Here is a 230,686-nt window from a genome sequence, read left to right on the forward strand (position 1 = left end):
ATCCAAAGGAACCAATGAAGGTTCAAAATTTGGCATTGACTATCAAGCACACTGTTGAGTTCTCAAACAACCGACACACACCATCCGAAAGCCGGAACCCTTCGTCCCGACCCCGTCCGGGGCAACCCTTCAACCTTACCCGAACCGATCCGCCCTGTCCAACTCGCTGCTGCGAATCAGTGAGCGACCTGCTCGAGGTCAGGCCCCTGCCTCGTCCGAGGGGCGCACGAAGCGCCCTGTCCGTTCGAGGAGAGTTTCAACCCCGGCGGCCACCTCGCGGTGTCCGTTCCCTGTCGGGCTGACGTGAAAGAACATTACACGTCCCCGGCAGCGAGTCCAAGCCCGTGCGGGGTGACCCGGCGCACAGTGACCGCCGACACCGTCGTCGCAGGTCGTGCAGGGTGGGCTGAGCCGCGGAACGAGGCCGTTCGCGCTAGGTTCGCACCGTGAGCGCACCACCCGTCGTCGTCCGTCCCGCCCGGGAGGAGGAGGCCGCCGAGGTCGCCTGGCTCGGGGCCCTGACCTTCCCCCTCGCCTGCCCGCCCGGGACCTCGGCCGTCACCATGGCCCACCACATCGCGCACCGGCTCACGCCCGAGACCTTCCGCAGCTGGATTAGGGCCGACGACTGCTCCCTCCTCGTCGCCGACGCCGGCGGACTCGTCGGCTACGCGCTGCTGCTGCGGGGCGAGCCGGAGGGCGTCGCCGAGCGCGAGGCGCTGCGGACGACCGTCGGCGCGGGACCGTACGTCGAGCTCTCGAAGATCTACGTCCACCCCGACCGGCTGGGTGACGGCACCGCCGGCACCCTGATGACCGGAGCCGTCGAGGGCGCCGGGGTCCTGGCACCGCACCGGCCGCTGTGGTTGGGGACCAACGGTGACAACGCCCGCGCCCAGGCCTTCTACCGCAAGCACGGGTTCGCCGTGATCGGCGCCCGCACCTATGACGTCGGGGGTGTGCAGCACGACGACGTGGTCATGCTGCACACCCCCGTGGAGTGAGCGGGTCGGCCTCAGTCCTTCGTGGAGAAGGCCGCGTCGAAGGCTGCGTCCGGCGGGTCGAACGCGAGCCGGCGCACGAACTCCAGTCCCTCGGGTGCCCCGACGAGGCGGTCCATGCCGGCGTCCTCCCACTCCACCGACAGCGGGCCGTCGTACCCGATGGCGTTGAGCATCCGGAAGGAGTCCTCCCACGGCACGTCGCCGTGGCCGGTGGAGATGAAGTCCCAGCCCCGCCGCGGGTCGGCCCACGCCAGGTGGGACGACAGCCGACCGTTGCGACCGTTCAGGCGCTTCTTCGTGTCCTTGCAGTGCGCGTGGTAGATGCGGTCCTGGAAGTCCCACAGGAAGCCCACGGGGTCGACGTCCTGCCAGACCATGTGGCTCGGGTCCCAGTTGAGGCCGAAGGACTCCCGGTGCCCGATCGCCTCGAGCGTCCGCTGCGTCGTCCAGTAGTCGTAGGCGATCTCGCTCGGGTGGACCTCGAGGGCGAAGCGGACGCCGACCTCCTCGAAGACGTCGAGGATCGGGTTCCAACGGTCGGCGAAGTCCTGGTACCCCGCCTCGACCATGTCGGCCGGGACCGGCGGGAACATCGCCACGGTCTTCCAGATGGAGGACCCGGTGAAGCCGACGACGGTCCGCACGCCGAGCTTCGCCGCCATGCGCGCGGTGTCCTTCATCGCCTCGGCCGCCCGCTGCCGGACGCCCTCCGGGTCGCCGTCGCCCCAGATCTCCGGCGCCAGGATCTCCTGGTGCCGCCGGTCGATCGGGTCGTCGCAGACCGCCTGGCCGGTCAGATGGTTCGAGATCGCCACGATCTGCAGCCCGTGCCGGGCCATCAGGTCCTGGCGCCCCTGGACGTAGTCGGCGTCGTCCCAGCGGGAGACGTCGAGGTGGTCACCCCAGCAGGCCAGCTCCAGGCCGTCGTACCCCCACTTCGCGGCGTGTCCGGCCACCTCCTCCAGGGGCAGGTCCGCCCACTGCCCGGTGAACAGGCTGATCGGTCGTGTCATGGTCGTTCCTCTCTCGTTCTCAGGCCAGCTCGATCCAACGGTGCTTGTCCGACGCGCTCCGCTCCACCGCATCGAGCACCCGTTGCACGGCGAGACCGTCCGCGAAGGACGGCGCGGGCGCCTGACCGGCTGCGAGCGCTCCCACCAGATCGACGACCTGATGGGTGAACGCGTGCTCGTAGCCGAGCCCGTGTCCCGGAGGCCACCAGGCCGCGACGAAGGGATGCTCGGCCTCGGTCACCACGATCCGTCGGAACCCGGCCGTCACCGCCGGTTCGGACGCGTCGTAGAAGTGCAGGACGTTCATGTCCTCGAAGTCGAACGCCAGCGACCCGGCGGACCCGTTGATCTCGATCCGGATCGCGTTCTTGCGCCCGACGGCGTACCGGGTCGCCTCGTAGCTCGCCATGGCGCCCCCGGACATCCGGCCGAAGAACACGGCCGCGTCGTCGACCGTCACCGGCCCCGTCTCGGTCCCGCCGGTCCCGGAGAGCCCGGAGAACTCGGTGGCCACGGGACGCTCGGGCACGAAGGTCTCGAGCATCCCGGCCACGCCCGTGATCCGCTCGCCGGTGATGAACTGGGTCAGGTCGACGACGTGGGCGCCGATGTCGCCCAGCGCGCCGGACCCCGCCTTGTCCTTGTCGAGCCGCCAGTTCAGCGGTGTCGAGGCGTCGGAGAGCCAGTCCTGCAGGTACTGCGCACGCACGTGGCGGATCTCGCCGATCCGCCCGTCGACGACGAGCTGCCGTGCGAGCTGGATGGCGGGGACACGCCGGTAGGTGAACCCCACCATCGCGTGCACCCCGCGGCGCGCGGCGCGGTCCGCGGCGGCCACCATCTGCTCCGCCTCGGCGACGGAGTTGGCCAGCGGCTTCTCGCACAGGACGTGCTTGCCGGCGTCGAGGGCCGCGACGGCGATCTCGGCGTGGGTGTTCCCGGGGGTGCAGATGTCGACGAGATCGATGTCGTCCCGCTCGAGCAGCCGGTGCCAGTCGGTCTCGGCGGACCCCCACCCGAGCCGGTCCGCGGCCGCGGTGACCTTCTCGCGGTTCCGTCCGGCGACCGCCGTCATCTCGGTGCGCAGCGGCAGGTCGAAGAAGCGGGGAGCGGTGCGCCAGGCGTGGGAGTGCGCCGCACCCATGAACGAGTAGCCGACCATGCCGACGCCCAGGCGGGCGCCGTCTGCTGCAGCCATTGGAGTGTCCTTTCATTCCTCGTGCGGCCCGGGCGCCCATGCGGGCGGACGAGCCGCGGTGGCGGGGCCCGCAGGCCCCGCCACCGTCGGGGTGCGGTCCGGTCAGGACTCGAACGCGTTGGGCAGGTACTGGTCGACGTTGTCCGCCGTCACGACCGGGGCGAAGAGCTGGACGGTGCGCGGCACGCTCGACGAGGCGAGGTCGCTCATGTCCTTCTCGTGCGCCACCAGGCGGGCCAGCTTGATGCCGTCGGCGGCCTGGGTCGCCGGGTAGATGACGGTCGCCTGGACGACGGAGTCGCCCTCCTGAATCTCGCGCATCATGTTGGCCGAGCCCGCACCGCCGACGACGAAGAACTCGTCACGACCGGCGTTCTCGATCGCCTGGAGGACGCCGACACCCTGGTCGTCGTCGTGGTTCCAGATGGCGTCGATCTCGGGGGCCGCCTGCAGCAGGCTCGAGGTGACCGACTCGCCGCCCTGGACGGTGAAGTCCGCCGCGACCTGGTTGTCGACGTCCAGCCCGCACTCGGACAGCGCGTCCTCGAAGCCCTGGCTGCGGTCCTGGGTCAGCGGCAGCGAGGCGATGCCCTGGATCTCGGCGACGACGGCGTCCGGCTGGTCGCCGAGCTGCTCGCAGATGTACTGGCCGGCCGAGACGCCCATGCCGTAGTTGTCGCCCAGCACCGTGGAGCGGGCGGCGAACGGGTCGGAGAACTCGCGGTCCACGTTGATGACCGGGATCCCGGCCTCCATGGCCTCGATCGCGACGTCGGTCAGCGCGGCGCCGTCGAACGGCAGGAGCACGATGGCGTCCACACCGTCGGCGATGAAGCCTTCGATCTGGCTGATCTGCACGTTGACGTCGTTCGTGCCCTCGGCGACACGGAGGTCGACGTCGTCGTAGTTCTCGGCCTCGGCCTCGGCGGCCGAGGTGATCGCGCCCATCCAGCCGTGGTCGGCGGCAGGGGCGGAGAAGCCGATGACGACCTCCTCGCCGGCCTCGTCGTTGTCGGAGACGGCCGTGGAGCCGCCGCCCTCCTCGGAGGACGCCTCGCTCTCCTCCTCGGCCGGTTCGTTGCTCACGCAGCCGGTCAGCAGGAGCGCCGAGGCGGCGAGGGCAGCGGGGATGCCGAGCATGCGCTGGCGGCGGTTCATACGTACGGACATGGGATCTTCCTCGATTCGGTCCGGATCGTGCTGGGTGGGTGTGGTGGTGTGTGCGGGGGTGGGGTCAGCTCGATCTCGAGGGTGCCGAGATCCGCTGCTGCAGCAGCACGGCGCCGACGATGATCGCGCCCTTGGCGATCTGCTGCACCGAGCTGTCGAGGTTGTTGATGATGAAGACGTTCGAGAGCGTCGCGAAGATGAGGACGCCGATGACGGTGCCGATGATCGTGCCGCGTCCCCCGGCCAGGAGCGTGCCGCCGACGACGACCGCGGCGATCACGTCGAGCTCGTAGAGCAGGCCGTTGGTCGACGAGCCGGCCCCGGTCCGGGCGAGCATCATCGTGCCGGCGATGCCGACGGTGAGACCGGAGAGCCCGTAGACGTACATGAGGTGACGCTTGACCTTGATGCCGGCCAGGCGCGCCGCCTCCGGGTTGCCGCCGACCGCGACGGTGCGGCGACCGAACGTCGTGCGGTTGAGCAGGAACCAGCCGGCGACGACGACGAGCGCGAAGATCCACACGATCTTCGGCACGCCCAGGAGGTTGCCCTCGAAGGTGTTCTCGAACGACGACGTCTGGACGAGCTGGGTACGACGGTTCGCGATGAGCTCGGCGAGCCCGCGGGCCGCGACGAGCATGGCGAGCGTCGCGATGAACGCGACGACGTTCCCGTAGGCGATGATCACGCCGTTGACCAGCCCGGCTCCGAGCCCGACGAGGAGCGCACAGCCGACCATGACGATCCAGCCGTACTGGCCGGCCAGGTCCTGCGTCGCCAGCGTCGTGGCCCACACCGTCGTCAGGCCGAGCACGGAACCGACCGACAGGTCGATGCCGCCCGTGGTGATGACGAAGGTCATGCCGATGGCCATCACCCCCGTCACGGACGCCAGGCTGAGGATGATCGTCAGGTTCGTCAGGCTCGCGAACCGTTCGCCGCCCGTCAGGAACCCGACGAGGCACAGCAGGAGGAGCGCGGCGACCAGCCCCAAGTTGCGGACGACGGTCCCCGAGAGGGCCCGGCGGCCGCCTGCTCGTGCGCTCGATGCTTCTGTCGTCGGACGTGACGACACCTTCTGCTCGCTCACGCGACACTTCCTTCCATGACCATGTCGAGCACCTGGTGCTCGTCGATCGACTCGGCGGGCCCTGAGTGCACGACCTGGCCCTCGGAGATCACGAGGACGCGGTCGGCCAGGCCCAGGACTTCGGGGATCTCGCTGGAGACGACGAGCACGGCGGTCCCGGCGTCGGCGAGGCGGCGGATCAGGGAGTAGATCTCCGACCGCGCGCCGACGTCGACGCCCCGGGTCGGCTCGTCGAGGAGAAGGACCTCGACGCCGTGCACCAGCCAGCGGGCGAGCATCGCCTTCTGCTGGTTGCCGCCCGACAGGGTGCGGATCGCCCGGTCGACGTCCGGCGGACGCAGGTCGAGCGCCGTGGCCTGCTCCTGGGCGGCCTTCTTCTCGGCACGTTCGTCGAGCCAGCCGCCGCGTGCCATGCCCGCGAACGTCGACAGGGTGATGTTCCGGTAGACCGGCTCGTCGAGCACGAGACCCTGGCTCTTGCGCTCCTCGGGAGCGAGCCCGATGCCGGCGGCGACCGCCCCGGACACCGAACCGCGGTGCAGCCTCTTCCCGTCGAGCGTGATCTTCCCGCCCGTCGCCCGACGTGCGCCGTAGATGGTCTCGAGGATCTCGGACCGCCCCGAGCCGACGAGGCCGGCCAGGCCGACGATCTCCCCGGCACGGATCGACAGGGAGACGTCGGAGAAGACCCCGGAGAGGGCCAGGTCGGTGACCTCGAGCCGGACCGGCGCCTCCTCGGGCACGCCGGGCCGGTCGGGGAACGCGTACTCCATCTCCCGGCCGGTCATGAGCTTGATGAGCTCGTCGGTCGGCGTGGTCGACACGTCCAGGTTCCGACCGACGGTGCGGCCGTCCTTGAGGACGGTGATGCGGTCGCCGATCCGCCGGATCTCCTCCAGGCGGTGCGAGATGTAGATGATGGCGATGCCCTGGCGGGTCAGCTCGTCGACGACCCGGAAGAGGTTGTCGACCTCGCCGGAGTCCAGGACGGCCGACGGCTCGTCCATGACGATGACGCGTGCGTCCCGCGAGAGCGCCCGTGCCATCGAGACGATCTGCTTGCCGGCGGCCGGCAGCTCCCCGACCTCCTGGTGCGGTGAGATCTCCGGGTGCCCCAGGCGGTCCATGAGCTGCCGGGTCCGCTGCGCCGCCGAGCGGCGACGCGTGAAACCGGCGGAGGCGAGCTCGTGCCCCAGGTAGATGTTCTCGGCGACGGTCAGGCCGTCGACCACGTCCAGCTCCTGGTACATCGTCGCCACGCCGTGCTCGAGCGCGGCGTCGGGGTGCGGGATGGCGATCTTCTCGCCGTCGAGCAGGATGGTGCCGGCCGTGGGCTGGTGGGCCCCGGCCAGGACCTTGATGAGCGTGGACTTCCCGGCGCCGTTCTGGCCGAGCAGGCAGTGGACCTCGCCGGGGAGGACGTCGAGGTCCACACCGTCGAGCGCCTTGGCACCCGGGAAGTGCTTGACGATCCCTTGCATCTGCAGCAGCGGCGCTGCGGGGTCTTCGGTGACCATGCGACGACTCTAGAGAGACTTCTGCTCGTCGTCAATCATAAGTTCCGAGACTTTCGGATCGTTACCTCGCTGTGATGCGAACTCCGTCGACACATGCGATGGGGAATGAAGGCGTGGTTCACTGTGCTCATGGAAGGGCTGGCGAAGTTTCCCCCGCGTCCCACGGGAGCCGGAGCGATGTTTCAGCTGTTCCGGGACGGTCGACCGCGCACCCGTGCGTCGCTGGTCGCCGCCACCGGGCAGTCGCGCTCCACCGTGGCCGGACGCATCGACGCGCTGCGTGCGATCGGGTTGCTCGCCCCCGCCGGCGAGGCGACGAGCACGGGTGGCCGGCCGCCGTCGACCTTCGCCTTCGACCCGACGTCGCGGATCGTCCTCGGCGTCGACCTCGGCGCCACGCACGCACGACTCGCGGTCACCGACCTCGCCGGAGAACCGATCGGCGTCCTCGAGGAACCGGTCTCCATCGCCGACGGGCCCGGGCACGTCCTGGACTGGGTCGCCGAGACGGGGTCCAAGGTCGTCGCCCAGGCCGGGAGGCGTCTCGACGAGCTCGCCGGGGTCGGCATCGGCCTCCCCGGCCCCGTCGACCACACCACGGGACGGCCCGTGAACCCGCCGATCATGCCCGGCTGGGACGGCACGGACGTCCCCACCGAGCTCCACGCGCGCCTCGGCGCCCCGGTCCAGGTGGACAACGACGTCAACATCATGGCCCTGGGCGAGCACCGGACCCTGTGCTCCGAGGTCGACGACCTGCTGTTCGTCAAGGTGGCGACCGGTATCGGTGCCGGCGTCATCATGGACGGCGAGCTGCGGCGCGGCGCCCAGGGTGCGGCGGGCGACCTCGGCCACATCACGGTGCCGCGCGCCTCGGACATCCCGTGCCGCTGCGGCAACACCGGATGTCTCGAGGCCGTCGCGGGCGGCGCCGCCATCGTCGCCGACCTGCGGGCACGCGGCGCCGACGTCAGCACCACCCGTGACGTCGTCGACCTCGTCCGCGCCGGCGACGTCGCGGCCGGGCAGGCCGTGCGCCAGGCGGGCCGCGACATCGGCAGCGTGCTGGCCGCCTCGGTGAGCCTGCTCAACCCCGCCCGCATCGTCATCGGCGGCATCCTGTCCGACGCCGGCGAGCACCTCATGGCCGGGATCCGCGAGATCGTCTACCAGCGCTCGCTGCCGCTGGCGACGCAGCACCTCCGGATCGCCACCACCGGTGCCGGTGCCCAGGCCGGCGTCGTCGGGGCCGCGTTCCTCGTCACCGAGCAGTACCTCGCGGCGCCGTCCGTCGACGCGCTCATCGCCCAGGAGGAGGCGTGAGCACGCGCAACGCCCTGGTCGTCCGGGGCGGGTGGGACGGCCACGACCCCGTCGGGACGACCGAGATCTTCATCCCGGTCCTCAAGGACGCCGGCTTCGAGGTCACCGTCGAGGAGTCGCTGGAGGTCTACGCCGACGAGGGTGTCATGGCCGGCAGCGACCTGATCGTCCAGTCGTGGACGATGGGCGACATCCTCGTCGAGGAGATGCACGGCCTCCGCGTCGCCGTCGAGAACGGCACCGGCCTCGCCGGCTGGCACGGCGGCCTCCTGGACGCGTTCCGCGGCGCCACCGACTTCCAGCACCTGGTCGGCGGCCAGTTCGTCGCCCACCCCGACGACGTGGTCGACCACGAGATCGCCGTCCACCCCGACCGTGCCGACCACCCGGTGGTCGCCGGCCTGCCCGCCCGCACGCGGCTGACCACCGAGCAGTACTGGGTGCAGCACGACACGGCGTGCGACGTGCTGATGACGACCACGCACACGTCCCGCCCCGGCACCCCGTGGCACGAGGACGTCACGGTTCCGGTGGCGTGGACCCGCTCCTGGGGACGGGGCAGGGTCTTCGCCTGCTCCGTCGGTCACACCGTGGCGGACGTCCAGGAACCGACGATTCACGAGGTCATCTCGCGCGGCCTGCTCTGGGCCGCGCGCAGCCCGCGCTGACCGGCCCGCGACGTCCGGACCTCGTCTCTCAGGCGCCGAGCGCCTCCGGGCCGCCGTCGAGCAGCACCGTGAACTGCGCCTCGTCGAGGATCGGGACCCCGAGCTGCTCGGCCTTGGTGGCCTTGGAACCGGCCTTCTCCCCCGCCACGACGTAGTCGGTGTTCTTCGACACGGACCCGGCGGCCTTGCCGCCCGCCGCGACGACGGCCTCCTTCGCGCCGTCCCGCGAGTAGTTCTCCAGCGACCCCGTGACGACGACGGTCAGCCCGGCGAGCGGTCCCGTCGGCCCCTCGGCGGCCTTCTCCGCCATCACCGCCGGGCCGGGGTGTCCCGGGGTCTCGAAGCGGACGCCCGCGCGGGCCCAGGTCTCGACGATCTCCCGGTGCCAGTCGACCTCGAACCAGGCCTGGACCTCGTCCGCGATGACCGGGCCGACACCCTCCACGGCGGCGAGCTCGTCACGGGACGCCGCACGGATCGCCTCGAGCGACCCGAACCAGTCCGCGAGCGCGCGGGCCGCGACCGGGCCGACGTGCCGGATGTTGAGCGAGACCAGGATCCGCCACAGGTCCTTGACCTTCGCCCTGTCGAGCTCGTCGAGGAGCTTGGTGGCCTGGGCGTTGGGCTCGTACAACGACTCCCCCGCCTCGACGGCTGCTCGTTCGTCGGCCTTGGACAGCTTGCGCTTCTTCTGGAACGGGCGCACCGCCTTGACCGTCTGGACCGAGCCGTCCGGCATCTCGAACTCGGCCGACTCCCCGCGCCCGTCCCACTCCTTCGGCAGGCCGGTCTCGGAGTCCCGCACCACGGCGCGGATCGGCGCCAGCTCGTCGAGCGTCAGGTCGAACAGCCGTGCCTCGGTGCGCAGTGGCGGCTCCTTCGGCTCGAGCGGTTGCGTCAGGGCGGCCGCGGTCACCTCGCCGAGCGCGTCGACGTCGAGCCCGCCGCGGGAGCCGATGTGCTCGACACGGCCCCGCACCTGGGCGGGGCAGGACTCGGCGTTCGGGCACCGGAGGTCGACGTCACCCTCCTTCATGGGCCGCAGCGGCGTCCCGCACTCGGGGCAGTCCGCCGGCATCACGAAGTCCTCGCGGGGATAGCCGTCGTCGGCGAGCGCCGTGACCGGGCCGAGGATCTCGGGGATGACGTCGCCCGCCTTGCGCAGCACGACCATGTCGCCGATGCGCACGCCCTTGGCCTTCACGACGTCCTGGTTGTGCAGGGTGGCCTGGCGCACCGTGGACCCGGCGACCAGGACGGGCTCCATGACGGCGTACGGCGTGGCGCGACCGGTCCGCCCGACGCCGACCTGGATCGCGAGGAGGCGCGTGTTCACCTCCTCGGGCGGGTACTTGTAGGCCGTCGCCCAGCGCGGCGCGCGGCTGGTGGCGCCCAGGAGGCGCTGGTCGGCCAGGGCGTCGACCTTGACCACGATGCCGTCCAGCTCGTGCTCGATGTCGTGGCGGTGCTCGCCGAAGTGGTCGATCATCTCGAGCACCGCGTCGACGCCCTCCACGACCCGGTTGTGGGGCGAGATCGGGATGCCCCACCGCGCGAAGAGGTCGTAGGCGTCCGAGAGGTTGGCCAGCTCCTCGTGCTGCCCTTCCGTCCACTGGAGCGCGCCGACACCGTGCGCGTACAGGCGCAACGCCTCGATGCGGGCGAGCCCCGCCTCGTGCTCGAGCCCGGTCTTCTTGTCCAGGAGCTGACGCAGCCCGCCGGCGGCGGCGTTGCGCGGGTTCGCGAACTGGGGGAAGCGGCGCAGCGCGGCCACGCGGGCGCGTTCCTCGTCGAACTCGCGGGTGGCCGCACGCTCCCGCGCCTCGGCGACCGCCCGGTCGCGCAGCTCGACCTGCAGCTCGTTGAGCCGCGCGAAGGACGCCGTCGGGATGAACACCTCCCCGCGGATCTCGACGACGTCCGGGTGCTCGTCACCGTCGAGCCGGTGCGGGATCTGCGCGATGCGCAGCGCGTTGGCGGTGATGTCCTCGCCCGTACGGCCGTCCCCGCGGGTGGCGGCACGGACCAGGCGCCCCTGCTCGTACAGCAGCGCGATGGCCAGGCCGTCGATCTTGACCTCCGACAGGTAGCCGACGGCGCCTCCGGGCACGTCGAGGTCGCGGGCGACCCGGGCGTCCCAGGCGCGCAGCTCGTCCGTGCTGAACACGTTGTCGAGCGACAGCATCGGCTCGAGGTGGTCGACGTTCGCGAACGCGGTCGAGGCCTGCCCGCCGACGCGCTGGGTCGGCGAGTCCGGCCGGCGCAGCGCCGGGTGGGCGGCCTCGAGCGCCTCCAGCTGGTGCATGCGCGCGTCGTACTCCGCGTCGGAGACCTTCGGCGCGTCGTGCTGGTAGTAGGCGGCCTGGTCCTCCTCGACGAGGGCGACGAGCTCGGCCCAGCGACGCTGGGCCGAGGCCTCGTCGAGCGCGGACGGGTCGAGGGTGGCGTCGGTGTCGGTCACGCCCCCATCTTGCCGTGGGACACCCACACCGCGCGTCCGCGGCTCAGAAGGACGCCGACCGGGGTCTGGTGGCCGACGCCGGCGGCGGGAGCGCACCCCCGCCGCCCGCGGCGTCGAAGGACGCCGACCGCCCGCGGTTGGCGGCCGCGGGCACGCCCCCGCCGCCGGCGCCTCCGCCCTGGGCCGCCTGGCCGCCCTGGCCGCCCGGCGCCGCGCCGCCGGCCGCCGGACCGCCGGCCCCGCCCTGGTTCCCGGCGTTGCCCGGGCCCGGATTGGGCCCGTTCGCGGCCCCGCCCTGCTGACCGCCCCCGGCCTGGGCACCGGCGGAGTCGGAGCTCTTGCCGATGTCCCACAGCGAGATGCCCTCGAGCTTGATCGACGGGCTGCGCAGCGAGCCGGAGGCCTTGAACCGCAGCAGGGTGAAGAACTTGTCCACCTTGTCGGAGGCGTCCTGCCACTTCTGCTGGCGGGCCTGGCCCGCGGCGTCGTAGCTGAGCAGGAGCTGCCCGAACCGGGCCGGCGACGGCCGGTTCGCCCGCGTGGTGTCGGAGACGGTGAACGTCCCCTGCTTGTTCTTCTCGAAGTTCTGGCCGGCGCTGACGGGTGCCCGCCCGTCGGAGTCGACGTACCGCAGCGGGTTCGCCGCCGCGTAGGTGTACGCCGAGAGCAGGCCGGGGTCCGCGACGACGGCGTCGGGGTCCTCGGTGAGCAGCGGCTCGGCGGACAGGAACCGCTGGTCCCGCCACGAGTACCACCGCTCGCCGAAGTTGACCGTCTTGTAGGTGCTGTCGTTCCACCCGCCGGCGAACAGGTACGGGGTGTCCTTGATCCGGCTCTGGCCGGCGACCCACTTCTGACCGGACGGCAGGTACTCCAGGTACTGGAAGACGCTGCCGACCTCGTCGGTCACCACTCGCAGGCTGCCCTGCAGGTCGGTGTGGAAGAACTGCACGTACAGGTCCTCGACCGGCGGGCACAGCCCGTCGCCGTCGGGGTCGGCGGCCCCGACGTCGCAGGCGCAGGCCTGGGTCTCGGGGTCGCACACGCAGTTCTCGTCCACCAGCGGGTCGCAGCCCGCGGGAGGCTGCGGCGCCGGGGCCGTGCGGTGGCTGGCGACCTTCGTCGTGCCGAGGTAGATCTCGGCGTACCGGTGACCGTCGTTCTCCAGGCGCCAGGCCTCGTTGACGAAGAAGTACGTGCCGCCCGGCCCTCGCTCGAGCACCAGGTTGCCGTCGGCGTCGTACCGGTAGGAGGTGTCGTTGCCGTCCTCGCCGATCTCGACCAGCCGGTCCTCGGCGTCCCACTCCATGCGGCGGTCCAGCTCGGAGGAGTCCGAGCTCGCGCAGGGCTCGGTCCACCCGGTCATGTTGCCGTTGACGTCGTGCTCGTAGCTACGGCCGCCCGCCTGGACCACCTGGTGCGGGTGGTCGGGGTCGAACTGCTGGTCCAGCCACGCGTACGTCGACTCGGGGTCCTGGTTGTCCGAGCCGCCGCCCGACCCGCTGTACGGGTCGCACTGCGGCTCGTCCGTCGACCCGGAGTCCGGCAACGAGCCGTCGCCCTTCTTCGAGTTCGTCTTCTGCTGCGAGCGCCCCGGACCCTTGCCCCCGCCCTTGCCGGTCGTGGACTCGGTCGCGGTCGCCTGCGTGACGTCGACGAGGTTGCCGTTCGGCGTCCGGTCCGCGGTGTACTCGTAGGTGCGGTCCTCCTGCCGGTCGACGTAGCGCCCCTCGGCCCCGGCCAGCCGGTAGTGCTGGTCGTAGGTGTAGGCCTGCTGGGCGGGCCCGGGCAGGTTGTTCGCCGGGATGTCGCCGAGCTCGTCGAGCGACCCGGCGGACCCGCCGTCGTAGAGCGCGTTGGCGACGTCGGTGACGTTGCCGACGACGTCGTAGGAGTACCGCAGCTCCTGCAGCTCGCGGGCGACCGAGGTCGTGCCGTCCCACTGCTCCTGCGCGGCGGCGTCCGTCGCGATCCCGGTGAGGAACCGGCGGTCCGGGTCGTAGTCCTTCTCCGTGGTGACCCCCGTGCCGGTGGTCACGGTGCGCACCTCGCCGAACTCGTCGTAGCCGGCGTGGGTGACGTAGACGATCTCCCGGTCCGGACGCGGTACGGGGTCGCCCTCGACGGTGTAGGCGTCGTGCTGCGGCGCCAGGGACCACAGCCCGGAGACCTGGCCGCCCAGGTCGTACTCGTGGTGCAGCACCTCGCCGGTGCCGCCGTCGTCACCCGGGTACGTGAGCGTCACGACGCGCTGCAGCGAGTCGTACTGCCACCGGGTGGCCCACGTGGGCTGCGGCTCGTCCTGGCCGATGCCGAACGGGTCGACGCCGCGGGTGACCGCCTCGGTGGAGACGTTGCCGTCCACGTCGTAGGCGTACTCGCGGGCCACCGCCGGCGTCGCCTCGCGGGCCACCCGGCCCTCGCTGTTGCCCGGTGCCCCGGCCCCCAGCTCGTCGCCGTAGGTGTACTCGACGTCGCCGGTGTCGTCCGGGTAGGTGATGCTGCGCAGCCGGTCGAAGTCGTAGGCGTGGACCACCGACGTGCCCTCGGCCCGGCGCACCTCGTCGACCGTCTCCGCGACGTCCCCGGCCGGGGTCCAGGCCCGTTCCAGGAGCCCGGAGTCGGGCGTCTCGACGGACGTGCCGAGGTCCAGCATGTCGTAGCCGTAGCGGCTCACCGCGCCGGCCGTGTCGGTCACCTTCGTCAGGCGGGCCAACGGGTCGTAGGCGTACGTGGTCAGCAGCGGCGTCGTCCCGGTCCGGGCGGACTCCACGATCCGCTCGTCGCCGATCCCGGCGGCCGGCAGGGCGTCCAGCAGCCCGTCCGTGGTGCCGCCGGTCGGCGCCGGGCTCTCCACCACGGCCAGCACCGCGCCGCGCACGTCGGAGAACCGCTGCACCTCCCGCTCCAGCGGGTCGGTGACGGTGACGCTCGCGACCTGGTGGCTCAGGTGCGGCGGCTCGGTGATGTCGTAGGCGCGCCGCTCGACGCTGCCGTCGGGCAGCACCACACGGGTGAGCCGGTCGAGCAGGTCGTACCGGCGCTGGGTCGGGTCCGTCACCGGCACGTGCGTGTCGGCCGGGTCCCCGGACGAGTTCCGGGTGTTGTAGGTCGTCAGGCCCGGCGGCAGGTCGCCGCCCCCGGGATACGTGGCCTCCTCGACGACCGGGTACCACTCGCGCACCTCGCGCCCCAGGGCGTCGAAGTCGACGGCGCCCTCGACGACCATCGCGGGCGTGTCGCCGAGCGCGACGACCTGCGCGTCCCGCTTGCGCTGGACGACGCGTGCCATGCCGTCGACGAACGCCGCGGTGTCGAGGGTGTCGGCCGCCGGGGTGCCGTCCGTGAGCACGGCGTCGTGGTGGCGTGCGGCCGCCCACGCGTGCCCGTCGGAGTTGAACCCGCCGTAGGCGTAGGTCACCGTCGCCGGGCCCGACCCGCTGCCGTCGCAGGCGAAGTCCCCGGACTCGCGGGGCGTGGCCACCGCGGCGATGCGCCCGAGCGCGTCGTAGCAGTACTCGGTGGTGTTGCCGTTCGCATCCGTCGTCGTCGCCGGCAGCCCGACCGTGTAGTCGTACGTCGCGGTCGAGGTCACCCCGTGCGAGTCCGTCACCTGGGCGATGTCGGTCACGCGGTGGTCGTCGTAGACGTAGTCCACGCAGTAGCGCTGCTCCTCCGCAGCGCGCGTGGCGGCGTCCACCTCGTCCTGCGGGGCGTCTGCCGCGGGGACGCAGCCCTCGAACACCGACTCCTCGGGCAGCGCCGGCGGCGTGCCGCCGCAGGCCGAGGAGTCGGTCTCGCCGGTGAGCACGTTCGCCGGGTACCGCACGGCGTCGTAGTTGCCGTACGGCTCGAACGCCATCTCGGTCACCGCGACGACGTCGTCGCCGCAGACGTCCTGGCCCTGCGTCTCCACGATCCGGATCGGCACGGCGTTGCCGCACAGGTCGAGGCTGCCGTCACGGTACTTCAGCACCTCACCCGAGTCGTCGGTGCCGGCGTGCACCGCCACGGTGGCGGGCACCTGCACCCACGAGCTGTCGTCGCCGCCGTAGCGCGGCGTGGTGCACGGCGGGTACGTCGTCACGGTCGTGGTGTCGTCACCCGTGGTGCCGGTCTCCGCGTGGTCGACGGCGGTGAGCGTGTTGCCCAGCCCGTCGTAGGTGAAGTCGGTCGTGCGGGCGTGCCCGTCGCCGTCGGCGTCGAACCGCGTGAACGTCTCGGACGTCAGCCGCGGGGCGAGGGCCAGGTCGAACAGCGCCGTGCGGGCCGGGTCCCCGACGTCGGGCACGACACCGGTGAACTCGTCGCCGTTGGCGGGCTCGCCGGCACCGGGCTCGCCGACCACGACGTGAGCCAGCTCCCACGTGGTGTCGGTCCGTTCCAGCAGCCGGTCGTCGCCCTCGGTGTCACCCGGTGCGAGCAGGTCGACACGTTCGGCCAGCCCGTCGTCGAACGGGGTGTCGTTGCGGTACGTCCAGCGGGTGATGCGCTGCAGACCAGGGTCGTAGGACGGGCCGTCGGCCGGGTCGGCGTCGACGTCGTACTCGCGCTGCTCGACCGCGTCGAACCCGAGCATCGTGCGGTGCAGGTGGTCGTAGGCGTCGCCGGAGTAGGAGAACTCCCGGCGCTGGACGTCGGTGCCGTCGCCGGGGCGCCCGTCGTCGTACTCCACCTCGCTCATGACCCACAGCGAGTTCGGCTGGACGATGCTGTTGCCGGTGCGCTCGTAGTCCACCCGGACAGCACCGCCGAGCGGGTTGTCGACCGCCTTGAGCAGGTTGGTGCGGCCGGCCTGGTTCAGCCGGACCTCGACGTGCTCGTCGGTCAGGCTCTCCACGACGTCGAGGTAGCCGTCGCCGTCCATGTCGGTCATGTCCACGACGGTCCGCGAGCGCTCGTAGCCACCGTGCACGCCGGGGTTGATGATGACGTAGCAGGCCACCAGGCAGATCGGGCCGACGGAGACGGTGAAGTCGAAGCCGCCGTTGACCGAGGTGCTGCGGGCCAGGTCGGCCCGGTTGTCGATGGTCAGGTCGCCGACGCCGAAGTCGGGCGACGGGTACGTGCCCAGCACCTTCGCGGTGCGGCCGTTGCCGTCCGCCGCGCCGAAGACGGTCTTCGGCGCGCTCTCGTTGCCGTCGGCGTAGACCATGCGGTCCAGCACCCCGTCGCCGTCGACGTCGATCCAGGAGGCCTCGGACAGGGTCCCGCCCTCGGCACCCCCGACGCCACCGCCGAACTCGTAGGCGTTGAGCTGGAAGCCGCCGGACAGCGCCCCCGACATGCTCTCGGAGGCCTCGAACACCCCGCCGGACCACTTCACCGGGTCGGCGTAGCCGTAGCCGGTGCCGAGCGCCACCTGCACACCGCTCTCGGACCAGGTCTCCACGAGGTCGGTCACGCCGTCCCCGTTGACGTCGTCGAGGTCGACGCTGACCTGGACGCCCTGACCGGTGCTGTCACCGTCGGGCAGGAGGTCGTCGACGCCCCCGTCGAGCCCGTCGGTGTTGTCGCCGAACGGGTTGGTCCACTGGCCCTGGATCGAGAAGCCCAGCCCGATGCTCATGCCCCGGGTCTTGTTCTTGGACGTCCCGTTCTGGGCCCCGACCGTCGGGCTGCCGGCGGAGGTCTTCGTCTGCTCGCTGCCCTCGATGGAGACGGGCGACCCGCCGAGACCGCCGCCGACGGAGACCGCCGTCGAGATCGTGTTCTCGACCTCGCTGCCGCTGTCCAGGCTGCCGCCGCGCGGACCGGTGTAGTCGGCGTCGCTGCCGGAGCGCACGTCGGGGAAGCCGTCGCCGTTGAGGTCCTGGAAGTCGGTGACCGTCCGGCCGCCGCCGATGGCCCCGCTGAGGCTGGCCGGCCCGAGACCGAGCGCGGCGTTGAAGTCCCCGTCGATGGTCAGCACGCGGGGTGCCGGGCGGGCGTCGTCGCTGCTGCCCGGGCTCGTCGAGCCGCCGGAGGTGCCGCCCGGGTCGACCACGGCGATCTCCTCGCCGACACGGGTCGAGCGGATACCGGTGGCCGTGACGAACAGCCCCTCCTCGGACGCCGCACGCCAGCGGTCGGCGGCGCCGCCGTCCGGACCGGGCAGCGGGAAGTAGGGCAGGGCCTTGTCGAACGAGTCCGCCACCTTGTCGGCCGACGACCCCAGGTCGCCGGGCTCGCCGGCGACCTCGGTCGCGTCCGGGGCGTCCGGGATCTCGGTGTCCTCGTCGAAGTCGTCGACGCCCTCCGGCTCCAGCTCGAAGTGGTCGCGCTGCAGCAGGGCGTCGCCGCGCGGCTCGTCGGGGTCGTCGCGGGGGATGTCGGGGTGGTCGGCGTCGTAGCCGGCGGCGGTCCACCCGCGGTTGCCGGAGGCGAAGACCGACTGGACGTCGGGGGCCACGAGCCGGGCGGTCAGGTCGCCGGCGCCCTTGTCGTCCTCGTCGTCGTCCGACGTCGCCACGACGCTCAGGCTGCCGTTCTCCAGCACGTGGGCCGCCATCGGGGCGTCGTGCAGGGAGACCTCGACCCAGTAGTCCTGGCCGGGCTCGGCGTCGAAGTCCAGGGTCGTCTCCCCCTCGACCCGGTACTCGGACGGCAGCACGAACGGCCCGTCGTCGTGGTTGTGCTCGACGGTGAACTCGTCGGACTTGGCCACCACGCCGACGATGCCGTGCTCGTCCTCGCTCTTGACCGTCACCACGGCGGGCGAGGACGCCCAGCCCTCGTCGTCGGGTTCCACCTCGAGGTAGTCCCAGATCCGGTCCGCCACGACGTCGACGTCGAGGGTGAAGGTCCCGGCCGCGTCCGGCGACCAGGGCAGGTACGGCCCCGTCACCTCGTCGGAGACGGAGAAGACCCGCACCGACGGGATGACGACGGGCCCGGTGGACGACGGCAGCACGGCGTCGGCCGGCAGGTCGTCCGGCGTGGCCTCGCCGTTCGGACCGGACTCGGCGACCGGGTCGGCGAGCTCGAGCTGGACGTCCAGCGCGAGCGACCGCGGGTCGACCGGGGAGTCCGAGGCGACCTCCAGCGCGAGCCAGTCGGGGTTGTCCACGACGCTGTCGCAGTCCTCGGCGTCGCCGTCGTCGAAGCAACCGGCGGGCTCGGCCACCTGACCGACCTCGGAGACGTCGAACGTGTAGGTCAGCTCCACCGACGTCGGGGCGACCTCGATGGGGTCCTCCCCGGGTGGTGCCTCGGGTTCGTCGCCGGGGGCCGGGCCGGCGCCCAGCAGCCCCTCGGCACCTCCGTCGGGGGTGAGGGTGACGACCGACGAGGTGCCCTCGGTCGAGCCGGCGTTGAGCCCGTGGCTCGCGACGACCTCGACGTCGTCGGTCAGCAGGCCGGTGCGCTCGAGGGTGACCGTCAGGGTCGCCTCCCCGGGGTTCGGCAGCAGGGTGCGGCCGCCGTCCCGCCCGAACGTCGTGAAGTCCTCGGCGGCGTCGTAGGAGAGGACGTCGCGTCCCTGGGCGTCCGGCAGCGGGTCGCTCGTCGGCACGCCCGACCCGACGGACGAGTACGTGACCGCCGGTGCCCACTCGACGAGGTCGTCGGTGCCGTTGTCGATGACGTGGGTGCGGAAGAAGATCTCGTCACCGGCGTCCACGGACACGGAGACGGCGTGGTCGACGCTCGGGCTCGCGCCGGTCAGCGTCTCGTCGAGCGGGCGCTTCGGCGTGGTGTCCAGGGTCTCGATCATCACCCGCACGCCGTCGCCGTCGTAGTTGCCGGCGTCGGCCAGGGTCGCGGTCCCGGTGACGTCGACGACGCCGTCGTAGGGCGCGACCCACCGCCGCACGGTGTCGTAGCGCGGCGCAGAGGCCTCGAGGAGCTCGTCGACCCCCTCCGGCTCGGCACTGGCGAGCTCCGAGGAGAAGCTGCCCATCGGCACCGCGGTGCCGGCGGAGGAGGCCACGAACTCGATGGAGCCGTCCGACTCGTCGTAGACGCTGAAGAACACCTGCCAGCCGCTCGACCCCTTCTTGATGAGGTCGGGACGGCCGTCGGCGTTGACGTCCGAGAAGTACCGGTCCGCCCAGTCGAACCCGAACGAGCCGCCGACCTGGATCGAGGCCACGGGGTAGAACTCGGCGTGCAGGTCCACGCCGAAGTCGGTGCCGGTACCGATCTTGGCCTCGTCGATCGTCATCGGCGCACCGAACCGGTCGGCGTGACCGGACAGGTCGTCACCGGGGCGCGACAGGTTGCGGGCGTACTTCACCGCGCCGTTCTCGACCCAGACACGGTCCGGCAGGCTGTCGCCGTCCATGTCCATGAACGTGGTGACGTCCTCGCTGTTGCCGCCCGAGAGGTTGAAGGAACCGCCGAACGAGCCGATCTTGCTGGGTGCGACCGGGTTGAACCCGATGTACGAGCCGCCCTCGGCACCGCCGCGGAACGAGGTGGCCAGCGCGCTGGAGGCCGACACGTTCGACCCCGTGCTCACCGAGGAGTCGGTGTCGGTGTCCCAGCGGACCGGGTCCCCGAACAGGTCGAACGCGTCCCCGTCGCGCGGGACGTCGTCGAACCACTTCATGCGGTGCCACGCCTCGACGACACCGTCACCGCCGAACTGGCCGACACGCTTGACCAGGCTCTTGTCGAAGGGACCGGTCTTGTACTCCAGCGCGTACCCGCCGAGCAGCTCGCCGAGGTTGCCCGCGTCGATCTCGCCCGGGCCGTCGTCGGTGCGTGCACCGGGGGCGTGGTAGCGCACCTGGATCTCGCGCAGCAGGTCCGCGGTGACCACGGGGGCGCCTCCGGAGGCGTCCACCAGCGGGTCGGGCCGGGCGTCCACGGAGCCGCCGGAGGCGACGGTGGTGCCGCCGACGTCGCCGTCGCGCAGGAAGTAGACGCTGTACGGCGGGTCGTCGACGACGCCCTCGGAGTCCGGCTCGACGTCGAACCCGGTGTAGGTGATCTCCCGCAAGTACATCTCGAGACCGGGGCCGCTCGAGGAGCTGCCGTAGCCGACGCCGGTGGCGGTGTCGTACTCGAACCGCATGACGTTGCCGGAGATGTCCTCGACGTAGGTCAGCGGCCAGTGGAAGGCGTTCCCGGCCGCGGTGGTCAGCACCTGTCCCTGGCCGTCCGGGTCGCCGCCGTACCAGCGGTCGTTGCCGTCCTTGTCGGTGACCTGCCACCAGTAGGCGCCGGGGGTGTCCCCGTGCCGGACGATGCGCTCGTACTCGGTCTCGACCTGCCGCACGAAGTCGGTGCGCGGCCCGGCCTCGCGCGCCCCGTAGTCGCCGCCGTCCCGGATGGAGTGCGGGAACAGCCGTGCGCCGTCCAGCGCGTAGGTCTCGGTCTCGACGTCGGCGGCGAACCGGGGTGCGCCGTAGGTCGGGTCGACCGCGATCGCCCCGGCGTCGAGGTCCCAGCCGAGGCCGAGCCAGCCGTTGCCGCCCGAGGAGTCGTAGGTCAGGTCGAGGTCCGGCTCGACGCCGGCGCGGCCGGGCGGCACGAGCACCGGGTAGGACATCTGCGCGGCGCCGGCGCTCGTGGGGTCGGGCGGCTCGACGAGGGACAGCGCCTCGGTCGGGTCCCCGTAGTCCAGCTCGGCGAGGTCGACGCCCCCGAGGTCGTCCGGCGACGTGCCGGGGACGTCGTCGAGCGTCCCGACGGCGGGGTCCGCGAGGGGCTCCGCGACGCCGGGTGCCGCGGTGAGGGTCACCACCAGGGCGGCCGAGGCCGCCATCGCGGTGGCCGTGGTCCATCGTCGTGCCGCCGTGCGTCGCTCGCGCCGTGCAGGTCCTGCGGCCATGGGAGTCCCCTCTCGCACGGCCGAACGCCCGCCCGACCTCTCTCGAGACTACGGATGTGATCTGCGCCACGGTCGGGCGGGACGGCCCCTCGCGCAGATCTCACCCGGGTGAAGCCGGCCCACGGTGCACCTCTGGGAGGATGGAGCCATGTCCACGACGCTCGCCGACCTGGGCATCGACGTCGACCTGCGGGTGACGCCCTGGCACTACCCGGGCCCGGCCGCTCCCACGTCGGGCCTGCTGCACGACGGCACCTTCGGTGCGCTCCGGCACGACGGCGGCACCTGGGTCGGCGAGGACGGCACCTCCCTGGACGAGCTGCTGGGACGCGCCCGCGTCCCCGCGCGACGCCACCGGCACGCGGTGGTCGCCATCGGCTCCAACGCCGCTCCCGGGGTGATGCACCGCAAGTTCACCCGGCTGGGCGTGAGCACGACGGTGCCCATGCTGCACGGCGCGCTCTCCCACGTGTCGGTCGGGCACATCCCCCGCGTCAACCCGGCGGGCTACGTCGCCGCCGTCCCGCGCACGGCGCCCGACGTCCGCAGCGCCGTCGTCGTCTCCCTCCTCACGACGGAGCAGGTCGTGGCGCTGGACGTGACCGAGCACAGCTACGTCCGTCGCTCGGGCGCGGACGGCCTGCACCTGGCCGGGCACGACGGGCCGTGGTCCCTGTACGTCTCCACGATCGGCGCGATCTCCGGCGCCGACGGCGCGGCCGTGCCGCTGGGCACCCAGTCGGCGCTGTGGGACCTGCTCCACGTCGACGCCGAGCTGGCGGCGATGACGGGCCGGGGCGGTCACCGGGCGGTCGCCCGACGGCTCGCCGCCGACCGGTGTCGCCGTGACCGCGTGAGCCGCCACCTCCTCGAGCGCGGCCGGGTCACCGGGACCGGCCTGGAGTCGCTCGCGGCCGCGGCCTGAGGAGATCATCCCTGGTCAGACCTATCGCCCGGAGTGTCCGCCCCGCTACGATTCAGGCGTTTGAGACCGAATCGATCCAAGGACGCTCATGAAGATCGCTGTCGTCGGGGCCGGGTTCGCAGGACTGGCCAGCGTGAAGACCCTCCGCGAGTTCGGCCACGAGGTCGCCGTGTTCGAGAAGGCCCCCGACGTCGGCGGCGTCTGGAGCTCGACCCGCCGGTACCAGGGTCTGTTCACCCAGAACAACAAGGACTCGTACTCCTTCACCGACCTGCCCATGCCGAAGGACTACCCCGAGTGGCCCAGCGGTGAGCAGGTCCAGGCCTACCTCGAGCACTACGTCGCGGTGAACGACCTGGCCGGGTCGCTGCGGCTGTCGACCGAGGTCGTGCGCGCCGAGCTGACGGACGCCGAGGACGGCTGGCTGGTCACCGCGCGCCGCAGCGGCGAGGCGGTCGGCGACCCGGAGCGCTTCGACCACCTGGTGGTGGCCAACGGGATCTTCTCCGACCCCGTCATCCCCCGGTTCGAGGGGATGGCGCAGCTCCTGCGGGCCGGCGGGAAGGTCGTGGCCTCCGGCCAGATCGGGTCGGTCGAGGACGCCCGCGACAAGCACGTCGTGGTGGTCGGCTACGGCAAGTCCGCCTGCGACGTGGCGGCCGAGATCGGCCCCGTCGCCGCCTCGACCTCCGTCGTCGCACGCCAGCTGCTGTGGAAGCTGCCCAAGAAGCTGGGCAAGGCGCTGAACTACAAGTACCTGTTGCTGACGCGCCTCGGGGAGGCGCTGTTCCGCTACCAGACGCTCGACGGCTCGATGGAGCGTTTCCTGCACGGAGCGGGCGACCCGGTCCGGCGGTCGATGGTCTCCAGCGTCGGCACCGTCTCGCGCAAGCAGCTGCACCTGGACGAGCTGGGTCTGGTCCCGCGCGGCGAGTTCTCCGACATCGCCCGGTCGACGGTCTCCCTCGCCACGGACGGCTTCTACGAGCAGGTGGCCGACGGCACGATCGTCGTCCACCGGGACACCGAGATCGAGCGGTTCGCCACGGACGACGACGGCGCCCCCGTGGCCGTGCTCAGCGACGGCGACACCGTGCGCGCCGACCTCGTGGTGTGCGGCACCGGGTTCCACCAGCGCGTGCCGTTCCTGGACGCCGACCTGACCGCGCGGCTCCTCGACGACCGGGGCAACTTCCAGCTCTACCGGCAGGTGCTCCCCCACGACGTGCCGCACCTGACCTTCGCCGGGTACAACTCGTCCCTGTTCAGCCCGCTGTCGGCCGAGATGGCCGCCGTCTGGACCGCCGCCCACCTCGCGGGCGCGATGGACCTGCCCCCGGACGAGGTCCGGCGCGAGCACGTCGCCGACAGGGTCGACTGGATGGAGAAGCGCACCGAGGGCCGGCACGCCCGGGGCACGAACGTCATCCCCTTCTCCCTGCACCAGATCGACGAGATGATGCGCGACCTCGACGTCGACCTGCCGCGCCGGACCCGGGTGGCCCAGTGGCTGCTGCCGGTGGACCCGGGTGCCTACCGTCGGGTCGCGGACACGGTCCGGGAACGGGTCACGACGTCGGCCTGAGCCGCGGTCAGCGGAACCGGACCGGGAGCTCGCGCGGGTAGCGGAACCACGCGGAACGCACGACGGGCACCTGGTCCGGTTCCGTCGCCAGCTCGATCTCGTCGACGCGCGCCACGACGTGCCCGACGATCAGCCGGGTCATCAGCGGGGCGGTGCGGTGCGCCGGGCAGGCGTGCGCGCCCAGGCCCCAGGTGAGGTGGAACCGGGAGTCGACCTGCTCCCACGGGTCCACCGCCTGCACGGCGTCGTCCCCGTTGGCCGCCACCACTGCGGGCACGACCGCGTCGCCGGCGGCGATCGGCTGGCCGCCGAGCACCGTGTCCGTGATCGCGTAGCGCGGCAGCAGGTGCGGCATCGGCGGCTCCCGGCGGGAGATCTCGTCCAGTGCGTCGTCCAGGGACAGCCGCCCGCCGTGCAGCCGCGCGCCGAACGCCGGGTCGGCCACGACCCGACGGATCGCGCTCGCCGCGGCGGCGGTCGCGGCGTCGTGCGCGGTCCGGAACAGCGCGCCGACGGCGCCCATGAGCTCCAGGTCGTGCTGGTGGCGCGGGTCCGCGATGAGGGCCGAGGCGAGGTCGTCGCCGGGCTCGGCGCGCCGGCCGGCGACCATCGTGGCCAGCAGGTTCTCCATCTCGTCCGCCGCGTCCGGGGCGTCCTCGCCGCCGGCGCCGAGGGCGACGGTCAGCTCGTGCATCCGGCGGGCGTCGGCGAGGTTCATCCCCAGCAGGTCGGCGAGGACCCGGACCGGCACGTCGACGGCGTAGTCGGCGACCAGGTCACCCCCGCCGCGCGCCGCCAACCGGTCGAGGGCCGACGTGCAGGCCACGGTCACGGTGCGGGCGAGACGGCGCTCGTCGAGCGTCGCGAGCGCGTCCTGGACCGGCCCGCGCAGCCGCCGGTGCTCGGCCCCGTCGACGTCGAGGAGCGAGTCACGGGAGGCCAGGACGGCCCGGACCGGCGACCTCCAGGCGACCAGGCGTTCCTGCTCGTAGCGCCAGCGGCGGAACTCCCGGGTGAAGTGCACCTCGTCGCGCAGGAGGCTGCTGACCTCGTCGTAGCCGAGCGCGAGCCAGGCGGGCACCCCCGGTTCCAGGTCGACCGGGGCGACGGCACCCCACCGCGACCGCAGCGCGTCGTAGCGCTGGTGCGGGTCGGGTGCGCCCGCGAGATCGGCCAGCAAGGGCCGGTCCGCCACGTCCTCGAGGCGGACCACCCGTCCCGCGGCGGTGATGCTCATGCCGCCGCGGCCTGGCGTGCACGCTGCTCGAGCGCGTGGGCGACCAGCGTGGTGAGCGCCTGGACGGCCCGCGGGCGACCCCGGACGTCACCGCTGACCACGGGCGTGCCGGCCGGCAGGTCCAGCGCGGTGCGCACCTCCTCGACGCTGTGCCGCGGGGCGCCGGGGAACTCGTTGACGACGACGGTGAGCGGCAGCCGCGTGTGGTCCTCGAGCTGGTCCAGGACCTCGAAGCTGTCGGCGAGGTTGCGGGTGTCGACCAGCACCAGGACGCCCACCGCACCGTCCGCCAGGCCGGACCACAGGTCCCAGAAGCGGCGCTGCCCCGGGGTGCCGAACAGGTAGAGCGCGGTGTCACCGCCGACCGTGACCCGCCCGAAGTCCATCGCGACGGTGGTGGTGGACTTCTCCCCCGTGCGTCGGTCGACGCCGACGCTCGCCGTGGTGATGCTCTCCTCGGTGCTGAGCACCGGGATCTCGCTGACGGACTGGATCAGCGTCGTCTTGCCGACGCCGAAGGGGCCGACCACCAGCACCTTGACGGATCGCTTGACCGTCGCGGCGAGGTGTCGCGCCCGGGCCGGTGCGGTGCCGGCCGGGTCAGAGGCTGCGGAGTCCATCGAGCACCTCCTCGAGCAGCTCGGTGTCGGGCAGGTCGTGCGTCGCCGTCGAGCGCAGCGCCAGGAAGCCGCCGTCGAGCAGGTCGGAGGCCAGCACCGCCACCAGGCTCACCGGCAGACGCAGGTAGGCGGCGACCTCGGCCAGCGCCAGCGTCCCGCGGCAGGTGCGCAGCAGCGTGTGCTGGTGCCGGCCGGCGTGGCTCGGCAGCTCGCGCCCGTCGTCGACGGTGCACAGCAGCGTCTCCGGGCGCAGGGTGTTCCGGGTCGGGCGGGACCGCCCGCCGGTCAGGACGTACGAACGCACCGGGTGGTCGCGGTAACCCTCGGTGTCCATCGTCCGCCCCCCTCAGGCCCCGACCGGGTCCGTGCCGAGCGCCCGCTCGCCGATCATGAGCACCTGGGCCTGCATCTGCTGGGCGACCAGGCCCGGGTCGACGCCGGCGTCGGTCACCACGGCGAGCCGGGACCCGTCGCCGGCACCGCGGACGAAGAGGAACCCGCCGCCGAACTCGACCACGACCTGGCGCAGCCGGTCGCCCTCGCCGAACTCCCGGCCCATCGACAGCCCGAGCGCGACGAGGCCGGCGCAGGCCGCGGCGACCTTGTCGGCGGTGTCGGGGTCCGTGACGTCCGTGCGGACCTTGACCAGGCCGTCCGAGCTCAGCACGACGGCGTGCCGGACCCCGCGGACCCCCGAGACCAGGTCGAGCATCCAGCTGTCCGGGTGGTCGGTCGCGGGCGGCGTGTCAGCGCTGCTCTGCGTCGTCATCTGTCCTCCGAGGTCCCGTCGCGTCGGACGGATCATGGGTGTCCGTGTCCTGCAGCGGCGCTGCGTCGGTGGCGGCGAAGAAAGCGCCGATCCAGGCACCGGCCTCCTCGGCCGTCGGTTCCGGCGCCGGGGGCGCCGACGGTGCGGTGGAAGGTGCCTGGACAGAGGGGATGGCGGGGCCGCTGGTCGGGGTGCGGTCCGTGGCGGCGCGACGGGAACGGCGCTGCGGCAGCACGGGCGGGCCCGCGGAGGAGACCGGGTCGGAGGCGGACCGGGGGTCCGTCAGCGCCTCGGGGACGTCGGCGCCGACCGGTGCGGGGATCGGCGGCGGCTCGTCGACGCTCGCCGCGAGCACGTCGGGCACGTTGTCGACCGTCTCGGTGATCTCCTCCGGGATGCGGACGACCGCTCGCAGACCGCCGTAGACGGAGTCGGCGAGCTCGACCCGGAGGCCCAGCGAGCGGGCGTACGTCCCCACGACCGCGAGCCCGGTCTGCGGGACCTCGCCCAGGTCGGAGATCGTGATCTCGTGCTCGCCGGCCGCGATGCGCCGCACGCGGTCCAGCTCCCGCGGGTCCATGCCCACGCCGCAGTCGTCGATCTCGATGACGGCGCCGCGCTGCACCTGCCGGATCACGACGAGCACCTGGGTGTTGGGCGGGGAGCACTGCGTGGCGTTGGCGAGCAGCTCGGCGATCACGTGGATCAACGGCTCGACGGCCCGACCGGTCACCGCGAGCCCGGGGTCGCCGGAGACCTCGACGCGCCCGTACGCGGTGATCCTCCCGGCGGCCCCGCGGACCACGTCCGGCAGGGCGAGCGGGGCGTCCCAGGCCTGGCCCGGCCGGCGCTGGCCGCAGAGCGCGACGAGGCTCTGCGCCTGGCGGGCGTGCTGGGCGGCCGCGTGGTCGACACGCATGGACGTCTCGAGGACGTCGTGGTCGGCCGCGTGCCGCTGCGCCATCCGGGTGGCCTCTTCCTGGATGCGGTGGGCGGACGCCTGCACCTTGCGGCTCAGGGCGATGACCGCCGTCTCCACGGCGGCACGCTCATCGGCCCGCTCCGCCTCCAACGCCTCCGCGGCGCGCCGGGTGTCGTCGAGGTGGCGGGACGTCCGGTCCAGGGCGGCCGCGAGCTCGTCGCGCTCGGCGGCGAGCGCACGGAACGCGGCGTCCTCACGGCGTGCCGCCCCCGACAGCAGGACGGCGGCGAGGACCGGCAGCAGCAGCGCGGCGGCGCCCACGACCCACACGGACCAGCCGGGACCCCGCTGGCCGAGCAGCGGCAGGGCCGCGATGCACAGCACCATCGCGGCGACGCACACGGCCGCCAGGACGCGACCCATCACGGGCGGTCTGACTGAGGTCGTCGTGCTCACCGCACCCCCCGGTCGGCAGGATGGCGGGTTCCGCGAACCCCCCGGACGGACTGTGGGGGTGTCGGCCCCCTGACCAGGGTGTTTCTACCACAGGGGATCCGCGCGCGAAAGGGCGCCCCACCGTCGGGCGGACGACACCGGGATAGGGTCCCCGCATGAGTGCCGACCCGCTCCCGCCAGCCGCCCGTCCCGACGCCCCGGACCCCGACACCGACCCGTTCGCCTGGCTGGAGGACGTCGTCGGCGACGAGTCGCTCGACTGGGTCCGGCAGCGCAACGAGCACGCCCAGCAGGCGCTCGGCGGGGCGGACCTGACCAGGACGCGAGCGGCGGTCCGCGAGGTGCTGGACTCGGACGACCGCATCCCCGCGGTGTCCCTGATCGGCGACCACCTCTACAACTTCTGGCGCGACGCCACGCACGAGCGCGGTCTGTGGCGTCGCACGACGCCGGACTCGTACCGCAGCGAGGACCCTGCGTGGGAGACGGTCCTCGACCTCGACGCCCTGGCGGAGGCCGAGGACGAGTCGTGGGTCTGGCACGGCGCCTCGGTGCTGCGCCCGACCCCGGAGCAGCTGGCGGCCGGGGAGCCGTGGCGCCGGGCGCTGGTCGACCTGTCCCCCGGCGGGTCGGACGCCGACGTGACGCGGGAGTTCGACCTGGTCGAGAAGCGGTTCGTCCCGGTCGCCGACGGCGGGTTCCACCGCCCCCTGGCCAAGGGCGGGCTCGCGTGGGCGGACGAGGACACCGTGTACGCCTTCACCGACCTCGGCGAGGGCACCACGACGTCGTCCGGCTATCCGCGCACCGTCGTGCTCTGGCGCCGCGGGACGGAGCTGACGTCGGCCCCGGTCGTCTACGAGGGCTCCACCGACGACATGGCCGTCATGGGCAGCCGCTCGCGCACGCCCGGCTTCGAACGCGACCTGCTCCGCCGGTCGATCGCGTTCTACCGGTCCGAGACGTACCTCGTCGAGGGCGTCGGGACGCCCGACCAGGAGCTCGTGCGCCTCGACGTGCCCCTCAGCGCCGAGACGGGTCTCCATCGCGAGTGGCTGACGATCGAGCTGCGCGAGGACTGGGAGGTCGACGGCCGCACCTACCCCGGCGGCGCCCTGCTCGCCGTCGTGCTCGACGACTTCCTCGCCGGCTCGCGGGACCTCACCGTGCTCTTCGAGCCCACCCCGTCGACGTCGCTCGTCGGCGGTGCCTGGACGCGGCACCACCTCGTGGTGACGGTCCTCGAGGACGTCGCGCACTCCGCGTACACCCTCACCCCGCCGGACCTGGACGCCGGGGAGGACCCCCGGGCCCCCTGGGCCCGCGGCGACCTGCCCGTCGGGGGCGAGCTGCTCACCGTCGGTGTCCGGGCGGTCTCGGCCGTCGACAGCGACGACGTCTGGGTGACCCGCAGCGGGTACCTCGAACCCACGACGCTCGCGCTCGCCACCGTCGTCGGGCCCGGGCAGGAGCCGCGCGAGCCGGAGGCGCTGAAGACGGCACCCGCGTTCTTCGACGCCTCCGGGATGGTCGCCGAGCAGCACTTCGCGACCTCCGACGACGGCACCCGCGTGCCCTACTTCGTCGTCGGACGCTCCGACCTCGTGCGGCCGGCCGACGGGTCGGGGCCGGGGACGGCACCGACGCTGCTGTACGGGTACGGGGGGTTCGAGATCCCGCTGCTGCCCGGGTACTCCGGCACGGTCGGCCGTGCCTGGCTCGCCCGGGGCGGGGTGTACGTCGTCGCGAACATCCGCGGCGGGGGCGAGTACGGGCCGTCGTGGCACCAGGCCGCCCTGCGCGAGAAGCGGCACCGCGCGTACGAGGACTTCGCCGCCGTGGCCCGCGACCTCGTCGCGCGCGGCGTCACCACGCCCGAGCACCTCGGTGCGCAGGGCGGCTCCAACGGCGGCCTGCTCGCCGGGAACATGCTCACCCGGTACCCCGAGCTGTTCGGTGCCGTGGTCATCCAGGTCCCGCTGCTGGACATGCGGCGGTACTCCCACCTGCTGGCCGGCGCCTCGTGGATGGCGGAGTACGGCGACCCGGACGTGCCCGAGGACTGGGACTTCCTGCAGACCTTCTCGCCGTACCACCGGCACGACCCGGCACGGGAGTACCCCCCGGTGCTGCTCACGACCTCGACGAAGGACGACCGGGTGCACCCGGGCCACGCGCGGAAGATGGCGGCGAAGATGCTCGCCGCCGGCCAGGACGTCACGTACTACGAGAACATCGAGGGCGGGCACGGCGGCGCGGCGAACAACGCCCAGGCCGCGCACATGGCCGCTCTCGCGTGGACGTTCCTGCGCGACCGGCTCTCCTGACGGGCCCGCGCGGCGGGCCGCCGGTCAGGCGTGCGGGACGATCGCCGTGATGAGGGTGCCGTCCGCACGGCGGTGACCCGCCAGCGCCCGGCGGCCCGGACGCCCGTGGCGCACGGGTCCCTGGCCGGCGAGCGGGACCGTCGCGGGCACCCCGGGACGGACCCTGACCTCCTCGCCCCGCACCGCGACCGTGACCTCGTCGCCCGACTCGGCCACGAGCTCGATCGATCCCGGCAGCACGGTCACCCGCAGCCGCGTGCCCTTCCAGGTCAGGCGGTACCTCAGGGACTCCCAGCCGCGCGGCAGCCGCGGGTCGAACGTCAGGTCGCCGTCGTGGTCGCGCATGCCGCCGAACCCGCTGGCCAGGACGGCCCACGTCCCGCCGGCCGAGGCCACGTGCACACCGTCGGCGGCGTTGCCGTGCAGGTTCGCGAGGTCGACGTAGAGGGACGACAGGAAGTAGTCCAGCGCCAGCCGGTGGTACCCGACCTCGGCCGCGATGATCGACTGCGCGACGCCGGACAGCGTCGAGTCCCCCGTCGTCAGCGGGTCGTAGTACTCGAAGTTGGCGAGCTTCTGCGCGGGGGTGAACAGGTGGCCCTGCAGGACCATCGCGGCGACGACGTCGGCCTGCTTGAGCACCTGGAAGCGGTAGATCACCAGCGGGTGGTAGTGCAGCAGCAGCGGCCGCCGGTCGCGCGGGGTGCGGGCCAGGTCCCAGATCTCCCGCTCGAGGAAGTGCGAGTCCTGCGGGTGGATGCCGACGCCCTCCTCGAACGGGATGGCCATCCGCTCGCCCGCGCGCGCCCACTCCATCGGCTCCGAGGGCTCGAGCCCCAGCCGCTTGACCAGGTGCTCGTACTCGTCGGGGTCCTCCCTGCGCAGGGCACCCACGACGTGCGCCGCGGCGCGGAGGTTGAAGCGGGCCATGACGTTCGTGAAGAGGTTGTCGTTGACGACCGTCGTGTACTCGTCCGGGCCGGTGACACCGTGGATGTGGAAGAGGTGGTCGCCGTTGGCACGCCAGAACCCCAGGTCCGCCCACAGCCGGGCGGTCTCCACGAGGATGTCCACGCCCTCGCGGTGCAGGAAGTCCGTGTCACCCGTCGCCCGGGCGTACTGGAGCAGCGCATAGCTGACGTCGGCGTCGATGTGGTACTGCGCCGTGCCCGCCGCGTAGTAGGCCGACGCCTCCTCCCCGTTGATCGTCCGCCACGGGAACAGCGCACCGCGCTGGGACAGCTCCCGCGCCCTGCGGCGGGCGGCGTCGAGCATGTGGTAGCGGACACGGAGCGCGTTGCGGGCGAACCGCGGGCTCGTGTACGTCAGGAACGGCAGGACGTAGATCTCGGTGTCCCAGAAGTAGTGGCCGCCGTACCCCGACCCGGTCAGCCCCTTGGCCGGCACCCCGCTCCCCTCGCTGCGCGCCGTGGCCTGCGCGACCTGGAACAGGTTCCAGCGCACCGCCTGCTGGATCTCCTCCTGGCCGCCGACCTCGACGTCCGACCGCTCCCAGAAGGCGTCCAGCCAGGCCCGCTGGTCGGCGTACCGCGCCGCCAGCGCGCCGTCCGCCGCCCGGTCGAGCGTGCGCCGGCAGCGGTCGACCAGCTCGCGCGGCGGGACACCGCGCGAGGTGTGGTACGCGACGGTCTTCGTCAGGCGGATCGGACGTCCCGGCTCCGCCTGGACGCGGAACACGTGCTTGGCGAGGTCCTCCTCGACCTGGGTGCGGACGGTCCACTGGTTCTCGGTCTCGAACCGGTCGTCCGCCGCCACCGCGAGGGTCATCCCGGAGTTGGTGCACCGGTAGCCCAGCACGAGACGCTCGTCGTCGCCCCACTGCGCACGGGGCTGGAGCACCCGGCCCCGGAAGTCCTCCGCCTTGCGGGGGTCGAACCCCTCGCCGAGGGCGGCGGAGCTGACGTGGTACTCGTCCTCCCCGTCCTGCCGGTTGAGGATCTGCGAGGAGATCGCGACCGGCGCGGCCGCGTCGAGGAGGGTCACCTCGAAGGTCATGACGGCGAGGTGCCGTTCGACGAACGAGACCATGCGGTCCGAGCGCACCCGCACCAGCTTGCCCGACGGCGTGCGCCACAGCAGGTCGCGACGCAGCATCCCGTCACGCAGGTCGAGCGACCGCTCGTACTCGAGGAGGTCGGCGACGGACAGCAGGAGCGGCTCGTCGTCGACGTAGAGCCGGATGACCTTGGTGTCGGGCACGTTGACGATGGTCTGGCCCACCTTGGCGAACCCGTAGGCCTCCTCGGCGTGGCGGATCGGCCACGTCTCGTGGAAGCCGTTGACGAAGGTCCCGTGCGCGAAGGACTCGCGCCCCTCCTCGACGTTCCCGCGCATGCCGAGGTAGCCGTTCCCGACGGCGAACAGCGTCTCCGTCGTGCCGAGGTCCTCGTCGGAGTACCTCGTCTCGACGAGGCGCCACGGTTCCGCGGGGAACCGCTGCCGGTCGACGGTCCTCTCCTCGTCAGGGGTCTTGAAGCTCACGCCGCACCCCGGGGGCTGGGTCCGTCGAGCACCGAGGCGTCGACCTCACCCAGGTCGGCCACGACGAGGTCGGCGCCGTGCTCGCGCAACGCCTCGGCGCCCACTCCGCGGTCGACCCCCAGGACGAGGCCGAAGGGTCCGGCGGCGCCGGCGCGGACGCCGGAGATCGCGTCCTCGACGACGACCGACTCCGCCACGGGGACGCCGAGCAGCTCGGCGGCGCGCACGTAGGTGTCGGGCGCCGGCTTGCCCGCGATGCCCTCCCGGGTCGCCACGTTGCCGTCGACGACCACGTCGAACCGGTCGGCCAGGCCCGCGGCGGCGAGCACGGCCGGCGCGTTCCTGGACGACGAGACGACGGCGACCCGCGCACCCGCGCCGGTGACGGCGTCCAGGAACCGCACCGAGCCGGGGTACGGGTCGACACCCTCCTCGACGAACATCCGGTTGACGATCTCGTCCTTGCGGTTGCCGAGCGCGCAGACCGTGTCCTCGCCCGGGGGGTCGTCGGCCGTGCCGTGCGGGATCCGGACACCCCGGGACGCGAGGAACGTCGCGACACCGTCGTAGCGGGGCTTGCCGTCGATGTGGGCGAAGTAGTCGGCCTCGGTGTAGGGCTCCAGGCCGTGGGCCGTGGCGTAGGGGGCGAAGAGCCGCTCCCACGCCCGCATGTGGACCTCGGCCGTCGGGGTCAGGACCCCGTCGAGGTCGAAGAGCACGGCACGCAGGGCGGGCATCCGGGGTCCTTCGGGTCGGCACGGGAACCGGCCGGCCCCCACCCCAGGTTATCGGCACCTGGGGCGCGAACCGCCGGTGAAGCACGCCGCGCACGCACGGGACAGGGCACCGGCTCGTGGTCCGGTGCCCTGCCGGGACGTGCGGGGGGCGTCGTGGTCAGCGACCGAGCGAGGTGTACCCGCCGTCGGACTTCCGCGCCTCGGCAGCCGCCTTCTGGGTGGTGCCGTAGTAGGCCGCGACCATGATGTCCTTCATGTCCTGCAGCATCGGCAGCCGCGGGTTGGCCGGTGCGCACTGGTCCTCGTAGGCCCGCATCGCCAGCGTGTCGAGCCCGCCGATGAAGGCCTCCTCGGCGACACCCTGCGCCCGGAACGACGGCTCGATGCCGATGCTCCGCGTCAGCTCCTCGACCGCCCGGGCGTAGGACTCGACGCCCTCGGCCGGGGTGGCGGCCGGCAGCCCGAGGTGCTTCGCGATCTGCTGGTACCGCTCCGGGGCGACGTACCGCTCGGCCTTCGGCCAGCCGGTGACCTTGCCCGGCATGAGGCCGTTGTAGCGGATCGCGTGCGGCAGGAAGATCGCGTTGGTGCGCCCGTGCACGAGCTTGAACGTGGCACCGACGGTGTGCGACATCGCGTGCACGATGCCGAGGAACGCGTTGCCGAACGCCATGCCCGCCATCGTCGCGGCGTTGTGCATCTTCTCCCGCGCCTCGATCGCCTCGCCGCCCTCGAGGACGGAGGTGCCGATGTTCTCGAACACCAGCTTGATCGCGTGCAGCGCCAGGCCGTCGGTGAAGTCGTTCGCGTAGACGGACACGAAGGCCTCGGTGGCGTGGGTCAGCGCGTCCATGCCGGAGTCGGCGGCGAGCTTCGCCGGCATCGTGGCGGTGAGCACCGGGTCGACGATCGCCACCGACGGGGTCAGTGCGTAGTCGGCCAGCGGGTACTTGAACCCGGTCGAGTGGTCGGTGATCACGGCGAACGGGGTGACCTCCGCCCCGGTGCCCGAGGACGTCGGGATGCAGACCAGCTGGGCCTTCTCGCCGAGCTCCGGGTACCGGAACGCCCGCTTGCGCACGTCGAAGAACTTCTCGCGCAGGTCGCTGAAGGCCACCTCGGGGTGCTCGTACTTGAGCCACATGACCTTCGCGGCGTCCATCGGCGAACCACCGCCGATCGCGATGATCGTGTCCGGGCGGTGGTCACGCATCAGCAGGGCACCGCGCTCGACCGTCTCGACGCTCGGCTCGGGCTCGACGGTGTCGATGATCTGCACGGCGACCTTGTTCGCGCGGCGCTGGAGCACGTCGAGGATCTTGTCGACGATCCCGAGGGACTGCATGACGCCGTCGGTCACCACGGTGACGCGCTCGACGTCCGGCATGTCGACCAGGTACTGGATCGCGTTGGGCTCGAAGTACGTCTTCGGCGGCACCTTGAACCACTGCATGTTGTTGTTCCTCCGCGCGACCCGCTTGATGTTGACGAGGTTCACGGCGCTGACGTTGTTCGACACCGAGTTGTGCCCGTAGGAGCCGCAGCCCAGCGTCAGCGACGGGATGAGCGCGTTGTAGATGTCCCCGATGCCGCCCAGGGCGCTGGGCTGGTTCCACAGCACCCGCACCGCCTTGACGGCGTGCCCGAACCGCTCGGCGAGCCCGGCGTCCGTGGTGTGGATCGCCGCCGAGTGGCCGAGACCGTCGAACTCGACCATCTGCTCGGCGAGGCGGACACCCTCGTCGGTGCTGCGCGAGCGCAGCACGGCGAGCACGGGCGACAGCTTCTCGCGGCTCAGCGGCTCCTGCGGCCCGACGCCGGAGATCTCGGCCAGGAGCACCGAGGTGTCCTCCGGGACCTCGAAGCCGGCCTGCTCGGCGATCCAGGCCGCCGACCTGCCGACGGCGGCGGCGTTGAGCTTGGCACCGCTGCAGGCGGCCGTGTCGGCGCAGGCGCCGAAGAGGTACTCCTCGAGCCGGGCCTTCTCCTCGGGGGAGGCGACGTGGGCGTGCATGGTCCGGAAACCGTCCATCACCTCGTCGTAGACCTCGTCGTCGATGATGACGGCCTGCTCCGAGGCGCAGACCACGCCGTTGTCGAAGCCCTTGGACAGGACGACGTCGTTGACGGCACGGCCGATCTTCGCGGTCTTCTCGATGTAGGCGGGGACGTTGCCGGCGCCGACGCCGAGGGCGGGCTTCCCGGCGGAGTAGGCGGCGCGCACCATGGCGTTGCCGCCGGTGGCCAGGATCAGCGAGACGCCGTCGTGGTGCATCAGCGCGCTGGTCGCGGCGAGGCTGGGCTCGGTGACCCACTGGATGCAGTCCTCGGGCGCGCCGGCCTCGATCGCGGCGTCGCGCACGATCCGGGCGGCCTCCGCGGAGGAGCGCTGGGCGTTGGGGTGGAAGGCGAAGATGATCGGGTTGCGCGTCTTGAGGGCGATGAGGCTCTTGAAGATCGCGGTCGACGTCGGGTTGGTGACCGGGGTGATGCCGGCGACGACCCCGACGGGCTCAGCGATCTCGACGATGCCGCGCAGCTCGTCGCGCGCGACGACCCCGACCGTCTTGAGCTCGGCCATCGAGTGGGTGACGTGCTCGCAGGCGAAGATGTTCTTGGTGGCCTTGTCCTCGAAGACACCACGCCCGGTCTCGTCGACCGCGAGCTGGGCCAGGTTGCCGTGCTCCCGCAGCGCCGCGACCGACGCCTTCTTGACGATGTGGTCGACGTCCTCCTGCGTCAGCGTCGCGTAGGCCGCCAGCGCCTTGAGCCCGCGCTGGACCATCGCGTCGACGGCGACCTCCGGCGCCGGGGGCTCGACCGTCGGGACGTCGGTCGGCGTGACCTCCGGTGCGGCGCTGGTCGTGGTGGTGTCGGTGCTCATGTCGCCCTCCCCTGAGGGGCTGTGGCCGTTCCTCGGCCTCCGGATCTGACAAGTGAAGACTTTCACAAGATGTGGTCAGACCACAAGTCGCCCAGGGCGAGAGACAGGACACATCCGCAGGTCAGATGGCTGAGGCAACCATCTGCGAGGGGTGGCGCGGGGTCAGTCCGCGGCGCGCTCGGCGAGCGCCTCGGCCACCCGGCCCAGGTTCGCCAGTCCCGCCCGGTGGTCGTCCACCGAGCCGGGGGTGCGCCGCGGGGCCGCCAGGACGGTGACCGACTCCAGCCCGGCGGCGGGCAGCCCGATGCGGCGCCACGGCTCGGCGACGAGCCGCACGAGACCGCCCAGCTCGGGGCCTGCGCACTGCGACACCCTGGCCGGGGGCAGGCCCGCCCAGAGCCCGACCTTGCGCTCGGTCGCCCGCGCCACGAGCTCCCAGGCACGTTCGTTCCAGCCCTCGGGGGCGACGTCGGCCAGGTCCAGACCGATGGCGTCGGCTCCGGCGAGCACCACGGGCGGGATCCCCACCCACGTGCCGCCGAGGTGGACGACGACCCGGGCACCGGCGTCGTGCACCGCCTCGACCACGGGGCGCAGACCCTCCACGATGTCCGGACCGGGCACCCCGCGGAGGCGCGAGAAGCCGGAGAAGGTCGGCAGCACGCCGGCGTGCACCTGCCCGAGCAGCGGCTCGGCGAGCTGCACGACGACGTCCGCGCCGGGCACCTGGTCACGCACCTGCGCGACATGGTCGGCCAGTCCCACGGCCAGCGCCTCGGTGAGGGCCGCCCGCCCGCCGACATCGGCCAGCACCCGGTCGCCCCGCGCGGACCACAGCTCGGCGGCGAGGGTCCACGGGCCCGTCACCTCGACGGCCAGCGGCCCCGTGTACCCGTGCCCGGTGATCGCCAGGGTGGCGAGGTCCTCGGCCAGCAGGGACCGAGCGCGGCGGGCGTCGACGCCGTCGTGGTCCGCGAGCTTCCAGCCGTGCGGGCCGAGCTCGACGGCGTGCTCGGCCAGCAGCAGCGAGGTCCGGGCGGTCGCCCCTGCGCCGGGACCGCGGCCCGTGAGCTGGACGAGGAAGGGGATCGGCTCGACGCCGGTGGGCAGGTCGGCGAGGTCCCCGAGCACGGTCTGCTGGGCCTCGAGCACGTCGCGCTCTCCCCCGGGCCAGGGCCCGTGCCCGCTGACCGCCGTCACGCGTGCACCACGGTGGCCGTGGGTGTGGCCGACGCGGCGGTGTCTCGGCGCGCGCCGGAGACGGTGCCCTGGCCCAGCACCTGCGTGCCGCGGTAGACCACGATCGACTGCCCGGACGCGATCCCGCGCAGCGGCTCGCCGAGCCGGACCTCCAGGCCCGCCGCGCCGTCGGACGTCGCCCGGACCTGGGCGGGGACCGCCCGGCCGTGGGCGCGCACCTGGACGGTGACGTCGGTCCAGTCGTTCGGGGCCGGGACGAGCCACGTCGCCCGGCCCGCGTCGATGTGGTCGACCGTGAGCAGCTCGGAGGGGCCGACGACGACGGTGTTGGACTCGGTGTCGACGTCGACGACGTAGCGGGGCTTGCCGTCGGCGGCGGGGCGGCCCAGGCCGAGGCCCTTGCGCTGGCCGATCGTGTAGGCGAAGGCGCCGCGGTGCTCGCCGACGACGGTGCCGTCGGTGTCCACGACCTCGCCGGGCTTCTCGCCGAGGCGGTCGCGCAGGAACCCGCGGGTGTCGCCGTCGGCCACGAAGCAGATGTCGTAGGAGTCCGGCTTGGCGCTGACCGAGAGCCCGCGGCGCTCGGCCTCGGCGCGCACCTCGTCCTTGGTGGCGAAGTGGCCCAGCGGGAACACCGAGCGGGCGAGCCGCTCGGGGCCCATGACGGCGAGCACGTAGGACTGGTCCTTGGCGTCGTTCGGCGAGCGGTGCAGCTCGGGGCCGTCGGGGCCGTGCTCGATGCGCGCGTAGTGGCCGGTGGCCACGGCGTCGAAGCCCAGCGCGGTGGCCTTGTCGAGCAGCGCGGTGAACTTGATGTGCTCGTTGCAGCGCACGCACGGGTTGGGCGTGCGGCCGGCCGAGTACTCGGACAGGAAGTCCGCGACGACGGTCTCCTCGAAGGTCTCGGACAGGTCCCACACGTAGTACGGGATGCCGAGCACGTCGGCGGCGCGGCGGGCGTCCCCGGCGTCCTCGATGGAGCAGCAGCCCCGCGACCCGGTGCGGAACTGGTCCCGGTTGCGGCTCAGGGCCATGTGCACCCCGACGACCTCGTGCCCGGCCTCGACGGCGAGCGCGGCGGCGACGGCGGAGTCCACTCCCCCGGACATGGCGGCCAGGACCCTCATGCGGCACCTCCGGTCAGCGGGCGGGTGGAGACCAGACCCGCGGCACGGGCGCGGTCGGCGACCTGGGGCAGCGCCTCGAGCAGCCGGTCGACGTCGGCGCGCGTGGACGTGGCGCCCAGGGAGAACCGTAGGGCACCGCGGGCGTCGGCCTCGGCGACCCCCATCGCGAGCAGCACGTGGCTGGGCTGGGGCACCCCGGCCTGGCAGGCCGAGCCGGTCGACGCCTGCACCCCGGCGGAGTCGAGCAGGTACAGCAGCGAGTCCCCCTCGGCGCCCGGGAACGTGAAGTGCGCGTTGGCCGGCAGCCGGGCCGGGCCGCCCGAGGCCGTGGTGGCGGCCGGGTCGGGGCCGCGCAGGACGGCGTCGGGCACCACGGAGCGGACGCCGTCGACCAGGGCGTCGCGCAGCGCGGCGAGGCGCTCGGCACGCTCGGCGCGGTGGGTGACGGCGTCGTGCAGGGCGACCGCGAACGCGTGGATGGCGGCGCCGTCGAGCGTGCCGGACCGCACGCCGCGCTCCTGGCCGCCGCCGTGGGAGACGGCCTCCAGCGGCAGGTCGCGGCGGGCGAGCAGCGCCCCGACGCCGACCGGTCCGCCGAGCTTGTGCCCGGTGACGGTCAGGGCGTCCACGCCGGAGGCGGCGAACCCGACCTCGACCTGGCCGACGGCCTGGATGGCGTCGGTGTGCACGGGGACGCCCTGCTGGTGGGCCAGCCGGACGACCTCGCGGATCGGCTGGACGGTCCCGACCTCGTTGTTCGCCCACATCACCGAGACGAGCGCGATCTCCTCGGGGGCGTTCGCGAGCTCGGCCTTGAGCGCGTCGAGCTCGATGCGGCCCTCGTCGTCGACGTCGAGCAGCGTGATCTCGGCCCCGGCGTGCCCGGCGAGCCAGAAGGCCGGGTCGAGCACGGCGTGGTGCTCGACGGCGGAGATCAGCACGCGCCGTCGGCGCGAGTCCTGGGTGCGACGCCCCCAGAAGATGCCCTTGACCGCGAGGTTGTCCGACTCGGTGCCACCACCGGTGAAGATCACCTCGCTGGGGCGGGCGTCGAGGGCGGCGGCGACGGTCTCGCGCGACTCCTCGACGGTGCGCCGGGCGGAGCGGCCGGCCGAGTGCAGGGACGAGGCGTTCCCGGTGCGGGAGGCCTCGGCGACGTACGCCTCGAGCGCCGCCGACGACATGGGTGTCGTCGCGGCGTGGTCGAGGTAGGCGCCGGGCGCCCGGGGGTCTGTCACGGTCATCAAGTCTACGAACCGTGACGCCCCCGTCCCGCATTCCGCGAATCAGGACCGATCACGCCGGGTCAGGGCACTTTTCCGCGGGTCAGGACAGATCTTCGCGGGTCAGGACAGATCTCCGCGGGTCAGTACCGGTCCTGGCGAGTCAGGGGCCCTTCTCCGGCCACCGCTGACGGATCCGCACGGGCCGGGCCCTGACTCGTGCGGATCCGCCCTGACTCGGCGAGGCGTGTCCTGACTCAGCGGCCGCCGCGGGGCTCGCGGAAGGGGCCGGGCCCCTGGTGCTGCCCGCGCGGCGTCTCCCCGACACCGGCCGGGAACACCTGGATCGTGGACGGCCGCGGCCCGCGCCAGGCACCGGCCGGGACCGTCTCGCCGTCGGCCAGGTAGTCCGGGAAGTACGACGTCTGCGCGCCCCAGCTGCCGTCGTCGCCCGGGTGCTGGACGTTGACGTACGCCATCGAGTCCCGCACGTCGACGACGGGACCGCAGGTCTCGGCGCTGCGCGGCACGGCGAGGAACTGCTCGACCCGGCCCCGCTGCGCGCCGTCGAGCGTCACCTTGAACAGGCCGTCGCTCTTCTGGATCGACGACGGCTGGCCGTCGGTGGAGATCCACAGGTTGCCGTCGGCGTCGAAGGCGACGTTGTCGGGGCAGGAGATCGGCGAGACCTTGTCGGCCGGGAAGCCGGAGAAGTAGGTCGAGTCGTTGACCTCGGGGTCGCCGGCCACGATGAGCAGGTTCCAGGTGAACGTGGTGGCCGTCTGGTCGCCGCCGTCCTCGATGATCTCCACGACGTGGCCGTCGCGGTTCGACCCCCGCGGGTTGGCCTCGTCGACGCCGGGGTAGCCGTCGCGAGCGCGGTTCGAGTTGTTGGTGCAGGCGACGTAGATGCGGCCCGTGAACGGGTTCGGCTCGACGTCCTCGGGGCGGTCCATCTTGGTGGCACCGACGGTGTCGGCCGCCACGCGGGTGAAGACCAGCACCTCGGCCAGCGACATCCCGTCCACCTGCGACTCGCCGTCGAGCACCAGCGGCAGCCACTCGCCGGTGCCGTCGAAGGCGCCGTCGGAGGGCACCGCGCCCGAGCCGTCGATCTCCGAGGCCGGGGAGTCGCCGTCGAAACGCGCGACGTACAGGTCGCCCGAGGACAGCAGGGTCTTGTTGTGCTCGCGGGCGGCGGCGCTGTTGCCCTCGCGCATGCGGTCGGTCGAGACGAACTTGTAGACGTAGTCGAACCGCTCGTCGTCGCCCATGTAGACGACGGCGCGCTTGTCCGCGGCCAGGATGACGTTGGCCCCCTCGTGCTTGAACCGGCCGAGCGCGGTGTGCTTCACCGGCGCGGCCGTCGGGTCGTACGGGTCCATCTCGACGACCCAGCCGAAGCGGCGGTTCTCGTTCTCGTAGCCGGGGTTGTTGCCGTCGAACCGCGGGTCGTCCAGCTCCCAGCCGTAGCGGGTGGCCGTGTTGCGCAGGCCGTAGCGGGCGTCGCGCGCGTCCTGACCGTTGACGCGCAGGTACCCGTGGAAGTTCTCCTCGCCGGAGACGACGGTGCCCCACGGGGTCGTGCCGCCGGCGCAGTTGTTCAGCGTCCCGTAGACCTTCGTGCCCGTGGGGTCGGCGACGGTCTTGAGCAGGTCGTCGCCGGCGGCGGGGCCGTCGATCGTGAACGCGGTGCCCAGGTGGATGCGACGGTTCAGCGGGGCGATGCGGGAGTACTCCCACGGGGTGCCGGTTCTGTCACGGGTCACCTCGACCACCGACATGCCGTGCGCGGCCCGCTCGATGGCCCGCCGCGTCGCGGCGTCGTAGGAGGCGTCGAACATGATGTCCGGGTTGGTGTACTCGTGGTTGGCCACGAGCAAGCCCTTCGTCCCGCGGCGGGTCTCGACCATGGACCGGATGTGCTGCGGGTCCTCGGGCAGGATGTCCAGGTAGTCGCAGTTGTAGCCGAACTGCCGGGCCTGCTGCTCGGGGGTCTGGTGCGCGGGGTCGAACGCGCGTCCGCCCGGCAGGATCGGGTCGCCCCACCGGATGATCGGCGACCACGCGTAGCCCTCGGGGACGACGACGGCGTCCTGCTCCATGGGCTGGGCGGCGATGGCGCCGAACGCGAGGCCCTTGACCGGCTTCTTCCCCGCGACGGAGGCCGCAGCGGGCGGGGCGCCGAGGGCCTGGGCACCGACGACGACGGCCGCCGCCGCAGCGGCAGCACCGCCGAGCATCACGCGGCGGCTCAGCGCCCGCGAGGCGATGTCACGGAAGTACTCGTTGGCGCTGAGGTTCGGCGCGGGGTGCGCGCAGGCGTCGGCGCACTTGAACCGGCACGTCGCCGCGGCACGCTTGCCGCGGGCGTAGTGGGGCGTGGCCACCACGGGCAGCTGCGGCCGGGACTCGGGCGTGATCGTCATCAGGGCTCTCCTGGGCAGAGGGGGCATGACCAGCCCTGACGCTAGGAACGCTGCGTGGCGGGACGGCGTCAACCACCTGTCACCAGGGTAAACAGCGGATGAGTGCCCGGGGTCAGCCGAGCGAGGCCACCCACTCGCTGGAGCCGTCGGTGAACCCCTGCTGCTTCCAGATCGGCACCTCGGCCTTGAGCTCCTCGATGAGGTCGCTCGCGGCGGTGAAGGCGCCCTGGCGGTGCCCGGCGGCCACGGCGGCGACGACCGCGACGTCCCCGACCTGCAGGTCCCCGGTGCGGTGCACGACGGCGGCGCGCACGGTGTCGCCGGTCACCGCGGCCGTGCGGGTGGTCACCCGCTCGGCGACCTCGTGGAGGATCTCGGCGGCCTGCGGGTGCGCCTCGTAGTGCAGGGCGGTCACGCCGCGGCCCTCGTCGTGGTCGCGGACGTGCCCGACGAACGTGGCCACCGCCCCGCAGGTGTCGTCGCGGACGAGGTCGCTCAGCTCGACCAGCAGGCCGTCGAGCGGGGTGTCCAGGACGTCGGCGCGCAGGACGGTCGCCCGGTCCGTCGCCGTGGCGGCCTCGCTCGCGACTCCTGCCTCACCACCGTCCGCCGCGGTCGTACCCTGTGTCACGGCGTCGTACCCGGCGGGTGCGACCCCGTGACGGACGGTACGACCGGGCGCGACTTCGTGGTGGTGGCCGTGGCCATGACCCTGGGGGTGTCCGCCGTCGTGGTCGCGGCCGGCGAGCTGGTCGACGGCGTGCGGCAGCACGTCGGCGAGGGCGTCGAGGCCGTCGACCACTCCCCCGACCGACCCCGGCAGGTTGACGATCAGGGTGCGGTCGGCGACCCCGGCGATCCCGCGGGAGAGGGCGGCACCCGGGACGGCCTTCTTCGCCGGGTCCGTGGGCGCCAGCGACCTGGCGCGCACGAGCTCGGCGATGCCGGGCACCTCACGGTCCAGCACGGCACGGGTGGCCTCGGGGGTGGCGTCCGTCGGCGAGATCCCCGTCCCGCCGGACGTGACGATGACGTCCGGGGCGGCGTCGTCCCCCTCGACCAGCTCGAGCAGGGCGTCCCGGACAGGTTCGCCGTCCGGCACGACGACGACGGGCAGCACCTCCCAGCCCCGGGCGGTGAACCACTCGGTCGCTGCCGGTCCGGAACGGTCCTCGTAGACGCCGGCGGCGGCGCGCCCCGAGGCGACGACGATCGCGGCTCTCATGCCTGCTCCTCCCGGGTCCAGTCGCCCGACTTCCCGCCGGACTTGGCGACGACCTCGATGTCGGTGAGGACGGCGGCCTTGTCGACGGCCTTGATCATGTCGTACAGCGTGAGCCCGGCAACGGTGACGGCGGTCAGCGCCTCCATCTCGACACCGGTGCGGCCGGTGGTCTTCACGGTCGCGGTGATCTCGACGGATCCGGAACCGTCGTCGGCCGGGGTGATGTCGAGGTCGACGCCGGAGAGCGGCAGCGGGTGGCACAGCGGCACGAGGTCCGGGGTGCGCTTGGCGCCCATGATCCCCGCGATGCGGGCGGTCGCGATCGCCTCGCCCTTCGGCAGGTCGCCCGACGCGATCCGGTCGACGACGTCGGCCCGGGTGCGCAGCACGCCCCGGGCGGTGGCGCGGCGTTTCGTGACGTCCTTCGCGGTGACGTCGACCATGTGGGCGGCGCCGTCGTCGCGGTAGTGGGACAGGTCGCTCATCGGATCTCCCAGTAGTCGACGTCGTCCCCCGCGTCGAGGTGCGCGACGCCGGGCGGTACGTGTACCAGCAGCGTAGCCATCGCGAGGTGGGCCAGGAGGTGGGATCCCGGCCCGCCGACCATCTCGACCCGGCCGTCGGCGTCGAGGCGGCCCCGGCGGACCTGGTGCAGGTGCTCGGGTGAGTCGATCGCCTCGGCGAGCGGCGCCCGGCCGCGGGGCCGGTGGGCGGGGACGGCGCCGGTGGCCTCGGCGAGCACCGGGCGCAGGAACAGCTCGAAGGAGACCAGGGCGCTGACCGGGTTGCCGGGGAACGCGACCAGCGGCACGTCGCGCGGCGCCGTCGGGTCGCGCACCGCGATCGTGCCGAGTCCCTGCGGCCCGCCGGGCTGGACGGCGACGTGGCCGAACCAGGCATCCGCGAGGGTCTGGCGGACCACCTCGTACGCACCGGCGGAGACACCGCCGCTGGTGACGACGAGCGCGACGTCGTCCGGCGGCTCGGCCAGGGCCGCACGCAGCGCGGCCGGGTCGTCCGGGACGACCCGGTGCGTGACGCGGCACCCCACCTCGGCCAGGGCGGCGGTCAGGGCGGCGCCGTTGGCGTCGTAGAGCTGTGCCGGGCCGAGCGGCTCGCCGGCCGCGACGAGCTCGGACCCGGTGGAGATCAGCAGCACGTGCGGCGGCTCGGCGACCTCGACCTCGGTGACGCCCGCGGCGACGAGGACGCCGAGCTGTGCCGGACCGAGCCGGGTGCCCGCGGGGACGACGACGTCACCGGCGGCGACGTCGGAACCCGCGCGGCGGACGAAGGTGCCCGGCGCCACCGGTGCGCTGAACCGGACCGTCGCTGCCATGCCGGGCTCGGGAAAGGCCGGCGGGTCGGCCTCCTCGATCTTGATGACGGCATCGGCGCCGTCAGGGATCGGGGCACCCGTCATCACGGGGGCCGCGGTGCCGGGCGTGAGAGGTGGCGGCTGCGTGCCCGCCGGGACCGGCGCCCCGACCGGCAGCTCGACCGGGTCCGACGGGGTGGCGTTGGCGAGGTCTGCGGCGCGGACCGCGTACCCGTCCATCTGCGAGTTGTCGAAGCCCGGCAGGTTGATCACTGCAACGGCATCGGCAGTCAGGAATCGCGGCGCCTTCCCTACGCCTGGCCGCTGGACGGCAAGGAGTCCCGTCAACTGAACCGTCGAGCGCCGCGGGGCCTTTAGACCGGCACACACCGCCTCTCTGACGGCTCGTTGATGCCTCTCCACAGTCCGCCGGCCAGCCTCGTGATCCACAGGCAAAGCATACGAGCGCCACACACGCGACCCGAGGAGCACTCCTTCCCGGCAGTCGCCGCAAGCTGCCCGCGAGGCCGCAGATACACGACTCGCATGGAGTGCCATGATGGCCCTGCAAGATGCAGTCGAACACCAAAACTCAGATCGCTGATCGCGCATCTCGAACGATCCGCCAATGATTGGCCGCTGGCGAACTGAAGAGGTCCTGATAGAGCAGACGCAGGCCGAATGCCTGCACTCAGCCCGCCGACTTTCTCCAGCGACACGAAAATCAAGCACCAGCCAATGCGCCTTGTGGGCCACCTATCATCACGCTAGCGCACGCCAGCTCGTCGGCCAAGACATGCCACGCCGCCGCGCGGACCGTCGCACTATTCATCTAGACTTTCGTCAGCATCCCGCCGGCGCCGGTAGGCAAGATATCCTGGCGTACCCTGCCCTTCGGGGGGTACCAGCACGCTGGGCCAGGCGAACAGGCCTTCGATCACCGCCCAGAGGCAAAAGAGCCCGGTGAACGCCAAAGTCACGACCAAAGCCTTGTCATACATGGGCAACACCGCTGGCCCCAAGATCCCGGTCCAACCCAGGAGCAATCCCCACGTCAGCATGATAAGAGATGCCTGCGCCCTAATCCTTACCAGGACTAGGGCGACCTCCACGCTTCCGGCGCCAATTTCTGAGGCAAACCTGGCCACGTCAATGCGGCCCGCTTTTGGACCAAAGGCTCGTAGAACGCCGCCGCCGATTGCATAAACACTTACCAGGACCGCCAGCACCCCCGCAACCAACCACAGAGCCCTGTGGATTGGAGAGGTTAGCATCAATTCGAACTTGCCCATACGTTAGTCCATCCATTCCCTTCCATCTCAACCTAGCGGCGCCAACATCTGCACAAGAGAATCTTCGAGGTTCTTTCAACCTCTCAGGGCCCGCTGTGCACAACCTCCGCCCAACGCTCAAGAAGATCAGCCGAGAGGTCCCTGTTCAGGAAAGCATCGAGTGCGAGTCGAATGTTTGCGCGACCAAGTTGGACCGCGGAACCCGCGTCGAGCGGACCAGAAGTTCGGAGCCTCGACAAGGTGGGTAATATTCCCGTTCAACGAGACAAGAGACTCCAGGAGGCTTCGGTGATCGAGATGTGCGCTCATGGGTTCAACACGTTCTTCGCGCGAAGAATTCATGGCGCGGAACGAGGGCAGGCCCTTCAGGCCGCACCGCGCGAGGATGTTGCCATCATTCTTCCCAGGAGGAACGTCGACAGCCCGACGAGGACGCATGCGACACCAGCCGCCGCCGCTCCCCAAAATTCAGAGGCGAGATAGACGACGCCCACTGATGACACCAGTGCAGAAACTGCTATCAACCACACAAAGCCATTCCTGAGCGCCGGGAATGGTCGTGAGGCCTTCTTGCTGACGGCGTACGATCTGGCGAGCGCCGTCCCCGGAAACACTCCGGCGAACGCAATCCACGGAATCCCACCCGCCCAGTCTATCGCTACCAACATCACGATGGCGGCCGCCGCAACCAGTGAAGACGCCAATCTGCTGGCATGGTTAATTCTCGCCATTCGCGCGTGCTGCCTGGCCCAGAACTCGTCAGCAGTGACCATTCTTCTCGAATCTCCCGCTCGCCGTCGTGGACACACCGGACGCACACGCACCTTCCGTGAAGGATGACGCCCTATCGCTTCCGCCCGGTTGCCGGCCACAACCTAGCCATGCCCTGGACTCGGCACAAGGGAATCTTCAACACTCCTTGACGCTCTTCGACGCCGCCGCCTGCAGGAACGACGTTCAGCCGCAGCCCGACCGAGGCCACGGCACGCAATCGCGCCGCGTATCCTCGAGGAATGCCGCAGATGAGGATCAGCGAAGCCGCCGTCTACCTCGGCGTCAGCGACGACACCGTCCGCCGCTGGGTCGACCGCGGGCTGCTCACCGCCGACCGCGACGACTCCGGCCGCAAGGTCGTCGACGGCTACGAGGTGGCCGTGGTCGCCCGCGAGCACGCCACCCCGCCCGGGCTGCCACACGGCATGAAGAGCTCGGCCCGCAACCGGTTCGTCGGGCTGGTCACCGACCTGACGGTCGACACCGTCATGGCGCAGGTCGAGCTGCAGTGCGGCCCGTTCCGCGTCGTCTCCCTGATGAGCAGCGAGGCCGTCCGCGACCTCGGGCTGGAACGCGGCTCGGTCGCGGTGGCCACCATCAAGTCGACGAACGTCGTCATCGAGACCCCCCACCGGGGCCACGCATGACGACGGCACTCCCCCGCCGCACGACGCGCGCCACCGCAACGCTGGCCGTCGCCGCGAGCGCCACCGTCGCGCTCACGGCCTGCAGCACCGGCACGGCGGCCACCTCGGACGGTGAAGCGGACACCACGCTGACCGTCTTCGCCGCCGCGTCCCTGACCGCGGCGTTCGACGAGATCGCCATGGACTTCGAGGCCGACCATCCCGGCGTCGAGGTCCGACTCAGCCTCGCCGGGTCGTCCAACCTGGTCGCGCAGGTCCAGCAGGGCGCCCCCGCCGACGTCGTCGCCACCGCCGACACCGCGACCATGAACACGCTCGTCGCGGACGAGCTCGTCGGCACCCCCCAGGCTTTCGCCACCAACACGCTCGAGATCGCCGTCCCGGCCGGCAACCCGGCCGGCATCGCCGACCTCCAGGACCTGACGGACCCGACCGTGAACCTCGTGGTCTGTGCCCCGGAGGTGCCGTGCGGCGCCGCCACGACCGCCGTCGTCGACCACGCCGGCCTCACGCTGCAGCCGGTCAGCGAGGAGCAGAGCGTCACCGACGTGCTGGGCAAGGTGAGCGCGGGCGAGGCCGATGCCGGGCTCGTCTACGTCACCGACGTCGCCCGGGCCGGTGACCAGGTCGAGGGCATCGCGTTCGACGAGTCCGACGCCGCGGTGAACACCTACCCGATCGCCACGGTCGACCGGACCGGGCAGAACCCCGACCAGGCCGACCTCGCCCAGCAGTTCGTCGACGCCGTCCTCTCCCCCGACAGCCAGGCCGTGCTCGCCCACCTCGGGTTCACCGCACCATGACCGCCCCGGCCACCGCCGAGCGCGCCGCAACCGCCCGCGCGCGACACGACCCGGCCGAGGTCCCCGCCGGGCTCCCCCGCTGGGCCTACCTGCCCGCCGTCGTCGGCGGCCTGTTCATCGTGCTGCCCCTGGTCGCGATGGGCACCCGCGTCGACGGGTCGAACTACGGGGCCCTGGTCACCAGCGAGTCGGCCCGCGCCGCCCTGGTGCTCAGCCTGCAGACGGCGACGGCGAGCACGCTGCTGTGCCTGGTGCTCGGCATCCCGATGGCACTCGTGCTGGCGCGTGGCCGGTTCCCCGGCCAGCGCCTGCTGCGCTCCCTCGTCCTCGTCCCCCTGGTGCTCCCGCCCGTGGTCGGCGGCGTCGCGCTGCTGTCCACCTTCGGCCGCCGCGGCCTGCTCGGGGAGTCGATGGAGGTGCTCGGCCTGCAGATCGCGTTCTCGACGACGGCGGTGGTGCTCGCCCAGAGCTTCGTCGCCCTGCCGTTCCTCGTCGTCAGCCTGGAGGGAGCCCTGCGCACGGCCGGCGGGCGGTACGACGTCGTGGCGGCGTCGCTCGGCGCGAGCCCGACGACGGTGCTGCGGCGCGTCACCCTGCCGCTGGTGTGGCCGGGCCTGGTCTCCGGGACGGTGCTGGCGTTCGCGCGGGCGCTCGGCGAGTTCGGCGCCACCATCACCTTCGCGGGCAGCCTGCAGGGCGTCACGCGCACGCTCCCGCTGGAGGTCTACCTGCAGCGAGAGACCGACCCGGACGCAGCCGTCGCGCTGTCCTTGCTGCTGGTGGCCGTCGCCGTCGTCGTCATCGCCGCCACGCACCGCCGGGGCGCTGGAGGTGTCGTGCGATGACGTTCACCCTGTCCGCCACCGTCCCCTCCCGCGGGCTCGACGTCCGCCTCGACGTCGCCGAGGGCCGCACGCTCGCGCTGCTCGGACCCAACGGGGCCGGCAAGTCCACGGCCCTCGGTCTCGCCGCCGGGACGCTGCGCCCGCACGACGGCGAGATCACCCTGGACGGCCGGGCGCTCGCCGGCGCGCGGGACGGACGCCGCACCGCGTGGGTGCCCCCGCACCGCCGTCGGGTCGCGCTGCTCGCCCAGGACCCGATGCTGTTCCCGCACCTCAGCGTGCGCGAGAACATCGCGTTCGGCCCCCGGGCCCAGGGCGCGACCCGCCGCGAGGCCGTCGCACGGGCCGACCGGTGGCTGGCAGAGATCGGCCTCACGGAGCTCACCGACCGCCGCCCGGCGGCGCTGTCCGGCGGGCAGGCGCAACGCGTCGCGATCGCCCGGTCGTTGGCCGCCGCGCCCCGGCTGCTGCTCCTCGACGAGCCGATGGCGGCCCTCGACGTCGACGTCACCCCCGCGCTGCGCCAGACGCTCCAGCACCTGCTCGCCGGGCAGACGACGATCCTGGCGACCCATGACGTCCTGGACGCGCTGCTGCTCGCGGACGAGGTCGCCGTCGTCGACGGCGGGCGCGTCGTCGAACGCGGCCCGACGGCGGAGGTGCTGTCCCGCCCGCGCAGCGCCTTCGCCGCGTCGATCGCCGGCCTCAACCTGCTGTCGGGGACCTGGACGTCCGACGGCGTCGCCACCGTGGGCGGCGAGGTGGTGCACGGTCACGGCGCCCCCGACGTCGCCGTCGGCACCCCGATGACGGCGGTGTGCCGGCCGGCCGCCGTCGCCGTCTACCTCGACGCCCCGCACGGGTCCCCGCGCAACACCTTCCGCGCCACCGTGCGGTCCCTCGCACCTCACGGCGACCTCGTCCGCGTGCGCACCGACCGGCTCGCCGCCGACGTCACCCCCGGGTCGGTGGCCGAGCTCGGGCTGGTTCCCGGCCGGGAGGTCTGGCTGGCGGTCAAGGCCGCCGAGGTCGACGTCTACCCCGTGTGAGGGTCTGTCCACGTCCGGCGAAGCCCGCGGGCAGTCTCTTCCACCGCGGTCAGGTCGACGGTCACCGCAGTGCGTAGGAGCTCGACATCCAGCACCGCGTACTCGTGGACCAGGAGGTTGCGCATCCCCACCATCCTGCGCCAGGTGTCCCCGAAGGCCTCGGCCACTTCTCCTGCACCGACCGTCTCGGCGGCGATCAGGGCGTCGATGGTCGCCACGAGCTGCATCGCCACCGCGTCCTGGAGCAGCGGATCATCCAGGTCGAGGCCACGGTGCAGGTGCTCCCGCAGCTGTCCGACGTGCTGCAGTGCCCGGTCGACATGCCACTCCGGGCTCCGGCGCGCCGCACTCACAGCTCGACGGCCTCTCGCGAGATCGTCTCGGCCACCTCGGGTCGCACCGCCCGGGAGTTGATGATGTCGACCGGAACTCCCAGAAGGTCCTCGGCATCAGCCGCGAAGGCACCGAGGTCAGCGAACGAGCGCCCCCGCGGGACGTCGACCAGCAGATCGACGTCCGAGTCCGGACGATCTTCGTTGCGCGCCACCGACCCGACGAGGCGGAGCCGCAGTAGACCGTGCGTCGCGGCGAGCTCACGCAGCCGTGACCGATGTCGCGCCACGACCCAAGCGAGCGGGGACGAGGGCCTGAACCTGCCGGTCGCCGTCGCGCCGAGCATCATCTGGAGGCCAGGCACATAGGGCGAGGACTCGTCGAACGAGACCAGCATCCGCCGCCCGGCCCGACGCCCCGTGAGCACACCGGCTGCCATCAGTGATCGGACCTCGCGGGATACCGAGGACACGGGCTCCCCCAGCCGACGGGCGATGTCGGACGACGTCAGCGCGCTCGACGACCGGAAGATCTCGCGCAGCACCTGCTCCTGGAGGCCGGAGCGGAACAGCGGTGCGGTCGTCGTCACGGCCCCAGTATATTGCTCATCTGGTGAGCAATACCAGCGTCAGGACGACACGTCCGCCGTCGTGAACCGGCTCCAGGCGAGCGCCCCGAAGATCGCGACCCACGCCCCCTGCACGGCCAGGCCCGCCAGCAGCGTCGAGGCGTCCACCTCCAGGCGGAGGAACTCCCCGAAGTCGAGCCAGTGGTGCGTCAGCAGCCCGGGGTGGATCGCGGAGAGCTGCGGCAGGGCGTCCAGCACACCGCTGACGATCGCCACGACCACCGTCGAGGCCATCGCGGCCACCGGCACCTCGGTGAGCGTCGACAGGAACAGGCCCACGGCGACCAGACCGGTCAGCGACGCGATGACGTAGCCGACCACGCCCAGGGTGCGCAGCATCCCCTCGGCCAGCGGGATCGTGTCCCCCGAGAGCAGCACGACGTCCCCCACCCCGAAGTAGGCCGCCCCCGCCGCCAGGCCCACGACGGCGATCGCCACGACCGCCGCTCCCGCGAACGTCAGGGCGGCGACCGCCTTGGCCAGCAGCAGCCGGGTGCGTGGGACGGGCACCACCAGCAGGTAGCGCAGGGTGCCGGTGGACGCCTCCCCCGCGACCGCGTCGCCGGAGACGATCGCCACGCACAGCGGCAGCAGGAACGGCAGGCAGCTCACCAGCGCGGCGAACACGAGGAACACCCCGTTGCCGGTCACGCGGTCCAGGAACGGCGGCCCCTGGCCGGCCACCGGCGTGCTCTGCGTGACGAACAGGACGGTCCCGATGAGCAGCGGGACGGCCGCCAGGCCCGCCAGGAGCACGAGGTTGCGCACCCGGCCGAACACGAGGCGCAGCTCGCTGCGCAGCAGGCGGGCGGTCGCGCGGGCCGGTGCCGCCGGGGCCACGGGGGCGGGCGCGTCAACGATCGACATCGAAGCCCTCCCCCGTCAGCCGGACGAACACGTCCTCCAGGGTGGGCCGGCGGACCTCCAGACCGAGCAGGTCGATGCCGTCGCCGACCACCGCCTGGGCGACCTTCTCCACGGCCGTGCCGCCCAGCGGCGCGGCGACCACCTCGCCGTCGACGCGCACGTCCTCCAGCCCGAGCCCGGTCAGGACGCGGGCCACGTGAGCGCGCTGGTCCGGGCGGGTCATCACCCGGACCTCGGTGGTCCCCGTCTCGGCGATCTCGGCGCGCGTGCCCTGCGCGAGCAGCTCGCCGCGGCTCATGATCCCGACGTGCGAGCACACCTGCTCGATCTCGCTGAGCAGGTGGGAGGAGACGAGCACGGTGGCCCCGCCGTCGGCGAGCTCGCGCACCAGCGCCCGCACCTCACGCGTGCCCTGCGGGTCCAGGCCGTTGGTGGGCTCGTCGAGCAGCAGCAGGTCCCGCGGCCGCAGCAACGCCGCCGCGAGCCCGAGCCGCTGCTTCATCCCCAGCGAGTACTGGCGGTACTTCTTGGCCGCGGCCGCCGTCAGCCCGACCCGCTCCAGCGCGGCGTCGATCCGGCCCGGGCGGGACCGCGGCGATGCGGTGGCGTCCACGGCGTCCAGCCGCTCGAGGTTCGCCCGCGCCGACAGGTACGGGTGGAACGCCGGACCCTCGACGAGGGCGCCGACGCGCGGCAGCACCACCGGACCCCCGCCGGGCATCGCCGAACCCAGCAGCTCCACCGACCCGGCCGTGGGTGACACGAGCCCGAGCAGCATGCGGATCGTCGTCGTCTTGCCCGACCCGTTGGGGCCGAGGAACCCGTAGACGGCACCCCGCGGGACGACCAGGTCGATGTGGTCGACGGCGACCTGCCCCGAGCGGAACCGCTTCGTCAGGCCACGGGTGCGCACCGCGGGTTCCGCGGCGGGCCCGCCTGCCGTCATCCGGCGAGCTCCTCGAGCGTCGCCGGCGGCACCGCCCCGGCCAGGACCCGGCCGTCGTCCGTCACCAGCACGGACAGCAGCGCCGAGGTCAGCAGCCGCCCGCCGTCGACGGGCGTGGTGAGCTGGTCGTAGAGGGCCTGTGTGTCGAGCTCCGGGATGCCCGGCAGCTCGCCCTCCTCGGCGTCCGTGAACTCCTCGAGCAGGTCGTCGGCGCCGCTGGACCCGGTGCTGCCCTCGGGCAGCCGGCCCTCGGCCGTCGCGCCGAGGATCTCCTCGACGTCCACGTCGGAGACCTCGACCACGGTCTCCCAGCCGGTGCCCGAGACCGCGAACCCGGCGTCCTCGCCCAGCGCCTCGCTGCCGGGCTTCTCCATCGTGCCCGGCTCGGGCAGCGGGACCTCGACCTCGCGCACCTCCGCACCGGCCGGCGGCGAGAAGTCGAACACGCTGGGGTCAGGGGCGTCGAACGACACGTCGGTGAAGCCCACCTCGAGCGCCGGGTCCTCGGTGTCCTGGACGCTCCAGACCTGGGTGCGCAGCACCACGGAGGTCTCGGCGTCGACGGCGACACGGATCCGGTCGACCAGGGTGCCGTCGGTCTGCGGGCGCAGCTCCACCTGGTAGGCGGAGCGCCCGGCGACCTCGACGGGGTCGGTCGTGGTGATGTCGGTGTAGATCCGTGCCTGGGCCAGGGCCAGGTCGGCCGCCTCGGACGGCGTCGGGACGTCGCCCTCCACGCTCGGCTCGGCCGCCTCGTCCGCGAGCGCCTCGTACCGCTCGAGGTCCGCGGGGTCGACGACGTAGTGGACCGCCTCGTCGTCGGCGCTGGAGTACGTCCACGCCTCCGGCCCGGAGCGGACCACCGAGTACTCCGAGACGTCGCCGAGCAGCGCGGCCCGCGAGGAGTCCTCGCCGTCGGACCAGACCCGCATCGTGGTGCTGCCCCCGAGCAGGTCGAGCGGGCCGGCACCCTGCAGCTCGGAGACGGTGACGTCCGGCAGCCCGAGGCGGGCCGTGTAGACCACGGTGCCGGAGACCGGGACCTTCTCGGCGGCGGCGACGCGGTCCACCAGCTCGTCGGCGGTGACCGCGGGCAGGTCGTCGCTGGCCACGGCACCGACCGTGGCGGGGACGAGGAAGGCGGCGGCGACGGCGCCGGCGGCGACCGCCGGGACCGCCCACCGCACCCGGGGCGAGAGGCTGCGCGTGGTGTCCATGGGACCACTGTGGCCGAGGGTGCCTGAGACCAGGCTGAGAACGACCGGCCTGGGCACGCGGACGGTTCCCGTCGGTGCCATGCTGCGGTGGTGCGCATCCTGGTGGTGGAGGACGAGGCGGTGCTCGCGCGGGCCCTGCGTCGTGGCCTGCAGGCGGAGGGGTTCGCCGTCGACGTCGCGACCGACGGCGACACCGGGCTGCAGCTCGCCCTCGAGGACGACCACGACGCGGTCGTCCTGGACCTCATGCTCCCCGGACGGTCCGGCCTGGAGATCCTGCGGGAGATGCGGCGCGCGGAGATCTGGACGCCGGTGCTCGTGCTCAGCGCGAAGGACTCCGACGACGACGTGACCCGCGGCCTGGACGTCGGCGCCGACGACTACCTGGCGAAACCTTTCGCGTTCAGCGTGCTGCTCGCCCGCCTGCGCGCGCTGCTGCGCCGCGGGGCACCGCCACGCCCGGCCGTGCTGCAGGTCGGGAACCTGACCCTCGACCCGGCCACCCGGGAGGTGCGACAGGGCGACGTGCCCGTCGAGCTCACGACGCGGGAGACGGCGCTGCTCGAGCACCTCATGCGCCGGCCCGGGGAGGTGCTGACGAAGGTCGAGCTGCGCGACCACGTGTGGGACGCCGCGGGTGACGACCTCAACGTCGTCGAGGTCTACGTCGGCTACCTGCGCCGCAAGCTCGGCCGGGCGGCGGTCGAGACCGTGCGCGGCGCCGGGTACCGGGTCGTGGGACGGTGAGTCGCCGGGCCGGGGCCCCGGGCTCGTCGCTGCGTCTGCGGCTCACGCTGGTCGCCGCCGGCCTGACGGGCGCCGCCCTGGTCCTCGGCGCGCTGGCGCTGACGACCGTGGTGTCCCAGAGCCGCATCGCCGCGACCGACGCCGTGCTCGTCGGCACGGCCGACCAGGTCGCCGAGCTCGTCGCCGAGGACCGGCTGCCCCGGGTGCTGGCCGCCGACGAGCCCGGCGAGATCGTGCAGCTCGTCGACGCGTCCGGTCGCGTCGTCGCGTCGTCGCCGAACGCGAGCCGGACGCTCCCCCTGCTGGCCCCCTCCGTCCTGGACACGACGTCCGACGGGGCGCAGACCCGCCAGGACTCGGCCTACGGGTCGGGTCCGGTGCGCGTGCTGGTGGACACGCTGCCCACGGGAGAACGGGTCGTCGCCACGCTCCCGCTGGCCACCGTCGAGGGCGTGCTCGGGGCGCTGCGCCTCTCCCTGGGCCTCGTCGTCCCGCTGCTGACCCTGGCGCTGGGCCTGGTCACGTGGGTGCTGCTCGGGCGGGCGCTGCGACCGGTGGAGGAGCTGCGCGCCGCCGCGGACCGCGTCAGCGGTGTCGGTGGTCCGGGCACGCTGCCGGTGCCGCAGGCCCAGGAGCTCGCCGCGCTGGCCCGGACCCTCAACGCGATGCTCGACCGGCTGGAGACGTCGGCGCAGCGGCAGATCGACTTCGTGGCCGACGCCGCCCACGAGCTGCGGTCCCCGATCGCCGCGCTGCGTACCAGCATCGAGGTGGCCGGCGAGCACCCCGAGGCGTACGAGCGCACCGAGCTGATGGCCGACCTCCAGCACGAGGTGGTCCGTCTGCAGAACCTGGCGGACGACCTGCTCGTCCTCGCCCGGGTCGGCGCGTCCCCGCTGGAGGTGCAGGACGTCGACCTGCGCGAGGTCGTCCGTGAGGCCGCCGGGGACGTCGACCTGCGCGGCGAGGGCCGGGCGGTGGTCGACCCCTCGGCGGTCGTGCGGGTGGTGCGCAACCTGGTGGACAACGCCCGGCGGTTCGCCGACGGGCGGGTCCGGGTCGAGGTGAGCGACGGGGTCGTGACGGTCGACGACGACGGTCCCGGCATCCCGGCGGCGGACCGCGAACGCGTCTTCGACCGGTTCACCCGGCTCGGGTCCGGGCGGGGGCGCGACGCGGGCGGGGCGGGCCTGGGACTGGCCATCGCCCGCGAGATCGCCCGCGAGCACGGCGGCGAGGTCACGCTGGACGACGGCGCCCTGGGCGGGTTGCGTGCCACGGTCACCCTGCCGACGAGCGCGGACCAGGACACCTGAGCGGCGGTGGCCGGCGGTGGTCAGCGGTGCGCCAGCTCGAGGCGGTAGCCGCGTTTGACGACCGTCTTGACCAGGTCCTTGCGCCCGGTGGCCTCGCGCAGCCGGGCGATCGCGACCTCCACGGCGTGCCCGTCGCGGGACACGCCCGGCAGGACGTCGAGCACCTGGTCCCGCGTGACGACGTCCCCGCCGGCGGCGGCCAGCAGGCGCAGGACCTCGACCCCCGTCGGCGACAGCGGCAGCACCTGCCCGTCCAGCACGGCGACGCGGGCCCGGATCACCAGCGGGCCGGCGACGGTGCCCAGCGCGACGGAGTCGATGTGCTCGTAGTGCCCGACCAGCGTCCGCACCAGCGCCCCGAGCCGGCCACGCTCGGGCTCCAGCGGCGCCACGCCGCGGGCGGCCAGCGGCCGGGACGTCACCGGGCCGACGGAGGCGGCGACCATCTCGCCGCTCGCGCACCGCGCGACGACCTCGTCGAGGACGCCCGCGTGCTCCACGGCCTCCATCCAGGCCTCGGCCCCCGGGGCGGAGGTGAACACCACGGCGTCGATCTCACCCTCGGCGGCGGCCCGGACCGACGCCGTCACGGCCTCCGGGTCGGGCGCCGGGCCCCAGCGGTACACGACCAGCGGGGACACCCGCGCACCGGCCGTGGCGAACACCTCGTCCAGCCCGTCGGCCCCGGCACCGTGGTGCTGGATCGCGATGTGCAGCCCCTGCACGCCCTCGCTGAGCAGCACCTCGGCGACCTCGGCCGACGTCTCGGACTCCGCCACCCAGTCGGTGGCCAGCCCGGCGGCCTGGACGGCGCCGCGCGCCTTGGGGCCCCGGGCGACGATGCGGGCCTCGCCGAGGACGCGCAGCAGGTCGTCGGCGAGCCCGTGGGCGTCCGCCGCCTCGATCCAGGCCCGGAAACCCACCCCGGTGGTGGCCACGACGACGTCCGGCGGGTCGTCCACGAGGGTCCCCGTCGCGGCGATCAGGGCGTCGTCGTCCACGTGCGGGACCATGCTCAGCGCCGGCGCGTGCCGGATGGTCGCGCCCCGGCGCTCCAGGGCGGCGGCGAGCTCACCGGAGCGCCGGTCGGCCGTGACGAGCACGGTGCAGCCGGCCATGACCTGTCCGAGGGCAGGTCGCGCCGCGGTCTCAGCCACGCGTGCTCCCCACGACGGGGTCCCCGGGCTCGGCACTCGTCGCCCCTTCCAGCAGTCCCGGTGCCGCGACGGCACCGATCACGATCACGGCGGGCGCCCGGACCCCGGCCTCGTCGGCCCGCTTGGCCGCCAGGTCGAGGACCGTCCGGGTGACCCGCTGGTCGGGTGTCGAGCCCCGCTCGACCACCGCCACGGGCGTCTCCGGACCCGCCCCGGCGTCGAGCAACCTGGTCACGATCGCCGGCAGGGAGGACACTCCCATGAGGATGACCAGCGTAGCCGTCCCGTCCGTGACGCAAGACACCGCGGTGTCGTCCAGCTGCTGCTCCCCGACGCGGGTGTGCGCCGTGACCACGTGGAACGCCGTCGTCGTCCCCCGGTGGGTCAGCGGGATCCCGGCCAGCGCCGGGACCGCGAGCGCCGCGGACACCCCGGGCACGACCTCGACGGCGACCCCGGCCCGTCGGCAGGCCGCGTACTCCTCTCCCCCGCGGCCGAAGACGAACGGGTCGCCGCCCTTGAGCCGCACCACCCGCCGCCCCCGGAGCGCCCGGTCGACCAGCAGCGCGTCGATCTCGGGCTGCGGGACCTTGTGCTTCCCGGGGGCCTTGCCGACGTCGATCACCTCGACGTCGTCCCCCAGGTCCTCGAGGACCTCGAGCGGCACGAGGCGGTCGTGCAGGACGACGTCGGCCCGCGCGATCGCCCGCCAGGCCCGGTAGGTCAGCAGGTCGGCGGCGCCGGGGCCGGCGCCGACGAGGGAGACGTGCCCGGGCTGCGCGGCCATCTCAGGTCACCCGCACGTGCACGACGCCGTCGCGCACCTCGGCGGGAAAGGACTCCAGGTGCACGCCGAGACCGGCCTGCGGGCTCTTGCCGCCGGATTCGAGGCACTCGCCCGTGCGCAGCGCGAAGACCTGCTTGTAGACCGGTGAGGCCACGGTGGGCTCGCCGCCGCGGGTGCCCACGATGCCGCGGGACATGACGTTCGCGCCGGAGTACGGGTCGAGCTGCTGGACGGCGTGCACGGCGTCGTCGAGCAGCCGGAACACGGCGACCTGCACGGGCGAGCCGTCGGCGCGCTCCAGCAGAGCGGCCGCGCCTCGCTCGGGCACCAGGTCGGTGAGCCCGCACACGGCCGTCCAGGTCGGCGCGGCGGTGTCGGTCGCGGTCATGGTGGCCTCCGGGTCGGTCGGTCGGTCGGTGGACAGCTCGGTCGGGGTCATGCGCGGACCTCCAACGTGGGACCGGTCACCAGGACCGGGCCGGAGAGCTCGGGGTCGACGGGGCCGGCGGGGCCGGCGGCGATCTCCTCGGGGGTGGCCGGGCGCTTCTGGCCGCGCTCGGCGACGTAGGCCAGGTCCGGGTCCGGGGTGGTCGGCGCGTTGACGAACGAGCCGAACCGGGCCAGCTTGTCCGGGTCCTCCAGGACGGCCCTCCACTCGTCCTCGTAGGCGCCGACGTGGGCGGCCATCGCCGCGTCGAGGTCGGCGGCGATGCCGAGGGAGTCCTCCAGGACGACCTCGCGGATCGCCTCCAGGCCACCCTCGTACTCCTCGACCCACGGCGCGGTGCGCTGCAGGCGGTCGGCGGTGCGGACGTAGAGCATGAGGAACCGGTCGATGGTGCGCAGCAGCGTCGCGGAGTCCAGGTCCTCGGCCAGGAGCTGGGCGTGCTTGGGCGTCTGGCCGCCGTTGCCCGCCACGTAGAGGTTCCAGCCCTTGTCGGTGGCGATGACGCCGACGTCCTTGCCGCGGGCCTCGGCGCACTCGCGGGCGCAGCCCGAGACACCGAGCTTGAGCTTGTGCGGGCTGCGCAGGCCGCGGTACCGCAGCTCGAGCTCGACGGCCATGCCGACCGAGTCCTGCACGCCGTAGCGGCACCAGGTCGACCCGACGCAGGACTTCACCGTGCGCAGCGACTTGCCGTAGGCGTGACCGGACTCGAACCCGGCCTCGACCAGCACCTTCCAGATCTCCGGGAGCTGCTCGACGCGGGCGCCGAACATGTCGATGCGCTGCCCGCCGGTGATCTTCGTGTAGAGCCCGAAGTCCTTCGCGACCTGCCCGATGACGATGAGGCCCTCGGGGGTGATCTCGCCGCCCGGCACCCGCGGGACGACGGAGTAGGTGCCGTCCTTCTGCATGTTGGCGAGCATGTGGTCGTTGGTGTCCTGCAGGGCGGACTGCTCGCCGGCCAGGATGTGCCCGTTGCCCTGGCTGGCCAGGATCGAGGCGACGACGGGCTTGCAGATGTCGCAGCCGCGCCCCGGGCTGCTCGCGCCCTGGGGGACGGTGCCGAAGCGCTCGATGATGTCGCTGAAGGAGTGCAGGTCGGCCACCCGGACGGCGTCGAAGAGCTGGGCGCGCGTCATCGCGAAGTGCTCGCACAGCGCGGTCGAGACCTCGATGCCGGCGCGCTCCATCTCGGTCTCGGTGATCTTCTTGACCAGCGGCAGGCAGGCGCCGCAGGTGGTGCCGGCCTGGGTGCAGCTCTTGACGTCCCCGACGGAGGAGCAGTCGTGCTCGGTCACCGCCCGGCGGATCGTGCCGGCCGAGACGTTGTTGCACGAGCAGACGTTGGCGTCGTCGGGCAGCTCGATGTCCGGTGCGGCGCCCGCGCCCTCGGGCAGCAGGAACGCCGCCGGGTCCCCCGGGAGCTCGGCACCGAGCATCGGGCGCAGCGAGGCGTACGGCGTGGCGTCACCGACGAACACGCCGCCGAGCAGGGTCGTGGCGTCGTCCGAGAGCACGAGCTTCTTGTAGACGCCGGCGGTCGGGTCGGCCCAGACCACCTCGACGCAGTCCTCGGTGCGACCGTGGGCGTCACCGAAGGAGGCGACGTCGACGCCGGAGAGCTTGAGCTTGGTGGCGGTGTCCGCGCCGGGGAACTCGGCCTCGCCGCCCAGCAGCCGATCGACCACGACCTCCGCCATGGTGTTGCCCGGAGCCACGAGCCCGAGGCAGCGTCCCTCGATGCAGGCGACCTCGCCGATCGCCCAGACGTGCGGGTCCTCGGTGCGGCAGGTCAGGTCGACGACGGCGCCGCCGCGCTCGCCGACCGGCAGGCCTGCGGCGCGGGCCAGCTCGTCACGGGGGCGCACGCCGGTGGCCACGACGACGACGTCGACGTCGAGGCGGCCGCCGTCGCCGAAGTCCAGCCGTCCGACGTGCCCGGTGCGGCGGTGCGGCGCCATCTTCTTCGTGGCGGTCTCCGGACGGACCGCGATGCCCTTGTCGTTGATGAGGCGCTGGAGCGCCTGGCCGCCGCCGAGGTCGCACTGCACGCCCATGAGGTGGGTGCCGAACTCGATGACGGTGGCCTGCGCGCCGAGCGCCTTGAGCGCGCCGGCGGCCTCGAGCCCGAGCAGGCCGCCGCCGATGACCGCGCCGCGCACCGGCTTCTCGACGACGCCGCCGCGGGTCTCGACCCGACCTGCCTCGCGCTTGGCCTCGACCCAGCCGCGCAGGGCGGCCACGTCGTCGATCGTGCGGTAGACGAAGACGCCGGGCAGGTCGTTGCCGGGGATCGGCGGCATCGCCGCGTTCGACCCGGTCGCCAGCACCAGCTCGTCATAGGGATGCACCCGCCCGAGCCGGTCGGTGACGGTCCGGTGCTCGCGGTCGATCGACTCGACGAGGCAGTCGCGGTGCAGCTCGACGAGCGGGTCGTCCCACAGCGCCGGGTCGCCCAGGGTGAGCTCCTCGGGGTCACGGACCTCGAAGTAGCGGGTCAGGCCGACCCGGTCGTACGGCTTGCGCGGCTCGTCGGCGAAGACGCTGACGCGCCACGCGCCGTCGGTGTCGCGCGAGCGCAGCGCCTCGACGAAACGCTGCGCGACGGGGCCGCCGCCGACGACGACCACGTGCCGGCGCCCGTCGGTCTGCTGGGAGGTGGTGGGCTCGCTGCTCATGTCGTCGACGGTAGGCAGCCACCGTGACCGCGCCGTCAGGGAGGGGTTACCTGATGCGAACATCTTGCTCACGCCGGCGGGCGGCACGGTGAGAGAAGCGGACGGACGTCCGGGGCGCCCGACGGCGAGGGGTCCGTCGGGCGCCCCGGAGCTCGGGGGCGGCTCAGACCGTGGCGAGTCCGGCCGGTGCGGGGTCCGCGTCGGGTTCGACGTCGGCGCCGCGGGTGGCGGCCAGCCAGTCGGCGAGCCCGCACACGGCCTCGGTGCAGCTGCCGCACCCCGTGGTCGCCCGGGTGGCGGCCGCGATGTCGTCCGTGCTGCGGGCCCCGTCGTCCCAGCAGGCGGTGATGTCGTGCTTGCTCACCCCGTTGCACCGGCACACGATCGCGTCGTCGGGCATGTGCTCGGGCGACGTGGCCGGCTCCGCGCTCGGCATCACGGGGGTGAGCAGGAGGAACGCCGGGTCCACCGGGACCGGCGTGCGCCGCGTGTAGGCGGCGGTGAGGTCGGCCGCCACCCGGGCGTGGCCCACGCAGGTGGCCCCGACGAGCAGTCCGCCGGCGACCACGGCCTCGACGAACCGGCCGCCGGCCGGGTCCGCCAGCCGCACGGCCCGCTCCCCCGGACGCGGCTGTCGATCCGTGCCCGCCGCCCCCATGGACACCACGCTCAACGGACCGGCTTTGACCTTGACGACGTCGGTGCCGCGGGTGTCGATGCCGTCTTCCGTCGGGGCGCGGGTCGCGAGCAGCGTGCCGAGACGCACCGCCATCGAGGGCCGCTCCCCCTCGTGCGGGAAGCGCAGGTGCTCGCGGGGCCGGTCCGCCGCCCGCCGGGAAGCGTCCTCGCGGGCCGTGACCAGGGAGGACAGGTGGTCGGCGAGGCGACGTGCGTGGTCCCAGCCCTCGGCGACCAGACCGCGCGAGCCCTGCGGCGGCTGGGCGCAGTCGCCGATCGCGAAGACCCTCCGGTCGGCCGGGCTCGCCAGGTCGTGCCCGACGACGATCCCGCGGTCCGTCGGCAGACCCGCGTCCGCGGCGATCCCGGTCTCCGGGACCGTGCCGGTGGTCAGCACCACGAGCCCGGCGGCGAGCACCTCGCCGTCGCCGTCGGCGCCCGTGTCGATCCGCACCCCGACGGCCCGGCCGCCGGCCACGAGCACCTCGCTGGGCCGCACCCCGGACCGGACCGTCACACCGTGGGCCTCCAGCCCCGCGGCCAGCACCGCGCCGGCGTCCGTGTCGAGCTGGCGGTGCATCGGCGCCTCCCCGGTGTCCACCAGGGTCACCGCCAGCCCGCGAGCGGCCAGCCCGTAGGCGGACTCCACCCCGAGCACGCCCCCGCCGACCACGACGGCGCGCGTGCTGTGGAGGCTGCCCGCCACGATGTCGCGGGCGTCGTCGAGAGTGCGCAGCGCGTGCACACCGCCGGGCAGGTACGGGTCGCCGTCGGCCGAGCGCAGACCCGGCAGCGGCAGGACGCGGGCCCGGGAGCCGGTGGCCAGCACCAGGTGGTCGTAGGGATGCACCGCACCGGCGTCGTCGGTGACCGTGCGCCGGATCCGGTCGATCGACACCGCCGTGACCTCCCGCAGGGTGGTCACGTGCTCGCCGCCGACCTGCGGCATCGAGATCGCGGCCACGTCGGTGCGCCCCGCCACGACGTCGCTAAGCAGCACCCGGTTGTACGGCTCGTACGGCTCCGCGCCGAGCACCGTGATGTCGAAGGCGCCCGTGCTGCGGCGCACCAGCTCGTCGACCAGCCGGGAGCCGACCATGCCGTTCCCGACGACGACGATCTTCGTCGGTACGTGGAGCGTCATACCGGCACCTCCTGGGTGTCGTGGTCGTCCTGCGCGGACGCGGTAGCGGGCCCGGCAGGGGTCACCGCCACCGCGCACACCTTGAACTCGGGCATGGAGCTGATCGGGTCGACGGCGTCGCTGGTGATCCGGTTGACGCCGCCGAGGCCGCCCCAGTGGAACGGCATGAACACGACCTCCGGACGCACCGCGTCGGTCCAGCGGGCGACCGCCTCGACCACGCCGCGGGCCGAGGTCAGCCGGACCCGGTCGCCGTCGGCCACCCCGACGCGCAGGCCGAGCTGCGGGTGCAGCTCGACGTACGGCTCGGGGACCAGCCGGTCCAGGTCGGGCACCCGGCGCGTCTGGGCGCCGGACTGGTAGTGCTGCAGGACGCGGCCCGTGACCAGGTAGGTCGGGGCGTCGCCGCGCACGTCGTCGGCCGGGCCGCCGTGGTCGACCGGGACCATGCGTGCCCGCCCGTCCGGAGTACCGAAGGAGTCCAGGAACATCCGCGGGGTGCCCGGGTGCTCGGCCCCGTCCGCCGGGGCCGGGCAGGGCCAGTACAGCCCCGCGCCGCCGCTGTTCTCGTGGGCATCCAGCCGGGCGTGCGACAGCCCGGAGTAGTCCGCCGGTCCCCCGGCTGAGGCGCGCGCGAGCTCGTCGAAGACCTCGGCCGGGTCCGTGCCGAAGTGCACGTCCGAGCCGAGGCGCCGCGCCAGCTCGGCCAGCAGCCACAGCTCCGAACGCGCCTCGCCCGGCGCGTCCACGGCCTGCCGCCGCCGGATGACGCGCCCCTCCAGGGACGTCATCGTGCCCTCCTCCTCGGCCCACTGCGTCACCGGGAGGACGACGTCGGCGATCCGGGCGGTCTCGGAGGGGACGAAGTCGCACACCACCAGCAGGTCCAGGGCCTCCAGGCGCTCGCGGACGCGGTCGGCGTTCGGCGCCGAGACGAGCACGTTCGAGCCGTGCACGAACAGCGCCTGCGGCCCGCCGGGGGTGGCCAGCGAGCTGAGCAGCGCCACGGCGGGCTTGCCCGGCCCGGGGATCGTCGCGGGGTCCACGCCCCACACGGAGGCGACGTGCTCACGCGCGACCGGGTCGTCGATCTTGCGGTATCCGGGCAGCTGGTCCGACTTCTGCCCGTGCTCACGCCCGCCCTGGCCGTTGCCCTGCCCCGTCAGGCAGCCGTAGCCGGAGCCCTCGCGGCCGATCAGGCCGAGCGCGAGCGACAGGTTGATCGCCGCGGTCACCGTCGCGGTGCCCTGGGTGGACTGCTCCACCCCGCGGCCGGTGAGGACGTAGGCACCGCGCCCACCGCGTGCCGGGGAGGCGGCCGCGAGCCGCCGCGCCAGTCCACGCAGCTCCTCGGCGGGGACGCCGCAGACGGTCTCGGCACGCTCCGGCCACCAGGCGGCCACGGACCGCACGACGTCGTCGTATCCGATGGTCCGCTCGGCGAGGTAAGCGCTGTCGACGAGCTGCTCGGCGACGACGACGTGCAGCAGGGCCAGCAGCACCACCAGGTCGGTACCGGGGACCGGCTGGACGTGCGCTCCCTGGCCGTCCTCGGCGAGCCGGGCGGTGGCCGACCGGCGCGGGTCGACGACGACGAGACCGCCGGCCCCGCGGGCACCGGCCAGGTGCTGGACGAACGGGGGCATCGTCTCGGCCGGGTTGGAGCCGAGCAGCAGGATCGCCTCGGCACCGCCCAGGTCGGTGAGGGGGAACGGCAGGCCCCGGTCCACGCCGAACGCCCGGTTGCCGGCGGCCGCCGCGGACGACATGCAGAACCGCCCGTTGTAGTCGATGTTCGGCGTGCGCAGCACCGTGCGCGCGAACTTGCCGAGCGCGTACGCCTTCTCGTTGGTGAGCCCGCCGCCCCCGAAGATCGCCACGCCCTCGGGGCCGTGCTCGGCCTGGATCGCGCGGACCCGGGCGGTGACGAGCTCGAGCGCCTCGTCCCAGGTGGACGGGGCGAGCTCCCCGTCGGCGCCCCGGACCAGCGGGGTCGTGATGCGGTCCGCGACGTCCAGCACCGTGGCGCTGGTCCAGCCCTTCTGGCACAGCCGTCCCGCGTTGGTGGGGAAGTCGCGCGGGTTCACGGCCACGGGCAGGGGCGCACGCCCGCCGGGGGCCGGCGTCGACGACGCCGTTCCCTCGACGGGCGTGAGCTCCATGCCGCACTGCAGGGCGCAGTAGGGGCAGTGCGTCGCCGCGGACGCTGTCGGAGCGGCGCTGCTCATACCCGAGCAGCCCCCATCGTGCTGCCGCGGCGGCCGTAGACGGTCCAGGTGACCAGCGCCATCACCACGTAGACCCCGATGATCGCCCACAGGGCCGGGACGAGGGAGCCGGTCGCCGTCGTCGACATCGCGAAGCCGCGGGGGATGAGGAACCCGCCGAAGGCGCCGACCGCGCCGGCGATGCCGATGCAGCCCGCTGCGGCCTTCGCCGTCCCGGCCCCGCCGCCCGCGACGTCGGCGATCCGGAACGTGGCCGGGATCATCCGGTAGACCGAGCCGTTGCCGACGCCGGTGGCGACGAACAGCAGCATGAACGAGCCGAAGAAGAGCCCGAAGGAGCCGGAGCCGAGCGCCTGGATGGCACCGAAGGCGCCGACCATCATCACCACGAAGCTGGCCACCGTGATGACCGCACCGCCGGTGCGGTCGGCGATCCAGCCGCCGAGCGGGCGGGTGACGGACCCGACGAGGGCACCCATGAAGGCCAGCGAGAGCGTGACCTCGGGGAACTCCCGGGCCAGCAGGGTGGGGAAGGCACCGGCGAAGCCGACGAAGCTGCCGAAGGTGCCGATGTAGATGAAGGAGATCAGCCAGGTGTGCTTCTCCCGCGCCGCGACGCCGAAGGAGCGGGGGTCGGCCTTGGCGGTGGACAGGTTGTCCATGAACCGCCACGCGAGCAGCACCGCCAGCAGGATGAACGGGATGAAGACCCAGCCGGCCCGCGGCAGGGAGACGCCGGCCGCGGTGACGATCACCAGCGGGACGACGAACTGCACGGCCGCGGTGCCGATGTTGCCGCCGGCCGCGTTCCAGCCGAGCGCCGCACCCTTCTCCTTCTCGGGGAAGAAGAACGAGATGTTCGCCATCGACGAGGCGAAGTTGCCGCCGCCGAAGCCCGCGAGCGCCGCGACGGCCAGCAGGAGCCCGAAGGACGTCTCGGGTCGCTGCACCACCCACACCAGGGACAGGGTCGGGATCAGCAGCAGCGCCGCGGAGATCATGGTCCAGTTGCGTCCGCCGAAGACGGGGACGGCCAGGGTGTACGGGATGCGGAGCGTCGCGCCGACGAGCGCCGGCAGACCGACGAGCCAGAACATCTGGTCGGCGGTGAGGGCGAAGCCTGCCGCGGGAAGCTGCGGGACCACGATCGACCAGATCGCCCAGACGCAGAACCCGAGGAACTCCGCGAAGACCGAGATCCACAGGTTGCGCCGCGCGATGGCGCGCCCTCCGTCGCGCCAGAAGACGGGGTCCTCGGGGTCCCAGTGGTCGATCCACCGCCCGGAGCGGTGGACCGGGCGGGCCGGGGCCTCGCCGGTGTCGATCCCCGGGCCGGCGGTCGCCGGCTCGGACTCGGTGGTGCCACTCGTCGGTGCAACCATCGACGTTCTCCCATCCGTGGTCGTACCCGGCGGCGCCGGGCGTGAGGGTCACGGTCCCCGGCGGGTGCCGGGGTCCGGACCGGCTCGACGTCGGGCCGGTGGGACGACCGTAGGAAGCGGGTGTTTCACGTCACGGTCTCGGGCCGTGAACTTCCCATGAGCCAAAACTCTCAGGGGTTCCCGGGGTGCTGTGAGAAGTCCGCCCACCATGCGGACAGCGGTGCCGCGGTCCCGCGCCGACCGGATCGGCGCTCCCGCAGGTGGCGGGCGTCGGGATGGCCGCCGGAGCACCGAGCGTCTCACAGCGGCCCCGATCGTGCTGTGAGATCGGTGCTGCACCCGCGACACACGGCGTCCCTACAGTGACGGACATGACCACCGGACGCCCGCGCACGATCGCCGAGCACACCCGCGCGGCGCTCGCGCGCGTGCAGCCGCTGCCGGTGACTCCCGTGCGCCTGGACGACCCGACGGTCGTGGGCCTCGTCCTCGCCGACGACGTCGCGGCGGCGGCCCCGGTCCCGGCGTTCGACCACGCGGCCATGGACGGGTACGCCGTCCGGCTCGACGACCTGCCGGCCGACGGGTCGGCCGTCACCCTGCCGGTGCTCGCCGACCGCCGGCCCGGCCGACCCTCCCCCACCGACGTTGTGGGCATGAAAACTGCAGCTCCGGACCCACCCGGAGTTGCAGATTTCCTGCCCACAACGGCCGCCGGCGGAGCAGCCGACGGCGGAGCGGTCCGGATCATGACCGGAGCACCCGTGCCCGACGGGTTCGACGCCGTCGTGCCGGTCGAGCGGACCTCCACCGGGCACTTCGTGGCCGGGGGGCCGACGACGGAGCGCACCGTGACCCTCTCCCGACAGGCCCGCGACCACGTACGTCGCGCGGGCACGGACCTGCGCCGGGGCGACCCGATCGCCCGCGCAGGGGACGTCGTCGGCCCGGGTCTGGTCGCCACCGCGGCCGCCGCCGGGCTCGTCGAGCTACCGGTGCGCCGCCGTCCCCGGGTCGCCGTGCTGTCCACGGGCTCCGAGCTCGCCCCGCTCGGGACCACCGAGACCGGCACGATCGCCGACTCCAACTCCCTCATGCTCGCCGCGCTCGTGCGCGCCGCAGGCGCCGACGTCGTACGCATCGGCGCGGTCCCCGACGACGCGGACGCCCTGCGCGCCGCCCTGGACCACGTTGTGGGCATGAAAAACGCGGGTCCGGACCGGCCCGAGGCTGCAGATTTCATGCCCACAACGGGAGTGGTGGACCTGATCGTCACGTCCGGCGGGGTGTCGGCAGGGGCCAGCGACGTCGTGCGCGAGCTCCTCGACTCCCCTGATGTCGCGGACGTCGACGTCGCCACCGTCGCCGTGCGCCCCGGCAAACCGCAGGCCCTGGCCACCTGGCGCGGCACACCGTGGATCGCCGTGCCCGGCAACCCGGTCAGCGCCTTCGTCTCGACCGTGCTCTACGCGCTGCCCGCGGTCCGGCGCCTGGCCGGGCTCGACGTCCCGCCCGCGGCCACCGCCCGCGCCGCCGTCGGGTGGCCCAGCCCGTCCGGCACGGAGCAGGTGGTCCCCGTCGTGACCGGACCCGACGGCGTCGCCCCGGCCGGGCCGGACGTGCACCGGCTGTCCGCCCTGACCGCCGCGGACGCGCTGGTGGTCGTCCCCGCCGACGTCGAGCACGTCGCCCCGGGCGACCGGCTCCCCCTGGTCCCGATCCCGGGGGCGCGATGAGGTACGACGCCGTGGTGCTCGCCGGCGGCCGCGCCTCCCGGCTGGGCGGTGCCGCCAAGCCCGGGGTCGTGGTGCGGGGACGACCCCTGTTCGACCACGTCCTGGCGGCGACCACGGCCGCCGAGCGCACCGCCGTCGTCGGGCCGGAATCCCTGCGCCACGCCACCGACCGCACGGGCGTCGTCCTGACCCGGGAGGACCCGCCCTTCGGCGGTCCGGTGGCGGGTCTGGCGGCGGGTCTCGCCGCGCTGGACCGGCCGGACGCCCCTGCCTGGCTCCTCGTGCTCGCCGTCGACGTCCCCGGCGCGCCGGACGCCGTCGGTCCGCTCGTCGCGGCGGCCTCCGCCGCCGCCGATGTCGACGGCGTGCACCTGCACCGTGGCGGTCGGGCGCAGTGGCTGACCGGGCTGTACCGGCGTGCGGCCCTGACCCGCACCCTGGCGGGGACGGACCCGCACGGCGCTCCCGTCCGCCGGCTGGTCGCCGACCTCCGGCTGCTCGCGCTGCCCGACGAGACAGGGGTGAGCGACGACGTGGATACCTGGGACGATGTACGCAGGCTCTCCGGGCGCCCGGCGGGGAGCGGCAGCGAGGAGGAGACGCCATGACCGACGAGATCCCCGCCGTGCTCGCGGGCTGGGTGACCGCCGTCGAGCAGGAGCTCGGTCTGCCCGCGGACAGCATCGACGTCGGCGAGGTGCTCGACCTCGCCCGCGACGCCGCCCACCACGTGGCGCGGCCCGCCGCGCCGGTGACGACCTATCTCGTCGGGTACGCCCGGGGGCTCGCCGCCGCGGCCGGCCGGGCCACCCCCGACGACGACACCGCCGAACGCGCCGCCCGCCTGGCCCTGGGCTGGCGGCCCGAGGGGACGTGAGGCCATGACGCTCGTCGACCTGGGCATCCCCCGCCTGCCGACGTCCCGGCGGGACACCTCCCTGCCCGGCGACCGGCCGAGGACCCCGCAGCTCGTGGACTCCTTCGGCCGGGTCGCCACGGACCTGCGGGTCTCGCTCACCGACCGGTGCAACCTGCGCTGCACCTACTGCATGCCCGCCGAGGGGCTGCCGGCCCTGGCGCGGGAGAAGGTGATGACGCGCGCGGAGATCGCCCGGCTGGTCGGCATCGCCGTGCGCGACCTCGGGGTCCGGCAGGTGCGGTTCACCGGCGGCGAGCCGCTGCTGCGCCGAGACCTCACCGAGATCGTGGCCGACGTCGCGGCGCTCGACCCCCGTCCGGAGATCAGCCTGACCACGAACGCCGTCGGCCTCGACTCCCGCGCCGAGGCGCTGCGCGACGCCGGGCTGGACCGCGTCAACGTCTCCCTGGACACGCTCGACCCCGACACCTTCGCCCGCCTGGCCCGGCGCCCGTTCCTGGAGCGCACCCTGGCCGGGATCGAGGCGGCGGCGCGGGTGTTCGACCTGGTCAAGATCAACGCCGTGCTCGTGCGGGGGGTCAACCTCGACCACGCCGCCGACCTGCTGTCCTGGTGCCTGGAGCGCGGTTTCGAGCTGCGGTTCATCGAGCAGATGCCGTTGGACGCCGACCACGCGTGGGACCGCACCGCGATGGTGACCGCGGCCGAGGTGCGCGAGCTGCTCAGGGAGCGGTTCACCCTGGCACCGGACGCCGAGCCCCGCGACGGAGCCCCGGCGGAACGGTTCGTCGTGCGGTCCCGCGACACCGGCGAGCGGCTCGGCCGCGTCGGCATCATCGCCTCGGTGACCGAGCCGTTCTGCGGCGACTGCCGCCGCACCCGGCTCACCGCCGAGGGCGGGATCCGCGACTGCCTGTTCGCGCACACCGAGACCGACCTGCTCGGGCCGCTGCGCGAGGGCGCACCGGACGACGTCGTCGCGGACCTGTGGCGCACGGCCATGTGGGGCAAGCGGGCCGGTCACGGCATGGACGACGCGTCGTTCGTCCAGCCGGAGCGGACCATGAGCGCGATCGGAGGCTGAGGACGTGCTGGAGCTGCGCTACTTCGCGGCGGCCCGGGCCGCGCTGGGACTCTCGGGCGAGTCCCTCACGATGCCCGACGGGGCCACCGTCGGCGACGTCGTCGGGCGCCTCGGCACCCGCACGCCCGGGGCCACGCCGGTGCTGGCCCGCTGCTCGGTGCTGGTCGACGGCCGCCGGGCGGCACCGGACGACGTCGTGCCCGACGGCGCGACGGTCGACCTGCTGCCGCCCTTCGCCGGCGGCTGAGCCCGGGGCGCCGGGCGCTCCGCGCCCGGACAGCGCTGTGGGCATGAATTCTGCGGTCGCGGATCGCTCCGCGGCCGCAGAATTCATGCCCACAGCGGGAGAGACGGGGCTACCGGGCGGCCTTGTGCTCCCGGATGACCTCGGCGGCCTGGGTCAGCACGTCGGACAGCTCCCCGACGACGGCGAAGTCGCAGATCTCGAAGATCGGCGCCTCGGGGTCGTTGTTCACCGCGACGATGACCTGCGAGGCCTGCATGCCGCCGCGGTGGTGCGGCGCACCGGAGATCCCCGCACCGACGTAGAGGCGCGGGGCGACGGTGACGCCCGTCTGGCCGATGTACCGGTCGTACCAGCCCTCGAACACGGCGTCGCGGGTCGCGCCCACGGCCGCGCCGACGGCGTCGGCGAACTCGTGCACGGGCCCGAAGTCGCCGTCGGTGCCCCGCCCGCCGGCGACGACGATCGCCGCCTCCTCGAGCGTGGGACGGTCCGTGTCCCGCACGGTCTCGGTGCGGGAGGTGACCGTCGGCAGGTTTCCGGCGACGTTGACGACGAACCCCTCGACCTCGGTGGCCACGGCGGTCTCCGCCGGCTGCGGGACGACGGCGTTGGCCCGGACGGTCAGCGCGGCGACGTCGGTCGTGACGCGGCTCGCCGTGTCCCAGGACCCGGCGAAGACCCGCTTGGTGCCGACGATGTGCCCCTGGTCGTCCTCGGAGACACCCGCGGCGTCGATGATGACGCCGGCCCCGAGCTCGCGCCCGGCCAGGGCCACCGCCTCCTTCGCGCCGAACGTCGCCGGCGCGAGCACGACGTCGGCGTCGGTCAGACGCACGGCGGCCGCCAGCACGGCGGCGACGACGGCGGACAGGTGACGGGAGTCGCCCCGCAGGTCGGCGGGCAGCTCGGCCTGGTGGACGGTCTCGACCCCGTACGCCCCGAGCTGGGCGAGCGCCTCGACGCTCGGCGCCTCCAGGGTCACGGCCTCGACGCGGCCCAGGGTGCGGCCGATGGTGAGCAGCTCCAGGACGCTCGAGCGGACCTCGCCGGCCGGGTCGAGCAGGACCAGAACGGTGCGGTTGTGGGTGGGTTCAGCCATGTCGTCGACTCCGTTCAGACCAGCTCGTGGCGGATGAGGTACTCGGCCAGGGCCTTGCCGCCCTCGCCCTTGTCCTGGACGAGCTCGACGGCGGGCTTCTCCGGGCGGGGCGCGGCGTGCGTCGTCTCGGTGCGGGCACCGGCCGTGCCCACCTGGCCGGGGTCCAGGCCCAGGTCGGCCGCGGTCCACGCCTCGATCTCCTTGGAGCGGGCGGCCATGATGAGCTTGAAGTTGGGGAAGCGCGGCCGGTTCGCGGTGTCCGCGACCGACAGCACGGCCGGCAGCGGGGCCAGCAGCGACTCGGCGGCCTCGTCGGTCTCGCGGGTGACCTCCACGGACCCGTCGAGCAGGGCGATCTGCTTGGCGAAGGTGACCGCCGGGCGGTCCAGCTCGGCGGCCAGCAGTGCCGGGACCACGGAACCCAGGCCGTCCAGGGCGGCCATGCCGGTGATGACCAGGTCCACCGGTCCCTCGGTCTCCAGGCGGCGGACCGCGGCGGAGAGCGCCGTGGCGGTGCCGAAGTAGTCCGACCCGGCGAGCGCGTCGTCGGAGACCCGCACGCCGCGGTCGACACCCATCTGGAAGGCCTTGCGCAGCGCCATGTCACCCTCGGGCGGGGCCACGGTCACGGCCACGATCTCGCTGGACGCCTGCTCGGCCTCGTCCAGGGACTCGACGAGGCGCAGCGCCGCCTCGAGCGCGTTCTCGTCGAGCTCGTTGAGCGTCCCCACGCCCGGGTCACGATCGACCCGACAGTCCACGAACTTCCGCTCGGCGTTGATGTCCGGCACGTACTTCACGGGAACGGCGATGCGCACGAGGAACCCTTCCGACGGTCTCGAGGATCAGGGTCGGGGTGGCGGACACCACCCTCGGCCCGAGCCTACTCGTCGCCGCGCGACCCTCCGACACGAGTCCACGTCGGGCGACGTCGACGTGACCATCGGCCTCCCACGGTCCACCATGGGTCCATGGAGGCCGCCAGACCGAAGGTCACACCCCTCACCCGTCCCACCCGGACCCGGAGCCACGTCCCCCCGCTCGGGGTCCGTCCCACACCCGACGGCGGCATCGACGTCGCCGTGCTCGCCTCGCACGCCCACGGCGTCGAGCTGTGCCTGGTCGACGTCGTCGACCCGGACAAGGACCAGCACGACCCCGAGCGGTACACCGAACGTCGCATCACCCTCGACGGGCCGACGTACGGCGTCTGGCACGGCCATGTGGCGAACGTCTCACCCGGCCAGCGGTACGGGTTCCGCGTGCACGGTCCCTGGGACCCGGGCGCCGGGATGCGGCACAACCCCGCCAAGCTGCTGCTGGACCCGTACGCGCGGGGCATCGAGGGCGAGGTCGCCTACGTCCCGGCGACGCTGGGCGGCGGCGCGGGCGACGACGGCGGCCCGGACGAGCAGGACTCCCTGCCGTACGTGCCGCACGCGGTGGTCATGCCCGCCGAGCAGGGACCCCGGTCCTCGCAGCGTCCCCGTGTGCCGTGGGCGGACACCGTCGTGTACGAGGCGCACGTACGGGGCCTGACGCTGCTGCACCCGGAGGTCCCCGAGGAGCTGCGCGGCACCTACGCGGGGCTGGCGCACCCGGCCGTGATCGAGCACCTGACCTCGCTGGGCGTGACGACGTTGGAGCTGCTGCCCATCCACGCCTCGACCGCCGAGCCCTGGCTCGCCGGCCGCGGGCTGACGAACTACTGGGGCTACTCCACGATGGGGTTCTTCGCCCCGCACCCCGCCTACGCCACGGCGGCGGCCCGCGAGGCGGGTCCCGCCGCCGTCCTGGACGAGGTCCGGGGCATGGTGCACCTGCTGCACGAGGCCGGGATCGAGGTGATCCTCGACGTCGTCTACAACCACACCTGCGAGGGCGGCGACGACGCCCTGCACCTGTCCTGGCGCGGCCTGGACAACACGCTCTACTACCTGCACGACGGCGGCACGCCGGCCCGGCTCGCCGACGTCACCGGCACGGGCAACACCCTGGACTTCCGGCGCACCCGGGTGGTGCAGATGGCCCTGGACTCCCTGCGGTACTGGGCGGAGGTCGTCGGGGTGGACGGCTACCGGTTCGACCTCGCCGTCACCCTCGGGCGCGACCACGACGGCTACAACCCGGACCACCCGTTCCTGTCCGCGCTGCGCACCGACCCGGTGCTGTCGGGGCTCAAGCTGGTCGCCGAGCCCTGGGACGTCGGACCGGGCGGCTGGCGGACCGGCCGGTTCCCCGCCCCGATGGCGGAGTGGAACGACCGGTTCCGCAACGCCGCCCGGTCGTTCTGGCTGGAGGCCGCCCGGGCCGGGTCGCACGGCGCCCCCATGCACGGGCTGCGCGAGCTCACCACGCGCCTGGCGGGTTCCGCCGACCTGTTCGGGCACTCCGACCCGCCGCTGATGCGGGGGCCCGTGGCGTCGGTCAACTACGTCACGGCGCACGACGGCTTCACCCTCGCCGACCTCGTGGCGTTCGACCACAAGCACAACGAGGCCAACGGCGAGGACAACCGCGACGGCACCGACGACAACCGGTCCTGGAACCACGGTGTCGAGGGGCACACGCCCGAGGGCGACGACGCCACGACCGAGCCGTGGTCCGCGGTCGTCCCGCTGCGCCGGCGCTCGCAGCGCAACCTGCTGGCCACCCTCCTGCTCGCCGCCGGTACCCCGATGATCACCGCCGGTGACGAGATGGGTCGCTCGCAGGGCGGGAACAACAACGCCTACGCCCAGGACACCGCGATCTCCTGGGTGGACTGGGACCTAAACGCCGCCGACCGGGAGCTGCTGGCCACGGCCCGCTACCTGGTCGGCCTGCGCAGCGAGCACGCGGCGCTGCGCGCGGAGTCGTTCTTCCTCGGCACCCCGCGGCCGGGCGAGGACCACCCGGACCTGTTGTGGTTCGGCACCGACGGCATTCTGATGGACGCCGAGGCCTGGGCGGTGGACGGGCGGCGCCTCATCCAGATGCTGCGTCCCGGCCCCGGCGACGACGAGGCCGACGTGCTGTGCGTCCTGCACGGCGGGCTGGAGGACGTCGTGCTGACGCTCCCGGAGCCGCTCGAGGGCGCCGGACCGTGGCAGCGCGTCTGGAGCTCGACCTGGGACACCCCCGACGGACCGGAGCAGGCCGACGAGGAGGAGACCCCGGGCACGGCGCTGGTGGAGTCGCTGAGCGTGGAGGTGTTCGTGGCGCGCCGCTGACGGCACGACCCTGGGCGAGCCGTCCCGGCTCTGCCAGACTGCGCGCATGACAGACGCCGAGGTGATCGTCATCGGGGCCGGGCTGTCCGGCCTGGTCACCGCCACCGAGCTCACCGCCGCCGGGCGGCGCGTGGTGCTGCTCGACCAGGAGCCGGAGGCCTCCCTGGGCGGGCAGGCCTGGTGGTCCTTCGGGGGGCTGTTCCTCGTGGACTCCCCCGAGCAGCGGCGGCTCGGGGTCCGCGACTCGGCCGAGCTCGCCTGGGCGGACTGGCTGGGTTCGGCCCGCTTCGCCCCGGGCGCCGAGGACGGCGAGGGGCCCGACCGGCACGGGTACGCCTGGGCCAAGCACTTCGTCGAGGCCGCCTCGGGGGACCTGCGCTCCTGGCTGCACGCCAAGGGGGTGCGCTGGTTCCCGCTGGTGCAGTGGGCCGAGCGCGGCGGGTATCCCGCCGGCGGGCACGGCAACACGGTGCCGCGGTTCCACGTCACCTGGGGCACCGGGCCGGCGATCGTCGAACCGTTCGTCGCCGCCGCCCGCGAGGCCCGCTCCGCCGGGCTGCTGGACCTGCGCCTCCGCCGTCGGGTCACGGAGCTGGTCGTCACCGACGGCCGGGTCACCGGGGTGCGTGCGGAGATCCTGGCCGACGACGAGGCGGTCCGTGGGGCGCCGTCGTCGCGCGAGGTGGTGGGCACCGAGGAGCTCTCCGCCGGCGCCGTCGTCGTCGCCTCCGGCGGCATCGGTGCGAACCACGACCTGGCGAGGGCCCGCTGGAACCCGCGGCACGGCGAGCTGCCCGCCCGGATGCTGTCCGGCGTCCCCGACTCCACCGACGGGCTCATGCTCGGTCATGCCGCCGACGCCGGGGCTGCCCTCGTGCACGAGGACCGCATGTGGCACTACCCCGAGGGCATCGCCAACCACTCCCCCGTCTGGACGAACCACGGCATCCGCATCCTGCCGGGACCGTCCTCGCTCTGGCTGGACGCCGACGGCGGACGGCTCCCGGCGCCCCTGTTCCCCGGGTTCGACGCGCTCGGCGCGCTGCAGCACGTGACCGCCCGCGGGGACGACCACTCGTGGTTCGTGCTCAACAAGGCGATCATGGAGTCCGAGTTCGCCCTGTCCGGGTCCGAGCAGAACCCCGACCTCACCGGCAAGGACCTGCGGCTGCTCGCCCAGCGGGTGCTGCCCGGCGCCGTCGGGCCGGTCGCGCGGTTCGCCGCCGAGTCGCCGGAGTTCCTCTGGGCCGACACCCCCGAGGAGCTCGCCGGGCGGATGAACGCGCTGACCGCGGCGACTCCCGGGTCGCGCGGGCACGTCGACCCGGCAGCGTTGGCCGCCGTCGTCCGTGCCCGCGACGCCCAGGTCGCCTCCGGGCTCGGCAAGGACCCCCAGGTCGTGGCCACGCGGGCCGCCCGCGACTTCCGGGTGGACCGGATGATCCGCGTCTCGCCGCCGCGGCCCCTGACCACGCCGAAGGACGGCCCGCTGCTCGCGGTGCGGCTGTCGGTGCTGACCCGCAAGACCCTCGGCGGGCTCTGGTGCGACCCGTCGGGCCGGGTCCTGCGCGACGACGGCTCCGTCGTCGACGGGTTGTGGGCCGTCGGCGAGGCCGCGGGCTTCGGCGGCGGCGGCGTCCACGGGCACCGGGCGCTGGAGGGGACGTTCCTGGGCGGGTGCCTGCACACCGGCCGCGTCACCGGCCGGGCGCTGGCCGCCGACGGCTGAGACTCCCTGACCCCCACCTCCACCGGCCGCGGTCACCGCGCCGCCTCGGGCTCTCGCCGGTTCCCGCCCGCGCACGCGTCGAGCACTGCCGGGCGTTGCGGGCGTCGGAGGCCTGCCGGACGATTGACGAGGCGGCGGGAGGTGCAGTCTCATGGGCGACGAGCGCGCCGATACCCACGACCGTGGAAGTGATCACGACGCCTGGTCTCGGGCCGCAAAGGTGGCAGCCGTCGTCGTCCCGGCCCTGAGCGTTCTCATCGCGGCGCTGGGCCTGTCGCTGGACTGGTGGACCTCCCGTTCGCAGTCCGAGCCGTCGGCGTCTTCGGCACCGACGGTCAGCCGCACCGGGGCCGACGTCGTGGTCCGAAATCTGTCGGTCGGGATCGGCACGGTCGACAGCAGCCTGGGCGCGGACGAGTGGACGGACGAAGGCGTCGAGGTCACGGTGACCTTCGAGAATCTCGGCGACCGGTCCGCTCTCGTCACGAGCGTCTCCGGGGACGTCCTGTACAGCGAGGCGCTCTACGTGTGCCTGGGCCAGGGAGGACGCGTCTTCGCATCCGAGTTCCCGGACCTCCCGCTGGACCCCGGCACGTTGAAGGAACCGCCCGACGACGAGGGGCGGGTGATCGGCGTCGCACGACAGCCGCGAGACTTCGAGATCCCGGCCGGGCAGATCGAGGCGATGGGCCTGACGCTGGGCAACGGCACCAAGACCGTGCCGTACGTCTCCGTGGTCGAGCTGCGGGCGACCATCGCAGGCGACGAGGAGACGGAGGTCGACCTCGGCACTGTCGCACTCGTCTCGCCGCTGTCGCTGCTGGGCGACTACCGAGGCATGCCGTTCTGGTCGAGCTCTGCGCGTCCGTTCTGGACGCTGGACGGACCGTCCGAGATCGACGACGTCGACTGCACCTCGACGCTGCAGCAGCACGTCGACGTGCTGGAGCGCGCGGCGGCGACCCACGCGGCGAGTGTCGCCGATGCAGGCTGGCCCGAGTCGCTGGCGGAGAACTCGGTCGCCGAGGACTTCGCGGAGCTCCTCGAGCGATACCGGGCCCGTTCGCAGGCCGGCATGGCGGATGCTGATGCCTCGAAGACATCGACCGCGTTCCCGGTGGCGAGCAGCGAGCGGGACGAGTGCCCGGACCCCACCAGACCGCCCGAGCTCCGGGAACAACACCGCGTGGGTTGGGACGGAGACACGGCGATCGGAATCGTCACCGGCGGATGTCGCCCTGCCTCCGACGGTCCGGGATGGGCAGAAGTCATCGAGTTCGACACCGGGCGGACGCTCCAGCGCCTGGTACCCGATCCGGAACGCCCCCTCACCGAGGCCATCGGACGGGTCTCGCTGCTCATGGACGAGACCGACCTCTATGTCCGCGGAACGGTCCCCGCCGAGGGTTCGACCACCACCGTGTACTTTCCCTTGACGCGCGAAGAGGGCGGGTACCTGCTCGGCGACGCAGTGTGCTGGGGGTCAGCCGGCACGGTGCCGTGCGGCGAGGTGGCGACGGACTAGGACGCGTGCGAGGTCGCGGTGCAGAACGGTCGGGGGCGGGTGGGCATGCCCGTCACTCCGCCCCTCGTGCCCGATCCCTGGCGAGCGGCGGCCGTCGAGCTGCCTGGTGGTCCTCGGGAGGGCCGACTGACCGGGGTCCGGGCATGTTGGCGCGCACTCCCTTGCGTGCCTGGCTAGCGTGGGGGGCGTGACGTCGCCGAAGCCCGCCCCGCCCCAGCCCATCGGTCGCATCCCCGTGCTCGAGGTCTCCCCCGTCGTCGAGGGTGGGCGCTGGCCCGCCAAGGCGACGCCCGGTGAGGTCGTCCCGGTCGAGGCCACCGTGTTCCGCGAGGGCCACGACGCCGTCAACGCCACGGCCGTGCTGTTCACGCCGGACCGACGGCTGCACTCCTGGGCACCGATGGAGGACATCGCCCCCGGTCTGGACCGGTTCCAAGGGTTCCTGCAGCCCGACGCCACCGGGGACTGGTCCTTCCGCGTCGAGGCCTGGTCCGACCCGTACGCCACCTGGGCGCACGACGCGACCATCAAGATCCACGCCGGCCAGGACGTCGAGCTCATGCTCACCGAGGGCGCCCTGCTGTTCGAGCAGATCATCACCCCACGCCTGCAGCGCCGGCGGACCCCCGAGGAGGCGGAGCTCCTCGAGCGGGCGGCCCGCGAGCTGGCGAACACCGCACGGCCGGCCGAGGCACGGCTGGCGATGGCGACCACCCACGCGGTCCGCGACGCGCTGCGCCGGATCCCGCTGCGGAAGCTGGTGACGCCCAGCGCCACCTACCCCCTGCGGGTGGACCGCCGCCTGGCGCAGACCGGCGCCTGGTACGAGATCTTCCCCCGCTCGGAGGGTGCCACCCGGTCCCATGACGGCACCTGGCGGTCAGGCACGTTCGGCACCGCGGCCCGACGCCTGCCGGCCATCGCGGACATGGGGTTCGACGTCGTGTACCTCACGCCGATCCACCCGATCGGCACGACGTTCCGCAAGGGCCGCAACAACACCCTCGAGGCCGAGGCCGGCGACCCCGGCAGCCCGTACGCCATCGGCTCCCCCGACGGCGGCCACGACGCCATCCACCCGGACCTCGGCGACGAGCAGGACTTCAAGGCGTTCGTCGACGCGGCGCGCGGCAACGGCCTGGAGGTCGCTCTCGACCTGGCGCTGCAGTGCTCGCCGGACCACCCCTGGGTCACCGAGCACCCCGAGTGGTTCACCGTCCGGGCGGACGGCTCCATCGCCTACGCGGAGAACCCGCCGAAGAAGTACCAGGACATCTACCCGCTGAACTTCGACAACGACCCGACGGGCCTGTCCCACGAGGTCCTGCGCATCGTGCGACTGTGGATCGACCGCGGGGTGACGCTGTTCCGGGTGGACAACCCGCACACCAAGCCGCTGGACTTCTGGGAGTGGCTGCTGGCGGAGGTCCGGGCGACCGACCCGGACGTGATCTTCCTGTCGGAGGCGTTCACCAAGCCCGCGATGATGCAGACCCTGGGCCGGATCGGCTTCCACCAGTCGTACACGTACTTCACCTGGCGGAACACGGGCGAGGAGGTCACCGAGTACCTCGCCGAGGTCGCCGGTGAGCAGGGCGCCGTGATGCGCCCGGCGTTCTGGCCCACGACGCACGACATCCTGCCGCCGTACCTGCAGCACGGCGGGGTCGCCGGGTTCGCCGTCCGCGCGCTGCTCGCCGCGACGGGCAGCCCGACCTGGGGCATCTACTCCGGCTACGAGCTGGTGGAGAACGTGCCCCGCCCGGGGGTCGAGGAGCAGATCGACAACGAGAAGTACGAGTACCGGCCCCGGGACTGGTCGCAGGGCGACGACATCGGCATCGCCACCCTGCTGCGGCGGCTCAACGAGATCCGTCGCGACCACCCCGCGCTGCAGCAGCTCCGCAACGTCACGATCCACCCGACCACGAACGACCAGGTGATCGCCTACTCCCGGCGCGTGCGCGCCGAACACCTGCCGGCCGCCGGCCGGCCCGGAGCCACCCAGGACGACATCGTCCTGATGGTGGTCAACCTCGACCCCCACCACACCCAGGAGTCGACCGTGCTGCTCGACCTCGAGGCCCTCGGTCTCCGCAAGCCCGACGACGTGGAGGACCAGCCGTTCTTCACGGCCCACGACGAGCTGTCCGGGACGAGCTATCCCTGGGGCGCGCATCCGTACGTCCGTCTCGATCCCCAGGTCCAGGTCGGTCACGTGCTGAAGGTGGTGCCGGCATGAGCTCCTCGACGAGCACCGGCGGCGTGGACGTCCCTCGCCCCATCACCCGGCAGATCCCCGTCCAGGCGCTCCCGCCGCGCCGCCAGCCCGAGCCGCCGCCGCTGCCGAAGCCCGGCCTCACCGAGGACCCGGAGTGGTACCGCAAGGCGGTCTTCTACGAGGTGATGGTCCGTAGCTTCACCGACTCCGAGGGCGCCGGCTCCGGTGACCTGCGCGGCGTGATGGACCGGCTCGACTACCTGCAGTGGCTGGGCGTCGACTGCCTGTGGCTGCCGCCGTTCTACCCCTCGCCCCAGCGGGACGGCGGCTACGACGTCGCGGACTTCACCGCGATCGCCCCGCAGTACGGCACGCTGCAGGACTTCAGCCGGCTCATCGAGGCGGCCCACGCCCGGGGCATCCGGATCATCATCGACCTGGTCATGAACCACACCAGCGACCAGCACCCGTGGTTCCAGTCCTCCCGCTCGGACCCGGAGGGGCCGTACGGCGACTTCTACGTGTGGTCGGACGACGACACCGCGTACGAGGACGCCCGGATCATCTTCGTCGACACCGAGACGTCGAACTGGACGTTCGACCCGGTACGCCGGCAGTACTTCTGGCACCGGTTCTTCAGCCACCAGCCGGACCTCAACTACGAGAACCCGAAGGTCGCCGAGGCGATGTTCGACGTCGTCCGGTTCTGGCTGCGCTCGGGGGTCGACGGCTTCCGGCTCGACGCCGTGCCCTACCTGTACGAGGAGGAGGGCACCAACTGCGAGAACCTGCCGCGCACGCACGAGTTCCTGCAGCAGGTGCGCCGGATGATCGACGAGGAGTTCCCCGGGCGCATCATGCTGGCCGAGGCGAACCAGTGGCCGCAGGACGTCGTGGACTACTTCGGGACGAGCGAGGACCCCGAGTGCCACATGTGCTTCCACTTCCCGGTGATGCCGCGCATCTTCTACGCGCTGCGCGACCAGCGGGCCACCCAGCTGCTCGACATCCTGGCCGACACCCCGGAGATCCCGGCCGCCGGGGGGCAGTGGAGCACGTTCCTGCGCAACCACGACGAGCTCACCCTGGAGATGGTCTCCACCGAGGAGCGCGCCGCGATGTACGGGTGGTACGCCCAGGACCCGCGCATGCGCGCCAACGTGGGGATCCGCCGTCGGCTCGCGACGCTGCTGGACAACTCCCGCAAGGAGATCGAGCTCGCGCACGCCCTGCTGCTGTCGCTGCCGGGCAGCCCGTGCCTGTACTACGGCGACGAGATCGGCATGGGCGACAACATCTGGCTGCCGGACCGTGACGCCGTGCGCACCCCCATGCAGTGGACGCCGGACCGCAACGCCGGCTTCTCGACGGCCGACCCCGGCAAGCTGTACCTGCCGCTGAACCAGTCGCTGGTGAACCACTACCACCACATCAACGTCGAGGCCCAGCTGCACCAGCCCACGTCGTTGCTGCACTGGGTGCACGGCATGCTCGGCGTACGCCGGCTGCACCCCACCTTCGGCACGGGGACGTTCACCGCCTGCGAGGTCGACGACGAGGCGATCCTCGCCTTCGTCCGCTCCGACGACGAACAGCTCGTCGTGGCGGCCAACCTGTCCACGACCGCCCGCTCGGCCACGATCTCGCTGCCGGGGATGGAGGGCTGGTCGCTGACCGACCTGTTCGGCGGCGGACGCTTCCCCGAGGTGTCGGACGACGGCACGGTGCGGCTCTCCTGGGGCTCGCGCGACTTCTACTGGCTCATCGCCACACCACCGGACCAGCACGACGACGAGGGGTAGACCAGATGATCGACGTCTCCGTCCAGCACGCAGCACCCGACCCGAGCGTCGGCGACCTGCTCGCGGCCTGGCTCCCGACGCAACGCTGGTTCCCCGGCGGGGCGTCGGTCCAGGCCGAGCCCTGGTTGGCGGTGACGTTCGACCAGGAGGAGGTCGACCTCGCACCCCCGGAGGGTGCGCACGGCGACGTCGTGCTGCTGCTCACGCGGCTCCGCGGCCCGGAGCTGCCCGGCGGGGAGGTCGTGGCGCAGGTCCCGCTCGTGCTCAGCGACCCGGAGGACGTCAGTCTCGGCCACATCGGGACCGTGGAGACCGCCACGGGCGAGGTGGCGGTGCACGACGGCGGGGCGAACCCGGCGTGCTGGGTCGCGCTGCTGCGCGCGATGGGCGTGGCGGGCGACCCCACCACCCTCACCGAGCGCGGCCGGGTGCTGGCCGGCGAGCAGTCGAACACCTCGGTGATCCTGCCCGGCGTGCCGTCGCCCTCGGGCGCCGGCGGGATGCTGAAGATCCTGCGCACCATCGCCGACGGCCCGCACCCGGACGTCGTCGTCCCCCAGGCCCTGACGGCCGACGGCTGGGAGGGCGTGCCGCGGTTCCTCGGCGCCCTCGAGATCGACACCGACGACGGCGCCGTGCACCTGGCGATCCTGTCCGAGCTGGTGCCCCACGCCGAGGACGGTTTCGAGATGGCGTGCGACGTCGCCAGCCGCGGTGAGCCGTTCGTCGAGCAGGCCGACGCGCTGGGCCGGCTGGTGGCGGAGCTGCACCAGCGCATGGCGACGCTGCTGCCGACCGGGCCGCCGCTGGACGCCGCACGGTTCGTGGCCGGGCTGCGCCGCCGCGCGGACCGCGCCGTCGCCGAGGCCGAGGTGCTCGCGCCGCGGGCGGCCGAGGTGACGGGTCTGCTGGACGATCTCGAGCGTCGGCTCGCCGCTCTGCCGGAACCCGTGACGACCCAGCGGATCCACGGTGACCTGCACCTCGGCCAGACCCTGTTCAGCGAGGGCTGGAAGGTGCTCGACTTCGAGGGCGAGCCCCAGCGCTCGGTCGACGAGCGCACGGCGCCCGACCTGCCGCTGCGCGACGTGGCGGGGATGCTGCGCTCCTTCGACTACGCCGCCGCGGTGGGCGAGGCCCCCGAACCCGCGAGCTGGCAGGCCGAGGCGGCGGACGCCTTCCTGGCCGGCTACCGCAAGACCGTGGTGGACCACGCCGGCATGGACGAGGACACCGCGGCGGTCGTGCTCGACGCCCTGGTGCTCGACAAGGCCCTGTACGAGGTGGTGTACGAGTCGCACCACCGCCCGACGTGGCTGCCCATCCCCCTCGGCGCCGTCGACCGGCTGCTGCGGGACTGACCGCCGGTGACGCGTGCGTGTTGCGGACGCGGCCCGGAGAAGGACGTGGAAAGGTGGACGACATGACGCCCGTGCCAGCAGCTGTCGACCCGGAACTCCTCACCGCCGTCGCGCGCGGCACGACCCACGACCCGCACTCCGTGCTGGGCGCGCACCTGCTGCCCGCCGAGGCGGGCGGCGCCCCCGCCGCCGTCGTGCGCGTGCTGCGACCCCTCGCCGACGAGGTCGTGGTGCTCACGGTGGGCCCCGACGGGGAGGAGGAGCACCCGGCGACGCACGAGGCGGGCGGCGTGTGGAGCGCCGTGGTGCCGGCACCGACCGGCGACGACGGGACCCGGCACGCCCCCGACTACCGGGTGCGCACCCGCTACGCCGACGACGTGCACACGGCCGACGACCCGTACCGGTTCCTGCCCTCCCTCGGCGAGGTCGACCTGCACCTCGTCGGCGAGGGCCGGCACGAGGAGCTGTGGAAGGTCCTCGGGGCGAACCGTCACGTCTACCCGAGCGCGCGCGGTGACGTCGTCGGGACGTCCTTCGCCGTGTGGGCGCCGAACGCCCGGGGCGTCCGCCTCGTCGGGGACCACAACCGCTGGACGGGCATCCACCCGATGCGCTCCCTCGGCTCCAGCGGCGTGTGGGAGATCTTCGTGCCCGACGTCGGGCCGGGGACGCGGTACAAGTACGAGATCTGCGGACCGGACGGGATCTGGCGGGCCAAGGCCGACCCGCTGGCCAAGGGCACCGAGGTGCCGCCCGCCACCGCCTCGGTCGTCGTGCACAGCGACCACACCTGGCAGGACGACGCCTGGATGGAGCAGCGTGCGTCCCGGGACCAGCACGGCGGACCGATCAGCGTCTACGAGGTCCATCTCGGCTCCTGGCGTCCCGGCCTGGGGTACCGCGAGCTGGCCGAGCAGCTCACCGACTACGTCGTCGAGCAGGGGTTCACGCACGTGGAGCTGATGCCGGTCGCCGAGCACCCCTTCGGCGGGTCGTGGGGCTACCAGGTCACCAGCTACTACGCACCGACGTCCCGGTTCGGCAGCCCCGACGACTTCCGGTATCTGGTCGACCGGCTGCACCAGGCCGGCGTGGGCGTCATCCTCGACTGGGTGCCCGCCCACTTCCCCCGGGACGAGTTCGCCCTGGCGCGGTTCGACGGCACCCCGCTGTACGAGCACGCCGACCCCCGCCGCGGCGAGCAGCCGGACTGGGGCACCTACGTGTTCGACTTCGGCCGCCGGGAGGTGCGCAACTTCCTCGTCGCGAACGCCACCTACTGGTTCGAGGAGTTTCACGCCGACGGCCTGCGCGTCGACGCCGTCGCGTCGATGCTCTACCTCGACTACTCCCGCAACGAGGGCGAGTGGACCCCCAACGTCCACGGCGGACGGGAGAACCTCGAGGCCATCAGCTTCCTGCAGGAGGCCAACGCCACGGCCTACCGGCGCTCCCCCGGCGTGCTGATGATCGCCGAGGAGTCCACCGCCTTCCCGGGGGTCACCCGACCGACGGACGCGGGCGGTCTCGGGTTCGGCCTGAAGTGGAACATGGGCTGGATGAACGACACCCTGCAGTACGTCTCCAAGGACCCGATGTACCGCAGCCACCACCACGGCGAGCTGACCTTCTCGCTGGTCTACGCGTTCTCGGAGCAGTACGTCCTGCCGATCAGCCACGACGAGGTCGTGCACGGCAAGGGCTCGCTGCTGCGCAAGATGCCCGGCGACCGGTGGCAGCAGCTGGCCGGCGTGCGCTCGTTCCTCGCCTACCAGTGGACCCACCCGGGCAAGCAGCTGCTCTTCATGGGCTGCGAGTTCGCCCAGGAGGCCGAGTGGAGCGAGGGAGCCGGTCTGGACTGGTGGAGCCTGGAGGACGCCGGGAACGCGGGCGTGCAGCACCTCGTCCGCGACCTCAACGGGCTGTACCGGGCGACACCGGCCCTGTGGGAACGTGACTTCGACGGTTCCGGGTTCGAGTGGATCGAGGGCGGGGACGCCGCCCGCAACCTGGTCGCCTACGTCCGCCGTGCGGCGGACGGCTCGCCGGTGGTCGTGGTGGTCAACTTCGCGGGCGTGCCGCACGAGGGCTACCGGCTGGGGCTCCCCCACGGTGGTGCCTGGTCCGAGGCCCTCAACACCGACGCTCCCCGCTACGGCGGTTCCGGCGTCGTCAACGAGGGTGACGTCGTGGCCGAGGACGTCCCGTGGCAGGGGCGCGAGCACTCGGCGACGGTGCGGGTCCCCCCGCTCGGCGCCCTGGTGCTCACGCCCCGCTGACCACGGCGGGCGTCAGTACAGGTACATCATCATCTTCTTGCGGGCCTTGACCACACGGGAGTCGGACGTTCCCACGACCTCGAACAGGTCGACGAGCCGCGCCCGCAGCTTCTCCTTGCCCTCGGCGTCGGCCGTCGGCATGAGCTGCAGGAGGCGGTCGAACGCGTCGTCCACCTTGCCGCCGAGCATGTCCATGTCGGCCACGGCCAGCTGGGCCTCGACGTCCGCCGGGGCGTCCGCCGCCGCGGTGCGCACCTGCTGCAGGTCGGCACCGCGGGTGCGCTGCATCAGACGCACCTGGGCCAGGCCGGCCACGGCCTGGGCGTCGGTGGGGTCCTGCGTGATCGCGCGGGAGTAGGCGGTCTCCGCCGCCTCGAGGTCGTCACGCTCGATGGCGTCGTACGCCTCCTGGTGCAGCGGGGGCAACGGCTCCTCCGGCTCCTCGGCCGGCTCGTCGGACTCCTCGGCCCCGCCCGGGGCGGGAACCCGGCCCGTCACGCCGTTCTGCTCGGCGGCCGCCAGGACCTGGTCCAGCACGCCGCGGATCTGCTCCTCCGAGGCCGCCCCCGCGAACAGCGGGAGCGGCTGACCCTGCAGCACGGCGACGACGGTGGGAACGCCCTGCGGCTGGAACGCCGAGGCGATCTGCGGGTACGCGTTGGCGTCGACGCGACCCAGCAGGAACCGGCCGGCGTACTCGTCGGCGAGCCGGCCCAGGGTGGCGCCGAGGTCCGCGTTGGCCTGGTCCGTGGGCATCCACAGCAGGATCACGACCGGGTACGTCGTCGAGTCCTGCACGACCTGCTGGAAGTTCGCGTCCGTCACGTCGACGACGTACCCGCCGGCCGTCGGGGCGCCTCCCGGCTCCCCCGGAGGCGGGGACTGGGGCCGGTTGAGGGCCGACAGGTCGACGGCGCCGCGCGGGCTGAAGCTCGGCTCGGGCGTGGGAGTGCTCATGGGCACATCCTACGAAGTCTGCGCCGACGTCTCAGCCGTCGTCCTTCTTCCGGTCGGTGTTGCGTTCGCCCGGGATGTCGTTGGCGGCAGCCGTGGACACGTGCGAGTACCCCAGCGGGCGGATCGGCTCCTCGGACCCGGCCGGCGGCACGTAGAGGGCGACCTGGTCGGTGTACTCCACGTAGAGCTGGTCGGTGTTGTCGGCGTCGCCCATCAGCGTCTTCTGGGAGGGCGTCAGCGGACCGATCTCGCCGTCCTCCTCGACCGTGACCCGGATGTTGCCGTCGAGTGCACCCATGACCACCGCACCGCCGTCGGACGTGCGCACCGCGACGACCTGGTCGTCCCGGGAGGCGAACGCGATCTTGTACTCGCCGTCCGCCTCCTTGAAGGCGTCCGCACCGCGCACGCTGCTGGCGTCCTTCTGGACCCGCTTGACGAGGTCCGTGCTCTCGCCCGGCAGCTCGAACGCGCCGGCGTGCTCGGAGTCGTCCGGCCCCTTGGCCACGAGGTCCGCGTACTGCGAGAGCGCCTGTCGCGGGGTGGCCCGCAGCGAGTCGTCGTCCGGCGCCACGGCGTCGGAGCCGATCGCCTCGGGGTCGGCGAAGTTCGGCAGCGTCGTGCCGGGGATGAGCTGCACCCACGACCACAGCTTGTAGTTGTCGCGGGCCGAGTCCTGCTGGTAGGCCACCAGGCGCGGCACCTCGAGGTTCTCGGTCGGCTGCGTGATGGTGAAGCTCACCCGGGGCCACGACTCGGTCGTGGGCAGGATCATCGCCTCGAGCTCGGTCGGGATCCTCGTGACGAGCGAGTCGTCACCGCTCTTCTTCGCGACCTCGATCTGGGTGCGGCGCACCTCCAGCGCCGGGCCCTCCACGCGGGGGCGCAGCTGGTCGGGCTTCTCGTTCTCGCTGGCCTTCGTCAGCGACCCGGCGACCTCCTCGACCACGCGGGTCTGCTGCGCCGCGGTCAGCGCCGGTCCGGCGACGGGCTCGTCCGGCTCCGGGGTCGGCAGCTCCTCGGCGCATCCGGCCAGCAGGACGACGGTGGTCGCCACACCGGCGACGGTCGCGCGCCGGCGCCCCGGCCGGCGGGTGGAGTCCTTCATCGCTTGTCCTCGTCACTCGTGTCGTCGTCGCTCGTCGGCGTGCCGGCGGCGGTCGTCCCGCCGAAACCCCAGGTCTCCCGCCAGGCGGAGGCCCTGCGGTCCGCGGCGGACTGCGCGCCGCCGGGGTCCGCGGCCGACGGCGAGGAGGTTCCTCCGGGGCGCGGCACCACGGGGGTCTGGCCCGTCAGGGCGCGCAGGGCGCGGCCCATGCCGCCCATGCCGGACTGCTCGGCGGCCTTGCGCTCCTCCTCGCGACGGCGCAGCTCACGTCGCGTGAGCGGCCGCGCGGCCGTGTCGTCCGACCCGGCGGTGTCCGCCGACGACGCGGGAGCGGTGGGAAGCGCCGGCGCGGGAGCGGGCACCGGCGCGCCGCCGGCGGACGGCTCCGGTGCCGGGACGGGGGCGTCCTGGGCGTCGGCCGGGTCGGCGTCGCGACGCAGGCGCGTGCGGCGCCGGAAGCGCCCGGCGACCGGCACCTGGTCGGTGCCGCCGGCCGCGTCCTGCGGGTCGGTGCCCTGCGTCGGCGCGTCCTCCGCGCCCGAGGCCGTGCCGTCGTCGTGCGGGGCGTTCGGTGACGCGGCCGCCGCGCCGGGCCAGGTCCCGCCGGAGCGGGACGTCGCCGCGCCCGCGCCCGCGCCGACGGCCGGCCCGAACGGGGAGGTGCCGGACGGCGTGCCGGTCCCGGGGGACGTCGTGCCGCTCGAGGAGACCGTGGTCGACGCCGCGCCGGCCGTGGCGCCGGCGGTGCGGCGCTTGCGGCTCCGGGTCGTGCGCCGCGACATGGCCAGCAGCACCAGGCCGATGATCAGGAGCACACCACCGACACCGACGGCGGGCCACAGCAGCGGCGTCGAGACGTCCCGGTCCCAGGTCAGCTCGAGCGTCGGCGCCTCGGCCGGAGCCGCCTCGTCGGCCTCCGCCGCCTCGGCGTCCTCACCCTCGGACTCCTCGGCGGGGGCGGCACCGGTCGCCGCGGCGAGCAGGACCCAGCGGCCCGGACGGTCGGTCCAGCGCAGGCTCACCTGCTCGGCGTCGACGAGCTCGGTGTCCCACATGTCGGAACCTGCGGGGTTCGGCGGCGGTTCGGCCTCCGCACCCTCCTCGCCGTCCTCCGAGGACTCGGCCTCCTCGTCCGCGGCACCGGCGACCTGCTCGGTGGAGAGGGTCTCCCAGTCGCTCAGCCCGGTGACCCGGGTGTACGCGTCCTCACCGAGCCACCCCGCGACGTCGACCTCGCGGCCCACCACCACGGCGACCTCCTGCCCCTCGGGCACGGAGGCCGTGACGGTGACCTCGGAGTCGACCAACCCGAGCACACCCGGGTCGGTGACGACGAGCGTGCCGTCACCGGCGGGTCGAGCCGTGGCGACGACGGAGTCGGACTCGCGCAGGACGGTCGCGGTCGCGACCCCGAACGCGATGGCTCCCAGTCCGGCAAGGACCAGGACGACACCCAGAATGCGTTGCAGCACCGAGCTTCCCTTTCGACGTGGACACCTCAGGATAAGGACGCGCGAGCAGCGGCCGGACGCCGGGTGGCGTTCGGCCGCATCGGTTCACGAACCCTTCACGAGTCCGGTACCAGCATCCTCGACCCTCCCACGCCTCGACCACCGACAACACCCGGACGGGGCCGCGCAGGTGCCGGGGCGGCACGTCCCAGCGCCGTACCTCACCCGCCCACGGGTGTCGGTGGGCCTCCCGGGCCACTATTCTGATCGGTGCCTTCCCCTACTCTCAGCGGTGCCGGGGCACCCACGACGTCCGGAGGTCCTCCCGTGTCCGACGAGCGCACGCTCTTCCCGATCACCATGCGTGGATACGACCGCGCCGCCGTGGAGAGCCAGATCTCCCGTCTCGAGCAGGCCCTGGAGGAGGCACGCCGCAACGTCGAGGCCACCGACTCGCGGGCGATGCAGCTGTCCTCCGAGCTGGCCGACGCCCACCGGCAGCTCCGCGAGAGCGACAAACCGTCGTACGCGGGCCTCGGCGCCCGTGCCGAACGGCTGCTCCGCTCGGCGGACGAGCAGGCGGCCGAGGTGCTGACGCAGGCGAACCAGCAGGCCTCCGACATCATGGCCCGCGCGAAGCTCGCCGCGGGCCAGGTGCGCCAGCGGGCGGAGTCCGAGGCCTCCGAGCTGCTGTCCAGCGCGCGCCGCGAGGCCGAGGAGATCCGCTCGACGACGGCCGCGGAGGCCGAGGGCGCGCTGCAGGGGGCCCAGCGTCGCGCGGAGGAACTCGTCGGGTCGGCCGAACGCGAGGCCGCGCTGATCACCAGCAGCCTGACCACCGAGGAGAACGAGCGCCGCGCCGGCCTCGAGCACGAGATCGGCACGCTGCGCACGACGGCGGAGCGGGAGGTCACCGAGGCGCGCGTGCAGGCGGACCGGGAGATCGCTCAGCTCCGGGCCTCCGCCGCCGCCGAGTCGGCCGCCCTGCGCGAGGAGGCCGAGCGCGAGGCCAACGACCTCATGGAACGCACCCGCAACGAGGCCGCCCGCATCGTGGCCGAGGCCAAGCACCAGGCGGCCGAGTCCGCCAACTCCGTCACCTCCGAGCTCGAGGACCTGCGCGAGCAGGCGCGGACGACGCTCGCCGACGCCGAGCTGCAGGCCGCGCAGACCCGCGAGCGCGTCGAGACCGAGGCGGCGCAGCGGCACGACGCCGCACGCACCGAGATCGAGCGCATCGTGCGCGAGGCGGAGGAGCACGCGGCGGAGGCGGAGAAGCGGGTGGCCGCGGCCCTGCAGCAGGCCGACAAGGTCCGGTCCGAGTCGGACGCCTACGTCAAGGAGCTGGTGGCGGACGCCCGCCGGACGGCCGACTCGATCGTGTCCGAGGCGCGGACCTTCGCCGAGCAGACGATGTCCGACGCCCAGGCGGAGGCCGACCAGAACCGGACCGCCGCCGAGCGCCAGCTCGAGGACCTCACCCGCCGCCACGACTCGATCAACTCCTACCTCGAGGAGCTGCGGGGCCTGCTCGGCACGGAGAAGGCCCGGGAGGTCGCCGCCGAGGCACCGGCCGACGAGCCTGTCGAGGAGCCCGTCGTGTCTCCCGCCGCCTCCTCCGCGGAGTCCCCCGCGGAGCCCGCGGCGGAGGAGCCCGCGGCCCCTGTCGTGGAGGCCGAGGAGGACGAGGAGCCGGCCGAGGAGGACAGCTACTCCCGGGACCTGACCCCGGCCCAGCGCGCCCGCTTCGCGTCCACGCAGTCGGCCGACCCGGGCAGCGCCTCGTCGGCTCCCGCGCCCGGCGACTCCCCCGCCGCCGAGAGCTCCGCGCCGTCCCGGAACTGACCGGACCGTCGAGGGGCCGTCGCCGTGGCGACGGCCCCTCGGTGTCTCCGGGCGGCTCAGAGCTGGGCGACGACCCGCTCCTGCAGCGCGGCGAGAGCGCGCGCCACGGCGGCGGGCTCCTCGATCGTGCTCAGGTGCGCGGCGTTCGCCACCACGTGCAGCGTCGCGTCCGACGCCGCGTCCACCATGTGCTTGGCCTCGTCGATCGGCGTGATCGAGTCCTCGGCACCGACGACGACGGCGACGGGACCGGGGAACCGGTGCAGCACGTCCGTCCGGTCCGGCCGGGCCGCCATCGCGCGCTGGGCCCACGCGACCGCGGACGGGGACTGGGAGCGGATCCAGTCGTAGACCGTCGGGTAGAGGCTGCGCCGCTCCATCTGGCTGGTCGGCCCGAGCAGCTTGTCCGGCATCCCCATGACCGCGTCCAGCGTCTGGGAGTCGGCCACCGTCCGCGCGGCGGCCAGCCGTCCGGCCCGCGCCTCGTCGGTGTCGGCCGTGGACTTGGTGTCCACCAGCCCGAGCCCCTGGACGATCTCCGGGTGGCGCTCGGCGAGCGCGAGGGCGACGTAGCCGCCCATCGACATGCCGACCACGGCGCCGTTGCCCTCCCCCGCCGCGCGCAGCGCCGCGTGCACGGCGTCCGCGGCCGCCTCGAGCGTGGGCGGGAGCTGACCCAGGTCGCTGTGGCCGAAGCCGGGAAGGTCCACGGCGACCACCCGCAGGCCGGGCGGCAGCTCCGCGACGACCGGGTTCCACATCCGGTGGTCCAGGGGGAAGCCGTGGAGGAGTACCAGCGGGACGCCCGCCCCGTCGTGCAGGACGTGCGTCGCCAGGGTCGAGGGCGTCATGGTCGTCATCCTCTCGTCGGAACGTTGCGGAGGTCCGAGGCGTGCTCGACCTCTCCGTCGTAGTGGGTCGGCAGCGGCGCGTGCCCGGGCAGCACGTGCTGGACGATCTCGTCGAGCACCCGGCGGACGGCGGGCTCGCCCACCCACAGGTGCTTGGCGCCGTCGACGCCGATCACCTCGGCCTGCGGCACCCGGGCGAAGCGCTCGCGCGCCTCGGCGGGCTGCAGGTAGTCGTCGTGCTCGGGCACCAGCACGACGAGCGGCTTGCCGAACTCGGCCCAGCGGTCCAGGTCCTCGTCCGTGGCGCGGTGCAGCGGGGGCGAGAGCAGGACGGCCCCCTCGATGCTCGGGTCGGCCCCGTGCCGCAGGACGAGCTCGGTCCCGAAGCTCCAGCCGACCAGCCAGGGGCGGGGCAGCTCGCGGAACTCGGCGAGCTCGAGGGCCGCCGCCACGTCGTACCGCTCGGCGTCGCCGCCGTCGAAGGCGCCCTCGGACGTACCCCGCGGCGACGAGGTGCCCCGGGTGTTGAACCGGAGCACCGCGAGGTCGGCCAGCTCGGGCAGGCGCCACGCGGCCTTGCGGTACACGTGGGAGTCCATGTATCCGCCGTGGGTGGGCAGCGGGTGGAAGGTCAGCAGCGTCGCCACCGGGTCGCGGCCCTGCGGCTGGGCGAGCTCACCGACGAGCGTCAGCCCGTCCGCGGTGTGCAGGTCGACGTCCTCCCGACGGGCGGGCAGGACGGTCATCGAGCGGATCTGGTGGCCGGTGGCGGTGTCCTCGTTCATCACTGACCAGCCTAGTTCGCGCCCGATCTCCTGCCCGCCGGACGCGCGCGTCCTGCGACGTCAGAGCAGACGTCGGCGCCGCTGCCAGCAGGACGCGTGCCAGTGCCGGCGGTCCTCGAGGCCGGCCGCCTCACCACCCCACGCGTCACGCTGCCACGCGACCACGTGGGGCGTCCCGGGCGGGATGGTCTGGCGGCAGGCGGGACACGTGTAGGCCTTGTCGCCGCCCGTCACCCGCCGTACCGTCCACTCGCCGTCGTCGGCGCTCTCGTGCCGGATGCCGCCGAGCGCTCGGTCCATGTCGAGGGGCTGGTGCTCGGCACCCCAGGGACGCTTGCGGGAGGGTCGACGTGACGGCATGTCCCCATTGTGGCGTGCGGGGGGAGGAACCACCGGCCGGGCCGGGCCGTTAGAGTGTTCGGGGTCCGTCGACCGGACGAACCACCCCGCGACCGAAGGACTACTCGTGAAGCTCCGTACCCCCGCAGCCCTCGGCGTCGCGCTCGCCGCCGCCCTCGTGCTGGGTGGCTGCAGCGACGACGCCGACGCCCCCGACAGCACGGAGCCGTCGGCACCCTCGTCGGCCTCCGCCGACTCCACCGCGCAGGCCGAGCCGACCGAGGAGGACATCGCCGCCGTCGAGTCGATCGAGGTCACGGGCGAGCCGGGCTCCGAACCGGAGCTCTCCTTCGACGACATCGAGGTCTCCGTCCCGACGCACCGCGTGGTGGACGAGGGTGACGGGACCGAGATCAGCGAGGGCATGAAGCTCACCATCCACTACGTGACCTACGACGCCACGGGCCAGAAGATGAACTCGACCTGGGAGGTCGACTCCCCGCAGAGCATCGTCCTCGGCGAGCAGTCCGACCTGCTCATCTCGCCGCTCGAGGGCCAGTCGGTCGGCACCCGCTTCCTGCTGGCGAACCCGATCGCCGACCAGCAGGGCGAGCCGACGACCGCGGTGAACCTCATCGAGGTCGTCGACGCCTACGAGATCCCGGAGCGCGCCGAGGGCGAGGCCGTCGAGCCCGAGGAGGGTCTGCCCACCGTCACGCTGGGCGAGGACGGCGCCCCGTCCGTCGAGATCCCGGACGGCTACGAGGCCCCGGACGAGCTCGTCGCCCAGACCCTCATCCGCGGGGACGGCGAGGAGGTCTCGCCCGAGCAGACCGTGACCGCGCACTACACCGGCTGGACCCTGGACGGCGAGGTCTTCGACTCGTCCTGGGAGCGGGGCGAGCCCTCGGCGTTCTCGCTGCAGCAGGTGATCCCGGGCTGGACGGACGGCATCTCAGGCCAGACCGTCGGCAGCCAGGTGCTCCTCGTCATCCCGGCCGACCAGGCCTACGGCGCCGAGGCCGTCGAGGGCAACCCGCTGGCGGGCGAGGACCTGGTCTTCGTCGTCGACATCCTCGACGTGGAGTGATGCGGGCTCCGCACCGGACCTGACCCCCGCGACGGCGGGCCACCTGCACGGGTGGCCCGCCGTCGTCGTAGTGTCGGAGCCATGGACACCACCGACCGCGAGGTGCTGACCTGGTCCGACTTCGGCGACGGGGTGCGCCGGCTCGCCGAGCAGGTGGTGGCGAGCGGTTTCCGTCCCGAGGTCGTCGTCGCGATCGCCCGCGGTGGGTTGATCCCCGGCGGAGCCGTGGCCTACGCCCTCGGGACGAAGGGCGTCGGGACGATGAACGTCGAGTTCTACACCGACGTCGGGCGGACCCTCGACGACCCACGCGTCCTGCCGCCGCTCATGGACACCGCGGAGCTGCCGGGTTCGCGGGTGCTCGTCGTGGACGACGTCGCGGACTCCGGCCGGACGCTGGACCTCGTGATGCGTCTGGTCCGGGAGAAGGGCGCCGAGGCGCGTGCTGCCGTGCTCTACACGAAGCCGCGGTCGGTGTACCGGCCGGAGTACACCTGGCGCGAGACCGACCGCTGGATCACGTTCCCCTGGTCGGCCGAACCTCCGGTGGCCGGCGCGGACGACCGGGGGCACGCCTGACACCGGAGGGGTCACCGGCGGGGCACCCCGGACGCGCGAGGGCCCGGCGACGGCCGATGCCGTCGCCGGGCCCTCGTCACGAGCACCTCGGAGCGGGTCAGAAGTCCCAGTCGTCGTCGGTGGTCTCGACCGCCTTGCCGATCACGTACGACGAGCCGGAACCCGAGAAGAAGTCGTGGTTCTCGTCCGCGTTCGGGCTCAGCGCCGCGAGGATCGCCGGGTTGACGTCGGTCTCGTCCTTCGGGAAGAGCCCCTCGTAGCCGAGGTTCATCAGCGCCTTGTTGGCGTTGTACCGCAGGAACTTCTTGACGTCCTCGGTGAGCCCCAGCTCCCCGTAGAGCGACTCGGTGTACGCGACCTCGTTCTCGTACAGCTCGAAGAGCAGGTCGAAGGTGTAGGCCTTCATCTCGTCCTGCTCGGCCGGCGAGAGCTTCGCCAGGCCCTTCTGGAACTTGTAGCCGATGTAGTACCCGTGCACGGCCTCGTCGCGGATGATGAGGCGGATGAGGTCGGCCGTGTTCGTCAGCTTGGCCCGGCTCGACCAGTACATCGGGGCGTAGAAGCCGGAGTAGAACAGGAACGACTCGAGCATCGTCGAGGCGACCTTGCGCTTGAGCGGGTCGTCGCCCCGGTAGTACTCCAGGACGATCTCGGCCTTGCGCTGCAGGTGCGGGTTCTGCTCGGACCAGGCGAACGCGTCGTCGATCTCCTTGGTGGAGATCAGCGTCGAGAAGATCGACGAGTAGCTCTTGGCGTGCACCGACTCCATGAACGCGATGTTGGTGTACACCGCCTCCTCGTGAGGGGTCAGGGCGTCCGGGATGAGCGAGACCGCACCGACGGTGCCCTGGATGGTGTCGAGCAGCGTCAGCCCGGTGAACACCCGGGTCGTCATGAGCTTCTCGGCCTCGGACAGGGTGTGCCACGACTGGATGTCGTTGGACACCGGCACCTTCTCCGGCAGCCAGAAGTTGCCGACCAGGCGGTCCCAGACCTCGAGGTCCTTCTCGTCCTGCAGACGGTTCCAGTTGATCGCGGTGACGCGGTCGATGAGCTTGAGCTGACCGGTGGGTGACATGGCGGGTTCCTTCGGGGCGTGGGTCGACGACGAGGGCGAGCGGCGGCGGGTCAGAGCATGCAGCTCACGCAGTTCTCCACCTCGGTGCCCTCGAGCGCCAGCTGCCGCAGCCGGATGTAGTACAGCGTCTTGATGCCCTTGCGCCAGGCGTAGATCTGCGCCTTGTTGACGTCACGGGTGGTCACGGTGTCCGGGAAGAACAGCGTCAGGCTCAGCCCCTGGTCGACGTGCTGCGTCGCCGCGGCGTAGGTGTCGATGATCTTCTCGTACCCGATCTCGTACGCGTCCTGGTAGTACTCCAGGTTGTCGTTCGTCATGTACGGCGCCGGGTAGTACGCGCGACCGAGCTTGCCCTCCTTGCGGATCTCGATCTTGGCGGCCACCGGGTGGATCGACGACGTCGAGTAGTTGATGTAGCTGATCGACCCGGTCGGCGGCACCGCCTGGAGGTTCTGGTTGTAGATCCCGTGCGCCATGACGGACGCCTTGAGCTCGCGCCAGTCGTCCTGGGTCGGGATATGCACGCCGGCGCCCGCGAAGAGCTCGGCGACCCGCTCGGTGGCCGGCTCCCACACGGCGTCGGTGTACTTGTCGAAGTACTCCCCCGAGGCGTAGGCGGACTCCTCGAACCCGCCGAAGGCCCGGCCACGCTCGATCGCGAGACGGTTCGACGCCGCGATCGCGTGGTAGGCGACCGTGTAGAAGTACATGTTCGTGAAGTCGACGCCCTCGGCGGAGCCGTAGTGGATCCGCTCGCGCGCAAGGTACCCGTGCAGGTTCATCTGACCGAGCCCGATGGCGTGCCCGAGCTCGTTCGCCTTCTTCACCGACGGCACCGACTCGATGCTCGTCTGGTCCGAGACCGCGGTCAGCGCCCGGATCGCCGTGTCGATGGTCCGGCCCAGGTCGGGCGAGTCCATCGCCTTGGCGATGTTCAGCGAGCCCAGGTTGCAGGAGATGTCCCGGCCGACCTCGTCGTAGGACAGGTCCTCGTGGAACGTGGAGGCCGTGGAGACCTGCAGGATCTCCGAGCACAGGTTGGAGTGGGTGATCCGCCCGGCGATCGGGTTGGCGCGGTTCACCGTGTCCTCGAACATGACGTACGGGTAGCCCGACTCGAACTGCAGCTCGGCGATCGTCTGGAAGAAGTCCCGCGCACGGATGGTCTTCTTCGTGATCCGGTCGTCCGCCACCAGCTCGTCGTACTTCTCGGTGATCGAGATGTCGGCGAACGGCTTGCCGTAGATGCGCTCGACGTCGTACGGGCTGAACAGGTGCATGTCCTCGTTGCGCTTGGCGAGCTCGAACGTGATGTCCGGGATGACCACGCCGAGCGACAGCGTCTTGATGCGGATCTTCTCGTCGGCGTTCTCGCGCTTGGTGTCGAGGAACCGCAGGATGTCCGGGTGATGGGCGTGCAGGTAGACCGCGCCGGCGCCCTGGCGTGCGCCGAGCTGGTTCGCGTACGAGAAGGAGTCCTCGAGCAGCTTCATGACCGGGATGACACCGGAGGACTGGTTCTGGATGTGCTTGATCGGCGCACCGTGCTCGCGCACGTTGCTGAGCAGCAGCGCGACGCCGCCGCCGCGCTTCGAGAGCTGCAGCGCCGAGTTGATGCTGCGCGCGATCGACTCCATGTTGTCCTCGATGCGCAGCAGGAAGCAGGAGACGGGCTCGCCGCGCTGCGCCTTGCCGACGTTGAGGAACGTGGGCGTGGCCGGCTGGAACCGCCCGGAGATGACCTCGTCGACGATGTCGCGCGCCCGCTGCTCGTCGCCGGCCGCCAGCCCGAGGGCCACCATCGAGACCCGGTCCTCGAAGCGCTCGAGGTACTTCGTGCCGTCGAACGTCTTCAGCGTGTACGAGGTGTAGTACTTGAAGGCACCGAGGAACGACTCGAAGCGGAACCCGGCGGCGTACGCCCGCTGGAACAGCTCCTTGACGAACGAGCGGGAGTACTTCTCGAGGACGGCCGGGTCGTAGTACTCGTTCTCGAGGAGGTAGTCGAGCTTGGCGTCGAGGGTGTCGAACGCGATCGTGTTCGGCAGCACGTGCTGGCGGAAGTACGCCGACGCGGCCTCGCGGTCCTTCTCGAACTGGATCTTCCCGTCCGGCCCGTACAGGTTCAGCATGGCGTTGAGCGCGTGGTAGTCCATGTCGCTCTGCTGCAGAGAGGCGCCCGTCGTGGTCGGCGACGCCTCGGACGTCGTGGCGCTCACGCCGAGATCAGTGACTGTCGTTGCCAAAATCGTCCCAATCCGTCACGGACGCGTTGGGCGTCCTCGGTGGTGCCGAGCAGCTCGAAGGCGTACAGGTACGGGACCTGGCACTTCGCCGCGATGATGTCACCGGCGATGCAGTAGGCAGCGCCGAAGTTGGTGTTGCCCGCCGCGATCACGCCGCGGATCAACGACCGGTTGCCCTCGTCCCCGAGGAACTTGCGCACCTGCCGAGGCACCGCACCGCCCTCGTTGCCCCCGCCGTAGGTGGGGGCCAGGAGGACGTAGGGCTCGTCGACGGTCAGGAAGCCGTCGGCGGGCCGCAGCGGGATGCGGTGCACCGACATGCCGCGCTCCTCGAGACCGAGGCGCCTCACGAAGCGGTGCGTGTTCTCCGAGACGCTGGAGAAGTACACGAGCGAGCCCATGTCGCTCTCCCCCCGTCGGACGTGCTGCGGTGGTACCGGCCCGGTCGCGCGGGTCGAGTGCGCGACCGGGCCGGAGATCGTCAGGCCGTGACGGCCTGCTGCGCCGCGAGGGCGCTGATCTGGTCGGGGCGGAAGCCCGACCAGTGCGTGTCACCCGCGACGACGACCGGCGCCTGCAGGTAACCGAGCTCACGGACCATCTCGAGCGCCTGGGCATCCTCGGTGATGTCCACGACGGAGTACTCGACGCCCTTGCGGTCCAGTGCCCGGTAGGTCGCGTCGCACTGCACGCAGGACGGCTTGCTGTAGACCGTGACGCTCATCTCGCACTCCCTGTCTCTGCCGCCACCGGGGCGGCCGGTCGATGTCCCCTGACAACCTGGCCTCGACGTCCGAACCGGACGGTCGCGGCTGGCTCTGCGGCCCCGAGGGGGCCCTCACCAGGAACGACACCGGTGGAACTACGTCGATGTGATTCACCTCGGAGCCTGCGGCCCCGACGTGCTCTCAACACTACACCTAGTGTTCGCCGCGCACCTGCCCACGACATGTTGTGTTTGTCATCGCTGTGATTTCACCCGTGTAGTTCTCCGCAGAGGCCGTGGACGACGCGCCGCGAGCCTGTGGACCCAGCATCCCAGGAGCCTCCGACACGGCCGCGCGGCGCCGTCCTCCGACCGGCCGTCCCCGCCGGTCCGCCGTGTCCGCAGGCCGCCCACCGACGGTCCACACGGTGTGGACGGCCGGTGTCCACACCATGTGGACGACCCGGGACCGCGGATGACCCTCGGGTTCGTCGAGACGGGGTGCGGACCGCCCGCACCGGCGTGTCGTCCGCGGCGCGTCGGTCGCTCCGGCTCCCTGCCGTGGCGCGACTCACCCTCGACGGTCAGACGGGGCGGCCGCCACGGCACACGTGCTGCACCCGCAGGTCCCGGTCGACCACGAGGACGTCGGCCCGGCGCCCGGCGACCAGTCCTCCGACGTCGGTCGCCCCGAGCACCCCTGCCGGCACCCACGAGGCGCTCCGGACGGCGGCGACGAGCGGGACACCGGCCTCGACCGCGCAGCGGACCACGTCGATCAGGTGCGCGGTGCTGCCGGCGATCGCCCCGCCCTGAGGATCCTCGGGGTCGGCGAGCCGCGCCACGCCGTCGCGGACGACCACGGACATCGGGCCGAGCTCGTAGTCCCCGTCGTCCATCCCGGCCGCCGCCATCGCGTCGGTGACGAGCGCGACCTGGTCCACGCCGACCGTCTGCATCACGGTGCGGACGGTGGCGGGGTCCAGGTGCACGCCGTCGCCCACCAGCTCGACCACGAGGTCGCCCCGCGACGCCGCCGCCAGGCAGGCGGCGACCGGCCCCGGGTGACGGTGGTGCAGCGGACGCATGCCGTTGAACAGGTGCGTGGCGGTCATCCGCGACGAGCCACCGGCCTCGGCCAGGTCCGCGGCCACCTGCCGCAGCAGCGCCTCCGACTGCTCGGTCGTGGCGTCGGTGTGCCCCAGCGACGGCACGACGCCGGCGCGCACCAGCGCCGTCGCGACGCCGCCCGGTCCGGTCACGCCGTCGACCTCGGGCGCGACGGTCATGGTGCGCAGATGGCCCCGGGACGCCTCGCGCAGGTCGCGCACGAGCCGGACGTCGCCGGGGACGAGGCGGCTGGGGTCCTGGGCGCCGCAGCGGGCCGCGGACAGGAACGGTCCCTCGGCGTGGATCCCCGCGATCTCCCCCGCGTCCGCGAGATCCGCCAGCAGGGCGGCCCGCGCGAGGAGCGTCTCCCGGTCGGCCGTCACGAGCGAGGCCAGCAGCGTCGTCGTGCCGTGGCGCCGGTGCTCCAGCACGGCCGTCATCGCCTCGTCGGCGGAGGTGGCGTCCGGGAACCCCGCCCCGCCGCCGCCGTGGTTGTGCAGGTCGACCAGGCCGGGCAGCACGTAGGTGCCGGGCGGGGGTTCCTCGGCACGGGCCACCTCGTCACCCACTCCGGCGGCCGCGGCCTCCTCGAGCGGGCCCGCCCACACGATCCGGTCGTCGGCGACCACGACCGCGCCGTCGCGGACCAGCCGGTCGGGCGTGACGACGTCCCCGCGCAGCGCGAAGACGGACGGAGGGCGAGGGCTGTCCTGAGCATCGGAGGGATCGGTGACCATGCACCCATCCTGCCGCACCGCGCTGACCTGGGCCGCGCTGTCTCGTCCGGCTAGAAGAGGCGCGAGTCCGGGTCGTCGACCCCGCGCATGGCGTCGTAGTCCAGGACCAGGCAGTCGATCCCCCGGTCGCCGGCCAGCACCCGGGCCTGCGGCTTGATCTCCTGCGCCGCGAACACGCCCCGGACCGGGGACAGCAACGGGTCCCGGTTCAGCAGCTCCAGGTACCGGGTGAGCTGCTCGACCCCGTCGATCTCGCCGCGCCGCTTGATCTCGACGGCGACGGTCCCGCCGTCGGCGTCACGGGCCAGGATGTCCACCGGGCCGATGGCGGTCATGTACTCGCGCCGGACCAGCGAGTGGCCGGTCCCGAGGAGCTCGATCTGCGCGGCCAGCAGCTCCTGCAGGTGCGCCTCGACGCCGTCCTTGACCAGCCCCGGGTCCACGCCCAGGTCGTGGTCGGAGTCGTGCACGACGTCGTACAGGTCGATCTCCAGGCGGTCGTCCGACTTCTGGTGCTGGACGGTCCACACCGCCGTCACGCCCCGGGCAGCCGACTCCTCGTCGGGCTCGGCGGCGGACATGGTGCACGGCGGGCTCATCCAGTTCAGCGGCTTGAAGGAGCCGCCGTCGGAGTGCAGCAGCACGCTCCCGTCCGCCTTGACCACCAGCAACCGGGTGGCCAGCGGCAGGTGGGCGGTCAGACGACCCGTGTAGCGGGCCGAGCAGCGGGCGACGACCAGTCTCACGCTCTCCCCTTCGTGGCTCGGTCAGACGACGAGGTCGCGTCGTCCGGGCGGGGCGGACTCCAGCCAGGAGGCGAGTCCGGCATAGGCACCCGCTGACATCGTCAGCTCGAAATCGGTCCCGTCGTACCGACAGCGCACCAGGTACTGGTCGACCTGGCCGGCCAGGTCGAGAGGGGCCCGGCCCGTCACCTCGAGCCGGTCACGACGCCAGCTCCGTGCCGGGCGCGGGGCCAGGGACCAGCACCGGAACCAGTCGATCCGGCCCACGCCGTAGTGTGCGATGCCGGCCGACCACGCGCCGGACGGGTTGTCGCCGGGCCGGGCACCGCACTGGAACGACCCGACCCGGCGTGACAGCCGGCGGAGACGCGAGCCCCCGACGACGAGCACGAGGGCGAGCACGAGCACGACGGCGAGGACCGTCCAGAGCACGTACCCCACCGTCGCCGCCCCCTCAGGCCAGCGCCGACTCGCGTCCGGAGACCTCGGTGACCTCGTCGACGACGATCGTGACGACGTCGTCGTCCACCGAGAGGAACCCGCCGTCGACGTGGACCTCGACGGCGACCAGTCCGGCTGCGGTCGAGACCTTGACCGTTCCCGGCCGCAGCACCGCCAGCATCGGGGTGTGGCCGGCGAGGATGCCCACCTGGCCTTCGGCGGACGGGGCGCTGACCTCGCGGGCCGCTCCGGACCAGACCTTGCGGTCCGCCGCGACCAGGTCGACGTTCAGCTCTGCCATGTCGGGCTCCAGGGTTCTTCAGTCGAGAGTGGTGCGGCGTCGCCCCGCCGCCACCGTGGTGCACGGCAGGGCGACGCCGTCGGGATGCGCGACGTGGCCGTCAGGCCCCGTACTCCTTCTGGATCTTCGCCCAGTTGCGCTCGAGGTCCTCGAGACCACCGATGTTGTAGAAGGCCTGCTCGGCCACGTGGTCGTACTCGCCCTCGGTGATCTTCTTGAAGGCCTCGACCGTCTCGCTCAGCGGGACCGTCGAACCCTCGACACCCGTGAACTTCTTGGCCATGTACGTGTTCTGCGAGAGGAACTGCTGGATGCGGCGGGCGCGCGCCACCAGCGTCTTGTCCTCCTCCGAGAGCTCGTCGACACCGAGGATCGCGATGATGTCCTGCAGCTCCTTGTTGCGCTGCAGGATCGACTTCACCGCGGTGGCGACGTCGTAGTGCTCCTGGCCCACGTAGCGCGGGTCGAGGATGCGCGACGTCGAGGTCAGCGGGTCGATCGCCGGGTACAGACCCTGCGAGGCGATCTCACGGGAGAGCTCCGTGGTCGCGTCGAGGTGGGCGAACGTCGTCGCCGGCGCCGGGTCGGTGTAGTCGTCCGCCGGCACGTAGATCGCCTGCAGCGAGGTGATCGAGTGGCCACGGGTCGAGGTGATGCGCTCCTGGAGCAGACCCATCTCGTCCGCGAGGTTCGGCTGGTAGCCCACGGCGGACGGCATGCGGCCGAGCAGCGTGGAGACCTCGGAACCCGCCTGCGTGAAGCGGAAGATGTTGTCGATGAACAGCAGCACGTCCTGCTTCTTCACGTCGCGGAAGTACTCCGCCATCGTGAGCGCGGACAGGGCGACGCGCAGACGCGTGCCCGGCGGCTCGTCCATCTGGCCGAAGACCAGGGCGGTCTTGTCGAAGACGCCGGCCTCGTCCATCTCGTGGATCAGGTCGTTGCCCTCACGCGTGCGCTCACCGACACCGGCGAACACGGAGACACCGCCGTGGTCCTGGGCGACACGCTGGATCATCTCCTGGATGAGGACCGTCTTGCCGACGCCCGCACCACCGAAGAGACCGATCTTGCCACCCTGCACGTACGGGGTCAGCAGGTCGATCGACTTGATGCCCGTCTCGAACATCTGGGTCTTCGACTCGAGCTGGTCGAACGCCGGCGGCTTGCGGTGGATCGGCCACCGCTCGGTGACCTCGAGCGTCTCGCCCTCGGGGAGGTTGAGCACGTCACCGGTGACGTTGAAGACCTTGCCCTTGGTGACGTCACCGACGGGCACGGAGATCGGGGCGCCCGTGTCGGTGACGACGGCCCCGCGGACCAGACCGTCGGTCGGCTTCAGGGCGATCGCCCGCACCAGCGAGTCGCCCAGGTGCTGGGCGGTCTCGAGCGTCAGGGTGAAGGTGTTCTCCTCCTCCCCCAGGCCCGACAGGTCGATGTCGACCTGGAGGGCGTTGTAGATCTCGGGGATCGAGTCCTCGGGGAACTCGATGTCGACGACAGGGCCGATCACCCGCGCGACACGGCCGGTCCCCGGCTCGGTCGCGGCGGCGCCGTGCGCTGCTTCCGCGGTGGTGGCGGTCATTGCTTGCCTCGCTTCGAAAGGTTCGGGTGTGAGTTCGTCGATCGACGGCGTCGGACGTGGTGCGTCACGACGCCGCGAGGGCGTCAGCACCCGAGACGATCTCGCTGATCTCCTGGGTGATGTCCGCCTGGCGAGCCTGGTTCGCCAGGCGCGTGTAGGTACGGATCAGGTCCTGGGCGTTGTCCGTCGCGGTGTGCATCGCGCGCTGGCGGGAGGCCAGCTCGGAGGCCGCGGCCTCCAGCATGAAGCTGAAGATGCGGCTGCGCACGTACCGCGGGAGCAGGGAGTCGAGGACGGCTTCGGGCGACGGCTCGAAGTCGTACAGCGGCAGGGCGTCGTTCTCCCCGGGCACGGCCACTCCCTCGACGACCTCGAGCGGGAGCATCCGCACGCGCCGGGGACGCTGGCTGACCATGTTGACGAACTGCGTGTAGACCACGTGCAGCTCGCCGACGCCGCCCTCGGCCTCCGGGGCGAGGAACGCGCCGAGCAGGGTGTCGGCGATCTCCCCGGCCACGTCGGCCTGCGGGCTGTCCGAGCCGTACGACCACTGGCCCGCCATCTCGCGCTCCCGGTAACGGAAGTACGAGATCGCCCGACGGCCGGTCGCGTAGAGGGCGACCTCCTTGCCCTCGGCCTGCAACCGGGCCACGACGCGCTCGGTCTCGCGGATGATCGAGGCCGAGTAGGAGCCCGCCATCCCGCGGTCCGAGGCGATGACGAGGACCGCGGCCCGGTTCGTGTCGGTGCGCTCCGTGGTCAGCGGGTGGTCGGTCGCCGTGTGTGTCGCGACGGCCGACACGGCACGGGTGATCGCCCGCTCGTACGGCGCGGCGGCGGCCGTCCGGCCACGAGCCTTGCCGATGCGCGAGGCAGCGATCAGCTCCTGCGCGCGGAACACCTTCTTCAGCGACTGCGTCGACTTGATCCGCTGCTTGTAGACGCGCTGGGATCCTCCGGCCATACGATCAGCCCTTCTTCTGCACGACGAGCTGCTCCTGCTCGGCGTCCGCGGCGTCGGTGTCGGGCTCGCCGCCGACCAGCGGGGAACCGTCGCCCTTGAGGAAGCCGTCGCGGAAGTCCTCGACGGCCGCGGTGAGCGCGTCCTCGGTGTCCTGCTCCAGCTTGCCGGTCTCCACGATGGTGGTGAAGACGTCGGTGTTGCGGCGCAGGTGCTCGATGAACTCGGACTCGAAGCGCTTGACGTCGTCCACCGGGACGTCGTCCAGCTTGCCACGGGTACCGGCCCAGATGGAGGCGACCTGCTCCTCGACCGGGTACGGCGTGTACTGCGGCTGCTTGAGCAGCTCCATCAGCACCGCACCGCGGGCGAGCTGACCGCGCGAAGCGGCGTCGAGGTCGGAGGCGAACATGGCGAACGCCTCGAGCGCGCGGTACTGGGCCAGCTCCAGCTTCAGCGTGCCGGAGACCTTCTTCATGGCCTTGACCTGGGCGTCACCGCCGACGCGGGAGACCGAGATCCCGACGTCGACCGCCGGGCGCTGGTCCGCGTTGAACAGGTCGGACTGCAGGAAGATCTGACCGTCGGTGATGGAGATGACGTTCGTCGGGATGTACGCCGAGACGTCGTTCGCCTTGGTCTCGATGATCGGCAGACCGGTCATCGATCCGGCGCCCATCTCGTCCGAGAGCTTCGCGCAACGCTCGAGCAGCCGGGAGTGCAGGTAGAAGACGTCACCGGGGTACGCCTCGCGGCCCGGCGGGCGGCGCAGCAGCAGCGACGTGGCGCGGTAGGCCTCGGCCTGCTTCGACAGGTCGTCGAAGATCACCAGCACGTGCTTGCCGGCGTACATCCAGTGCTGGCCGATGGCCGAACCGGTGTAGGGCGCGAGGTACTTGAAGCCGGCCGGGTCGGAGGCCGGGGCCGCCACGATCGTGGTGTACTCCAGCGCGCCGGCCTCCTCGAGGGCGCCGCGCACCGAGGCGATCGTGGAGCCCTTCTGACCGACCGCGACGTAGATGCAGCGCACCTGCTTGTCGGGGTCGCCGGAGTCCCAGTTCGCCTTCTGGTTGATGATCGTGTCGATCGCGATCGCCGTCTTGCCGGTCTGGCGGTCACCGATGATCAGCTGACGCTGACCGCGGCCGATCGGGATCATCGAGTCGATGGCCTTGATGCCGGTCTGCAGCGGCTCGTGGACCGACTTGCGCTGCATGACGCCGGGGGCCTGGAGCTCCAGGGCGCGGCGGCCGTCGGTGTCGATGTCGCCGAGACCGTCGACCGGGTTGCCCAGCGGGTCCACGACGCGGCCGAGGTAGCCCTCGCCGACGGGGACCGACAGGACCTCACCGGTGCGGCGGACCTCCTGGCCCTCCTCGATACCGGTGAACTCGCCGAGGACGACGACACCGATCTCGCGGACGTCCAGGTTCAGCGCCAGGCCGAGCGTGCCGTCCTCGAAACGCAGCAGCTCGTTGGCCATGGCGCCGGGCAGGCCTTCGACGTTGGCGATGCCGTCGGCGGCGAAGGTCACGCGGCCGACCTCTTCGGTCGCCGCTCCTTCGGGCTCATAGGACTTCACGAAGCTGTCCAGCGCGGCGCGGATCTCTTCCGGCCGGATCGTCAGCTCAGCCATTGCTCTTCTCCTGTCGTGGCCGCAGTCTGCGACCGAACGTTCGTCTGCGCCGACCCACGGCCGGCTGGGCGTCAAGTTGTCAGCCGGCCAGCCGGCGACGGGCGTCAGCCAGGCGGGACAGCACGGTGGAGTCGACGACGTCGGCGCCGACCTGGATACGCAGCCCACCGACCACGGCCGGGTCGACCGTGACGTTGAGCTGGACGGCACGCCCGTAGGCACGTTCGAGGATCTCGCCGAGGCGCTCCTCCTGTGCCGCGGAGAGCACCGAGCCGCTCGTCACCGACGCCACGAGACGGTTGCGGCGCTCGGCCGCGACGTCGCCGTACCAGACCAGCGTGGGGACGAACCGACGTCCGCGCAACGAGGTCGTCGCGCGGCGCGCCAGCGCCACCGTGATCTCGTCGGCCTTGCCGGCCAGCAGCGCCTCGACCAGCCCGACCCGCTGCTCGCGGGCCGAGGTCTCGTCCGAGAGGGCCTGGCGGGCAGCACGCTGCCCGACCAGGGCGCGGGTCAGGACGAAGAGCTCGTCCTCGACGGTCTCCAGCGCGCCCCGCGACTCCGCCGCGGCGAGCATGGCGTCGACCGCCAGGCGCTCCACGGCGTCACCGAGATCGGCGTCGCTCGACCACCGCGACCGGACCAGGCCGGAGACGAGGTCGACGACACGCTCGTCGAACCCGTCGGCCAGCACGGCCGTGACGAGGCGCGCCTTGTCCTCGCCGTCCCGCGAGGGGTCCGCGAGCGAGCGGCGCAGCGGGGCCGACCCGTCGAGCGCGCTCACGACGGCGAACAGCTGCTCGCCCAGCGTGGCGGCTTCGGTCCCTGCGGACCGCAGCACCGGCTCGAACCGCTCTTGGGCGGCGGCCAGGGATGCTCCGCTCGTGCCTCGCATCAGCCCTCCTCGCTCCTCGTGGTCGCGACCTGCTCGGCCTCGAGCTCGTCGAGGAACCGGTCGACGACGCGCGACTGGCGCGCGCTGTCCTCCAGCGACTCACCGACGATCTTCGACGCGAGCTCGGTCGCCAGGGTGCCGACCTCGGTCCGCAGCGAGACCGCCGCGGCCTGACGCTCGGCCTCGATCTGACGGTGTGCCGTCTCGACGATGCGTGCCGCCTCGTCGTTGGCCTTGGCCTTCAGCTCGGCGACGATGGCCGTGCCCTCGGCACGGGCCTCCTCGCGCGTCTTCGAGGCCTCGGCACGGGCCTCGGCGAGCTGCTGGTGGTACTCCGCCAGCGCTGCCGCAGCCTCCTGCTGCGCCTTCTCGGCCTTGGCCAGACCGCCCTCGATCTTCGCCGTGCGCTCGTCCAGGACCGCCTGGAACCGAGGCAGGACGTACCGGTAGAAGACGACCGCGATGACGGCGAGGACGACCGACGACCAGATGATGTCGTACCAGGCGGGGATGAAGAGGTCGATCCCCTCCGCTGCCGTTTCTTCCGCCGCCACGATGACCGGGGCGGCGGTGTGCGCCGCCGCCATCACGCGGCCGGGAACAGGAAGCCGGCGACGAGGCCGAGGAGGGCGAGCAGCTCGACGAAGGCGACACCGAGGAACATGGTGGCGCGCAGCTGACCGGCGACCTCGGGCTGGCGGGCCATGCCCTCGATCGTCTTGCCGATGAGGATGCCGAGACCGATGCCCGGGCCGACCGCGGCGAGGCCGTAGCCGACAGCGTTGAGGTTACCGGTGACCTCGGCGAGGGTGGTGACGTCCACTGGGTTTCCTTCCGTTGGGCGTCGGGCCGGTCGGCCCGACGTCGCTGACTTGCGTCTGGGTGGGTAGGTGGGCGTGCCGTGTCAGGAAGCCTGATCCGCCAGGATCAGTGCTCCTCCTCCAGCGACAGGCTGATGTAGACCGCGGCGAGCAGGGCGAAGATGTACGCCTGCAGCAGCGCGACCAGGATCTCGAACAGGGTGACGGCGAAGCCACCCGCGAGGGTCAGTGCGGCGATGCCCTTCAGCGCCGGCGCCGCCTCGAGGAGGAAGAACTGGGTCGCCGCGAAGCAGAGCACCAGCATGATGTGCCCGGCGATCATGTTGGCCGCGAGTCGCAGCGCGAGCGAGAGCGGCCGGACCACGAGGATCTGCACCAGCTCGATCGGCGTGACGATGAAGTAGATCGGCCACGGGATCCCGGGCGGGAAGAGGTTGTTCTTCAGGTAGCCGCCGAGGCCGTGCTTGGCGATGCCGACCCACCAGTAGGTCACGAAGACCCACAGCGCCAGCACCAGCGGCAGGCCGATCCGGGCGGTACCGGCCATGTTGAGGAACGGGATGATGCCCGTGATGTTGAACGCGAGGATCGACAGGAAGATCGTCGTCAGCATCGGGACGAAGCGACGGGCGTTCGTCTTGCCGAGGATCTCCTCAGCGATCTGCACGCGCACGAAGTCGAGGATGATCTCGATCGCGCCCTGGAACCGTCCGGGCACGAGCTTCGCGCGCCGCGCGGCCACCACGAAGACGGTCAGCAGCACCGCCATCGCGATGATGCGGATGATCCAGATCCGGTCGATCTGGAAGATCGTGTCCTCGAAGAGGATCGCCGGCGGGAAGAATTCGTCGATGGACGGCACATGGAAGCCGCCCTCCCCTTCGGAGGCGGCGAACAGCATGGGGGTCGCTGACGTGAACAGGAGGACTCCCGGGTGGTCGAAGGTCTTTCGGCACTCCACGCTGAAGCGGGCACGCCATCGGACCTGGCCGTCATGGATTCGCGGACAGCCTACTAGATGAACTCGGATGGTCCGACACCGAAGGGCCACTTCGGCAGCGGAATCGTGCGGCTTGTGAACAATGGCACGTGCAGCCGTCCCACCTGGGGGCTTCGTCGCAGGTCAGGGCTGCACGTACGGCATCCGCGCCCCGCGCACGGCCTGGTAGTCGAGCAGCGCCGACCCGACCGCTCCGAGTGCCAGCACGACGAACAGCACGTAGGGGTCGTAGAAGTCCGCTCCGCGCAGCAGCACCAGCACGACGACGAGCACCACGATCTTCGCCAGCCAGGCGCCCATGACACCGGCCGCCATGGCGGTCGGCGACGCGCCGACGGTGCGCTGCATCGACCAGATCGTGGTGGCGCAGAAGAACGCTGCCAGCCCCGCACCGACGAGGGCGCCCCAGACGCCCGCCGTCCCGGCCACGAACCAGCCGACGAGGCCGCCCCCGACCACCAGCACCCCGACCAGCAGCAGCGTCGACCGCATGGCGCGACGCAGCATCGCGCGCTCGGAGGACTGGACCTCCTCGTGCGTGCGCCCCTCGACGCCCTCGGGCTCCTCCGGGCGGTCCGGGGTGGCGTTCTGCTCGGTCATGGTCGGTCTCCTTCTCCGGAGGGCGTCGGGGTGGACGACGCCGCCACCGGGTTCGCCCCCGAGGCCACGTCGTCGTCGAGGAAGCGCCCGCGCGTGCGCAGCGGGCCGAGCGTGAGCACCAGGGCCACGACGACCGCCACGACGAGCCAGGCGAGCACCACCTGCCAGCGCCACGCCACCAGTGCCGCCGTGCCGAAGGCGAAGACCGCCGTCCAGACGTACAGGATGAGCACGGCGCGGCGGTGCGAGTGCCCCAGGGCGAGCATGCGGTGGTGCAGGTGCATCCGGTCGGGGGCCATCGGCGACTTGCCGGCGGCCAGCCGGCGGACGACCGCCATCGTCATGTCGAGCAGCGGCAGGAGCGTCACGGCCAGCGGCAGCAGCAGCGGGATGAAGATCGTGGCCCGCTGCGCGCCCGACAGGGCGTCGGTGACGGTCGGGTCGAAGCTGCTGGTGATCGAGATCGCCGCTCCGGCGAAGACCAGCCCCAGGATCATCGACCCCGAGTCGCCCATGAAGATGTGCGACGGGTAGAAGTTGTGCGGCAGGAACCCGAGGCACACGCCGACCAGCACCGCGGTCATCATCGTCGCGAAGCTCGAGTAGTCGGCCGGGCTCGCCTGCTGGGTGAGGAAGTACGTGTAGAGGAAGAACGCCGACCCGCCGATCGCGACGATGCCGGCGGCGAGGCCGTCGAGCCCGTCCACGAAGTTCACGGCGTTCATCGCGACCACGATGACGAGGATCGTGACGAACAGCGACAGCCGGGCCGACGGGATCGTCAGGCCACCGGGCATCGGCAGCGCGGTCAGCTGGACCTGGTTCACGACGAGGAACCCCGCGGCGAGGATCTGCCCCGCGAGCTTCGTCATCCAGTCCAGGTCCCAGATGTCGTCGGCCCACCCGAGCAGGCAGACGATCACCGCTCCGCCGACGACGCCGAACACCTGGGGTTCGGCGAAGACCCCCGCGAGGAACGGCATGCGGGAGGCCAGCAGCACGGCGACGACGATCCCGAGCAGCATCGCCAGACCGCCCAGCCGTGGTGTCGGCTGGACGTGCACGTCGCGGGCCCGGACCGCGGAGATGGCGTTGGTCCGCCGGGCGACCCAGCGGGCACCGGGTGTCGCCAGGTACGTCACCGCCGCGGCGATGAGCATGACCAGCAGATATGCCCTCACCCGGGGTTCCCCTCGGAGGTCTCGTCGAGGCCCAGCACGGGCGCGATCTCGCGCAGCGCCGCGAGCGTCACCGCGCCCTGGCGCACCACGCGCATCTCCGGGCCGGTCGCGTCGACGATCGTCGAGGCGACACCGCCCGGGGCGGTGCCCCCGTCGAGGTAGCAGCCCACCGCGTCACCGAGCTGGTCGACGGCCTCGGCGGCCTCGGTGGCCGCGGGCCCCCCGGTGCGGTTGGCGCTGGAGACGGCCAACGGCCCCGTGCGGCGCAGCAGCGCGAGCGCCGCCGGGTGGTCGGGCATCCGCAGCGCGACCGTGCCGTGGGTCTCGCCCAGGTCCCACTGCAGGGACGGCTGGGACCGCAGGATGATGGTGAAGCCCCCCGGCCAGAACGCCTCGACCAGCGCACGTGCCGAGGCGGGCACGTCGACGGCGAGCCCGTCCAGCGTGCGGGTGTCCGGCACGAGGACGGGCGGGGGCATCTGCCGCCCCCGTCCCTTCGCCGCGAGCAGCGCGGCGACGGCGTCCGCGTCGAACGCGTCCGCACCGATCCCGTAGACCGTGTCGGTCGGGAGGACGACGAGTCCGCCCCGGGAGATCGTGTTGACGGCCTCGTCGATCGCGGGGCCCCAGGAGTTCTCGTCGGTGACATCGTGCACGGTGCTCACTCGCCCCAGTCTGTCACGGTTCGTCGTCCGGACGGTGCGTCGACCGGCTGCCGGGCGACCACCATGCGGGGTCGGCCGGTGAGGTCCTCGGCGGTGCGCACGTCGACCAGACCGGCCGCCGCGGCCAGCTCCCGCGCACCGGCGGCCTGCACCTCGGCGTGCTCCATGACGAACAGCCCGCCCGGCCGCAGCAGCCGGGCCGCCGCCCTGGCGACGCCCCGGGGCACCTCCAGCCCGTCGGCGCCGAGGCCGTACAGGGCCACCCCGGGATCGTGGCCCGCGACCTCCGGGTCCCGGGGCACGGCCGTCGGCGGCACGTACGGCGGGTTGGACACCACGACGTCGACCGTGCCGTCCCACGCGGTGAGAGCCGTGCGGGCGTCCCCCCGGACCGGCCGGACGTCGGCACCGGCGGCACCGGCCACCGCCGCGACGTTGCGCTCGGTCCACCGGTACGCCTCGCGGTCCAGCTCCACCGCGTGGACGACGGCGCCCGGCACCTCCGTGGCCACCGCCAGCGCGATGGCCCCGGACCCGGTGCACAGGTCGACGACGACGACGCTCCCCCGGTCGGCGACGACGGCCGTGGCCTCGTCGACCGCGACCTGGGCGACCTGCTCGGTCTCCGGGCGCGGCACGAACACCCCGGGCCCGACGGCCAGCTCGAGGTGCCGGAACGGCGCCGTGCCCGTCAGGTGCTGCAGGGGCTCCCGGCGTGCCCGGCGCTCGACGAGCCCCGCGAACCGCTCCCCCGGGCCGGGGCCGGCCGGGGCGCCGCCGTCGGGCAGCGGGGCGTCGAGCACGGAGAGCCGCCGGACCTCGCCCCGCGGCACGTCCAGGACGTGGGCCAGGAGCAGCTCGGCGTCGGTGCGCGGCGACGGGACGCCGGCGGCGGCCAGCCGTCGCGACGCCTCGCGCAGCAGGGCGCCGACCGTGTCAGGCATCGCCGGCGGCCGCGAGCCGGGCGGCCTCGTCGGCGTCGACGGCCGACCGGATGAGGGCGTCCAGGTCCCCGGCCAGCACGTGGTCGAGGTTGTAGGCCTTGAAGCCGGTGCGGTGGTCCGCGATGCGGTTCTCCGGGAAGTTGTACGTCCGGATCCTTTCGCTGCGGTCGACGGTGCGCACCTGCGACCGGCGCAGGTCCGCGGCCTCGGCGGCGGCGGCCTCCTGCCGGGCGGCCAGCAGCCGCGCCCGGAGCACGCGCATCGCCTGCTCCTTGTTCTGCAGCTGCGACTTCTCGTTCTGCATCGACACGACGATGCCGGTGGGCTCGTGCGTGATCCGCACGGCGGAGTCGGTCGTGTTCACCGACTGCCCGCCGGGCCCGGAGGACCGGTAGACGTCGATGCGCAGGTCGTTCGGGTCGATCTCGACCTCGCCGGGGTCGTCGACCTCGGGCAGCACCAGCACCCCGGCGGCCGACGTGTGGATCCGTCCCTGGGACTCGGTGACCGGCACCCGCTGGACGCGGTGCACCCCGCCCTCGTACTTGAGGTTCGCCCAGACACCGTCCGCGGGGTCGTCCGGGGTGCCGCGGGACTTCACCGCGAGCTGGACGTCCTTGAACCCGCCGAGCTCGGTCTCGGTGGACTCCAGCACCTGCGTCGCCCACCCCCGACGTTCCGCGTAGCGCAGGTACATGCGCAGCAGGTCACCGGCGAACAGTGCGGACTCGTCGCCGCCCTCGCCGGCCTTGATCTCCAGGATCACGTCGCGGCCGTCGTCGGGGTCGCGCGGCACGAGGACGCGGCGCAGGTGCTCGGCGGCCTCGGCCTCGGCCTCCTGCAGCGCGGGGACCTCCGCGGCGAACGACTCGTCCTCGTCGGCGAGCTCGGCCGCCGCGGCGGCGTCGTCCCGGGCGGTGCGCCAGGACCGGTAGGCGCCGACGACCCGGTTGAGCTCGGCGTACCGCCGTCCCAGGGTGCGGGCACGACCGGGGTCGGCGTGGACGGCCGGATCGGCGAGCTCGCGCTCGATCTCGGCATGCTCCGCCAGCAGCGGCTCGGCCACCGCGAAGTCCTCGGTCACGTCGTCTCCGTCCGGTCGTTCCTCGGCGCAGCGCCGCGGCGCCGCCGGGTCGCGTGTCGGGGGGGCGACCCGCGGATCAGCCTAGAACCTGCCGGCCGGGGCGGGTTCGGAGCCGATCCACCGGGCGGTGCACCCTGCGGCACCGCCCGGACATGCGACAGCGCCGGTGGTCCCGCGGCCGACTGCCCCTGGAGAGGTTGTCGGGCGGACCACCGGCGCTGCCGGAGGTGCTACTTGTCCTTCTTGCCGTAGCGCGCCTGGAACCGGGCCACGCGGCCACCGGTGTCGAGGATCTTCTGCTTGCCCGTGTAGAACGGGTGGCAGGCGCTGCAGACGTCGGCGTTGATCTTGCCGGAGGTCTCCGTGCTGCGGGTCACGAAGGTGTTGCCGCAGGTGCAGGTGACCTCGGTGAGGACGTACTCGGGGTGGATACCGCTCTTCATGATGCTCCTTGGTGTGATGCCTCCGGGTCGCCTCGCAGGACCGCGAGCCGTGAACCGGCAGGCCGACGAACCATTGTGCCAGAACACCTGTCCTGGCGGGGATGTTCCCGGGTGTGACCTCAGACGGTCTCGCCGGGACGGTCGTCCGTGAGGCCGGACGGCGTGGTCTTCTGGACCTGGAGCAGGAACTCGACGTTGCTCTTGGTGTCCTTGAGCTTGCCGAGCAGCAGCTCGATGGCCTGCTGCTGGTCCAGTGCGCCCATGACGCGACGCAGCTTGTAGACGATGCCGAGCTCCTCCTTGGACATGAGGATCTCCTCGCGGCGGGTGCCGGACGCGTTGACGTCCACCGCCGGGAAGATCCGCCGGTCCGCGAGGTTGCGCGACAGCCGCAGCTCCATGTTGCCGGTGCCCTTGAACTCCTCGAAGATCACCTCGTCCATCTTCGAGCCCGTCTCGACCAGCGCCGAGCCCAGGATGGTCAGCGAACCGCCCTCCTCGATGTTGCGCGCGGCACCGAAGAACTTCTTCGGCGGGTAGAGCGCCGCGGCGTCCACACCGCCGGAGAGGATCCGGCCCGAGGCCGGGGCCGCCAGGTTGTAGGCGCGCGACAGGCGGGTGATGGAGTCGAGCAGCACCACGACGTCCTGGCCGAGCTCGACCAGGCGCTTGGCACGCTCGATCGCGAGCTCGGCGACGATCGTGTGGTCCGAGGCGGGGCGGTCGAACGTCGAGGCGATGACCTCGCCCTTGACGGTCCGCTCCATGTCGGTGACCTCTTCGGGCCGCTCGTCCACGAGCACCACCATCAGGTGGACCTCGGGGTTGTTGGCCGTGATGGCGTTGGCGATCTGCTGCATGATGATCGTCTTGCCGGCCTTGGGGGGCGAGACGATCAGACCACGCTGGCCCTTGCCGACCGGGGCGACGATGTCGATCACCCGCGGGGTCAGGCGGGTCGCCTCGGGGTTCTCCAGGCGCAGGCGCTCCTGCGGGTACAGCGGGGTCAGCTTCGTGAACTCGGGACGCTGACGCGCCTCCTCCGGCGTCATCCCGTTGACGGTGTCGAGACGCACCAGCGCGGAGAACTTGTTGCGCGCGTTCTTGCCGCCCCCGCCCCCGCCGCTGGGCGGCTCCTCGCCGTCACGGGGCTGCCGGATGGCGCCCACGACGGCGTCGCCGCGGCGCAGCCCCGACTTGCGGACCTGGTTCATCGAGACGTAGACGTCCTTCGGCCCGGGCAGGTAGCCGCTGGTCCGCACGAACGCGTAGTTGTCGCGGATGTCGAGGATGCCCGCGACGGGGAGCAGCACGTCGTCCTCGCGGACCTCCGGCTCCTCCAGGGGCATGTCCGGCCCGTTGCCACCGCGGCCCCCGCGGTTGCGGCGCCGGTCGCGACCGCGGTCGCGGCCGCGACGACGGCGCGAGCCGGACTTCTCCTGCTGGTCGCCCTGCTGGCGGCCCTGGCCGCCCTGCTGACGACCCTGGTCGCCGCGGTCTGCGGACCGGTCGTCCTGACGGTCCTGACCGCCGCGGCCGCGGCCGCCCTCGCCGTCGCCCTTCGGGCCGGAGCCCGACTCCTGGCGGTCCGGCCGGGACTGGCGCTCCTTCGGCGCGGCGACGGCGTCGGCGAGCTCGGCGAGCCGCGCCTCACGGTCGTTCGTCGGGCCGGCGCCCTCCTGCGGGCCGCCGTCGACCCGCTGCTCCTGCCCGGTGGCGGCGCCGGAGCTGCGCACCGCGCGGCGGCGGCGCGGGGCGTCCTCCGCGGGCGCCTCGCTGCGGACCGAGGGAGCCGCGGTCGACGCGGCCGCGACGGGCTCGGCGGAGACGGGCTTGCCCGCTCCGGCCCCGCGACCGGCGTCGTCCTGGCGGTTGCCGCCGGAGGAGCGACGGGAGCGGATGGCGTCGGCCAGGTCGCTCTTGCGCATCCGGCTGGTTCCCTTGACGCCCAGCTGGGACGCCATCGCCTGGAGCTCGGCAAGCTTCATCGAGCTCAGGTTGTCGGTGGTGTTCGTCACGAAGGACCCTTCCCCCTCGTATGCGGTCCTGCGGGGCGTCCGCTCGGACCGGGGTGGCGGGCGACCGGGTGCAGGGGGCACCCGGACGCGAAACCTCGCATCAGTGGTACGACGACGTCGGCTGACGGGGTTGCTGACGGCCTCCGGCGCAGGACCCGACGAGCGGGCTGCGGTGGGGCAACGGACGGACGCATCGTGCAAACCATCATCACGTGACGATGCCGACGTGGGTCAGGAACGACAACCTCATGCTCGTCCTGCCACCGTCCCGAAGGCTTGGTCCATGCTACCACTCCTGCACACCGCTCCCGTGACGTCGATGCCGGGCCGCCAGGCGCGCCAGCCCGCCATCCCGTCGACGAGGTCGGCGAGCAGACGGTCGAGACCGGCCGTCTGCCGCTCGGCCGCCAGCACCAGCACCGTCGGCCCCGCGCCGGAGACGGTCGCGGCGAACCCCTCGGCGCGCAGCGCACGCACGAGCTCCGCGGTCCCCGCCATCACCTCGGCCCGGTAGTCCTGGTGGATCCGGTCCTCCGTGGCGTCCAGCAGCAGCTCGGGACGGCGCGCCAGCGCCTCGACCAGGAGCGCCGCGCGGCCGGCCGTGAAGGCGGCGTCGGCGTGCGGCACCTGGGCGGGCAGGACGCCCCGCGCCCGGCTCGTCGAGAGCCGGGTGTCGGGCACCAGGACCGTGGCGGTGACCCGGGGGTCCACCTCGAGGTCGACGGCCCGCGGTCCCTGCGGTCCGGACCAGGCCACGGTGGCTCCGCCGCGCAGCGCCGGCGCGGCGTTGTCCGGGTGTCCCTCGAACTCCGTCGCGATGCCGAGCATGGCCGTCACGTCCAGGGCCTGCGGGTCCGCGAGCAGACCGCGCGCCGCGACGATCCCCGAGACCACGGCCGCGGCGGACGACCCCAGACCGCGGCCGTGCGGGATGCGGTTCGTGCACCGCATGCGCAGCCCGGTCAGCGGAGCGCCGGCGAGCTCGAGCGTGTGCCGCAGGGCCCGCACCACCAGGTGCTCCTCGCCGTCGGGCACCTGGCCGGCGCCCTCCCCGACGACCTCCACGCTGATCTCGTCGCTGGCGAGCAGGTCCACCTCGATCTCGTCGTGCAGGCCCAGCGCCAGGCCGAGGGCGTCGAACCCCGGACCGAGGTTGGCGCTGGTGGCCGGCACCCTCACGACCACGCGATCCGCACCGAGCTGCATCTCAGCCCAGCCCGAGGGCGTCGGCGACCGCCACGACGTCGGCCCCCACCCGGGTCGGGGTCACGTCGCCGCCGTCGGGCGTGCGCAGGGCCCACTGCGGGTCCTTCAGCCCGTGCCCGGTGACGGTGACCACCACCCGCGCACCGGCCGGCACCAGGCCGCGCTCGGCGCGGGAGAGCAGCCCGGCGACGCCCGCGGCCGAGGCCGGTTCGACGAAGACGCCCACGTCGGCGGACAGCACCCGGTGCGCGGCGAGGATCTCGGCGTCGGAGACCGCCTCGATGAACCCCCCGGAGTCGTCCCGGGCCGCCTCGGCCTGCGCCCAGGAGGCGGGGTTCCCGATGCGGATCGCGGTGGCGATCGTCTCGGGGTCGACGGGGTGGCCCGCGACGATGGGTGCGGCGCCGGCCGCCTGGAAACCCCACATCGCGGGGGTGCGCGTCGCCACCGCGACCGGCGCGGCACCCGGGCCGTCCTCGCTCGTCGGGATACCGGCGTACTCGCGGTACCCCTTCCAGTAGGCCGTGATGTTCCCGGCGTTGCCGACCGGCAGCGCGTGGATGTCGGGAGCGTCGCCCAGGGCGTCGACCACCTCGAAGGCCGCGGTCTTCTGCCCCTCGATGCGGTCCGGGTTGACCGAGTTGACGAGCTCGACCGGGTAGGCCTCGGCCAGCTTGCGCGCCACCACGAGGCAGTCGTCGAAGTTGCCGTCGATCTGCAGCAGCTGGGCACCGTGCGCGACCGCCTGGCTCAGCTTGCCCATCGCGATCTTGCCCTCCGGCACCAGCACGGCGCAGACCATGCCGGCGCGGGTGGCGTACGCGGCGGCCGACGCCGAGGTGTTCCCGGTGGAGGCGCACACGACGGCCTGCGCGCCGCGTGCGGCAGCCGTGGAGATCGCCGTCGTCATCCCCCGGTCCTTGAACGAGGCGGTCGGGTTCATGCCCTCGACCTTGACGAACACCTCCGCGCCGGTGCGCTGAGAGAGCGCGGGCGCCTCGACGAGGGGGGTGCCGCCCTCGCCGAGGGTCACGATCTTCTCGGCGACGTGGGCCGGCAACCGGTCGGCGTACTCGGTGATGACACCCCGCCACTGATGGGCCGGCATGCTCAGACTCCCTCGACTCGCAGGACGGACGTGATCTGACGGACGGGCTCCAGGTCGCGCAGGGCGGACACCGTCGCGGCGAGCGACGCCTCCCGGGCGGCGTGGGTGGTGATGACGAGGCGGGCCACGGGCTCGCCCTCGTCCCGCACCGCACCCGGCGCGGGCTCCGAGGCGGGCTCGGCCTCGAACGGTGCGGTGAGGGCCTCGCTCTGGCGCACGGTGTCGATGGACACGCCGTGGTCCGCCAGCACGCCGGCGACCTGGGCGAGCACACCGGTGCGGTCCGCCACCTCGAGCCGCACCTGGTAGCGCGTGATCGCCGCGTCGGCCGCCAGGACCGGCAGCGAGGCGTACGCCGACTCGTGCGGGCCCTTGCCGCCGATCAGCCGGTCGCGGGCCGCCGAGACGACGTCGCCCAGCACCGCCGAGGCCGTGGGACGCCCACCGGCGCCCTGGCCGTAGAACATCAGCGGACCGGCACCCTCCGCCTCCACGAAGACGGCGTTGAACGCCCCGCGCACGGCGGCCAGCGGGTGGTCGGTCGGCACCAGCGCCGGGTGGACCCGCGCTGCGACGCCCTCGTCGGTGCGCTCGGCGATGGCGAGCAGCTTGAGCACGTACCCCGTGCGGCGGGCCCACTCGACGTCGTCCCCGGTGATGTGGCGGATGCCCTCGCGGGCCACCTGGTGGATCGACACGCGGGTGTGGAACGCGAGCGAGGCGAGGATGGCCGCCTTGGCCGCGGCGTCGTAGCCGTCGACGTCGGCCGTGGGGTCGGCCTCGGCGTACCCGAGCTCCTGGGCGCGCTTGACGACGTCCTCGAGGTCGAGCCCCTGCGTGGTCATCTCGTCCAGCACGTAGTTCGTGGTGCCGTTGACGATGCCGAGCACCCGCTGGACCTGGTCCCCGGCCAGCGACTCTCGCACGGGTCGGACGATCGGGATGGCACCCGCGACGGCGGCCTCGAAGGAGAGGTCGGCGCGGGCGGTGTCCGCCGCCTCGAACAGCACCGGCCCCTGCTCGGCGAGCAGCTGCTTGTTGGCGGTGACGACGCTGGCGCCCCGCTCGAGAGCCCGCAGGATCAGGGTGCGGGCCGGCTCGATGCCGCCCATCAGCTCGACCACGACGTCGGCCGCGTCGACGAGCGCCTCGGCGTCCTCGGTCAGCAGCGCCGCCGGGACGCCCTCGCGCTCCCGCGAGGCGTCCCGCACGGCGATGCCCACCACTTCGAGCGGCGCACCGGCCCGGGCCGCCAGCTCGGCGGAGTTCTCCAGCAGGCCGTGGGCGACCTCGGTGCCGACCACGCCGCACCCGAGCAGAGCGACGCGCAGGGGGCGTCGCTCACGGCGGTCAGGGTCCGACGGCGCCGTCACGGCGGGCCGGTGGTCTGCAGCGGGCACGGGGCCACCTTCACTTCGAACGTGCGGGATCGAGGCTCAGGATAGCCGCGCACGGATCCCGGCCGGACACGCCGTCCGCATCGTGACGCCGATCGTTGGAACGGCGGTCCCGGACATCACGATCCGGTCACAGTGTGATGCCATGCACACTTGCCCGATACACCTGTGTCACACATCACGCTTAGTGTGTGCGCCACATCAACCCAATCTGGGAGGACACTGTGCGCATCACCATGCGACGACGCCCGGTCGTGGGCGCGCTCGCCGCGTTCGGCCTCGCTGCCACCACCGTGGCGCTGCCGAGCATCGCGACCGCAAACGACCCCGACGGCCCGGAAGCCCTGGCCCCGGTGCACACCGCCCCGGCCGGCGACGAGGACACGCTGGTCAACGAGACGCCCGGCGCCTGGTTCGTCGAGCTGGAGAGCCCGCCGACCGCCCAGGGCAGCTCGCGCGCCCAGGTGGGCCGCGAGCACTCCGCGTTCAAGGACGCGGCCGGCGCGGCCGGCGTCGACTACACCGAGCGCGAGGAGTTCACGAGCCTGTTCAACGGGTTCTCCATCGACATGGACAGCTCGCAGCTCGGCCGCCTCCAGGCGACCAAGGGCGTCAAGGCCATCTACCCGATGGTCCAGCTCTCCGTGCCGGAGCCGCAGACCGCGGCGATCCCCGACATGGCGACGGCTCTCGCGATGACCGGCAGCGACGTGGCGCAGAACGAGCTGGGCCTCACCGGCGCCGGCGTCAAGGTCGCCGTGATGGACACCGGCATCGACTACGCCCACCCCGACTTCGGCGGCGGCGAGTTCCCGACCGAGCGCGTGGCCTACGGGTACGACTTCGTCGGTGACGCCTACGACGCCGGGTCCCCCGACGCCGACGCGCGTGTCCCCCAGCCCGACGGCGACCCGATGGACTGCCAGGGTCACGGCACCCACGTGGCCGGCATCGTCGGTGCCGACGGCGACGTCGTCGGCGTGGCCCCCGAGGTCACCTTCGGCGCCTACCGGGTGTTCGGCTGCGAAGGCTCCACCGAGGCCGACATCATGATCTCCGCCATGGAGATGGCCCTCGAGGACGACATGGACATCCTCAACATGTCCATCGGCTCGGCCTTCACCTGGCCCAGCTACCCGACGGCGAGCGCCTCGAACGCCATGGTGGACGCGGGCATGATCGTCGCCGCCTCCATCGGCAACTCCGGCCGCTCCGGCGTCTACTCGGCCGGCGCCCCGGGCGTCGGCGAGAAGGTCATCGGCGTCGCGTCGGTCGACAACACCAACACCGACGCCGCCAAGGCGGTCGCGAACCCCTCGGGCGAGCCGGTGGCCTACACGGTGCTCTCCACCGTGGCCGCTCCGACGGCCGGTGAGACCACCGACGCGATGGTCCACGTCGGTCGCGGCTGCGTCGACACCCTCGGCGACACCCTGCTCGCCGACCCCACGGGCATGACCGCCCTGGTCGACCGCGGCAGCTGCACGTTCGAGGAGAAGTACGCCTCCGCGGTGGCCGCCGGTGCGACCGCCGTCGTCATCGCGAACAACATCCCCGGCCTGTTCAACGGCGGCGGGGTCACCGACCAGGGTGTCCCCGGCGTCGGCATCAGCCTCGCCGACGGCGACATGCTCAAGGCGCAGATGGACGCGGGCGAGACCGTCACGCTCACCTGGACCGACGAGACGGTCTCGGTCGTCAGCCCCACGGGTGGCGAGAAGAGCGACTTCAGCTCCTACGGCCTGGCTCCGGACCTGTCCCTCAAGCCGGACCTGGCCGCGCCGGGTGGCAACATCCGCTCGACGTACCCGCTGGCCAAGGGCGGCTACGCCACGCTGTCGGGCACCTCGATGGCCGCTCCGCACGTCGCCGGCGCCGCCGCGCTGCTGCTCGAGGCGGACCCGGAGATCGCCGCCACCGAGATGCGGGACCTGCTGCAGAACACGGCCGAGCCGATCCTGTATGCCGGTGCCTACGTCGAGACCGTGCACGGCCAGGGTGCCGGCCTGATCGACGTCCCGGCCGCCTACGCCGCGACGACCTCGGTCACCCCGGCGAAGATCTCGCTCGGTGAGTCCGTCGTCGACCGGGTCGACGGCGAGCCGGTCTTCGAGCCGGTCACGACGACGCTGACCGTCGCGAACGACTCCGACGCCGAGGTGACCTACACCATGGGCCACACCACGGCGCTGGCGACCTACGGCGACACCTTCGCCCCGACGCTCTCGACCATCGCCGGCACGGCGGAGTTCTCGGACACCGAGGTCACCGTGCCTGCCGGGGAGTCGGCCGAGGTCGACGTCACGATCACCTCGCCGGGCTTCGACGGCTACCAGGTGCTCTACGGCGGGTTCATCGAGATCACCGGTGACGACGGCTCGGAGACCTCGGTCCCCTACGCCGGCTTCGACGGCGACTACCAGGACATCGAGGCGATCACCCCGATCGACCTCGGCGACGGCGAGATGGTCGACGTCCCGTGGATCTCGCGGATCTCGGAGTGCGCCGAGTTCGTCGAGTTCGACTGCATCGACCCGATGGGCTCGTACAGCGAGGCCGGCGGCGAGACCTTCTCCCTCGAGTGGGTCGACGGTCTGCCGGACTACCCGTACGTGCTGGCCCACTTCGACCACCAGGTCGAGGACTTCACGCTGACGGTCATCGACTCGAAGGACCGCGTCAAGGGCTCCTTCACGGTCGCCGCGGACCTGGGGCCGCTCGGTCGCAACGAGTCGTCCACCGGTGTCCAGGCGTTCGTCTGGGACGGCACCGTGACGAAGGCCAGGGGCAACACCACCGTCACCAAGGATCTGAAGGACGGCGAGTACAGCCTGAAGATCGACGCCCTCAAGGCGAACGGTGACCGGTCGAACCCCGACCACTGGGAGACCTGGACGTCCCCCGAGTTCACCATCGACCGTCCCTGACGGTCCGCACGACGAACGGCCCCGTCCCCTGCTGCAGGGGGGCGGGGCCGTTCCGCGTCGGTGGGAGCTCGTCCGGAGGCTGTCCTGACTCGGCGCGCTTCGTCCTGACTCGCGGAAAGGCGGCCTGACTCGCGGCGAAGTGTCCTGAGTCGCGGGAGGGGGTGACCGGGTCAGCCGAGGTCGAGCGCCAGCAGGTCCTCGACCGTCTCGCGCCGCACCAGGACCCGCGACGAACCGTCCGCCACGGCGACGACCGGGGGGCGGGTCAGCGCGTTGTAGTTGGACGCCATCGACCGGCCGTAGGCACCCGTCGCCGCCACCGCCAGCAGGTCGCCGGCGCTGACGTCGGCGGGCAGCAGGACCTCGTGCACCACGATGTCGCCGCTCTCGCAGTGCTTTCCCACCACCCGGGACAGGACCTTCGCGGCGTCGGAGACGCGCCCGACGAGCTCCGCGTGGTAGTCCGCGCCGTACAGGGCCGGGCGGATGTTGTCGCTCATCCCGCCGTCGACGGACACGTAGAGCCGCGAGAAGGTCTCGTCGTCCGCGCCGCTGCCGGAGACCGTCACCGGTTTGACCGTCCCGACGGTGTAGAGCGTCAGCCCCGCGGGTCCGACGACGGCCCGCCCGGGCTCGATGGAGAACCGCGGCAGCGGCGTGCCGAGCTCGGTGCACACGGCGGCGACCGCCGCGGCCACGTCCTGCGCCACCGGTGCGGGTTCCAGCGCCTCGTCGGCGGGCAGGTAGGCGATGCCGTACCCGCCGCCCAGGTCGACCTCCTCGACGAGCACACCCGTGCGACCAGCCAGGTCGGCGCGCAGCTGCAGCACGACCCGCGCCGCGGCCTCGAAGCCCGAGGGGTCGAGGATCTGGGACCCGATGTGCGAGTGGATGCCGAGCAGCTCGAGCTCGGGCCGCGCCACGATCGCCTCGAGGGCCGCGAGCGCCGGGGAGGTCTCGCCGTCGTCGCCCGCCGTGACCGACAGGCCGAACTTCTGGTCCTCGTGGGCGGTGGAGATGTACTCGTGCCCACCGGCGTGCACGCCGGTGGTGACGCGGAGCATCACGGGTGCGACCACGCCTCGGGCGGCGGCCAGGTCGGCGACCCGGTCGATCTCCACCCGGGAGTCGACGATGATGCGGCCGACCCCGGCCTCCAGGGCGGCGAGGATCTCGTCGTCCGACTTGTTGTTGCCGTGCAGCCCGATCGCCGCCCCGGGCACACCGGCCCGCAGCGCCACGGCGAGCTCGCCGCCCGAGGCCGTGTCGACACGCAGCCCCTCCTGGGTGGCCCAGCGCGCGACGGCGACGGTCAGCAGCGCCTTGCCGGCGTAGTAGACGTCGATGCCGGCACCGATGCGCTCGAACGCCGCCTCGAAGGCCTCGCGGTAGGCGCGGGCCCGGGCGCGGAAGTCGGCCTCGTCGAGGACGTAGGCCGGGGTGCCGTGCTCGACGGCCAGGGCGCGGACACCGACGCCGCCCACCTCCAGCTCGCCGTCGGCACGGCGGCGGGCGGTCGAGGGCCACGGCGCACCGGCCGCGTCCGGGCCGCCGGTGGGCAGCGCCCCCGTCACATCCGCTCCGGCGCGCTGACGCCCAGCAGGTCGAGGCCGTTGGCCAGGACCTGACGCACGGCGTCGTTGAGCCACAGCCGGGTCCGGTGCACGTCCTCGACGGCCTCGTCGGGGTACGGCAGGACGCGGCACTCGGCGTACCACTTGTGGTAGTCCGCGGCGAGGCCCTCGAGGTACCGGGCGATGCGGTGCGGTTCGCGCAGCTCGGCCGCCTGGGCGACGATCCGCGGGAACTCGGTGAGGCGGCCGATGAGGACGGCCTCGGTCGGGTGGTCCAGCAGCGACGGGTCGAAGCCGTCCTCGCGGCGCACGGCGCGGTCGGCCGCGTTGCGGTCCACGGCGCAGGTGCGCGAGTGGGCGTACTGGACGTAGAAGACCGGGTTGTCGTTGGACTGCTTGAGCATCTCCTCGCCGGCCAGCTCGAGCGGGGTGTCCGCCGGGTACCGCGACAGCGAGTACCGCACGGCGTCTGCCCCGATCCACTCGACGAGGTCGCGCAGCTCGATGATGTTGCCCGCCCGCTTGGACAGCTTGGCGCCCTGGACGGACACGAGCTGGCCGATGAGGATCTCGATGTTCTCCGCGGGGTCGTCCCCGGCGGCGGCCGAGATCGCCTTGAGCCGGTGGATGTACCCGTGGTGGTCGGCGCCCAGCAGGTAGATCTTGCCCGGGAAGCCCCGGTCCTTCTTGGACAGGTAGTACGCGGCGTCGGCGGCGAAGTAGGTGGGCTCGCCGTTGGCCCGGATCAGCACGCGGTCCTTGTCGTCCGTGAAGTCGGTCGTGCGCAGCCAGACCGCCCCGCCGTCGTCGTACACGTGGCCCTGCTCGCGCAGCCGCTCGACGGCCTGCGTGACGGCGCCCGACTCGTGCAGGCTCCGCTCGGAGAACCACACGTCGATGTGCACGCCGAAGGAGCCCAGCACGTCGCGGATCTCGGCGAGCTGGAGCCGGTACGCCTCCTCGCGGGCCAGCGCCACCGCCTCGTCGTCGGGCAGGTCGACGATCCCCGGCTGGGCGGCCAGCACCTGACGGCCGAGCTCGGCGACGTACTCGCCGCGGTAACCGCCCTCGGGCACCTCGGTGCCGCGGATCTGGGCCAGGACGGACTCACCGAACCGGTCCATCTGGGCACCGGCGTCGTTGATGTAGTACTCCGCCGTGACGTCGGCACCGGCGGCGCGCAGGATGCGCACGAGCGCGTCGCCCAGCGCGGCCCAACGGGTGTGCCCGATGTGCAGCGGACCGGTCGGGTTGGCGGAGATGTACTCGAGGTCGATGACCCGGCCGCTCAGCGCGTCGGACCGGCCGTACGCGGCGCCCGACTCGACGATCGTGCGCGCGAGCTCACCGGCCGCGCCCGCCTCGAGCGTGATGTTGAGGAACCCGGGTCCGGCCACGTCGACGGCCTTGATCCCCGGGGTCGAGCCCAGGCGCCCGGCCAGGTCCTCGGCGAGCGCCCGCGGCGTCGTGCCGGCCTTCTTGGCGAGCTGGAGCGCCACGTTGGTCGCCCAGTCCCCGTGCTCCCGCTGCTTGGGTCGCTCGACGTGGACGGTCGACGGCAGGGCGTCGGCGTCGAGGGCGAGGGTGCCGTCGGCCACGGCCGCGGCGAGGGCAGCGCTGAGTGCTTCGGAGAGCTCGTCGGGTGTCACCGGGCGATTCTATCGGCCTCGCGCGGCGGGGCCCGGCACGGTTTTCCGACCTGGCGACTCGCGGTGGTAGTCTCGTGCACCGTGCCGGGCGGTCGTCGCCCACGACGGTGATGCCCGGTACCCGCGCCTGTAGCTCAGTGGATAGAGCGTCTGCCTCCGGAGCAGAAGGTCGGGGGTTCGAGTCCCTCCAGGCGCACCACCACCAGAGGCCCGAGCCTCGGCCCCATGGGCCGGGTCTCGGGCCTCTGCCGTCCCGCGGAACCGTCAGACCCGCACGTCGGCGTACAGCGCGTCGACCAGCGAGGACAGCTCCGGGACGTCCCTCGCCTCGGCCAGCGACTCCTCGAGCACCCGGTCGTGGGTGGGCCGCGCCCGTGCGAGCAGGTGCTGCCCGGCCGGCGTGAGCTCGGTGTAGATGCCGCGCCGGTCCTCCGCGCAGAGGATGCGGGTGAGCAGGCCTCGGTCCTCGAGACGGTTGACCAGACGCGTGGTGGCGCTGCTCGACAGGGCGGCGGCGCGGGCGAGCTGCTGCATGCGCATGTGCCAGCCGTCCTGACGGCTCAGCGCGTCGAGCACCGTGTACTCGACCACGGACAGCTCGTGCTCGCGCTGCAGCGACCGCTCCAGGCCGGCCTCGATCAGCCCGTGCAGCGCGGCCAGCGTCCGCCAACCCCGGGCGCGGATCTCGACGGCGTCGTCGGCGATACCCATGTGCTCACCTCCTGAGTCTCCGCGGCCATGCAACTACTGCACACGCCGTGTATCGCGGCACGCACACATCTGGTCCGCGAGCCCACCCCTCCTCCGGAAGGATTCCCATGCCTCTCGCGCTGCTCGCGCTCGCCGTCGGCGGGTTCGGGATCGGCCTGGCCGAGTTCGTCATCATGGGCCTGCTGCCCGAGGTCGCCGCCGACTTCGCGGTGACCGAGACCCAGGCCGGCTACCTGATCTCCGGCTACGCGCTCGCCGTCGCGATCGGTGCCGTCGTCCTCACGGTCGCGATGAACCGTGTCGACCGGAAGCGAGCCCTGATCGTGCTGATGGTGCTGTTCATCGCCGGCCACCTGGTCTCCGCCCTCGCCCCCACCTACGCCGTCATGATGACGGGCCGGGTCGTCGCCGCGCTCTGCCACGGTGCGTTCTTCGGCATCGGCGCCGTCGTCGCCGCGAACCTTGTCCCCGAGGGGCGCAAGGCGGCCGCCATCTCGCTCATGTTCGCGGGGCTCACCACCGCCAACGTCCTCGGCGTCCCGCTGGGGACCCTGCTCGGCCAGGCGGCGGGCTGGCGCGCGACGTTCTGGGCCATCACGGCCATCGGTGTCGTCGCCCTGGTCAGCATCGCCGTCCTCGTCCCCCCGATCGCGGCGGACCGGGGCGGTGCCGGCGTGCTGAGCGAGCTGCGCATCTTCCGCTCCGGGCAGGTGTGGGCCTCGATGGCCCTCACGATCCTCGGCTACGGCGGCATGTTCGGCGCCTTCACCTACATCGCCTTCACCCTCACCGGGGTCTCGGGCTTCGCGCCGGGAGCCGTGCCCTGGCTGCTCGTCCTGTTCGGCGTCGGGCTGTTCGTGGGCAACATCCTCGGCGGGCGCGCCGCCGACAGAGCGCTCGGCGGAACCCTCCTGACGCTGCTGGTCAGCCTGGTCGTCATCCTGACGGCCTTCTCCCTCGTGGCGGAGAGCAAGGCCGCCACGGTCGTCGCGCTGGTGCTGATGGGCGGGTTCGGCTTCGCCACCGTCCCGGCCCTGCAGATGCGGATCATGACCCACGCGGGCGACGCCCCGACCCTTGCCTCCGGCGCGAACATCGCGGCCTTCAACGTCGGCAACGCCCTCGGTGCCTGGATCGGCGGAGTCACCATCGCCGCGGGGCTGGGGTACACCTCGCCCCTGTGGGCAGGGGCACTCGTCACCCTGGCGGGCCTCGCGGTGCTCCTCGTCGCCGGCCGCGCACCCGGCGGCGAGCTCCGCCGTCGGACGGCGGAGCGGACCGTCGACGCGCGGTAGGTCCCCGGCCCGCCCGGCTCCCCGTGCCCGCCGGCCAGGTGTCCGTCGACGACGTCCCGGAGCGCTCGCGCCCCGGGACGTCGTCGTTCTTGACCAGCGCAGACGCACTCCCCTACCTTCGGGCCACCCTCGCCGTGACCGACGGCGGCAGACCGGAGGACGAACCATGCGCACCGCGGACCGACCCACGGCGCTCGGCGTCCTGCTCGGAGCGGCCGCCGCGGTCACAGGCGTGGCGGTGTACGTCACGGCGATCGGGTACCTCGACCTGCGGGCCTCGAGCATTGGCACCGGAGTCCTCCTCGGCTGGGACAGCGCAGTGGTCGCGATCGTGCCGCCGCGAGCGCCGGTGTGGGAGGGGCTCGCCATCGCCGCCGTGACGACCCTGGCCTTCTGGCCGTTCTGGTGGCGCCACCGCACCGCGTCGTCCCGGTGGCACCAGCTGCCCGTGTGGACTGCTCTCGTGACGCTCCTCGCCCTGACGGCCTGGGCCGCGGCGACCACCGAGTTCCCGTACAGCCCCATCGCGGCGTTGTCCGGCGGCCCCTCCGCCGTGACCGGCGGGGTGGCCGACCCGCTCGCCGTGGCCTGGCTGCGCCAGGGCGCGTTGAGCCCGGTGACACCGGTCTTCGTCGGCGTCCTCGCGGTGCTCTCGCTCGCCCGTCCGGGGGCCCGCCGCGCCACGGAGGTCGCGATCGAGGACGAGCCGGCGAGCCGCTGACGCGGTCGCCGGGTCCGCACCCGCGCGGGGGTGGTGCCGACCGCCGTCGCTGTCGTCGGCCCGCCCTGTGGCGCGTCGTCGGGCACCGCCACGACGGCCGCGCTACCCGATACCCACGTGGACGCGGGGGCCGGTCCGCGTTAGGTTCACCTCCGTGGCAGGCGTCGACGCCGACGTCGTGCCCCCGACGTCCCCGCGATCCGGAGGATCCATGCTCGACCACACCGTCCGCACGTACCGCGCCGACGAGCCGCTCGCCCGCACCGACCAGCTCGCCTGGAAGATCGCCGACGTGGCGGCGGAGCAGCTCGAGCCGACACCCGAGGTCACCGACATGGTGATCAACCGGATCATCGACAACGCCGCGGTCGCCACCGCGTCGCTCGGTCGCGCGCCGATCCTCGCCGCACGCTCCCAGGCGGAGGCGCACCCGGTCTCGCGCGGCGGCGCCGGCGCCACGATCTTCGCCTCCGAGCACCGCACCAGCCCCGAGTGGGCGGCGTGGGCCAACGGGGTCGCGGTGCGCGAGCTGGACTACCACGACACGTTCCTCGCGGCGGACTACTCGCACCCGGGCGACAACATCCCGCCGATCCTCGCCGTCGCCCAGCACCTGGGCCGGAGCGGCGCCGAGCTGCTGCGCGGCATCGTCACCGGCTACGAGATCCAGGTGAACCTCGTCAAGGGCATCTGCCTGCACGAGCACAAGATCGACCACGTCGCGCACCTCGGCCCGAGCGCCGCCGCCGGCATCGGCACCCTGCTGGGGCTGCCGAACGAGACGATCTACCAGGCGATCGGCCAGGCGCTGCACACGACGACGGCGACGCGGCAGTCGCGCAAGGGCGAGATCTCCACCTGGAAGGCGCACGCCCCGGCCTTCGCCGGCAAGATGGCGATCGAGGCCGTGGACCGGGCCATGCGCGGCCAGACCTCGCCCAGCCCGATCTACGAGGGCACCGACGGGTTCATCGCGTGGATGCTGTCCGGCCCGGAGGCCCGGTACACGGTGCCGCTGCCCACCCGGGGCGAGGACCGCACCGCGATCCTGGACACCTACACCAAGGAGCACTCGGCCGAGTACCAGGCGCAGGCGTGGATCGATCTCGCGCGCCGGCTCGGCTCCGAGCGGCCCGAGCTGCGCGAGCCCAAGGCGGTGCGCTCGGTCGTGCTGCACACCTCGCACCACACCCACTACGTCATCGGCTCCGGCTCCGGGGACCCCCAGAAGTACGACCCCACCGCCAGCCGGGAGACGCTGGACCACTCGATCCCCTACATCTTCACCGTCGCGCTGCAGGACGGCGCCTGGGACCACGCGGCCAGCTACGCCCCCGAGCGCGCCGCCCGCCCGGACACCGTCGAGCTGTGGCGCAAGGTGACCACGGCCGAGGACCCGGAGTGGACGCGCCGCTACCACTCCTCCGACCCCGAGGAGAAGTCCTTCGGCGGCCGGGTCGAGATCGAGCTGTCCGACGGCGACACGATCGTCGAGGAGATCGCCGTCGCCGACGCGCACCCCTACGGCGCCCGGCCCTTCGCCCGCGAGCAGTACGTCGCCAAGTTCCGGTCCCTGGCCGACGGCGTCCTCGCCCCCGAGGAGATCGACCGCTTCCTCGACGTCGCGCAGCGCCTGCCGGAGCTGGACGCCGAGGAGCTGTCCGGGCTCACCGTCACGCCGATCACCGACCCGGCGGCCGGCGCCGACCTCCCGGGCGGGATCTTCTGATGCTGTACTCGACGCTCACCCCCGCCGCCAAGCGCGCCGCGCTGCGCGAGCGGCTGCGCTCGGACGAGCTCCTGCAGCTCCCCGGGGCGTTCAACCCGCTCTCGGCGCGCCTCGTCGAGCGGCACGGGTTCGACGGCGTGTACGTCTCCGGCGCGGTCGTCTCGGCCGACCTCGGACTGCCCGACGTCGGGCTGACCACGCTGAGCGAGGTCGCCGGCCGCGCCGGGCAGATCGCCCGGATGACCGACCTGCCGACGCTCGTCGACGCCGACACCGGGTTCGGGGAGGCGATGAACGTCGCCCGCACGGTCCAGGCGATGGAGGACGCCGGCGTCGCCGGGCTGCACATCGAGGACCAGGTCAACCCCAAGCGCTGCGGACACCTCGACGGCAAGCAGGTCGTCGACGAGGCCACCGCCCTGCAGCGCATCCGGGCCGCCGTCACCGCTCGCCGCGACGAGAACCTGCTCGTGATGGCCCGCACCGACATCCGTGCCGGTGCCGGCCTGGAGGCTGCCGTCGAGCGGGCGCAGGCGCTCGTCGACGCCGGTGCGGACGCCGTCTTCCCCGAGGCCATGCGCGACCTCGACGAGTTCGCCGCGATGGCCGACGCGCTCGACGTCCCGGTGCTGGCGAACATGACCGAGTTCGGCAAGTCCGACCTGTTCACCGCGACCCAGCTCCGCGACGCCGGGGTCTCGATGGTCATCTACCCCGTCTCGCTGCTGCGCCTGGCCATGGGTGCCGCCGACCGCGGCCTGGCGGCGCTGCGGGACGAGGGGTCGCTCGACTCCCAGGTGCCGCACATGCAGACCCGCGCCGAGCTGTACGACCTGCTGGACTACCCGGCGTACAACACCTTCGACGCCGGGGTGTACGACTTCTCCCTCGAGGGTCACCGACACCTCTGACCGTCGAGCCCGACACCCACGTCGTCGCGCACGCCGCGCCGTCATCCGAGCAAAGGAGCACCGATGACCGAGTCCCGCCCCACCGACGAGCCCGAGATCCACAAGGGGCTGGCGGGCGTCTACGCCGACACCACCGCCGTGTCCAAGGTCGACCCCGCGTCGAACTCGCTGCTGTACCGCGGCTACCCCGTGCAGGACCTGGCCGACACCCAGCCGTTCGAGGCCGTCGCCCACCTGCTGTGGCACGGTGAGCTGCCCACCGACGCCGAGCTCGAGACGCTGCGCAAGACCGAGCGCTCGCACCGCGCCCTCGGGGACGACGTGCGCCGCGCGATCGACCTGCTGCCCACCGACGCTCACCCGATGGACGACGTGCGCACCGCCCTCAGCGTCATCGGCGCCCGGGAGACCGCCGGCACGGACCTGATGTCGCTGGCCGACGCGCAGACGACGGCGGACCACGCCGTCCGGCTGTTCGCCGAGCTGCCCGCGGTCGTGGCCTACACCCAGCGCCGCCGCCACGGCCTGGACCCGGTCGATCCCCGCGAGGACCTCGACCACGCGGCGAACACGTTGTGGATGACCTTCGGCGAGGAGCCGGACGCCACGGTCGTCGACGCGTTCAACCGCTCGATGATCCTGTACGCCGAGCACTCCTTCAACGCCTCGACGTTCACCGCCCGCGTGGTGGCCTCCACGCTGAGCGACGTGCACTCCGCCGTGGTCGCGGCCGTCGGCGCCCTCAAGGGTCCGCTGCACGGCGGGGCCAACGAGGCCGTCATGCACGCGTTCACCGAGATCGGCACCGCCGACCGGGCCGAGTCCTGGCTGGACGAGGCCCTGGCCGCCAAGCGCAAGGTCATGGGGTTCGGGCACCGGGTCTACAAGCACGGCGACTCGCGGGTGCCCACCATGAAGGCCGCTCTGGACGACCTCGTGGCGCACTTCGACCGCCAGGACCTGGGCGATCTGTACGCGGCGCTGGAGTCGGCGTTCGTGGAGCGCAAGGGCATCTACCCGAACCTCGACTACCCGGCGGGCCCCGCCTACCACCTCATGGGGTTCGACACCGAGACGTTCACCCCGCTGTTCGTCGCCGCGCGCATCACCGGCTGGACGGCGCACATCGCCGAGCAGCAGGCGGCCAACTCGCTCATCCGCCCGCTCTCGGCGTACGTCGGCCACGAGCGGCGCGAGGTCCCTCGGTCCTGACCCACCGGCCGGCGGAGCACGGTCCGTCGTGCCGGGGCGTCCGCCCGGCACGACGGACCCGAGGACCCCGCGGGGAGGCGCGAGCCGCCGGCCTCAGCGCTCGGGCGGCGGGGCGTACGGGTCGTCGACGTCCCCACCGGACGCCGGCGGGGGCGTGGGCGTGGACGCCGACGGAGAGGGCGGCTCCTCGCCCCGGGTCGGCACCGCGGGCGGCTGCTCCCCCGCCGCCGGCTGCGGCTGCGCCGGACCCTCGCCGCCGGCCACGGCGGAGGTCGACGAGCCGGCCCCGCCGCCGGACGTGTCCGGCGACCCGCCGGGCCGCATCGCCCCGTAGCGCGGGGCGCCGTCGGGCATGGTCCAGCGCGGGTCCGGCGCCGAGGACGCCGACGGTGTCGTTCCCGCCGGCCGCTCGGGGCGACGCGGCTTGCCGAGCCCGCCCGGGGAGCTCTCCAGCATCGACCGCGCCTCGGCCGCGTGCTCCGTGGCGCACAGCACCGCGTAGGTCGAGGCCACGATCTGCGACTGCGACGTGAAGTCACGGCGTCCGCCGGTGAACGAGTAGGACAGCACCGAGAACATCACGCCGAACCCGGCGCCCAGAGCCAGCGCGACCAGCAGGACGCCGGTCTGCCCGTTCGCGAACAGCATCATGAGCAGACCCACGAAGAACCCGAACCAGGCGCCGGACAGGGCCCCGGCCAGCGCCACCCGGCCGTACGTGAGCCGGCCCGTGACCCGCTCGACCATCCGCAGGTCGGTGCCCACGATGGTGACGTGCTGGACGGGGAACTTCTCGTCCGAGAGGAAGTCGACGGCCTTCTGCGCCTCGAGGTACGAGTCGTACGCGGCGACCTCGTCCCCCTGGGGCGGCGTCGGGACCCGAGGAAGGGGATTCGAACGGCTCATGCTCATTCGCCCAGTATTTCGCACCGGGCGCCCCGAGGCCACATGCCCGCACCGGCCGTGGCTCCTCCCCCCGCACCGCGGTCGCGCCGGCGCCGGGCTGCACGACCCCCGGCCGGCGCCACCTAGGATCGAGGCATGAGCACCACCGATCTCGAGGCCCGCGTCCGCGACGCCCTGTCCGGGGTCATCGACCCCGAGATCCGCCGCCCCCTGACCGAGCTGGACATGATCCGCTCGATCCAGGTCGAGGCGCCGCAGGACGCCTCCGACGGCGCCCACGTCACCGTGGGGGTGGACCTCACGATCGCCGGGTGCCCGATGAAGAACACGCTGGTCTCCGACGTGACGGCGGCGACCGCGGCCGTCGAGGGTGTCGGCCGCGTCGACGTCGACCTGGGCGTCATGACCCCGGAGCAGCGCCAGTCGCTGCGCTCCCGGCTGCGGGGCGGCAGCGGGGACCCGAGCATCCCGTTCGCCCAGCCGGACAGCCTGACGAAGGTCTACGCCGTGGCCTCCGGCAAGGGGGGCGTCGGCAAGTCGAGCGTCACGGCCAACCTCGCCGCGGCCATGGCCGCCGACGGCCTGACCGTCGGCGTCGTCGACGCCGACATCTACGGTTTCTCGATCCCCCGCATGCTCGGTGTCGACCGCCAGCCCACCCGGGTCGACTCGATGCTGCTCCCCCCGATCGCCCACGGCGTCAAGGTGGTCTCCATCGGGATGTTCGTCCCCGAGGGCCAGCCGGTCGTGTGGCGGGGTCCGATGCTGCACCGGGCCCTCGAGCAGTTCCTCGCCGACGTGTTCTGGGGAGATCTGGACGTGCTGCTCCTCGACCTCCCGCCCGGGACCGGGGACATCGCCATCTCCGTCGCCCAGCTGCTGCCCGGCAGCGAGATCCTCGTGGTCACCACCCCGCAGACGGCGGCCGCGGAGGTGGCCGAGCGTGCCGGGTCCGTGGCCACGCAGACCTCGCAGGGCGTGATCGGCGTCGTGGAGAACATGTCCTGGCTGGAGCAGCCCGACGGCTCGCGTCTGGAGGTGTTCGGCGCCGGTGGTGGCCAGACCGTGGCGCGGCGCCTCAGCGACGCCACCGGGACGGACGTCCCGCTGCTGGGTCAGGTTCCGCTCGACCTGGCGGTGCGCGAGGGCGGGGACGGCGGGACGCCGGTCGTGCTGACCGCCCCGGAGTCCCCCGGCGCCCAGGTGCTCCGGGACGTCGCCCGGCGGCTGGCGGGGCGGGAGCGGGGCCTGGCGGGCCGCCGGCTCGGCGTCACCCCCGTGGGCTGAGCCCGCCGGTCCGCCGGGCCGTCCGACGCGCGGACCGCTCTCCGGACACCCCGTCGAGCGGCCACCGCCGGTCCCTCATACTGAGGGCCATGACGTCTCCCGAGTGGCTCGAGTCCTGGTCCGCCGACGACGGCGCCGCACGTGTCCGCACCCTGTTCGCCGAGGTCTTCGACGGCGACGGGACGCCCGACGGCGTCTGGTCCGCACCCGGGCGCGTGAACCTCATCGGTGAGCACACCGACTACAACGCCGGTCTCGCGCTGCCCGTGGCGCTCCCCCACCGCACGTACGTGGCGCTGCGCAGCCGGACCGACGACCTGGTCCGGCTCTCCTCCGCCCAGGCGCCCGGCCGGACCTGGGAGACCCGGCTGACAGACGTCGCCCCCGGGCAGACGTCGGGATGGGGCGCCTACGTCGCGGGCGTCGCCTGGGCGCTGCGCGACGCCGGCCACGAGGTCACGGGCTTCGACGCCGTCGTCGACTCGTGCGTGCCCTTCGGGGCGGGGCTGTCGTCGTCGGCGGCCCTCGAGTGCGCCGTCGCCGTGGCGCTCGACGCCGTGCACGGTCTGGGCCGGGCCGCCGACGACGCCGGCCGTGCCGAGCTCGCGGCCGCCTGCGTGCGCGCCGAGAACGAGATCGCCGGGGCGCCGACGGGCGGCATGGACCAGGCGGCCTCGCTGCGGTGCTCGGCGGGGCACGCCCTCCTGCTCGACTGCCGACCGGGCCTCTCGGCCCTCGACTCGGCCACCGCCGTGCCGTTCGACCCGGCCGGCGCCGGGCTCGCCCTCCTGGTGGTCGACACCCGTGCCGAGCACGCCCTCGTCGACGGCCAGTACGCCGAGCGTCGCGCCTCCTGCGAACGCGCCGCCGAGATGCTCCGTGTGGCGTCCCTGCGCGAGGTCTCGCCGGACGCCCTGGAGAACGCGCTGCGGCGGCTCGGTGGTGCCGAGGACGCCGAGGTGCTCCGTCGGCGCGTGCGCCACGTGGTCACCGAGATCGCTCGGACCGAGGAGTTCGCGGCGCGGGTGCGCGCCGGCCGCGTGGACGAGGTCGGGCCGCTCATGACCGCGTCGCACGTGTCGCTGCGCGACGACTACGAGGTGTCGGCCCGCGAGCTGGACCTCGTGGTCGACGCCGCGCTGGCCGCGGGTGCGCTCGGGGCCCGGATGACCGGTGGCGGGTTCGGCGGGTCGGCCATCGCCCTGGTGCCCGTCGGGCAGGTCGACACCGTGGTGACCGCCGTCCACGAGGCCTTCGCCGACGCAGGCCTGCCGGCCCCGGGGTTCCTCCTCGCCCCGCCGTCGGCGCCCGCTGCATGACACAGGGCCCGGACCCCGGCGGAACGCGGGGTCCGGGCCCTGAGGAGCCGCAGGGTCGGGGATCAGGCCGGCGAGCCGGTCCCCAGGTCGTCGGCGGGCGTGGACGGCTCCGCCCCGGCGTCCTCCCGGTCGCCGCGGAGCTGCTGCAGCGCCTCCTCGAAGAACTCCCCGACCTCGCGCCACTGCACGGTGGCGTTCGCGAGGTGCTCCTCCAGCCGGTCGATCTCGGCGTGCTGCGCCTCCTGCTGACGCCGCTCGGCCAGCTCGCGGCGGACCTCGGCGAGCCGTGCCTCCGCCTCCTCGACGACGCGCGCGAGCTCCTGCTCGAGCGCAGCGATGTCCTGGCTGCGCTCCGTCGATGACCGGTCGCGCCGGTCGTGGGACGCCGTCACAGCAGCACGGTCAGCCCGATGAGCGCCATCGGCACGCCGACGAACACGCCGAGGACCCAGGCCGCCGCCCAGAGCTTGTTGGCCGCCGCCACGTTGCCGAGCCAGACGGCTCCGCGCAGCGGCACCTGCCGCAGCAGCGGCATGCCGAAGATCACCAGGGCGGCGAAGACGTTGAACATCACGTGCACGAACGCCGCCTGCAGGGCGACCTCGCCCTCCGCCCCCGTGAAGGCGAAGGCCGCGATCAGCGCCGTGACCGTGGTGCCGATGTTGGCACCCACCGTGAAGGGGTAGACCTGCTTGAGGGAGAACGTGCCGGACCCGGCCAGCGGGATCATGAGGCTGGTCGTGGTCGAGGAGGACTGGACCATCATGGTCACGGCCGCACCGCTGGCGACGCCGCTGATCGGCCCACGGCCGACGGACGAGTGCAGCATCTGGGCCGCCTTGCCCACCATGAGCACCTTGAGCAGGCGACCGAGCCAGTTGATGACGCCGAGGATCAGGCCGATGCCCAGCACGATCATGAGCACGCCGTGCCACGGGTCGGGCAGGAACGAGGTCCCGGCCTCGAGGAGGTTCGCCAGCGGCTCGGTGACCGTGTCCACCACGGTGCCGATCGCGGCGAAGAGGGTGGCGACGATGCCGCCGTCGGCTCCCGAGCTCGCGCCGGCCAGCCAGCCGGAGACCCGCTCCAGCAGGCCGAAGGCCAGCTCCAGCGGAAGGAAGATCGCGACGGCGAGGAGGTTGAAGAAGTCGTGGACCGTCGCGGCGGAGAACGCCCGACGGAAGCTCTCCCGGTCGCGGACCATCCCGAGGCTCACCAGGGTGTTGGTCAGCGTGGTCCCGATGTTCGCCCCCATCAGCATGGGGATCGCGATCTGGATCGGCAGACCGCCGGCCACCAGACCGACCGTGACCGACGTCGTGGTCGAGCTCGACTGCGTGGCGGCGGTGAACAGCACGCCGACCATCAGCGCGACGAAGGGGTTGGACGCGAACGCGAACAGCGACTCGGCCGTGTCACCCGTCGCCGCCTTGAACCCGGAGCCGATGAGCTCCACGGCGGTGATCAGCACGTAGACACCGGCGACGACCCCGAGCCAGTTGACGGTCCGCAGCGGCCGGCCGGTCAGGCCGAACCGCTCGAAGGGGCTACGCAGCCGCTTGGGCTCGACCTGCGACGTGTTCGCGGTGGTCACGGACGCCTGCGGGACGACGTCGGTCATGAAGTGGCTCCCATCGGGGTCGAGACGGCGCCAGGTCAGGCCGTCTCAGGGCACGGTGATACCGAGCCAACCAGTGCTGGATGACGACATCTCAGCCTGAAGGTGAACAGCAGATGAACACGCGCCGCGGCGTGCATCACACGTTCATCTTGCCGCGGTGATCTGGGAGGTCGTAGGTCGCGACGACCGGCGCGTGATCGCTCCAGCGGGCGTCGTAGGAGGCGGCGCGGTCCACCTCGACCTTCAGGGCGCGGTCCGCCAGCACCGGGTTCGCGAGCTGGTAGTCGATCCGCCAGCCGCGGTCGTTGTCGAACGCCTGACCCCGCCAGGTCCACCACGTGTACGGCCCCGGGCCGTCGCCACCGAGCGCGCGGCCGAGGTCGCGCCAGCCGGCCTCGAACCACCGGTCCAGGTAGGCCCGCTCGGCGGGCAGGAACCCGGAGCTCTTGAGGTTGCCCTTCCAGTTGGCGATGTCGACCTCCCGGTGGGCGATGTTGACGTCACCGGCCACGAGCACCGGGTGCTCCTCCGCGACGAGCGCGTCCAGGCGCCGCGACACCTGGTCCAGGTGGTCGTACTTGGCCGCCAATGTGTGCTCCTGCCCCGGCTTCGCCGACCCCGAGTGCAGGTAGGCCGAGACGACCGTGAGCCGGTCACCGCCGGGCAGCTCCAGATCCGCCTCGAGCCACCGACCGGAGTCGACGTCCGGCTCGTCCTCGCCGGACCCGACGCCGTCACGGACCGCGGCGAGCGGGAGGCGGGAGACCACGGCGACACCGGCCCGCCCCTTGATCCGGCTGGGCAGGTGGGCGACGTGGTGGTCGGCGAAGTGGGCACGGACGAGCTCGTCGGGGGCGCGCACCTCCTGCAGCAGCAGGACGTCCGGCTCCCGGCGGGCGATCCAGTCGTCGATGCCGCGGCGGACGGCGGCACGGATCCCGTTGACGTTGGCGGTGGCGACGGTCAGCACGCGGGCCATCCCACCACACGCCGCCGACGGCGTCAGCGACGCACCTCACGCACCGCGGTGGGCGGCCTCCAGCGTCGCCACGTCGATCTTGCCCATCTGCAGCATCGCCTGCATCGCACGCTGGTTCGCCGGCGTGGTGTAGTCGCCGCACAGCTCCTCGAGCTGCCGGGGGATCACCTGCCAGCTCACCCCGAACCGGTCGGTGCACCAGCCGCAGGGACCCGGCTTGCCGCCGTCGGCCGTCAGCAGGTCCCAGTAGTGGTCGACCTCCTCCTGTCCGTCGCAACGCAGGTAGAAGCTGAACGCCTCGTCGAGGCGCAGCGCAGGCCCGGCGTTCAGGCCGACGACCTCGACGCCGCAGACGGTGAACTCCACGATGAAGGGCGCGCCGGCCGTCGCGCCGGGGATGCCCTCCGCGGCGGTGAGCACTCGTTGCACGCTCGAGTCGGGCAGGTGGTCGGCGTAGAACGCGGCGGCCTCGTGGGCCCGGTCGTTCCCGAACCAGAGGTGCGGTCGCACGGTCACCATGGCGGTCCTCCTCGCGTGACGGCCCCGCCGGTCGGGGCCCTGCAGGAGGGACGTCGCACCGCGTCACGACTCATCGGTGCCGCACCGGGGCGACGGTGGCGCCGGCCCCTTCCGGTCGGCGCCACCCTGCCGCGCGGTCAGGCCGCGGGGCCCGCCTGCCGCTCGGCGGTGTCGACGACGTTGGCGAGCAGCATCGCGCGCGTCATCGGCCCCACGCCGCCGGGGTTCGGCGAGTACCAGGCCGCCTGCTCGCGCGCCTCGGGGGCGATGTCGCCCACCACGCGGGACCTCCCAGTCTCCGGGTCGGTGCGGCGCGAGACGCCGACGTCGATCAGCACGGCGCCGGGCTTGACCATGTCGCCCGTGACGATGCCCTCCACACCGGCCGCCGCGACGACGACGTCGGCCCGTCGCACCAGCTCCGGCAGGTCGCGCGTCCCGGTGTGGGTGAGCGTGACGGTGGCGTTGACGGCCTTGCGCGTGAGCAGCAGGCCGATCGGGCGCCCCACGGTGACGCCGCGGCCGAGCACGACGACCTCCTTGCCGGCCCAGTCGACGCCGTGCCGCTCGACCAGCTCGACGATGCCGCGCGGGGTGCACGGCAGCGGGGAGGTGATCTCCCCGCCCACCCGGAGCACGAGGCGCCCCAGGTTGGTGGGGTGCAGGCCGTCCGCGTCCTTGGCGGGGTCGACGAGCTCGAGGATGCGGTTGGTGTCGATGCCGGCGGGCAGCGGGAGCTGCACGATGAACCCGGTGCAGGCCGGGTCCTCGTTCAGCCGGGTGACGGCGGCCTCGATCTCGGCCTGGGTCGCGTCGGCGGGCAGGTCCTCGCGCAGGGACTCGATCCCGACCTCGGCGCAGTCGCGGTGCTTGCCGGCGACGTACCACTGCGAGCCGGGGTCGTCCCCGACGAGCAGCGTCCCGAGCCCGGGCACGACGCCCCGTGCGCGCAGGGCGTCCACCCGTCCGCGCAGCTCGTCCTTGATGGCGGCGGCGGTGGCCTTCCCGTCGAGCTTCTCCGCCGTCACTGGTGCAGACCCGGGTACAGCGGGAAGTCGGCGGTGAGCTTCGCGACCCGCGCGCGCAGGGCCTCGGCGTCGGCGGCGGTGCCGTCGCGCAGCGCCGCGGCGATGATGTCGGCGACCTCGGTGAACTCCTCGTCGCCGAACCCGCGGGTCGCGAGCGCCGGCGTGCCGATCCGCAGGCCGGAGGTCACGCGCGGCGGACGCGGGTCGAACGGGACGGCGTTGCGGTTGACGGTGATGCCGACGGAGTGCAGCAGGTCCTCGGCCTGCTGACCGTCCATCGCCGAGTTCCGCAGGTCGACGAGCACGAGGTGGACGTCCGTGCCACCGGTCAGCACGGAGACGCCGGTCCCGGCGACGTCCGCCTGGTTCAGTCGGTCGGCGATGATCCGCGCCCCGCGCCGGGTGCGCTCCTGGCGCTCGACGAACGCCTCGGTGCCGGCGATCTTGAACGCCACCGCCTTGCCGGCGATGACGTGCATGAGGGGGCCGCCCTGCTGGCCGGGGAAGACCGCGGAGTTGAGCTTCTTGGCGTGCTCGTCCGAGGACAGGATGAACCCGGAGCGGGGTCCGCCGATGGTCTTGTGCACGGTGGAGGAGACCACGTCGGCGTGCGGCACCGGGGACGGGTGCAGACCCGCCGCCACCAGGCCGGCGAAGTGCGCCATGTCCACCCACAGCTTGGCACCGACCTCGTCGGCGATCTCCCGGAAGGCTGCGAAGTCGAGCTCGCGCGGGTAGGCGGACCAGCCGGCGATGATGACGTCCGGCCGGTGCTCGATCGCGCGCTTGCGCACCTCGTCCATCTCGATCCGGTACGACTCGGGGTCGACGCCGTAGCCGGCCACCTCGTAGAGCTTGCCGGAGAAGTTGATCTTCATGCCGTGGGTGAGGTGACCGCCGTGGGCCAGCTCCAGGCCCATGATCTTGTCGCCGGGCTTGATGAGCGCGTGCAGGACCGCGGCGTTGGCCTGGGCGCCCGAGTGCGGCTGGACGTTGGCGTACTCGGCACCGAACAGCGCCTTCGCCCGCTCGATCGCCAGGTTCTCGGCGATGTCGACCTGCTCGCACCCGCCGTAGTAGCGGCGGCCGGGGTAGCCCTCGGCGTACTTGTTCGTCAGGACCGAGCCCTGTGCCTGCAGCACGGCGCGCGGGACGAAGTTCTCCGACGCGATCATCTCGAGGGTGTCGCGCTGCCGGGCGAGCTCACCGTCGAGGACGGCGGCGATCTCCGGGTCGACCTCGGCGAGAGGGGCGTCGAACGTGGGGTCGGGAGTGCTCATGGGGGCGTTCTCCTGCTGTGTCGGCGGTCCACGGATGTCGTCCGACCGGGCCCAGGCGACCGACCCGTCGTCAGCACAGCGTTGTCGCTTCCCGGTGGTGATCCACCTGCACGCCAGTCACGACCAGACGATCGTAGCAGCGTCGGTGCGGTCGGGATCGGACGACGAGAGCACGACGACCCGCGGACCGTCGAACACGACGCACGGACGCCTCCGTCCGGAACCGGGTGCCGGTTCCGGACGGAGGCGTCCGTGCGTCGTTCTGCGGTCCCGGGCACGCCCGGGACCCGGGGTCAGACGGTGGCCAGCTCGAGGTCGTCCGCCGACCGCGAGCGCTCGGCCTTCTGGTCCTCGTAGCGGCGCACGACACGGGAGACCGTGGACCGCGATGCGGAGACCTCGTCGGCGATCTCCCGCTGGGTCAGTCCCTGACGGGCGAGCTCGACGATGCGACGGTCACGGCCCGAGGTCGGCAGGTCGGACGCGTCGGTGCGCGACTCCTGCTCCGCGGCGCGGTCCGACGCCGGGTCACCGGCGGCCGGGGCCGGCGTCTCCTCCGCCGTGTCGGTGTCCTCCTGCGGGGAGTCCGCACCCTCGCGCACGGCGGACCAGGCCGGCCCGTCGGCCTGTGCGGCGCGCTCCGCACGCGCGCGGTCGACCAGGTCGAACATCTCGACCCGGCGTGTGTGCCCGGTCTCCGGCAGCGGTTCCCGGGGCTGCGGCGCCTCGGACGGCGTCGTCTCGGAGGGCGTGGTCTCGTCGGTGTGCCGGACCGGCTCGGACTCGGGTGCCGGCTCGGCCGTCCCGTGCGTCTCGGCGGCCGCGGCGTCCTCCACCGGGGCCGACCGCTCGTCGTCGACGTCCTGCCGGTCGGAGGACACGGTCGGGACGGCCGCGGGCGTCTCCTCGACGGTCAGCGCCGCACGAAAGGTGTCGGCGAAGGTCTCGGGCTGCTCGTCCGGCACCTCGGCCGTCGCCGGCTCCCGGGTGGCCGCGGGGGCGAGGACCTCACGCCGCGCGGGCGGCAGGGTGACGGCGGTCGCCTCGCGCGCGGACCCCGGGGTCCTGCCCCGCTTCACCGAGCTGGCACCGATCGTGTCGAGGCGGTTGCCGTGCCGTTCGGCGGCCTCGAGCCGCTCGACCCAGACCTGCATCCGACGCTCGAAGTCCTCGACCGTCAGGAGCTTCAGCGCACGGTCACGTGCGGCGCGCTGGCGCTCGTGCAGGGCCCGGACCCGTCGCATGCTGTTGCGGGTGCCGGTGCTGTCGAGGCGAGCGTCCCGCCACAGCTCCAGGGCGGTGACGTACTGGTGCACGCGGTGCTCGCGGCGGCGTTCGTCGAGCGTGTGGCCCGTGACGAGGTGCCGCTCGCCGACGAGCGCCAGGTGCCACATCAGGGCGGCGACCAGCGGCGGCACGAACCGGAAGACCACCATGTAGGGCGTCGACTCGTTCGGGACGGCGATCTCGTGCAGCGCCGCGAACACGCCGGAGGTGCCGGACAGGACCCACGTCAGGGTCAGGAGCACCCCGTACGGACGCCCCTCGAGGGCCGCGTTGCGCGCCATCAGCGCGACGGCCACCAGGCTGACCTCGAGGAACCCGGCGAGCGCGTAGGCCTCGACCGGCGCCATGTTCGCGACCTCGAGCCCGAACAGGACCATGCCGCTGTAGGCCAGCGCCGTGGCGATGAACGCGGCGATGACGACGGCCACCATCGGCAGGTGCCGACCGCGGTACCGGGGCCTCGGTGCGGCGCCGCTCGAGGTGGTCGCCGAGACGTCCTGCTGAGTCACGTATTCCTCCGAAAAATGGTGATGACGCCATATATCAACAGGTGCACGTTCGAGAAGTCAACGCTTCGCCGGGCATCGGAGGCCGATCGTGACCAGGCCGGAACACTCCAGGCGCCACCGGGAGCACGCGCACGAGCGTCCCTGTCCCGGCGGGTCAGCGGGTGACCGCAGGGACAGGGACGCTCGTCGCCTCACGGGTGGGGCGGGTCAGAGCCCCTGGGCGAGCTTGTAGTAGACCTGGTTCCAGCGCACCTGGTCGGCGAACCCGCGGCGCGTCGTGTCCTCGTCGATGACCAGCAGCTCGGTCCCGCTGATCTGCGCGAACATCTCGAACGCCTCGATGCCGACGGCCGTGGACATCACCGTGTGGTGCGCGCCGCCGGCGGTCAGCCAGGCCTCGGCCGACGTGGGGAAGTCCGGCCGCGGCCTCCACACGGCCCGGGCCACCGGCAGGTTCGGCAGCTCCTGCGCGGGCGGCACGACGTCGACGACGTTCGCGGTGAGGCGGAACCGGTCGCGCATGTCGGCCAGCGACACGACGACCGCGCCCTCGGTGGCGTCGGTGTCGAACACCATGCGCACCGGGTCCTCCTTGCCGCCGATGCCGAGCGGGTGGATCTCGACCCGGGGCCTCGACGTCGTCAGGGACGGGCAGATCTCGAGCATGTGCGCCCCGAGGATCAGCTCCGACCCGGGCGTGAGGTCGTAGGTGTAGTCCTCCATGAGGGAGGCGCCGCCGGGCAGACCTTCGCCCATCACCTTGGCGGCGCGCACGAGCACGGCCGTCTTCCAGTCGCCCTCGGCGCCGAAGCCGTAGCCCTTGCTCATGAGGCGCTGCACCGCGAGGCCCGGGAGCTGGCGCAGCGCGCCGAGGTCCTCGAAGTTCGTGGTGAACGCCTTGGCGCCGCGCTCGACCAGGAAGGCCTCCATCGCGAGCTCCTGGCGGGCCGCGTACCGCAGCGACTCGTGCCGCTCTCCCCCGGCGCGCAGCTCGGGAGCGACGTCGTAGCGCTCCTCGTACTCGGCGACCAGCGTGTCGACCTCGGTCGCGGCCACCGCCTCGACGGCGGCGACCAGGTCGTTGACGCCCCAGGTGCTCACGCTGACGCCGAACTGCAGCTCGGCCTCGGTCTTGTCACCCTCGGTGACGCCGACGTTGCGCATGTTGTCCCCGAAGCGGACGAGCCTCAGCTCCTGCGTGGCGAGCCGGCCGGCCGCGGCGCGGACCCAGGTGCCCACGCGCCGTTGCACCGCCGGGTCGGAGACGTGCCCCACCACGGTGGTCCGCGCGACGCCGAGGCGCGTCAGCATGTAGCCGTACTCGCGGTCGCCGTGCGCGGCCTGGTTGAGGTTCATGAAGTCCATGTCGATCTCCGACCAGGGGAGCTCGACGTTCGCCTGCGTGTGCAGGTGCAGCAGCGGCTTGCGCAGGGCGTCCAGCCCCGCGATCCACATCTTGGCGGGGCTGAAGGTGTGCATCCAGGTGACGACGCCGAGCACGGAGTCGTCGCTGTTCGCCTCCAGCATCGCGCGGCGGATGGAGGCGGAGTCCTTGAGGACCGGCTTCCACACCACCTTCGCGGGCACGTCGCCGGACGCGTCGAGCGCGGCGGCGACCTCCTGGGACTGCCGGGCGACCTGCTCCAGCGTCTCGGGACCGTACAGGTCCTGGCTGCCGGTGAGGAACCAGACCTCGCGGTCACCGTAGGGCTTGCTCATCATCTGTCCTTTCGAGTCCGACGGCGCCGTCAGCGCTGGCCGTAGACGTTCTGGTAGCGGTCGTAGAGCGCGTCGACGTGCTGCTGCGCGATCGGCACGGGCTCGCCGACCTGCCGGGCGACGTGCACCGCCCGGGCGACCTCCTCGCACAGCACCGCCGCCTTGACCGCGGCCCTGGCGTCCCCGCCGATGGTGAAGGGGCCGTGGTTCGCCATCAGCACCGCCGGGGAGCGGGACCCGCGCAGGGTCTCGACGATGCCGCGGCCGATGGAGTCGTCCCCGATGACCGCGAACGGTCCGACGGGGATCGGCCCGCCGAACTCGTCGGCCATCATCGTCAGCACGCAGGGGATCTCCTCACCCCGCGCGGCCCACGCCGTCGCGTAGGTCGAGTGGGTGTGCACCACGCCACCGACCTCGGGCATGTGCGCGTAGACGTAGGCGTGCGCCGCGGTGTCGGACGAGGGCGAACGGTCCCCCTCGACGAGACGGCCCTGCAGGTCGCACACGACCATGGCCTCGGGGGTGATGTCGTCGTAGGAGACCCCGGACGGCTTGATGACGAGGAGGTCGCTCGCGCCGTCAGGCCCTCCCTGATCGTCCCGGACCCGCTCGGAGACGTTGCCGGCGGTCCACACCACGAGCTCCCAGCGGGGCAGCTCGGCGTGCAGGGCGGCGACCTTCTGCTTGGCGGCGTCGACGGCGGCGCGCAGGTGCGCCGGCACCTCGGTCGGGCGGGCGGCGTTCGGCATGGGGTCTCCCGTTCGGTTCCGGTGGTCGTCAGAGGGCTTCGGTGGCGGCACGTTCGACGGCGAGACCGGCGGAGTACCGCTCGAGGTAGGCCGCGAAGCCGGCGACGTCGTCGGCGTCGGGCCGGGCGACGTCCAGCTCGGCGTCGGCGAAGACGCGGTCGGCGAGGTACCCGTCCAGGGTCAGACCGGGCTCCGCGGCGGCCGCGCGGGTGAAGGCGGCGAGGACCGCGATCCCCCAGGCGCCGCCCTCCGAGGCGGTCCGTCCGACGGCGACGGGCGCGTCGACGGCGGCCGCGAGCAGACGCTGGGCGACGCCGGCCGTCCGGAACATGCCTCCGTGGGCGAACATCGTGTCGACGGCGACGCCCTCGCCGTGCAGCACCTTCATGCCCAGCGCCAGGGTGCCGAAGGCGCCGTAGATCTGGGTGCGCATCAGGTTGGCCAGCGTCAGGCGGCTGTCCGGGGTGCGCACGACGAGCGGACGCCCCTGGTCGAGCCCGGTGATCGGTTCCCCGGCGAGGTAGTTGTAGGCCAGCAGCCCACCGCCGTCGGTCTCGCCGTCGAGAGCGGCCCCGAACAGGGCCTCGAAGACGGCGTCGGCCGGGCTGGGGTGCCCGAGCGCCGTCGCGAACTCGGCGAAGACCCCGGCCCACGCGTCGAGCTCGCTCGCGCCGTTGTTGCAGTGGACCATCGCCACGAGGTCGCCGGCGGGTGTGGTCACCAGGTCCAGCTCGTGGTGGACGCCGGTCAGCGGCTTCTCGAGCACGACCATGGCGAAGATCGAGGTGCCGGCGCTGATGTTGCCCGTGCGCGGCGCGACGGCGTTCGTGGCGACCATCCCGGTGCCGGCGTCGCCCTCGGGCGGGCACAGCACTGGACCCGCCTGCAGCTCGCCGGTGGGATCCAGCAGGGCGGCGCCCTCGGCGGTCAGGTGACCGGCGTCGGCGCCGGCGGGCAGCACCTCGGGCAGCAGACCCTCGACCTGGAGACCGGGCCGTTCGGCGGCGACGAGGTGGCGGAACTGGTCGAGCAGCCGCCGGTCGTAGTCCCGGGTGACCGGGTCGATCGGGAACATGCCGGAGGCGTCACCGACACCGAGGACGTGCCGGCCCGTCAGCATCCGGTGGACGTAGCCGGCGAGCGTGGTGAAGAACGCGATCTGCGGGACGTGCGGCTCGTCGTCGAGGATCGCCTGGTACAGGTGCGCGATCGACCAGCGCAGCGGGATGTTGTGGCCGAACAGGTCGGACAGCTTCGCGGCGGCGGGGCCCGTGCTGGTGTTGCGCCAGGTCCGGAACGGGACCAGCAGCTCGCCGTCCGCGTCGAACGCGAGATAGCCGTGCATCATCGCCGAGACGCCCAGCGCGCCGTACGTGGTGGGGCGCACGCCGTACCGCTGCTCGACGTCCGCCACGAGCGCCGCGTAGGCGTCCTGCAGCCCGGCGTGCACGGCCTCCAGGGAGTAGGTCCACCGCCCGTCGGAGAGCTCGTTCTCCCAGCCGTGCGTCCCGCTGGCCAGCACCTCGTGCTCCGGGCCGACCAGGCACGCCTTGATGTTCGTCGAGCCGAGCTCGATCCCGAGCGTGGTCCGCCCGGCGGTGATGGCGTCCCGGCTGCCGGTCGCCTCGTCGTGCCGCGTCATCCCAGGTTCCTCCTCGCGTGGTCCGTCATATGTTAACGCTCACATAGTGGATGCCCAAACCTCGGCGTCCGGGCACGTCCCGTTACCTCGCCGTCGGCCGTGGCGGCGCCGTCGAGGACCGCACGACCAGCTCCGGCGCGATGCGCCGGGTCGCCACCGTGTCCCCCGCCAGCGAGCCCAGCACCATCGCCACCGCGTGCGCCCCGACCTCGGCGAACGGCTGACGCACCGTCGTCAGCGGCGGCACGAAGTACGCCGCCCCGGCGACGTCGTCGAACCCCACCACCGACACGTCCTCGGGCACGCGCAGGCCGCGTTCCCACACGGCGCGCAGGACGCCGAGGGCGAGCTGGTCGTTCCCCGCGAAGACCGCCGTCGGCCCCTCCCCCGCGGCCACGGCCTCGGCGAGATCCCGCCCCGCCGCGTAGCCGTCACCGGCGGACCAGGAGCATTCGCGGGGCCGGGCGGGACGCACCCCGTGCGCGTCGAGCGCCTCGCGCCAGCCGGCCAGGCGCTCGCGCGCGTCGAACCAGTCCTGCGGGCCGGCGACGTGCACGACGTCGGCGTGCCCCAGGTCGAGCAGCAGCTCGGTCGCGAGCCGGGCACCGGCCCGTTGGTCCACGGCGACCGACAGGGTGGACGGCCCGGAGGCGTCCGCCGACGACGGTTCCAGGGCCGCCACCAGCACGACGGGGACCGGGGAGCGGAACGACTCGACCGCGGCGGCCACCGCGTCGTGCGGCGCGATGACGACGATCCCGTCGACGCCCTGCGCCATGAAGTGCTCGAGGACCTGGTTGATCGACGCCGTGTCGTAGCTGCGCAACGTGGCGACCGAGACGAAGTAGCCCTGGTCCCGTGCCGCCTCCTCGACCGCGATGAGCGTGCTCGTCGGACCGAACAACGCCGACCCGGTGGTCACCACGCCGAGCGTCGCGGAGCGGGACGTCACCAGGGCCCGGGCGGCGCTGTTGCGGCGGTACCCGAGCTCCTCGATGGCGGCCAGGACCTTGTCACGGGTCGCCTCCCGGACGCTCGGGTGGGCGTTGAGCACGCGGGAGACGGTCTGGTGGGACACCCCCGCGAGCGCCGCGACGTCCGCCATGGACGGCCGGCGCACCGTGCGCGCCGCCGCCGGACCGGTCACGGGCGGTCGGCGGGCGAACCGGCCGGACGCTCGCCGGCGTTACGCGCGTTCACCTCGTGCAGCACCCGGCGCAGGTAGGTGTAGGTGAGCTCACCCGCCGCCTCGTCGTACTGGGCCTCGTAACCGTGCTTGGTGTACATCGCCAGGTTCTGCTGCGAGTCCTTGCCGGTGAAGGCCCAGATCTCGGACACGTCATCGGGCAGGTGGTCGAGGATCGCGAAGAGGAGCGTCGTCCCCAGGCCACGGCCCTGCTGGTCGGGTGCGACCGCCAGCCGCCCCAGGGTGGCCCGGCCGTCCTGCAGCTCGACCCGGATCGAACCCACGAGACGCTCCCCGGTCCAGGCGCCGATCGTGACGACGTCGTCCCGCGCCATGTCCTCGCGCAGCTCGTGCAGGGTCTGCGTCAGCGGCGGGATGTTCGGGTCGCCGTAGACCTGGGCCTCGGAGACGAACGCCGCGCGGCGCAGCGTCAGCAGCTCGCCGGCGTGCGCGTCGTCGACGAGGGCGATGCGGGTCGGCGCCTCCGAACGGGCAGGCACCTCGTCGGGCCGGCCGGACGTGGCGGTGGTGTCGCTCATGGGTCCATCGTGGCAGAACTGGGCGACAATGGCGTGCGTGACCACGCAGCCGACCTCCGCACCTGCCGAGCCCCCCGCCGCACCGCCCACCGAGTGGGTGCTGACGCTGTCCTGCCCCGACCGGCCGGGCATCGTCCACGCCGTCAGCGGGATGCTCGCCCAGCACGACGGGAACATCACCGAGTCCCAGCAGTTCGGCGATCCGAGCTCCGGGCTGTTCTTCATGCGCGTCCAGGTCGAGTCCCACGCCTCGCGCGACGAGCTGGAGCCGGCCGTCGCGGACGTCGCGGACCGGTTCGGCATGACCTGGGCCCTGGACGTCGTCGGACGGCCGATGCGCACGCTGGTCATGGTGTCCAAGGCGGCGCACTGCCTGGTCGACCTCCTCTACCGCGAGCGCGACCAGGGGATGCCGATCGACGTCGTCGGCGTGGTGGGGAACCACCCCGACCTGGCGGACATCGCCGACTTCTACGGCAAGCCGTTCCACCACGTGCCGGTCACGTCCGCGACCAAGGCGGAGGCGGAGGACCGGTTGCGGTCCCTGGTGGACGAGCTGGACGTCGAGCTGGTCGTGCTCGCCCGGTACATGCAGATCCTGTCCGACGAGCTGTGCCGCGACCTCAACGGCCGCGTGATCAACATCCACCACTCGTTCCTGCCCTCGTTCAAGGGCGCCCGCCCCTACGCGCAGGCCCACGACCGCGGGGTCAAGCTCATCGGGGCGACGTCCCACTACGTCACCGGCGACCTCGACGAGGGGCCGATCATCGAGCAGGACGTCGAACGGGTCGACCACTCCCGGGCCGTCCGTCAGCTCGTGGCGCTGGGCGAGGACGTCGAGCGGCGCACGCTGGCCCGCGCGGTGCGGTGGCACGCCGAGCACCGCGTGCTCCTCAACGGTCACCGCACCGTCGTCTTCCACTGAGCCGGAGGTCAGGGAGCAGGGGGAAGCAGGGGCACGGTCGCGTTCACGGTCGCTGCGCGACCTGCACTTCGCGATGGACGACCGCGCCCCGGGCTTCCCCCTGCTCCCCGCTCTCGCCGCCGATCAGCCGACCGACACCTCGACGAGCGTGTTCCAGGGGTCGTCGAAGCGCAGGGTCCGGCCGTCGTCGCGCACCGGCACGCGCGCGTGGCGCAGCCGGTCGCGCAGGGCGTCGACGTCGTCCTGGCCGGGGACGGTGAGCGCCACCTGCCCCAGGCCGAGCGACGCGGCCCGCGGCCCCGCCCCGGCGCTGTTCCAGGTGTTCACCGCCAGGTGGTGGTGGTACCCGCCCGCCGCGACGAACAGCGCGCCGGGCAGGTCCGCCATGACCTCGAAGCCGAGGGTGTCGACGTAGAACCGCTGTGCGGTGGGGATGTCGCCGACCTGCAGGTGGACGTGGCCCACCTGGGCACCCTGTCCGGAGGCGCCGGTCAGCGCCGACTCGTCCAGGTGCTGCTGGAGCCAGGCCTGCGGGTCGAACCAGTCCGTCCCCATCGCGACCCGTCCCCCGGACCGCTGCCAGGTGTCCCGCGGCCGGTCCCAGTAGAGCTCGATGCCGTTGTCCTCGGGGTCGGTGAAGTAGAACGCCCGGGAGACCCAGTGGTCGGCGTTCCCCACGAACCGGGACAGCGGGTGCCGGGCGGCGTGCACCACGGCGGCGGCCAGCGCCTCCTCGGTGTCGAACAGGACGGCTGTGTGGAAGAGCCCGGCCTGGTGCCGTGACGTCGCCGGCAGTCCCGGCGTGTGCCGGAGCACGACGACGGGGGTCCGCCCCCGGCCCAGGACGACCCGGTCGGGGGCGCCGAGGTCCGGCAGCTCCACCAGGGCGATCGCCTCGCGGTAGTAGGCGCTCATCGCGGCGAGGTCGCCGACGTGGAGCGTGACGGCTCCCATCGTGGTCTCGGCCGCGAGGAGGTCGTCGGTGCGCGGGGTCGCGGTGTTCATGGGTCGGCTCCTGGGCGGGGTGGACGGGGTGGGACGGGTCAGAGCAGCGCGAACCCGGTGGTCCACGCGGTCTTCTCGCCGGCGGCGAGGGTGAGCTGGAGGAAGCCCAGCGCCTCGAGCTCGCGGGCGCGCTGCAGCGACCCGGCGTCGACGACGCGGATGGCGGACCCGTCGAGGGCGGCGGCGAGGGCGGCCTTGGCGTCGGCGTCGTCACCGGCCACGAGGACGGTGGTGGGCACGTCGCCGACGGTGCCGGTGGCGAGGGTGGCGGCGAAGTTGGTGTTGAACGCCTTGAGCACCGAGGCGCCGGGGACGGCGGCGGCGAGCTCGGCGGCGGCGGACGAGTCCGCGGGCACGAGGAGGGCGTCGAAGGTCTCGACGTCGAGCGGGTTGGTGATGTCGACGACGGTGCGCCCGGCGAGCTGGTCGCCGTAGGTGGCGACGACGTCGTCGAGGGCGGGGTACGGCAGGGCGAGCACGACGACGTCACCGGTGAGCGGCTTGCCGAGCTCCGCGGCGTCCACGGCGGGGTCGACGGCCTCGGCGGCGGTGACGTCGCGGGCCACGACCTGGACCTCGGAGCCCGCGGCGAGGGCGAGGCCGGCGATCGCGGTGCCCATGTTCCCGGCGCCGATGATGCTGATGCTGCTGGTCATGAGTGTTCCTCCTCGGTGGGGGCGCCCGCCATTTGGTTGACGCTACAACCAAGGTAGGACGGTACAGTTGTCGTGTCAACCAATCAGGACGAGGAGACCTTCCCATGGACGAGGGCGAACCCCCGCGCTGGCTCGACGACGAGCAGATGCGCAGCTGGCTCCGCCTGCAGGCCGTCATCAGCCTGCTGCCCGCGCTGCTCGACCAGCAGCTCCGCCGCGACGCCCACCTGACGCACTTCGAGTACCTCACGCTGGCGATGCTGTCCGAGGCCCCGGACCGGTCGCTGCGCATGAGCGACCTCGCCCGGCTCACCAGCGCCACGCTGCCGCGGCTCTCCCACGTCGCGCGCCGGCTCGAGGAGCGCGGCTACCTCACGCGCGGCCCCGCGCCCGACGACCGCCGCGCCACCGTCGCCCGGCTCACCGACGCCGGCTGGGAGAAGGTCGTGGCGAGCGCACCGGGGCACGCCCGCACGGTGCTGGAGAACGTCTACGACGACCTCGAACCCGCCGACGTGCGGTCGTTGACGCGGGTGCTGGACGCGATCCTCGCGCACGTCGACCCGCACGACACGTTCGGGCTCGCCGACCACGAACGCCGCTGAGGCGACCCGGGACTCAGGCCGCCCCGGTGATGGCGGCCAGGATCGACTCGTGCGAGGCGGTGGCGCGGAAGGACCCGTTGTTGCGCCCGTGGCGCAGCACCTCGATGCGGTCGGCGACCGCGCGGACGTCGTTGAGGTTGTGGCTGATGAGGATCACGCCCAGACCCAGGTCGCGCAGCCGCTGGATGTGCGTGAGCACCTCGCCGGTCTGGGCCACCGACAGCGCGGCCGTCGGCTCGTCGAGGACGACGATGCGCGGGTCGCCGATGAGCGTGCGCGCGATCGCCACCGCCTGGCGCTGACCGGCCGAGAGCTGGCGCAGCGTGGTCCGCACCGACGGGATGCGCACGGTGAGCCGCTCGAGCAGGCGCCGCGTCTCGACCTCCATCGCGCCGTCGTGCATCAGCCCGAACCGGTTGCGCTGCTCCCGCCCGAGGAACACGTTCGCCGTGACGTCGAGGTTCTCGCACACCGCCAGGTCCTGGAACACGCTGGCCACGCCGAGCTCGTTGGCCGCCGACGGCGAGGAGATCGTCACCGGCTTGCCGGCGATCTCGATCTGGCCGGCGTCCGGGGACAGCACCCCGGCCACGATCTGCGCCAGGGTCGACTTGCCGGCGCCGTTGTCCCCCACGAGCGCGACGACCTCGTGCGAGTGCACCTCGAGGTCGACGCCCACCAGCGCCTCGACGGCGCCGAAGTACTTGCTCACCTCGTGCAGGGCGAGCAGGGGTGTGCGGTGCGGTGCCGGCGGCCTCATCGTCCAGCCATCTCCTCGTCGGTACGGTCGGGGCGCTCGAACACGTCGGTGTGCTGGAGCGCGAGGGCGACGGCACCCACCAGCTCGGCACGCAGACCCAGCGCGGCGGGCACCACCTCGGGGCCGCCGGCCTGGTGGAGCACCGTGCGGCGTTCGAGCGCCGCACGCAAGGGTGCCAGAAACGTCTCGCCCGTCTCGGCGAGCTCCCCGCCGACGACGACGCCCTGGGGCCCGAGCCCCGTCGCGAGCGCGGCGATGACGGCGCCGACCCGCTCCCCGGCGTCGGCCACGATCTCCCGGCAGCCGGGGTCGTCGTCCCCGGCCAGCCGCACGACGTCGCGCAGGGACAGGTTGCCGTGGCTGGTCTGCAGCGGTTCGAGCAGCGCGGGCAGGCCCACGACGGTGTTCAGGCAGCCGCGGCTGCCGCACAGGCAGATCCGTCCGGCCGGGTCGACCTGGACGTGGCCGATCTCCCCCGCCGTGCCGTCGACGCCGCGGTGCACCGTCCCGCCGATGACGATCCCGGCGCCGACGCCGTGGGACACGCTGACGTAGACCATGTCCCGCCACGGGCGGCCCACGCCCACGGTCGACTCGGCCAGGGCCCCGAGGTTGGCGTCGTTGTCGACGAACACCGGGCGGGCCAGCCGCTTCTCGAGCACCTGGGCGATCTGCACCGAGTCCCAGCCCCGCAGCACGCCGCGGACGCTGATCATCCCGGTGGTGGGGTGCACGGGCGCAGGGATCCCAAGGCCGATGCCGAGCAGGTCGTCCAGGGTCGAGCCGACCCGCTCGAGCAGGTCCACGACGAGCAGCGCCGCCCGGTCGAGGCTGGTGTCGGAGCGGTGGTCGGCCGGCAGGGGCAGCGTCTGCTCGGCGAGCACCTCGTGGGCGACGTCGGCGAGCGCCACCCGCATCGTGCGGTACCCGACGACGACGCCGGCCACCAGGCCGACGCGGTGCGCGAGCGTGACGAGCTGGGCCCGCCGCCCGGAGCGGACGGTGTTGCGGACCTCGACCACCTCGGAGGCGACGAGCTCCTTGACGATCGTGGAGACGGTCGCGGCGGACAGGCCGGTGGCACCGGCCAGCTCCACCTGGGTCAGGCTGCCGTACTTCTTGACGGCGTCGACCACGCGGGAGCGGTTGGCCTCCCGCAACGACGACTGCGTGCGCGCCATCGACTGCCGTCCCTTCACGACCTGGAGTGTAGAGGGGATGCCGACGGGCGGGTGGGACCTCCCACCCGCCCGTCGGGACCGAGCTCCGGACTCAGCGGGCGGCCGCGGCCCGCTTCTTGTTCCAGATGTCGAAGGCGACCGCCAGCAGCAGCACCAGGCCCTTGACGACCTGCTGCATCGACTGGGGCACACCCATGAGCTGCATGCCGTTGGACATGACCGCCATGATCAGACCACCGATCATGGCGCCGCCGACCCGGCCGACGCCGCCGGTCGTGGAGGCGCCGCCGATGAAGCAGGCGGCGATCGCGTCGAGCTCGAACATGTTGCCGGCACCCGGCTGGGCGCCGTTCATGCGCGAGGAGTAGACGATGCCGGCGACCGAGGCCAGCACGCCCATGTTGACGAAGATCCAGAAGTTGATCTTCTTGACGGCCACGCCGGACAGCTCCGCGGCGTGCCGGTTGCCGCCGACGGCGTAGACGTGGCGGCCGAACACCGACTTCTGGGTGACCAGCGTGTAGGCGATGATCAGCACGGACAGGATGATCAGCACGACCGGCAGACCGCGCGAGGACGCGAGCTGGTAGCCGAACCACATGACGACCGCCGCGACGAGCACGAGCTTCAGCACGAACAGCGGCATGGACTCGACCGACTGCTGGTAGGCGATCTTGCCCTGACGGGTCCGCCACTGGGAGACGGCGAAGCCGACGACGGCGATGCCGAAGATCACCAGAGTGAAGACGTCGTACCCGTACCCGCCGAGCAACCCGTTGAGGAACCCGTTGGCGATGTCGTAGTAGGTGCCGCCGAACGGCGACAGCGAGGCGTTGTCGAGCACCAGGAAGGTCAGGCCGCGGAACAGCAGCATGCCCGCCAGGGTCACGATGAAGCCGGGGATGCCGACGTAGGCGACCCAGAAGCCCTGCCAGATGCCGACCATGAGCCCGACGAGCAGCGCGGCGAGCACACCGGCCCACCAAGGCATCCCGTTACGGACGACGACGACCGCCGACACGGCTCCTGTCAGAGCGACCACCGACCCGACGGACAGGTCGATCTGCCCGGCGACGATGATCATCACCATCCCGATCGCGAGGATCAGGATGTAGGAGTACTGCAGGACGATGTTCGTCAGGTTCGTCGGGGACAGGAAGGCGGGGTGCAGCGCGGCGAACAGCGCGACGATCGCGACGAACGCGACGAGGATGCCGCTCTGGCGCATGTTCCGGGTCAGCGTGTCCCGGAGCGAGGCGATGGCGTTCATGAGGTGAGTTCCTTCGTGGGCAGGGGCTGGTCGCGCTCGAGGGTCATGAGCTCCATGAGGCGTTCCTGCGTCGCCTCGGCGACGGGGAGCTCACCCGTGATGCGACCGAAGGCGAGGGTGTACACGCGGTCGCAGATGCCGAGCAGCTCGGGCAGCTCGGAGGAGATGACGACGACCGCCTTCCCCGCCGCGACCATCTTGTTGATGATCGTGTAGATCTCGTACTTCGCACCGACGTCGATGCCGCGGGTCGGCTCGTCGAGGATCAGCACGTCCGGGTCGGTGTACAGCCACTTGGACAGCACGACCTTCTGCTGGTTCCCGCCGGAGAGCTTGCCGACCTCCGCCACGACGTTGGGGGTCTTGATGTTCAGCGAGTCACGGTACTCCTCGGCGACCTTCAGCTCTTCGTTGCTGTTGACCCAGCCGCCGGGGGCGAGCTTGGACAGGCCGGCGGCGGAGATGTTGTGCCGGATGTCGTCGATGAGGTTGAGGCCGTACTGCTTGCGGTCCTCCGTGGCGTAGGCGATGTTGTGCCGGATCGCCTCCGCGACGGTGCGGACCTGGATCTGCTTCCCGTCCTTGTAGACGGACCCGCGGATGTTGCGCCCCCAGGACCGCCCGAACAGGCTCATCGCCAGCTCGGTGCGCCCGGCACCCATGAGCCCGGCGATCCCGACCACCTCTCCCGCACGGACCGTGAACGAGGCGTCCGTGATCACCCGGCGCCCGGCCTGGGTGGGGTGGTCGACGTTCCAGTCCTCGACCCGCAGCACCTCGTCGCCGATGTCCGGCGTGCGGTGCGGGTAGCGGTTCTCGAGGTCGCGCCCCACCATGCCGCGGATGATCCGGTCCTGCGTGGACCCCGTCTCGGACATGTCGATCGTCTCGATCGTCTGCCCGTCGCGGATGATCGTCGTGCGGTCGGCGATCTCCTCGATCTCGTTGAGCTTGTGCGAGATGATGATGCAGGTGATGCCCTCGGCGCGCAGCGCACGCAGGAGCTCGAGCAGGTGCTCGGAGTCCGTGTCGTTCAGGGCGGCGGTCGGCTCGTCGAGGATGAGCAGGCGCACCTCCTTCGAGAGCGCCTTGGCGATCTCGATGAGCTGCTGCTTGCCGACGCCGAGCTGGCCGATGGGCGTCGTCGGGTTCTCGTGCAGGCCGACGCGCTCGAGCAGGGCGGACGCCTGGTGGTTGGCGGCGTTCCAGTCGACCAGACCGAAGCGCCCCCGGGTCTCATTGCCGAGGAAGATGTTCTCGGCGACCGACAGGTACGGCACCAGGGCGAGCTCCTGGTGGATGATGACGATGCCCTGGCGCTCGGAGTCCGAGATGGACCCGAACTCGGCCGTGGACCCGTCGAAGACGATCTCGCCGTCGTAGGTGCCGTGCGGGTAGACGCCCGACAGCACCTTCATCAGCGTCGACTTGCCGGCGCCGTTCTCACCGCAGATGGCGTGGATCTCGCCCTGCTCGACGGTGAGGGTGACGTCCGACAGCGCCTTGACGCCGGGAAACTCCTTGGTGATGGAGCGCATCTCCAGGATGGTGCTCATCTACGCTCTCGTCCCTCCTTGGGTGGGGGACCGACCGCGGCGGCTGGCCGGCGGCGGACCCGGGGCGGGCCGTGATGAGGTGGGTCAGACCCGCGGGATCACTCCGCGGTCTGGCCGGACTCGACCTCGTCCATCGTGTAGTAGCCGGAGTCCACGAGGACCGGCTCGATGTCCTCGGCGAAGACGGTCTCGACCTCGAGGAGGTAGGACGGGACGACCTTCACGCCGTTGTCGTAGGTCTCGGTGTCGTTCGCCTCGGGCTCCTCGCCCTCGACGAAGGACTCCGTCGCGGCCACGGCCTGGTCGGCGAGCTTGCGGGTGTCCTTGAAGATCGTCGAGGACTGGACGCCCTCGTTGATCAGGTTGACGTTCCGGATCTCCGCGTCCTGACCGGTGACGATCGGCAGGCCCTCCTCGATCGTCGGGCCCATGCCCGAGCCCTGGAGAGCGTTGATGATGCCGCGCGAGAGCACGTCCGCCGGGGCGAGCACGCCGTGCAGCTCCCGGTCGTTGCCCGTGTAGGTGGAAGTCAGCAGGTCCTCCATGCGGCTCTGGGCGGTCTCGAGCTCCCAGCGCTGGGTGCTGACCTGGCCGAAGCTGGTCTGGCCGGAGGGCACCTCGACGACGCCCTCGTCCATCAGCGGCTGCAGGACCGACATCGCTCCGTCGAAGAAGAAGGTCGCGTTGTTGTCGTCGGGCGAGCCGGCGAAGAGCTCGACGTTGTACGGGCCCTCCTCCCCGGTGGGCTCGCCGTTCTCGTCGAAGTAGCCGAGGCCGCGCAGCAGGGCGTTGGCCTGGGCGACGCCGACCGCACGGTTGTCGAACGTGGTGTAGAAGTCCACGTTCTCGCTGTCGCGGATCAGGCGGTCGTAGGCGATGACCGGGATGTTCGCCGCGGCGGCCGCCTCGAGCTGGCTGGTCAGCGCCGTGCCGTCGATCGAGGCGATGATGAGGACGTCGACGCCCTCGGTGATCATCGAGTCGATCTGCTGGGTCTGGGTGGGGATGTCGTCGTTCGCGAACTGCAGGTCGACGTCGTACCCGAGCTCCTCGAGCCCGGCCTCGACGTTGCCGCCGTCCTGGATCCAGCGCTCGTAGGTCTGCGTCGGCATCGCGACGCCGACCTTGACGTTCTCGTCGCCGTCGCCCGCGGCACCGTCCGTGCCGGAGCCCGCGCCCTCGCCACCGCAGGCGGCCAGGGAGAGCGTCAGCGCCGCACCCGCGGCCACCGCGCCCATCTTGTTGCCGAGTCGCATCCTCGCGCTCCTTCTCGTCGTCGAGGGTCCCGCCGGCGGCGACCTTCACCGCCGGTGCCCACCGAGGGCCGGACCAAGGCCGCCGTCATGACGACCGAGGAACACTCTGCTGAGTTCGGGACTCGAAGTCAACGCTCTGAACGGACAAGATCATCACGATCCGGTTACAGGTGAACGTTAACAACCATCTCTCGGGGCCCGGATTGACCGAAAGAGGAACTTCCTGCGTTTGACTCTCGAACCTATGCGCACCTCGGTCGCCGAGACCGGGGAGCGCAGCAGGCCCCCACGATGCCATGCTCGGAGCATGGACGCGGTCACCGTCTCGGGCCGGCGGATCACCTACCGACGGACGGGCCGAGGCGATCCCCTGGTGCTGCTCCACGGCGGCTTCGGGTTCGACAGCCGGGCGTGGGAGCCGCAGTTCGACGCGCTCGCCGACCGGTTCGACGTCGTCGCCTGGGACGCACCGGGCGCCGGCGGCTCCGACGACCCGCCGGAGGACTTCACGCTCGACGCCTACGCCGACACCCTCGCGGGGTTCGTCGCCGCCCTCGGCCTCGACCGGCCGCACGTCCTCGGGCTCTCGTTCGGCGGCGGGGTGGCGCTCGCCCTGGCGACCCGGCACCCGAAGGTTCCCCGAAGCCTCGTCCTCTGCGGCGCCTACGCCGGCTGGGCCGGGTCGCTCCGGCCGGACGAGGTCGGCCGCCGGCTCCGGCGCGCTGCCGACGACGTCACCCGCGACCCGGACGAGTGGCTGCCGGAGTACCTGCCCGGCCTGCTGACCCCGTCGGCACCGGCCTCTCTGCGGGGGCGGACGCTCGACCTGATGTCCGGCGTCCACCCGCGCGCGAGCCTGACCATGCTCCATGCCATGGCGGCCGCGGACCTGCGCGACGCCCTCGGCGACCTCCGCGTGCCCACGCTCGTGCTGCACGGCGAGCTCGACGTCCGTGCCCCGCTGCCGGTCGCTGCGGCCCTCCACGAGGCGATCCCGGGCTCCCGGCTCGTCGTCCTGCCCGGCGTCGGGCACCTGAGCAACGTCGAGACCCCCGACGCCTTCACCCGGGAGGTGCGGACCTTCTTGGCGGACGCGGGCTCACCGGCGTGAGGACGAGGCGAGGAACGGCGCAGACATGCGCAGGCCGGGAGGCCGAGCCTGAGCTCCGCCTCCCGGCCTGCACGTTGCTGTGGACCCCCTGTCAGCCCTGGGGCTCGACCAGCACCGCGACGGTCCGCGCCGGCACCGTCACGCTCCCGGCGTCACCGTCCCAGGAGGTCTCCTGGACGACGGGGTCGACGCCGCCGGCCTGCACCGGCGAGAGCTCGAAGCCCCGTCCGGCGAGGTCGGGCAGGTCGATCGTCGCCGCCTCGGGCGAGGCGTTGAAGACCACGAGTGCCCCGTCGAGCGCCGGGTCGACGTCGGTACCGACCGTGTCGTCGATCGCCATGACGATGACGCCCGGAACGGCGTCCGGACCCGAGCCGGGGAAGGAGACCTTCTCCTGGATGAGCTCGGCCGACCCCAGCCGGAACAGCCGGGTCGACGAGCGCAGCTCCAGCAGCTCCCGCGCCTGCGCGGAGGCCGTGGCGATGTGGTCCGGCGTCGGCTTGAGCGCCGGGTCGGCCAGCAGCGGCGCCATGAGCGGCCACTTCTCCTCGTTGTCCGCGGCCATCGGCAGACCGCGGGCGAACCCGTTGTCCTGACCGGACCAGTCGATGGCGTTGAACCAGTCGCCGGAGTCGTAGGAGTTGCGGTCCAGCGACTTCGAGCGGAGCAGGTCCGTGCCCGCGTGCCAGAACGACGGCGTCTGGGCCAGTGCCGCCGTGCCGAGCGACACGGTGTTCATCCGGACGCGGTCGTCCATCGACGTCGCCTGCGGCAGCTTGAGCGTGAGCAGGTCGAACAGCGTCTCGTTGTCGTGGGCGTCGACGTAGGTCACGACCTCCTCCGGGGACTCGGCGTACCCGGCCGGGGAGCCGCGGTAGTCGAGGTCCTCGCCCCGGGTCATCTCGCCGTCCGAGGTGAGGAACGTGTAGTCCCGCAGGTTGCCGGCCAGACCCAGGCGGACCAGGTCCGTCTGGTGGGCGAGGTCGGCCGCCTCGTCGTCCCCGCCGTCGTTGACCGTGTCGGCTTCGCCCGTGCGGGCCTCGCGCCCGTTCGGGTCGGTGAACAGCCCGGTGCCGAAGCCCTGGGTGAACGTCGACGGACCGTCGACGGGCGACCCGCCGTGCACGGCGTCGCGGAGCCGGTCGCTGAACGTCCCGATCCCCGTGCCGCCGAGCTGGCCCTGCGTGGCCTGCGTGAACAGGGCGTTGTTGGCCACCTCGCCGAAGTTCCAGCCCTCGCCGTACAGGTAGACCGCCGAACCGTCCACGCCGTCCTCGTCGACCGTCAGCGCGTCGAGCGCCTCGCGGACGGCGAGCATGTTGTCGCGCGAGTGGTGACCCATGAGGTCGAACCGGAACCCGTCGACCTTGTAGTCGCGGGCCCAGGTGACCACGGAGTCGACCATGAGCTGCTCGGCCATCGCGTGCTCGGTGGCGACGTTCTGGCAGCAGGTGCTGGTCTCGACGGCGCCGGTGGTCGGGTTCAGCCGGTGGTAGTAGCCCGGCACGACCTTGTCCAGCACCGACTTCTCGGCCTGACCGCTCTGGGCGGTGTGGTTGAACACCTGGTCGAGGACCACCTGGAGCCCGGCCTCGTGCAGCGAGCCCACCATCGTGCGGAACTCGGCCACGCGGGCCCCGCCCTCGCGGTCGACGGCGTACGAGCCCTCCGGCGTCGTGAAGTGGTACGGGTCGTAGCCCCAGTTGAAGGCGTCCTGACCCTGCACCTCCGCGACGGCGGCCTGCTGCTTGGTGGAGTCCGGGGCGAAACCGGACAGGTCGCCGGTGGTCTCCTGGTCAGCCGGGTCCTCGGTGATCGAGGCGATGTCGAACGTCGGCAGCAGGTGCACCGTCGTCATGCCGGCCTCGGCCAGCTCACGCAGGTGCGTCATGCCGTTCGAGTCCGACTCGGCGAAGGCCAGGTAGGAGCCCCGCACCTTCTCCGGGACCGTGGAGTCCTCGACCGAGAAGTCCCGCACGTGCAGCTCGTAGATCGTCTGGTCGACGGGCCGCTCCACGACGGGCTGGGCGCTGGTGCGCCAGACCTTCGGTGCGAACTGCTTGTCGTCCAGCGACACGACCACCGAGTGCGTCGAGTCGGTGGTCAGCGCCACCGAGTACGGGTCGGTGACGACGTTCGTCTCCACCTGCCCGGCGCTGGGGACGTACACCTCGACGGCGAACTGGTAGCGCGCGCCGTACCAGGGGTACTCCTTGTCCTCGGCCTTGCCGTCCAGCGTCCACGAGCCGTCCGCGGTGCGGGCGGTGTCGAAGCGGTCGGGCTCCTCACCCAGGTCGCGACCCGCGGGCCAGACCAGCAGGTCGACGTCCTTCGCCGTCGGCGCCCAGAGCCCGAACAGGGCCCACTTGAGGTTCGGGTGCACCGTGACGCCGAACGGCCGGCTCGCCGCCTCCTTGGCGTACAGGTCGTCCAGCACGCCCGGCACCTGCACGCCGGTGGCGGCCGTGAGGGTGTCGCCGTCGGTGCGGGTCACCAGGAGCTGGCCGGTGAGCAGGTCCTCGACCGTCGCGCGGTCCAGGGCCTCGCCGTCCGACGTCGGCACCAGCGCCGTGTGGTCGGCCAGCGCCGGGAAGTCCTCGGCCACGCCGTCCGGCAGGTCGCCGGGCTCGAGCGTGTAGGAGGCCGCACCCTCGGGCAGCTCGCCGCCGTCGGGTCCGGTCACGGTGGTGCCGCCGTCGTCGCCACCGTCGGGCATGGTGGCCTCGAGGCCGCCCTCGGGGGCGGTCCACAGGGTCCAGGTGTCGCCGGTCCCGAGGTCGCCCGGGGCCAGCAGGAGGTCCTCGCGCACCCAGTGCGCGGCCTGCTGCCCGCTGCCCGCCAGCGGCGGGTTCTCGGTCCCGATGGTGAGCAGGTGCGTCGCGATGTCGTAGGAGAACGTCACGGTGTCACTCTCCCGCACGGAGAAGGAGTAGTTCGCGCCGTTGCGCGCCCCGTCCACGCCGTAGTTCTCGTCCCAGCTCATGCCGTGGGCCACCTTGACCTCGTAGGCACCGCCCGGCAGGGCGTCGGTGGACCAGGTGTAGACGCCGTCGCCGTCCGGGTCCTTGGCCCAGGTCGCGAGGCACTCGGGCTGCCAGTCGCCGGGGCAGCCGGCCTCGTCCTGGTAGGAACCGGGCAGCGTGACGATCGGGCCCTGGGCGGTCGAGGAGAAGTCCTTGCTCACCGGGTCCCAGTAGAAGGTGATCTCGCCGCCGTCGTGGCTGTACGTGGCGTTGGCGCCGTTCTGCTCGCCCCCGGCACCGTAGTTGAGGTCCCACGACCCGTTGATCGCGACCTTGTACTCGTAGTCGCCGGCCGGCAGGTCGAACGTGCCCTCGAACACGCCGTCGGCGCGCTCGGTGAGGCGGGCGTTCTCGCAGTCCGGCGTCCAGTCCCCGGCGCAGCCCATCTCGCTGTTGTGGTTGCCGGGCACCGTCACCATGTCGATGTCGCTCGGAGGCTCCTCCTCGCCGGCGGTACCGGAGACGTCGACACCCACGGAGGCGAACGTCGAGGCCGCGGCACGGTCGCCGTCGGCGTCGACGGTCACCGCACGGTACTCGACCAGAGTGCCCTCGGGCAGCCCGGCCGTGGTGTGGAAGACCCGCGGGGTCGTGTCCTCGGCGGTGCCGAGCGGCTGCCAGTCGGTGGTACCGACCTCGCGCCACGCGAAGGAGGTCTCCGCCCAGGCGTCGTCGATCGCGGCCCGCACCGGGGCGTCACCGGACACGGCGGCGCCGGCGGCCGGGACCTCGAGGGTGATGTCGCCCGAGGTGTCCGCACCGACCGTACGGTCGGCGACGAGCACGACGGCGGAGGTCGCCGGGACCGTCACCGTGACCTCGCCGGAGGCGTCGGCCGTGACCTCACCGGTCTCCCCGTACAGCGCGCTGTACGTGGCACCCGGGGTGAGGGTGGCGAAGGTGGCCGTGCGCTCCTCGGAGGCGTTGTTCAGCGCCACGAGGTGCTCGACCTTCTCGTCCCGGTCGACGCGGCTGACGGCGTAGATCCCGGCGCCGTCGGCGACGTGACGCTCGATCTGCGCACCCCGCCCCAGCGCCGGCGTGCCGCCGCGCAGCGCCGAGAGGTCGGCGATGAGCGAGTACAGCGGGGCGTCGGTGTCGTACCGGTCCTGGCTGCCGGCGGTCTCGCCGGTGACCAGCTCCTGGTCGGCGTAGGAGTCCACCTGGGTGGCGAACAGCGTCTGGCGGGCGTCCTTGTCACCGCCGGTGCCGGCGAAGCCCTGCTCGTCGCCGTAGTAGACGACGGGCTGTCCCCGCGTGAGGTACATCAGCTCGTGGGCGAGCTCGTCACGTGCCAGCGGGTCGTCGGTGCTGTTCAGCAGGTAGCCGACGCGGCCCATGTCGTGGTTGCCGAGGAAGGTCGGCAGCGCGGCCGCGGAGGTGTCCGGCGTCGTGTAGCGGTCGTCACCGGCGAACATCCCGGCGAGTCCCTTCGCGCTGTTGCCGCTGGCGTAGCTGGTGGCCGAGGCCTGGAAGGCGAAGTCGAGCACGGAGCTCATGTCGGTCTCGCGCACGTACGGCGAGAGCAGCTTCGGGTCGGCGTCGTACACCTCGCCGAACATGAAGAACTCGTCCTTGCCGGCGGCGTGGGCGTAGTCGAGGACCTCGGTGGTCCAGGTGTCCCAGAACTCGCGGTTGACGTGCTTGACGGTGTCGATGCGGAACCCGTCGATGCCGAGGTCGACCCAGTCCTGGTACACCTCGACGAACCCGTTCACCACGGTCGGGTGCTCGGTCATGAGGTCGTCCAGGCCGGCGAAGTCGCCGTAGGTGACGGACTCCCCGCTCCAGGTCGAGTTGCCGCGGTTGTGGTAGAGCGTCGAGTCGTTGAGCCAGGCCGGCACCTTGACCTCGGCGTCGGCGTCGGCGACCACCGGGGTGTAGGGGAACGACGTCGCGGCGTCGAGCTCGGGGAAGTCGCCCGTGCCGGCGTAGTCGGCCGGGTCGAAGGTGTTCCCCGCGGCGTCGGTGTACGGCGAGGTGGCCTGGTCGATGTAGGAGTACTCGCCCTCGGCGTAGTCGACGACGTCGGCCGTGTGGTTGGTGATGATGTCGAAGTACACCTTGATGCCACGGGAGTGGGCGTCGGCGATGAGCGCCTCGAGCTCCGCGTTGGTGCCCAGGTGCGGGTCGATCTGGGTGAAGTCGGTGATCCAGTACCCGTGGTACCCGGCGCTGACGTCGTCGCCGCTGCCCTGGACGGGGCGGTTCTTGAACGACGGCGTGAGCCAGATGGCGGTGGTGCCGAGCCCCTCGACGTAGTCGAGGTTGTCGTGCAGGCCGGCCAGGTCGCCGCCCTGGTAGAAGCCCTTGTTCGTCGGGTCGAACCCGGACACCAGCGGGTCGTCGCCGAGCCCGGCGGTGTCGTTGGAGGTGTCGCCGTTGGCGAACCGGTCGGTCATGACGAAGTAGAACTGCTCGTCGCCGCCGGCCTGCCGCGCGGGCGCCGCGACGACCGCGTCGTCGGTGGCGGCGTCGTACTCGCCCGCGAGGCCGAGCGGGGTCAGCGCGGTCAGGTGCGTGGCGTCGTCGTAGGTGACGCGCAGGCGGGTGTCGCCGCCGAGCACGAGGGGGGCGTTGTCACCGCCGCCGTCGCGCCCGTAGGCCTCGTCCCAGGAGTCGTCGATCGCGACCTTGTACTCGTAGGTGCCGGCGGGGACGTCGAACTCGGCCGCATAGGTGCCGTCGCCGACGGGCGCGAGCTCGGTGGCGTCGCACGCCGGGTCCCAGTCGCCGCCGCAGCCCAGCTCGGACTGCAGGTCACCGACGAGAGCGACGGACCGGTCGGCGGCGCTGGCCGCGGGAACACCCGCGAGCGCCAGCCCGCCGGCCACGGCGGGGACGGCCACGGCGAGCGCCGCCAGCGTGGCGACGGCGCGTCGTGGCGCTGGTGGGCGGGGGGCACGGGCCATGGAGGACTCCTTCGTCGACCGGGCGCGTCGATCGCGACCTGCGGAGGACTGTACCGTTGCTGCAACTTTGCAGCAACGGTCGGCCCTCACCCCGCCAGGTGTCCCCAGCGCCGCTCCAGCGCCGACCAGGGCCCCACCTCGGCGACCCGTCCCTCGACCAGCACCACGACCCGGTCCGCCCGCGCCAGCGCCGCTCTCTTCGACGTCGAACCGATCACCGTCAGACCCTGCGCGCGCAGCGCCGCCCACAGCTCGACCTCCGTCGCCGCGTCGAGGGCGCTCGAGACGTCGTCGGCCAGCAGCACCTCGGACCCGGTGGCCAGCGCCCGTGCCAGGGCCAGGCGCTGCACCTGCCCGCCCGAGAGCCGCACCCCGCGGTGCCCGACCACCGCGTCCGCGCCGCCGGCATCGGCGACGTCCGGCGCCAGCCGGGCGACGTCCACCGGCCCCACGACGTCGCGCGCGTGGTCCAGCGTGACGTTCTCGGCGAACGTCCCCGACAGCACCCGCGGCACCTGCGCCACGTGCGCCACCCGGGCCGGACGCAGGAACGTCTCGGCGTCGGTGACGACCTCCCCGTTCCACCGCACGTCGCCGCGGTGCGCCATGAGCCCCGCCGCGGCGGACAGCAGGCTGGACTTGCCCGACCCGACCTGCCCGAGCAGCAGCACCAGCTCGCCCCGCTCGACCTGCAGGTCCACGCCCGTCACGCCGATCGTGCCGTCGTCGTGCACCGCCTCCAGCCCACTCAGCTCCAGCCGGTCGAACGGCGCCGTCGGCGGCGACGCGGGAACGGGCGACGGCGCGGTGCCGTCGAACAGGTCGACGCCCTCGGGCAGCCGGGTGAGGTCCGCGCCGCCCGCGAACGCCTGGGTCGCCCGGAGCCAGGCCCGGGTGCCGGGCGCCTCGGTGATCACCGCGCCGGCGACCACGCCGAAGTACTGGAACCCGCTCACGGCAGCGGTGACGAGCAACGTCGTCGCCAGGTCCCAGGTGCCCGTGAGCAGCAGCATCCACGCCGTCACGACGCCCGCCTGCACCATGACCGTCGGGATGCCGTCCAGCACGGCCTGCACACGGTGCTCGCGGATCGCCGCCCCGACCCGGCCGGCGTCGACCTGGTCCAGGTGACGGTGCACCTGGGGGGTCCTCGCCGCGAGCTTCACGGTGCGCGCCGCGTCCAGCGCCGAGACCAGGGCGCGGCCGAAGCCCGCCCGCGCCTCCGCGGACCGCGTCGCCGTCCGCCCCGCCACCGGCCGCCCCGCGAGCGCGCAGGCGGCGGTCGTCACCATGACGGCGAGCAGCACCAGGCCGGCCAGCGGCTCGCGGCTGACGGCCCAGGTGACCAGCACGACGACCAGGCCGTTGAGGAAGTCCACCCAGCGGTCGACGTAGAGCACGAACCGGTCGGCGTCGAGCGCGCGGGCGACCACCTCGCCCGCCGGGGAACGACGCAGCCGGTGCCGCCGCGTCTGCCCCACCAGCACCGCGACGCGCACCCGCAGCATGATCTCGATCCACCACGACGGGTACAGCCGGACGGCGGCCGCCAGGCACAGGGGCGCGGCGAGGAGCATCGCCACGAGACCCGCCGTCTGGGCCACGGGCGTCCCGCCCGCGGCCACCGTCTCCACCGCGCGGCCCCACAGGAACCCGGCGAGCGCGCCCTGCGCCGCGAACAGCACGCTCAGCAGGAACAGGCCGGTCGCCGCGAGACCCCAGCGGGGCCGGGTCACCAGCGCGTGCAGCACGCTACGGGCCAGGCCGGGTCCACGACCGGGCTCGGCGAGGGTCGGCGGTTCCCCGACGCGGCGCCGACCTCCGACACTGCCGGACGTCGCGCCGGCGGACCCGTCGGCCGACGGGACGTCGTCGGCGGCGTGCGGCACGGGCTCGCCGGGGTCGCCGTCGATGAGCACGTCGTCCCCGGTCCCACCTCCGGCGGCGAGCAGGTCGCGGAACGGCCCCTCCTGGCGCACCAGGTCGGCGCGCAACCCCTGCTGGACGACCCGTCCGTGGTCGAGCACCACGACGCGATGGGCGCGGCGCACCGTCCCGAGCCGGTGCGCGACCACCACACCCGTCCGCCCGGCGAGCAGCCGGTGGGAGGCCGCGACGACGCGCTCCTCCGTGTGCGGGTCCATCCGGGCGGTCGCCTCGTCGAGCACCACGAGTCGCACGTCCCGCACGAGCAGCCGGGCGAACGCGACGAGCTGCTCCTCCCCCGCCGACAGGGACGTCCCGCCGGGACCGAGCAGGGTGTCCAGCCCGTCGGGCAACCCCGCCACCCAGTCGTCCAGCCCGAGCTCGTGCACGGCGGCCTCGACGTCCGCGCGGGGCAGGTCGGCGAACAGGGTGATGTTCTGCGCCAGCGTCCCGGCGAGGATCTCCGTGCGCTGGGTCACCACGCCGACGGCGCCGCGCAGGTGCTGCAGGTCGGCGTCGCGCACGTCGACACCGCCGAGGAACACGGTGCCCGGCGGCGGCTCCACCGCCCGGGACAGCAACGAGGCCAGGGTCGTCTTGCCCGAGCCGGTCCGCCCCACGAACGCGACCGTCTGCCCGGCCGCCACGGACAGCGAGACGTCACGCAGCGCGAACGTGCCCTCGTCGTAGGCGAACCGCAGCCCCCGCACCTCGATGTCGAGCGGGCGGTCCGGCAGCGTCGCGCCGCCGACCGGCTCCGGCTCGCTGTCCAGGAGCTGGCGGATGCGCACGACCGCGCCGAGCCCCTCCTGCAGGTCGGGCAGGTGCTGGGCGAGACGGTCGACCTGCCCGACGAACAGCGAGGTGGCCAGGAACAGCGTGACCAGGCGGTCCACGGGCATGCTGCCGGCGACCGCCAGGGCGACCCCGGCCACGACGACACCGGCCAGCAGGGCGTGCAGCAGCACGCCCGCCCGGGCCATGAGCCGGATCTCGACCCGGACCACCGCGAGCAGCGCGCGGTGCACCCGGGCGGACATCTCCGCCAGGCGCCGCAGCGCGAAGCCCTGCCCGCCGGCGGTCCGCAGGTCGTCCCGGGCCGCCACGCCCTCCTCGAGGACGGCCGCCTGGTCCGTCCAGGCCCGTTCCTCGACGACCTTGCGCCGCGCGATCTCGCCCAGCAGCGGTCGGACGGTCCACCACGTCACGGCTCCGAGCAGCGGGAACAGCACGCCCGCCGGCCACCAGGTGAGGGTCGCCACGACCCAGATGGGCCCGACGCCGACGACGGTGCGCCCCATCCCCCACAGCTGGCGGCGGGCGAGACCTCCGACCGAGTGGGTGTCGTCGTCGACCCGGTCGAGGATCTCCCCGACGGCCTGCTCGGTGAGGACGCCGAGCGGCTGGTGCAGGGCGGCGGTGAGCAGGTCGCGACGCAGCCGGCCCTCGGCCCGGTCGACGACGCCGGCCCACGCGACCTGGCCGGCCGCGTCGAGCAGGGCTCCGCCCATCAGGCAGAGCGCGAGTAGCAGGACGCCCGTCGTGGTCGGGTCCTCGGCGAGACCGCCGGCGACGACGGTCCCGAGCGCCGTGCCGACCGTGCCGACGGCCAGCGCACCGAGGGCCAACGCGCTCACGGGGCCGCGCAGGCGTCGCCAGTCGAGGCGTCGCGCCGGGTCCTGGGCGACGGTCGTGGGACGCGCCGGCGGCGCGGAGAGCTCGATCACTCCTCGAGGCTAGGCCGCGGTCGGGCGCCGCTCGACTCCTTTTCCGCCGGCACCGGCGCGGACGCGCCGCCGGGCCCCGGCCCACCGCGGGAGGGGACGAGGCCGGGTCCCGGCGGGCCGACCGACGGGACGACCCGTCAGACGAGTCCGAGCGACCGCACCGTGTCCCGCTCGGCGGCCAGCTCGGCCACGCTGGCGTCGATCCGCTCGCGGGAGAAGTCGTCGATCTCGAGGTCCTCGACGACGTGCCAGGCGCCGTCCGACGCCGTGACCGGGTAGGAGCACACAAGCCCCTCCGGCACGCCGTACTCACCGCGGGACACGATCCCGGCGCTGGTCCAGTCGCCCGCCGGGGTGCCGTGCACCCAGTCGTGGACGTGGTCGATGGCGGCGTTGGCGGCCGACGCCGCCGACGAGGCACCGCGGGCGTCGATGATCGCCGCGCCGCGCTTGGCCACCGTCGGGATGAAGTCGTCGGTCAGCCAGGCCTTGTCGGCCGTCAGCGTGCCGCCGGGGGTGCCGGCGACGTCGGCGTGGAACAGGTCGGGGTACTGCGTGGCCGAGTGGTTGCCCCAGATGGTCAGGCGGCGCACCTCCGCGACCGGGACCCCGGCCTTGTGCGCGACCTGCGACAGCGCACGGTTGTGGTCCAGCCGGGTCATCGCGGTGAACCGGTCGGCGGGCACGTCGGGGGCGTGCGCGGCGGCGATGAGCGCGTTGGTGTTGGCCGGGTTGCCGACCACGAGGACCCGCACGTCGTCGGCGGCGCCGTCGTTGATGGCCTTGCCCTGCGGACCGAAGATCCCGCCGTTGGCCTCGAGCAGGTCGGCCCGCTCCATGCCGGCGCCCCGGGGACGGGCCCCGACCAGCAGCGCGACGTTCGCACCGTCGAACGCCCGCCCGGCGTCGTCGTCGATGTCGATCCCGGCGAGCAGGGGGAAGGCGCAGTCGTCGAGCTCCATCGCGGTGCCCTCCGCCGCCTTGACACCCTGGGGGATCTCGAGAAGCTTCAGCCGCACGGGGGTGTCCGGGCCGAGCATCGCGCCCGAGGCGATGCGGAACAGCAGCGCGTACCCGATCTGACCGGCGGCTCCGGTCACGGTGACGTTCACAGGAGTCCTCATGGCCCCACTCTGGCCTACCCGGGGGCGCACGTCATCCCTTGCGCGCCGGTGTCCCGGAGACCGGCCGACGAGGCGCGGTACGGTGCACCCCGGTGGCAGCGTTCGCCCGCGCGGCGTTCAGGTCGCGTTCAGGGACCGCTGCCAGCATCGCCGCGGCGCCCCGGGCGGCGCCCGCACACTTCTCGACACGAGCAAAGGACACCTCCATGGCCGCGCAGACCGTGACAGCACCGGACGTCGGGACGACGCCACGGGCCCGACTCTTCACCCGCATGACCGCGGAGGCCTTCGGCACCTTCGTCCTGGTCCTCGCGATCCTCGGCACGGCGACCTTCAACTTCGTGAACCAGGGATCGATCATCCCGATCGCCCTCGCCGCCGGCATCTCCCTCATGGCGGTCATCGCCGCCGTCGGCCACCTGTCCGGCGGGCACTTCAACCCGGCCGTGACCTTCGGTCTCACCCTGGCCGGACGGTCCCGGTGGGTCGACCTGCTGCCGTACTGGGTGGCCCAGCTCGTCGGCGGCGCAGCCGCCGGTGCGCTGATGCTGCTCATCGTCCCGAGCACCTTCCCGGCGGCGATCGGCGCGGCGAACGTCGGTGCCGTCCTCGCCGACACCGCCAACGGATACGGCGACCAGTCGCCGCTGGCGCAGCTGTCCCAGGGCCAGGTGACCTTCGACCTGGGCACCGCCGCGATCGTCGAGGTGGTCATCGCCGCGATCTTCGTCGGCGTGATCCTCGGCGTGACGAACGTGCGCGCCAACATCACCTACCCGGCGGTGGTCATCGGCCTCACCCTCACCGCGCTGCACATCGTGTCCTGGCTGGTCACGAACACCGGGCTGAACCCGGCCCGGTCCCTGGCCTCGGTGATCTCCCCCGACGCCTGGACCGCGAGCGGCGGCTTCGGCCAGCTGTGGCTGTTCCTGGTGGCCCCGCTCGTCGGCGCGGCCCTCGCGGCGCTCTTCGCGCGGGCGTTCGCCCCGATGGGCACGACGACGCCGGTCGAGGGCTGGGGCGAGCAGCCCGGCACCGCCGCGGGCACCACCGAGGCCGCGACCGCCGCGGCGGTCGCCTCCGCCACGGCGGCAGCGGTGACGACCGAGGACGCCGTGACCCCCGAGCGGCCCACCGCCGGCGCGGACGTCCCGTCGGACGAGACCACGTCGGATGAGACCACGACCGACGAGAAGGCGACCGACACGGACGTCACCGACGAGGAGGCGACCGAGAAGGACACCACCGACGACACCGACGAGAAGGCGACCGAGAAGGACGCCACCGACGACGACGGCACGGACTCCTCGAAGACGTCCTGAGCCGACGTCCCCGGCGTTCGTCGTGCGGGAGGTGCTAGACGCCCGGCGCGGTGAGGGCCAGCACGGCGACGACGGTCGCGGCCGACCAGCACAGGAAGACGTCGAAGCCACGGCTCCTGATCGCCAGCCCCGCGGGCCCTCCCGGCGCGACGGCCCGCCAGGTGCCGGCCACCGCCAGGGTGCCGGCGATCGTCAGGGAGCCCACGCGGGCACCGACGAGCAGCCCGAGCAGGACGGCCAGCAGGATCCCGGCGAGCACCACCAGGATCGCCGGCACCGGGCTGCGCGCGTCACGATGCTGCCGAGGACCGGCGTCGAGGGCGTGCCAGGGCGGCCGCGCGGGGTGCGGGGTGTCGGGAACCACGGCCTCGAGACTACCTGGCCGACCAGGCACAACCGTCGCCCGCGACGCGAGGACGCCGTCGCAGCCCGGATAGGTTGGTCGGGTGCCATCCAGCCACGACTCCCCCGCCGCGACCTCCCGGCCCCGGACCTCCCGGCCACCGCGCTCCGTCGTCGTCGTCGGAGCCGGTCTGGCCGGCGCCCAGACGGCCACGGCCCTGCGCACCCACGGCTTCGACGGGCGCCTGACCGTCCTCGGGGAGGAGGGGCTGCCGCCGTACGACCGGCCTCCGCTGTCGAAGGAGCTGCTGTCCCGGCCGCAACCGCTGTGGCTGCGCGACGACCTCGGGGTCGACCTCGACGCCCTGGCCGACGAGGTCCGGCTCGCCGACCCGGCGGTCTCCGTCGCACCCGGCCCGGTCCTGACGACACGGTCCGGCGACCGGTTCGCCCCCGACGCCGTGGTGCTGGCCTGCGGGTCGCGGCCGGTGCTGCCGCCGGGCTGGGACGCGGACGTGCTGCACACCGCCGCCGACGCGGACCGGCTCCGGCGCGACCTGCGTCCCGGCGCCCGGCTCGTGATCGTCGGCGCGGGCTGGATCGGCGCGGAGATCGCCGGCGTGGCCGCCGGCGCCGGCGTGGACGTCACGGTCGTCGAGGCGGACGAGGCGCCGCTGGCGCGCCAGCTCGGCACGGAGGTCGGCGACCACCTGGCGCCGTGGTACGCCGCGGCGGGCGTCCGGCTGCGCGTCGGGTCGCGGGCCGCCGCCGTCCGCCGTGACGGCGTCATCCTCGCCTCCGGCGAGGAGGTCACGGCCGACGTCGTGCTGGTCGCCGTCGGCGCGCGCCCCGCGACCGCCTGGCTGCGCGAGACCTTCCCCGAGACGGTCTTCGACCCGACCGGCGGGCTGCTCGTCGACGCCGGGGGTGCGGTGCCGGGCGTCGACGGCGTGTGGGCCGTGGGCGACGTGGCCTCGCGCCCGCACCCGGAGCTCGGTGTGGTCCCCGGCGGTCACTGGTCGGCCGCGTTGCACGACCCGGACGCCACGGCCCGGGCGATGCTGGGGCTGCCCGTCGAGCCGCCGCACGCGCCCTACGTGTTCTCCCGACAGCTCGGGCACGACCTGGCACTGTTCGGCCTGCCCGAGGGTGCGCCGGCGGCGTGGCGGGGCACCCCCGGCGAGGGCCCGTGGGCGGCGTTCTGGACCGACCCGCACCCGGACGACGGCACGTCGACGCACGACGCCGCCGTCCGGGCGGTGCTGCTCGTGGACTCCCCGAAGGAGGTCGGGGCGGTCCGCCGGGCGATGAACCGCCCCGGACCCCTGCACCTCGACCTGGAGCGGGCCGCCGACCCGGCCGTCAAGCTGCGCACCGCCGTCGTGACCTGACCCCCTGAGGGCCCCCCTCACGACCCCCTGCGGCCGTCGTGCGTGCTGGAACGGTCCCCCATCAGCGGTGATGAGGGACCGTTCCAGCACGCTCGATGCGGCGACGGGTCAGTGGGCGAAGTGCCGCGTCCCCGTCAGGTACATCGTGACGCCCGCGGCCTTCGCCGCCTCGACGACCTCCTCGTCCCGGATCGACCCGCCGGGCTGGACGACGGCGCGCACGCCGGCGTCGAGCAGCACCTGCAGCCCGTCGGCGAACGGGAAGAAGGCGTCGCTCGCCGCGACGGCGCCGCGTGCGCGCTCGGCACCCTCGGCGAGGGAGTTGGCCCGCTCCACCGACAGCCGGCAGGAGTCCACCCGGTTGACCTGCCCCATGCCGATCCCGACGGCGGCACCGTCGGCGGCGAGCAGGATCGCGTTGGACTTCGCGGCACGCACGGCACGCCACGCGAAGGCGAGGTCGGCCAACGTCGCCTCGTCGGCGGGCTCGCCGGAGGCCAGCGTCCAGGACGCCGGGTCGTCGCCGGCGGCCTGGAACCGGTCGACCGCCTGGACGAGCAGGCCGCCGGAGATCGGCCGCGTCTCGGCAGGTGCCTCCGGGGCGCCCTCGACCACGAGCAGGCGGATGTTCTTCTTGGCCTGCAGCACCTCGAGCGCCTCGGGCTCGAAGCCCGGCGCCACGACGACCTCGGTGAAGACCGGGGCGATCTGCTCGGCGGCGGCCTTCGTGACCGTCCGGTTGGCCGCGATGACGCCGCCGAACGCGGACACCGGGTCGGTGGCGTGGGCGCGGGCGTGCGCCTGGGCGACGTCGGCCCCGACGGCGATGCCGCAGGGGTTGGCGTGCTTGATGATCGCCACGGCCGGGTCGGCGTGGTCGTGGGCGGCCCGCCACGCGGCGTCGGCGTCGACGTAGTTGTTGTAGCTCATCGCCTTGCCGTGCAGCTGGGTGGCCTGGGCCAGACCCGTCGCACCGTCGGTGCGGGTGTACAGCGCGGCACCCTGGTGCGGGTTCTCGCCGTAGCGCAGCACGTCGGAGCGCTCGTAGGTCGCACCGACGACGTCGGGCATGCCGGACGTGGTCGCGGCCTCGTCGGGAGCGTAGGCGCCGGCGAACCACGCCGAGACGGCGACGTCGTAGGTCGCGGTGTGCGCGAAGGCCGCGGCGGCGAGGCGCTTGCGCTCGGCGAACGTGAACCCGCCCGCCCGCGCGGCGGCGGTGACGTCGTCGTACCGGGCCGGGTCGACGACGACGGCGACGCTCGGGTGGTTCTTCGCGGCGGCGCGGACCATCGAGGGGCCGCCGATGTCGATCTGCTCGACGACGGCGTCGGGAGCGGCTCCCGACGCGACGGTGTCGGCGAACGGGTACAGGTTCACCACGACGAGGTCGAAGGGCTCGATCTCGAGGTCGCGGAGCTGGTCCAGGTGGTCCTGCTTGCGGGTGTCGGCGAGGATGCCGGCGTGCACCCGCGGGTGCAGGGTCTTGACGCGACCCTCGAGGCACTCGGGGAACCCGGTGAGCTCCTCGACGCGGGTGACGGGCACTCCCGCGTCGGCGATCCGCGCCGCGGTCGAGCCGGTGGACACCAGCTCGACGCCGGCGCCGTGCAGGGCGGTGGCGAGCTCGGCGAGGCCGGTCTTGTCGTAGACGCTCAGCAGCGCCCGACGGATCGGGCGGCGGGCGTCGTCGGCGAGCTGGACGTCGGGGGTCGAGGGTGCGGGGTGGGCACCGGACATCATGGTCTCCTCGGGGTCGGACCTTCGCGGAAACCCTGGCACCCAGGCGGGCGGCGCGCACGGTGTGGCTCGACGGGGGCCGAGTCGGCCGCTCCCCGGTGGTGGCTCCACCCTCGCCAGTCACGACCGGGGCCGATCCTACCGGCGCGGCCGCGCCGACGGGGAACCGGTGCGGCACCCGGCCGGGACCCGTGCGGTCAGCGCGGCGCCGGCACGACCTCGAACCCCAGCAGGCGCCAGGCGCGCACGGCGTACTGCTCGCGCTCCCAGGACGGGCACCGGGTCAGCGCGGAGGCGACCATCTCGATGCCGAGCAGGACGTCCTCGACCTCTGTCCCAGGAGGCACGTCACCGCGCTCCTGGGCGGCGTCCAGCCGGGTTCCCACGACGACGGCGAGCCGCGCCGTCAGGTCCAGGAGCCGGGGGTCCGGACCGGCCTCCGGGTCGCTCGTCGCCAGGTCGATGCTCACCACCGAGTCGATGGCGTGCCGCGTGATCAGCCCCAGCAGGTCCGGCAGGGTCGCGTCGGGGTCCGCGGCCCGCTCCTCCACGGTCGAGACCTGCTCCTCGAACAGCGCGAGGACCAGCGCCAGACGGTCAGGGAAGTGCCGGTACAGGCTCCCCTGGCCGACCCCTGCCCTCCGGGCGACCGAGTTCAGGGGGGCGTCGGCCCCGTACCGGGCGAAGATCTCGCGTGCTGCCGCCAGCAGCGCCGCGCGGTTGCGCGCGGCGACCCTCGGCCCCTGGTTGGACCGCCTGCCGTCCTTGCTCACCGACGTGGCCACGGTGCCACTCTAGACACAGCAGACCGGACGCCGTCGTCCGGTGACCTCGCGGCCGCGCAGCCGGCACATGATCACGCCGCCGGCCCCCTGGAAGGTGCCGACGGCGTGGTGCGTCGCTCCGTGCTGGACGTCTCACGAACCCGTCGGAGCGCAGCGCTCCGGAGCATCGTCAGTTGACACCCAGCTCCACCTTGTCGAACGGCTCCAGGGTTGCCGTCCTGGAACCGTCGGACCCGGTGTGCAGGACCAGGTACTCGAGCGGGTCCGCGTCCGCGATCGCGATCACGGACACCTTCTCGTCTCGCCCCGTGTTCTCGAGGCGCCCCTGGATGGGCGTCTTGAGGTTCACCACGTGCAGGCGACCGCCGGCCATCCTCTCGGCCGACGTCGCGACCGCACGCGCGAGGACGTCGGCAGCGACGGCCACGGCCACGAACGCGATGACGGCGATCACCATCGCCGTGATCTGTCCTGAGCTGAACTCCACCTCCCTCAGCTGGTTCACCGCCCAGGTACCCACCGACGTGACGACGGGTACCAGGACCACCAGCACCTTGGTCAGACTGAAGGCGTTGCCCTCCACCACGGCGTCGCCCTTGGCCTCCTCGCTCTTGTTCGTGAAGAACTCCCACAGGTTCGTCATGACGCACCTCCCGGCGGATGACCGAGGCCACGTCGGCCTCACTTCAAGCCTCCGTCGGCCCCGGTGCACCCGCACCGTGGCCAAGGGGTGGGCGGACGACCTCGATCGCGTCGTCGGCCCAGCTCGCGGGCAGCCCGATCCGACGCACGGGCCGGGCGCACCACACGCCCACCACCGCGACGCCGAGCACCCCGGCGAGGACGACGAGCGTCGTCGGCAACCCGGCCGAGGCCAGCAGCCCCGCACCGACCAGGGGCGCCGACGGCAGCGCGACGACCCCGGACAGCTCCAGGACCGAGGAGAGCCGGCCCTGCATCTGCGGCGGGGTGATGGCGGCGACGTACCCGGCCAGGCCGGCGTTCGCCGCCGGCACCCCGAGCACGCCGAGGCCGAGCGCCACCACGAGGACCACGAAGTCCTGGGTCGCGGCCATGACGACGGCGGACACGGCCACCATCGCCAGCGAGAGCGGCGTGACCACACCCACGCGCACCCTCGCGACCACGGCCGGCGCGAGGAGCGCACCGACCAGCATCGACGCCCCGGCGGTGCCGGACAGCAGGCCGATCTGCGCCGCCGGCGTGCCGTCGGCGGTCAGGTCGAGCGTGATCGCCACCAGCAGCGCGTTGATGGCCACGTTGATGACCGCGAACAGCCCCAGGCAGATCCGGAACAGCGGGACCGACCACACGTACCGCAGCCCCTCGCGCAACGCGGCGAGGGGTCGGGTGCCCCGCGCCTCGGCGAGGTCGGCGTGCAGCGGCTCGCGCACCAGCCAGGTGCAGAGCGCGGTCATCAGGTGCCCGACGGCCCCGGCGACCAGCGGCACGGCGTGCGCGATGCCGTAGAGCAGCCCGCCGATCGGCCCGGCGGCGAGACCGGCCGCCGCGTCCCGGCCCTGGGCCGCGGCATAGGCGGTCGCGAGCTGGTCCTGCGGCACGACGGAGCGGAAGGCACCGGCCACCGCCGGGTCGACGAAGGACCCGGCGACGGAGGAGACGAGCAGCAACGCCATCAGGTGCCACGCCCCGAGCGTCCCGGCCAGCACCGCGACGGCGCCGCTCGCCCACGCCAGGGCCGCCACCGTCGCCGCCACGACGACGAGGCGACGGCGGTCCACCCGGTCCGCGACGACACCCGCGGGCAGGGTGGCGAGAAGGGCTCCGGCGTGCCCGACGGCGGAGATCACCCCTGCCTGCCAGACGGAGCCGGTCACGGCGTAGGCCAGCAGCGGCACGGCGAACGCCGCCATGCCCGCCCCGAAGGCCTGCGCCGTGAGGCCGGACATCACGAGCAGGTAGGAACGGTTGGCCAGGAGGCTGCGCGGCGGGTGTCCCGAGGTCGGGTCGGCGAGGGTGGTCACCTGCGCAACAGTACGTGCGCACCTGTTATTGCGCAATAGTTCTTGCGCAATAGTCGTTGATAAACTCCGTGGCATGGAGGACACGTTCCTGGTGCAGACCCCGGAGGCGCTGAAGGCGATCGCCCACCCGCTGCGTCAGCGCATCCTCATGGACCTCGTCGTGGCAGGGCACGCCCGGGCGGCCGACCTCGCGCGGTCCGTCGACGCCCCGGCCAACTCGGTCAGCTTCCACCTGCGCACGCTCGCGAAGGCCGGGATGGTCGTGGAGGCGCCGGAGCTGGCGCGCGACGGGCGCGACCGCGTCTGGCGGCCCGTCGCCGAGAACTTCCGGGTCGAGCCGGGGACCGCCGGCACCGCCACGGAGATCCTGCGACCCGCGCTGGCCTGGGTCGAGCGGCTCTTCACGACGGCGAACGACGGCGGGCCCGCCGACGAGGGCACCAAGCGCCGTGCGCTCGTGATCAACAACGTGTCGCTGACCCCCGACGAGGCCCGTGCGTTCCGGGACGAGCTCGTCGCGTTCCACGAGAAGTGGGCCGACCGCGCGTTCTCGCGAGCACGGCAGGACCCGGACGCCCCCCGCGACGCCTACCAGGTCCTCCTGGCGCTCGGTCCTCGCGACGAGGGCTGATCAGCCGATGGCGGCGCGGCGGCCCTCGACGCGCAGCCCCTCCCGGGCCACGCGCCCGACGGTCTCCACGAGCAGCGACCGCTCGGCGACCTTGATCCGCTCGTGCAGCGCCGACTCCTCGTCGTCGTCCAGGACGGGCACGGCCGCCTGGGCGATGATCGGCCCGGTGTCCACGCCGTCGTCGACCACGTGCACCGTGCAGCCGGTCATCTTCACGCCGTAGGCGAGCGCGTCGCGCACGCCGTGCGCCCCGGGGAACGACGGCAGCAGCGCCGGGTGCGTGTTGACGACCCGGCCCGGGAAGCGGGCCAGGAAGTCCGGGGACAGGATCCGCATGAATCCGGCCAGCACCACCCAGTCGGGCCGGAAGACGTCCACCGCCTCCGTGATCCCCCGGTCCCAGGCGGCGCGGTCGGCGAAGTCGGCCGGCGAGACCGCCACCGACGCCACCCCGGCGTCCCGGGCCAGGTCCAGGGCCCCGGCGTCGGGCCGGTCGGAGACGACCCCGACCACCCGGGCGCCGTACGCCTCGTCCTCGTGCGCGGCCAGCAGCGCCGCGAGGTTCGACCCACCGCCCGAGGCGAGCACGACGAGGCGCGCGCCGGACGTGGGTGGTACAGGATGGCCGGACGGTGTCTGCACGCGCCCACCCTACGTCCCCGCCGGGGTGCTCCCGTCGTCCGGCGCGGCCGGTGATCTCCGGGCGGCCAGCCACCGGTGCGCGACGGCCCCGAGCAGCACCAGCACCGCCCCGCCACCGATCTCGGCCGCGACGACCCCGCCCGTCACCCAGGCGTCGGCGCCCACGACCGCGAACCGCTCCGCGCCGGCGGACCCGCCGGCGACCTGCTGGAGCACGACGGTCACCGCGCCGGCGGCGACGGCCACGCCGCCGGCGATCCAGGCCAGGTCGGGCACCCGGACGAGGTTCGGCTCGAGCCGGCGCCAGGCGAACCACCCCGCCGCCGCACCGCAGCCGACGACCAGCACCGGCGTCCACTGCGCGACCGGTGTCGACCAGGCCGGGCCCGGCAGCACGCCGAGCAGCGGCAGCCCCGGCAGGGGGCCGGCGTCGGTCGCCGCCGCCGAAAAGGTGCTGTCCGCACCGACCGCGAACCCCGGGCCGGCGAGCCACGCCGTCGACCAGAGCACCAGGTTCGGGACCAGGGCCGCCTGGGTGAGCAGCAGCACGACGACGGCGAACCAGCTCCCGCCCAGACCCGCCGCGACCTCGGCGGCGGTCCCTCGCCCGAGGACGATCCAGACCGTCGTCAGCACCCCGCCCAGCGCGGTCAGCAGGCCGAGCCCCACCAGTCCCGCCCGCAGCCCGAGCCGCGCCGTGTCCGGCAGGACGGGGTCCAGCCGCGGTGTCAGCCCGGCGAGCAGCGGGCCGTCCGGCGCCGAGAACATGCCGAGGGCGAACCCGCCCCCGCCCAGCACGACACCGCCCAGGACGGCGGCGCCGACCTGGACCGCGACCTCACCGACCGCCGGCGACGGGGAGGCACCGGCCGCCAGCACGACCGTCGCCGCCACGAGGGCCAGCGTGTAGGTGATCGTGCCCCCGAGCCACGCGGCCAGCGTCGGCACCGCCGACCGCTTGGCGGTGACGTGCGTGACGAACAGCGCCAGGGCGGTCAGCCCGAGCGGCACGACGGTCACCGTCGCACCGGCCGCCGCGAGGGGCACACCGTGCCCCAGCAGCCACAGGCCGGTCGCCGCCGTCCCGCCGGCCCCCAGGCCGCCGTCGGACCCGGACGCGCTCGGGGAGTCCAGCACCGCCGCCACCGCCAGCAGCGCGACGACCGCGTAGGACAGCCCGGCGGCCTGCAGCGCCGCCCACACCCCCGAGGAGGCCAGGGTGAACCGGTCCCGGAAGGTGCGGGTCGGTTCCGGCTCGACGACGGGGGCGTTGCGGCTGCTGGCGGTGGTGCTCACCGGCCCATCGTCACCCGGGGCCGACGGGCGCCGGTCCCTGCCACGCCGAGGACGACGACGCCCGCCCGGCCCGGCAGGCGCGGGCGGGGCGGGCGTCGGGTGCGTCGGACGCTCAGCGGCTCTGCAGCAGCTCGCGCATGAGACGGGCGGTCTCGGACGGCGTCTTGCCGACCTTGACGCCGACGGCCTCGAGGGCCTCCTTCTTCGCCTGGGCGGTGCCGGAGGAGCCGGAGACGATCGCGCCGGCGTGGCCCATCGTCTTGCCCTCCGGGGCGGTGAAGCCCGCGACGTAGCCCACGACCGGCTTCGTCACGTGCTCGGCGATGTAGGCCGCGGCACGCTCCTCGGCGTCGCCGCCGATCTCGCCGATCATCACGATCGCCTCGGTGGCCGGGTCGTTCTCGAACGCCTCGAGCGCGTCGATGTGCGTCGTCCCGATGACCGGGTCGCCGCCGATGCCGATCGCGGTGGAGAAGCCCAGGTCACGCAGCTCGTACATCATCTGGTACGTCAGCGTGCCGGACTTCGAGACCAGACCGATCGGGCCGGAGCCGGTGATGGTGTGGGGGGTGATGCCGGCCAGCGACTCGCCCGGGGTGATGATGCCGGGGCAGTTCGGACCGATCATCCGGGTGTCCTTGCCGTCGAGGTAGGCGAAGACCTCGGCGGTGTCCTGGACGGGCACGCCCTCCGTGATGACCACGAGGAGGCCGATACCGGCGTCGATGGCCTCCACGCAGGCGTCCTTGGTGAACGCCGGCGGCACGAAGACGACCGAGACGTCGGCGCCGGTCTCGGCCATGGCCTCCTTGACCGAGCCGAAGACCGGCAGCGTGACCGGGTTGCCCTCGTGGTCGGTGTGCTCGACCGTCTGGCCGGCCTTGCGGGCGTTGACGCCGCCGACGATGTTGGCGCCGGAGGAGAGCATCAGGGCGGTGTGCTTGGCACCCATGCCGCCGGTGATGCCCTGGACGATGATCTTGGAGTCGGAGTTCAGGTAGATCGACATGTCAGTGAATCTTCGCTTTCCGGCGTCTCAGGCGGTCGCGGCGGCCTTGGCTGCTGCCGTCTCAGCGCCGCCGTCCATGGTCTCGGCAAGGGTCACGAGGGGGTGGTTAGCCTCGGTGAGGATCGCGCGCCCCTTCTCGACGTTGTTGCCGTCGAGACGGACGACCAGCGGCTTGGACGCCTCGTCGCCGAGGATCTCCAGCGCGCCGACGATGCCCTTGGCGACCTCGTCGCAGGCGGTGATGCCGCCGAAGACGTTCACGAACACGGACTTGACCTGCTCGTCGTGCAGGATGACGTCGAGGCCGGCCGCCATGACCTGCGCGTTGGCGCCGCCGCCGATGTCGAGGAAGTTCGCGGGCTTGACGCCGCCGTGCGCCTCACCGGCGTAGGCGACGACGTCGAGGGTCGACATGACCAGCCCCGCGCCGTTGCCGATGATGCCGACCTCGCCGTCGAGCTTGACGTAGTTGAGGTCGTGCTCCTTCGCCTTCGCCTCCAGGGGGTCCGTGGTGGCGGAGTCCTCGAGCTCGGCGTGGTCCGGGTGCCGGAAGTCGGCGTTGGCGTCGAGCGTGACCTTGCCGTCCAGGGCGATGATGTCGCCCTGGGAGGTCTTGACCAGCGGGTTGACCTCGACGAGGGTCGCGTCCTCCTCGGAGAACACGGTCCACAGCTGCTGGATCGCCGCGGCGACCTTGTCCTTGACGTCGGCGTCGAAGCCGGCGGCCTCGACGATCTCGGCCGCCTTGGCGGCGTCGATGCCCACGGCCGGGTCGACCGCGACACGGGCCAGCGCCTCGGGCCGCTCGACGGCGAGCTCCTCGATCTCCACGCCGCCCTCGACGGAGCACATGGCGAGGTAGTTGCGGTTGGCGCGGTCCAGGAGCACCGAGAAGTAGTACTCCTCGGCGATCTGCGCACCGGCGGCGATCATGACGCGGTGGACCGTGTGGCCCTTGATGTCCATGCCGAGGATCTCCTCGGCCTTCTGGGCGGCCTCCTCGGGGGAGTGCGCCAGCTTCACACCGCCGGCCTTGCCACGGCCGCCGATCTTGACCTGGGCCTTGACGACGACAGTGCCGCCGCCGAGCTTCTCTGCGCCCGCACGAGCCTCTTCCGGCGTCGTCGCGACGACGCCGCCGAGCACGGGCACGCCGTGCTTCTCGAAGATGTCGCGAGCCTGGTATTCGAACAGGTCCACCCTGCTGCGTCCTTCCATCGGTTGTGCCCCTGGGTCGGCAGAGGCCGGCCTGAGCGATGTCTCGACGTCAAGACATCTGCGCTCCAGAGTAGTGCGCCGCCGTCCGGCCACGGCACCCACAGCGCATTCTGCCCCCTCGACGTGATCGATTCCACAGGCCCCGGGGGGACGCCCTCGCCCGCCGCGGCAGGCATCTCGGACGTTTCGCGCCTACAGCTTGGTGACGGGGCTGAAACGCAGCAGCAGGCGCTTCGTGCCGTCGGCACCGAAGTCGATCTTCGCCACGGCATTCTGACCGGTCCCCTCCAGGCCGACCACAGTGCCCGCCCCGTACGCGTCGTGGGTGACCTTGTCCCCCACCGCCAGCGACGGGATGTCGGTGTCCTGGCGCGGTGTCGCCGACCCGAACCGCGGCCCGCCGGACCCGCCGCCCGTCCGGCCGATCGGCCGCGGCGGACCGCTCGACGGCGCTTTCCCCGCCGCCGCCCGCGACCCGGCACCGGACCCGGCGCGTGCCGGTGCGCGGCCGGCACCGTAGGCGCCGCCGCCCCAGGTCGAGCCGCCGCGCCGCAACGTCTGCGTGGCCGACTCCGCCCGCCGCCAGTCGACGAGCTCGGCTGGGATCTCGTCGAGGAACCGGCTGGGCGGGAACTCGTTGGCCATCCCGAACGCCGAGCGGGTGCCCGCCCGCGACAGGTAGAGCCGTTCGCGCGCCCGGGTGATGCCCACGTAGGCGAGCCGCCGCTCCTCGGCCAGCTCGGCGTCGTCGTGCAGCGAGCGCATGTGCGGGAAGGTGCCGTCCTCCATGCCGGTGAGGAACACGACGGGGAACTCCAGGCCCTTGGCCGTGTGCAGCGTCATCAGGGTGACCACGCCCGGGTCCTCGACCGGCTCCTCGTCGTGCGCGTGCTCGGCGCCCCCGTCGGCGACGTCCTCGTCGGGGATCTGGTCGGCGTCGGCCACCAGCGAGACGCGCTCGAGGAAGTCAGCCAGGTCGCCCTCGGGGTCCATCTCGGTGAACTCGGCGGCCACGGCGTGCAGCTCGGCGAGGTTCTCGACACGGGTGGCGTCCTGCGGGTCGTCGCTGGCCCGCAGCTCGGCGAGGTACCCCGTCCGGTCCAGGACCGCGCCGAGGACCTCCGCCGGGGTGGCGTCGTCCTCGACCATCGCCCGCAGGTCGGCCATCATCGTGGCGAACGCCCGCAGCGGCTTCAGCGTGCGGGTGGTGACGGCGGGGATCTCGTCGACGCGCTGCAGGGCGGCGCCGAAGGAGATGCGCTCCGCCGCGGCGAACCCGGCCACGAGCGACTCGGCCTTGTCCCCGAGTCCCCGCTTGGGCACGTTGAGCACCCGGCGCACCGAGACGTCGTCGTCCGGGTTGGCCAGCGCCCGCAGGTAGGCGACGGCGTCCTTGACCTCCCGGCGCTCGTAGAACCGGGTCCCGCCGACCACCTTGTACGGCAGCCCGACGCGGATCAGCACCTCCTCCAGCGCCCGCGACTGGGCGTTCGTGCGGTAGAAGATCGCCACGTCGCCGGGACGCACGCCCGCGGTGTCCCCGAGCCGGTCGATCTCCTCGGCGACGAACCGGGCCTCGTGGTGCTCGTCGTCGGCGACGTAGCCGACGATCTTCGCCCCGTCCCCGGCGTCGGTCCACAGCCGCTTCGGACGACGACCCGTGTTGCGCGCGATGACGGCGTTCGCGGCCGACAGGATGCTCTGCGTGGAGCGGTAGTTCTGCTCGAGCAGGATCGTCCTCGCGTCCGGGTAGTCCTGCTCGAACTCGACGATGTTGCGGATCGTGGCCCCGCGGAAGGCGTAGATCGACTGGTCGGCGTCACCCACCACCGTCAGCTCGGCCGGGACCGCGTCCTGCTGGCCGGGCTCGTCCCCCGGCGTGCCGCCGACGAGCTCGCGCACCAGGACGTACTGCGCGTGGTTGGTGTCCTGGTACTCGTCGACCAGCACGTGCCGGAACCGGCGTCGGTAGTGCTCGGCGACGTTCGGGAACGCCTGGAGCAGGTTGACCGTCGTCATGATGATGTCGTCGAAGTCCAGCGCGTTGGCCTGTGCCAGCCGCGCCTGGTAGCGCCGGTAGACGTCGGCGAGCACCGTGTCGAACGCCGGCACCGAGGCGTCGGCGATCCCGCCGCCGGCCACCGCCCGCTCGCGCCACCCCTCCTCGGTCGCGTCGGTACCGGCCTGCTGCGCGTAGGCGTCCGGGTCGACCAGCTCGTTCTTCAGGTCGCTGATCTTCCGCGCCAGCGAGCGCGGCGGGTACTTCTTGACGTCGAGGTCCAGCTCCCGGCACACGAGGGTGATCAGCCGCTGGGAGTCGGCCGCGTCGTAGATGGAGAAGCTGGAGCGCAGCCCCAGGGTCGTGGCCTCACGGCGCAGGATGCGCACGCAGGCGGAGTGGAACGTGGACACCCACATCCGCCGGGCCGCCGGCCCCACGAGCTGCTCGACCCGCTCGCGCATCTCGGCCGCGGCCTTGTTCGTGAAGGTGATCGCCAGGATCTCCCCCGGCCGCGCGCGCCGGGTCGCCAGCAGGTGCGCGATGCGATGGGTCAGCACGCGCGTCTTGCCCGAGCCCGCACCGGCGACGATGAGCAGGGGCGCCCCGGCGTGCACGACGGCCTCGCGCTGCGGCTCGTTCAGGCCCTCCAGCAGCGCCTCGGCCTCCTCGGTGTCGGCGCCGGCACCCGCCCCCGGCTCCGTAGGCGGCTCGGGCACCCAGTCCGGAGCGCCGCCGTCGTCCCACCGCGGTGCGGTCGTGGGCAGGCGTGCGGTGTCGCCGGCGGGCGCCGGATCCAGTCCGGGGAGCGAGAGGCTGTCGAAGAGCGAAGTCATGGCGCACCCAGCCTAGGCGGTGCGGCCGACACCCGACGCCGCGCCGGGCGGTCCTACCCTCGCTATCGTCTCCGCATGGAGAGCCCCGCACGAGGCGGCACCGAGAGCACCGAGAGCACCGGGACGACCGCCGGCGCTCCACCCGTCCTGAGCCTCCAGGAGCTGCTGGCCCACCCGAGACGCCTGGTCAACCCCTCGACCGTGGGTGGGGCCATCGCGCTGGCCGTCGGCCTGGTGCTGGTGCTGGTGCCGGCCCTGTCCCACGAGCTGACGGAGGCGGTCGTCGGCATCGGCCTGCTGGTCTCGGGCGCGAACGACCTGTGGACGACCGTGCGGCGCCGGCAGGTCCGCGCGACGGTCCGGATGACGTCCGCCGTCCGCGGTCTCGCCTCCGTCCTGCTCGCGCTGGTCTTCCTGCTGTCGGCCCGCGCCGCGCTGGCCGCCACCATCCTGCTCGGAGCGATCTACCTGCTCTTCCGCAGCGTGCTCACGCTGCTGCTGGCCGCGTTCAGCAGGTCCCGCGACAAGCGGGCCCCGCGATTCGCCGCCGGCGGCGTCGGGCTCGCCCTGTCCGTGCTGATCCTCGCCGTCCCCGGCGCGTACGTCGACTGGATCGCGGCGATGGTCGGCGTCGTCGCCGTCCTCGGGGGCTCGATCACCCTCGCCTACGGGTACCGCGTCGCCGCCGGCCGGCTCCCGGCGCCCGACGGGCTGTACCCCTCGTTCACCGAGATCATCTGGACCTGGGTCGAGCACGTGGACGTCGGGACGACGCGGCGGGTGCAGATCGCCGACCAGCTCTACCTCGAACGTCCCGAGATGGCCGCCAAGCAGATCGCCTGGTGGACGATGCTCGTGCTCAGCGTGTGCATCGCCACCCTCGCCGTCCTGCAGGACTCGACGGCGGTGGTCATCGGGGCGATGCTCGTCGCCCCGCTCATGACGCCCATCCTGGGGCTCGCGGCCGCCCTGGTCAGCGGCTGGGCGTTCCGTGCCGTGCGCTCCCTGGCCCTGATCCTGGCCGGGACGGCGGTGGCGATCCTCCTCGCCTTCGTCATCGCCGCCTGGGTGCCGATCGTGGTGCCGTTCGACACGAACAGCCAGATCACCTCCCGCGTGGAACCGACCCTGCTCGACATGCTCGTCGCGATCGCCGCCGGGGCCGCGGGCGCCTTCGCCACGGTCGACCGGCGGGTCGCCGCCTCCCTCGGCGGTGTCGCCATCGCCGTGGCCCTGGTCCCGCCGCTGTCCGTGGTCGGCGTGGCGCTCAGCGACGGCCGCCTGGGTGACGCGGGCGGTGCCCTGCTGCTGTTCGGCACCAACTTCGTCTCGATCGTGCTGGCGGCGGCCGTGGTGTTCGTCCTCACCGGGGTGGCCGACCCGCGTCAGCTGCGGCGCGGCGGCCGCAAGATCCTGCTCACGATGGCACCGTTCGTCACCGCGGCGCTGGTGATCCTGCTGCCGCTGCTGCTGACCACGGACGGCCTGCTCGAGACGTCGTCCCAGCAACGCACGGCCCAGGGGGTCGTCGACGACTGGTTGCCCGACTCCTCGCGGCTCACCCTGACCTCCGTCTCGGTCTCCGACGGCACCGTCCAGGTCGACCTGGCCGGTGCCGCGGACGACCTGCCCGAGCTCGCCGACCTGCGGACCGCGCTGGACGAGCAGCTCGACGGCTCCTACGCCGTCGACGTGGCCGTCACGCCGGTCGAGATCGAGAGCGTCCCGGCCGTGTCGCCCTCGCCGTCGCCCTCACGGCTGAACATCGACCTCGGCTGACGCCGGCTGGTCGCACCCCGCTAGCTCGCCGAGGCGCCCGCCCCGACCCGCCGCATCGAGGTGTGCGGGATCCCGTCCTCGAGGTACTCGGGGCCGTCCGGCACGAACCCGAAGGTGGCGTACCAGCCGACCAGCGGGGACTGGGCGCCGAGCACGACGTCCTGCCCCGGCGCGGCCGCCGTGGCGGCCTCGACGGCAGCGCGCATGAGCACGCCGGAGGCACCGGTCCCGCGGACGTCCGGGTGGCAGACGACGCGTCCGACGCGCTGCTCGCCGCCGTCGTCGAGCACGCGGGCGGTCCCCACGAGCCGCCCCGCGTCGAGCAGCAGGACGTGCCGCGTCGCGGGCTCGAGGTCGCGGTCGTCGAGGTCCGGGTAGGCGCACGCCTGCTCGACGACGAAGACGTCCTGCCGCAACCGGCACAGGTCGAAGACGGTCCGGGGGCCGAGGTCGTCGAGTCGACGGGTGAGGATCTCCACGGCGTCATCGTCACACGCCCGTGCGTCCCGCGGCTCAGGTGAGGACGAGCCCGACGATCCAGACGCCGGTCGCCAGCAGCCCGCCGAGGAGCTGGATGCCGATGGTGATCGCGGTCGCCTGGAGCGCGGCGACGGTCGCCTGCCAGGCGGCCGCTCGGTCGCGGCGCCGCACGAGCTCGACGAGCATCACCGCGAGGGTGAAGAACAGGAAGAGCCCGACCACGGGCACCAGGAAGAACCCGACGATCCCCGCGATGCCCCCGACGGCGAGCGTGAACCACGGCACCTCGGCACGCCGCATGTGCCGGCCGGCCACGAGCCAGTTGCCCGTCTCGGCCGCGACGATCAGCAGGGCGGCGACGGCGAAGACCACCCACGCCGTCGTCCCGCCCGTGGCCCAGGCCCACAGCAGCAGGGCGCCGCCGACCAGGGCGTTGCCCGGCAGCACCTGGACGACGATGCCGACGAGGCCGACGGCGATCGCGAGGCCGACGAGGACCTCGCCGAGCACGCTCACGCGCCGCCCCCGGAGGGTGCGGCGGGAGGAAGGTGGGTCACCAGAAGACGGCGACGACGATGTTGACCAGCGTCAGGGCGCCGATCGTGTGCTTGAGGCCGGGGGTGACGGCACCCGTGCCGTTGTCCCCCTTGCGGCCCTGCCGCTTGGCGACGAAGGCGAGCACCGTGATGACCAGGGCGACCGCGAGCTTCACGCCGATCTTCGCCATGGAGGGGCCGCCGTCGTCCCACAGACCGCCGACCTCGGCGACGCCCACCATGAGGATGCCTGCCACCAGGGCGGTCGCGGCGCCGTGGAACACACCGCGGTACAGGCCCGGGGTGCGCAGCGAGGCGAGGTAGCCACCCAGGACGATGGCCCACCCGACGAAGTGCAGCACCGTGAAGATGTTGTAGAGGAACTCCATGGGGGCCAGCCTAGCGACGGGACGGTGGCGCCCGGACCACCGCAGCCGTGGGACGCCTCACGTGAGGCGCGCACGTCCCATGATGCGGACCGCTGCTTTCGCGGGCCGACCGCCTCGGGTTACATTCGTCGCCATGACCACGGCCACGCCCCGGACGCGCACGACGAACCGTCGTGCCACGTCGGCGTGCCCGCTGCACCTGTGCATGTGCAGCTGTCAGTGCTGCTGTCGCTGATCGCGCCCCTCTCAGCACCTCCGCACCGCGGACCTGAGCACCGGCGCGCGCCGTCGGTCCTCACCCACCCCCGCTGAGTCCCGTCGTCGCGCGCGTCCCACCCCGAGGACCCGAGGACTCTCCCCCGATGACGACGCAGACCACCACGCCGCAGGACGCCGCCGGCCGCCCGGCACGCCCCGCCCGGACACCGAAGCCGAACGGCCAGTGGAAGATCGACGGCACCACGCCGCTGAACCACAACGAGGAGTTCAAGCAGGAGGGGCCGCCGCTCGAGGTGCGGGAGCGCATCGAGTCGACGTACGCCCACGAGGGCTTCGACTCCATCGCCGACGACGACCTGCACGGCCGGTTCCGCTGGTGGGGCCTCTACACCCAGCGCAAGCCCGGCATCGACGGCGGCCGCACCGCCACGCTCGAGCCGCACGAGCTCGAGGACCGCTACTTCATGCTGCGCGTGCGGACCGACGGCGCGGAGCTGACCCCGGACGCCCTGCGCGTGCTCGGCGGCATCTCGGACGAGTTCGGCCGCGGCACCGCGGACGTCACCGACCGGCAGAACATCCAGTACCACTGGATCGAGATCGAGAGCATGCCGGAGATCTGGCGCCGCCTCGACACCGTCGGTCTCGAGACCACGACCGCCTGCGGCGACTCGCCCCGCGCCTTCCTCGGCAGCCCCGTCGCCGGCATCGCCTCCGACGAGATCATCGACGCCACGCCGGTCATCGACGAGATCAAGCGCCGCTTCATCGGCGACCCCGCCCTCGCGAACCTGCCCCGCAAGTTCAAGACCGCCATCTCCGGCCACCCCAGCCTCGACGTCGTGCACGAGATCAACGACATCTCGCTGGTCGGGGTGGAGCACCCCGAGCGGGGTGCCGGCTTCGACCTGTGGGTCGGCGGGGGCCTGTCCACCGCCCCGCGCCTGGGCGAGCGCCTCGGCGTGTTCGTCACGGCGGACCAGGCTCCCGACGTCTGGCACGGCGTGATCCGGATCTTCCGTGACTACGGCTACCGCCGGCTGCGCAACAAGGCCCGGCTGAAGTTCCTGCTCAAGGACTGGGGCCCGGAGAAGTTCCGCGAGGTCCTCGAGACCGAGTACCTCGGGTACGCCCTGCCCGACGGTCCTCCCCCGGCGCCGGCGACCAGGCCCGGCGACCACGTCGGGGTCCACGAGCAGAAGGACGGGGACCTCTACGTCGGGGCGGCACCGGTCGTGGGCCGCGTGGGCGGCGGGACCCTGACCGGCCTCGCCGACCTGCTCGAGTCGGTGGGGGCCCGCTCCGCCCGGCTCACCGCCCACCAGAAGGTCGTCGTGCTGGGGGTGCCCGCCGACCGCGTCGACGAGCTGGTCGACGGTCTGGAACCGCTGGGCCTGACCGCGCGGCCCTCCCTGTTCCGACGCAACACGATGGCGTGCACGGGCATCGAGTTCTGCAAGCTCGCCATCGTGGACACCAAGGACACCGCGGCACGGGTCATCGCCGAGCTGGAGCAGCGGCTGGACGAGCAGGCCGAGCAGCTGGACCGCCCGATCTCGCTGAACGTCAACGGCTGCCCCAACTCCTGCGCCCGCATCCAGACGGCGGACATCGGGCTCAAGGGCCAGATCATCACCGTCGACGGCGAGCAGATGCCGGGCTTCCAGGTCCACCTGGGCGGCAGCCTCGCCGGTCAGGGCCACGACGCCGGGGGGCTCGGGCGCACGGTGCGCGGGCTCAAGGTCCCCGCCACCGAGATCGCGGACTACGTCGAACGCGTCGTCCGCCGCTACGCGGCAGACCGCACCGACGGCGAGTCGTTCGCCGAGTGGGCCCATCGCGCCGACGAGGCGGTGCTGCAGTGACGGCGGTCCAGGTCGGTCTCGGCGTCGGCCCCACCGCCGCGACGCGATCCGGCACGTCCTCGCTGGCCGGGGCCGCCGCAGCCGCACGGCGTCGGTCCGCCGAGCGGGAGATGTCGCGCGCCCGCCGCAACGCCCGGGTGGACGGCCGCGAGCGCCGACGGCGCTCCGACGTCGAGCTGTCGCAGATCGCGGAGCGCGGCCGTCGGGAGCTCGGCGGGTCCGGGCCCGGGTCGGCGGACGAGGCCTCGGCCGAGGAGGTCGTCGCCTGGGCGGTGGCGGAGTTCGGCGACTCCCTCGCCGTGGCCTCGTCCATGACCGACTCGGTCCTGGCCGCCCTCGTCAGCGCCCAGCTCCCCTGGGTGGACGTGCTGTTCGGCGAGACCGGCTACCACTTCGCCGAGACGCTCGGCACGCGGGACGCCGTCGCGCACTCCCTCGACGTCACCGTCGTGGACGTGCGCCCGCTGCTCAGCGTCACGGAGCAGGACGACGCCTACGGCCCCGACCTGTTCGCCCGCGACCCGGAGGCCTGCTGCCGCATGCGCAAGGTCGAGCCGATGCGCCGCGTGCTCGCGGGCTACGAGGCCTGGGCCACGGGTGTGCGCCGGGCGGACTCCGGATCCCGCGCCAGGGCCGAGCTCGTCGCGTGGGACGCGTCCAACAACCTGGTCAAGATCAACCCGATCGCGGCGTGGAGCGACGACGAGCTGGTGGGCTACGCCCTGCGGCACGGACTGACGGTCAACCCGCTGCTGCAGGACGGCTACCCGTCGATCGGCTGCGAACCGTGCACCCGGCGCGTCGCTCCCGGCGAGGACGCCCGGGCCGGCCGCTGGGCGGGGGCGGACAAGTCCGAGTGCGGCCTGCACATCTGAGACCGACGAGGAACACCCTGTGAACGACATCTACCCCCTGGGTCTGCGCGTGCGGGACCGGCTCGTCGTCGTGGTCGGCGGCGGGCCCGTCGCCGCGCGTCGTACCCGCGGCCTGCTGGACGCCGGCGCGCGCGTGCGCGTCGTGTCCCCGGTCGTGGTCGACGAGCTGGCCGACGCGGCCGCCGCCGGCACGATCGAGCACACCGCTCGTGCGTACCGCGCGGGCGACCTCGACGGCGCCTGGCTCGTGCACACCGCCACCGGCGTGCCCGCCGTCGACCGCGCGGTGGCCGCCGAGGCCGAGCGGACGCAGACCTTCTGCGTCGTGGCGGCCGACGCGGACGCCGCCACGGCCTGGGTCCCCGCCTCCACCTGCCTGCCCGCGGCGGATGCCCGGGCGTCGGACGACACCGGGCCGGACCCCTCCGCGGCGGACGTCGTCGTGTCCGTGCACGCCGGTCGTGACCCCCGGCGCGCGGCCCGGCTGCGCGACGCCGTCGCGGCGGCGCTGACCTCCGGCGAGCTGCCCCTGCGTCGCGTCCGCGAGGTCCGGGGAGACGGGTCCGACGGCGGCCGCACCGGACGCGTCGCTCTCGTCGGCGGCGGGCCGGGCGACCCCGGACTGCTCACCGGACGCGGGCGACGTCTCCTGGCGAGCGCCGACGTGGTCGTCGTGGACCGTCTCGCCCCCCGGGGCGTCCTGACGGCGCTCGCGGACGACGTCGAGGTCATCGACGTGGGCAAGACCGCCGGCAACCATCCCGTGCCGCAGGAGCGCATCAACGAGCTCCTCGTCGAGCACGCGCGCGCCGGACGCGACGTCGTGCGGCTCAAGGGCGGGGATCCGTACGTCTTCGGCCGGGGCGGCGAGGAGCTGACGGCCTGCCGGGCCGCGGGTCTCGACGTCGAGGTGGTGCCCGGCGTGACGTCGGCGGTGTCCGTGCCGGCCGCCGTCGGGATCCCGGTCACGCACCGTGGGGTGGCGGCCGGGTTCAGCGTCCTCACCGCGCACGAGGCGCTCGACGCCGTGCCCGGCGGGCCGGAGCACACGCTGGTCCTGCTGATGGGCGTCACCCGCCTCGCCGCGACGGCCACGGCGCTGATCGCCGCCGGCCGCCCGGCCGACACCCCCGTCGCGGTGGTCGAGGACGGGTACGGACCCCGTCAGCGCGCCACGTTGGGCACCCTGGCCGACATCGCCGCCCGGGCCGCCGCGGCCGACGTGCAGCCGCCCGCGGTCACGGTGATCGGTGACGTCGTGCGGCTGTCACCCGCCTGGGCGGCTCACACCGCCGCGACCGAGGGTGTGAGCCCCTCGTGACACGGTGTGACACGGCCGACACCGGACCGCACGATCCGTCGCGTAGCGTGCCCGTCATGACCGTCCCGACTCTCCTCGCGATCTCCCACGGCACGTCCTCCGCGACCGGAGCGGCCGCCGTCGCCGGGCTGGTCGACGCCGTCACGGACCGGCTCGCCGGCACGGTGCCGGTCCGGGCCGGGTTCGTCGACGTCCAGGAGCCCGACGTGCCCACCTGCCTGGCCGCGCTGCGCGAGACCTCCACCGTGCTCGTCCCGCTCCTGCTGTCCGCCGGGTTCCACGTGCACGTCGACCTGTGCGAGGACGTCGAGGGCGCCGTCTCCGCCGGGCAGCAGGTCGCGCTCGCCGGGGCCCTCGGGCCGGACGACCGGCTGGTGGACCTCCTGGAGCGTCGGCTGGCGGACGCGGGGCTGGCCGCGGGCGACGTCGTCGTGCTGGCCGCGGCGGGGTCTTCCGACGCGCGGGCCGTGGCCGACTGCGAACGCACCGGCGAGCTGCTCGCCGCACGCACCGGGCACCCGGTCCGTGTCGGCTACCTCGCCAACGCCACGCCGACCCTGCGGGACGTCGTCGCGGCCGTGCGCGAGGAGCACCCGGGGGCGCGGGTGGCCACGGCGAGCTACCTCATCGCCCCCGGCTACTTCCAGACCCTGGCGGAGCGGGCCGGCGGCGACACGACCTCCGCCCCGCTGCTGCTGCCGGAGGGCCCCGCTCCCGAGGAGCTCGTCGAGATCGTCGTCGACCGCTACCGGGCCGCCCGCTGAGCCGACCGCGACGACCGTCAGAGCAGACGCCGCGCGGCCGCCCACCGGGTCAGCTCGTTGCGGTTGGACAGCTGCAGCTTGCGCAGCACCGCCGACACGTGCGTCTCGACGGTCTTGACCGAGATGAACAGGTCCGAGGCGACCTCCCGGTAGGTGTAGCCGCGGGCGATGAGCCGCATCACCTGCTGCTCGCGCCGGGAGAGGCGGTCGAGCTCGTCGTCGGCCACCGCGACGTCGCCCGCCGAGGTGCCGAACGCGTCGAGCACGAAACCGGCCAGCCGCGGGGAGAACACCGCGTCCCCGCCGGCGACACGGACGACCGCGGCGGACAGGTCGGACGCCGAGATGTTCTTCGTGACGTAGCCGCGCGCCCCCGCCCGGATCACCGCGACCACGTCCTCCGCGGCGTCGGACACCGACAGCGCCAGGAACCGCGTCCCGGTGAGCAGGTCGGTGCAACGACGCACCACCTCGGCCCCGCCACCGCCGTCGCCGCCGGGCAGGTGGACGTCGAGGAGCACCACCGGCGGCCGGTGCTCGTGCACGACGGCCACCGCCTCCTCGACGTCGGCGGCCTCCCCGACGACCCTGACCCGTTCGTCCAGGCTGGCCCGCACGCCGGTACGGAACATGTGGTGGTCGTCGACGAGCACGACGGGCACCGGGGTGTCGGTCACGGGCGGACTCCTTCGGTCTCGGGGGCGGACGACGCCGAGTCGGCGGACGGTGCGGTGCGGACGTCGGCCGACCGAGGCACCAGCAGGTGCACCTCGGTGCCCCAGCCGGGGCGGCTGGTCACCTCGGCGGTGCCGCCACGCCGCCGCACCCGACCCAGGATGGACTCGCGCACGCCGAACCGGTCCGGCGCGACGTCGTCGACGTCGAAGCCGTCGCCGCGGTCCCGCACGAACACCTCGACCGCGGTGTCGGTCACCTCGAGGTAGACGGTCACCGGCGCGGCACCGTGCACGGCGGCGTTGACCAACGCCTCGCGGGTGGCCTGCAGCAGCGCGGTGGTCGCCTCGGTCGGCGGGCAGTCGCCGACGGCGACCGTCTCGATCTCGGCCGCGCGGCCGTCCTCGACCTCGCCCACCAGGGCGCGCAGCTCGGCCGCGAGCGACGTGCCCTCCGCGGGTCGGTCGTCGTACAGCCACTCGCGCAGCTCGCGCTCCTGCGCGCGGGCCATCCGGGCCACCTCCTCGGGATCCGTCGCGCGGGCCCGGATGAGGGACAGCGTCTGCAGCACCGAGTCGTGCAGGTGGGCGGCGATGTCGGCCCGCTCGGCCTCGCGGGCGCGCGCCGCCCGCTCGTCCCCCAGCTCCCGCACCAGCCGGAGCCACCACGGGGCGAGCACCAGCGCCACGCCGACGAGCACCGCCAGGGAGGCGAGCGTGACCGTGAGCAGCTCTCCCGGCGGGGTGCCCTGGACGAACAGCAGCAGCACGCCCGCGGTCACGAGGACCAGGCCCCCCGCCAGGCGCAGCAGCATCCCGGACCGTGAGGCCGGGGCCTCCCCGGCCCGCGCGCGCTGCACGGCGTCCAGCTGGCTCCAGGCCAGGGCGGCGCCCCCGCCCACGATGAGCAGCGGCAACCAGGCCGAGGGGAGGTCCCAGCCGGCACGCACGGCGACCAGGACCAGGGCGCCGACGAGCAGGCCGACACCGATCATCACGTCGCGGCGGGACATCGCCTGCACGGTGCCCGCGCGGCGCAGCCGGGGGGCCAGTCGGGCGGCGGCGGCGGGCCGCGCGGCGACGGCCGTGTCCTGAGGGTCGCCGGCCGGCACCGTGACCCACCAGAAGACGTACACCGCGAGTCCCATCCCGCCGGCGAGGGTCAGCAGGACCAGGGCCAGCCGGACCAGCCCGACCGGCACGTCGAGGTGCGCCGCGAGCCCGGCGCACACGCCGCCGACCCACCGGCCCTGGCGGGGCCGGCGCAGCGGCAGCCGGGTGGGGATCGGGGACGTCACCCCCTGATCGTGGCACGTCAGGGTGCCGCCGCGCCCCGGATCCGGGGTCGTGACCGCCGGAATCAGGGTCGGTTCAGGGCGTCCCCCGATGCCTTCCGGCACGCGCGCGGAGCACGATGAGGACATGACCACGAACGACACCCCGCCACCGAGCGGCGGCCCCGGCCCCGGCGACACCGGTCCCGGGACCCCGCCCCCACCGCCACGTCCTGCCGGCGACGGCTTCTTCGACTCGTTGCGCCGCACGGGTGTCACCCGTGCCGAGGACCGCTGGGTCGGCGGCGTCGCCGCCGGAGTCGCCCACCGGTTCGGCCTCGACCCGCTGCTGGTGCGGGGCCTGCTGATCCTCAGCTTCTTCGTCACCGGTGCGGGCCTGGTGCTGTACGGCGCCGCCTGGCTGCTGCTCCCCGAGGCGTCCGACGGCCGGATCCACCTGCAGGAGGCGATCCGCGGGAGGTTCGACGTGGCGGTCCTCGGCGCCGGCCTGACGATCGTCGCGGGCATCGGCTGGGGCGGCGGGATCTGGCCCTGGTGGGACGGGTTCCCCGAGTGGATCGCGGTCCTGTTCTGGATCGGGTTCTGGGTGGCCGTGGTCTGGCTGATCGTCAAGCTCGTCCGCTCCCGGCAGCAGGGCGGGGCAGCGCCGCCCGCCGCGCCGGCGGCACCGGCGGCACCGGCGGCACCGGCGGCACCGGCCGAGGCCCCCCCGGGGCCGTCGGCCGCCCCGTTCGAACCCGCGCCGCGGGTGACCTACGCCTCGGCACCGCCCGCCGCGCCGGCTCCCCGGACGCCGGCGCCGACCACCCCGGCCGTCCGCGCCGCGGGCGGCGGGACGATCGGCGTCGTGGTCGGCCTCGCGCTGCTGGCCGGAGCGGCGCTGCTGGCCGCCGACATCGTGCTGGGACTGACGATGCCGGTGTGGGGCCTGTGGCTCGGGACCACGGTCGCGATCGTCGGCGCCGCCCTCGTGGTCACCGGCCTGCGCGGACGCCGCGGCGGGTGGCTCACCGCCTTCGCCGTGCTCGGCCTCGTCGCGACCCTGGTGACGTGGCCGTTCGCCGACCGGCACACCTGGTGGGACGAGTGGCCCTGGGACGACGGGCGCGGTGTCACGACCTCGTCGGGCACCACCGTCAGCTCCGGCATGGTCACACCGCGGTCCGTGGCGGCCGCCGAGGAGGGCGTGCGGGTCCAGTTCGGCGAGGCGTGGGTGGACCTCACCGAGCTCGACCTCACCGACGTCGAGCCGGGGTCGCCCGTCGAGGTCCCGATCGAGATGACCGCCGGGCGCACGGTCGTGGAGATCCCCGCCGACGCGGCCGTGGTGGCCTCCGTCGACGTCAGCGCCGGGAGGTTCGTCTGGGACGTGGACGGCGAGTACCGCACCGTCGACGGGTTCAGCGGCGGCCCCACCACCTACACCAGCGACGAGGCCAGCGAGGCGGGAGGGCCCGTGCTGCTGCTCGACGTCGACGCCCGCGCCGGAGAGATCGTCATCCAGGAGGACCGATGAGCACCGACCCGTACCGCACACCGGGCGCCGAGCCCGAGCCCTCTCCCGACCACCCGACCGTGGAGATCCCCCGGGAGGCCGCGAGCACCGCCGGGGACGCCGCGGGCTCCCCCGCGGACACCGCGGGCTCCCGCGGGGACGTCCCGCAGGAGTCGACGTCCACGACCGCCGACGCCGCCACGAGCGCGACTGCTCCCGGCCCCGACCCGGACGTGTCGGCCCCGGGGCGCGCCCGACCGCGGACCGGCACCGTCGTCTGGGGCATCGTCGTGGTGGCCGTCGCGGTCGGCCTGCTCGCCCGCACCGCCGGGGCGAGCATCGACGCCGAGCTGGCCGCCATCCTCGTGCTCGGCACCGCCGGCCTGCTCCTCGTGGTGGGCTCCGTCGTCGGGGCCGCCCGGCGGCGCCGACGCACCGGTCGCTGACCCCGCACGCACGTCGGGGCGAGCACACCGGCAGTGGTGTGCTCGCCCCGACGTCCGTGCTGGTCCGGGAGCTGCGACTCAGGCGGTCCTGGCCGGCGCGGGCCCGCCCGGCGGAGCGGCCGCCGCGGCGACCTTCGGGCCCCCGAGCCGGACGAGGGCGAAGCCGATGAGCACGAACATCACGCCCAGGCCGATCACCAGGGCGGAGACGCCGAACGAGACCACCGAGGTGAACAGCGAGGCCCGCAGGAACGAGGCGTTCATGACCGTGTCACGACGCGGGTCCTCGCGGTCGAGCTCGGCGTACGTCATGCCCTCCGAGGCCTCCAGCGCGTGCTGGTTGATGACGTCGGCCTGCGCGTAGGCGGTGAAGGGCCCGGCGACCTCCTGGCCGGCCATCATGCTGGCGTCGTCGGAGACCGTGATCTGCTCGTCGGACAGCGTGGACGAGACCACGAACCAGACGACGGCACCGGCGATGATCATCAGGATGCCGGCGACGATGGTGAAGACGCCGATCCCGCGGACACCCTTGGCGGATTGGACGGTTACAGAGCTGGACATGAGTCTGCCTCTCGTAGCGCTTCTGCGGTTGTTGACCGGTAGTTGACGCCCCTGGCCGCCAACTTACCGCTCCCGACCTGCCCCGTCACGACGAACCCGAAGGTCAGAGCAGGAATCCGGCGTCATTCACCCGGTACCGAGAACGTCGGCATGCCCCAGCCGAGCCGGACGGCGAGCAGACGCACCGTGAGGATGAGCACCAGCGGCACCCAGAACACGATCGCCGGATCGGCCCCCAGCTGACGCAGGCCGAGCTGGACCGCCGCCCCGAGCAGCGCCGCCGTGGCGTAGAACTGCGCGTTGCTCAGCACCTCCGGCACCTCGTTCGCCAGCACGTCGCGGATCACGCCCCCGCCGACCCCGGCCATCACCCCGACGACTGCCGCCGAGACCTCGTTCGCCCCGGCGGACAGCGCGACGTTCGTGCCGATGACGACGAACAGCGCCATGCCGGCCGCGTCGGAGATCTCGATGATCTGCAGCCGGCGCAGCAGGTCGAGGGTGCGCGTGCGCGCCAGCGGCACCACCAGGAGCGACGCGACCACGCCGACCAGCAGGAACGTCGGCTCGGTCACCCAGAACACCGGCGTCCGGCCGATGAGCAGGTCGCGCAGCGTCCCGCCGCCGATGGCCACGGCGCTGCCGAGGACGACGACGCCGACCAGGTCCATGCGCTTGCGCCCGGCGGCGAAGGCCCCGGAGATCGCGAACGCGACCGTGCCGAGGTACTCCAGCACCCGCTGCACGACGCCGAGGGTCGTGGTGACGGCGTCCGGCTCCGTCGCCAGCGCCGCGGCGAGCTCCCCGGTCACTCCCACTCGATGGTGCCCGGGGGCTTGCTCGTGACGTCGAGCACGACCCGGTTCACCTCGCTGACCTCGTTGGTGATGCGGGTGGAGATGACCGAGAGCACGTCGTAGGGCATCCGGGTCCAGTCCGCCGTCATCGCGTCCTCGCTGGAGACGGGACGCAGCACGACGGGGTGGCCGTAGGTGCGGCCGTCGCCCTGGACGCCCACCGACCGCACGTCGGCCAGCAGCACGACCGGGCACTGCCAGATCTCCGCGTCGAGGCCGGCTTTCGTCAGCTCCTCGCGGGCGATGGCGTCCGCGCGGCGCAGGATCTCGAGCCGCTCGGCCGTGACCTCGCCGATGATCCGGATACCCAGTCCGGGGCCCGGGAAGGGCTGACGGGCGACGATCGGCTCCGGCACGCCCAGCTCGCGGCCGACGGCCCGCACCTCGTCCTTGAACAGGGTGCGCAGCGGCTCGACCAGCTCGAACTGCAGGTCGTCGGGCAGGCCGCCGACGTTGTGGTGGCTCTTGATGTTCGCCGCGCCCTCGCCGCCGCCGGACTCCACGACGTCCGGGTACAGGGTGCCCTGGACCAGGAACTTCACCTCGGAGCCCTCGCCGTGCACGGCGTGCTCGTGCCCCTCGGCGACGATGTCGCGGGCGGCGTCCTCGAAGACGCGGATGAACTCGCGGCCGATGATCTTGCGCTTCGTCTCCGGGTCGCTGTGCCCCTCGAGGGCGTCCAGGAACCGCTTGCGCTCGTCGCGGACCACCAGGTTGACGCCGGTGGCGGCGACGAAGTCGCGCTCGACCTGCTCCACCTCACCCTCGCGCAGCAGACCGTGGTCGACGAACACGCAGGTCAGCTGGTCCCCCACCGCGCGCTGCACGAGCGCCGCGGCGACCGAGGAGTCGACGCCGCCGGACAGCCCGCAGACCACACGGGCGTCCCCGACCTGCGCGCGGATCGCGGCGACCTGGTCGGCGATGACGTTGTCCGGCGTCCAGTCGGGCCGCAGGCCGGCACCCTCGTAGAGGAAGTGCTCCAGCACCGTCTGCCCGTGGGCGGAGTGCTTGACCTCCGGGTGCCACTGGACGCCGTACAGTCGACGGCCGCGGTCCTCGAAGGCCGCCACCGGCGACCCGGACGACGTCGCCAGCACCTCGAACCCCTCCGGTGCGGCGTGCACGGAGTCGCCGTGGCTCATCCAGGTGGTCTGGGTCGTCGGGGTGTCCGCCAGCAGCACGCCGGCCGAGCACACCTCGACCTCGGTGCCGCCGTACTCGCGGGTCCCGGTCTGGGCGACCTTGCCACCCAGAGCCTGCGCCATCGCCTGGAAGCCGTAGCAGATGCCCAGCACGGGCACGCCGGCGTCGAAGAGCGCGGCGTCCACGAAGGGCGCGCCGGTGGCGTAGACGGAGGACGGACCGCCCGAGAGGATGATCGCCGCGGGGTCGCGGGCGAGCATCTGCTCCGGCGTCCACGTGTGCGGGACGATCTCGGAGTAGACGTTCGCCTCGCGCACGCGGCGGGCGATGAGCTGGGCGTACTGGGCGCCGAAGTCGACCACGAGGACGGGTCGGGGCGTGCTGTCGGGAGCGGTGGCGGGAGACGTCACCGCCTCATCCTATCCGCCGTCGCGCGCCGGTCCGGGGTGCTCGCCGGCCTCAGGCCCCGAGCCGCTGCCGCAGGGTCCGCGCGGCCCGCTCGGGGTCCGCGGACTCCGTGATCGCGCGGACGACGACGACCCGTCGCGCCCCGGCGTCGAGGACCGCGTCGAGCCGGTCGGCGTCGATCCCCCCGATGGCGAACCAGGGCGTGGTCGGCGCGGTGCGGGCCACCTCGCGCAGCAGGTCGATGCCGACGGCGGTCCGGCCCGGCTTGGTGGGCGTCGCCCAGAGGGGGCCCACGCAGAAGTAGTCGACGTCCCCGTCGGCCTCCGCCGCGGCCGCCTGCGCGGCCGAGTGGGTGGACCGGCCCAGGACCGGGGCCGGGCCGAGCAGGGTCCGCACCGCCGGCACCGGGAGGTCCCCCTGCCCCATGTGCACCACGGGTGCACCGGTGAGCCCGGCCACGTCCGCCCGGTCGTTGACCGCCCACAGCGCGCCGTGTTCGGTCGCGACCCGCGCCACCAGCGCCTGCAGCTCGAGCTCGCGGGCGACGTCGAGGGTCTTGTCGCGGAGCTGGACGACGTCCACGCCGCCCCGCAGCGCGGCGTGCAGGAACTCCTCCAGGTCGCCGCGCTCCTCGCGGGCGTCGGTGCACAGGTAGAGGCGGGCGTCGGCGAGGCGTGCGCGCAGGTCGGAGGTCTCCATCGGGGCCGAGTCTAGGGACCGGCGGGAGTAGGGTGGGCGCAGCACGGGAGCCTCGCGGAGGCTGAGAGGGCGCCGGGCGCCGACCGTCGAACCTGATCTGGATCATGCCAGCGAAGGGAGCACCGTGGACCGACCCCTGTCCACGCCGCCGGACGGCGTGCGTGACCTCCTCGTCGTGGGCGGCGGCATCATCGGCCTCGCCGTGGCGTGGCGCGCGCTCGAGGCCGGGCTCAGCGTCACCGTCCTGGACCCCGACGCGGGCGACGGGGCGACCCGGGCGGCAGCGGGCATGCTCGCCCCGGCCACCGAGGCCGAGTTCACCGAGGACGCCGCGCTGGCCCTGCACCTGGCCGCCGCCGGCCGCTGGTTGACGTTCGCCGCCGACCTGGAGGCCGCCGCCGGCACCGGGGTCGGGCTGCGGGAGTCCGGCACGCTCACCCTCGCCTACGACGACACCGACGCCGCGCTGCTGCGACGGCTCCTCGCGCTGCAGGCCCGGCACGCGGTGAGCTCGCGGGTGCTGACCATCGCCGAGGCGCGCCGGCACGAACCGCTGCTCGGACCGCGGCTCAGCGGTGCCGCCTGGGTCCCGGGCGACCACGCCGTCGACCCCCGCGCCGTGCACGCCGCCCTGCAGCGGGCGATCGCCGACGGGCACGGCGCGGTCGTCCCGCGGGCCGCGGTCCGGCTCGTGCGGCACGACGGACGCGTCGTCGGCGCGCTCGACGACGCGGGCCGGGTGCACCGCGCCGGCTCGACCGTCGTGGCCGCCGGCTGGGCGTCCGCGCCGCTCCTGGCGGACCTGCCTGACGTCACGGTCCCGGTCCGCCCCGTCAAGGGCCAGACCCTGCGGCTCCAGGCCGACCCGGACCTGACGCCGCGGCACGTCGTGCGCGGCCTCGTCCAGGGCCGGCCCGTCTACGTCGTGGGCCGGACACCGGCGACCGAGGGGCCGTGGGCCGGGCACTGCGAGATCGTGGTCGGGGCCACGACGGAGGAGAACCCCGACGACCGCCGCGCCACCGCCGGCGGGGTGTTCGCGCTGCTGCGGGACGCCCGCGTTCTCCTGCCGGCGATCGACGAGGCGGCGCTCGTCGAGGTCACGCCCCGGGCCCGGCCGGCGACGCCGGACAACCTGCCGCTGGTCGGTCCGACCCACGTGCCCGGTCTCCACCTGGCCACCGGCCATCACCGCAACGGCATCCTGCTCGCCCCCCTCACGGCCGAGATCGTCGTGGCGGGCCTGACGGGTTCGTGGTTCGACGTCGACGTCACCCGCGCCGACCCGCCGACCCTGCTCGCCGCCCTCCGGGCGTCGGACCCGCGCCGGTTCCCGCCGCCCGACCCCGACACCCGCCGCACCGACGGAGGACCCCGATGACCAGCACCGACCGGCACACCGCCCCCGCCCGCAGCCGGGCCCTGGTGAACGGCGCTCCCTACGACCTCGGGCCGACCGGCACGGTGCCGCTCACCGCGCTGGTGGCGCGCCTGGCTCCCGGGCACGTCACCGACGGGGAGGTCCGCGGCGTGGCCGTCGCCGTGGACGACATCGTCGTGCCGCGCGGCGCCTGGGAGTCCACCGCGGTGCGCGCCGGCGACCGCGTCGAGATCGTCACCGCCGTCCAGGGCGGCTGAGGAGGAACCATGACCACGACCGACCCGACCGCCCACGGCACCGCACCGCTCGTCGTCGCGGGGACCGAGATCGCCTCCCCGCTGGTGATGGGCACCGGGGGCGCCGCCAACCTGCTCACGCTGGAGGAGGCCCTGGTCGCCTCCGGCACGGGGCTGACCACGGTGGCGATGCGCCGCGTGGCCCCGCGGGCCGGCGGCGAGGCGACCCGGGACGCGGGGATCTGGGGGCTGCTGGAACGCCTCGGCATCCGCGCCCTGCCGAACACGGCCGGGTGCTTCTCCGTGCGCGAGGCGGTGCTCACCGCCCGGCTCGCCCGTGAGGCGTGCGGCACGGACTGGGTCAAGCTCGAGGTGATCGCCGACGACGTCACGCTGCTGCCCGACCCGGTGGGCCTGGTCGAGGCCGCCGACGAGCTCGTCCGCGACGGGTTCGTCGTGCTGCCCTACACGAACGACGACCCGATCCTCGCCCGGCGCCTCGAGGACGTCGGCTGCGCGGCGGTGATGCCGCTCGGCGCACCGATCGGCTCCGGGCTCGGGATCCTCAACCCGCGCAACATCGCGGCGATCGCGGAGGCCGCCCGCGTCCCGGTGATCCTGGACGCGGGGATCGGGACGGCGTCCGACGCCGCGCTGGCGATGGAGCTCGGCTGCTCCGGGGTGCTGCTCGCCACCGCGGTCACGCGGGCCGAGGACCCCGTGCGCATGGCCCGCGCGATGCGGCTGGCCACCGAGGCGGGGCGGCTCGCGGCCGGGGCCGGCCGCATCCCGCGGCGCGAGGGTGCGCTCGCCAGCTCGCCGCCCGAGGGGCGGCTCGACCTCGCCCTGTAGGCGGGGCGCTCAGCCGAGCAGCGCGGGGACGCCGCCGACGACGGACCGCGCGTCGAGGCCCGCCGCCCGGGCCACCCGGGCGACCTTGGTCGACCGCGGCCCGGCCGCGCACACGAGCAGCACCGGCCGGTCGGTGGGCAGGGTGTCGAGCGCGGACCGGGCCGCCGCGTCCGGGGCTCCCGCAGTGGTGCCGAGGAACGTCCCGCTGGGCACGAGCCGGGCGCCGGCCACGGGGCGCGCCCGGGCCTCCCACTCCTCGCGCACGTCCACCAGGACGGCGGGGCGCTCGGCCGCGAGCAGCGCCCGGGCGTCGGCGACGGTGACCTCCGTCGACCCGGGGCCCGGGTCCCCGGCCGGCGCCAGCCCGCAGAAGGCCACGTACGCGTCGTCACCCGGCAGCATCGCCGTGACGGGTTCGCGTGCCGGGTCGGGCCGGACGGCGAGCGAGCGCCAGTCCGCGGCCAGGGCGTCGTGCACGGCGAGCCGCCCGTGCAGGACGTCGCCGACTCCCGTGATCAGCTTGAGGGCCTCGGTGGCCATCGCGGAGCCGACCGTGCCGCACATCGCGCCGAGCACGCCGCCGGTGGCGCAGTCGGGGACGACGCCGGGCGGCGGCGGGTCGGGGAAGACGTCGCGGTAGGTGACGCCCCGGCGGGACGTGGTCCCGCCGTCCGCCGCCGTGTACCGCGGGGCGCCCCAGAAGACGCTGACCTGGCCGTCGAAGCGGTCGATCGACCCCCACACCACGGGGAGCCCGAGGACCTCGGCGGCGTCGGAGACGAGATAGCGGGTCGGGAAGTTGTCGGCCCCGTCGAGCACGACGTCGTAGCCGCCCAGCACGTCCAGGACGTTGCCGGGGTCCAGGCGCACCGGGTGCTCGACCACCTCGACGTGGGGGTTGACCTCCGCGATCGCCGCGGCCGCCGACGTCGTCTTGGGCCGACCCAGGTCCGCCTGGCCGTGCAGCACCTGGCGCTGGAGGTTCGTGACGTCCACGACGTCGTCGTCGACGACCCCGATCACCCCGACGCCGGCGGCCGCCAGGTACAGCAGGGCCGGGCTGCCGAGCCCACCGGCACCGACCACGAGCACCCGGGCGGCCGCGAGCCGCCGCTGCCCGTCGAGGCCCAGCCCGGGCAGCGCGAGATGCCGTGCGTACCGGTCCAGCTCGGCGTCGGTCAGCCCGGGCGCCGGGTCGACCAGGGGCGCCAGCCGGTCGGTCGTCCGGTCCGGGGCGTCGGCGTGCACCGTCACACCCCGTACCGGTCGGCGAGCGCCACGAGCTTGGCGTCGGCGTCGGCGTGCACCCGCTTCTCCAGCACGAACGACATCACCGGGACCACACCCGCCAGCACCATCGTGGTCAGCCGGCCGAAGCTCCAGCGCATCTTGGCCCACAGGTCGAGCACCGTGACCAGGTAGACGACGTAGATCCACCCGTGGGCGAAGGGCACCCAGCCCATGTAGTCGATGACGGCCTGGACCGGGACCAGGTACTTGAAGACCATCTCCACGCAGAGCACGAGCAGCATGACGCCGGTGACGATCGCCAGCACCCGGTAGCGGGTCAGGGCGCCGCGTGCCTTGCGGATGGCGGTCGCCGCCTGGTCGGTGGTGGCCGTCGGGATGTTCTGCTCGGTGCTCACCTCACCAGGATAGGCGGGGAAATTCCGGTGCCCGACGGGTCCGGCCCGCCCTACTCTGACGACCGTGCTCCCGCTCCCCCTGCCCGACCCGGGCTCCCCGCCGCTGTCCTCGCCCGCCCGCCTGCTGGGCTGGCAGGCGTGGCGTCAGCGCTCCGTGATCGTCAGGGCGGTCTCGGCGGGCAGCGTCTCCCTGCTCGCCGCCGCCGCCGCACCCCTCCTGCTCGGCCGCGCGGTCGACTCGGGTCTGGCCGCGGGGTTCGGGACCGAGCTGCTCCTGTGGTGCGGCCTGATGCTCGTGTCGGGTGCCGCGATCGTCGTCGCCGGCGTCCTCAGCCACACCTTCGACGTGGAGAACTGGCTGCGGGCCTCCTTCTCGTTCACCACCCTCGTCGGGGAGAAGGCGACCCGCGCCGGCCACGCCGTCACGCAGAAGCTGCCCACCGGTGAGGTCGTGGCGGCCGTCGCGAACGACGCCCTGCGAGCCGGCGACATGTTCGCCATGTCCGGCCGGTTCGTCGGCGGCGTGCTCGCGTACGTCGCCGCAGCCGGCTACCTCGTCTCCCAGGACGTGGTGCTCGGCCTCGTGGTGGCTCTGGGGATACCGCTCGTGGCCGCCGCGCTCGCGCTGCTGGTCCGCCCGTTGCAGCGTCGCCAGCAGGACCATCGCGAGTCGGTGGGCCGGCTCACCGCGCTCGGCGCCGACACCGTGTCCGGCCTGCGGATCCTGCGCGGCATCGGTGGCGAGGACGTCTTCTCCGCACGCTACGCACGCCAGTCGCAGGAGGTGCGACGCCGTGGCGTACGGGTCGCCGGCGTCCAGTCCGTGCTCGACGGTCTGCAGGTGCTGCTGCCCGGGCTGCTCGGCGCGCTCGTCCTGTGGCTGGGTGCCCGTGCCGTCGTGCGCGGCGACCTGAGCGCCGGCGAGCTCGTGACCTTCTACGGGTACACCGCGTTCCTCGCCTGGCCGGTGCAGATGGCCACGCAGATGCTGCAGGCGTCCACCAACGCGGTGGTCTCCGCGCGCAAGATCCTCGGGGTGCTGCGGATCACCGAGGCGACACCCCCGTCCGCCGCTCCCACGGAGGCGCCGCCGTCGGGCAGCGAGCTGGTCGACCGCGCCTCGGGACTCGTGGTCCCCGCGGGGCGGGTGCAGGCGCTGGTGTGCGCCGACCCCGACGTGTCGGCCGCCGTGGCCACACGGCTGGGCCGGTTCGACGACGACGCCGAGGCCGTCACACCCGTCACGCTCGGCGGCGTGCCGCTCGCCGAGCTCGACAAGGAGACGCTGCGCCACCGTGTGGTCGTCTCCGAGGCGACGCCGCACCTCTTCTCCGGGATCCTCGGTGAGGAGCTCGACGCCCGTGGCCGGGCGAGCGAGGCCGAGCTGACGGCCGCGATCCTGGCCGCGGACGCCCAGGACGTGCTCGACTCCGTCCCCGGTGGTCTCAGCGGGGAGCTGCCGGAGAAGGGCCGGTCGCTGTCCGGCGGCCAGCGTCAGCGCGTCGCGCTGGCCCGTGCCCTGCTCACCGACCCCGAGATCCTCGTGCTCGTCGAGCCGACCAGCGCCGTGGACGCGCACACCGAGGCACGGATCGCGGAACGCGTCGCCGAGGTCCGGCGTGGACGGACCACACTGGTCGTCACCGCCAGCCCGCTGGTCCTCGACCACGTCGACGAGGCCGTCCTGCTGTCCGTGGACGGCCGCGTCGTCGCCCGCGGGACGCACGCCGAGCTGCTCGGCCGCCCCGACGAGCACGGCGTCCGGTACCGCGCCGTCGTCGGGCGGTCCATGGCCGAACCCGCACCGGACGCCGCGGCGGATGCCGAGGCACCGGCCGCCGGCGGGGCCGGACCCGCCCTGGAAGGAGCCACCCGATGAGCCCGACCACGTCCGCACCGCCGTCCTTGCCGACGGAGTCCTCGAACCGGCTGCCGATCGCCGACCGGCACGCGGTCCGCCGCACCGTGGGCCGGCTGTTCCGCAGCCACCGCGGCGAGCTCGCCGGCATCGCGACGCTGCACGCCCTCGCCGCGGTGGCGGGGCTGACCGGGCCGTTCCTCATGGGCCGGTTCATCGACGAGGTCACCACCGGCACCACCGTGGCGCGGGTCGACCGGATCGCACTGATCCTGGTGGGCGCCGTCGTCGTGCAGGCCGTCGTGACGCGGTTCGCGCAACGCCTCTCCATGGTGTTCGGCGAGCAGGTGTTCGCCGAGCTGCGCGAGCAGTTCATGACCACGGCCACGCGACTGCCCCTGTCGATCGTCGAGAAGGCGGGGACCGGCGACCTCGTCGCCCGTACCACCAACGACGTCAACAAGCTGCAGCACGCGGTCCGCTTCGGCGTGCCGCGGGTGCTGGTGTGCGTCGTGACGATCGGGCTGACGCTGGTGGCGGCCTTCCTCACCGACCCGCTGGTCGCCCTCGGCCTGCTGGTCGGCGTGCCGGTCATCGTGGTCGCCGTCCGCTGGTACCTGCGCCGGGCGACACCGGGCTACCTGCGCGAGTCGGCCGCGTACGCGACCGTCAACGGCACGATCACCGAGGCCGTCGAAGGGGCACGCACCGCGGACGCCCTCTGGCTCGGATCCCGGATGCGCCGTCGGCTGCGCCGGAACCTGTCGGAGGCCTTCGCCGCCGAGAGCTACACCCTCGGGCTGCGCCAGCGGCTGATCCCCGCCCTCGACACCGCGGTGGCGGTCGCCCCCGTCGCCGCGATCGTCTGGGGCGCCTGGCTGGTCTCGCAGGACCTGACCACCATCGGTGCCGTGGCGACCATCGCCTTCTACGCGCACCAGATGGGCGGACCGGTCTTCGACCTGGTGTTCTGGCTCGACGAGCTGCAGGTCGCCGCCGTGGCGCTGGCCCGCGTGGTCGGCGTCGGGCTCGTGGGACCGGACCGGATCACCTCCGGTGAGGTGCCGACGTCGGACGAGGTGCGGGCCCACGAGGTCCGCTACGCCTACCGGGAGGGGCAGGACGTCCTGCACGGGGTGTCCGTGGACCTGCGGCCGGGTGAGCGGCTCGCCGTCGTCGGTCCGTCGGGTGCGGGCAAGTCGACTCTGGGCCGGATGCTCGCGGGGATCCACCCGCCGACCGGTGGGTCGGTGACCGTCGGCGGCGTCCCGCTGGTGGACCTGCCCCTGGAGGACCTGCGGGGCCAGGTCGCCCTGGTGACCCAGGAGCACCACGTGTTCGTCGGGACCCTGGCCGAGAACCTGCGGCTGGCCGACACCACGGCGTCGGAGGTGGAGCTCTGGGAGGCGCTGGGGGCCGTCGACGCCCGGGAGTGGGCCGCGGCGCTGCCGGACGGGCTCGAGACGGAGGTCGGCTCCGGCGGGCACCCGCTCTCGCCGGCACAGGCGCAGCAGGTGGCGCTGGCCCGGCTGGTGCTGCTCGACCCGCACACGCTCGTGCTCGACGAGGCGACGTCGTTGCTCGACCCCCGGGCTGCCCGGCACCTGGAGCGCTCCCTGAACGCCGTGCTCAGCGGGCGGACGGTGGTGGCGATCGCGCACCGGCTGCACACCGCGCACGACGCCGACCGGGTGGCCGTGGTCGACGGTGGTCGGATCACCGAGATCGGCCCGCACGAGGAGCTCGTGGAGGCCGACGGCGAGTACGCGAACCTGTGGAGGTCCTGGCAGCACGGGTGACGCCCCGCCCCCCTGAGGCATCGAGCGTGCCGGCTTCGCCCCTCATCGCCAGGAGTCCGGGACCAATCCAGCACGCTCGATGCAGGAGGAGTGTCCCGGCGGCACGGGGGTCGGCACCCACCCCGCCCCGTCGAGCTCACGGGCGAGCTCCCGGGCCGCCGTCCCGTCGCGCGCCTCGGCTCCGGTGAAGCGCCGGACGACGGTACACCGCGCGTCGATCCGGTTCTGCCGTCGCCGGTCGGCCAGCAGGGCTCCGGGCGTCGAGTGGACGTCCCGTCCGCCGATCTCCGCGAGCAGCACGCCGCCGTCGGGCAGGATCCACGCGAGGTCGACGCGCGCCACGACCCTGCCGTCGGCGCGCACGACGCGGAGCTGGACGGCGTCCGGCGGCACCCCGGCGTCTCCGCAGGTGATCCGGGCCCACGACTCGGCCGGCGACTCGGCCCGCGCGTCGGAGAGCGCCCACCACGCGTGGCTGCGACGAGCCCCGCGCCGACCGGTCGCCAGGGTGCGTGCGCGCCGCACCCCGGCGTCGTCGACCAGTCCCTGGTGTCGTGCCGAGTCGATCATGGCGACGGCTTCGAGACGGGTCAGGGCCGGCACGGCGAGCGCCAGGGAGTCGACGACCGGTGCCACGAGGATGCCGTCCACCTCCTCGGGTGACGGGACCAGCACGCGCCGCACCCGGACCCTCTCGTCACCGCGGCGCGGAGCCGCCTTCACCGCAGCGACCTCCGCGACGAATCGCGTCGGAGCCCCGTGGACGCCGTGCAGCACCAGGGCGCCCACACCGACGGCCGCCGTGCGTGCGCCTTCAGTCCCTCATCCACAGCTTTCGGGTACCGAGTGAGCACGCTCGTTGCACGAAGGGGTCAGGACGACGGCAGCCCGGCGATCCCGGTGCCGACCGGGTCGTCGTCCCGCCGTCCGCCCTCCCGGGGGTGCCGGTCCCGTCGTCGTTCTCGACGCCCGCCGGCCATCTCGTCCCGCACGAGCCGGACCCACAGGGCCACGGCGAACAGCCCGAACACCCACCACTGCAGGGCGTAGAAGAAGTTCTGCAGGTTCACGTCGGTCCCGCCGTCGAGCACGGGGCGGGGCAGGGGCGCCGGACCGCCCGACGCGGCTGCGGGCTGCGCCGGGTCGGACGACGTCAGCACGGCGTACGCGGAGTAGATCGGCCCGTCCCACGTGTTCGCGAGCGCCGACGCGGCGATGTCCTGCGTCAGCGGCGGACCGTCCGGGTTGTCGGGGACGGTCCCGGTGCGCGCAGTGGACTCGGAGGCCTGCAGCCAGCCCGTCACGTCGACCTCACCGGCGGGCACCTCGAGGGCCGCGGGCCCCGGGGCCGGCGAGTCGACCCAGCCGCGGACCACCGGCAGCACGGGCGGCCCGGACAGCTCGGCCCACGACGCCCCGCCGGTCCCGTCGTCGGACACGCGCAGCGGCGTGAGCACGAGGTACCCCTCGACGCCGTCCAGGGACCGGCCGGCGACGAGCATCTGGCCGTCCGGCTCGTAGGTCCCGGTGACCCGGGCCTCGCGTCCGACGAGCTCCCCGGGGAACGCCTCCTGCGGCGCCAGCAGCTCGCCGAGCTCGGCCGGTCCGGAGGCCTCCTGCTCGGCCGCCTCCTGCTGGGCGGCGAGGTTCGCCCGCTCGTAGGCACGGTCGATCTGCCAGACGCCGAGGCGTCCGCACACGGCGGCGGCGAGCAGGAGCAGCAGCAGGACGACGAGCATGCGCGGCTGGCGGGCGACCGCCCAGAACGAGCGTCGTGCGGGCGGGGCGTCGGACACGGCCCCACGGTATCCGCGTCGACGCCACCGACGGGAATCCGATATGGTCTGACCACAGGGCCGGGACACCGGCGGGCAGCAGGAACCAGGCACGCCCGCCATCCTGTCCTCCCCCTGCACTCGGGCCCCGGGTGCGGTGGAATGAGGTCACGAGCACGGCCCTGACGTCCCGAGCGGAGGAGTGGCAGATGAGCACGACGACCCCGAGCACCACGACCTGGCCGGCCACCGGTGTCACCGAGCTGTCGGACACCGACGTCGACCGGCTCGACCAGTGGTGGCGCGCGGCCAACTACCTCTCGGTCGGCCAGATCTACCTGCTGAGCAACCCGCTGCTGCGTGAGGAGCTGACGCGCGACGACGTCAAGCCCCGCCTCCTCGGGCACTGGGGCACCACGCCGGGTCTCAACTTCCTCTATGCGCACCTCAACCGGACGATTCGCGAGCGCGAGCAGTCGACGGTCTACGTGGCGGGCCCCGGCCACGGCGGACCCGGCCTGGTGGCGAACACCTACCTCGAGGGCACCTACACCGAGACCTACAGCGACATCACCCAGGACGCCGAGGGCATGCGCCGGCTGTTCCGGCAGTTCTCGTTCCCCGGCGGGATCCCCAGCCACGTCGCCCCGGAGACCCCGGGATCGATCCACGAGGGCGGCGAGCTCGGCTACGCGCTCTCGCACGCCTACGGCGCGGCGTTCGACAACCCCGACCTGCTGGTCGCCGCCGTCGTCGGCGACGGCGAGGCCGAGACCGGGCCGCTGGCGACCAGCTGGCACTCCAACAAGTTCGTCAACCCCCGCACCGACGGTGTCGTCCTGCCGATCCTGCACCTCAACGGGTACAAGATCGCCAACCCCACGGTGCTGAGCCGCATCAGCGACGACGAGCTGCGCGCTCTGATGGTCGGCTACGGGCACACCCCGTACTTCTTCACGGGCGGTTTCGACGGGGAGGACCACGCGGCCGTGCACCGGCGCTTCGCCCAGCTGCTCGACGAGGTGATGGACCACATCGCCCGCATCAAGGCCGACGCCGCCGCCGGGAACGACGAGCGACCGGCCTGGCCGATGATCGTCTTCCGCACCCCCAAGGGCTGGACCTGCCCGCCGGAGATCGACGGTCACAAGACCGAGGACTCCTGGCGCTCCCACCAGGTCCCGCTGTCCAGCGCCCGCGACACGACCGAACACCTCGACGTGCTCCGCGACTGGCTGCAGTCCTACCGCCCCGAGGAGCTGTTCGACGACGCGGGCCGGCTGCGCGAGGAGATCGCGGCCCAGGCCCCGACCGGCGACCTGCGGATGAGCGCGACCCCGTACGCCAACGGCGGGCGGCTGCTCAAGGACCTGCGCATGCCCGACTTCCGCCGCTTCGCCGTCGACGTGCCCGAGCCGGGCGGTGCCGTGGCGGAGTCGACCCGCGTCCTCGGTTCGTGGCTGAACGAGGTGGTGCGCCGCAACCCGGACAACTTCCGCATCTTCGGACCCGACGAGACGGCGTCGAACCGGCTGCAGGCGGTCTACGAGACGACGGACAAGCAGTGGAACGCCGACTTCTACGGCCCGGACGTCGACGAGCACATGGCACGCGCCGGCCGGGTCATGGAGATGCTGTCCGAGCACCAGTGCCAGGGCTGGCTGGAGGGCTACCTGCTCACCGGCCGCCACGGCCTGTTCACCAGCTACGAGGCGTTCATCCACATCGTCGACTCGATGTTCAACCAGCACGCCAAGTGGCTCAAGGTGACCAACCACATCCCGTGGCGGCGGCCGATCGCGAGCCTCAACTACCTGCTGTCCAGCCACGTGTGGCGTCAGGACCACAACGGCTTCAGCCACCAGGACCCGGGCTTCATCGACCACGTGGTCAACAAGAAGGCCGAGATCGTGCGGGTGTACCTGCCGCCGGACGCCAACACGCTGCTCAGCACGTACGACCACTGCCTGCGCAGCCGCCAGTACGTCAACGTCGTCGTGGCCGGCAAGCAGCCGGCCCCGCAGTTCCTGTCCATGGACGACGCGATCGCGCACTGCACCCGCGGGCTCGGCATCTGGGAGTGGGCCGGCACCGAGGTGCACGGCGAGGACCCGGACGTCGTGCTCGGCTGCGCCGGCGACGTGCCCACCCTCGAGGTGCTGGCCGCCGCGGACATCCTGCGCACCGAGCTGCCGGACCTCAAGGTGCGCGTGGTCAACGTCGTCGACCTCATGCGGCTCCAGGACGAGCACGAGCACCCGCACGGGCTCTCGGACAAGGACTTCGACGGGCTGTTCACGCCCGACCGGCCGGTGGTCTTCAACTACCACGGCTACCCCTGGCTCATCCACCGGCTCACGTACCGCCGGCGCAACCACGGCAACATCCACGTGCGCGGGTACAAGGAGGAGGGCACCACGACCACCCCCTTCGACATGGCGATGCTCAACGACATCGACCGGTACCACCTGGTGATCGACGTGATCGACCGGGTGCCGGGACTGGGCTCGAAGGTCGCTGGCCTGCGCCAGCGGATGGTCGACCAGCGCCTGGCCGCCCGCCAGTACACCCGTGAGCACGGCGAGGACATCCCCGAGGTGCGCGACTGGGTGTGGCCCGGGGCCCGCCGGTTGGTCGGCGAGGGGGCTGCCGGCATGCAGGACACCGGCGGCGACAACGAGTGACCGCGTGCGCGGCGGCGGGCCCCGTGCCCACCGCCGCGCACGCCGTCCTGGGCGTGACGCACCCGACGTCCGGAATCGGTGCACCGTCCGTCCCGATGCGGTGGAATGGGGTTGACCACCGCCCAGCACAGAGAAGCAGGCAGGCAGTGAGCACTCGCAGCATCTACATCGCCTCCCCAGAGGGGGACACCGGCAAGTCCACCGTCGCGCTGGGGGTGCTCGACCTCCTGGTCCGCCAGGTGCAGCGTGTCGGCGTCTTCCGCGCCGTCTCCCGCGTCCCCGAGCGCCCGTCGCCCGACGGCGGCACGTCGCTGCGCGACCACGTCCTGGAGCTGATGCTCGAGCACGACGGCGTGGACCTCACCTACGCGGAGACCGTCGGTGTGACCTACGACGACGTCCACGCGGACCCCGAGGCCGCGCTGTCGCGGATCGTCGAGCGGTACCACCGGGTGGCCGCGCAGTGCGACGCCGTCGTCATCCTCGGGACCGACTACACCGACGTCTCGGGCGCCACCGAGCTGTCGTTCAACGCCCGCGTGGCCGCCAACCTCGACTCCCCCGTGCTGCTCGTCGTCTCCGGGCGCGACCGCGGGATCGACGAGGTCACGACCCTGACCCGGCTCAGCCTGGCCGAGCTGCGCGCCAACCACGCCCAACCCGTCGGCGTCGTCGTCAACCGGGCCGAGGGCGCGGTGCGCGACGCCGACGCGGCGACGGTCGCCCGGTTCCCGGGCGAGGACCTGCCCGCCTGGGTGATCGGCGAGGAGCCCTTCCTCGGAGCGCCGACGGTCGCGCAGCTCGCCGAGGCGGTCGACGGCACGCTGCTGCTGGGCGACCGGGACCTGATGTCCCGCGAGGCCCTCGACCTCATCGTCGGGGCCATGACCTTCGAGCACATGCTCGGCCGCCTCGCCGACGGCACCGTGGTGATCACCCCGGGCGACCGGACGGACATCCTGCTCGGCCTGCTGGCCGTGCAGGCGGCCGACCGTTTCCCCTCGCTGGCGGGGATCATCCTCACCGGGGGGCACCGGCCGACGGGACGCACCGGTCAGCTCGCCGCCGCGCTGCAGCCCCACGTGCCGATCATCGCGACCGCGCACGACACCTACGAGGTCGCGCGGACGGCGTCGCGCACCCGGGGCCGGATGTCCCCCGACGCCCAGCGCAAGCACGACGTGGCCCGCGCGATGTTCGAGCAGAGCATCGACGGCGACGAGCTGCTGGAACGGCTGGCCGTGGAGCGGACGCCCGTCGTCACCCCGCTGATGTTCGAGCACGAGCTCATCGAGAGGGCCCGCGCCGACCGCCGCCGCGTCGTCCTGCCCGAGGGCGACGACGACCGGATCCTGCGCGCGGCCTCGACCGTGCTCGCCCGCGGCATCGCGGACCTCACGATCCTGGGCGACGAGGCCGCGATCCGGAAGCGTGCCGCCGAGCTGGGGCTGGACATCACCGACGCGCAGGTGCTGTCCCCGACCGACCCGGAACACGTGGAGACGTTCGCCGCCGAGTACGCCCACCTGCGCGCCCGCAAGGGCATGACGGTCGAGCGGGCACGCGAGATCGTCACGGACGTCTCCTACTTCGGCACGATGATGGTGCACCTGGGCCTGGCCGACGGCATGGTCTCCGGCGCGGCGCACACGACGGCGCACACGATCCGCCCGTCGTTCGAGATCATCAAGACCCAGCCCGGCGTCTCCGTCGTGTCCTCGGTGTTCCTCATGTGCCTGCCGGACCGGGTGCTCGCCTACGGCGACTGTGCCGTGAACCCCGACCCGACGGCCGAGCAGCTCGCCGACATCGCGGCCTCCTCGGCCGCCACGGCCGAGCAGTTCGGCGTCGACCCGCGGGTGGCCATGCTGTCCTACTCCACCGGGACCTCCGGGTCCGGCGCGGACGTCGACAAGGTGCGCGCGGCGACCGCGCTCGTCCAGGAGCGGCACCCCGAGCTGTCCGTGGAGGGCCCGATCCAGTACGACGCCGCCGTGGACGCCTCCGTGGCCGCCTCGAAGCTGCCGGACTCCTCGGTGGCCGGCAAGGCGAGCGTCTTCATCTTCCCGGACCTGAACACCGGCAACAACACCTACAAGGCCGTGCAGCGCTCCGCCGGCGCCGTGGCGATCGGCCCGGTCCTGCAGGGGCTCAACAAGCCGGTCAACGACCTCTCGCGCGGGGCGCTCGTGGCCGACATCGTGAACACGGTCGCGATCACCGCGATCCAGGCCCAGTCGACGTCGAACGGAGAGACCGCATGAGCATCCTGCCCGCCTCGGAGCGACCGAACCCGTACAGCGCCTACGGGGCGCACGGTTCGGTGCTGGTGCTGAACTCGGGGTCGTCCTCGTTGAAGTACCAGCTGGTCAACCCGGTGGGCGGCGAGGCGATCGCGGCAGGGACGGTCGAGCGGATCGGCGAGCCGAGCGGGATCGTCACCCACACCTACGCCGGGAACCGTACGCGCCGGGAGCTGGAGGTCGCCGACCACGGCGACGCGCTGAAGCTCGCGCTGGGCATGTTCGACGAGGCCGGCCCCCCGCTGAGCGAGGCGGGGATCCACGCCGTCGGGCACCGCGTGGTGCACGGCGGGGCGGAGTTCTCCGGCCCGGCCGTGGTCGACGACGGCGTCATCGAACGCATCGAGGCCCTGGTCCCGCTGGCCCCGTTGCACAACCCGGCGAACCTCCAGGGCATCCGGGTGGCGCGTGACCTGCTCGGCGACGTGCCGCACGTGGCGGTGTTCGACACGGCCTTCTTCCAGGCGCTGCCCGCGGAGGCCTACACCTACGCCATCGACCGTGAGGTCGCGCGCGAGCACGCCGTGCGGCGCTACGGCTTCCACGGCACGAGCCACCAGTACGTGGCCGGCAAGGTGGCCCGGGTGCTGGGCCGGCGGGTCGAGGACCTCAACACGATCGTGCTCCACCTGGGCAACGGGGCGTCGGCATCGGCCGTGCGCGGGGGCGTCCCGATCGACACCTCGATGGGCCTCACACCGCTGGAGGGCCTGGTCATGGGCACCCGCTCCGGCGACATCGACCCGGCGGTGGTGTTCCACCTGGCACGCAACGCCGGGATGAGCGTCGACGAGCTCGACACCCTGCTCAACAAGCGCTCGGGGGTGCTGGGACTGTCCGGCGTCAACGACTTCCGCGAGCTGCACCGGCTCGTCGAGGAGGGTGACGAGGACGCCGCCCTGGCCTTCGACGTGTACATCCACCGGCTGCGCAAGTACGTGGGCGCCTACACGGCGCTGCTGGGCCGCGTGGACGTCATCGCGTTCACCGCGGGGGTCGGCGAGAACGACGCCGCGGTGCGGGCCGCGGTCTGCGCGGACCTGGAGGCGCTGGGGATCGCCGTCGACGACGACCGCAACGCCGCTCGTGGCGGGGAGCGCATCATCTCCCCCGACTGGGCCCGGACGCTGGTCATGGTGGTCCCCACGATGGAGGAGCTGGCGATCGCGCGGCAGAGCGTCGAGGCCGTCGACGGCCTGGACCCCTCGTCGGCGGTCACGGCCGGCTGACGGCGGCGCGTCGGCCGGCTCAGGCGAGGTCGAGCCGGTCGACGACGGTGTCGACGATGTCGGCGGGTTCCGCGGCGACGCCGACGACGATCCCGTCCTCGTCGGCCTGGAGCGGTTCGAGCGTGGCGAGCTGCGAGGACAGCAGGGTCGCGGGCATGAAGTGCCCCGTCCGTCCTCCCATCCGCTCGGCGAGGAGCTCGGGCGGGCCGTCCAGGTGCACGAACCGCACCTGCCCGCGAGCGTCGCGCAGCACGTCACGGTAGGCACGGCGCAGGGCGGAGCAGGTGACGATGCCGGGACGGCCCGCGTCGGCCTCGGCGCTGAGCCAGTCGCGGATCGTGGCGAGCCACGGGGCACGGTCCGCGTCGGTGAGCGGTGTCCCGGCGGCCATCTTCGCGAGGTTCGCCGCGGGATGGAACTCGTCACCCTCCGCGGAGGTGACACCGAGGCGGTCGGCCAGGTGCGTGGCGACCGTGGTCTTGCCCGAGCCGGAGACGCCCATGACGACGACGTGCCCGACGGTGTCGGGATCGGCAGGACTCTCCAGGGTGGTGGCGTCGGGGTCCATCGGTTCGACTTCCGGGTCGGGGGTGCGTGCCCCGAGCATCGCCCATGGGTGACGCCTTCGACAAGGCACCGGCAGCACCCGTTGCGTCCGACGGCGACGTCGATAGGCTCACCGCATGCCGACGTCCGCCCTGCACAGCACCGTGCTCCACGCGGTCGGGCGGTCGATCACCAGCGGCGAGACGTCGTGACGGTCCTCGTCGACCCGCCGCTCTGGCCCGCGCACGGCCGCCACTGGTCCCACCTGGTCTCGGACCGGTCCCTGCACGAGCTGCGGACCTTCGCCCGCGCCGCCGGCATCCCGGACCGCGGCTTCGACCTCGACCACTACGACGTACCCGCCGACCGGTACGACGACCTGGTCGCCGCCGGCGCCGTGCCCGTCGTGGGACGCGAGCTGTCGTCGGCGCTCGCCGCCTCCGGCCTGCGGGTCCCCGGGTGGGAGCGGGCCCGCGCCAGGCCGGCGGCGTTGCGGGCCCGGTGGGCGCGGCTGTGGGTGGACCAGGGAGCGACGCCGGCCGGGGCGACCGCCGCCGTCGGCGAGGAGCTCGTCGAGCGTTGGGGCGAACCGCACCGCGTCTACCACTCGCGGCTGCACCTGGCCGACACCCTCGACGCCCTGGACGGGCTGCTGGCCGCCGGGACCGCGGAGACCACGGACGGGGCCGGGCGGCTCGCGGCGCTCGCCCTGTGGTTCCACGACGCCGTGCACGACGGCGCCACCCCGGCCGACGAGGAGGAGTCGGCAGCGCTCGCGCGCACCCTGCTGCCGCCGTGCCGCGACGAACGCGAGGCGTCCCGCACGCCGGGACCCCCGGGTGACGAGCAGGCGGAGGAGGTCGCACGGCTCGTCCGGGTGACGGTCGACCACGACCCGGCTCCCACCGACCACGTCGGTGCGCTCGTCAGCGACGCCGACCTCGCGGTCCTCGGCGCCACACCGGCGCGCTACGCGCGATACACCGCCCAGGTGCGCGCCGAGTACGGCCACGTCGACGACGGCGCCTTCCGGGCCGGGCGCGCCGCGGTGCTCGAGGGGCTGCTCGCCCTGCACACCGGACGCGGGTTGTTCCGCACGGAGGCCGGCCGCCGGCGATGGGCCGCCCGTGCCGCGGAGAACCTGCGCGCCGAGCTGGCCGCGCTCACCGCGTGAGACGGCGGGTCAGGGCGTCCGTCAGGGCATCCGGAGGCGCCGCATCGCCCGCAGCGCACCCGTGAGCACCCGGCTGGGCACGTCCCCGCCGAGCTCGTACAGGGCATCCACCGAGATCCCGAGACCGTGCCCGCGCTGCGCGACGACGCTCTGCGTCTCGGTCACCGCCTCGATCGCCTCCCGGCCGTGCCGCCGGCCCAGGCCGGAGGCCTTCATCCCGCCCATGGGTGCCGCGGCCGAGCCCCAGGCGTGCAGGTAGCCGTCGTTGACGACGACCGTGCCGGTCTCGACCCGGGCCGCGAGGCGCCGGGCACGGGCGACGTCGGTCGACCAGATCGAGGCGTGCAGGCCGAAGTGCGTGTCGTTCATGACGCGCACCGCCTCGTCGTCGCCACCGACCCGGGTCACGGCCACGACCGGGCCGAACGTCTCCTCGTGCCGGCACGCGGCGTCGTCCGGGACGTCGTCGAGCACGGTCGGGGCGTAGAAGTACGGACCGACGTCGCTGCGGTGGACCGCACCGACCAGGGCCCGGGCGCCCTTGGCCAGGGCGTCGTCGACGTGCCCCGCCACCCGCTCGAGCTGGTCGGCCGAGACGAGCGAGCCGACGTCGGCCGTGTAGTCCAGGCCGGTGCCCAGGGTCAGTGCCCGCACCGCCGGCACGAACCGCTCGAGGAACCTCTCGGCGATCCGTTCGTGCAGCACGAGGCGCTCGCTCGACATGCACAGCTGGCCGGCGTTCGTGAAGCAGGCGCGCAGCACGCCGGGCACGGCACGGTCCAGGTCGGCGTCGGCCGCGACGTACAGCGGGTTCTTGCCACCGAGCTCGAGGGTCGCCCCGATCAGCCGCTCCCCCGCCCGGGCCGCGATCTTCCGCCCGGTCTCGGTGGAGCCGGTGAACGCGACGTGGTCGACGTGGTCCACCAGCTCCGCCCCGATGTCCGCGCCGCCCGCGACCACGGCGAAGAGGTCGTCCGGCAGCCCCGCCTCGGCCAGGAGCTCGGACGCCCACAGCGCCGACAGGGTGGTCTGCGGGTCCGGCTTGAGCACGACGGCGTTGCCCGCCAGCAGGGCGGGGACGGTCTCGGACAGGGCCAGGGTCAGCGGGAAGTTCCACGGGGCGATGATCCCCACGACGCCCACCGGCCGGCGGTGCACGCGCACCCCGGTGAGGACCGACAGGGCCCCGGGTTCGCGCCGGTCGGCGAGGTAGCGCTCCGCACGGCGCACGAAGTGCCGGCAGGTCTGCGCGATGTCGGCGACCTCCTCGAAGGCGTTGCGGCGCGACTTGCCCGACTCCATCTGGATCAGGTCGAGGATCTCGGACTGCCGCTCGAGCACGAGCACCCCGAGCCGGTCGAGCACGCGGGCGCGCTCGCGCAGCGGCAGGGCGGCCCAGTCGTGCTGAGCGGCCCGCGCCGCCCGGGTCGCTCCGACGACGTCCTGCGGGCTCGACAGCGGGACGGCCGCCAGCGGCGCACCGGTGAACGGCAGCTCGCTGCGGTGGGTCCCCGCGCCGTGGGAGGTCACGACGCGGCGGACCAGCGGGGCCACGATCTCGGGCTCCAGGACGTAGGTGGAGGCGGGCAGCTCCGGGTCGATGACGTCCCCCAGAGCACCGTCGCCCTCGTGCGCAGTTGCCATGGGCGACAGCCTACGCGGACCAGGTGACATCCGTGTCACCGCAGGTCGGCGGGGATCTTCACCCCGCTCGGCGCGGGTCGTCGAGCGTCCGCCCGAGCACGCGCGTCTCCTGGTCGACGTACCCGAGGTGCTCGTAGAACCCCAGCACCGCGGTGTTGGCGCTGCGCACCATGAGGCGGACCTTGCGCGCGCCCGCCCGTCGCAGCCACGTCTCGGCCGCCTCGACCACGGTCCGACCGAGCCCCGTCGTCCGCCGGTCGGGATCCACGGCCACGTAGTAGAGCCAGCCGCGGTGCCCCTCGTACCCGGCCAGCACGGAGCCGACGACGACGTCCCCGTCCCGTGCGACGAGCACCGTCGCGGCGGGGTGGGCCCGCGCGTCGGCGATGTCCCGGTACGGGTCGTTCCAGGGCCGGGTCAGGTCGCAGGCCCGCCACAGGCCGACGACGCCCTCGACGTCGTCGTCACCGATCTCCGTGACCCGCACCCGCGACGGCGGTCCCTGCCTGACCGGTGGCCCGGCCGGCACGGGTCCGCTCACCGCGGCTGGTACGGCGAGACGACGACCTCGACGCGCTGGAACTCCTTGAGGTCGGAGTAGCCCGTGGTGGCCATCGCGCGGCGCAGCGCGCCGACGAGGTTCGTCGTGCCGTCGGCGGTGTGCCCGGGGCCGAAGAGGATCTCCTCCAGCGTCCCGGCGGTGCCGACCTCGACCCGCTCGCCGCGCGGGAGCTGGGCGTGGTGGGCCTCGGGGCCCCAGTGCCACCCCTCGCCGGGCGCCTCGGAGGCGCGTGCCAGCGCGGCACCGAGCATCACGGCGTCGGCCCCGCAGGCGATGGCCCGGACGATGTCTCCCGAGTGACCCACGCCGCCGTCGGCGATCACGTGCACGTACCGACCGCCGGACTCGTCGAGGTAGTCGCGGCGGGCCGCCGCGACGTCCGAGACCGCGGTGGCCATCGGCGCGTGGATGCCGAGGCCGACGCGGGTGGTGTGCGCGGCACCGCCGCCGAACCCGACGAGCACGCCGGCCGCCCCGGTGCGCATCAGGTGCAGGGCGGCGGTGTAGCTGGCCGCGCCGCCGACCACGACGGGCACGTCGAGCTCGTAGATGAACCGCTTGAGGTTGAGCGGCTCGGCGCTGGTCGAGACGTGCTCGGCCGAGACGGTGGTGCCCCGGATGACGAACAGGTCCACCCCGGCGTCGAGCACGGTCTGGTAGTGCTCCTGGATCCGCTGCGGCGACAGCGCGCCGGCCACGGTGACCCCCGCGGCGCGGATCTCCTTGAGCCGCTGGGTGATGAGCTCCGACTTGATCGGCTCGGCGTAGATCTCCTGCATGCGCCGCGTCGCCTCCGCGGCGGGCAGCGCACGGATCTCCGCCAGGAGCGGGGCCGGGTCGTCGTAGCGGGTCCACAGGCCCTCGAGGTCGAGCACCCCCAGACCACCCAGGTTGCCCAGCGCGACCGCGGTGGCCGGGCTCATCACCGAGTCCATCGGCGCCGCCACGATCGGCAGGTCGAAGTGGTAGGCGTCGATCTGCCACCCGGTGGAGACGTCCCGCGGGTCGCGCGTCCGGCGCGAGGGGACCACCGCCACGTCGTCGAAGGAGAAGGCGCGACGCCCGCGCTTGCCACGTCCGATCTCGATCTCGTTGCTCACACGGGTCAGCCTACCGGCCGCCGTGTCGGTGGCCCGTGGCATCGTCACCGACGTGAGGACACGAGAGGGGATCGACATGGACGACGCCGGCTGGACCGTCGGGCCGCTGCTCGGGTTCGACACCGAGACGACCGGCGTCGACGTGCACCAGGACCGCGTCGTCACGGCGGCCGTCGTGCTCCGCACGCCGCTGACGACCGAGGTCCGCACCTGGCTGATCGACCCCGGGGTCGAGATCCCCGAGGAGGCGGCGGCGATCCACGGGGTGACGACCGAGCACGCCCGCGCGCACGGCGTCGCCCCGGCCGAGGCGCTCGAGGAGATCGCCGCGCTGCTCACCACGCACCTGCGCGAGGACGTCCCGGTCGTGGCCTACAACGCCGCGTTCGACCTGACGCTGCTCGACGCCGAGCTGGCGCGCCACGGCCTGCCGACCCTGCCGGAGCGGCTCGGACGGCCCGTCGCCCCCGTGCTGGACCCGCTCGTGATCGACCGGTGGCAGGACCGGTACCGCCGGGGGAAGCGTCGGCTAGGCGACCTGTGCGAGCTCTACGGCGTGGTCGGCGACGGCGAGCTGCACAGCGCCGACGTGGACGTGCTGGCCACCCTCGACGTGCTGGACGCGCAGGTGCTGCGGTTCCCCGACCTGCGCTCGGTGGCGCTCGACGCCCTGCACGCGGCGCAGCGCGACGCCCACCGCTCGTGGGCGGAGAACTTCAACGCCTGGCGCGACCGCAAGGGTCTGCCGGGACCCGGCGCGTCCACGTCCTGGCCCACCACACCGCGCGCCGCCGGCTGACCGGACGGCGGCCGCGCCGCCGGGCGAGGTCAGCCGACCTTGTAGTTCGGCGCCTCGACGGTCATCTTGATGTCGTGCGGGTGGGACTCCGCCAGCGAGGCCGAGGTGATCCGCACGAACTTGCCCTTCTCCTGCAGCTCCGGCACGGTGCGCGCACCGACGTAGAACATCGTCTGGTGCAGCCCGCCGACGAGCTGGTGGGCCACGGTCCCGAGCGTGCCCTTGTAGGGCACCTGGCCCTCGACACCCTCGGGCACGATCATGTCGTCGCTCGTGACCTCCGCCTGGAAGTAGCGGTCCTTCGAGTAGGACTTCTTGCCGCGCGAGGACATCGCGCCCATCGAGCCCATGCCCCGGTAGGCCTTGAACTGCTTGCCGTTGATGAGGATGGTCTCGCCGGGCGACTCCTCCGTGCCGGCGAGCATCGACCCGAGCATGACCGTCTCGGCGCCGGCCACGAGGGCCTTGCCGATCTCGCCCGAGTGACGCATGCCGCCGTCGGCGATGACCGGGACCCCGGCCGGGCGCGCGGCCCGCGACGCCTCGTGGATCGCCGTGATCTGCGGGACGCCGACGCCGGTCACCACGCGGGTGGTGCAGATCGACCCGGGGCCGACGCCGACCTTGACGGCGTCCGCGCCGGCGTCGACGAACGCCTGGGCCCCGTCCTGGGTGGCCACGTTCCCGCCGATGACCTGGACGTGGCGCGTCGCCGGGTCGGACTTCAGCGCGCGCACCATGTCGATGAGCATGCGGACGTTGCCGTGGGCCGTGTCCGCGACGAGCACGTCGACACCGGCGTCGATGAGCGTCGTGGCCCGCTGCCACGCGTCACCGAAGTAGCCGATGGCGGCACCGACGAGGAGCCGGCCCTGGGAGTCCTTGGAGGCGTTGGGGAACTGCTCGGACTTGACGAAGTCCTTGACCGTGATGAGGCCGGCGAGGCGTCCGTCGTCGTCGACCAGCGGGAGCCGCTCGAGCTTGTGCTTGCGCAGCAGGGCGGTGGCGTCCTCGCGGGAGATGCCGGCGTCGCCGGTGATCAACGGCTGCCGGGTCATGACGTCGGCGACGGTCGTCTCCGCCCACTCGGCCACCGGGGTGAAGCGCAGGTCGCGGTTCGTGACGATGCCGACGAGACGGCCGGCCTCGTCCAGCACGGGGAACCCGGAGACCCGGTACTCCCCCGCCCGCTGGTCGAGCTGCTCCAGGGTGGCGTCCGGACCGATCGTCACGGGGTTCGAGATGATCCCCGTCTGCGTCCGCTTGACCAGGTCCACCTGGTACGCCTGGTCCTCGATCGAGAGGTTGCGGTGCAGCACGCCCAGACCGCCCTGCCGGGCCATCGCGATGGCCATCCGGGACTCGGTCACCGTGTCCATCGCGGCGGAGACGAGCGGGGTCCGTAGCGAGATCTCCCGCGTCAGGCGCGAGGTGGTGTCGATGTCCGAGGGCGCCAGGTCCGAGTAGCCGGGCAGCAGGAGGACGTCGTCATAGGTCAGCCCCAGGAAGCCGAACGGATCGTGGGCGGGCGAGGTCGTCTCCGTCATGTCCCGAGTCTACGGCGCGCACGGAGGGGTCGGCCGCGGTCTCCGTCACACCGCGGCGCCTCCCGCCGACGCCCCGGCCGGCCGGCCGGGTCAGGCGCCGATGACCGCCAGGACCTCGTGCAGCAGGCCGGTGAAGGAGCGCACGCGCTGGACCTGGGCGGCCAGCGGCAGCTCGCTGGCGGCGTCGTCCCGTCGCAGCCCGACGAAGATCGGCAGCTCGGGGAACCCGTCGTGCACGGCGTGCACGACGTCGAGGTCCGGTCGACGCTGCCCGGTGGCCAGGACCAGCGCGGCGGGCCGCACCATCGTGACCAGCTCCAGGGACCGCCGGGCACTGGCCGGCCCGGTGACGATCCGCGCCGTCTTGCCCTTGGCCGTCAGCGCGGCGGCGAGGGCGTGCGCGGACAGCGGCACGGTCTCGTCGGGACCCGCGAAGATGAGCACGATGTTGCGCATCCGGCTGGGGTGGTTGGCCGGCGGCCCGCCGTTCTGGACCACGGACTGCTCGAAGGCCTCGGTGAAGGATCGCAGCGCCTGCAGCGCGGCCGTCGCGAGGACGATCTCGGGGACGGCGCCGGGCCCGGCCAGCACGGTCCGCTCGGCCACGCGGCTCCACGCCGGTTCGAGCAGCTGCGCCCACCAGGCGGCGGGGTCGCCGTGCGGCGGGATGCGCACCAGGTCGTCGCACCGCGCCTGGTCGTAGGCGAGCGCCGCGTCCACCACGGCGGAGACCCTGCCGGACGCCTGCTGCCCCTGCTGCGCGCCGGCGCCGCGGCCTCCCTGGCCGCCACCGGGCAGCGCCCGCAGGTGGGCCCGCCCTGCTCGGGCGGCGGAGTCCGCCGAGTCCGCGGACTCCTCGGCCTCGTCGGCGGCCGCGTCCTCGGGCGGGCTCGGCGGCGCGGACCGACGGGCCTCCTCGAGCTCGTCGACGTCCGCCTCGAGGGCGGCCTGGGCGGCGTCGACCGGGGCGACGCCCTCGAGCGTGAGCCGTCGCATGACGAGCAGCCGGGCGACGTCCTCGGGGGTGTAGCGCCGGTGGGAGCCGGCCGTGCGGTCCGAGGGGCCGAGACCGTAACGACGGTCCCACGTGCGCAGCGTGGCGGGGGCCACGCCGAGGCGCCGCGCGACGGCCGCGACCGCGAGCCCGGGGCCGGACGGACGCGTAGCCCCGGCATCCTGGACGGGTCGCGAACGGGTCATGCGTCGATTCTGCCCAGGGGTTCCCGGGACCGCCACCGCGCCGGGTGGCCCGTCTCACCTTGAGTCCGAATCGATCATCGAACCTGGTCATGAAGCGATAGCAAGCGGTTCAGGCCCTGGTCACCCCTTTTCACCCACACCCACTTCAATCGGGTCGACCTGCTACTTGAACAACTTCTGCACAACTTGTAGGTTGTTCGCCATGACGGAGATCTCGCGGTTGCCAGGACCGGTTATGGAGTTGTGGGAGTGGCAGTACCAGGGGTCGTGCCGTGACGCGGACGACACCCTCTTCTTCCACCCCGAGGGTGAGCGCGGATCCACCCGCCGACGACGCGCGGAGGCCGCCAAGGCGATCTGCCGCAGCTGCCCGGTGATGATGGAGTGCCGCGAGCAGTCGCTGCGGGTCCGGGAGCCGTACGGCGTCTGGGGCGGCCTGAGCGAGGACGAGCGGTCGGCGATCCTCAGCGGTCGCGACCGCGAGCACAAGAAGGCGAGCTGAACCGACCTCGGTCGACGGCCGGTCGCACCCCCTCGCCCGCGCCCCCGTCCGAGCAGACGACGAGAGCCCCGCACCGGATCGGTGCGGGGCTCTCGTGCGGGGAGGGGGACCCGGCCGTCAGGCCAGGGCTCCCGCCCGGCGTCGCGGCGTCAGCCGACGACGACGGCGAGGATGTCGCGCGAGGACAGGACCAGGTAGTCCTCCCCGGCGTACTTGACCTCGGTGCCGCCGAACTTGCTGTAGATGACCTTGTCGCCGACCTTCACGTCGACCGGGACGCGCTCGCCCTTGTCGTTGAAGCGGCCGTCACCCACGGCCAGGACCTCGCCCTCCTGGGGCTTCTCCTTGGCGGTGTCCGGGATGACCAGGCCGGAAGCGGTCGTGGTCTCGGCCTCGACGGCCTTGACGACGATCCGGTCCTCGAGCGGCTTGATGGGGACCGACACGTCGGACCTCCTTGTTCGCGATGACTAGCGTTGACTGGGTCGCGCCCGGCCGCTGTCCGTCGTCGCGGGTGCCGGCACAGCGCGTGCGCTGGGACCAAATCTAGGCAGCCCTTAGCACTCTGACAAGTCGAGTGCCAGAAGCGGTCCCGTCGGGACGGCCTGAGAGCATGGACGGATGGACGTGGCCTCGCTCAGCAAGCTTCTCAGCCCCGAGGGCTGGACCCTGCTCAACGACCTCCCCCCGTACGAGGAGTCGCAGGCCATGGCCCTGGCGACGCGGATGCGCGCCGAGGGTGTCGATCCGGACCTCGCGGCCGCGGCCCTCACGCAGTCCCGGCTCCGCGCCCGTGCCCGGGCCAAGCTCGGCCCGTTCGCCGACGGGATGCTGTTCACGCCGGACGGGCTGGAGCAGGCGACCCGGCTGACCGTCGCCGCCGTGCACGCCCGCCGGTACCTGGCCGCGGAGGTGCACAAGGTCGCCGACCTGACCTGCGGTCTCGGCGCCGACGCCCTCGCCTTCGCGGGCGTGGGCCTGCAGGTGCTGGCCACCGACGTCGACGAGGTCACCGCCGCGCTGGCGACCGTGAACCTGCGAGCCTTTCCCGAGGCCGAGGTCCGCCACGGGGACGGGCTGGCGCTGGACCTGGTCGCCGAGGGCGTCGACGGGGTGTACGCCGACCCGGCCCGCCGGACGCGCGGCGGCCGGCGCGTGTTCGACCCGTCGGCCTGGGCCCCGCCGCTGGACGCCGTGTGGGGGCTGCGGGACCAGGTCCCCGCCATCGGCATCAAGGTCGGCCCCGGCATCGGCCATCAGGGCCTGCCCGAGGACGCCGAGACCCAGTGGGTCTCCGTGGACGGCGACGTCGTCGAGGCCGGCCTGTGGTTCGGGCCGCTCGCGCCCGACGGCCCCGGACGCTCGGCCCTGATCCTGCGCACCGAGGACGGCGGCACCGTCTCGCGGCTCGTGCGTCCCGGCGCCGAGGGCGTCGACCTCGCCCCCGACGTCGGGGCGGTCGGCTCGTACCTGTACGAGCCGGACGGGGCCGTGGTCCGCGCCGGGCTCGTCGCGCACGCCGCCGCCGAGCTCGACGGCCGGCTGGTGGACCGGACCATCGCCTACGTCACCACCGACGCCCCGGCGGCGGCGCCTCCCCCGGGCACCGCGCCGCTGGCCACCGGCTACCGGGTGCTGGACGTCATGCCGTTCAACCTCAAACGGCTCAAGGCCTACCTGCGCGAACGGGGCGTCGGCCGGCTGACCGTGAAGAAACGCGGCACCGCCGTGACCCCCGAGCAGCTGCGGGCCCAGCTCTCCCTCCGGGGGGACGCCGAGGCCACGCTGGTGCTGACCCGCGTCGCCGGGCGTCAGCACGTCCTCGTGGTGGAGCCGCTGGGGGGCTGATCCCGGCCCCGTGGTGCACCGCCACCACGCGTGGAAGCATGGCTGCATGGTCCTGGAGTTCCAGCCCTCCCGGCGATCGAGCGTCGGCCTCGAGTGGGAGCTGGCGCTCGTCGACGCCGACTCCGGCATCCTGCGCCAGGTGGCCCCTGCCGTCATGGCCGAGCTCGGCCCCGACGCGCGGGCCCGGCACGTCAAGCCCGAGTTCCTGCGCAACACCGTGGAGATCGTCTCGGACGTGTGCGCCACCGTCCCCGGGGCGATCGCCGACCTCGAGAACGGGCTCGCCCGGGTCCAGGAGGTCATCCGCCCCATGCGGGCCGAGCTCATGGGTGCCGGCACCCACCCCTTCGCGCCCTGGTCGCAGCAGCAGGTGACCGACAAGGAGCGGTACGCCACCGTGGTCGACCGCGCCCAGGTCTGGGGCCGCCAGCAGGTGGTCTACGGCGTGCACATGCACGTCGGCGTCGAGGACCGGGCCAAGGTGCTGCCCATCCTGCGCTCGCTGCTGGTCCACGTCGCGCACCTGCAGGCGCTGTCGGCGTCGTCGCCGTACTGGGACGCCGCCGACACCGGCTACGCCTCGATGCGTGCGCTGCTGTTCCAGCAGCTGCCGACGGCGGGGCTGCCCTACCAGTTCACCGAGTGGAGCGAGCTGGAGCGGTACACCGCCGACATGCTCAAGACCGGCGTCATCGACGACTTCACCGAGGTCCGGTGGGACGTGCGGCCCGCCCCGCACTTCGGCACCGTCGAGGTCCGCATCTGCGACGGCACGTCCAACGTGACCGAGCTGGCCTCGCTCGGGGCCCTGGTGCACTGCCTGGTCGAGCACTTCTCGACGCTGCTCGACGAGGGCCGGCCGCTGCCGACGATGCCGCGGTGGTTCGTCCACGAGAACAAGTGGCGGGCGGCGCGCTACGGCATGGACGCCATCATCATCCTGGACGCCGACGGGAACGAGGAGCTCCTCACCGACGCGCTGCCCCGGCTGCTCGAGGAGCTGGCCCCCGTGGCCGAACGTCTCGGCTGCGCCCCGGAGCTCGACCGGATCCGGGACATCGTCCGCCACGGCGCCTCCTACCAGCGCCAGCGCGCCGTGGCCGCGGCGCACGGCGGTGGCCAGACCGGGCTCGAGGCCGTGGTGCGCTCCCTGGTGGCCGAGCTGCACGCCGGCCACCCGCTGACGCCGTCCGCCGCGGAGTGACCCGCGGCCGCTAGACGGTGATGGTGGTCAGCGGCATCGAGGAGTCCACCCCGATGTCCAGGTCCGACGGCGGCAGCCCGGCCCGCACGACGGCGGACCCCAGCGCGGCGATCATCGCCCCGTTGTCGGTGCAGTAGCGGATCGGGGGGATGCGCAGGTCGATCCCCGCCGCGGCGCAGCGTTCGGCCGCCATGTCCCGCAGCTGGCTGTTGGCCGAGAAGCCGCCGCCGATGATGAGCGTCCCGACGTCGTGGGCACGGCAGGCCGCGATGGTCTTGGCGGTGAGCACGTCCGCGACGGCGGCGGCGAAGGAGGCCGCGACGTCGGCCACGGGGACCTCCTTGCCGGCGTCCTGCCGGGCCTCGACCCAGCGGGCGACGGCCGTCTTGAGGCCGGAGAAGCTGAAGTCGTAGGCGTGCTTCGCCTGGTCCTTGCGCGCCGTCAGGCCGCGGGGGAACCGGATCGCCTCCGGGTCCCCCTCGCGCGCGAGCCGGTCGATGTGCGGGCCGCCCGGGTAGGGCAGCCCGAGCAGCCGCCCGACCTTGTCGAAGGCCTCCCCCGCGGCATCGTCGAGCGTCGAGCCGAGCTCGGTGACGTCCGTGGCGATGTCGTCGACGAGCAGCAGCGAGCTGTGGCCGCCGGAGACGACCAGCGCCATCGACCGCTCGGTGAACGGCCCGTCGACGAGCTGGTTCACCGCCGCGTGCCCGATGACGTGGTTGACGCCGTACAGCGGCTTGCCGAGACCGATCGAGAGCGCCTTGGCCGCGCTGGCACCGATCGTCAGCGGGCCCACCAGGCCAGGACCGGCGGTGACCGCGACGGCGTCGATCTCCGACAGGTCGACGTCGGCCTCGCCGAGCGCCCGCCGGATCGTGGGGGTCATCGCCTCGAGGTGGGCACGGCTGGCCACCTCCGGGATGATGCCGCCGTAGCGGGCGTGCTCGTCCATGGAGCTCGCCACGGCGTCGAACAGGAGCTCGTCTCCGCGCACCAGGGCGACACCGGTCTCGTCGCAGGACGTCTCGATGCCGAGGACCAGGGGATCAGCCATGGCCCACATTCTGTCACCACCGCCGGCCCCTCTCCGGAACCGTCGTGACCAACGCCACGCCGGCCGCCAGGAATCATGCGAACGCATGGACGGTTCCCCACGGACATGACCGACACCCTGCTCGAGACCGCCCCCCTCGCCGTCGACGAGGCGTCCGCCGACCGCCTCTTCCGTCACGCCCGCTCCACCTCGCAGTGGACCGGCGCCGAGGTCACCGACGCTCAGCTGCAGGCCGCCTGGGACCTGGCCAAGCTCGGTCCGACCGCGATGAACACCCTGCCCCTGCGCCTGCTGGTCGTGCGCAGCCCCGAGGCGAAGCAGCGGCTGGTCGAGCACATGGGCGGCGGCAACAAGGCGAAGGTCGAGGCCGCGCCGGTCTCCCTCGTCCTGGCCGCCGACCCGGCGTTCCACGAGCACCTCGACGAGCTCTTCCCGGTCTACCCCGGGATCCGCGAGCAGCTCGCCCCCGCGGCAGAGGTCCGCGAGCAGATGGCGCGCAAGAACGCCCTGCTGCAGGCCGGGTACCTGATCGTCGCGCTGCGCGCCGCCGGTCTCGCGGCCGGGCCCATGGACGGCATGGACGCCGACGGCATCGACCGGGAGTTCTTCGCGGAGTCCGGCTGGCGG

General features: G+C 73.1%; 187 protein-coding genes, 1 tRNA gene and 2 riboswitches (1 of these 190 cut by a window edge). Of the genes, 63 read left to right on the forward strand and 125 right to left on the reverse strand.

Going from position 1 to position 230,686, the window contains the following annotated elements:
- The first annotated feature begins 446 nt into the window (after positions 1–446).
- A complete protein-coding gene (locus tag Q6350_RS00005; protein WP_304606868.1) occupies positions 447–1,004 on the forward strand; it encodes a GNAT family N-acetyltransferase in 558 nt (185 codons plus the stop codon).
- Positions 1,005–1,015: 11 nt separating this feature from the next.
- Here Q6350_RS00005 and Q6350_RS00010 read toward each other — a convergent pair whose 3' ends face one another.
- From Q6350_RS00010 to Q6350_RS00030, 5 genes are all read right to left on the reverse strand, one after another.
- Positions 1,016–2,017, reverse strand: coding sequence for a sugar phosphate isomerase/epimerase (locus Q6350_RS00010; RefSeq protein WP_171245565.1), 1,002 nt, complete (start codon positions 2,015–2,017; stop codon positions 1,016–1,018).
- A 19-nt stretch (positions 2,018–2,036) separates the two neighbouring features.
- Positions 2,037–3,215, reverse strand: a complete 1,179-nt coding sequence (locus Q6350_RS00015) for a Gfo/Idh/MocA family protein (RefSeq protein WP_304602348.1) — start codon at positions 3,213–3,215, stop codon at positions 2,037–2,039.
- 102 nt (positions 3,216–3,317) lie between these two features.
- Entirely contained in the window at positions 3,318–4,385 is a 1,068-nt protein-coding gene (locus tag Q6350_RS00020; protein ID WP_304606867.1) for a substrate-binding domain-containing protein, read from the reverse strand.
- A 64-nt stretch (positions 4,386–4,449) separates the two neighbouring features.
- Positions 4,450–5,475 carry an ABC transporter permease gene (locus Q6350_RS00025; RefSeq protein WP_304602350.1) on the reverse strand — a complete coding sequence of 342 codons (1,026 nt, stop codon included), beginning with the start codon at positions 5,473–5,475 and terminating at the stop codon, positions 4,450–4,452.
- Entirely contained in the window at positions 5,472–6,992 is a 1,521-nt protein-coding gene (locus tag Q6350_RS00030) for a sugar ABC transporter ATP-binding protein (protein WP_305064593.1), read from the reverse strand. The genes Q6350_RS00025 and Q6350_RS00030 overlap by 4 nt, the downstream gene beginning before the upstream one ends.
- Positions 6,993–7,169: 177 nt before the next feature.
- Here Q6350_RS00030 and Q6350_RS00035 point away from each other — a divergent pair, with 177 nt between their 5' ends.
- On the forward strand, positions 7,170–8,315 hold the full coding sequence (locus Q6350_RS00035) for an ROK family protein (protein ID WP_304602352.1): 1,146 nt from the start codon (positions 7,170–7,172) through the stop codon (positions 8,313–8,315).
- Positions 8,312–8,983 (forward strand): ThuA domain-containing protein, encoded by a 672-nt coding sequence (locus Q6350_RS00040; RefSeq protein WP_304602353.1) that lies wholly within the window; start codon positions 8,312–8,314, stop codon positions 8,981–8,983. The genes Q6350_RS00035 and Q6350_RS00040 overlap by 4 nt, the downstream gene beginning before the upstream one ends.
- A 28-nt stretch (positions 8,984–9,011) precedes the next feature.
- Here the strand turns inward: Q6350_RS00040 and ligA are convergent, their stop codons facing one another.
- Together ligA and Q6350_RS00050 are read right to left on the reverse strand one after the other, a co-directional pair.
- Complete coding sequence (ligA, locus tag Q6350_RS00045; RefSeq protein WP_304602354.1) at positions 9,012–11,444, reverse strand: NAD-dependent DNA ligase LigA; 2,433 nt, start codon at positions 11,442–11,444, stop codon at positions 9,012–9,014.
- A gap of 43 nt (positions 11,445–11,487) precedes the next feature.
- Positions 11,488–21,201, reverse strand: coding sequence for a SpvB/TcaC N-terminal domain-containing protein (locus tag Q6350_RS00050; RefSeq protein ID WP_305064596.1), 9,714 nt, complete (start codon positions 21,199–21,201; stop codon positions 11,488–11,490).
- Between the two features lie 148 nt (positions 21,202–21,349).
- On the opposite strand from Q6350_RS00050, the gene Q6350_RS00055 reads away from it, so the two are divergent.
- Together Q6350_RS00055 and Q6350_RS00060 are read left to right on the forward strand one after the other, a co-directional pair.
- The gene (locus tag Q6350_RS00055; protein WP_305064598.1) at positions 21,350–22,126 is read left to right on the forward strand and encodes a hypothetical protein; all 777 of its coding nucleotides are present in this window, start codon (positions 21,350–21,352) and stop codon (positions 22,124–22,126) included.
- A gap of 88 nt (positions 22,127–22,214) precedes the next feature.
- Entirely contained in the window at positions 22,215–23,711 is a 1,497-nt protein-coding gene (locus Q6350_RS00060; protein WP_305064600.1) for an NAD(P)/FAD-dependent oxidoreductase, read from the forward strand.
- A gap of 7 nt (positions 23,712–23,718) precedes the next feature.
- On the opposite strand, the gene Q6350_RS00065 is transcribed toward Q6350_RS00060, so the two are convergent.
- The 5 genes from Q6350_RS00065 to Q6350_RS00085 are packed head-to-tail and all read right to left on the reverse strand — an operon-like array spanning position 23,719 to position 27,682.
- Positions 23,719–24,948, reverse strand: coding sequence for a hypothetical protein (locus Q6350_RS00065; protein ID WP_304602358.1), 1,230 nt, complete (start codon positions 24,946–24,948; stop codon positions 23,719–23,721).
- Positions 24,945–25,568 (reverse strand): ATP/GTP-binding protein, encoded by a 624-nt coding sequence (locus Q6350_RS00070; RefSeq protein ID WP_171245553.1) that lies wholly within the window; start codon positions 25,566–25,568, stop codon positions 24,945–24,947. Before Q6350_RS00070 ends, Q6350_RS00065 begins: the two co-directional genes overlap by 4 nt.
- Entirely contained in the window at positions 25,549–25,902 is a 354-nt protein-coding gene (locus Q6350_RS00075) for a DUF742 domain-containing protein (protein WP_171245552.1), read from the reverse strand. The genes Q6350_RS00070 and Q6350_RS00075 overlap by 20 nt, the downstream gene beginning before the upstream one ends.
- Positions 25,903–25,914: 12 nt before the next feature.
- Entirely contained in the window at positions 25,915–26,337 is a 423-nt protein-coding gene (locus Q6350_RS00080) for a roadblock/LC7 domain-containing protein (RefSeq protein ID WP_216077205.1), read from the reverse strand.
- Complete coding sequence (locus Q6350_RS00085; protein ID WP_305064604.1) at positions 26,315–27,682, reverse strand: ATP-binding protein; 1,368 nt, start codon at positions 27,680–27,682, stop codon at positions 26,315–26,317. Before Q6350_RS00085 ends, Q6350_RS00080 begins: the two co-directional genes overlap by 23 nt.
- Before the next feature lie 188 nt (positions 27,683–27,870).
- Between Q6350_RS00085 and Q6350_RS00090 the strand changes: the two genes are divergently transcribed.
- Positions 27,871–30,042 (forward strand): prolyl oligopeptidase family protein, encoded by a 2,172-nt coding sequence (locus Q6350_RS00090; protein WP_305064606.1) that lies wholly within the window; start codon positions 27,871–27,873, stop codon positions 30,040–30,042.
- 24 nt (positions 30,043–30,066) lie between these two features.
- On the opposite strand, the gene Q6350_RS00095 is transcribed toward Q6350_RS00090, so the two are convergent.
- The 11 genes from Q6350_RS00095 to Q6350_RS00145 all read right to left on the reverse strand — a co-directional run bounded on the left by Q6350_RS00095 (position 30,067) and on the right by Q6350_RS00145 (position 46,752).
- A complete protein-coding gene (locus Q6350_RS00095) occupies positions 30,067–32,544 on the reverse strand; it encodes a glycoside hydrolase family 65 protein (protein WP_304602362.1) in 2,478 nt (825 codons plus the stop codon).
- A complete protein-coding gene (locus Q6350_RS00100; protein WP_304606860.1) occupies positions 32,541–33,281 on the reverse strand; it encodes an HAD family phosphatase in 741 nt (246 codons plus the stop codon). The genes Q6350_RS00095 and Q6350_RS00100 overlap by 4 nt, the downstream gene beginning before the upstream one ends.
- Positions 33,282–33,438: 157 nt before the next feature.
- On the reverse strand, positions 33,439–36,165 hold the full coding sequence (gene adhE, locus Q6350_RS00105; RefSeq protein WP_304606859.1) for a bifunctional acetaldehyde-CoA/alcohol dehydrogenase: 2,727 nt from the start codon (positions 36,163–36,165) through the stop codon (positions 33,439–33,441).
- A gap of 162 nt (positions 36,166–36,327) precedes the next feature.
- A complete protein-coding gene (locus Q6350_RS00110; protein WP_304606858.1) occupies positions 36,328–37,365 on the reverse strand; it encodes a hypothetical protein in 1,038 nt (345 codons plus the stop codon).
- Positions 37,362–38,492 carry a tRNA 2-thiouridine(34) synthase MnmA gene (gene mnmA / locus Q6350_RS00115; protein WP_304606857.1) on the reverse strand — a complete coding sequence of 377 codons (1,131 nt, stop codon included), beginning with the start codon at positions 38,490–38,492 and terminating at the stop codon, positions 37,362–37,364. The genes Q6350_RS00110 and mnmA overlap by 4 nt, the downstream gene beginning before the upstream one ends.
- Positions 38,489–39,736: a cysteine desulfurase family protein gene (locus Q6350_RS00120; RefSeq protein WP_304606856.1), complete on the reverse strand. Its 1,248-nt coding sequence runs from the start codon at positions 39,734–39,736 to the stop codon at positions 38,489–38,491. The genes mnmA and Q6350_RS00120 overlap by 4 nt, the downstream gene beginning before the upstream one ends.
- Positions 39,737–39,972: 236 nt before the next feature.
- The gene (locus Q6350_RS00125) at positions 39,973–42,144 is read right to left on the reverse strand and encodes a PhoX family phosphatase (protein ID WP_305064608.1); all 2,172 of its coding nucleotides are present in this window, start codon (positions 42,142–42,144) and stop codon (positions 39,973–39,975) included.
- Between the two features lie 112 nt (positions 42,145–42,256).
- Positions 42,257–43,369, reverse strand: coding sequence for a molybdenum cofactor biosynthesis protein MoaE (locus Q6350_RS00130; protein WP_304606854.1), 1,113 nt, complete (start codon positions 43,367–43,369; stop codon positions 42,257–42,259).
- Positions 43,366–43,854, reverse strand: a complete 489-nt coding sequence (gene moaC, locus Q6350_RS00135; protein WP_304606853.1) for a cyclic pyranopterin monophosphate synthase MoaC — start codon at positions 43,852–43,854, stop codon at positions 43,366–43,368. Before moaC ends, Q6350_RS00130 begins: the two co-directional genes overlap by 4 nt.
- Positions 43,851–45,179, reverse strand: coding sequence for a gephyrin-like molybdotransferase Glp (glp, locus tag Q6350_RS00140; protein WP_370375361.1), 1,329 nt, complete (start codon positions 45,177–45,179; stop codon positions 43,851–43,853). Before glp ends, moaC begins: the two co-directional genes overlap by 4 nt.
- Positions 45,180–46,344: 1,165 nt before the next feature.
- Positions 46,345–46,752, reverse strand: a complete 408-nt coding sequence (locus Q6350_RS00145) for a hypothetical protein (protein WP_304602372.1) — start codon at positions 46,750–46,752, stop codon at positions 46,345–46,347.
- A 240-nt stretch (positions 46,753–46,992) separates the two neighbouring features.
- Here Q6350_RS00145 and Q6350_RS00150 point away from each other — a divergent pair, with 240 nt between their 5' ends.
- From Q6350_RS00150 to Q6350_RS00165, 4 genes are read left to right on the forward strand one after another with little or no spacing between them, the layout of a single operon-like run.
- Positions 46,993–47,400, forward strand: a complete 408-nt coding sequence (locus Q6350_RS00150) for a molybdopterin-binding protein (RefSeq protein ID WP_304602373.1) — start codon at positions 46,993–46,995, stop codon at positions 47,398–47,400.
- The gene (gene modA, locus Q6350_RS00155) at positions 47,397–48,203 is read left to right on the forward strand and encodes a molybdate ABC transporter substrate-binding protein (protein WP_304606850.1); all 807 of its coding nucleotides are present in this window, start codon (positions 47,397–47,399) and stop codon (positions 48,201–48,203) included. Before Q6350_RS00150 ends, modA begins: the two co-directional genes overlap by 4 nt.
- Positions 48,200–49,048 (forward strand): ABC transporter permease, encoded by an 849-nt coding sequence (locus Q6350_RS00160; protein WP_304606849.1) that lies wholly within the window; start codon positions 48,200–48,202, stop codon positions 49,046–49,048. The genes modA and Q6350_RS00160 overlap by 4 nt, the downstream gene beginning before the upstream one ends.
- Complete coding sequence (locus tag Q6350_RS00165; RefSeq protein WP_304606848.1) at positions 49,045–50,097, forward strand: sulfate/molybdate ABC transporter ATP-binding protein; 1,053 nt, start codon at positions 49,045–49,047, stop codon at positions 50,095–50,097. The genes Q6350_RS00160 and Q6350_RS00165 overlap by 4 nt, the downstream gene beginning before the upstream one ends.
- Here Q6350_RS00165 and Q6350_RS00170 read toward each other — a convergent pair.
- The 5 genes from Q6350_RS00170 to Q6350_RS00190 are packed head-to-tail and all read right to left on the reverse strand — an operon-like array spanning position 50,085 to position 54,088.
- Entirely contained in the window at positions 50,085–50,450 is a 366-nt protein-coding gene (locus tag Q6350_RS00170) for a HepT-like ribonuclease domain-containing protein (RefSeq protein WP_304606847.1), read from the reverse strand. The two genes, Q6350_RS00165 and Q6350_RS00170, sit on opposite strands and share 13 nt — an antisense overlap.
- Positions 50,447–51,019: a nucleotidyltransferase domain-containing protein gene (locus Q6350_RS00175; protein WP_304606846.1), complete on the reverse strand. Its 573-nt coding sequence runs from the start codon at positions 51,017–51,019 to the stop codon at positions 50,447–50,449. The genes Q6350_RS00170 and Q6350_RS00175 overlap by 4 nt, the downstream gene beginning before the upstream one ends.
- A gap of 39 nt (positions 51,020–51,058) precedes the next feature.
- Positions 51,059–51,925 carry an ABC transporter permease gene (locus tag Q6350_RS00180; RefSeq protein ID WP_304606845.1) on the reverse strand — a complete coding sequence of 289 codons (867 nt, stop codon included), beginning with the start codon at positions 51,923–51,925 and terminating at the stop codon, positions 51,059–51,061.
- The gene (locus tag Q6350_RS00185) at positions 51,912–52,871 is read right to left on the reverse strand and encodes an ABC transporter ATP-binding protein (RefSeq protein ID WP_304606844.1); all 960 of its coding nucleotides are present in this window, start codon (positions 52,869–52,871) and stop codon (positions 51,912–51,914) included. The genes Q6350_RS00180 and Q6350_RS00185 overlap by 14 nt, the downstream gene beginning before the upstream one ends.
- On the reverse strand, positions 52,868–54,088 hold the full coding sequence (locus Q6350_RS00190; protein ID WP_304606843.1) for a hypothetical protein: 1,221 nt from the start codon (positions 54,086–54,088) through the stop codon (positions 52,868–52,870). The genes Q6350_RS00185 and Q6350_RS00190 overlap by 4 nt, the downstream gene beginning before the upstream one ends.
- Positions 54,089–54,178: 90 nt before the next feature.
- Here Q6350_RS00190 and Q6350_RS00195 point away from each other — a divergent pair, with 90 nt between their 5' ends.
- Together Q6350_RS00195 and Q6350_RS00200 are read left to right on the forward strand one after the other, a co-directional pair.
- Complete coding sequence (locus tag Q6350_RS00195; protein ID WP_304606885.1) at positions 54,179–54,835, forward strand: response regulator transcription factor; 657 nt, start codon at positions 54,179–54,181, stop codon at positions 54,833–54,835.
- A complete protein-coding gene (locus Q6350_RS00200; RefSeq protein ID WP_304606842.1) occupies positions 54,832–56,151 on the forward strand; it encodes a HAMP domain-containing sensor histidine kinase in 1,320 nt (439 codons plus the stop codon). Before Q6350_RS00195 ends, Q6350_RS00200 begins: the two co-directional genes overlap by 4 nt.
- Positions 56,152–56,171: 20 nt before the next feature.
- Here Q6350_RS00200 and Q6350_RS00205 read toward each other — a convergent pair whose 3' ends face one another.
- The 7 genes from Q6350_RS00205 to Q6350_RS00235 form a co-directional block, all read right to left on the reverse strand.
- Positions 56,172–57,269 (reverse strand): uroporphyrinogen-III synthase, encoded by a 1,098-nt coding sequence (locus Q6350_RS00205; protein ID WP_304606884.1) that lies wholly within the window; start codon positions 57,267–57,269, stop codon positions 56,172–56,174.
- Positions 57,270–57,300: 31 nt separating this feature from the next.
- Positions 57,301–58,095 (reverse strand): uroporphyrinogen-III C-methyltransferase, encoded by a 795-nt coding sequence (cobA, locus tag Q6350_RS00210; protein WP_304606841.1) that lies wholly within the window; start codon positions 58,093–58,095, stop codon positions 57,301–57,303.
- Between the two features lies 1 nt (position 58,096).
- Positions 58,097–58,483: a nitrite reductase small subunit NirD gene (gene nirD, locus Q6350_RS00215; protein WP_304603066.1), complete on the reverse strand. Its 387-nt coding sequence runs from the start codon at positions 58,481–58,483 to the stop codon at positions 58,097–58,099.
- Positions 58,484–58,530: 47 nt separating this feature from the next.
- The gene (gene nirB / locus Q6350_RS00220) at positions 58,531–61,221 is read right to left on the reverse strand and encodes a nitrite reductase large subunit NirB (RefSeq protein WP_304602386.1); all 2,691 of its coding nucleotides are present in this window, start codon (positions 61,219–61,221) and stop codon (positions 58,531–58,533) included.
- Positions 61,222–61,384: 163 nt separating this feature from the next.
- A complete protein-coding gene (locus Q6350_RS00225) occupies positions 61,385–63,043 on the reverse strand; it encodes an FAD-dependent oxidoreductase (RefSeq protein ID WP_304602387.1) in 1,659 nt (552 codons plus the stop codon).
- Positions 63,040–65,271: a molybdopterin oxidoreductase family protein gene (locus Q6350_RS00230; RefSeq protein ID WP_304602388.1), complete on the reverse strand. Its 2,232-nt coding sequence runs from the start codon at positions 65,269–65,271 to the stop codon at positions 63,040–63,042. The genes Q6350_RS00225 and Q6350_RS00230 overlap by 4 nt, the downstream gene beginning before the upstream one ends.
- The gene (locus Q6350_RS00235) at positions 65,268–66,653 is read right to left on the reverse strand and encodes an MFS transporter (protein ID WP_304602389.1); all 1,386 of its coding nucleotides are present in this window, start codon (positions 66,651–66,653) and stop codon (positions 65,268–65,270) included. Before Q6350_RS00235 ends, Q6350_RS00230 begins: the two co-directional genes overlap by 4 nt.
- A 371-nt stretch (positions 66,654–67,024) precedes the next feature.
- Here Q6350_RS00235 and Q6350_RS00240 point away from each other — a divergent pair, with 371 nt between their 5' ends.
- The 5 genes from Q6350_RS00240 to Q6350_RS00260 are packed head-to-tail and all read left to right on the forward strand — an operon-like array spanning position 67,025 to position 70,600.
- Positions 67,025–68,389 carry a molybdopterin molybdotransferase MoeA gene (locus tag Q6350_RS00240; protein WP_305064617.1) on the forward strand — a complete coding sequence of 455 codons (1,365 nt, stop codon included), beginning with the start codon at positions 67,025–67,027 and terminating at the stop codon, positions 68,387–68,389.
- Positions 68,386–68,997 carry a molybdenum cofactor guanylyltransferase gene (locus Q6350_RS00245; protein ID WP_304602391.1) on the forward strand — a complete coding sequence of 204 codons (612 nt, stop codon included), beginning with the start codon at positions 68,386–68,388 and terminating at the stop codon, positions 68,995–68,997. Before Q6350_RS00240 ends, Q6350_RS00245 begins: the two co-directional genes overlap by 4 nt.
- A complete protein-coding gene (locus Q6350_RS00250) occupies positions 68,994–69,266 on the forward strand; it encodes a DUF6457 domain-containing protein (RefSeq protein WP_304602392.1) in 273 nt (90 codons plus the stop codon). The genes Q6350_RS00245 and Q6350_RS00250 overlap by 4 nt, the downstream gene beginning before the upstream one ends.
- 4 nt (positions 69,267–69,270) lie before the next feature.
- A complete protein-coding gene (moaA, locus tag Q6350_RS00255; protein WP_304602393.1) occupies positions 69,271–70,353 on the forward strand; it encodes a GTP 3',8-cyclase MoaA in 1,083 nt (360 codons plus the stop codon).
- Between the two features lie 4 nt (positions 70,354–70,357).
- Positions 70,358–70,600 carry a MoaD/ThiS family protein gene (locus Q6350_RS00260; RefSeq protein WP_304602394.1) on the forward strand — a complete coding sequence of 81 codons (243 nt, stop codon included), beginning with the start codon at positions 70,358–70,360 and terminating at the stop codon, positions 70,598–70,600.
- A gap of 109 nt (positions 70,601–70,709) precedes the next feature.
- On the opposite strand, the gene Q6350_RS00265 is transcribed toward Q6350_RS00260, so the two are convergent.
- Together Q6350_RS00265 and Q6350_RS00270 are read right to left on the reverse strand one after the other, a co-directional pair.
- Positions 70,710–71,699, reverse strand: a complete 990-nt coding sequence (locus Q6350_RS00265) for an electron transfer flavoprotein subunit alpha/FixB family protein (RefSeq protein ID WP_304602395.1) — start codon at positions 71,697–71,699, stop codon at positions 70,710–70,712.
- Between the two features lie 14 nt (positions 71,700–71,713).
- Positions 71,714–72,517, reverse strand: coding sequence for an electron transfer flavoprotein subunit beta/FixA family protein (locus Q6350_RS00270; protein ID WP_304602396.1), 804 nt, complete (start codon positions 72,515–72,517; stop codon positions 71,714–71,716).
- A gap of 153 nt (positions 72,518–72,670) precedes the next feature.
- Here Q6350_RS00270 and glgX point away from each other — a divergent pair, with 153 nt between their 5' ends.
- The 7 genes from glgX to glgB all read left to right on the forward strand — a co-directional run bounded on the left by glgX (position 72,671) and on the right by glgB (position 85,831).
- Entirely contained in the window at positions 72,671–74,911 is a 2,241-nt protein-coding gene (glgX, locus tag Q6350_RS00275; protein WP_304602397.1) for a glycogen debranching protein GlgX, read from the forward strand.
- Positions 74,912–74,957: 46 nt separating this feature from the next.
- Positions 74,958–76,640: an FAD-binding dehydrogenase gene (locus Q6350_RS00280; RefSeq protein ID WP_304606833.1), complete on the forward strand. Its 1,683-nt coding sequence runs from the start codon at positions 74,958–74,960 to the stop codon at positions 76,638–76,640.
- Between the two features lie 220 nt (positions 76,641–76,860).
- A complete protein-coding gene (locus tag Q6350_RS00285; protein ID WP_305064621.1) occupies positions 76,861–78,165 on the forward strand; it encodes a hypothetical protein in 1,305 nt (434 codons plus the stop codon).
- 178 nt (positions 78,166–78,343) lie between these two features.
- The gene (locus Q6350_RS00290; protein WP_304606831.1) at positions 78,344–80,407 is read left to right on the forward strand and encodes an alpha-1,4-glucan--maltose-1-phosphate maltosyltransferase; all 2,064 of its coding nucleotides are present in this window, start codon (positions 78,344–78,346) and stop codon (positions 80,405–80,407) included.
- Entirely contained in the window at positions 80,404–82,188 is a 1,785-nt protein-coding gene (gene treS, locus Q6350_RS00295; protein ID WP_171245519.1) for a maltose alpha-D-glucosyltransferase, read from the forward strand. Before Q6350_RS00290 ends, treS begins: the two co-directional genes overlap by 4 nt.
- A gap of 5 nt (positions 82,189–82,193) precedes the next feature.
- The gene (locus tag Q6350_RS00300; RefSeq protein WP_304602402.1) at positions 82,194–83,549 is read left to right on the forward strand and encodes a phosphotransferase; all 1,356 of its coding nucleotides are present in this window, start codon (positions 82,194–82,196) and stop codon (positions 83,547–83,549) included.
- Between the two features lie 62 nt (positions 83,550–83,611).
- Complete coding sequence (glgB, locus tag Q6350_RS00305; RefSeq protein ID WP_305064625.1) at positions 83,612–85,831, forward strand: 1,4-alpha-glucan branching protein GlgB; 2,220 nt, start codon at positions 83,612–83,614, stop codon at positions 85,829–85,831.
- A gap of 12 nt (positions 85,832–85,843) precedes the next feature.
- On the opposite strand, the gene Q6350_RS00310 is transcribed toward glgB, so the two are convergent.
- Genes Q6350_RS00310 through Q6350_RS00320 form a run of 3 tightly spaced genes read right to left on the reverse strand, consistent with a single transcriptional unit; the run spans position 85,844 to position 89,368 of the window.
- Positions 85,844–86,788 carry a tetratricopeptide repeat protein gene (locus Q6350_RS00310; RefSeq protein ID WP_305064627.1) on the reverse strand — a complete coding sequence of 315 codons (945 nt, stop codon included), beginning with the start codon at positions 86,786–86,788 and terminating at the stop codon, positions 85,844–85,846.
- A 31-nt stretch (positions 86,789–86,819) separates the two neighbouring features.
- On the reverse strand, positions 86,820–87,896 hold the full coding sequence (locus Q6350_RS00315) for a hypothetical protein (protein WP_171245515.1): 1,077 nt from the start codon (positions 87,894–87,896) through the stop codon (positions 86,820–86,822).
- Positions 87,893–89,368, reverse strand: coding sequence for a hypothetical protein (locus Q6350_RS00320; protein ID WP_305064629.1), 1,476 nt, complete (start codon positions 89,366–89,368; stop codon positions 87,893–87,895). Before Q6350_RS00320 ends, Q6350_RS00315 begins: the two co-directional genes overlap by 4 nt.
- Before the next feature lie 306 nt (positions 89,369–89,674).
- Between Q6350_RS00320 and Q6350_RS00325 the strand changes: the two genes are divergently transcribed.
- Complete coding sequence (locus Q6350_RS00325) at positions 89,675–91,192, forward strand: hypothetical protein (protein WP_305064631.1); 1,518 nt, start codon at positions 89,675–89,677, stop codon at positions 91,190–91,192.
- A gap of 56 nt (positions 91,193–91,248) precedes the next feature.
- Here the strand turns inward: Q6350_RS00325 and Q6350_RS00330 are convergent, their stop codons facing one another.
- The 3 genes from Q6350_RS00330 to Q6350_RS00340 are packed head-to-tail and all read right to left on the reverse strand — an operon-like array spanning position 91,249 to position 93,188.
- Entirely contained in the window at positions 91,249–92,043 is a 795-nt protein-coding gene (locus Q6350_RS00330; protein WP_369810807.1) for an alpha/beta fold hydrolase, read from the reverse strand.
- Positions 92,044–92,048: 5 nt separating this feature from the next.
- Positions 92,049–92,828, reverse strand: a complete 780-nt coding sequence (locus Q6350_RS00335) for an alpha/beta hydrolase (RefSeq protein WP_305064634.1) — start codon at positions 92,826–92,828, stop codon at positions 92,049–92,051.
- Positions 92,829–92,888: 60 nt separating this feature from the next.
- Positions 92,889–93,188, reverse strand: a complete 300-nt coding sequence (locus Q6350_RS00340) for a hypothetical protein (RefSeq protein WP_171245510.1) — start codon at positions 93,186–93,188, stop codon at positions 92,889–92,891.
- A 106-nt stretch (positions 93,189–93,294) separates the two neighbouring features.
- Between Q6350_RS00340 and Q6350_RS00345 the strand changes: the two genes are divergently transcribed.
- Positions 93,295–94,257 carry an FKBP-type peptidyl-prolyl cis-trans isomerase gene (locus Q6350_RS00345; RefSeq protein WP_304602409.1) on the forward strand — a complete coding sequence of 321 codons (963 nt, stop codon included), beginning with the start codon at positions 93,295–93,297 and terminating at the stop codon, positions 94,255–94,257.
- Between the two features lie 81 nt (positions 94,258–94,338).
- Positions 94,339–94,836: a phosphoribosyltransferase gene (locus Q6350_RS00350; RefSeq protein WP_304602410.1), complete on the forward strand. Its 498-nt coding sequence runs from the start codon at positions 94,339–94,341 to the stop codon at positions 94,834–94,836.
- A gap of 97 nt (positions 94,837–94,933) precedes the next feature.
- On the opposite strand, the gene nrdF is transcribed toward Q6350_RS00350, so the two are convergent.
- The 25 genes from nrdF to Q6350_RS00475 all read right to left on the reverse strand — a co-directional run bounded on the left by nrdF (position 94,934) and on the right by Q6350_RS00475 (position 119,721).
- Positions 94,934–95,914 carry a class 1b ribonucleoside-diphosphate reductase subunit beta gene (gene nrdF / locus Q6350_RS00355; protein WP_304602411.1) on the reverse strand — a complete coding sequence of 327 codons (981 nt, stop codon included), beginning with the start codon at positions 95,912–95,914 and terminating at the stop codon, positions 94,934–94,936.
- Positions 95,915–95,964: 50 nt separating this feature from the next.
- Positions 95,965–98,160 (reverse strand): class 1b ribonucleoside-diphosphate reductase subunit alpha, encoded by a 2,196-nt coding sequence (gene nrdE / locus Q6350_RS00360; protein WP_369810806.1) that lies wholly within the window; start codon positions 98,158–98,160, stop codon positions 95,965–95,967.
- On the reverse strand, positions 98,130–98,561 hold the full coding sequence (gene nrdI, locus Q6350_RS00365) for a class Ib ribonucleoside-diphosphate reductase assembly flavoprotein NrdI (protein WP_171245505.1): 432 nt from the start codon (positions 98,559–98,561) through the stop codon (positions 98,130–98,132). Before nrdI ends, nrdE begins: the two co-directional genes overlap by 31 nt.
- An 80-nt stretch (positions 98,562–98,641) precedes the next feature.
- Positions 98,642–98,884 (reverse strand): glutaredoxin-like protein NrdH, encoded by a 243-nt coding sequence (gene nrdH, locus Q6350_RS00370; RefSeq protein ID WP_171245504.1) that lies wholly within the window; start codon positions 98,882–98,884, stop codon positions 98,642–98,644.
- A 566-nt stretch (positions 98,885–99,450) separates the two neighbouring features.
- Positions 99,451–100,713, reverse strand: a complete 1,263-nt coding sequence (locus tag Q6350_RS00375; RefSeq protein WP_305064639.1) for an N-acetylglucosamine-6-phosphate deacetylase — start codon at positions 100,711–100,713, stop codon at positions 99,451–99,453.
- Between the two features lie 50 nt (positions 100,714–100,763).
- Positions 100,764–101,459, reverse strand: a complete 696-nt coding sequence (gene nucS, locus Q6350_RS00380) for an endonuclease NucS (RefSeq protein WP_305064641.1) — start codon at positions 101,457–101,459, stop codon at positions 100,764–100,766.
- A gap of 21 nt (positions 101,460–101,480) precedes the next feature.
- Positions 101,481–101,891, reverse strand: coding sequence for a DUF2550 domain-containing protein (locus tag Q6350_RS00385; protein WP_304602413.1), 411 nt, complete (start codon positions 101,889–101,891; stop codon positions 101,481–101,483).
- Positions 101,892–101,913: 22 nt separating this feature from the next.
- Positions 101,914–102,201 (reverse strand): F0F1 ATP synthase subunit epsilon, encoded by a 288-nt coding sequence (locus Q6350_RS00390; RefSeq protein WP_305064644.1) that lies wholly within the window; start codon positions 102,199–102,201, stop codon positions 101,914–101,916.
- Positions 102,202–102,301: 100 nt separating this feature from the next.
- A complete protein-coding gene (gene atpD / locus Q6350_RS00395; RefSeq protein WP_304602415.1) occupies positions 102,302–103,786 on the reverse strand; it encodes a F0F1 ATP synthase subunit beta in 1,485 nt (494 codons plus the stop codon).
- A 64-nt stretch (positions 103,787–103,850) separates the two neighbouring features.
- On the reverse strand, positions 103,851–104,750 hold the full coding sequence (locus tag Q6350_RS00400) for a F0F1 ATP synthase subunit gamma (RefSeq protein ID WP_304602416.1): 900 nt from the start codon (positions 104,748–104,750) through the stop codon (positions 103,851–103,853).
- 4 nt (positions 104,751–104,754) lie between these two features.
- On the reverse strand, positions 104,755–106,383 hold the full coding sequence (gene atpA, locus Q6350_RS00405) for a F0F1 ATP synthase subunit alpha (RefSeq protein WP_304602417.1): 1,629 nt from the start codon (positions 106,381–106,383) through the stop codon (positions 104,755–104,757).
- A gap of 79 nt (positions 106,384–106,462) precedes the next feature.
- On the reverse strand, positions 106,463–107,278 hold the full coding sequence (locus Q6350_RS00410; RefSeq protein ID WP_171245496.1) for a F0F1 ATP synthase subunit delta: 816 nt from the start codon (positions 107,276–107,278) through the stop codon (positions 106,463–106,465).
- Positions 107,278–107,865: a F0F1 ATP synthase subunit B gene (locus Q6350_RS00415; protein ID WP_171245495.1), complete on the reverse strand. Its 588-nt coding sequence runs from the start codon at positions 107,863–107,865 to the stop codon at positions 107,278–107,280. Before Q6350_RS00415 ends, Q6350_RS00410 begins: the two co-directional genes overlap by 1 nt.
- Positions 107,865–108,101, reverse strand: coding sequence for an ATP synthase F0 subunit C (locus tag Q6350_RS00420; RefSeq protein ID WP_098464265.1), 237 nt, complete (start codon positions 108,099–108,101; stop codon positions 107,865–107,867). Before Q6350_RS00420 ends, Q6350_RS00415 begins: the two co-directional genes overlap by 1 nt.
- Positions 108,102–108,205: 104 nt before the next feature.
- A complete protein-coding gene (gene atpB, locus Q6350_RS00425; protein ID WP_171245494.1) occupies positions 108,206–109,000 on the reverse strand; it encodes a F0F1 ATP synthase subunit A in 795 nt (264 codons plus the stop codon).
- Between the two features lie 222 nt (positions 109,001–109,222).
- The gene (locus tag Q6350_RS00430) at positions 109,223–109,699 is read right to left on the reverse strand and encodes a hypothetical protein (protein ID WP_304606826.1); all 477 of its coding nucleotides are present in this window, start codon (positions 109,697–109,699) and stop codon (positions 109,223–109,225) included.
- Positions 109,696–110,880 (reverse strand): glycosyltransferase family 4 protein, encoded by a 1,185-nt coding sequence (locus Q6350_RS00435; RefSeq protein WP_304602419.1) that lies wholly within the window; start codon positions 110,878–110,880, stop codon positions 109,696–109,698. Before Q6350_RS00435 ends, Q6350_RS00430 begins: the two co-directional genes overlap by 4 nt.
- Entirely contained in the window at positions 110,877–111,536 is a 660-nt protein-coding gene (locus Q6350_RS00440) for an L-threonylcarbamoyladenylate synthase (RefSeq protein WP_304606883.1), read from the reverse strand. The genes Q6350_RS00435 and Q6350_RS00440 overlap by 4 nt, the downstream gene beginning before the upstream one ends.
- Positions 111,537–111,541: 5 nt before the next feature.
- Positions 111,542–112,489, reverse strand: a complete 948-nt coding sequence (gene prmC / locus Q6350_RS00445) for a peptide chain release factor N(5)-glutamine methyltransferase (protein ID WP_304606825.1) — start codon at positions 112,487–112,489, stop codon at positions 111,542–111,544.
- Positions 112,482–113,573 carry a peptide chain release factor 1 gene (gene prfA / locus Q6350_RS00450; protein ID WP_304602421.1) on the reverse strand — a complete coding sequence of 364 codons (1,092 nt, stop codon included), beginning with the start codon at positions 113,571–113,573 and terminating at the stop codon, positions 112,482–112,484. The genes prmC and prfA overlap by 8 nt, the downstream gene beginning before the upstream one ends.
- A 230-nt stretch (positions 113,574–113,803) precedes the next feature.
- A complete protein-coding gene (gene rpmE, locus Q6350_RS00455; protein WP_171245490.1) occupies positions 113,804–114,016 on the reverse strand; it encodes a 50S ribosomal protein L31 in 213 nt (70 codons plus the stop codon).
- Between the two features lie 119 nt (positions 114,017–114,135).
- Complete coding sequence (gene rho, locus Q6350_RS00460; RefSeq protein WP_369810812.1) at positions 114,136–116,004, reverse strand: transcription termination factor Rho; 1,869 nt, start codon at positions 116,002–116,004, stop codon at positions 114,136–114,138.
- Positions 116,005–116,280: 276 nt separating this feature from the next.
- Positions 116,281–117,240 (reverse strand): homoserine kinase, encoded by a 960-nt coding sequence (gene thrB / locus Q6350_RS00465; protein ID WP_304602423.1) that lies wholly within the window; start codon positions 117,238–117,240, stop codon positions 116,281–116,283.
- 1 nt (position 117,241) lies between these two features.
- Positions 117,242–118,348, reverse strand: coding sequence for a threonine synthase (thrC, locus tag Q6350_RS00470; RefSeq protein ID WP_304602424.1), 1,107 nt, complete (start codon positions 118,346–118,348; stop codon positions 117,242–117,244).
- A gap of 2 nt (positions 118,349–118,350) precedes the next feature.
- Positions 118,351–119,721 (reverse strand): homoserine dehydrogenase, encoded by a 1,371-nt coding sequence (locus tag Q6350_RS00475; RefSeq protein WP_305065736.1) that lies wholly within the window; start codon positions 119,719–119,721, stop codon positions 118,351–118,353.
- A 260-nt stretch (positions 119,722–119,981) separates the two neighbouring features.
- Here Q6350_RS00475 and Q6350_RS00480 point away from each other — a divergent pair, with 260 nt between their 5' ends.
- On the forward strand, positions 119,982–122,672 hold the full coding sequence (locus Q6350_RS00480; protein WP_304602425.1) for a S8 family serine peptidase: 2,691 nt from the start codon (positions 119,982–119,984) through the stop codon (positions 122,670–122,672).
- A 170-nt stretch (positions 122,673–122,842) separates the two neighbouring features.
- Here Q6350_RS00480 and lysA read toward each other — a convergent pair whose 3' ends face one another.
- Positions 122,843–124,246, reverse strand: a complete 1,404-nt coding sequence (lysA, locus tag Q6350_RS00485) for a diaminopimelate decarboxylase (RefSeq protein ID WP_370375349.1) — start codon at positions 124,244–124,246, stop codon at positions 122,843–122,845.
- Positions 124,243–125,895: an arginine--tRNA ligase gene (gene argS, locus Q6350_RS00490; protein WP_304602426.1), complete on the reverse strand. Its 1,653-nt coding sequence runs from the start codon at positions 125,893–125,895 to the stop codon at positions 124,243–124,245. Before argS ends, lysA begins: the two co-directional genes overlap by 4 nt.
- Before the next feature lie 123 nt (positions 125,896–126,018).
- Between argS and Q6350_RS00495 the strand changes: the two genes are divergently transcribed.
- A tRNA-Arg gene (locus tag Q6350_RS00495) sits at positions 126,019–126,094 on the forward strand.
- Positions 126,095–126,159: 65 nt separating this feature from the next.
- Here the strand turns inward: Q6350_RS00495 and Q6350_RS00500 are convergent.
- On the reverse strand, positions 126,160–126,606 hold the full coding sequence (locus Q6350_RS00500; RefSeq protein WP_304602427.1) for a MarR family winged helix-turn-helix transcriptional regulator: 447 nt from the start codon (positions 126,604–126,606) through the stop codon (positions 126,160–126,162).
- Positions 126,607–126,713: 107 nt separating this feature from the next.
- Between Q6350_RS00500 and Q6350_RS00505 the strand changes: the two genes are divergently transcribed.
- The 5 genes from Q6350_RS00505 (at position 126,714) to Q6350_RS00525 (ending at position 132,474) form a co-directional block, all read left to right on the forward strand.
- Positions 126,714–127,901 (forward strand): MFS transporter, encoded by a 1,188-nt coding sequence (locus tag Q6350_RS00505; protein ID WP_304602428.1) that lies wholly within the window; start codon positions 126,714–126,716, stop codon positions 127,899–127,901.
- A gap of 166 nt (positions 127,902–128,067) precedes the next feature.
- Entirely contained in the window at positions 128,068–128,622 is a 555-nt protein-coding gene (locus Q6350_RS00510) for a hypothetical protein (RefSeq protein WP_305064655.1), read from the forward strand.
- 211 nt (positions 128,623–128,833) lie between these two features.
- Positions 128,834–130,351 carry an MmgE/PrpD family protein gene (locus tag Q6350_RS00515; RefSeq protein ID WP_304606881.1) on the forward strand — a complete coding sequence of 506 codons (1,518 nt, stop codon included), beginning with the start codon at positions 128,834–128,836 and terminating at the stop codon, positions 130,349–130,351.
- A complete protein-coding gene (gene prpB, locus Q6350_RS00520; RefSeq protein ID WP_304602431.1) occupies positions 130,351–131,262 on the forward strand; it encodes a methylisocitrate lyase in 912 nt (303 codons plus the stop codon). The genes Q6350_RS00515 and prpB overlap by 1 nt, the downstream gene beginning before the upstream one ends.
- 63 nt (positions 131,263–131,325) lie before the next feature.
- A complete protein-coding gene (locus tag Q6350_RS00525) occupies positions 131,326–132,474 on the forward strand; it encodes a bifunctional 2-methylcitrate synthase/citrate synthase (RefSeq protein ID WP_304602432.1) in 1,149 nt (382 codons plus the stop codon).
- A gap of 93 nt (positions 132,475–132,567) precedes the next feature.
- Here the strand turns inward: Q6350_RS00525 and Q6350_RS00530 are convergent, their stop codons facing one another.
- The gene (locus Q6350_RS00530) at positions 132,568–133,380 is read right to left on the reverse strand and encodes a general stress protein (protein WP_304602433.1); all 813 of its coding nucleotides are present in this window, start codon (positions 133,378–133,380) and stop codon (positions 132,568–132,570) included.
- 135 nt (positions 133,381–133,515) lie between these two features.
- On the opposite strand from Q6350_RS00530, the gene Q6350_RS00535 reads away from it, so the two are divergent.
- Both Q6350_RS00535 and galK read left to right on the forward strand, forming a co-directional pair.
- Positions 133,516–134,667, forward strand: coding sequence for an Mrp/NBP35 family ATP-binding protein (locus Q6350_RS00535; RefSeq protein WP_304602434.1), 1,152 nt, complete (start codon positions 133,516–133,518; stop codon positions 134,665–134,667).
- A gap of 89 nt (positions 134,668–134,756) precedes the next feature.
- On the forward strand, positions 134,757–135,986 hold the full coding sequence (gene galK, locus Q6350_RS00540) for a galactokinase (RefSeq protein ID WP_305064657.1): 1,230 nt from the start codon (positions 134,757–134,759) through the stop codon (positions 135,984–135,986).
- Between the two features lie 62 nt (positions 135,987–136,048).
- On the opposite strand, the gene Q6350_RS00545 is transcribed toward galK, so the two are convergent.
- The 12 genes from Q6350_RS00545 to Q6350_RS00600 all read right to left on the reverse strand — a co-directional run bounded on the left by Q6350_RS00545 (position 136,049) and on the right by Q6350_RS00600 (position 149,047).
- Complete coding sequence (locus tag Q6350_RS00545) at positions 136,049–136,378, reverse strand: hypothetical protein (protein WP_304602436.1); 330 nt, start codon at positions 136,376–136,378, stop codon at positions 136,049–136,051.
- Positions 136,375–137,607, reverse strand: coding sequence for a Na/Pi symporter (locus tag Q6350_RS00550; RefSeq protein WP_304602437.1), 1,233 nt, complete (start codon positions 137,605–137,607; stop codon positions 136,375–136,377). The genes Q6350_RS00545 and Q6350_RS00550 overlap by 4 nt, the downstream gene beginning before the upstream one ends.
- Positions 137,608–137,743: 136 nt before the next feature.
- On the reverse strand, positions 137,744–138,577 hold the full coding sequence (locus tag Q6350_RS00555; protein ID WP_304602438.1) for an exodeoxyribonuclease III: 834 nt from the start codon (positions 138,575–138,577) through the stop codon (positions 137,744–137,746).
- A gap of 45 nt (positions 138,578–138,622) precedes the next feature.
- Positions 138,623–139,105, reverse strand: a complete 483-nt coding sequence (locus Q6350_RS00560; RefSeq protein WP_304606819.1) for a VOC family protein — start codon at positions 139,103–139,105, stop codon at positions 138,623–138,625.
- Between the two features lie 137 nt (positions 139,106–139,242).
- On the reverse strand, positions 139,243–140,133 hold the full coding sequence (locus Q6350_RS00565; protein WP_304602440.1) for a bifunctional methylenetetrahydrofolate dehydrogenase/methenyltetrahydrofolate cyclohydrolase: 891 nt from the start codon (positions 140,131–140,133) through the stop codon (positions 139,243–139,245).
- Positions 140,130–141,413: a serine hydroxymethyltransferase gene (gene glyA, locus Q6350_RS00570; protein WP_304602441.1), complete on the reverse strand. Its 1,284-nt coding sequence runs from the start codon at positions 141,411–141,413 to the stop codon at positions 140,130–140,132. The genes Q6350_RS00565 and glyA overlap by 4 nt, the downstream gene beginning before the upstream one ends.
- A gap of 42 nt (positions 141,414–141,455) precedes the next feature.
- Positions 141,456–141,544: riboswitch (ZMP/ZTP riboswitch) on the reverse strand.
- 162 nt (positions 141,545–141,706) lie between these two features.
- Positions 141,707–143,209: a helix-turn-helix domain-containing protein gene (locus tag Q6350_RS00575; RefSeq protein WP_305064661.1), complete on the reverse strand. Its 1,503-nt coding sequence runs from the start codon at positions 143,207–143,209 to the stop codon at positions 141,707–141,709.
- Between the two features lie 207 nt (positions 143,210–143,416).
- Positions 143,417–144,928, reverse strand: coding sequence for an L-arabinose isomerase (gene araA / locus Q6350_RS00580; protein ID WP_305064663.1), 1,512 nt, complete (start codon positions 144,926–144,928; stop codon positions 143,417–143,419).
- 29 nt (positions 144,929–144,957) lie between these two features.
- The gene (locus tag Q6350_RS00585) at positions 144,958–145,680 is read right to left on the reverse strand and encodes an L-ribulose-5-phosphate 4-epimerase (protein WP_304602444.1); all 723 of its coding nucleotides are present in this window, start codon (positions 145,678–145,680) and stop codon (positions 144,958–144,960) included.
- Positions 145,681–145,708: 28 nt separating this feature from the next.
- On the reverse strand, positions 145,709–147,322 hold the full coding sequence (locus tag Q6350_RS00590) for a xylulokinase (protein WP_305064666.1): 1,614 nt from the start codon (positions 147,320–147,322) through the stop codon (positions 145,709–145,711).
- 82 nt (positions 147,323–147,404) lie between these two features.
- Positions 147,405–148,427: a LacI family DNA-binding transcriptional regulator gene (locus tag Q6350_RS00595; RefSeq protein ID WP_305064668.1), complete on the reverse strand. Its 1,023-nt coding sequence runs from the start codon at positions 148,425–148,427 to the stop codon at positions 147,405–147,407.
- 38 nt (positions 148,428–148,465) lie between these two features.
- Complete coding sequence (locus Q6350_RS00600; protein WP_171245467.1) at positions 148,466–149,047, reverse strand: GNAT family N-acetyltransferase; 582 nt, start codon at positions 149,045–149,047, stop codon at positions 148,466–148,468.
- A gap of 28 nt (positions 149,048–149,075) precedes the next feature.
- Here Q6350_RS00600 and purU point away from each other — a divergent pair, with 28 nt between their 5' ends.
- On the forward strand, positions 149,076–149,975 hold the full coding sequence (gene purU / locus Q6350_RS00605; RefSeq protein ID WP_304606815.1) for a formyltetrahydrofolate deformylase: 900 nt from the start codon (positions 149,076–149,078) through the stop codon (positions 149,973–149,975).
- A gap of 123 nt (positions 149,976–150,098) precedes the next feature.
- Here the strand turns inward: purU and Q6350_RS00610 are convergent, their stop codons facing one another.
- Together Q6350_RS00610 and Q6350_RS00615 are read right to left on the reverse strand one after the other, a co-directional pair.
- Entirely contained in the window at positions 150,099–150,980 is an 882-nt protein-coding gene (locus Q6350_RS00610; protein ID WP_304602448.1) for a VOC family protein, read from the reverse strand.
- 38 nt (positions 150,981–151,018) lie between these two features.
- Positions 151,019–151,636, reverse strand: a complete 618-nt coding sequence (locus tag Q6350_RS00615; RefSeq protein ID WP_305064671.1) for an NADPH-dependent F420 reductase — start codon at positions 151,634–151,636, stop codon at positions 151,019–151,021.
- 104 nt (positions 151,637–151,740) lie between these two features.
- Between Q6350_RS00615 and Q6350_RS00620 the strand changes: the two genes are divergently transcribed.
- Positions 151,741–152,241, forward strand: a complete 501-nt coding sequence (locus tag Q6350_RS00620) for a MarR family winged helix-turn-helix transcriptional regulator (RefSeq protein ID WP_304602450.1) — start codon at positions 151,741–151,743, stop codon at positions 152,239–152,241.
- Between the two features lie 13 nt (positions 152,242–152,254).
- On the opposite strand, the gene Q6350_RS00625 is transcribed toward Q6350_RS00620, so the two are convergent.
- From Q6350_RS00625 to chvE, 5 genes are all read right to left on the reverse strand, one after another.
- Positions 152,255–153,001, reverse strand: coding sequence for an ATP-binding cassette domain-containing protein (locus Q6350_RS00625; protein WP_171245462.1), 747 nt, complete (start codon positions 152,999–153,001; stop codon positions 152,255–152,257).
- Positions 152,998–154,182 (reverse strand): ROK family protein, encoded by a 1,185-nt coding sequence (locus Q6350_RS00630; RefSeq protein WP_370375362.1) that lies wholly within the window; start codon positions 154,180–154,182, stop codon positions 152,998–153,000. Before Q6350_RS00630 ends, Q6350_RS00625 begins: the two co-directional genes overlap by 4 nt.
- Positions 154,183–154,273: 91 nt before the next feature.
- Positions 154,274–155,452, reverse strand: a complete 1,179-nt coding sequence (gene mmsB, locus Q6350_RS00635; protein ID WP_171245461.1) for a multiple monosaccharide ABC transporter permease — start codon at positions 155,450–155,452, stop codon at positions 154,274–154,276.
- Positions 155,449–157,008 (reverse strand): multiple monosaccharide ABC transporter ATP-binding protein, encoded by a 1,560-nt coding sequence (mmsA, locus tag Q6350_RS00640; protein ID WP_305064677.1) that lies wholly within the window; start codon positions 157,006–157,008, stop codon positions 155,449–155,451. Before mmsA ends, mmsB begins: the two co-directional genes overlap by 4 nt.
- A gap of 98 nt (positions 157,009–157,106) precedes the next feature.
- The gene (chvE, locus tag Q6350_RS00645; protein ID WP_305064679.1) at positions 157,107–158,264 is read right to left on the reverse strand and encodes a multiple monosaccharide ABC transporter substrate-binding protein; all 1,158 of its coding nucleotides are present in this window, start codon (positions 158,262–158,264) and stop codon (positions 157,107–157,109) included.
- 307 nt (positions 158,265–158,571) lie between these two features.
- On the opposite strand from chvE, the gene Q6350_RS00650 reads away from it, so the two are divergent.
- Complete coding sequence (locus Q6350_RS00650) at positions 158,572–159,375, forward strand: alpha/beta fold hydrolase (RefSeq protein ID WP_305064681.1); 804 nt, start codon at positions 158,572–158,574, stop codon at positions 159,373–159,375.
- Between the two features lie 91 nt (positions 159,376–159,466).
- On the opposite strand, the gene pulA is transcribed toward Q6350_RS00650, so the two are convergent.
- The 3 genes from pulA to Q6350_RS00665 all read right to left on the reverse strand — a co-directional run bounded on the left by pulA (position 159,467) and on the right by Q6350_RS00665 (position 170,087).
- Positions 159,467–165,310, reverse strand: coding sequence for a pullulanase-type alpha-1,6-glucosidase (pulA, locus tag Q6350_RS00655; RefSeq protein WP_305064683.1), 5,844 nt, complete (start codon positions 165,308–165,310; stop codon positions 159,467–159,469).
- An 86-nt stretch (positions 165,311–165,396) separates the two neighbouring features.
- On the reverse strand, positions 165,397–168,963 hold the full coding sequence (locus tag Q6350_RS00660; protein ID WP_305064685.1) for an ABC transporter ATP-binding protein: 3,567 nt from the start codon (positions 168,961–168,963) through the stop codon (positions 165,397–165,399).
- 137 nt (positions 168,964–169,100) lie between these two features.
- On the reverse strand, positions 169,101–170,087 hold the full coding sequence (locus Q6350_RS00665) for a malate dehydrogenase (RefSeq protein ID WP_171245455.1): 987 nt from the start codon (positions 170,085–170,087) through the stop codon (positions 169,101–169,103).
- A 206-nt stretch (positions 170,088–170,293) separates the two neighbouring features.
- On the opposite strand from Q6350_RS00665, the gene Q6350_RS00670 reads away from it, so the two are divergent.
- Positions 170,294–171,409, forward strand: coding sequence for an aquaporin (locus Q6350_RS00670; protein ID WP_305064688.1), 1,116 nt, complete (start codon positions 170,294–170,296; stop codon positions 171,407–171,409).
- A 34-nt stretch (positions 171,410–171,443) separates the two neighbouring features.
- Here Q6350_RS00670 and Q6350_RS00675 read toward each other — a convergent pair whose 3' ends face one another.
- Positions 171,444–171,773, reverse strand: coding sequence for a DUF3017 domain-containing protein (locus Q6350_RS00675; RefSeq protein ID WP_171246324.1), 330 nt, complete (start codon positions 171,771–171,773; stop codon positions 171,444–171,446).
- 82 nt (positions 171,774–171,855) lie between these two features.
- Here Q6350_RS00675 and Q6350_RS00680 point away from each other — a divergent pair, with 82 nt between their 5' ends.
- Entirely contained in the window at positions 171,856–173,142 is a 1,287-nt protein-coding gene (locus Q6350_RS00680; protein WP_305064691.1) for an NAD(P)/FAD-dependent oxidoreductase, read from the forward strand.
- A gap of 108 nt (positions 173,143–173,250) precedes the next feature.
- Here Q6350_RS00680 and purH read toward each other — a convergent pair whose 3' ends face one another.
- From purH to Q6350_RS00700, 4 genes are all read right to left on the reverse strand, one after another.
- Positions 173,251–174,882 (reverse strand): bifunctional phosphoribosylaminoimidazolecarboxamide formyltransferase/IMP cyclohydrolase, encoded by a 1,632-nt coding sequence (gene purH, locus Q6350_RS00685; protein WP_304602461.1) that lies wholly within the window; start codon positions 174,880–174,882, stop codon positions 173,251–173,253.
- Positions 174,883–175,079: 197 nt separating this feature from the next.
- Positions 175,080–175,667, reverse strand: coding sequence for a helix-turn-helix domain-containing protein (locus Q6350_RS00690; protein ID WP_304606805.1), 588 nt, complete (start codon positions 175,665–175,667; stop codon positions 175,080–175,082).
- Positions 175,668–175,836: 169 nt separating this feature from the next.
- Entirely contained in the window at positions 175,837–176,310 is a 474-nt protein-coding gene (locus Q6350_RS00695; RefSeq protein ID WP_304606804.1) for a hypothetical protein, read from the reverse strand.
- Positions 176,311–176,353: 43 nt separating this feature from the next.
- Positions 176,354–177,673: an MFS transporter gene (locus Q6350_RS00700; protein WP_305064693.1), complete on the reverse strand. Its 1,320-nt coding sequence runs from the start codon at positions 177,671–177,673 to the stop codon at positions 176,354–176,356.
- A gap of 73 nt (positions 177,674–177,746) precedes the next feature.
- Here Q6350_RS00700 and Q6350_RS00705 point away from each other — a divergent pair, with 73 nt between their 5' ends.
- A complete protein-coding gene (locus Q6350_RS00705; RefSeq protein ID WP_171246329.1) occupies positions 177,747–178,304 on the forward strand; it encodes a helix-turn-helix transcriptional regulator in 558 nt (185 codons plus the stop codon).
- Here Q6350_RS00705 and purN read toward each other — a convergent pair whose 3' ends face one another.
- The 5 genes from purN to pcrA form a co-directional block, all read right to left on the reverse strand.
- Positions 178,305–178,946, reverse strand: a complete 642-nt coding sequence (purN, locus tag Q6350_RS00710; protein WP_304602465.1) for a phosphoribosylglycinamide formyltransferase — start codon at positions 178,944–178,946, stop codon at positions 178,305–178,307.
- 9 nt (positions 178,947–178,955) lie between these two features.
- Positions 178,956–180,242 carry a DUF6350 family protein gene (locus Q6350_RS00715; protein ID WP_305064695.1) on the reverse strand — a complete coding sequence of 429 codons (1,287 nt, stop codon included), beginning with the start codon at positions 180,240–180,242 and terminating at the stop codon, positions 178,956–178,958.
- 112 nt (positions 180,243–180,354) lie between these two features.
- Complete coding sequence (sucD, locus tag Q6350_RS00720) at positions 180,355–181,251, reverse strand: succinate--CoA ligase subunit alpha (RefSeq protein ID WP_171246331.1); 897 nt, start codon at positions 181,249–181,251, stop codon at positions 180,355–180,357.
- Positions 181,252–181,278: 27 nt separating this feature from the next.
- Entirely contained in the window at positions 181,279–182,451 is a 1,173-nt protein-coding gene (gene sucC / locus Q6350_RS00725) for an ADP-forming succinate--CoA ligase subunit beta (protein WP_304602467.1), read from the reverse strand.
- Positions 182,452–182,661: 210 nt separating this feature from the next.
- Positions 182,662–185,304: a DNA helicase PcrA gene (pcrA, locus tag Q6350_RS00730; protein WP_304606801.1), complete on the reverse strand. Its 2,643-nt coding sequence runs from the start codon at positions 185,302–185,304 to the stop codon at positions 182,662–182,664.
- Positions 185,305–185,379: 75 nt separating this feature from the next.
- Here pcrA and Q6350_RS00735 point away from each other — a divergent pair, with 75 nt between their 5' ends.
- The gene (locus tag Q6350_RS00735; RefSeq protein ID WP_304602469.1) at positions 185,380–187,083 is read left to right on the forward strand and encodes a DUF389 domain-containing protein; all 1,704 of its coding nucleotides are present in this window, start codon (positions 185,380–185,382) and stop codon (positions 187,081–187,083) included.
- 20 nt (positions 187,084–187,103) lie between these two features.
- Here Q6350_RS00735 and Q6350_RS00740 read toward each other — a convergent pair whose 3' ends face one another.
- The 3 genes from Q6350_RS00740 to Q6350_RS00750 are packed head-to-tail and all read right to left on the reverse strand — an operon-like array spanning position 187,104 to position 188,488.
- A complete protein-coding gene (locus Q6350_RS00740) occupies positions 187,104–187,562 on the reverse strand; it encodes a GNAT family N-acetyltransferase (protein WP_305064698.1) in 459 nt (152 codons plus the stop codon).
- Between the two features lie 34 nt (positions 187,563–187,596).
- Positions 187,597–188,079 (reverse strand): DUF456 domain-containing protein, encoded by a 483-nt coding sequence (locus tag Q6350_RS00745; RefSeq protein WP_304602471.1) that lies wholly within the window; start codon positions 188,077–188,079, stop codon positions 187,597–187,599.
- Positions 188,080–188,116: 37 nt separating this feature from the next.
- Positions 188,117–188,488 carry a hypothetical protein gene (locus tag Q6350_RS00750; protein WP_304602472.1) on the reverse strand — a complete coding sequence of 124 codons (372 nt, stop codon included), beginning with the start codon at positions 188,486–188,488 and terminating at the stop codon, positions 188,117–188,119.
- A gap of 362 nt (positions 188,489–188,850) precedes the next feature.
- Here Q6350_RS00750 and Q6350_RS00755 point away from each other — a divergent pair, with 362 nt between their 5' ends.
- From Q6350_RS00755 to Q6350_RS00770, 4 genes are read left to right on the forward strand one after another with little or no spacing between them, the layout of a single operon-like run.
- Positions 188,851–190,572 (forward strand): nitrite/sulfite reductase, encoded by a 1,722-nt coding sequence (locus Q6350_RS00755; RefSeq protein ID WP_305064701.1) that lies wholly within the window; start codon positions 188,851–188,853, stop codon positions 190,570–190,572.
- Positions 190,569–191,447, forward strand: coding sequence for a phosphoadenylyl-sulfate reductase (locus Q6350_RS00760; RefSeq protein WP_305064703.1), 879 nt, complete (start codon positions 190,569–190,571; stop codon positions 191,445–191,447). The genes Q6350_RS00755 and Q6350_RS00760 overlap by 4 nt, the downstream gene beginning before the upstream one ends.
- Before the next feature lie 19 nt (positions 191,448–191,466).
- On the forward strand, positions 191,467–192,768 hold the full coding sequence (cobA, locus tag Q6350_RS00765; protein ID WP_305064705.1) for a uroporphyrinogen-III C-methyltransferase: 1,302 nt from the start codon (positions 191,467–191,469) through the stop codon (positions 192,766–192,768).
- Positions 192,769–192,824: 56 nt separating this feature from the next.
- Positions 192,825–193,532 (forward strand): sirohydrochlorin chelatase, encoded by a 708-nt coding sequence (locus Q6350_RS00770; RefSeq protein WP_305064707.1) that lies wholly within the window; start codon positions 192,825–192,827, stop codon positions 193,530–193,532.
- 17 nt (positions 193,533–193,549) lie between these two features.
- Here the strand turns inward: Q6350_RS00770 and Q6350_RS00775 are convergent, their stop codons facing one another.
- Both Q6350_RS00775 and Q6350_RS00780 read right to left on the reverse strand, forming a co-directional pair.
- Positions 193,550–194,164 (reverse strand): response regulator transcription factor, encoded by a 615-nt coding sequence (locus tag Q6350_RS00775; protein WP_216077385.1) that lies wholly within the window; start codon positions 194,162–194,164, stop codon positions 193,550–193,552.
- A 41-nt stretch (positions 194,165–194,205) separates the two neighbouring features.
- Positions 194,206–195,504: an ATP-binding protein gene (locus tag Q6350_RS00780; RefSeq protein ID WP_304602476.1), complete on the reverse strand. Its 1,299-nt coding sequence runs from the start codon at positions 195,502–195,504 to the stop codon at positions 194,206–194,208.
- A 124-nt stretch (positions 195,505–195,628) separates the two neighbouring features.
- Between Q6350_RS00780 and Q6350_RS00785 the strand changes: the two genes are divergently transcribed.
- A complete protein-coding gene (locus tag Q6350_RS00785) occupies positions 195,629–197,017 on the forward strand; it encodes a PspC domain-containing protein (protein WP_305064709.1) in 1,389 nt (462 codons plus the stop codon).
- Entirely contained in the window at positions 197,014–197,442 is a 429-nt protein-coding gene (locus tag Q6350_RS00790) for a hypothetical protein (RefSeq protein WP_304606797.1), read from the forward strand. Before Q6350_RS00785 ends, Q6350_RS00790 begins: the two co-directional genes overlap by 4 nt.
- A gap of 78 nt (positions 197,443–197,520) precedes the next feature.
- Here the strand turns inward: Q6350_RS00790 and Q6350_RS00795 are convergent, their stop codons facing one another.
- The 4 genes from Q6350_RS00795 to thiE form a co-directional block, all read right to left on the reverse strand.
- The gene (locus Q6350_RS00795; RefSeq protein ID WP_305064711.1) at positions 197,521–198,006 is read right to left on the reverse strand and encodes an aromatic ring-opening dioxygenase LigA; all 486 of its coding nucleotides are present in this window, start codon (positions 198,004–198,006) and stop codon (positions 197,521–197,523) included.
- 122 nt (positions 198,007–198,128) lie between these two features.
- Complete coding sequence (locus Q6350_RS00800; protein ID WP_304602479.1) at positions 198,129–198,818, reverse strand: trimeric intracellular cation channel family protein; 690 nt, start codon at positions 198,816–198,818, stop codon at positions 198,129–198,131.
- Entirely contained in the window at positions 198,815–200,419 is a 1,605-nt protein-coding gene (gene guaA / locus Q6350_RS00805; protein ID WP_305064714.1) for a glutamine-hydrolyzing GMP synthase, read from the reverse strand. The genes Q6350_RS00800 and guaA overlap by 4 nt, the downstream gene beginning before the upstream one ends.
- Before the next feature lie 49 nt (positions 200,420–200,468).
- Entirely contained in the window at positions 200,469–201,116 is a 648-nt protein-coding gene (gene thiE, locus Q6350_RS00810) for a thiamine phosphate synthase (protein WP_304602481.1), read from the reverse strand.
- A gap of 33 nt (positions 201,117–201,149) precedes the next feature.
- Positions 201,150–201,252: riboswitch (TPP riboswitch) on the forward strand.
- Here thiE and thiO point away from each other — a divergent pair.
- The 3 genes from thiO to Q6350_RS00825 all read left to right on the forward strand — a co-directional run bounded on the left by thiO (position 201,241) and on the right by Q6350_RS00825 (position 203,585).
- Positions 201,241–202,497: a glycine oxidase ThiO gene (gene thiO, locus Q6350_RS00815; protein WP_304606795.1), complete on the forward strand. Its 1,257-nt coding sequence runs from the start codon at positions 201,241–201,243 to the stop codon at positions 202,495–202,497. It overlaps the preceding riboswitch by 12 nt.
- Complete coding sequence (gene thiS, locus Q6350_RS00820; protein ID WP_305064716.1) at positions 202,494–202,754, forward strand: sulfur carrier protein ThiS; 261 nt, start codon at positions 202,494–202,496, stop codon at positions 202,752–202,754. The genes thiO and thiS overlap by 4 nt, the downstream gene beginning before the upstream one ends.
- 9 nt (positions 202,755–202,763) lie before the next feature.
- A complete protein-coding gene (locus Q6350_RS00825; RefSeq protein WP_304602484.1) occupies positions 202,764–203,585 on the forward strand; it encodes a thiazole synthase in 822 nt (273 codons plus the stop codon).
- A 9-nt stretch (positions 203,586–203,594) separates the two neighbouring features.
- Here Q6350_RS00825 and Q6350_RS00830 read toward each other — a convergent pair whose 3' ends face one another.
- Positions 203,595–204,839 (reverse strand): ThiF family adenylyltransferase, encoded by a 1,245-nt coding sequence (locus tag Q6350_RS00830; RefSeq protein WP_305064718.1) that lies wholly within the window; start codon positions 204,837–204,839, stop codon positions 203,595–203,597.
- A complete protein-coding gene (locus Q6350_RS00835) occupies positions 204,836–205,231 on the reverse strand; it encodes a DUF3817 domain-containing protein (RefSeq protein ID WP_305064720.1) in 396 nt (131 codons plus the stop codon). Before Q6350_RS00835 ends, Q6350_RS00830 begins: the two co-directional genes overlap by 4 nt.
- A gap of 64 nt (positions 205,232–205,295) precedes the next feature.
- Here Q6350_RS00835 and Q6350_RS00840 point away from each other — a divergent pair, with 64 nt between their 5' ends.
- A complete protein-coding gene (locus Q6350_RS00840) occupies positions 205,296–207,110 on the forward strand; it encodes an ABC transporter ATP-binding protein (RefSeq protein ID WP_305064721.1) in 1,815 nt (604 codons plus the stop codon).
- Positions 207,107–208,888, forward strand: a complete 1,782-nt coding sequence (locus Q6350_RS00845) for an ABC transporter ATP-binding protein (RefSeq protein WP_305064723.1) — start codon at positions 207,107–207,109, stop codon at positions 208,886–208,888. Before Q6350_RS00840 ends, Q6350_RS00845 begins: the two co-directional genes overlap by 4 nt.
- Before the next feature lie 42 nt (positions 208,889–208,930).
- Here Q6350_RS00845 and Q6350_RS00850 read toward each other — a convergent pair whose 3' ends face one another.
- Positions 208,931–209,611, reverse strand: coding sequence for a hypothetical protein (locus tag Q6350_RS00850; protein WP_305064725.1), 681 nt, complete (start codon positions 209,609–209,611; stop codon positions 208,931–208,933).
- A 149-nt stretch (positions 209,612–209,760) separates the two neighbouring features.
- Positions 209,761–210,684 (reverse strand): SURF1 family protein, encoded by a 924-nt coding sequence (locus Q6350_RS00855; RefSeq protein WP_304602489.1) that lies wholly within the window; start codon positions 210,682–210,684, stop codon positions 209,761–209,763.
- A 188-nt stretch (positions 210,685–210,872) separates the two neighbouring features.
- Here Q6350_RS00855 and Q6350_RS00860 point away from each other — a divergent pair, with 188 nt between their 5' ends.
- From Q6350_RS00860 to Q6350_RS00870, 3 genes are all read left to right on the forward strand, one after another.
- Positions 210,873–213,347, forward strand: coding sequence for a phosphoketolase (locus Q6350_RS00860; RefSeq protein ID WP_305064727.1), 2,475 nt, complete (start codon positions 210,873–210,875; stop codon positions 213,345–213,347).
- Positions 213,348–213,493: 146 nt separating this feature from the next.
- Positions 213,494–215,611 (forward strand): phosphate acetyltransferase, encoded by a 2,118-nt coding sequence (gene pta, locus Q6350_RS00865; protein WP_369810804.1) that lies wholly within the window; start codon positions 213,494–213,496, stop codon positions 215,609–215,611.
- A complete protein-coding gene (locus Q6350_RS00870) occupies positions 215,608–216,879 on the forward strand; it encodes an acetate/propionate family kinase (protein ID WP_305064729.1) in 1,272 nt (423 codons plus the stop codon). The genes pta and Q6350_RS00870 overlap by 4 nt, the downstream gene beginning before the upstream one ends.
- 19 nt (positions 216,880–216,898) lie before the next feature.
- Here the strand turns inward: Q6350_RS00870 and Q6350_RS00875 are convergent, their stop codons facing one another.
- On the reverse strand, positions 216,899–217,447 hold the full coding sequence (locus Q6350_RS00875) for a gluconokinase (protein ID WP_304606787.1): 549 nt from the start codon (positions 217,445–217,447) through the stop codon (positions 216,899–216,901).
- 186 nt (positions 217,448–217,633) lie between these two features.
- Here Q6350_RS00875 and Q6350_RS00880 point away from each other — a divergent pair, with 186 nt between their 5' ends.
- Complete coding sequence (locus tag Q6350_RS00880; protein WP_305064731.1) at positions 217,634–218,599, forward strand: DUF4031 domain-containing protein; 966 nt, start codon at positions 217,634–217,636, stop codon at positions 218,597–218,599.
- Positions 218,600–218,620: 21 nt separating this feature from the next.
- On the opposite strand, the gene Q6350_RS00885 is transcribed toward Q6350_RS00880, so the two are convergent.
- From Q6350_RS00885 to Q6350_RS00895, 3 genes are read right to left on the reverse strand one after another with little or no spacing between them, the layout of a single operon-like run.
- On the reverse strand, positions 218,621–220,243 hold the full coding sequence (locus tag Q6350_RS00885; protein ID WP_171246358.1) for a succinic semialdehyde dehydrogenase: 1,623 nt from the start codon (positions 220,241–220,243) through the stop codon (positions 218,621–218,623).
- 58 nt (positions 220,244–220,301) lie between these two features.
- Positions 220,302–220,784 carry a GNAT family acetyltransferase gene (locus tag Q6350_RS00890; RefSeq protein WP_304602495.1) on the reverse strand — a complete coding sequence of 161 codons (483 nt, stop codon included), beginning with the start codon at positions 220,782–220,784 and terminating at the stop codon, positions 220,302–220,304.
- A complete protein-coding gene (locus tag Q6350_RS00895; RefSeq protein WP_171246360.1) occupies positions 220,781–221,905 on the reverse strand; it encodes a GuaB3 family IMP dehydrogenase-related protein in 1,125 nt (374 codons plus the stop codon). The genes Q6350_RS00890 and Q6350_RS00895 overlap by 4 nt, the downstream gene beginning before the upstream one ends.
- A 76-nt stretch (positions 221,906–221,981) precedes the next feature.
- Between Q6350_RS00895 and Q6350_RS00900 the strand changes: the two genes are divergently transcribed.
- Entirely contained in the window at positions 221,982–222,704 is a 723-nt protein-coding gene (locus Q6350_RS00900; RefSeq protein ID WP_304603072.1) for an exonuclease domain-containing protein, read from the forward strand.
- Positions 222,705–222,733: 29 nt separating this feature from the next.
- Here the strand turns inward: Q6350_RS00900 and guaB are convergent, their stop codons facing one another.
- A complete protein-coding gene (gene guaB, locus Q6350_RS00905; protein WP_304602496.1) occupies positions 222,734–224,251 on the reverse strand; it encodes an IMP dehydrogenase in 1,518 nt (505 codons plus the stop codon).
- Positions 224,252–224,341: 90 nt separating this feature from the next.
- The gene (locus tag Q6350_RS00910) at positions 224,342–225,451 is read right to left on the reverse strand and encodes a MerR family transcriptional regulator (protein ID WP_304602497.1); all 1,110 of its coding nucleotides are present in this window, start codon (positions 225,449–225,451) and stop codon (positions 224,342–224,344) included.
- A gap of 202 nt (positions 225,452–225,653) precedes the next feature.
- Here Q6350_RS00910 and Q6350_RS00915 point away from each other — a divergent pair, with 202 nt between their 5' ends.
- Positions 225,654–225,953 (forward strand): WhiB family transcriptional regulator, encoded by a 300-nt coding sequence (locus Q6350_RS00915; protein WP_171246363.1) that lies wholly within the window; start codon positions 225,654–225,656, stop codon positions 225,951–225,953.
- 149 nt (positions 225,954–226,102) lie between these two features.
- Here the strand turns inward: Q6350_RS00915 and groES are convergent, their stop codons facing one another.
- On the reverse strand, positions 226,103–226,399 hold the full coding sequence (groES, locus tag Q6350_RS00920) for a co-chaperone GroES (RefSeq protein ID WP_171246364.1): 297 nt from the start codon (positions 226,397–226,399) through the stop codon (positions 226,103–226,105).
- 175 nt (positions 226,400–226,574) lie between these two features.
- Between groES and Q6350_RS00925 the strand changes: the two genes are divergently transcribed.
- Positions 226,575–227,801 carry a class I SAM-dependent methyltransferase gene (locus tag Q6350_RS00925; RefSeq protein ID WP_305064738.1) on the forward strand — a complete coding sequence of 409 codons (1,227 nt, stop codon included), beginning with the start codon at positions 226,575–226,577 and terminating at the stop codon, positions 227,799–227,801.
- A gap of 46 nt (positions 227,802–227,847) precedes the next feature.
- Positions 227,848–229,005 (forward strand): glutamate--cysteine ligase, encoded by a 1,158-nt coding sequence (locus Q6350_RS00930; RefSeq protein ID WP_305064740.1) that lies wholly within the window; start codon positions 227,848–227,850, stop codon positions 229,003–229,005.
- Positions 229,006–229,015: 10 nt separating this feature from the next.
- Here Q6350_RS00930 and tsaD read toward each other — a convergent pair whose 3' ends face one another.
- Positions 229,016–230,059, reverse strand: a complete 1,044-nt coding sequence (gene tsaD, locus Q6350_RS00935) for a tRNA (adenosine(37)-N6)-threonylcarbamoyltransferase complex transferase subunit TsaD (protein WP_305064742.1) — start codon at positions 230,057–230,059, stop codon at positions 229,016–229,018.
- A 105-nt stretch (positions 230,060–230,164) separates the two neighbouring features.
- Here tsaD and Q6350_RS00940 point away from each other — a divergent pair, with 105 nt between their 5' ends.
- A protein-coding gene (locus Q6350_RS00940; protein WP_171246368.1) for a malonic semialdehyde reductase crosses the window boundary here: on the forward strand, positions 230,165–230,686 show its 5' portion. 99 nt of this gene lie beyond the right edge of the window; 522 of the gene's 621 nt are visible here — the first part of the coding sequence; it begins with the start codon at positions 230,165–230,167; the stop codon falls past the right edge of the window.

This window comes from Isoptericola sp. b515, assembly GCF_030588125.1.
In the GTDB taxonomy this organism is placed as follows: Bacteria; Actinomycetota; Actinomycetes; order Actinomycetales; family Cellulomonadaceae; genus Isoptericola; species Isoptericola sediminis.

Bases quoted from the DNA above. Each gene is read 5' to 3' on its own strand.
- Q6350_RS00925 (WP_305064738.1), top strand. From the start codon at position 226,575: ATGGACGTGGCCTCGCTCAGCAAGCTTCTCAGCCCCGAGGGCTGGACC.
- Q6350_RS00335 (WP_305064634.1), bottom strand. From the start codon at position 92,828: ATGAACGAGGACACCGCCACCGGCCACCAGATCCGCTCGATGACCGTC.
- adhE (WP_304606859.1), bottom strand. From the start codon at position 36,165: ATGAGCACCGACACCACCACGACCAGCGCCGCACCGGAGGTCACGCCG.
- Q6350_RS00315 (WP_171245515.1), bottom strand. From the start codon at position 87,896: ATGAAGGACTCCACCCGCCGGCCGGGGCGCCGGCGCGCGACCGTCGCC.
- Q6350_RS00145 (WP_304602372.1), bottom strand. From the start codon at position 46,752: ATGGTCACTGCTGACGAGTTCTGGGCCAGGCAGCACGCGCGAATGGCG.
- Q6350_RS00590 (WP_305064666.1), bottom strand. From the start codon at position 147,322: ATGACGCGGCACGACGAGGCGACCGGCAGCCGGGACGCCATCACCGCC.
- Q6350_RS00915 (WP_171246363.1), top strand. From the start codon at position 225,654: ATGACGGAGATCTCGCGGTTGCCAGGACCGGTTATGGAGTTGTGGGAG.
- Q6350_RS00310 (WP_305064627.1), bottom strand. From the start codon at position 86,788: ATGAGCACTCCCACGCCCGAGCCGAGCTTCAGCCCGCGCGGCGCCGTC.
- Q6350_RS00015 (WP_304602348.1), bottom strand. From the start codon at position 3,215: ATGGCTGCAGCAGACGGCGCCCGCCTGGGCGTCGGCATGGTCGGCTAC.
- rpmE (WP_171245490.1), bottom strand. From the start codon at position 114,016: ATGAAGAGCGGTATCCACCCCGAGTACGTCCTCACCGAGGTCACCTGC.
- moaA (WP_304602393.1), top strand. From the start codon at position 69,271: ATGACGCTCGTCGACCTGGGCATCCCCCGCCTGCCGACGTCCCGGCGG.
- Q6350_RS00065 (WP_304602358.1), bottom strand. From the start codon at position 24,948: ATGAGCATCACCGCCGCGGGACGGGTGGTCCGCCTCGAGGACGTGGCG.
- Q6350_RS00300 (WP_304602402.1), top strand. From the start codon at position 82,194: ATGATCGACGTCTCCGTCCAGCACGCAGCACCCGACCCGAGCGTCGGC.
- Q6350_RS00825 (WP_304602484.1), top strand. From the start codon at position 202,764: ATGACCACGACCGACCCGACCGCCCACGGCACCGCACCGCTCGTCGTC.
- Q6350_RS00340 (WP_171245510.1), bottom strand. From the start codon at position 93,188: ATGCCGTCACGTCGACCCTCCCGCAAGCGTCCCTGGGGTGCCGAGCAC.
- guaB (WP_304602496.1), bottom strand. From the start codon at position 224,251: ATGACGGAGACGACCTCGCCCGCCCACGATCCGTTCGGCTTCCTGGGG.
- prpB (WP_304602431.1), top strand. From the start codon at position 130,351: ATGCTGTACTCGACGCTCACCCCCGCCGCCAAGCGCGCCGCGCTGCGC.
- Q6350_RS00625 (WP_171245462.1), bottom strand. From the start codon at position 153,001: ATGAGGCCGCCGGCACCGCACCGCACACCCCTGCTCGCCCTGCACGAG.
- Q6350_RS00010 (WP_171245565.1), bottom strand. From the start codon at position 2,017: ATGACACGACCGATCAGCCTGTTCACCGGGCAGTGGGCGGACCTGCCC.
- Q6350_RS00755 (WP_305064701.1), top strand. From the start codon at position 188,851: ATGACGACGCAGACCACCACGCCGCAGGACGCCGCCGGCCGCCCGGCA.
- Q6350_RS00620 (WP_304602450.1), top strand. From the start codon at position 151,741: ATGGACGAGGGCGAACCCCCGCGCTGGCTCGACGACGAGCAGATGCGC.
- Q6350_RS00775 (WP_216077385.1), bottom strand. From the start codon at position 194,164: ATGTTCCGTACCGGCGTGCGGGCCAGCCTGGACGAACGGGTCAGGGTC.
- mnmA (WP_304606857.1), bottom strand. From the start codon at position 38,492: ATGAGGGTCCTGGCCGCCATGTCCGGGGGAGTGGACTCCGCCGTCGCC.
- Q6350_RS00415 (WP_171245495.1), bottom strand. From the start codon at position 107,865: ATGGCGGCGGCGCACACCGCCGCCCCGGTCATCGTGGCGGCGGAAGAA.
- mmsB (WP_171245461.1), bottom strand. From the start codon at position 155,452: ATGAACGCCATCGCCTCGCTCCGGGACACGCTGACCCGGAACATGCGC.
- pcrA (WP_304606801.1), bottom strand. From the start codon at position 185,304: ATGACTTCGCTCTTCGACAGCCTCTCGCTCCCCGGACTGGATCCGGCG.
- nrdF (WP_304602411.1), bottom strand. From the start codon at position 95,914: ATGTCACCCACCGGTCAGCTCAAGCTCATCGACCGCGTCACCGCGATC.
- Q6350_RS00750 (WP_304602472.1), bottom strand. From the start codon at position 188,488: ATGGAGTTCCTCTACAACATCTTCACGGTGCTGCACTTCGTCGGGTGG.
- galK (WP_305064657.1), top strand. From the start codon at position 134,757: ATGACGTCTCCCGAGTGGCTCGAGTCCTGGTCCGCCGACGACGGCGCC.
- mmsA (WP_305064677.1), bottom strand. From the start codon at position 157,008: ATGAGCACCATCCTGGAGATGCGCTCCATCACCAAGGAGTTTCCCGGC.
- Q6350_RS00390 (WP_305064644.1), bottom strand. From the start codon at position 102,201: ATGGCAGAGCTGAACGTCGACCTGGTCGCGGCGGACCGCAAGGTCTGG.
- rho (WP_369810812.1), bottom strand. From the start codon at position 116,004: ATGAAGCTTGCCGAGCTCCAGGCGATGGCGTCCCAGCTGGGCGTCAAG.
- atpD (WP_304602415.1), bottom strand. From the start codon at position 103,786: ATGACCGCCACCACCGCGGAAGCAGCGCACGGCGCCGCCGCGACCGAG.
- atpA (WP_304602417.1), bottom strand. From the start codon at position 106,383: ATGGCTGAGCTGACGATCCGGCCGGAAGAGATCCGCGCCGCGCTGGAC.
- Q6350_RS00330 (WP_369810807.1), bottom strand. From the start codon at position 92,043: ATGACGCCCTCGACCCTGGCGACGCACGTCCTGCACGACGGGGCGGGC.
- Q6350_RS00100 (WP_304606860.1), bottom strand. From the start codon at position 33,281: ATGCCCGCCCTGCGTGCCGTGCTCTTCGACCTCGACGGGGTCCTGACC.
- Q6350_RS00375 (WP_305064639.1), bottom strand. From the start codon at position 100,713: ATGGTCACCGATCCCTCCGATGCTCAGGACAGCCCTCGCCCTCCGTCC.
- glgX (WP_304602397.1), top strand. From the start codon at position 72,671: ATGGAGGCCGCCAGACCGAAGGTCACACCCCTCACCCGTCCCACCCGG.
- Q6350_RS00125 (WP_305064608.1), bottom strand. From the start codon at position 42,144: ATGACGATCACGCCCGAGTCCCGGCCGCAGCTGCCCGTGGTGGCCACG.
- Q6350_RS00500 (WP_304602427.1), bottom strand. From the start codon at position 126,606: ATGGGTATCGCCGACGACGCCGTCGAGATCCGCGCCCGGGGTTGGCGG.
- Q6350_RS00665 (WP_171245455.1), bottom strand. From the start codon at position 170,087: ATGAGGACTCCTGTGAACGTCACCGTGACCGGAGCCGCCGGTCAGATC.
- Q6350_RS00530 (WP_304602433.1), bottom strand. From the start codon at position 133,380: ATGAGCCGTTCGAATCCCCTTCCTCGGGTCCCGACGCCGCCCCAGGGG.
- nrdI (WP_171245505.1), bottom strand. From the start codon at position 98,561: ATGGGCTCGCTCGTGTACTTCTCCAGCGTCTCGGAGAACACGCACCGC.
- pulA (WP_305064683.1), bottom strand. From the start codon at position 165,310: ATGGCCCGTGCCCCCCGCCCACCAGCGCCACGACGCGCCGTCGCCACG.
- Q6350_RS00505 (WP_304602428.1), top strand. From the start codon at position 126,714: ATGCCTCTCGCGCTGCTCGCGCTCGCCGTCGGCGGGTTCGGGATCGGC.
- nrdH (WP_171245504.1), bottom strand. From the start codon at position 98,884: ATGAGCGTCACGGTCTACAGCAAGCCGTCCTGCGTGCAGTGCGACGCG.
- Q6350_RS00240 (WP_305064617.1), top strand. From the start codon at position 67,025: ATGACCACCGGACGCCCGCGCACGATCGCCGAGCACACCCGCGCGGCG.
- Q6350_RS00510 (WP_305064655.1), top strand. From the start codon at position 128,068: ATGCGCACCGCGGACCGACCCACGGCGCTCGGCGTCCTGCTCGGAGCG.
- Q6350_RS00585 (WP_304602444.1), bottom strand. From the start codon at position 145,680: ATGCCGAACGCCGCCCGCCCGACCGAGGTGCCGGCGCACCTGCGCGCC.
- Q6350_RS00860 (WP_305064727.1), top strand. From the start codon at position 210,873: ATGAGCACGACGACCCCGAGCACCACGACCTGGCCGGCCACCGGTGTC.
- Q6350_RS00770 (WP_305064707.1), top strand. From the start codon at position 192,825: ATGACCGTCCCGACTCTCCTCGCGATCTCCCACGGCACGTCCTCCGCG.
- Q6350_RS00250 (WP_304602392.1), top strand. From the start codon at position 68,994: ATGACCGACGAGATCCCCGCCGTGCTCGCGGGCTGGGTGACCGCCGTC.
- nirB (WP_304602386.1), bottom strand. From the start codon at position 61,221: ATGAGCAGCGAGCCCACCACCTCCCAGCAGACCGACGGGCGCCGGCAC.
- Q6350_RS00090 (WP_305064606.1), top strand. From the start codon at position 27,871: ATGAGTGCCGACCCGCTCCCGCCAGCCGCCCGTCCCGACGCCCCGGAC.
- Q6350_RS00225 (WP_304602387.1), bottom strand. From the start codon at position 63,043: ATGACGCTCCACGTACCGACGAAGATCGTCGTCGTCGGGAACGGCATG.
- treS (WP_171245519.1), top strand. From the start codon at position 80,404: ATGAGCTCCTCGACGAGCACCGGCGGCGTGGACGTCCCTCGCCCCATC.
- Q6350_RS00030 (WP_305064593.1), bottom strand. From the start codon at position 6,992: ATGGTCACCGAAGACCCCGCAGCGCCGCTGCTGCAGATGCAAGGGATC.
- Q6350_RS00060 (WP_305064600.1), top strand. From the start codon at position 22,215: ATGAAGATCGCTGTCGTCGGGGCCGGGTTCGCAGGACTGGCCAGCGTG.
- Q6350_RS00150 (WP_304602373.1), top strand. From the start codon at position 46,993: ATGCCGCAGATGAGGATCAGCGAAGCCGCCGTCTACCTCGGCGTCAGC.
- Q6350_RS00165 (WP_304606848.1), top strand. From the start codon at position 49,045: ATGACGTTCACCCTGTCCGCCACCGTCCCCTCCCGCGGGCTCGACGTC.
- Q6350_RS00515 (WP_304606881.1), top strand. From the start codon at position 128,834: ATGCTCGACCACACCGTCCGCACGTACCGCGCCGACGAGCCGCTCGCC.
- Q6350_RS00050 (WP_305064596.1), bottom strand. From the start codon at position 21,201: ATGGCCGCAGGACCTGCACGGCGCGAGCGACGCACGGCGGCACGACGA.
- Q6350_RS00930 (WP_305064740.1), top strand. From the start codon at position 227,848: ATGGTCCTGGAGTTCCAGCCCTCCCGGCGATCGAGCGTCGGCCTCGAG.
- Q6350_RS00795 (WP_305064711.1), bottom strand. From the start codon at position 198,006: ATGTCCAGCTCTGTAACCGTCCAATCCGCCAAGGGTGTCCGCGGGATC.
- Q6350_RS00525 (WP_304602432.1), top strand. From the start codon at position 131,326: ATGACCGAGTCCCGCCCCACCGACGAGCCCGAGATCCACAAGGGGCTG.
- Q6350_RS00630 (WP_370375362.1), bottom strand. From the start codon at position 154,182: ATGGCGCGCACGCAGTCGTCGTTGCGGGAGGCCAACCGCTCCCGCGTG.
- Q6350_RS00185 (WP_304606844.1), bottom strand. From the start codon at position 52,871: ATGACGGCAGGCGGGCCCGCCGCGGAACCCGCGGTGCGCACCCGTGGC.
- Q6350_RS00900 (WP_304603072.1), top strand. From the start codon at position 221,982: ATGGACGACGCCGGCTGGACCGTCGGGCCGCTGCTCGGGTTCGACACC.
- purH (WP_304602461.1), bottom strand. From the start codon at position 174,882: ATGTCCGGTGCCCACCCCGCACCCTCGACCCCCGACGTCCAGCTCGCC.
- Q6350_RS00870 (WP_305064729.1), top strand. From the start codon at position 215,608: ATGAGCATCCTGCCCGCCTCGGAGCGACCGAACCCGTACAGCGCCTAC.
- Q6350_RS00670 (WP_305064688.1), top strand. From the start codon at position 170,294: ATGGCCGCGCAGACCGTGACAGCACCGGACGTCGGGACGACGCCACGG.
- Q6350_RS00785 (WP_305064709.1), top strand. From the start codon at position 195,629: ATGACCACGAACGACACCCCGCCACCGAGCGGCGGCCCCGGCCCCGGC.
- Q6350_RS00400 (WP_304602416.1), bottom strand. From the start codon at position 104,750: ATGGCCGGAGGATCCCAGCGCGTCTACAAGCAGCGGATCAAGTCGACG.
- Q6350_RS00075 (WP_171245552.1), bottom strand. From the start codon at position 25,902: ATGGACACCGAGGGTTACCGCGACCACCCGGTGCGTTCGTACGTCCTG.
- Q6350_RS00735 (WP_304602469.1), top strand. From the start codon at position 185,380: ATGGAGAGCCCCGCACGAGGCGGCACCGAGAGCACCGAGAGCACCGGG.
- modA (WP_304606850.1), top strand. From the start codon at position 47,397: ATGACGACGGCACTCCCCCGCCGCACGACGCGCGCCACCGCAACGCTG.
- moaC (WP_304606853.1), bottom strand. From the start codon at position 43,854: ATGAGCGACCTGTCCCACTACCGCGACGACGGCGCCGCCCACATGGTC.
- Q6350_RS00205 (WP_304606884.1), bottom strand. From the start codon at position 57,269: ATGGCCGGCTGCACCGTGCTCGTCACGGCCGACCGGCGCTCCGGTGAG.
- Q6350_RS00160 (WP_304606849.1), top strand. From the start codon at position 48,200: ATGACCGCCCCGGCCACCGCCGAGCGCGCCGCAACCGCCCGCGCGCGA.
- thrC (WP_304602424.1), bottom strand. From the start codon at position 118,348: ATGCCGGCCCATCAGTGGCGGGGTGTCATCACCGAGTACGCCGACCGG.
- Q6350_RS00055 (WP_305064598.1), top strand. From the start codon at position 21,350: ATGTCCACGACGCTCGCCGACCTGGGCATCGACGTCGACCTGCGGGTG.
- prmC (WP_304606825.1), bottom strand. From the start codon at position 112,489: ATGCCTGACACGGTCGGCGCCCTGCTGCGCGAGGCGTCGCGACGGCTG.
- Q6350_RS00615 (WP_305064671.1), bottom strand. From the start codon at position 151,636: ATGACCAGCAGCATCAGCATCATCGGCGCCGGGAACATGGGCACCGCG.
- thiS (WP_305064716.1), top strand. From the start codon at position 202,494: ATGACCAGCACCGACCGGCACACCGCCCCCGCCCGCAGCCGGGCCCTG.
- Q6350_RS00560 (WP_304606819.1), bottom strand. From the start codon at position 139,105: ATGGTGACCGTGCGACCGCACCTCTGGTTCGGGAACGACCGGGCCCAC.
- thrB (WP_304602423.1), bottom strand. From the start codon at position 117,240: ATGCAGCTCGGTGCGGATCGCGTGGTCGTGAGGGTGCCGGCCACCAGC.
- Q6350_RS00430 (WP_304606826.1), bottom strand. From the start codon at position 109,699: ATGACCGAGCAGAACGCCACCCCGGACCGCCCGGAGGAGCCCGAGGGC.
- Q6350_RS00650 (WP_305064681.1), top strand. From the start codon at position 158,572: ATGGACGCGGTCACCGTCTCGGGCCGGCGGATCACCTACCGACGGACG.
- Q6350_RS00245 (WP_304602391.1), top strand. From the start codon at position 68,386: ATGAGGTACGACGCCGTGGTGCTCGCCGGCGGCCGCGCCTCCCGGCTG.
- Q6350_RS00130 (WP_304606854.1), bottom strand. From the start codon at position 43,369: ATGAGAGCCGCGATCGTCGTCGCCTCGGGGCGCGCCGCCGCCGGCGTC.
- Q6350_RS00910 (WP_304602497.1), bottom strand. From the start codon at position 225,451: ATGACCCGTTCGCGACCCGTCCAGGATGCCGGGGCTACGCGTCCGTCC.
- Q6350_RS00180 (WP_304606845.1), bottom strand. From the start codon at position 51,925: ATGTCGATCGTTGACGCGCCCGCCCCCGTGGCCCCGGCGGCACCGGCC.
- thiE (WP_304602481.1), bottom strand. From the start codon at position 201,116: ATGGAGACCTCCGACCTGCGCGCACGCCTCGCCGACGCCCGCCTCTAC.
- Q6350_RS00695 (WP_304606804.1), bottom strand. From the start codon at position 176,310: ATGACGAACCTGTGGGAGTTCTTCACGAACAAGAGCGAGGAGGCCAAG.
- Q6350_RS00610 (WP_304602448.1), bottom strand. From the start codon at position 150,980: ATGAACACCGCGACCCCGCGCACCGACGACCTCCTCGCGGCCGAGACC.
- Q6350_RS00875 (WP_304606787.1), bottom strand. From the start codon at position 217,447: ATGGACCCCGACGCCACCACCCTGGAGAGTCCTGCCGATCCCGACACC.
- Q6350_RS00280 (WP_304606833.1), top strand. From the start codon at position 74,958: ATGACAGACGCCGAGGTGATCGTCATCGGGGCCGGGCTGTCCGGCCTG.
- purU (WP_304606815.1), top strand. From the start codon at position 149,076: ATGGCGTGCGTGACCACGCAGCCGACCTCCGCACCTGCCGAGCCCCCC.
- Q6350_RS00190 (WP_304606843.1), bottom strand. From the start codon at position 54,088: ATGGACACCACGCGCAGCCTCTCGCCCCGGGTGCGGTGGGCGGTCCCG.
- sucD (WP_171246331.1), bottom strand. From the start codon at position 181,251: ATGTCGATCTACCTGAACTCCGACTCCAAGATCATCGTCCAGGGCATC.
- Q6350_RS00885 (WP_171246358.1), bottom strand. From the start codon at position 220,243: ATGGCAACTGCGCACGAGGGCGACGGTGCTCTGGGGGACGTCATCGAC.
- Q6350_RS00080 (WP_216077205.1), bottom strand. From the start codon at position 26,337: ATGACGACGCAGAGCAGCGCTGACACGCCGCCCGCGACCGACCACCCG.
- chvE (WP_305064679.1), bottom strand. From the start codon at position 158,264: ATGCGACTCGGCAACAAGATGGGCGCGGTGGCCGCGGGTGCGGCGCTG.
- Q6350_RS00020 (WP_304606867.1), bottom strand. From the start codon at position 4,385: ATGTCCGTACGTATGAACCGCCGCCAGCGCATGCTCGGCATCCCCGCT.
- Q6350_RS00705 (WP_171246329.1), top strand. From the start codon at position 177,747: ATGGAGGACACGTTCCTGGTGCAGACCCCGGAGGCGCTGAAGGCGATC.
- Q6350_RS00265 (WP_304602395.1), bottom strand. From the start codon at position 71,699: ATGGCTGAACCCACCCACAACCGCACCGTTCTGGTCCTGCTCGACCCG.
- Q6350_RS00410 (WP_171245496.1), bottom strand. From the start codon at position 107,278: ATGCGAGGCACGAGCGGAGCATCCCTGGCCGCCGCCCAAGAGCGGTTC.
- glyA (WP_304602441.1), bottom strand. From the start codon at position 141,413: ATGAGCACTCCCGACCCCACGTTCGACGCCCCTCTCGCCGAGGTCGAC.
- Q6350_RS00085 (WP_305064604.1), bottom strand. From the start codon at position 27,682: ATGGGTCGCGTCCTGGCGGCCGTGTGCGTCGCCGCGATGGTGCTGTGC.
- tsaD (WP_305064742.1), bottom strand. From the start codon at position 230,059: ATGGCTGATCCCCTGGTCCTCGGCATCGAGACGTCCTGCGACGAGACC.
- atpB (WP_171245494.1), bottom strand. From the start codon at position 109,000: ATGCTGTTCGCCGCCTCCGAAGGGGAGGGCGGCTTCCATGTGCCGTCC.
- cobA (WP_304606841.1), bottom strand. From the start codon at position 58,095: ATGGCCGCGCAGCCCGGGCACGTCTCCCTCGTCGGCGCCGGCCCCGGC.
- Q6350_RS00595 (WP_305064668.1), bottom strand. From the start codon at position 148,427: ATGGCGGACGTCGCGGCGCTCGCGGGGGTGTCCCACCAGACCGTCTCC.
- glgB (WP_305064625.1), top strand. From the start codon at position 83,612: ATGACGCCCGTGCCAGCAGCTGTCGACCCGGAACTCCTCACCGCCGTC.
- Q6350_RS00845 (WP_305064723.1), top strand. From the start codon at position 207,107: ATGAGCCCGACCACGTCCGCACCGCCGTCCTTGCCGACGGAGTCCTCG.
- Q6350_RS00230 (WP_304602388.1), bottom strand. From the start codon at position 65,271: ATGAGCAGCGCCGCTCCGACAGCGTCCGCGGCGACGCACTGCCCCTAC.
- Q6350_RS00790 (WP_304606797.1), top strand. From the start codon at position 197,014: ATGAGCACCGACCCGTACCGCACACCGGGCGCCGAGCCCGAGCCCTCT.
- nirD (WP_304603066.1), bottom strand. From the start codon at position 58,483: ATGACCGCGACCGACACCGCCGCGCCGACCTGGACGGCCGTGTGCGGG.
- Q6350_RS00120 (WP_304606856.1), bottom strand. From the start codon at position 39,736: ATGACCGTGACAGACCCCCGGGCGCCCGGCGCCTACCTCGACCACGCC.
- Q6350_RS00550 (WP_304602437.1), bottom strand. From the start codon at position 137,607: ATGACCGACGTCGTCCCGCAGGCGTCCGTGACCACCGCGAACACGTCG.
- Q6350_RS00600 (WP_171245467.1), bottom strand. From the start codon at position 149,047: ATGAGCGACACCACCGCCACGTCCGGCCGGCCCGACGAGGTGCCTGCC.
- Q6350_RS00350 (WP_304602410.1), top strand. From the start codon at position 94,339: ATGGACACCACCGACCGCGAGGTGCTGACCTGGTCCGACTTCGGCGAC.
- araA (WP_305064663.1), bottom strand. From the start codon at position 144,928: ATGAGCAAGCCCTACGGTGACCGCGAGGTCTGGTTCCTCACCGGCAGC.
- Q6350_RS00535 (WP_304602434.1), top strand. From the start codon at position 133,516: ATGAGCACCACCGATCTCGAGGCCCGCGTCCGCGACGCCCTGTCCGGG.
- Q6350_RS00480 (WP_304602425.1), top strand. From the start codon at position 119,982: ATGCGACGACGCCCGGTCGTGGGCGCGCTCGCCGCGTTCGGCCTCGCT.
- Q6350_RS00235 (WP_304602389.1), bottom strand. From the start codon at position 66,653: ATGGTTGCACCGACGAGTGGCACCACCGAGTCCGAGCCGGCGACCGCC.
- Q6350_RS00070 (WP_171245553.1), bottom strand. From the start codon at position 25,568: ATGGACTCCGCAGCCTCTGACCCGGCCGGCACCGCACCGGCCCGGGCG.
- Q6350_RS00035 (WP_304602352.1), top strand. From the start codon at position 7,170: ATGTTTCAGCTGTTCCGGGACGGTCGACCGCGCACCCGTGCGTCGCTG.